Annotated in this window: 215 protein-coding genes and 2 pseudogenes (2 of these 217 cut by a window edge); 99 read left to right on the plus strand and 118 right to left on the minus strand. The window is 63.5% G+C overall.

Annotated elements, in window-relative coordinates:
- From LFL96_RS31015 to LFL96_RS31030, 4 genes are all read left to right on the plus strand, one after another.
- Positions 1-154: the 3' portion of a hypothetical protein gene (locus LFL96_RS31015; RefSeq protein WP_281001709.1), read on the plus strand. Its footprint begins 992 nt before the window's first position; 154 of the gene's 1,146 nt are visible here — the last part of the coding sequence; the start codon falls outside the window, past its left edge; it ends in the stop codon at positions 152-154.
- A complete protein-coding gene (locus LFL96_RS31020; protein WP_281001710.1) occupies positions 151-813 on the plus strand; it encodes a phosphatase PAP2 family protein in 663 nt (220 codons plus the stop codon). The genes LFL96_RS31015 and LFL96_RS31020 overlap by 4 nt, the downstream gene beginning before the upstream one ends.
- A complete protein-coding gene (locus LFL96_RS31025) occupies positions 806-1,768 on the plus strand; it encodes a fatty acid desaturase family protein (protein ID WP_281001711.1) in 963 nt (320 codons plus the stop codon). Before LFL96_RS31020 ends, LFL96_RS31025 begins: the two co-directional genes overlap by 8 nt.
- A gap of 149 nt (positions 1,769-1,917) precedes the next feature.
- Complete coding sequence (locus LFL96_RS31030) at positions 1,918-2,913, plus strand: alpha/beta fold hydrolase (RefSeq protein WP_281001712.1); 996 nt, start codon at positions 1,918-1,920, stop codon at positions 2,911-2,913.
- Between the two features lie 119 nt (positions 2,914-3,032).
- On the opposite strand, the gene LFL96_RS31035 is transcribed toward LFL96_RS31030, so the two are convergent.
- Positions 3,033-4,160 (minus strand): GAF domain-containing protein, encoded by a 1,128-nt coding sequence (locus tag LFL96_RS31035; RefSeq protein WP_281001713.1) that lies wholly within the window; start codon positions 4,158-4,160, stop codon positions 3,033-3,035.
- 423 nt (positions 4,161-4,583) lie between these two features.
- On the opposite strand from LFL96_RS31035, the gene LFL96_RS31040 reads away from it, so the two are divergent.
- Positions 4,584-6,206: a methyl-accepting chemotaxis protein gene (locus LFL96_RS31040; RefSeq protein ID WP_281001714.1), complete on the plus strand. Its 1,623-nt coding sequence runs from the start codon at positions 4,584-4,586 to the stop codon at positions 6,204-6,206.
- A gap of 113 nt (positions 6,207-6,319) precedes the next feature.
- Here the strand turns inward: LFL96_RS31040 and LFL96_RS31045 are convergent, their stop codons facing one another.
- Positions 6,320-6,748 carry a GFA family protein gene (locus tag LFL96_RS31045; RefSeq protein ID WP_281001715.1) on the minus strand — a complete coding sequence of 143 codons (429 nt, stop codon included), beginning with the start codon at positions 6,746-6,748 and terminating at the stop codon, positions 6,320-6,322.
- Positions 6,749-7,792: 1,044 nt separating this feature from the next.
- Here LFL96_RS31045 and LFL96_RS31050 point away from each other — a divergent pair.
- The 14 genes from LFL96_RS31050 (at position 7,793) to LFL96_RS31115 (ending at position 21,231) form a co-directional block, all read left to right on the plus strand.
- Positions 7,793-7,978: a Flp family type IVb pilin gene (locus LFL96_RS31050; RefSeq protein WP_281001716.1), complete on the plus strand. Its 186-nt coding sequence runs from the start codon at positions 7,793-7,795 to the stop codon at positions 7,976-7,978.
- 185 nt (positions 7,979-8,163) lie between these two features.
- Entirely contained in the window at positions 8,164-8,709 is a 546-nt protein-coding gene (locus tag LFL96_RS31055; protein ID WP_281001717.1) for a prepilin peptidase, read from the plus strand.
- 36 nt (positions 8,710-8,745) lie between these two features.
- Complete coding sequence (cpaB, locus tag LFL96_RS31060; RefSeq protein ID WP_281001718.1) at positions 8,746-9,585, plus strand: Flp pilus assembly protein CpaB; 840 nt, start codon at positions 8,746-8,748, stop codon at positions 9,583-9,585.
- Between the two features lie 168 nt (positions 9,586-9,753).
- Positions 9,754-11,607 carry a type II and III secretion system protein family protein gene (locus LFL96_RS31065; protein WP_281001719.1) on the plus strand — a complete coding sequence of 618 codons (1,854 nt, stop codon included), beginning with the start codon at positions 9,754-9,756 and terminating at the stop codon, positions 11,605-11,607.
- Between the two features lie 23 nt (positions 11,608-11,630).
- Entirely contained in the window at positions 11,631-11,924 is a 294-nt protein-coding gene (locus tag LFL96_RS31070) for a hypothetical protein (protein WP_281001720.1), read from the plus strand.
- Between the two features lie 79 nt (positions 11,925-12,003).
- Entirely contained in the window at positions 12,004-13,209 is a 1,206-nt protein-coding gene (locus LFL96_RS31075) for an AAA family ATPase (RefSeq protein ID WP_281001721.1), read from the plus strand.
- 74 nt (positions 13,210-13,283) lie between these two features.
- Positions 13,284-14,675 (plus strand): CpaF family protein, encoded by a 1,392-nt coding sequence (locus LFL96_RS31080; RefSeq protein ID WP_281001722.1) that lies wholly within the window; start codon positions 13,284-13,286, stop codon positions 14,673-14,675.
- A 42-nt stretch (positions 14,676-14,717) separates the two neighbouring features.
- The gene (locus LFL96_RS31085) at positions 14,718-15,695 is read left to right on the plus strand and encodes a type II secretion system F family protein (RefSeq protein WP_281001723.1); all 978 of its coding nucleotides are present in this window, start codon (positions 14,718-14,720) and stop codon (positions 15,693-15,695) included.
- Between the two features lie 53 nt (positions 15,696-15,748).
- Positions 15,749-16,747 carry a type II secretion system F family protein gene (locus LFL96_RS31090; RefSeq protein ID WP_281001724.1) on the plus strand — a complete coding sequence of 333 codons (999 nt, stop codon included), beginning with the start codon at positions 15,749-15,751 and terminating at the stop codon, positions 16,745-16,747.
- Positions 16,748-16,795: 48 nt separating this feature from the next.
- Entirely contained in the window at positions 16,796-17,749 is a 954-nt protein-coding gene (locus LFL96_RS31095; RefSeq protein ID WP_281001725.1) for a sterol desaturase family protein, read from the plus strand.
- Positions 17,746-18,261 carry a TadE/TadG family type IV pilus assembly protein gene (locus LFL96_RS31100; RefSeq protein ID WP_281001726.1) on the plus strand — a complete coding sequence of 172 codons (516 nt, stop codon included), beginning with the start codon at positions 17,746-17,748 and terminating at the stop codon, positions 18,259-18,261. The genes LFL96_RS31095 and LFL96_RS31100 overlap by 4 nt, the downstream gene beginning before the upstream one ends.
- Position 18,262: 1 nt before the next feature.
- Complete coding sequence (locus tag LFL96_RS31105) at positions 18,263-18,991, plus strand: TadE family protein (RefSeq protein WP_281001727.1); 729 nt, start codon at positions 18,263-18,265, stop codon at positions 18,989-18,991.
- Positions 18,992-19,076: 85 nt separating this feature from the next.
- Entirely contained in the window at positions 19,077-20,429 is a 1,353-nt protein-coding gene (locus tag LFL96_RS31110; protein WP_281001728.1) for a VWA domain-containing protein, read from the plus strand.
- Between the two features lie 7 nt (positions 20,430-20,436).
- Entirely contained in the window at positions 20,437-21,231 is a 795-nt protein-coding gene (locus LFL96_RS31115; RefSeq protein ID WP_348638434.1) for an isoprenylcysteine carboxylmethyltransferase family protein, read from the plus strand.
- A gap of 23 nt (positions 21,232-21,254) precedes the next feature.
- Here LFL96_RS31115 and LFL96_RS31120 read toward each other — a convergent pair whose 3' ends face one another.
- The 8 genes from LFL96_RS31120 to LFL96_RS31155 form a co-directional block, all read right to left on the minus strand.
- Positions 21,255-22,310 carry a HoxN/HupN/NixA family nickel/cobalt transporter gene (locus LFL96_RS31120; RefSeq protein WP_281001729.1) on the minus strand — a complete coding sequence of 352 codons (1,056 nt, stop codon included), beginning with the start codon at positions 22,308-22,310 and terminating at the stop codon, positions 21,255-21,257.
- 165 nt (positions 22,311-22,475) lie between these two features.
- The gene (locus tag LFL96_RS31125; protein WP_281001730.1) at positions 22,476-23,387 is read right to left on the minus strand and encodes a DNA-binding domain-containing protein; all 912 of its coding nucleotides are present in this window, start codon (positions 23,385-23,387) and stop codon (positions 22,476-22,478) included.
- The gene (locus LFL96_RS31130) at positions 23,371-24,267 is read right to left on the minus strand and encodes a DUF692 domain-containing protein (protein ID WP_281001731.1); all 897 of its coding nucleotides are present in this window, start codon (positions 24,265-24,267) and stop codon (positions 23,371-23,373) included. Before LFL96_RS31130 ends, LFL96_RS31125 begins: the two co-directional genes overlap by 17 nt.
- Before the next feature lie 46 nt (positions 24,268-24,313).
- On the minus strand, positions 24,314-24,577 hold the full coding sequence (locus LFL96_RS31135; protein ID WP_281001732.1) for a DUF2282 domain-containing protein: 264 nt from the start codon (positions 24,575-24,577) through the stop codon (positions 24,314-24,316).
- A gap of 164 nt (positions 24,578-24,741) precedes the next feature.
- The gene (locus LFL96_RS31140) at positions 24,742-25,212 is read right to left on the minus strand and encodes a copper chaperone PCu(A)C (protein WP_281001733.1); all 471 of its coding nucleotides are present in this window, start codon (positions 25,210-25,212) and stop codon (positions 24,742-24,744) included.
- Between the two features lie 147 nt (positions 25,213-25,359).
- Complete coding sequence (locus LFL96_RS31145; protein WP_281001734.1) at positions 25,360-26,973, minus strand: PepSY domain-containing protein; 1,614 nt, start codon at positions 26,971-26,973, stop codon at positions 25,360-25,362.
- Positions 26,974-27,038: 65 nt separating this feature from the next.
- A complete protein-coding gene (locus LFL96_RS31150) occupies positions 27,039-29,408 on the minus strand; it encodes a TonB-dependent receptor (RefSeq protein ID WP_281001735.1) in 2,370 nt (789 codons plus the stop codon).
- A gap of 81 nt (positions 29,409-29,489) precedes the next feature.
- Complete coding sequence (locus LFL96_RS31155; RefSeq protein WP_281001736.1) at positions 29,490-29,897, minus strand: DUF2946 domain-containing protein; 408 nt, start codon at positions 29,895-29,897, stop codon at positions 29,490-29,492.
- Between the two features lie 267 nt (positions 29,898-30,164).
- Here LFL96_RS31155 and LFL96_RS31160 point away from each other — a divergent pair, with 267 nt between their 5' ends.
- A complete protein-coding gene (locus LFL96_RS31160; protein ID WP_281001737.1) occupies positions 30,165-32,306 on the plus strand; it encodes a tetratricopeptide repeat protein in 2,142 nt (713 codons plus the stop codon).
- 22 nt (positions 32,307-32,328) lie between these two features.
- Here the strand turns inward: LFL96_RS31160 and LFL96_RS31165 are convergent, their stop codons facing one another.
- A complete protein-coding gene (locus LFL96_RS31165; protein ID WP_281001738.1) occupies positions 32,329-33,291 on the minus strand; it encodes a LysR family transcriptional regulator in 963 nt (320 codons plus the stop codon).
- 104 nt (positions 33,292-33,395) lie between these two features.
- Here LFL96_RS31165 and LFL96_RS31170 point away from each other — a divergent pair, with 104 nt between their 5' ends.
- The 3 genes from LFL96_RS31170 to LFL96_RS31180 all read left to right on the plus strand — a co-directional run bounded on the left by LFL96_RS31170 (position 33,396) and on the right by LFL96_RS31180 (position 37,089).
- Positions 33,396-34,511, plus strand: a complete 1,116-nt coding sequence (locus LFL96_RS31170) for an aryl-sulfate sulfotransferase (protein WP_281001739.1) — start codon at positions 33,396-33,398, stop codon at positions 34,509-34,511.
- 71 nt (positions 34,512-34,582) lie between these two features.
- Positions 34,583-35,911, plus strand: coding sequence for a uracil-xanthine permease family protein (locus tag LFL96_RS31175; RefSeq protein ID WP_281001740.1), 1,329 nt, complete (start codon positions 34,583-34,585; stop codon positions 35,909-35,911).
- A 71-nt stretch (positions 35,912-35,982) separates the two neighbouring features.
- Positions 35,983-37,089, plus strand: a complete 1,107-nt coding sequence (locus tag LFL96_RS31180) for a porin (RefSeq protein ID WP_281001741.1) — start codon at positions 35,983-35,985, stop codon at positions 37,087-37,089.
- 47 nt (positions 37,090-37,136) lie between these two features.
- Here LFL96_RS31180 and LFL96_RS31185 read toward each other — a convergent pair whose 3' ends face one another.
- The 7 genes from LFL96_RS31185 to LFL96_RS31215 all read right to left on the minus strand — a co-directional run bounded on the left by LFL96_RS31185 (position 37,137) and on the right by LFL96_RS31215 (position 41,263).
- Positions 37,137-37,757, minus strand: a complete 621-nt coding sequence (locus tag LFL96_RS31185; protein ID WP_281001742.1) for a molybdopterin-dependent oxidoreductase — start codon at positions 37,755-37,757, stop codon at positions 37,137-37,139.
- 152 nt (positions 37,758-37,909) lie between these two features.
- Positions 37,910-38,962: a hypothetical protein gene (locus tag LFL96_RS31190; protein WP_281001743.1), complete on the minus strand. Its 1,053-nt coding sequence runs from the start codon at positions 38,960-38,962 to the stop codon at positions 37,910-37,912.
- Positions 38,963-39,198: 236 nt separating this feature from the next.
- A complete protein-coding gene (locus LFL96_RS31195) occupies positions 39,199-39,588 on the minus strand; it encodes a DUF1353 domain-containing protein (protein WP_281001744.1) in 390 nt (129 codons plus the stop codon).
- Positions 39,585-40,025 (minus strand): hypothetical protein, encoded by a 441-nt coding sequence (locus tag LFL96_RS31200; RefSeq protein ID WP_281001745.1) that lies wholly within the window; start codon positions 40,023-40,025, stop codon positions 39,585-39,587. Before LFL96_RS31200 ends, LFL96_RS31195 begins: the two co-directional genes overlap by 4 nt.
- A 44-nt stretch (positions 40,026-40,069) precedes the next feature.
- A complete protein-coding gene (locus LFL96_RS31205) occupies positions 40,070-40,285 on the minus strand; it encodes a hypothetical protein (protein WP_281001746.1) in 216 nt (71 codons plus the stop codon).
- A 49-nt stretch (positions 40,286-40,334) separates the two neighbouring features.
- The gene (locus tag LFL96_RS31210) at positions 40,335-40,970 is read right to left on the minus strand and encodes a glycoside hydrolase family 19 protein (RefSeq protein ID WP_281001747.1); all 636 of its coding nucleotides are present in this window, start codon (positions 40,968-40,970) and stop codon (positions 40,335-40,337) included.
- On the minus strand, positions 40,967-41,263 hold the full coding sequence (locus LFL96_RS31215; RefSeq protein ID WP_281001748.1) for a hypothetical protein: 297 nt from the start codon (positions 41,261-41,263) through the stop codon (positions 40,967-40,969). The genes LFL96_RS31210 and LFL96_RS31215 overlap by 4 nt, the downstream gene beginning before the upstream one ends.
- 181 nt (positions 41,264-41,444) lie before the next feature.
- On the opposite strand from LFL96_RS31215, the gene LFL96_RS31220 reads away from it, so the two are divergent.
- Entirely contained in the window at positions 41,445-42,644 is a 1,200-nt protein-coding gene (locus tag LFL96_RS31220) for an acyltransferase (RefSeq protein ID WP_281001749.1), read from the plus strand.
- A 276-nt stretch (positions 42,645-42,920) separates the two neighbouring features.
- On the opposite strand, the gene LFL96_RS31225 is transcribed toward LFL96_RS31220, so the two are convergent.
- From LFL96_RS31225 to LFL96_RS31305, 17 genes are all read right to left on the minus strand, one after another.
- A complete protein-coding gene (locus tag LFL96_RS31225) occupies positions 42,921-44,666 on the minus strand; it encodes a hypothetical protein (protein ID WP_281001750.1) in 1,746 nt (581 codons plus the stop codon).
- A 58-nt stretch (positions 44,667-44,724) separates the two neighbouring features.
- Positions 44,725-45,384: a DUF2612 domain-containing protein gene (locus tag LFL96_RS31230; RefSeq protein ID WP_281001751.1), complete on the minus strand. Its 660-nt coding sequence runs from the start codon at positions 45,382-45,384 to the stop codon at positions 44,725-44,727.
- Between the two features lies 1 nt (position 45,385).
- Positions 45,386-46,576 (minus strand): hypothetical protein, encoded by a 1,191-nt coding sequence (locus tag LFL96_RS31235; protein ID WP_281001752.1) that lies wholly within the window; start codon positions 46,574-46,576, stop codon positions 45,386-45,388.
- Entirely contained in the window at positions 46,576-46,929 is a 354-nt protein-coding gene (locus LFL96_RS31240; RefSeq protein WP_281001753.1) for a hypothetical protein, read from the minus strand. The genes LFL96_RS31235 and LFL96_RS31240 overlap by 1 nt, the downstream gene beginning before the upstream one ends.
- A gap of 2 nt (positions 46,930-46,931) precedes the next feature.
- Entirely contained in the window at positions 46,932-47,690 is a 759-nt protein-coding gene (locus LFL96_RS31245) for a Gp138 family membrane-puncturing spike protein (RefSeq protein WP_281001754.1), read from the minus strand.
- A 93-nt stretch (positions 47,691-47,783) separates the two neighbouring features.
- Positions 47,784-48,662 carry a hypothetical protein gene (locus tag LFL96_RS31250; protein ID WP_281001755.1) on the minus strand — a complete coding sequence of 293 codons (879 nt, stop codon included), beginning with the start codon at positions 48,660-48,662 and terminating at the stop codon, positions 47,784-47,786.
- 125 nt (positions 48,663-48,787) lie between these two features.
- Positions 48,788-49,096, minus strand: a complete 309-nt coding sequence (locus LFL96_RS31255) for a hypothetical protein (protein ID WP_281001756.1) — start codon at positions 49,094-49,096, stop codon at positions 48,788-48,790.
- Positions 49,093-49,794: a phage baseplate protein gene (locus LFL96_RS31260; RefSeq protein WP_281001757.1), complete on the minus strand. Its 702-nt coding sequence runs from the start codon at positions 49,792-49,794 to the stop codon at positions 49,093-49,095. Before LFL96_RS31260 ends, LFL96_RS31255 begins: the two co-directional genes overlap by 4 nt.
- Positions 49,791-51,236, minus strand: coding sequence for a hypothetical protein (locus LFL96_RS31265; protein WP_281001758.1), 1,446 nt, complete (start codon positions 51,234-51,236; stop codon positions 49,791-49,793). Before LFL96_RS31265 ends, LFL96_RS31260 begins: the two co-directional genes overlap by 4 nt.
- On the minus strand, positions 51,233-51,373 hold the full coding sequence (locus LFL96_RS31270) for a hypothetical protein (RefSeq protein ID WP_281001759.1): 141 nt from the start codon (positions 51,371-51,373) through the stop codon (positions 51,233-51,235). Before LFL96_RS31270 ends, LFL96_RS31265 begins: the two co-directional genes overlap by 4 nt.
- Positions 51,374-51,429: 56 nt before the next feature.
- The gene (locus LFL96_RS31275) at positions 51,430-51,828 is read right to left on the minus strand and encodes a phage tail assembly chaperone (protein ID WP_281001760.1); all 399 of its coding nucleotides are present in this window, start codon (positions 51,826-51,828) and stop codon (positions 51,430-51,432) included.
- Between the two features lie 2 nt (positions 51,829-51,830).
- On the minus strand, positions 51,831-52,274 hold the full coding sequence (locus LFL96_RS31280; protein ID WP_281001761.1) for a phage protein: 444 nt from the start codon (positions 52,272-52,274) through the stop codon (positions 51,831-51,833).
- A 9-nt stretch (positions 52,275-52,283) separates the two neighbouring features.
- Entirely contained in the window at positions 52,284-53,768 is a 1,485-nt protein-coding gene (locus tag LFL96_RS31285; RefSeq protein WP_281001762.1) for a DUF3383 domain-containing protein, read from the minus strand.
- A 65-nt stretch (positions 53,769-53,833) separates the two neighbouring features.
- Entirely contained in the window at positions 53,834-54,424 is a 591-nt protein-coding gene (locus tag LFL96_RS31290; RefSeq protein WP_281001763.1) for a hypothetical protein, read from the minus strand.
- Between the two features lie 85 nt (positions 54,425-54,509).
- Positions 54,510-54,854, minus strand: coding sequence for a hypothetical protein (locus tag LFL96_RS31295; RefSeq protein WP_281001764.1), 345 nt, complete (start codon positions 54,852-54,854; stop codon positions 54,510-54,512).
- A 264-nt stretch (positions 54,855-55,118) separates the two neighbouring features.
- The gene (locus LFL96_RS31300) at positions 55,119-55,520 is read right to left on the minus strand and encodes a hypothetical protein (RefSeq protein WP_281001765.1); all 402 of its coding nucleotides are present in this window, start codon (positions 55,518-55,520) and stop codon (positions 55,119-55,121) included.
- 102 nt (positions 55,521-55,622) lie between these two features.
- Positions 55,623-56,348 (minus strand): metallophosphoesterase, encoded by a 726-nt coding sequence (locus LFL96_RS31305; protein ID WP_281001766.1) that lies wholly within the window; start codon positions 56,346-56,348, stop codon positions 55,623-55,625.
- Positions 56,349-56,549: 201 nt separating this feature from the next.
- On the opposite strand from LFL96_RS31305, the gene LFL96_RS31310 reads away from it, so the two are divergent.
- From LFL96_RS31310 to LFL96_RS31320, 3 genes are all read left to right on the plus strand, one after another.
- Positions 56,550-57,377 carry a S24 family peptidase gene (locus LFL96_RS31310; RefSeq protein ID WP_281001767.1) on the plus strand — a complete coding sequence of 276 codons (828 nt, stop codon included), beginning with the start codon at positions 56,550-56,552 and terminating at the stop codon, positions 57,375-57,377.
- A gap of 128 nt (positions 57,378-57,505) precedes the next feature.
- Positions 57,506-58,054, plus strand: coding sequence for a carboxymuconolactone decarboxylase family protein (locus tag LFL96_RS31315; RefSeq protein WP_281001768.1), 549 nt, complete (start codon positions 57,506-57,508; stop codon positions 58,052-58,054).
- A gap of 148 nt (positions 58,055-58,202) precedes the next feature.
- Positions 58,203-59,042 carry a helix-turn-helix transcriptional regulator gene (locus LFL96_RS31320; RefSeq protein WP_281001769.1) on the plus strand — a complete coding sequence of 280 codons (840 nt, stop codon included), beginning with the start codon at positions 58,203-58,205 and terminating at the stop codon, positions 59,040-59,042.
- A gap of 66 nt (positions 59,043-59,108) precedes the next feature.
- Here the strand turns inward: LFL96_RS31320 and LFL96_RS31325 are convergent, their stop codons facing one another.
- The 5 genes from LFL96_RS31325 to LFL96_RS31345 form a co-directional block, all read right to left on the minus strand.
- Positions 59,109-60,302, minus strand: a complete 1,194-nt coding sequence (locus LFL96_RS31325; RefSeq protein ID WP_281001770.1) for a porin — start codon at positions 60,300-60,302, stop codon at positions 59,109-59,111.
- A gap of 167 nt (positions 60,303-60,469) precedes the next feature.
- Positions 60,470-61,882, minus strand: coding sequence for a cytochrome c (locus tag LFL96_RS31330; protein ID WP_281001771.1), 1,413 nt, complete (start codon positions 61,880-61,882; stop codon positions 60,470-60,472).
- Positions 61,879-63,657: a GMC family oxidoreductase gene (locus LFL96_RS31335; RefSeq protein ID WP_281001772.1), complete on the minus strand. Its 1,779-nt coding sequence runs from the start codon at positions 63,655-63,657 to the stop codon at positions 61,879-61,881. The genes LFL96_RS31330 and LFL96_RS31335 overlap by 4 nt, the downstream gene beginning before the upstream one ends.
- Positions 63,657-64,397: a gluconate 2-dehydrogenase subunit 3 family protein gene (locus LFL96_RS31340; RefSeq protein ID WP_281001773.1), complete on the minus strand. Its 741-nt coding sequence runs from the start codon at positions 64,395-64,397 to the stop codon at positions 63,657-63,659. Before LFL96_RS31340 ends, LFL96_RS31335 begins: the two co-directional genes overlap by 1 nt.
- 190 nt (positions 64,398-64,587) lie before the next feature.
- The gene (locus tag LFL96_RS31345; protein WP_281001774.1) at positions 64,588-65,502 is read right to left on the minus strand and encodes a LysR family transcriptional regulator; all 915 of its coding nucleotides are present in this window, start codon (positions 65,500-65,502) and stop codon (positions 64,588-64,590) included.
- Between the two features lie 145 nt (positions 65,503-65,647).
- Between LFL96_RS31345 and LFL96_RS31350 the strand changes: the two genes are divergently transcribed.
- Positions 65,648-67,117, plus strand: a complete 1,470-nt coding sequence (locus LFL96_RS31350) for an amidase (RefSeq protein WP_281001775.1) — start codon at positions 65,648-65,650, stop codon at positions 67,115-67,117.
- Between the two features lie 55 nt (positions 67,118-67,172).
- Here LFL96_RS31350 and LFL96_RS31355 read toward each other — a convergent pair whose 3' ends face one another.
- The gene (locus LFL96_RS31355; protein WP_281001776.1) at positions 67,173-68,600 is read right to left on the minus strand and encodes a DUF1254 domain-containing protein; all 1,428 of its coding nucleotides are present in this window, start codon (positions 68,598-68,600) and stop codon (positions 67,173-67,175) included.
- A gap of 275 nt (positions 68,601-68,875) precedes the next feature.
- On the opposite strand from LFL96_RS31355, the gene LFL96_RS31360 reads away from it, so the two are divergent.
- The 11 genes from LFL96_RS31360 (at position 68,876) to LFL96_RS31410 (ending at position 79,391) form a co-directional block, all read left to right on the plus strand.
- Complete coding sequence (locus tag LFL96_RS31360) at positions 68,876-69,238, plus strand: translation initiation factor Sui1 (protein WP_281003910.1); 363 nt, start codon at positions 68,876-68,878, stop codon at positions 69,236-69,238.
- Between the two features lie 182 nt (positions 69,239-69,420).
- Positions 69,421-69,741 (plus strand): PadR family transcriptional regulator, encoded by a 321-nt coding sequence (locus LFL96_RS31365; RefSeq protein ID WP_281001777.1) that lies wholly within the window; start codon positions 69,421-69,423, stop codon positions 69,739-69,741.
- A gap of 17 nt (positions 69,742-69,758) precedes the next feature.
- Positions 69,759-70,928, plus strand: coding sequence for a DUF1700 domain-containing protein (locus tag LFL96_RS31370; protein WP_281001778.1), 1,170 nt, complete (start codon positions 69,759-69,761; stop codon positions 70,926-70,928).
- 57 nt (positions 70,929-70,985) lie between these two features.
- Positions 70,986-71,783, plus strand: a complete 798-nt coding sequence (locus LFL96_RS31375; protein ID WP_281001779.1) for a BPSS1780 family membrane protein — start codon at positions 70,986-70,988, stop codon at positions 71,781-71,783.
- A 34-nt stretch (positions 71,784-71,817) separates the two neighbouring features.
- Positions 71,818-72,510, plus strand: a complete 693-nt coding sequence (locus tag LFL96_RS31380; RefSeq protein WP_281001780.1) for a cytochrome b/b6 domain-containing protein — start codon at positions 71,818-71,820, stop codon at positions 72,508-72,510.
- A gap of 224 nt (positions 72,511-72,734) precedes the next feature.
- Positions 72,735-74,192 (plus strand): cytosine permease, encoded by a 1,458-nt coding sequence (locus tag LFL96_RS31385; RefSeq protein WP_281001781.1) that lies wholly within the window; start codon positions 72,735-72,737, stop codon positions 74,190-74,192.
- Between the two features lie 98 nt (positions 74,193-74,290).
- Positions 74,291-74,674, plus strand: a complete 384-nt coding sequence (locus LFL96_RS31390; RefSeq protein ID WP_281001782.1) for a hypothetical protein — start codon at positions 74,291-74,293, stop codon at positions 74,672-74,674.
- A 66-nt stretch (positions 74,675-74,740) separates the two neighbouring features.
- Positions 74,741-75,433 (plus strand): NnrU family protein, encoded by a 693-nt coding sequence (locus LFL96_RS31395; protein WP_281001783.1) that lies wholly within the window; start codon positions 74,741-74,743, stop codon positions 75,431-75,433.
- 149 nt (positions 75,434-75,582) lie between these two features.
- On the plus strand, positions 75,583-76,026 hold the full coding sequence (locus LFL96_RS31400; RefSeq protein ID WP_281001784.1) for an SRPBCC family protein: 444 nt from the start codon (positions 75,583-75,585) through the stop codon (positions 76,024-76,026).
- 550 nt (positions 76,027-76,576) lie between these two features.
- On the plus strand, positions 76,577-78,664 hold the full coding sequence (locus LFL96_RS31405) for a hypothetical protein (RefSeq protein WP_281001785.1): 2,088 nt from the start codon (positions 76,577-76,579) through the stop codon (positions 78,662-78,664).
- Between the two features lie 7 nt (positions 78,665-78,671).
- A complete protein-coding gene (locus tag LFL96_RS31410) occupies positions 78,672-79,391 on the plus strand; it encodes a DUF3142 domain-containing protein (protein WP_281001786.1) in 720 nt (239 codons plus the stop codon).
- 78 nt (positions 79,392-79,469) lie between these two features.
- On the opposite strand, the gene LFL96_RS31415 is transcribed toward LFL96_RS31410, so the two are convergent.
- Together LFL96_RS31415 and LFL96_RS31420 are read right to left on the minus strand one after the other, a co-directional pair.
- Positions 79,470-80,717 carry an EAL domain-containing protein gene (locus LFL96_RS31415; protein WP_281001787.1) on the minus strand — a complete coding sequence of 416 codons (1,248 nt, stop codon included), beginning with the start codon at positions 80,715-80,717 and terminating at the stop codon, positions 79,470-79,472.
- A 365-nt stretch (positions 80,718-81,082) separates the two neighbouring features.
- On the minus strand, positions 81,083-81,967 hold the full coding sequence (locus LFL96_RS31420) for a LysR family transcriptional regulator (protein WP_281001788.1): 885 nt from the start codon (positions 81,965-81,967) through the stop codon (positions 81,083-81,085).
- Positions 81,968-82,095: 128 nt separating this feature from the next.
- Here LFL96_RS31420 and argC point away from each other — a divergent pair, with 128 nt between their 5' ends.
- Both argC and yiaA read left to right on the plus strand, forming a co-directional pair.
- Positions 82,096-83,037 carry an N-acetyl-gamma-glutamyl-phosphate reductase gene (gene argC, locus LFL96_RS31425; RefSeq protein ID WP_281001789.1) on the plus strand — a complete coding sequence of 314 codons (942 nt, stop codon included), beginning with the start codon at positions 82,096-82,098 and terminating at the stop codon, positions 83,035-83,037.
- Between the two features lie 303 nt (positions 83,038-83,340).
- Entirely contained in the window at positions 83,341-83,781 is a 441-nt protein-coding gene (yiaA, locus tag LFL96_RS31430; protein WP_281001790.1) for an inner membrane protein YiaA, read from the plus strand.
- A 66-nt stretch (positions 83,782-83,847) separates the two neighbouring features.
- On the opposite strand, the gene LFL96_RS31435 is transcribed toward yiaA, so the two are convergent.
- Positions 83,848-84,675, minus strand: coding sequence for a formyltransferase family protein (locus LFL96_RS31435; protein ID WP_281001791.1), 828 nt, complete (start codon positions 84,673-84,675; stop codon positions 83,848-83,850).
- 153 nt (positions 84,676-84,828) lie between these two features.
- Positions 84,829-85,392: a DinB family protein gene (locus tag LFL96_RS31440; RefSeq protein ID WP_281001792.1), complete on the minus strand. Its 564-nt coding sequence runs from the start codon at positions 85,390-85,392 to the stop codon at positions 84,829-84,831.
- Positions 85,393-85,410: 18 nt separating this feature from the next.
- Here LFL96_RS31440 and LFL96_RS31445 point away from each other — a divergent pair, with 18 nt between their 5' ends.
- The gene (locus LFL96_RS31445) at positions 85,411-85,707 is read left to right on the plus strand and encodes a hypothetical protein (RefSeq protein WP_281001793.1); all 297 of its coding nucleotides are present in this window, start codon (positions 85,411-85,413) and stop codon (positions 85,705-85,707) included.
- On the plus strand, positions 85,704-86,243 hold the full coding sequence (locus LFL96_RS31450; protein ID WP_281001794.1) for an OsmC family protein: 540 nt from the start codon (positions 85,704-85,706) through the stop codon (positions 86,241-86,243). The genes LFL96_RS31445 and LFL96_RS31450 overlap by 4 nt, the downstream gene beginning before the upstream one ends.
- A 54-nt stretch (positions 86,244-86,297) precedes the next feature.
- On the opposite strand, the gene LFL96_RS31455 is transcribed toward LFL96_RS31450, so the two are convergent.
- The 5 genes from LFL96_RS31455 to LFL96_RS31475 form a co-directional block, all read right to left on the minus strand.
- Positions 86,298-87,491, minus strand: a complete 1,194-nt coding sequence (locus tag LFL96_RS31455; protein WP_281001795.1) for an ABC transporter substrate-binding protein — start codon at positions 87,489-87,491, stop codon at positions 86,298-86,300.
- A gap of 125 nt (positions 87,492-87,616) precedes the next feature.
- A complete protein-coding gene (locus LFL96_RS31460) occupies positions 87,617-88,207 on the minus strand; it encodes a peroxidase-related enzyme (protein ID WP_281001796.1) in 591 nt (196 codons plus the stop codon).
- On the minus strand, positions 88,204-88,851 hold the full coding sequence (locus LFL96_RS31465) for a CMD domain protein (protein WP_281001797.1): 648 nt from the start codon (positions 88,849-88,851) through the stop codon (positions 88,204-88,206). The genes LFL96_RS31460 and LFL96_RS31465 overlap by 4 nt, the downstream gene beginning before the upstream one ends.
- Positions 88,811-90,322, minus strand: a complete 1,512-nt coding sequence (locus LFL96_RS31470; protein ID WP_281001798.1) for an NAD(P)/FAD-dependent oxidoreductase — start codon at positions 90,320-90,322, stop codon at positions 88,811-88,813. The genes LFL96_RS31465 and LFL96_RS31470 overlap by 41 nt, the downstream gene beginning before the upstream one ends.
- The gene (locus LFL96_RS31475; protein ID WP_281003911.1) at positions 90,319-91,344 is read right to left on the minus strand and encodes a LysR substrate-binding domain-containing protein; all 1,026 of its coding nucleotides are present in this window, start codon (positions 91,342-91,344) and stop codon (positions 90,319-90,321) included. Before LFL96_RS31475 ends, LFL96_RS31470 begins: the two co-directional genes overlap by 4 nt.
- Before the next feature lie 347 nt (positions 91,345-91,691).
- Here LFL96_RS31475 and LFL96_RS31480 point away from each other — a divergent pair, with 347 nt between their 5' ends.
- The 4 genes from LFL96_RS31480 to LFL96_RS31495 are packed head-to-tail and all read left to right on the plus strand — an operon-like array spanning position 91,692 to position 96,507.
- Positions 91,692-92,945: an ABC transporter substrate-binding protein gene (locus LFL96_RS31480; protein WP_281001799.1), complete on the plus strand. Its 1,254-nt coding sequence runs from the start codon at positions 91,692-91,694 to the stop codon at positions 92,943-92,945.
- A gap of 46 nt (positions 92,946-92,991) precedes the next feature.
- Positions 92,992-94,815: an ABC transporter permease gene (locus LFL96_RS31485; protein ID WP_281001800.1), complete on the plus strand. Its 1,824-nt coding sequence runs from the start codon at positions 92,992-92,994 to the stop codon at positions 94,813-94,815.
- A 13-nt stretch (positions 94,816-94,828) separates the two neighbouring features.
- Positions 94,829-95,734: an ABC transporter ATP-binding protein gene (locus tag LFL96_RS31490; RefSeq protein WP_281001801.1), complete on the plus strand. Its 906-nt coding sequence runs from the start codon at positions 94,829-94,831 to the stop codon at positions 95,732-95,734.
- 32 nt (positions 95,735-95,766) lie between these two features.
- The gene (locus LFL96_RS31495; protein ID WP_281001802.1) at positions 95,767-96,507 is read left to right on the plus strand and encodes an ABC transporter ATP-binding protein; all 741 of its coding nucleotides are present in this window, start codon (positions 95,767-95,769) and stop codon (positions 96,505-96,507) included.
- 67 nt (positions 96,508-96,574) lie between these two features.
- On the opposite strand, the gene LFL96_RS31500 is transcribed toward LFL96_RS31495, so the two are convergent.
- Entirely contained in the window at positions 96,575-97,411 is an 837-nt protein-coding gene (locus tag LFL96_RS31500; RefSeq protein ID WP_281001803.1) for a VOC family protein, read from the minus strand.
- 384 nt (positions 97,412-97,795) lie between these two features.
- Here LFL96_RS31500 and LFL96_RS31505 point away from each other — a divergent pair, with 384 nt between their 5' ends.
- On the plus strand, positions 97,796-99,766 hold the full coding sequence (locus LFL96_RS31505) for a carboxypeptidase-like regulatory domain-containing protein (RefSeq protein ID WP_281001804.1): 1,971 nt from the start codon (positions 97,796-97,798) through the stop codon (positions 99,764-99,766).
- A 120-nt stretch (positions 99,767-99,886) separates the two neighbouring features.
- Here LFL96_RS31505 and LFL96_RS31510 read toward each other — a convergent pair whose 3' ends face one another.
- Complete coding sequence (locus LFL96_RS31510; RefSeq protein ID WP_281001805.1) at positions 99,887-100,543, minus strand: arylsulfatase; 657 nt, start codon at positions 100,541-100,543, stop codon at positions 99,887-99,889.
- A 338-nt stretch (positions 100,544-100,881) separates the two neighbouring features.
- Between LFL96_RS31510 and LFL96_RS31515 the strand changes: the two genes are divergently transcribed.
- Positions 100,882-102,303, plus strand: a complete 1,422-nt coding sequence (locus LFL96_RS31515; protein ID WP_281001806.1) for a cytosine permease — start codon at positions 100,882-100,884, stop codon at positions 102,301-102,303.
- A gap of 87 nt (positions 102,304-102,390) precedes the next feature.
- Here the strand turns inward: LFL96_RS31515 and LFL96_RS31520 are convergent, their stop codons facing one another.
- Positions 102,391-103,317 carry a LysR family transcriptional regulator gene (locus LFL96_RS31520; RefSeq protein ID WP_281001807.1) on the minus strand — a complete coding sequence of 309 codons (927 nt, stop codon included), beginning with the start codon at positions 103,315-103,317 and terminating at the stop codon, positions 102,391-102,393.
- Positions 103,318-103,514: 197 nt separating this feature from the next.
- On the opposite strand from LFL96_RS31520, the gene LFL96_RS31525 reads away from it, so the two are divergent.
- The 5 genes from LFL96_RS31525 to LFL96_RS31545 all read left to right on the plus strand — a co-directional run bounded on the left by LFL96_RS31525 (position 103,515) and on the right by LFL96_RS31545 (position 108,749).
- Entirely contained in the window at positions 103,515-104,909 is a 1,395-nt protein-coding gene (locus tag LFL96_RS31525) for an NAD(P)/FAD-dependent oxidoreductase (RefSeq protein WP_281001808.1), read from the plus strand.
- On the plus strand, positions 104,909-105,337 hold the full coding sequence (locus tag LFL96_RS31530) for a RidA family protein (protein ID WP_281001809.1): 429 nt from the start codon (positions 104,909-104,911) through the stop codon (positions 105,335-105,337). Before LFL96_RS31525 ends, LFL96_RS31530 begins: the two co-directional genes overlap by 1 nt.
- Positions 105,338-105,347: 10 nt before the next feature.
- Complete coding sequence (locus LFL96_RS31535) at positions 105,348-106,028, plus strand: DUF1028 domain-containing protein (RefSeq protein ID WP_281001810.1); 681 nt, start codon at positions 105,348-105,350, stop codon at positions 106,026-106,028.
- The gene (gene argE / locus LFL96_RS31540) at positions 106,021-107,208 is read left to right on the plus strand and encodes an acetylornithine deacetylase (RefSeq protein WP_281001811.1); all 1,188 of its coding nucleotides are present in this window, start codon (positions 106,021-106,023) and stop codon (positions 107,206-107,208) included. Before LFL96_RS31535 ends, argE begins: the two co-directional genes overlap by 8 nt.
- Positions 107,209-107,474: 266 nt before the next feature.
- Positions 107,475-108,749 (plus strand): oligosaccharide flippase family protein, encoded by a 1,275-nt coding sequence (locus tag LFL96_RS31545; protein WP_281001812.1) that lies wholly within the window; start codon positions 107,475-107,477, stop codon positions 108,747-108,749.
- Between the two features lie 30 nt (positions 108,750-108,779).
- Here the strand turns inward: LFL96_RS31545 and LFL96_RS31550 are convergent, their stop codons facing one another.
- The 5 genes from LFL96_RS31550 to LFL96_RS31570 form a co-directional block, all read right to left on the minus strand.
- The gene (locus LFL96_RS31550) at positions 108,780-109,526 is read right to left on the minus strand and encodes an SDR family oxidoreductase (protein WP_281001813.1); all 747 of its coding nucleotides are present in this window, start codon (positions 109,524-109,526) and stop codon (positions 108,780-108,782) included.
- A gap of 50 nt (positions 109,527-109,576) precedes the next feature.
- Positions 109,577-110,704, minus strand: coding sequence for an FAD-dependent oxidoreductase (locus tag LFL96_RS31555; RefSeq protein ID WP_281001814.1), 1,128 nt, complete (start codon positions 110,702-110,704; stop codon positions 109,577-109,579).
- Positions 110,701-111,411: a cupin domain-containing protein gene (locus LFL96_RS31560; RefSeq protein WP_281003912.1), complete on the minus strand. Its 711-nt coding sequence runs from the start codon at positions 111,409-111,411 to the stop codon at positions 110,701-110,703. The genes LFL96_RS31555 and LFL96_RS31560 overlap by 4 nt, the downstream gene beginning before the upstream one ends.
- 158 nt (positions 111,412-111,569) lie before the next feature.
- Positions 111,570-111,914 (minus strand): carboxymuconolactone decarboxylase family protein, encoded by a 345-nt coding sequence (locus LFL96_RS31565; protein ID WP_281001815.1) that lies wholly within the window; start codon positions 111,912-111,914, stop codon positions 111,570-111,572.
- 34 nt (positions 111,915-111,948) lie between these two features.
- Complete coding sequence (locus LFL96_RS31570) at positions 111,949-112,725, minus strand: SDR family oxidoreductase (RefSeq protein WP_281001816.1); 777 nt, start codon at positions 112,723-112,725, stop codon at positions 111,949-111,951.
- A gap of 159 nt (positions 112,726-112,884) precedes the next feature.
- Between LFL96_RS31570 and gcvA (LFL96_RS31575) the strand changes: the two genes are divergently transcribed.
- A complete protein-coding gene (gcvA, locus tag LFL96_RS31575) occupies positions 112,885-113,799 on the plus strand; it encodes a transcriptional regulator GcvA (protein ID WP_281003913.1) in 915 nt (304 codons plus the stop codon).
- Positions 113,800-113,862: 63 nt separating this feature from the next.
- Here gcvA (LFL96_RS31575) and LFL96_RS31580 read toward each other — a convergent pair whose 3' ends face one another.
- Positions 113,863-114,183 (minus strand): pyrimidine/purine nucleoside phosphorylase, encoded by a 321-nt coding sequence (locus tag LFL96_RS31580; RefSeq protein ID WP_281001817.1) that lies wholly within the window; start codon positions 114,181-114,183, stop codon positions 113,863-113,865.
- Positions 114,184-114,424: 241 nt separating this feature from the next.
- Positions 114,425-115,186: a hypothetical protein gene (locus LFL96_RS31585; protein ID WP_281001818.1), complete on the minus strand. Its 762-nt coding sequence runs from the start codon at positions 115,184-115,186 to the stop codon at positions 114,425-114,427.
- A 211-nt stretch (positions 115,187-115,397) separates the two neighbouring features.
- Between LFL96_RS31585 and LFL96_RS31590 the strand changes: the two genes are divergently transcribed.
- Positions 115,398-116,675: a serine hydrolase gene (locus LFL96_RS31590; protein ID WP_281001819.1), complete on the plus strand. Its 1,278-nt coding sequence runs from the start codon at positions 115,398-115,400 to the stop codon at positions 116,673-116,675.
- A 123-nt stretch (positions 116,676-116,798) separates the two neighbouring features.
- On the opposite strand, the gene LFL96_RS31595 is transcribed toward LFL96_RS31590, so the two are convergent.
- The 4 genes from LFL96_RS31595 to LFL96_RS31610 form a co-directional block, all read right to left on the minus strand.
- Positions 116,799-117,182: a DUF4406 domain-containing protein gene (locus LFL96_RS31595; RefSeq protein WP_281001820.1), complete on the minus strand. Its 384-nt coding sequence runs from the start codon at positions 117,180-117,182 to the stop codon at positions 116,799-116,801.
- Positions 117,183-117,370: 188 nt separating this feature from the next.
- Positions 117,371-118,072 (minus strand): pyridoxamine 5'-phosphate oxidase family protein, encoded by a 702-nt coding sequence (locus LFL96_RS31600; protein WP_281001821.1) that lies wholly within the window; start codon positions 118,070-118,072, stop codon positions 117,371-117,373.
- Positions 118,073-118,251: 179 nt separating this feature from the next.
- Positions 118,252-119,043 (minus strand): MHYT domain-containing protein, encoded by a 792-nt coding sequence (locus tag LFL96_RS31605; RefSeq protein WP_348638435.1) that lies wholly within the window; start codon positions 119,041-119,043, stop codon positions 118,252-118,254.
- 323 nt (positions 119,044-119,366) lie between these two features.
- The gene (locus LFL96_RS31610) at positions 119,367-120,290 is read right to left on the minus strand and encodes a LysR substrate-binding domain-containing protein (RefSeq protein WP_281001822.1); all 924 of its coding nucleotides are present in this window, start codon (positions 120,288-120,290) and stop codon (positions 119,367-119,369) included.
- 182 nt (positions 120,291-120,472) lie between these two features.
- Between LFL96_RS31610 and LFL96_RS31615 the strand changes: the two genes are divergently transcribed.
- From LFL96_RS31615 to LFL96_RS31635, 5 genes and pseudogenes are all read left to right on the plus strand, one after another.
- Positions 120,473-121,363 (plus strand): transketolase, encoded by an 891-nt coding sequence (locus tag LFL96_RS31615; protein ID WP_281001823.1) that lies wholly within the window; start codon positions 120,473-120,475, stop codon positions 121,361-121,363.
- Positions 121,360-122,358 carry a transketolase family protein gene (locus LFL96_RS31620; protein ID WP_281001824.1) on the plus strand — a complete coding sequence of 333 codons (999 nt, stop codon included), beginning with the start codon at positions 121,360-121,362 and terminating at the stop codon, positions 122,356-122,358. The genes LFL96_RS31615 and LFL96_RS31620 overlap by 4 nt, the downstream gene beginning before the upstream one ends.
- Before the next feature lie 4 nt (positions 122,359-122,362).
- Entirely contained in the window at positions 122,363-123,217 is an 855-nt protein-coding gene (locus tag LFL96_RS31625) for an NAD(P)-dependent oxidoreductase (protein WP_348638449.1), read from the plus strand.
- A gap of 34 nt (positions 123,218-123,251) precedes the next feature.
- On the plus strand, positions 123,252-124,580 hold the full coding sequence (locus tag LFL96_RS31630) for an MFS transporter (RefSeq protein WP_281001826.1): 1,329 nt from the start codon (positions 123,252-123,254) through the stop codon (positions 124,578-124,580).
- A gap of 152 nt (positions 124,581-124,732) precedes the next feature.
- A pseudogene (locus LFL96_RS31635) lies at positions 124,733-124,891 on the plus strand (GNAT family N-acetyltransferase); the annotation flags it as partial.
- A 66-nt stretch (positions 124,892-124,957) separates the two neighbouring features.
- Here LFL96_RS31635 and LFL96_RS31640 read toward each other — a convergent pair.
- Positions 124,958-125,443, minus strand: coding sequence for a GNAT family N-acetyltransferase (locus LFL96_RS31640; RefSeq protein ID WP_281001827.1), 486 nt, complete (start codon positions 125,441-125,443; stop codon positions 124,958-124,960).
- A 270-nt stretch (positions 125,444-125,713) separates the two neighbouring features.
- Here LFL96_RS31640 and LFL96_RS31645 point away from each other — a divergent pair, with 270 nt between their 5' ends.
- The 3 genes from LFL96_RS31645 (at position 125,714) to LFL96_RS31655 (ending at position 128,344) form a co-directional block, all read left to right on the plus strand.
- Positions 125,714-126,379 carry a GntR family transcriptional regulator gene (locus LFL96_RS31645; RefSeq protein WP_281001828.1) on the plus strand — a complete coding sequence of 222 codons (666 nt, stop codon included), beginning with the start codon at positions 125,714-125,716 and terminating at the stop codon, positions 126,377-126,379.
- Positions 126,363-127,619 carry a dicarboxylate/amino acid:cation symporter gene (locus LFL96_RS31650; protein WP_281001829.1) on the plus strand — a complete coding sequence of 419 codons (1,257 nt, stop codon included), beginning with the start codon at positions 126,363-126,365 and terminating at the stop codon, positions 127,617-127,619. The genes LFL96_RS31645 and LFL96_RS31650 overlap by 17 nt, the downstream gene beginning before the upstream one ends.
- Positions 127,620-127,699: 80 nt before the next feature.
- Positions 127,700-128,344: a hypothetical protein gene (locus tag LFL96_RS31655; RefSeq protein ID WP_281001830.1), complete on the plus strand. Its 645-nt coding sequence runs from the start codon at positions 127,700-127,702 to the stop codon at positions 128,342-128,344.
- 86 nt (positions 128,345-128,430) lie between these two features.
- On the opposite strand, the gene LFL96_RS31660 is transcribed toward LFL96_RS31655, so the two are convergent.
- Complete coding sequence (locus tag LFL96_RS31660; RefSeq protein ID WP_281001831.1) at positions 128,431-128,931, minus strand: GNAT family N-acetyltransferase; 501 nt, start codon at positions 128,929-128,931, stop codon at positions 128,431-128,433.
- A 671-nt stretch (positions 128,932-129,602) separates the two neighbouring features.
- On the opposite strand from LFL96_RS31660, the gene LFL96_RS31665 reads away from it, so the two are divergent.
- The 8 genes from LFL96_RS31665 to LFL96_RS31700 all read left to right on the plus strand — a co-directional run bounded on the left by LFL96_RS31665 (position 129,603) and on the right by LFL96_RS31700 (position 137,546).
- Complete coding sequence (locus LFL96_RS31665; RefSeq protein ID WP_281001832.1) at positions 129,603-130,145, plus strand: PaaI family thioesterase; 543 nt, start codon at positions 129,603-129,605, stop codon at positions 130,143-130,145.
- 149 nt (positions 130,146-130,294) lie between these two features.
- Positions 130,295-130,678: a BlaI/MecI/CopY family transcriptional regulator gene (locus LFL96_RS31670; protein ID WP_281001833.1), complete on the plus strand. Its 384-nt coding sequence runs from the start codon at positions 130,295-130,297 to the stop codon at positions 130,676-130,678.
- Complete coding sequence (locus tag LFL96_RS31675; RefSeq protein WP_281001834.1) at positions 130,675-132,546, plus strand: M56 family metallopeptidase; 1,872 nt, start codon at positions 130,675-130,677, stop codon at positions 132,544-132,546. Before LFL96_RS31670 ends, LFL96_RS31675 begins: the two co-directional genes overlap by 4 nt.
- Before the next feature lie 105 nt (positions 132,547-132,651).
- Positions 132,652-133,524, plus strand: coding sequence for a class A beta-lactamase (gene bla / locus LFL96_RS31680; RefSeq protein ID WP_281001835.1), 873 nt, complete (start codon positions 132,652-132,654; stop codon positions 133,522-133,524).
- Between the two features lie 8 nt (positions 133,525-133,532).
- Complete coding sequence (locus LFL96_RS31685) at positions 133,533-134,660, plus strand: acyltransferase (RefSeq protein ID WP_281001836.1); 1,128 nt, start codon at positions 133,533-133,535, stop codon at positions 134,658-134,660.
- Positions 134,661-134,755: 95 nt separating this feature from the next.
- Positions 134,756-135,385 (plus strand): PAS domain-containing protein, encoded by a 630-nt coding sequence (locus LFL96_RS31690; protein ID WP_281001837.1) that lies wholly within the window; start codon positions 134,756-134,758, stop codon positions 135,383-135,385.
- Complete coding sequence (locus LFL96_RS31695) at positions 135,385-136,365, plus strand: ornithine cyclodeaminase family protein (protein WP_281001838.1); 981 nt, start codon at positions 135,385-135,387, stop codon at positions 136,363-136,365. Before LFL96_RS31690 ends, LFL96_RS31695 begins: the two co-directional genes overlap by 1 nt.
- A gap of 53 nt (positions 136,366-136,418) precedes the next feature.
- The gene (locus LFL96_RS31700) at positions 136,419-137,546 is read left to right on the plus strand and encodes a pyridoxal-phosphate dependent enzyme (RefSeq protein WP_281001839.1); all 1,128 of its coding nucleotides are present in this window, start codon (positions 136,419-136,421) and stop codon (positions 137,544-137,546) included.
- 28 nt (positions 137,547-137,574) lie between these two features.
- Here LFL96_RS31700 and LFL96_RS31705 read toward each other — a convergent pair whose 3' ends face one another.
- Positions 137,575-138,603, minus strand: a complete 1,029-nt coding sequence (locus LFL96_RS31705; protein WP_281001840.1) for a linear amide C-N hydrolase — start codon at positions 138,601-138,603, stop codon at positions 137,575-137,577.
- Positions 138,604-138,885: 282 nt separating this feature from the next.
- Here LFL96_RS31705 and LFL96_RS31710 point away from each other — a divergent pair, with 282 nt between their 5' ends.
- The gene (locus LFL96_RS31710) at positions 138,886-140,280 is read left to right on the plus strand and encodes a hypothetical protein (RefSeq protein WP_281001841.1); all 1,395 of its coding nucleotides are present in this window, start codon (positions 138,886-138,888) and stop codon (positions 140,278-140,280) included.
- Positions 140,281-140,288: 8 nt separating this feature from the next.
- Here the strand turns inward: LFL96_RS31710 and LFL96_RS31715 are convergent, their stop codons facing one another.
- On the minus strand, positions 140,289-141,458 hold the full coding sequence (locus LFL96_RS31715) for a glycosyltransferase family 9 protein (protein ID WP_281001842.1): 1,170 nt from the start codon (positions 141,456-141,458) through the stop codon (positions 140,289-140,291).
- 364 nt (positions 141,459-141,822) lie between these two features.
- Here LFL96_RS31715 and LFL96_RS31720 point away from each other — a divergent pair, with 364 nt between their 5' ends.
- Complete coding sequence (locus tag LFL96_RS31720) at positions 141,823-142,623, plus strand: fatty acid desaturase (protein ID WP_281001843.1); 801 nt, start codon at positions 141,823-141,825, stop codon at positions 142,621-142,623.
- Between the two features lie 53 nt (positions 142,624-142,676).
- Here LFL96_RS31720 and LFL96_RS31725 read toward each other — a convergent pair whose 3' ends face one another.
- Positions 142,677-143,420 (minus strand): TetR/AcrR family transcriptional regulator, encoded by a 744-nt coding sequence (locus LFL96_RS31725; protein ID WP_281001844.1) that lies wholly within the window; start codon positions 143,418-143,420, stop codon positions 142,677-142,679.
- A gap of 83 nt (positions 143,421-143,503) precedes the next feature.
- Between LFL96_RS31725 and LFL96_RS31730 the strand changes: the two genes are divergently transcribed.
- On the plus strand, positions 143,504-144,640 hold the full coding sequence (locus LFL96_RS31730; protein ID WP_281001845.1) for an MBL fold metallo-hydrolase: 1,137 nt from the start codon (positions 143,504-143,506) through the stop codon (positions 144,638-144,640).
- Positions 144,641-144,860: 220 nt separating this feature from the next.
- Here the strand turns inward: LFL96_RS31730 and LFL96_RS31735 are convergent, their stop codons facing one another.
- Together LFL96_RS31735 and LFL96_RS31740 are read right to left on the minus strand one after the other, a co-directional pair.
- Positions 144,861-147,395: a hypothetical protein gene (locus LFL96_RS31735; protein ID WP_281001846.1), complete on the minus strand. Its 2,535-nt coding sequence runs from the start codon at positions 147,393-147,395 to the stop codon at positions 144,861-144,863.
- Between the two features lie 292 nt (positions 147,396-147,687).
- Positions 147,688-148,176, minus strand: a complete 489-nt coding sequence (locus LFL96_RS31740; RefSeq protein WP_281001847.1) for a helix-turn-helix domain-containing protein — start codon at positions 148,174-148,176, stop codon at positions 147,688-147,690.
- Between the two features lie 193 nt (positions 148,177-148,369).
- Between LFL96_RS31740 and LFL96_RS31745 the strand changes: the two genes are divergently transcribed.
- Positions 148,370-149,290 (plus strand): alpha/beta fold hydrolase, encoded by a 921-nt coding sequence (locus LFL96_RS31745; protein ID WP_281001848.1) that lies wholly within the window; start codon positions 148,370-148,372, stop codon positions 149,288-149,290.
- A gap of 36 nt (positions 149,291-149,326) precedes the next feature.
- Here the strand turns inward: LFL96_RS31745 and LFL96_RS31750 are convergent, their stop codons facing one another.
- Both LFL96_RS31750 and panB read right to left on the minus strand, forming a co-directional pair.
- Positions 149,327-149,959 (minus strand): hypothetical protein, encoded by a 633-nt coding sequence (locus LFL96_RS31750; RefSeq protein ID WP_281001849.1) that lies wholly within the window; start codon positions 149,957-149,959, stop codon positions 149,327-149,329.
- An 80-nt stretch (positions 149,960-150,039) separates the two neighbouring features.
- On the minus strand, positions 150,040-150,912 hold the full coding sequence (gene panB / locus LFL96_RS31755) for a 3-methyl-2-oxobutanoate hydroxymethyltransferase (protein ID WP_281001850.1): 873 nt from the start codon (positions 150,910-150,912) through the stop codon (positions 150,040-150,042).
- 78 nt (positions 150,913-150,990) lie between these two features.
- Between panB and LFL96_RS31760 the strand changes: the two genes are divergently transcribed.
- Positions 150,991-151,812, plus strand: coding sequence for a helix-turn-helix transcriptional regulator (locus LFL96_RS31760; RefSeq protein ID WP_281001851.1), 822 nt, complete (start codon positions 150,991-150,993; stop codon positions 151,810-151,812).
- Positions 151,813-151,850: 38 nt separating this feature from the next.
- Here the strand turns inward: LFL96_RS31760 and LFL96_RS31765 are convergent, their stop codons facing one another.
- Positions 151,851-152,951, minus strand: a complete 1,101-nt coding sequence (locus tag LFL96_RS31765; RefSeq protein ID WP_281001852.1) for a porin — start codon at positions 152,949-152,951, stop codon at positions 151,851-151,853.
- A gap of 568 nt (positions 152,952-153,519) precedes the next feature.
- Between LFL96_RS31765 and trpS the strand changes: the two genes are divergently transcribed.
- Both trpS and LFL96_RS31775 read left to right on the plus strand, forming a co-directional pair.
- Positions 153,520-154,557 carry a tryptophan--tRNA ligase gene (gene trpS, locus LFL96_RS31770; RefSeq protein ID WP_281001853.1) on the plus strand — a complete coding sequence of 346 codons (1,038 nt, stop codon included), beginning with the start codon at positions 153,520-153,522 and terminating at the stop codon, positions 154,555-154,557.
- A 186-nt stretch (positions 154,558-154,743) separates the two neighbouring features.
- Positions 154,744-155,289 (plus strand): DUF1003 domain-containing protein, encoded by a 546-nt coding sequence (locus LFL96_RS31775; protein WP_281001854.1) that lies wholly within the window; start codon positions 154,744-154,746, stop codon positions 155,287-155,289.
- Between the two features lie 64 nt (positions 155,290-155,353).
- Here the strand turns inward: LFL96_RS31775 and LFL96_RS31780 are convergent, their stop codons facing one another.
- Positions 155,354-155,554: a hypothetical protein gene (locus tag LFL96_RS31780; protein WP_281001855.1), complete on the minus strand. Its 201-nt coding sequence runs from the start codon at positions 155,552-155,554 to the stop codon at positions 155,354-155,356.
- Complete coding sequence (locus LFL96_RS31785) at positions 155,539-156,381, minus strand: EamA family transporter (protein ID WP_281001856.1); 843 nt, start codon at positions 156,379-156,381, stop codon at positions 155,539-155,541. Before LFL96_RS31785 ends, LFL96_RS31780 begins: the two co-directional genes overlap by 16 nt.
- Positions 156,382-156,504: 123 nt before the next feature.
- On the opposite strand from LFL96_RS31785, the gene gcvA (LFL96_RS31790) reads away from it, so the two are divergent.
- A complete protein-coding gene (gene gcvA, locus LFL96_RS31790) occupies positions 156,505-157,395 on the plus strand; it encodes a transcriptional regulator GcvA (protein ID WP_281001857.1) in 891 nt (296 codons plus the stop codon).
- Here the strand turns inward: gcvA (LFL96_RS31790) and LFL96_RS31795 are convergent.
- The 5 genes from LFL96_RS31795 to LFL96_RS31815 form a co-directional block, all read right to left on the minus strand.
- Entirely contained in the window at positions 157,390-158,202 is an 813-nt protein-coding gene (locus LFL96_RS31795) for a GNAT family N-acetyltransferase (RefSeq protein WP_281001858.1), read from the minus strand. The genes gcvA (LFL96_RS31790) and LFL96_RS31795 overlap by 6 nt on opposite strands.
- A 172-nt stretch (positions 158,203-158,374) precedes the next feature.
- A complete protein-coding gene (locus LFL96_RS31800; RefSeq protein ID WP_281001859.1) occupies positions 158,375-158,848 on the minus strand; it encodes a DUF2269 domain-containing protein in 474 nt (157 codons plus the stop codon).
- Entirely contained in the window at positions 158,845-160,128 is a 1,284-nt protein-coding gene (locus LFL96_RS31805) for an SDR family oxidoreductase (RefSeq protein WP_281001860.1), read from the minus strand. The genes LFL96_RS31800 and LFL96_RS31805 overlap by 4 nt, the downstream gene beginning before the upstream one ends.
- On the minus strand, positions 160,125-160,514 hold the full coding sequence (locus LFL96_RS31810; RefSeq protein WP_281001861.1) for a hypothetical protein: 390 nt from the start codon (positions 160,512-160,514) through the stop codon (positions 160,125-160,127). Before LFL96_RS31810 ends, LFL96_RS31805 begins: the two co-directional genes overlap by 4 nt.
- Before the next feature lie 93 nt (positions 160,515-160,607).
- Complete coding sequence (locus LFL96_RS31815) at positions 160,608-161,138, minus strand: MarR family transcriptional regulator (RefSeq protein ID WP_281001862.1); 531 nt, start codon at positions 161,136-161,138, stop codon at positions 160,608-160,610.
- Positions 161,139-161,262: 124 nt separating this feature from the next.
- Here LFL96_RS31815 and LFL96_RS31820 point away from each other — a divergent pair, with 124 nt between their 5' ends.
- Positions 161,263-161,682 carry a DCC1-like thiol-disulfide oxidoreductase family protein gene (locus tag LFL96_RS31820; RefSeq protein WP_281001863.1) on the plus strand — a complete coding sequence of 140 codons (420 nt, stop codon included), beginning with the start codon at positions 161,263-161,265 and terminating at the stop codon, positions 161,680-161,682.
- Between the two features lie 82 nt (positions 161,683-161,764).
- Here the strand turns inward: LFL96_RS31820 and LFL96_RS31825 are convergent, their stop codons facing one another.
- The 5 genes from LFL96_RS31825 to LFL96_RS31845 form a co-directional block, all read right to left on the minus strand.
- The gene (locus tag LFL96_RS31825; RefSeq protein ID WP_281001864.1) at positions 161,765-163,891 is read right to left on the minus strand and encodes a TonB-dependent siderophore receptor; all 2,127 of its coding nucleotides are present in this window, start codon (positions 163,889-163,891) and stop codon (positions 161,765-161,767) included.
- Between the two features lie 246 nt (positions 163,892-164,137).
- The gene (fhuB, locus tag LFL96_RS31830; RefSeq protein WP_281001865.1) at positions 164,138-166,186 is read right to left on the minus strand and encodes a Fe(3+)-hydroxamate ABC transporter permease FhuB; all 2,049 of its coding nucleotides are present in this window, start codon (positions 166,184-166,186) and stop codon (positions 164,138-164,140) included.
- A gap of 4 nt (positions 166,187-166,190) precedes the next feature.
- A complete protein-coding gene (locus LFL96_RS31835) occupies positions 166,191-167,045 on the minus strand; it encodes an ABC transporter substrate-binding protein (protein ID WP_281001866.1) in 855 nt (284 codons plus the stop codon).
- A 185-nt stretch (positions 167,046-167,230) separates the two neighbouring features.
- Entirely contained in the window at positions 167,231-168,040 is an 810-nt protein-coding gene (locus LFL96_RS31840) for an ATP-binding cassette domain-containing protein (protein WP_281003914.1), read from the minus strand.
- 92 nt (positions 168,041-168,132) lie between these two features.
- Positions 168,133-169,785: a cyclic peptide export ABC transporter gene (locus LFL96_RS31845; RefSeq protein ID WP_281001867.1), complete on the minus strand. Its 1,653-nt coding sequence runs from the start codon at positions 169,783-169,785 to the stop codon at positions 168,133-168,135.
- A 323-nt stretch (positions 169,786-170,108) separates the two neighbouring features.
- Between LFL96_RS31845 and LFL96_RS31850 the strand changes: the two genes are divergently transcribed.
- From LFL96_RS31850 to LFL96_RS31860, 3 genes are all read left to right on the plus strand, one after another.
- Positions 170,109-170,891, plus strand: a complete 783-nt coding sequence (locus LFL96_RS31850; protein ID WP_281001868.1) for a helix-turn-helix transcriptional regulator — start codon at positions 170,109-170,111, stop codon at positions 170,889-170,891.
- A gap of 232 nt (positions 170,892-171,123) precedes the next feature.
- Entirely contained in the window at positions 171,124-172,287 is a 1,164-nt protein-coding gene (locus tag LFL96_RS31855; RefSeq protein ID WP_281001869.1) for a helix-turn-helix domain-containing protein, read from the plus strand.
- Between the two features lie 126 nt (positions 172,288-172,413).
- Entirely contained in the window at positions 172,414-174,216 is a 1,803-nt protein-coding gene (locus LFL96_RS31860; protein ID WP_281001870.1) for an NAD(P)/FAD-dependent oxidoreductase, read from the plus strand.
- Between the two features lie 64 nt (positions 174,217-174,280).
- Here LFL96_RS31860 and LFL96_RS31865 read toward each other — a convergent pair whose 3' ends face one another.
- Together LFL96_RS31865 and LFL96_RS31870 are read right to left on the minus strand one after the other, a co-directional pair.
- Complete coding sequence (locus LFL96_RS31865; protein WP_281001871.1) at positions 174,281-175,648, minus strand: HAMP domain-containing sensor histidine kinase; 1,368 nt, start codon at positions 175,646-175,648, stop codon at positions 174,281-174,283.
- Positions 175,645-176,367 carry a response regulator transcription factor gene (locus LFL96_RS31870; protein ID WP_281001872.1) on the minus strand — a complete coding sequence of 241 codons (723 nt, stop codon included), beginning with the start codon at positions 176,365-176,367 and terminating at the stop codon, positions 175,645-175,647. Before LFL96_RS31870 ends, LFL96_RS31865 begins: the two co-directional genes overlap by 4 nt.
- A 223-nt stretch (positions 176,368-176,590) precedes the next feature.
- Here LFL96_RS31870 and LFL96_RS31875 point away from each other — a divergent pair, with 223 nt between their 5' ends.
- The 3 genes and pseudogenes from LFL96_RS31875 to LFL96_RS31885 all read left to right on the plus strand — a co-directional run.
- Positions 176,591-176,947: a hypothetical protein gene (locus tag LFL96_RS31875; protein ID WP_281001873.1), complete on the plus strand. Its 357-nt coding sequence runs from the start codon at positions 176,591-176,593 to the stop codon at positions 176,945-176,947.
- 120 nt (positions 176,948-177,067) lie between these two features.
- Positions 177,068-177,709, plus strand: a complete 642-nt coding sequence (locus LFL96_RS31880; protein ID WP_281001874.1) for a DsbA family protein — start codon at positions 177,068-177,070, stop codon at positions 177,707-177,709.
- Between the two features lie 281 nt (positions 177,710-177,990).
- Positions 177,991-178,701, plus strand: a pseudogene (locus LFL96_RS31885) (winged helix-turn-helix domain-containing protein); the annotation flags it as partial.
- A gap of 143 nt (positions 178,702-178,844) precedes the next feature.
- On the opposite strand, the gene LFL96_RS31890 reads toward LFL96_RS31885, so the two are convergent.
- The 5 genes from LFL96_RS31890 to LFL96_RS31910 all read right to left on the minus strand — a co-directional run bounded on the left by LFL96_RS31890 (position 178,845) and on the right by LFL96_RS31910 (position 185,144).
- Positions 178,845-179,696, minus strand: coding sequence for a heme ABC transporter ATP-binding protein (locus LFL96_RS31890; protein ID WP_281001875.1), 852 nt, complete (start codon positions 179,694-179,696; stop codon positions 178,845-178,847).
- Positions 179,697-179,727: 31 nt separating this feature from the next.
- Positions 179,728-180,810: an iron ABC transporter permease gene (locus LFL96_RS31895; RefSeq protein WP_281003915.1), complete on the minus strand. Its 1,083-nt coding sequence runs from the start codon at positions 180,808-180,810 to the stop codon at positions 179,728-179,730.
- 47 nt (positions 180,811-180,857) lie between these two features.
- Entirely contained in the window at positions 180,858-181,718 is an 861-nt protein-coding gene (locus LFL96_RS31900; protein WP_281003916.1) for an ABC transporter substrate-binding protein, read from the minus strand.
- 35 nt (positions 181,719-181,753) lie between these two features.
- The gene (locus tag LFL96_RS31905; RefSeq protein ID WP_281001876.1) at positions 181,754-182,830 is read right to left on the minus strand and encodes a ChuX/HutX family heme-like substrate-binding protein; all 1,077 of its coding nucleotides are present in this window, start codon (positions 182,828-182,830) and stop codon (positions 181,754-181,756) included.
- Positions 182,831-182,894: 64 nt separating this feature from the next.
- Complete coding sequence (locus tag LFL96_RS31910; RefSeq protein ID WP_281001877.1) at positions 182,895-185,144, minus strand: TonB-dependent hemoglobin/transferrin/lactoferrin family receptor; 2,250 nt, start codon at positions 185,142-185,144, stop codon at positions 182,895-182,897.
- Between the two features lie 434 nt (positions 185,145-185,578).
- Between LFL96_RS31910 and LFL96_RS31915 the strand changes: the two genes are divergently transcribed.
- Positions 185,579-187,051 carry an MFS transporter gene (locus LFL96_RS31915; RefSeq protein WP_281001878.1) on the plus strand — a complete coding sequence of 491 codons (1,473 nt, stop codon included), beginning with the start codon at positions 185,579-185,581 and terminating at the stop codon, positions 187,049-187,051.
- Between the two features lie 115 nt (positions 187,052-187,166).
- Here the strand turns inward: LFL96_RS31915 and LFL96_RS31920 are convergent, their stop codons facing one another.
- Both LFL96_RS31920 and LFL96_RS31925 read right to left on the minus strand, forming a co-directional pair.
- Complete coding sequence (locus tag LFL96_RS31920; RefSeq protein WP_281001879.1) at positions 187,167-187,745, minus strand: thiamine phosphate synthase; 579 nt, start codon at positions 187,743-187,745, stop codon at positions 187,167-187,169.
- A gap of 46 nt (positions 187,746-187,791) precedes the next feature.
- Positions 187,792-190,167, minus strand: a complete 2,376-nt coding sequence (locus LFL96_RS31925) for a DNA polymerase II (protein WP_281001880.1) — start codon at positions 190,165-190,167, stop codon at positions 187,792-187,794.
- A 170-nt stretch (positions 190,168-190,337) separates the two neighbouring features.
- On the opposite strand from LFL96_RS31925, the gene LFL96_RS31930 reads away from it, so the two are divergent.
- On the plus strand, positions 190,338-190,763 hold the full coding sequence (locus LFL96_RS31930; protein WP_281001881.1) for a PRC-barrel domain-containing protein: 426 nt from the start codon (positions 190,338-190,340) through the stop codon (positions 190,761-190,763).
- Between the two features lie 147 nt (positions 190,764-190,910).
- On the opposite strand, the gene LFL96_RS31935 is transcribed toward LFL96_RS31930, so the two are convergent.
- The 14 genes from LFL96_RS31935 to LFL96_RS32000 all read right to left on the minus strand — a co-directional run bounded on the left by LFL96_RS31935 (position 190,911) and on the right by LFL96_RS32000 (position 206,707).
- A complete protein-coding gene (locus LFL96_RS31935) occupies positions 190,911-191,921 on the minus strand; it encodes a DUF2891 domain-containing protein (RefSeq protein WP_281001882.1) in 1,011 nt (336 codons plus the stop codon).
- A gap of 348 nt (positions 191,922-192,269) precedes the next feature.
- On the minus strand, positions 192,270-192,605 hold the full coding sequence (locus tag LFL96_RS31940; protein WP_281001883.1) for a hypothetical protein: 336 nt from the start codon (positions 192,603-192,605) through the stop codon (positions 192,270-192,272).
- Positions 192,602-193,195: a type VI secretion system amidase effector protein Tae4 gene (locus LFL96_RS31945; protein ID WP_281001884.1), complete on the minus strand. Its 594-nt coding sequence runs from the start codon at positions 193,193-193,195 to the stop codon at positions 192,602-192,604. Before LFL96_RS31945 ends, LFL96_RS31940 begins: the two co-directional genes overlap by 4 nt.
- A 1-nt stretch (position 193,196) precedes the next feature.
- Entirely contained in the window at positions 193,197-193,745 is a 549-nt protein-coding gene (locus LFL96_RS31950; protein ID WP_281001885.1) for a PAAR domain-containing protein, read from the minus strand.
- A 534-nt stretch (positions 193,746-194,279) separates the two neighbouring features.
- Positions 194,280-195,602 carry an FAD-binding oxidoreductase gene (locus LFL96_RS31955; protein ID WP_281001886.1) on the minus strand — a complete coding sequence of 441 codons (1,323 nt, stop codon included), beginning with the start codon at positions 195,600-195,602 and terminating at the stop codon, positions 194,280-194,282.
- Positions 195,602-196,894 carry an FAD-binding oxidoreductase gene (locus LFL96_RS31960; protein ID WP_281001887.1) on the minus strand — a complete coding sequence of 431 codons (1,293 nt, stop codon included), beginning with the start codon at positions 196,892-196,894 and terminating at the stop codon, positions 195,602-195,604. Before LFL96_RS31960 ends, LFL96_RS31955 begins: the two co-directional genes overlap by 1 nt.
- Positions 196,895-196,972: 78 nt before the next feature.
- The gene (locus LFL96_RS31965; protein WP_281001888.1) at positions 196,973-198,538 is read right to left on the minus strand and encodes a DUF3138 family protein; all 1,566 of its coding nucleotides are present in this window, start codon (positions 198,536-198,538) and stop codon (positions 196,973-196,975) included.
- Positions 198,539-198,579: 41 nt separating this feature from the next.
- Positions 198,580-199,491 carry an ABC transporter permease subunit gene (locus LFL96_RS31970; RefSeq protein ID WP_281001889.1) on the minus strand — a complete coding sequence of 304 codons (912 nt, stop codon included), beginning with the start codon at positions 199,489-199,491 and terminating at the stop codon, positions 198,580-198,582.
- On the minus strand, positions 199,488-200,462 hold the full coding sequence (locus LFL96_RS31975) for an ABC transporter permease subunit (RefSeq protein ID WP_281001890.1): 975 nt from the start codon (positions 200,460-200,462) through the stop codon (positions 199,488-199,490). Before LFL96_RS31975 ends, LFL96_RS31970 begins: the two co-directional genes overlap by 4 nt.
- A complete protein-coding gene (gene potA / locus LFL96_RS31980; RefSeq protein ID WP_281001891.1) occupies positions 200,459-201,622 on the minus strand; it encodes a polyamine ABC transporter ATP-binding protein in 1,164 nt (387 codons plus the stop codon). The genes LFL96_RS31975 and potA overlap by 4 nt, the downstream gene beginning before the upstream one ends.
- Positions 201,623-201,836: 214 nt before the next feature.
- Complete coding sequence (locus tag LFL96_RS31985; protein WP_281001892.1) at positions 201,837-202,958, minus strand: polyamine ABC transporter substrate-binding protein; 1,122 nt, start codon at positions 202,956-202,958, stop codon at positions 201,837-201,839.
- A gap of 71 nt (positions 202,959-203,029) precedes the next feature.
- Entirely contained in the window at positions 203,030-204,475 is a 1,446-nt protein-coding gene (locus tag LFL96_RS31990; RefSeq protein WP_281001893.1) for an aspartate aminotransferase family protein, read from the minus strand.
- 70 nt (positions 204,476-204,545) lie between these two features.
- The gene (locus tag LFL96_RS31995; protein ID WP_281001894.1) at positions 204,546-205,880 is read right to left on the minus strand and encodes a glutamine synthetase family protein; all 1,335 of its coding nucleotides are present in this window, start codon (positions 205,878-205,880) and stop codon (positions 204,546-204,548) included.
- Between the two features lie 32 nt (positions 205,881-205,912).
- Entirely contained in the window at positions 205,913-206,707 is a 795-nt protein-coding gene (locus LFL96_RS32000) for a gamma-glutamyl-gamma-aminobutyrate hydrolase family protein (RefSeq protein WP_281001895.1), read from the minus strand.
- A gap of 250 nt (positions 206,708-206,957) precedes the next feature.
- Here LFL96_RS32000 and LFL96_RS32005 point away from each other — a divergent pair, with 250 nt between their 5' ends.
- The 4 genes from LFL96_RS32005 (at position 206,958) to speB (ending at position 210,951) form a co-directional block, all read left to right on the plus strand.
- Positions 206,958-207,401, plus strand: coding sequence for a hypothetical protein (locus LFL96_RS32005; protein WP_281003944.1), 444 nt, complete (start codon positions 206,958-206,960; stop codon positions 207,399-207,401).
- Between the two features lie 306 nt (positions 207,402-207,707).
- Positions 207,708-208,259 (plus strand): cupin domain-containing protein, encoded by a 552-nt coding sequence (locus LFL96_RS32010; protein ID WP_281001896.1) that lies wholly within the window; start codon positions 207,708-207,710, stop codon positions 208,257-208,259.
- 89 nt (positions 208,260-208,348) lie between these two features.
- Positions 208,349-209,842 (plus strand): aldehyde dehydrogenase, encoded by a 1,494-nt coding sequence (locus LFL96_RS32015; protein WP_281001897.1) that lies wholly within the window; start codon positions 208,349-208,351, stop codon positions 209,840-209,842.
- 137 nt (positions 209,843-209,979) lie between these two features.
- Entirely contained in the window at positions 209,980-210,951 is a 972-nt protein-coding gene (gene speB / locus LFL96_RS32020; RefSeq protein WP_281001898.1) for an agmatinase, read from the plus strand.
- A 134-nt stretch (positions 210,952-211,085) separates the two neighbouring features.
- Here the strand turns inward: speB and LFL96_RS32025 are convergent, their stop codons facing one another.
- The 3 genes from LFL96_RS32025 to LFL96_RS32035 form a co-directional block, all read right to left on the minus strand.
- A complete protein-coding gene (locus LFL96_RS32025) occupies positions 211,086-212,105 on the minus strand; it encodes a VTT domain-containing protein (RefSeq protein WP_281001899.1) in 1,020 nt (339 codons plus the stop codon).
- Positions 212,106-212,434: 329 nt separating this feature from the next.
- Complete coding sequence (locus LFL96_RS32030) at positions 212,435-213,718, minus strand: MFS transporter (protein ID WP_281001900.1); 1,284 nt, start codon at positions 213,716-213,718, stop codon at positions 212,435-212,437.
- 114 nt (positions 213,719-213,832) lie between these two features.
- Entirely contained in the window at positions 213,833-214,744 is a 912-nt protein-coding gene (locus LFL96_RS32035) for a LysR substrate-binding domain-containing protein (RefSeq protein WP_281001901.1), read from the minus strand.
- 330 nt (positions 214,745-215,074) lie between these two features.
- Here LFL96_RS32035 and LFL96_RS32040 point away from each other — a divergent pair, with 330 nt between their 5' ends.
- Complete coding sequence (locus LFL96_RS32040; RefSeq protein ID WP_281001902.1) at positions 215,075-215,824, plus strand: DUF899 family protein; 750 nt, start codon at positions 215,075-215,077, stop codon at positions 215,822-215,824.
- A 44-nt stretch (positions 215,825-215,868) separates the two neighbouring features.
- Here the strand turns inward: LFL96_RS32040 and LFL96_RS32045 are convergent, their stop codons facing one another.
- Both LFL96_RS32045 and LFL96_RS32050 read right to left on the minus strand, forming a co-directional pair.
- Complete coding sequence (locus tag LFL96_RS32045; protein WP_281001903.1) at positions 215,869-217,848, minus strand: EAL domain-containing protein; 1,980 nt, start codon at positions 217,846-217,848, stop codon at positions 215,869-215,871.
- A gap of 220 nt (positions 217,849-218,068) precedes the next feature.
- Positions 218,069-218,452 (minus strand): hypothetical protein, encoded by a 384-nt coding sequence (locus tag LFL96_RS32050; protein ID WP_281001904.1) that lies wholly within the window; start codon positions 218,450-218,452, stop codon positions 218,069-218,071.
- A 351-nt stretch (positions 218,453-218,803) separates the two neighbouring features.
- Between LFL96_RS32050 and LFL96_RS32055 the strand changes: the two genes are divergently transcribed.
- Entirely contained in the window at positions 218,804-219,082 is a 279-nt protein-coding gene (locus tag LFL96_RS32055; protein ID WP_281001905.1) for an HU family DNA-binding protein, read from the plus strand.
- 227 nt (positions 219,083-219,309) lie between these two features.
- Here LFL96_RS32055 and LFL96_RS32060 read toward each other — a convergent pair whose 3' ends face one another.
- The 3 genes from LFL96_RS32060 to LFL96_RS32070 form a co-directional block, all read right to left on the minus strand.
- Entirely contained in the window at positions 219,310-220,428 is a 1,119-nt protein-coding gene (locus tag LFL96_RS32060) for a 3-deoxy-7-phosphoheptulonate synthase (protein WP_281001906.1), read from the minus strand.
- Positions 220,429-220,636: 208 nt separating this feature from the next.
- Positions 220,637-221,416, minus strand: a complete 780-nt coding sequence (locus LFL96_RS32065) for a DUF72 domain-containing protein (protein WP_281003917.1) — start codon at positions 221,414-221,416, stop codon at positions 220,637-220,639.
- 234 nt (positions 221,417-221,650) lie between these two features.
- Positions 221,651-222,382, minus strand: a complete 732-nt coding sequence (locus tag LFL96_RS32070) for a TetR/AcrR family transcriptional regulator (protein ID WP_281001907.1) — start codon at positions 222,380-222,382, stop codon at positions 221,651-221,653.
- Positions 222,383-222,694: 312 nt separating this feature from the next.
- Between LFL96_RS32070 and LFL96_RS32075 the strand changes: the two genes are divergently transcribed.
- The 4 genes from LFL96_RS32075 (at position 222,695) to LFL96_RS32090 (ending at position 228,522) form a co-directional block, all read left to right on the plus strand.
- Positions 222,695-223,876 carry an isovaleryl-CoA dehydrogenase gene (locus LFL96_RS32075; protein ID WP_281001908.1) on the plus strand — a complete coding sequence of 394 codons (1,182 nt, stop codon included), beginning with the start codon at positions 222,695-222,697 and terminating at the stop codon, positions 223,874-223,876.
- A 28-nt stretch (positions 223,877-223,904) separates the two neighbouring features.
- A complete protein-coding gene (locus LFL96_RS32080) occupies positions 223,905-225,512 on the plus strand; it encodes a carboxyl transferase domain-containing protein (protein ID WP_281001909.1) in 1,608 nt (535 codons plus the stop codon).
- Positions 225,513-225,605: 93 nt separating this feature from the next.
- Positions 225,606-226,391: an enoyl-CoA hydratase/isomerase family protein gene (locus LFL96_RS32085; protein ID WP_281001910.1), complete on the plus strand. Its 786-nt coding sequence runs from the start codon at positions 225,606-225,608 to the stop codon at positions 226,389-226,391.
- Between the two features lie 106 nt (positions 226,392-226,497).
- Entirely contained in the window at positions 226,498-228,522 is a 2,025-nt protein-coding gene (locus LFL96_RS32090; protein WP_281003918.1) for an acetyl/propionyl/methylcrotonyl-CoA carboxylase subunit alpha, read from the plus strand.
- Between the two features lie 78 nt (positions 228,523-228,600).
- Here LFL96_RS32090 and LFL96_RS32095 read toward each other — a convergent pair whose 3' ends face one another.
- A protein-coding gene (locus LFL96_RS32095) for a PhnD/SsuA/transferrin family substrate-binding protein (protein ID WP_281001911.1) crosses the window boundary here: on the minus strand, positions 228,601-229,237 show its 3' portion. It continues 185 nt past the right edge of the window; only the last 637 of its 822 coding nucleotides appear in the window; its start codon lies beyond the right edge, outside the window; its stop codon occupies positions 228,601-228,603.

Raw genomic sequence — 229,237 nt, forward strand, 5'->3', positions numbered from 1 at the left:
TGAACTGGCGCATGCCGATGCCCACGCCGATGCCGCGCACGCGTGCGGCGCCGTGTGCCGGCAACGCGCGCAGGCGCGCGTCGACGCCTGGATCGAGCGGCTGCTCGCGCTCTGCGCGACGGGCGCGCGAACCAACCGCACAGGTCCGGCATGACAGGAACAAAACCAGACCGCGGGTTCGACGGACTCGACAGACTCGATCAGGCGCTCGGCCGGCCGGATTATCGGCAGGCGCTGCTGACCTTGCTCGGCATGGGGCTGGGTCTGGTCCTCTTCGTCGCGGCCGAACGGATCGTCACGCCGCGTTATCACTTCGCCACCTTCGCCGACGACGCGATTCCATTCCTCCCCTGGTCGTGGTGCGTGTACGTGCTGTTCTTTCCGTTCGTGGTGGTCGCGGCCGCGTATGCATCGGCGGAAGATTTCCGTTTGTTCAAGGCGGCGGCGTCGCTGGCGTTCGTCGCGGCGCTCGTGTGTTTCGCGCTGTTCACCGAGACCGTGCCGCGGCCCGATCCGGCGCTGATCCACAACCTGTTTCTGCGGCAACGCATTGGCCGGTTGTGGGGACTCGATCTGCCGACCAACGGCTTTCCGAGTCTGCATGTCGCGCTGACGTGTCTCGGCTGCTGGATGCTGTGGCGCTCGCGCTTCAAATGGATTGCCGCGTGTGTCGGCACGCTGATCTGTCTGTCGACGTTGACGATCAAGCAGCACACGCTCGTCGACGTGACCGGCGGCGCGCTGCTGTCGCTGATGTGCGGCGTCGTGGTGACGAAGTGGCGCGGCGCGCCGGCGGTGCGTGGCAATGCGTAGCGATAGCGACGCCTCCCGTGCCGGCGGCAACGCCGCATTGAACCGCTTCGCGCCCGACGCCGCGTTGTTCGTGCTCAAACCCTGGCGCGCGCTGCTGCCGCTCGCCGCCGACTGGGCGTTGATCGGCGCGTGCCTGGCGCTCGCCGCGACATGGCCGCATCCGCTGGTGTATTCGCTTGCCGCGATCGTGATCGCGCGCACTCAACTGGCGCTCGCGGTGATGATGCACGAAAGCGCGCACGGCACGCTGCTGCGCAACCGGCTCCTGAACGACGCGCTCGGCCAGGCGCTGGCGGCCGGCCCGCTGTTCCTGTCGCTCGCCACTTACCGCGCGGGTCACATCAAACATCATCGCGCGCCGATGGAGGACGATGACCCCGTCGCGGCCGTGTTCGGTATCGCCGACTATCCGGTGTCGCGTGCCTGCCTCGTGCGGCGCCTGCTCGCGGATGTCTGCGGCGTGTCGTACTTCGTCGGCGCATGGCGTGTCGCGCGCGGCGAGTTTCGCGGGATGTTGCCGAAGGCCGCAAAAACGCCCGCCTATATCGCGTGGGAAGCGATCTCGATGCTCGCGAGCAATGGACTGCTGTTCGCCGCGCTCGCGCTAGGTGGACATCCGCTGCTCTATGTGGGGCTGTGGCTGCTGCCGGCGATCACGCTGCTGCCGCTGATGGGACGCATCCGCGCGATTCTCGAACATGCCGGGCTGCCCGCGGGCGCCGATCAGAGCCTGAACGCGAGAACCATCGTGCGGCCGTCGTGGCAGACGTTTATGTTCGGGCCGCATGGCATTCACTATCACATCGAACATCATCTTTACGTGCGGATGCCGTTCTATAACCTCGGTGTCGTGCATGCGCGGTTGTCGGCGCAGAGGCTGTTGCCGACGGGTAATCTGTACACCAGCTATTTCAGCGTGTTGAAGGCGGTGAGCGGCGGACGCAGAGCGGAATGAGCGTGATTGACCTCGCGGGCGTGTCGGCCTGACACGCGGCCGACGTGACGACCAAAAGCGTCTCGACGCGCCGTCATGTAACGTGTCGAGATGCGCCGTCCGCGCGACACACCGACCCGGCGCGCGTCCAACTCAGGGAGTCGAGAAGCATGGCCTTGCTTGCTGCTGTCGCCTTGGCCGCCGTCATTCAAACGGCTGCATCCGCGCCGTTCGTTCAAAGGGAAATCGACGCGCCGGGGCCGCATGGCCCATTGCGTGGCACGCTGCTTGTACCCGCCGCGCAAGATGCGCAAAGTGTGCAAGGCGTACACGGCGAGCAAGGTGTCCAGGCGCCCGTGGTCCTGATCGTGCCCGGCTCGGGTCCGACCGACCGCAACGGCGACGGTCCACTCGTGCATACGTCGATGTATCGACTGCTTGCACAGGGGCTGGCGAGTCACGGCATCGCCAGCGTGCGGATCGACAAGCGCGGCATGTTCGGCAGCGCAGCGGCGATTCCGGATGCGAACGACGTCGGCATCGACGACTACGCGAACGACGTGCACACGTGGGTCGCCCGCATTCGCGAGACAACGGGTGCGTCGTGCGTGTGGGTGCTGGGGCATAGCGAGGGTGGGCTGGTCGCGCTCGCGGCGGCATCGCGCGATACGTCGGCGATCTGCGGGCTGATTCTGGTCGCGACGGCGGGCCGTCCGCTCGCGCAGGTGCTGCGCGATCAATTGAAGGCGAACCCTGCCAACGCGCCGATTCTGGACAACGCGATGTCGGTACTGGCCACGCTCGAATCCGGCCAGACCGTGCCGGCCGCGCGGATCGACCCGGCGTTGCTGCCGTTGTTCGGCCCGCCAGTGCAGCGGTTTCTGATCAGTGAGCTCTCGCTCGATCCGGCTGCGTTGCTGGCGAACTACGCGAAGCCCGTGTTGATCGTGCAGGGTTTGCGCGACCTTCAGGTCGGGCGCGCCGACGCCGAGCGTCTGAAGCAGGCCGATCCACGTGCGCAACTGGCGCTGCTGGAAAACGTCAATCACGTATTGAAGACCGTCGATACGGCCGATCGGAACGAGAACATCGCGACGTACGGCAATCCGGATTTACCGTTGGCGGAGCCGGTCGTCGATGTGATCGCGCGCTTCGTGCGGCGGTAGATTCGAGCAGCGGTCGAAACCTTGCGCACGCAGCCGGTTGGTTAGCGCGCAACGGACACACCAACCCGCCGCGAGACGCGCGAGCGCAGCGCGCAAGTCGACGCGCAGGCCAACCCGCCTCAATGCGCCTTGTTCTGCGCCCAGCGCAACTGCCGCTCCCGGATGCGCAGATTGATCCGGTCCGATACGAGGTCGCCGAGCGTGGCGAGCGCGCTTTTCTGCGCGGCGTCGAACTGTCGCGGCGTGCGGTCGATCACGCACAACGAGCCAAGCGGATAACCCTGCACGTCACGGACCGGAATGCCCGCATAGAAACGCATATGCGGCTCGCCGGTCACGAGTGGATTGCGCGCGAAGCGCGAGTCCGCGCTCGCGTCCTCGACCACGAACACTTCGTTATCCAGAATCGTGAAATTGCAGAACGCCCATGAACGCGGCGTCTCTTCGCGCGCCAGTCCGAAGTGCGATTTGAACCATTGCCGCTCCGGCGTCAGGAGCGTGAGCAAGGAGATCGGCGTGTGGAAGAGTTGCGCGGCGAGTTTCGTGATTTCGTCGAACGCGTCTTCTTCGAGCGTATCGACAAGACCTGTCGCCGCTACCGCCTGCAGGCGCAACGCTTCGTTCGCCGGAGCGGGAAACCCGGCTGTGCCGTCAGTCGAGCCCGGCTGCGCCGGTGTGATGTCCACCGCGCCGTCCACCTCGCCGAGCAGCGCCCGCACGCGTTCCTGCAACTGCGTGCCGGACTCGTCCGCCTCCAGCACATGCAGGCGCTCGCCGAGACCGGCTTCTTCCGCGAGACGGCCAGCGCCTGCCTGACCGAGCACGAGCAGGCGCGTATGACCGAGCGCCGGATGCTGACCGATGCGCCGGATCATCGTCAGACGGTCGCGGTCCATCCGGTTGAGTTCGACGATCACGATCGACGGCATCAGCACGCCGATCGACAACAGCGCGGCATAGGCGTCGCTGTCGGCCACCACCGCGCATTCCGGCGTGGCCGCGAGCACGTCGCAATAGTGGCCGAGCCGGTGTTCGGACGCATGGATCACGACGAAGGTGGACGGCTGCGCGGTGTGCCGCTTGAGGCGGCCCATCAGTTCGGTCACGGCGCTGCGCCGCACGCGCCGATGGCCGCCGGGTGTTTTCCACGACTCGATCGCGTTCTGTTCGATCCACACCTGCGCGGTTCGGATCGACACGCCGAGCATCCTGGCGGCCGCGCGGGTGGTGATGATGGGATCGTCCATATTGGTATGAATTTTAAGTGCTTGCCACGATAGGCGATTCTCTGGCTATCGACAAGAACGCACCAAACCTGAGCAATATGGCAAAAATGGAAATTGGTGATACACTCTAAACCGGTTCTTTTTGAACAAGCTCTTTCGTGGTACCCCGACTGCGAAAGAATTACATGCCGGCGCCAAGCCGGCATTTTTTTGCCCAAAGCACGCTAAAGCCCGGTAGACAGACCTTTCTACCAGTCAACGCGCATCTTCGCACGTTTCCTTCGATTCCCCTACGATCCCTTTTTAATCCCTTGCAAAGTGGAAAATATGGAAATCCTCCACTTAAGATGCGCCGTATAACGCCGTTAAGCAGGTCACCAGGCGGATGAATAGCGGGTGAATGAGCAGTTCGATGCGGCGGCTAAAGGGACAAAGGGGATTTACATGCAGGATTTTTTCCAGACTATCCGGTTCAAGATTTTGCTGGCGATGGGGGGCTGTCTGGTCCTCATGGCCGCGATCAGCATTTTTAGCGTTTCCGCGATTTCGCAACTGAAGTCGAACGTGAGCGATTCGTACAACGGCGTGACGGTGCCGATTCTCGACCTGACGAAGTTCCAGGCCGCCCAGTTGCGCATCCGGCTGAAGCTGCGGCGCATCCAGGTGTTCCGTGACGCCGCGACCACGCAGCAAGCGGTCGACGGCATTCGCGCCGACGTGGAAACGATGACCGCTGCGTGGTCCGATTACTATCCGGCCCGCATCAGCGCCGCCGACGAGCGCGCGGTGGCCGACAGGATCAACGGTGGCCTGCCGCAACTGAAGGATCTGACCGACCAGGCCGTCGGTCTGCTGTCCGCTGGTAATTACGATGGCGCGGTCAAACCGGTCAACGATCAGGCGGCGCTGTCGGACACCTTGCTCGCGTCGGTTGGCGAGGACATCAAGATCAACAACACCCAGGCGCAGCAGTTCAATACCGATAGCGAGTCGACCGCGAAGAGCGCGTTGATGATCGCGATCGCGCTGGTGGTGGCCGGCGTCGCGGTAGTGGCGGGCACCTCGCTTTATCTGCTGCGCGCGATCGGCGGCCCGCTGAATCGTGCGATCGGCGTGGCCAACGAAATCGCGGCCGGCAATCTGGACAACCGCATCGTGCTGGACGTGAAGGGCGAGTTCGGGCAACTGCTGCAAGCGCTCGGCACGATGGACCGGCAGATCACGCAGACGGTGCGCGGCATTCAGGCATCGACGGAATCGGTGACGGTGGCGTCGCGCGAGATCGCCGCGGGCAATCTGGATCTGTCGGCGCGTACCGAGGAGCAGGCCGCCTCGCTGGAGGAAACCGCCGCGAGCATGACGGAGCTGACCGAGACCGTGCGGCAGAACGCCGACAACGCGCGTCAGGCGAGCGGCCTCGCGACCAGCGCGACCGGTCTTGCCGATACCGGCGACGACGCGGTGCGCGCGATGGTCGGCACCATCGAACAGATCAGCGGCAGTTCGAGCAAGATTTCGGAGATCACCGGCGTGATCGAGGGGATCGCGTTCCAGACCAACATCCTCGCGCTGAACGCGGCGGTGGAAGCGGCGCGCGCGGGCGAGCAGGGACGCGGTTTCGCGGTGGTGGCGAGCGAAGTGCGCAGCCTCGCGCAGCGCTCGGCGTCGGCGGCGAAGGAGATCAAGGAGTTGATCACGTCGTCGGTGGCGATCATCGACGGCGGCTCGCGGCAGGCGGCCGGCGTCGGCGAGACGATGGGGCAGGTGAAGCAGGCGATCAAGCGCGTGTCGGATATCGTCAACGAGATCGCGGCGGCGTCCGAGGAACAGAGCCGCGGCATCGAACAGGTCAATCAGGCCGTCTCGCAGATGGACGAAGTCACGCAGCAGAACGCCGCGCTCGTCGAGCAGGCGGCGGCCGCCGCGCAGTCGCTGGAAGAACAGGCGGGCAATCTGAAGCAGGCGACCTCGGTGTTCAGGCTGCGCAACGGCGGGGCGCACGCGTCGTCGGCGGGATGGGCGGCGGACCACCGGCATGCGCCGGGCACGCTGGAAATGGCGGGTTGAAGCAGTGGACTAGAGCAGTAGGTTGACGAAGTGACTTGAGGCGGCGGGTCGAAGCAGTAGTCGGGCCGCCGCTTCGACTTGATGCGTGAAGCCTCGGGCGCGTTCAACGCGAGTCAGAGCGCCGCGGTGGGTCCGTCCCATCCATCGAGATACTTGGGCAACGCGTCCTGCACGTCGAGTAGCCGGTGCCGATAGAACAGATGCATGGTCGGCTTCAAGGCGTCGGGCAACTCACCGCCGCAAGCTCGCGCGACCAGACTGTTCGGAAGTACCCGCATGCCGAGCCGGTTCGTGCCGAACATCGTTTCGCCGCAGACGGTGCAGAAGTGGCGCGTCAACCGTTTGGCCGGATGCTTGAAAGCCGATACGCTGCCGCGCGAGATCGTCACCTGATCGGCTGCCCACGCGGTAGCGGACCACACCGACGTGCCATAGAAATCGCGGCACGAACGGCAGTGGCAGTTCGCTCTCGCGGCGGGCGCGCCGCGCATGCTCAATTCGACCGTGCCGCACAGGCATTGCAACGTGTTGGGTACGCTCATCGTGTCTCCGGGTTGTGCGTCGGCAGTATAGCGGCGCGTGCTTGCCGCGTTCACGCGTGCAGCATTGAATGAAACCGGACACGCCGCGGTCTTGCTCGGGTTTTCACTATCCCGCCTCACGTAGAAATCGCTGTTTTCTCCGGGCCATGTGCGCATCACGAATGCGTTCGCGATAGGCGCTCACTCTCCGAAGACGCGCGGCCTGCCTCGCGATTCGCGCGACGGCCCCGATCGCAATCGTCCCGCCTTCATCGCGAAAAATTTTTTTGCGCCACGCGCCACGCTCGCGAACCCACCCGGCACCCACGCCGATTCATTCAGCCCCCGTCAATCGCGCAGTGCGGGCCACCGCACACAACCGCGCAACGCGTAACCGTTTGCGTCACGGCCTTCAGGCAACCCCCGCATCCCGCGTCGTCTCAACTTTGCGACAAACCGGTCCGCACCGGGTAAAAGCTGCTCTGCCGGGTCCAGAGCACGCAGATTTGACCGGAACATTCGTCAAACCATTGCCAGTCAATGCGCACGCTAATTCTTGCTGGCTTCGGCCATGCACCGCGCATCATTCAAACGCACGTCCCGCCCCGCCAAACGATGTCTCATTTTCGAGGCATCGCTCGTTTCGCCGCTGCTCCCACCCTCGCCAAAAAATCCCCGGGCCTTACCCGGCAAGGCTTTGCGCCCACATGGCACAGCCGTTGCAATAAGTCGATCACACAGCAGAACAGCGCTGCGGCCGGCGGGATTCAAACAGGCACAGAGAGTCGACCCACCGGCAGCAGCAAAGTCTTCGTAAGTCGCGTTCGGGGAATTCAACGCGTTTTACGAGGTGCGGCGGGGCCAACGAACAACGGATGTCAATGAACAACGAAGCGAGCGTTCGATACGCGTTATCGGCCACTCGCGATCGTGACGACGTAAAGCGCTGACCCCGCCACTTTTTTCCGTTCGATGAACGGACCTGAACGCCGCTTCGGCGAGCCTGATTTCAGGCCGCCGCGGGGGCACCAACCGCAGTCAACTTTCACTCTTACGGGGGTTAGCATGAAGAGCACGATCCAGCAATTTCTGCGCGACGAAGACGGTGTGGCAGCGATCGAATACGGCCTGCTGGCCGGCTTGATTGCCGTGGCGATCATCGCCGCCACCAAACTGATCGGCACCAATCTGAAAACGGTGTTCGGTTACGTGTCGACCTCGCTCGCCGGCGTGGCCAACCCGGCCGCGTAAGTCAAGCCTCGGCGTCGAGCCACCGCGCGCGGCGCCCGGCCGATCGCCCACCCTGTCCCGATGGTCCTTCGTGACAGGGTAGCGACGGCCCCGCGCCGGGCCCGGCAGGACTCACGCGAAACACGCGAAACTCGGACACGACTCCACCAGAGAAGGGCAACTCGATCCTTGCGACGGAGCTGGCGATGAATGGCGTTCCTTTTCCAGTTGGACCCTGCGTGATCGCGCTGGCGCTGCTGGCGGCAGTGTGGGATCTGCAAACCCGCCGGATTCCTAACTGGCTGGTGGCAACAGGATTACTCGTGGCGATTCCGGTGCAGTGGTACACGCACGCCCCGCACGGCGGAATCGACGCGTTGACGATGTGGCTCGGCGGCCTGCTGACGGGCGGTGCGATCTTCCTGCCCGGCTACGTCATGCGCCTGATGGGCGCGGGCGACGTCAAGCTGATGGCGGCGATCGGCGCCTTCTGCGGCGCTTACGGCGCGTTCGAAATCGGTCTGGCGACCTGTGTGCTCGGCGCGCTCGCGTCGATCGTGATTTTGCTGAAACGGCGTCGGATGCGCGCCGGCCTGAACCAGATGGCGGCCCTGCTGGCCGACTGCGCGGCGTCCGGAGACGGCGCTACGCCGCGCACCGGCAACGCCGCGAGCAACAGCGCGGTCGGGACCATGCCGTACGGCGTGGCCATTGCAGTAGGCAGCGCGCTCGTGTTGTTCGCCAGCGTGTGACGCGTGCCGGGTGGGTCAATCAATCGGGGGTTGAAAATGAAAAACGCGCGCGCTGTAACGATGCTGCTGATCGCGACGCTGGCCGGCCTCGCCGCCGTGGTGTTCGCGTCGCGCTGGATGGTCACGCAGTCGTCGAACGCCACCATCAAGGTCGTGGTGGCCGCCACCGACATCAGTCTCGGCCAGCGGGTCGGCCCGGACTATCTGAAGCTCGCCGACTGGCCGTCGGACAGCGTGCCGCCCGGCGCGTACACCGACATCCAGAAGCTCGACGGCCGCGTGCTGAAGGAAAGTCTGCTGCACGGCGAGCCGGTGCTCGACACGAAGCTCACGCCGATCGGGACGCTCGGCGGCCTCTCGGCCGTGATCGGCGAAGGCAAGCGCGCGATCACGGTACGCGTGAACGACGTGATCGGCGTGGCGGGTTTCGCGTTGCCCGGCAACTACGTCGACATCATCGTGAATACGCAGAAGGATGGCAGCGCGCCGGGCACGCAGCACGACCAGAACATCTCGAAGATCGTGCTCGAAAAAATTCTCGTCCTCGCGGTCGCGCAGCAGGTGGGCCGCGATGAAACCACGCCGAAGGTGGTCGACGCCGTGACGCTCGAAGTGTCGCCGGAACAGGCCGAGAAGATCGACCTTGCGCGCAGCATCGGCACGCTCTCGCTGGTGTTGCGCAACCAGATCGATCCGCAGGCGATCGACACCGCCGGCGCGACCAAATCCTCGCTGCTGAAGACGCCGGTCGTGCCGGTCGCGCTGCCGGCGTCCGAGGCGAAGCCGGTGCGCATCGTGCGCAAGGTGGCGGTGCGCGCGCCGGGCAACTGCGTGCGGGTGCTCGACGGCGCCGACGCGAGACAGGAATGTTTTTGAGGGGTAGTCGTAGCTCGCGGCCGCGAGCGTGGAGACGACCCGACGCGCAACCAGGCGTATCCGGTCTCACGCGAAACACGCGGCTGAACGCGACCGGTTCTGACCAGCCGGCACGAAGAATAAGCAGCAGTAAGCGGCAATAAAGCGGCACCAATACGGGGGTAGGACATGAACGCCAGAACGACACCGCGCGCTTGCGCGCAGCAGGATCCGCTCGGCCCGCGCTCGCCGCGCGGCCGGACCCGGATCGCCGAAGCCTGCACCAGCGTGCTGCTCGGTCTCTCTCTCGCGATGCTGCCGGCGGTTCAGGCCGCCGCGCAAACCGCTTCCGCCGATGTGCCCGGTCTGCCCGCCACGCCGGTCACGGTGGCCTCGAACGGCACCGTGCATCTGACCATCGCCGCGAGCGGCATGGGCGGCATGTCCGGTGGCGGGGCGGGCGGCGCGCAGTCCGCGAGCCGCGGCCCGAACTGCAGCGGCCCGATCGCCGAACACACGTCGGTGACGGTGCCGGTCGGCAAATCGACGATGGTCGACGTGCGCGAACCGGTGCGCTCGCGCACCGTCGGCAATCCGTCGATCGTGCAGGCCATGCTGGTGTCGCCGCAAACGCTCTATCTGCTCGGCTCCGATGTCGGCACCACCAACATGATCGTGCAGGGCCGCAGCGGCTCGTGCACGATCATCGACGTGAGCGTCGGCGCGGACCCGGCCGGTCTGCAACACATGCTCGCCACGCTGATGCCCGACGAAACCGGCATTCAGGTGAAAGCCGCCGCCGACACGCTGGTGCTGACCGGCACCGTCACCGACGCGGTGAAGGCCGAACGCGTGCTCGAACTGGCGCGTGCGTTCGTGGCGCGTCCGGCCAGCGCCTTGCAGGGCGGCGCGCCGCTCGGCAGCAGCGGCCCGTTGCCGCTGGGCGCCGCGCCGCGCGCGCTCGCGGCGCCGGCCCCCGCGCCGTCGCTGGGCGGCGCGAGCGGCGAGCGCATCATCAACATGATGCAGGTGGCCGCGCCGCAGCAGGTCATGCTCGAAGTGAAGGTCGCCGAAGTATCGAAGACGCTGATCGATCAGCTCGGCGTGCAGGCCAATCTGAACGGCGGCATCGGCAGCTGGAGCTTCGGTCTGCTGGCGAATTTCCTGTCCGGCGGGCTCGGCGCGCTGACGGCGTCGAAGGCGAACAACTCGCCGCTCGGCCTGTCCGTCGATGCGCAGAAAACCGATCAGCTCGTGAAGATTCTCGCCGAACCGAACCTGATGGCGATCAGCGGCCAGGAAGCGAGTTTCCTCGCGGGCGGCAAGGTCTACATTCCGGTGCCGCAAAGCAACGGCGCGGGCGGCACGACAATCGTGCTGCAGGAAGAACAGTACGGCGTGGGCCTGACCTTCACGCCGACCGTGCTCGAAGGCGGCCGCATCAACCTGAAGGTCGCGCCGGAAGTGTCGGAGCTGTCGTCGACCGGCGTGGTCGTGAGCGCCGGCAATTCGAATACGACGTCGATCCTGCCGCTGATCACCACGCGGCGCGCGTCGACCACGTTGCAGGTGTACGACGGCCAGAGCTTCGCGATCGGCGGTCTGATGAAGAGCAACGTGACCGGCACGTTGAAGGGCTTGCCCGGCGTCGGCGAATTGCCGGTGCTCGGCGCGCTGTTCCGCAGCACCAACTACGAACAGGACAAGACGGAACTGGTGTTCGTGGTGACGCCGCGTCTCGCCAAGCCGCTGCCGCAGCACTATCCGCTGCCGACCGATCACTTCGGCGATGCGGGCGAGGCGAACGTGTACCTGACCGGCCATATGGAAGGCACGAAGCGCGGCGCATCGGCAGCGGACGGCGCGAGCCCGGCCGCACCGATGACGCCCGCCACGCCGGCGGACCCGGCAGCACCCGCAGCCCCGCTCACGGCGCCCGCGCAAACGCCCACCCCGTCGCCAACGCCTGCGCGCGCCGCGGCCGCCGACGTCGCGGTGCTGCCGCCCTCGCCGGACACCCACGACGCCCCTGCCGTCCATTGATGCGCGATCCACAGGAGACCGACATGACATCCCTACACACCCTGATCCGCATCGCGCTCGCCGCCGGCTTGTGCGGCGCGCTCGCCGGCTGCCTGAGCTCGACGCCGCACTGGGACGAAACCTTCGGCGACTCGGTCCGGCAACTCCGGGCGATGCAAACCCTCAACCCGCAAGGCTCGGCGAACACCGATCCGGTGGCGGGCATCGACGGCACGGCGGCTACGGCGGCGCAGAAGAGCTACGCCAAATCGTTCACGGCGCCGGTGCCGCCGGTCAACGGCTTCACGATCGGCATCGGCTCGTCGAGCAGCTACTGAGCAGCGACTTAGCGGCGACATAGCAGCAGCTGAAGCATCAGCGCGAGACGGCCCGGCTTTACTACGGCGGAGATACACCATGATCGACACCCTTCTGATTTCGTCCAGCGCCGAGCGCGCGCCGCGTATTGCCGCGCGTCTCGAAGCGCACGGCATGGCGTTCCGTTTGCGCACGCTGCATGGCACCGCGAAACAGTTGCGGGTGCACGCCGCCGCGATCCGCAGCGCCGATCTGCTGATCGTCGACGATGCGGACCTGAGCCCGCGCGATCTGAGCGGCGTCGAGGAAGCGCTATCGCATACGCCGAATCTGCACTGCATGCTGGTGACGCCCGCGCCGTCCACCACGCTGCTGATGGCGGCGATGCGGGTCGGCGTGCGCCATGTGCTGTCCTGGCCGCTCGACGACGCCGAGTTCGCCGATGCGCTCGCCCACGTGTCGGCGAAGAAGCACGCGAACCAGCGCCGCGAAGGCCGGGTGGTGTCGTTCACGTCCTGCAAGGGCGGCAGCGGCACCACGCTGATCGCCGTGAATCTCGCGTATGCGCTCGCCGCGCAGCGCGACAAACGCGTGCTGCTGATCGACCTGAACCAGCAGTTCGCCGATGCGAGCCTGCTGGTCGCCGACAAGACGCCGGCCGCGACGCTCGCGGATCTGTGCGCGAAGATCGAACGGCTCGACGCCGCGCTTTTCGAGGCCTGCGTGATGCATGTGCATGCGAATCTCGACGTGCTGGCCGGCGCCGGCGATCCGGTGAAATCGGGCGAACTGCGTGCCGCGCATCTGGAGCGGATTCTCACGCTGGTGCGCGAGCAGTACGACGCGGTGTTGATCGACGTCGGCCAGAACATCAATCCGCTCGCGATTCACGCGCTCGATCACAGCGACGCGATCGGCATGGTGGTGCGTCAGAACGTGCTGTATCTGCACGCCGGGCGCCGCATGCTCGATATTTTCCGCGAGCTGGGTTATCCGGCGAGCAAGCTGAAGCTGATCGTCAACCAGTACGACAAGCGTGCGCGCATCGATCTGCCGACGCTCGAGGAGAGCTTCGGCATGAAGGTCGCGCACCATCTGCCGCGCGACGATAAACAGGCCACCGAGGCGCTCAACCACGGCGTGCCGCTCGTCACCGCCGCGAAGGGCGGCGCGCTCGCGCAAGGCATCGCGCAACTGGCGGATCAGCTGTGGCCGCCGTTGCCGGCCGGGCCGCGCAGGAGCGTGCTGGGCCGTCTGTTGCAAGGGCGGCCGAACGCGGCACCGCGCCTGAAGACCGGACACTGAGCGGCACACGGAGTACGAAATACGACTGCGCCGGCGCGATCGCACCGGCCTCGTCAAGGCAAGCGGAGAGCACCATGTCACTACGCGAACAGTTGATGATGCAGCACGGCGGCATCCCGTTCGACGCCACCGGCAGCGCGGCGGCGGCCGGCGCCGCTGCTGGGCCCAGCAGCGAAAGTCTCGCGGCGCGGCGCGCGTATCAGGAACTGAAGATGAACATTCACCAGGCGATCATCGACCGGGTGGAGCTGGACAAGTTGCAACGCCTGTCGCCGGAACAGATCAAGCGCGAACTCGCGCAACTGGTCGAGAAGATCGTCGACGAAGACAAGATCGCGCTGAACGAACTCGAACGCCGCCGGCTCGCGCAGGATGTGCACGACGAAATGGTCGGCCTCGGTCCGCTCGAACCGCTGCTCAACGATCCGACCATCTCCGACATTCTGGTCAACACGTCGCAGCACGTGTACGTGGAACGGCGCGGGCGTCTCGAACACACCGACGTGACCTTCTACGACGACGCGCATCTGATGAAGATCATCGAGCGCATCGTGTCGCGCGTTGGCCGCCGCATCGACGAAGCGACGCCGATGGTCGACGCGCGTCTGCCCGACGGCTCGCGCGTCAACGCGATCATTCCGCCCTCGGCGATCGACGGCCCGCTGGTGTCGATCCGCCGCTTTGCGGTGAATCCGCTCACGGTCGCCGACATGGTGAACAACCAGAGCTTCACGCCCGCGATGGCGCAACTGCTGGAAGCGCTGATCAAGGCGAAGCTCAACGTGCTGATTTCGGGTGGCACGGGCAGCGGCAAGACCACCTTGCTCAATCTGCTGTCCGGCTTCATTCCCGGCGACGAACGCGTGGTGACGATCGAGGATGCCGCCGAACTGCAGATGCGTCAGCAACACGTGCTGCGGCTTGAAACGCGGCCGCCGAATATCGAAGGCAAGGGCGAGATTTCGCAGCGCTCGCTGGTGCGCAACGCGCTGCGGATGCGCCCCGACCGCATCGTGCTGGGCGAAGTGCGCGGCGCCGAAGCGCTCGACATGCTGCACGCGATGAACACCGGCCACGAAGGCTCGATGGCGACGCTGCACGCGAACACGCCGCGCGACGCGCTGACGCGACTGGAGAACATGGTCGGCATGGCCGGCCTGACGATGCCGATCAAGGCGATCCGCCAGCAGATCGCCTCGGCGATCACGGTGGTGGTGCAGGCCTCGCGCCTGACCGACGGACGCCGCAAGCTGATGAGCATCCAGGAAGTGACCGGCATGGAAGGCGACATCATCAACATGCAGGAGATCTTCACCTTCAAACGGACCGGCGTGGACGAAAACGGCATGATCAAGGGCTATTTCGGCGCGACCGGCGTGCGGCCGATCTTCAGCGAACGGCTGGCGAGCTTCGGCATCGCGTTGCCCGATCAGATTTTCGATCCGGCTCGGCGCTACGAAGTCTGAGCGACAGAAAACGGGCAAGGGGAACCTGATATGCACACCTCGATGAACACCTCGTTTATCGCCTTCGCGGTGCTGGCGTTTCTCGCCGTCGTGCTGTCGATCGAAGGCATCTATCTGTTCTGGAACAGCCGCCACGGTCCGGGCGTCAAGCGCATGGACGAACGTCTGCGCGCGCTCTCGGCGGCCGGCAATGCGAGCAACGAACCGCTGTCGATCCTGAAGAAGCGCCTGTTGAGCGAATCGCCGTTCGTCACGCAACTGCTGCTGCGCGTGCCGCGCATTCATGTGCTCGACCGGCAGTTGCAGCAATCCGGGCTGACGTGGTCGGTCGCGCGTTTCGTCGCTTACACGCTGCTGTGCGCGCTGGGCGGCGGCGTCGCGGCGATGCTGTTCGGCCTGCCCGCGCCGGCGCTCGTCGTGCTGGCCGTGCTGTGCGCTCTGCTGCCCACGTTCGTGCTGCGCCGCCGGCGCAACAAGCGCGTGCTGCAACTCGAACGCCAGTTGCCCGACGCCGCCGATCTGATCTCCCGCGCGCTGCGCGCCGGCCACTCGTTTCCCGCCGCGCTCGGCATGGTCGGCGAGGAGTTGCCGAAACCGCTCGGCGGCGAATTCGCGCTGGTGTTCGACGAGATCAACTACGGCGTGTCGTTGAACGACGCGTTGCTGAACATGGTGAACCGCGTGCCCGTCGAAGATCTGCGCTATTTCGTGATCGCCGTGCTGATCCAGCGCGAGGCAGGCGGCAATCTGGCGGAGATTCTCGGCTGCATCAGCGGCATCATCCGCGAACGGATGAAGCTGCTCGGCAAGATCCGCGTGCTGTCGGCGGAAGGGCGTCTGTCGGCCTGGGTGCTCGCCGCGTTGCCGTTCGTGATCATCGCCGTGCTGACGGTGCTCAGCCCGGACTACGTGCGGGTGTTCTGGACCGATCCGGCCGGCATGCAACTCGCGGGCGCGTCGCTGACGCTCATGCTGTTCGGCATTCTGTGGATGCGCAAGATCGTGCGGATTCACATCTAGCCCACCCTGAACCGCTGATTCGACACGAGGAGCGCGGGCCCGGCCCGCAGACCATGAAAACAGAACAGATCGTCATGCTCGCCGCGATGTTCCTGATCGTGTTCGGCGCCGCGCTGAAGGCGATGTCGCTGCTGCGGCCCGATCCGGTGCAGCGGCGCATCGAGGGGCTGACGCAGCCGGGCGCCATGGGTGGCGCGGGTGGCTTGGGTGGCATCGGTGAAGGGGGCGCTGACGACGCCGATGCCGGCACCCAGAAGACCTGGGTCGAAACCGTCACCAAGGTGTCCGAACGCGTCGCGCGGCTGTCCCTGCCGAAGGAAGACTGGGACAAGTCGGCCCTGCGCCTGCGCTTCGCCAACGCCGGGATTCGCGCGCCGTCCGCGCCGGCGCTGTATTTCGCGGCCAAGACGCTGAGCGCGCTGGTGTTGCCCGCCATCGCGCTGATCCTGCTGGGCGGCGCGTTCGACGCCGATCAACGCATCTATCTGCTGCTGACGGTGCTGGCCGTGTCGGCGCTTGGCTTCTATCTGCCGAACCTGGTGCTGACGCAACTGATCGAACGCCGTCAGCGCAAGCTGTTCGAAGACCTGCCCGATGCGCTCGATCTGATGACCGTCTGCGTGGAAGCCGGCCTCGGACTCGACGCGGCGATGATGCGCGTCACCCAGGAGATCGGCGTGAAAAGCCTCGCGCTGAAGGACGAATTCGACCTGGTGCTGCTCGAACTGCGCGCCGGTTCGGGCCGCGACAAGGCGCTGCGCAACCTGTCGCTGCGTACCGGCGTCGACGATATCGACACGCTTGCCGCGATGCTGATCCAGGCGGAACGCTTCGGCACCAGCGTGGGCGATTCGCTCCGTGTTTTCACCGACAACCTGCGCACCAAACGGCGCTTGCGCGCCGAGGAACAGGCTGCGAAGATCGCACTAAAGCTGTTGTTTCCTCTGATGTTTTTTATCTTTCCGACACTGATGGCCGTGCTGGTCGGGCCGTCGGCCATCCAGCTGGTCCGGCAGCTGTTCCCGGTCATGAGCGGGATGTCGGGCGGTTGAGCGTGCCATCGGGTGCCTTTGGGGCACGAGTCGTCACCGGGGATTCACATGTTTGCGTCGAGCGCGTTTCCTGATTTGCTGCACCACGCCGGCCTGTGGCTGAAAGCCTATCTGCTCGTGCTGACGATCATGATCGCCGGCGCGGCGCTGGAGCGGCGCTGGCCGGCCGACCTGCTGCAATCGCGCGCCGGGCAGCGCTTCAACATGATGTACGCGGGTCTGTATCTGATGCTCGCCGAAGCCGTGAAGCCGCTCACGGCGGTCGCCAGCGTGGCGATCGTCAACGCGCTCGGCGGCGGCATGGTCGTGCTGGTGTCGCGCGGCTGGGGCGCGCTGGCCTCGTTCGTGATCGTGCTGCTGACCATCGACTTCCTCGAATATGCGTTTCATCGGCTGCAACACGCCTGGCCGCCGCTGTGGAAGCTGCATTCGCTGCACCACAGCGCGAGCGAATTCAACGTGACCGTCACGCTGCGTCATCACTGGCTCGAAACGCTGATCAAGGGTTGCCTGCTGTATCCGCTGGTCGGCGTGATGTTCAAGGTCGACCCGGCGATCGTCGGCGCGACCGCGCTGGTGTTCATGGTCGGCAATTATTTCGCGCATCTGAATCTGCGCGTCGATCTCGGCCGCTACGGCACGTGGGTCAACAACCCGCAGTATCACCGCCTGCATCATTCGAACCGCGTCGAGCACTTCGATCACAACTTCACGCAACTGCTGCCGCTGTGGGATCACCTGTTCGGCACGCGCTGGGTGCCGGCCAAACACGAATGGCCCGCCACCGGTCTCGACGACGGCGCCGAACCGCATTCGCTGCTCGGCGCGTTGAGCTGGCCGCTGCGGTCGTCTGGCGCGCGTGATGGGCGTAAAGCGCGTGATGTGCTTGACGTGCCGAAGGTGGCGAAGGCGCCGGCCGCGGCGAAAGCGGCAAAAGCGCCCGACGTGCCCCGCGTGCGCTTGGCCGGCAAGCCGGTGGCGATCGATCAGGAGCCGAAATGAAAACCGCCCGCCGCCAGCCCCTCGGACAACGCCAGCAGCGCCAGCAGCGCCAGCAACGCGGCATCGCCACGATCGAGTTCGCGCTGATCGCGCCGCTGCTGTTGCTGCTGCTGTGCATCGCGATGGATCTCGGCATCGCGCTGTGGGTCAACCTGACCATGCAGTACGCGGTGCGGGAAGGCGCGCGCTACGCGGTGACCGGCCAGACCAATCTCGACCCGAACGCCACCAACCAGCAGCGCTATCTCGCGGTGCTGCAGGAGATCCGCAACAGCTCGATGGGCCTGTACAACTACGTATCGCCGAGCTACGTGATCACCATCAACGGAGCGAGTCAAACCTACAGCACGCAGGCAAGTTACAGCGCCGGCATGTTCGGCAATCCCGGCGACATCGTGGTGCTGCAGATCAACTGCATCTGGCCGATGCTGACGCCGCTGGTCAAGCCGTTCTTCGCCAACGGCAAGCTCAGCTTCAGCGTCGCGGCGACGATGCGTAACGAGGGGTTCTGAGATGCCCGCACGGACAGGGAATCGCTTCGGCCCGGATCAGCGCGAAGGTGGCGACACGGGCAATCGGGCAGGGAATCGGCCAGACAATCGGCCTGCCAATCGCATGCGCGCGCCGCGCCGCGGCCGTCGCGCGCAACGCGGCATCGTCAGCGTGGAAATGGCGCTGCTGCTGCCGATGCTGGTGGCGCTCGCGCTGCCGGTGTACGACATCGCCCGCAACATCCAGGCGCAGATGATCCTGATCAACGTGAGCCGCGAAGGCGCGAGCCTGTCGTCGCGCGCGTCGCTCACGTACCCGATGCAGACCATCATGTCGTCGCTGACGGCGACCACGCCGCCGCTGAACATGACCGCGCACGGAATGATCTACATCACCGAGATCATGGGCAACAACAATTGCGACAGCAACGGCAACGGCTGTACCGGCATCGTGGTCGCGCAGTACCGCTGGAACGGCGGCAACTATTACCCGTCGAGCCAGTTGTGGAATTGCGGCAGCAGCGGCACGAGCTGGGCCACCGACGGCTCCGGCAGTTGCAGCAACATTCCGGCGGCGGGCAATGCCTCACCGGTGGTGAACCTGCTGCAAGGCCAGCTTGCCGACGGACAGATCGCTTACGTGGTCGAAGCGTTCTATTTTCAGAAACCGGTGGTCGGTTCGCTGAACCTCGGCGGCGGCATCACGACGCCGGCGTTGTCGCCGAATCTGTATGCGATGACGGTGTTCTGAACGGGGCTGAACACGCTGGATACATCAAGACACGCACACATCAACACACAAGCACAGTCGAAAAAATAGCAGGTCGGGGGAAGCGATGAAGAACAGCACGGCGCACGGCGTCAAAGCGAAAAGACGGCAGCGAGGTTCGGTCAGCGTGATGATGGCCGTGTCGCTGATCGCGCTGATCGGCATTCTCGGACTCGCGGTGGATTCCGGCCTCGGCTACATGATCAAGGCGCGTCTGGACGCCGCCGTCGACGGCGCCGTGATCGCGGCCGGCGAAGCGGTCACGCGCGGCAACAACCAGGCCCAGCAGACCACCAACGCGCAGCAGGCGGCCTCGGCGTTCTTCTCGGCCAACTATCCGGCCGGCTTTCTCGGTTCGAGCGTGACGGCGGGCACGCCCTCGGTGGTATTCAACGCGGGCACCGTGACGATCGGCATGACGGCGCAGGCCAGCGTGCCGGTTACCTTCACGCATACGCTTGGCTTCAAGGTGCTGAACGTCGCCGCCTCCTCGCAGGCGATCCGCAAGACGCTCGACATGGCGTTCGTGATCGACACCACGGGTTCGCTGAACGTCAGCGGCGTGCCCGCCGCGGTGCGCGCGAACGCGATCGCCTTCCTGAACAATTTCGATGTGACCAACGACCGCGTCGCGCTGATGCACTTCGCGTTCGGCACGCTGGTCGACGTGCCGTTCAACGGCAACACGCGCGGCTTCAACCGCACGCTGATGACCACCGACATCAACAAGTACACGTTCAGCGGCAGCACGAATTCGGCGGAAGCGATCTGGAACGCGCGCAACCAGTTGAATACGGTGATCACGCAACCGTCGAGTCTGCGCGTGATCGTGTTCTTCTCGGACGGCGCGCCGAACAGTTTCGCGTCGTATTTCACGACCAATCAGAGCAGCTGCAACAACACGCCGGGCACGCTCGCGAGTCCCGACACGGCGGGCACGATGACGGGCCTGTACAACCTCGACGCGCTGAGCCAGACGATGAGCTCGCCGTGCTATCAAAGCAACGCGACGCGGCTCGTGACGGCCATGCCGAAGTGGTACAACGCGCACAACGTCAACGAACAGATTTTCCCGATCTGGCCGGTGACCGCGCCGCGCGCGGTGCCGAACGGCAACATCACGTACGTGAACGTCAACCGCGCGTCGCGCAATCTGCTCGAAGCGATGGCGGCGCAGGCGCGGATCGAAGGCACGTATGTGTTCACGCTCGGCTATGGGCCGGAACTGGTCCAGCCGGAAGGACCGGACAACGAACTCGGTTCGGACGTGCTCAAATGCATGGCCAACACGCCGGATTCGCTGGCCCGCTGCTATAACCCGAGTCAGCCCGTCGGCGTGTATTGCTACGCCGCCACACCCGCCGATCTGAAGCCGTGCTTCACGCAACTGGCTTCGCAAATCCTGCGTATTTCCAAGTGAGCGCGCCATGACGTCACCGACACCTTTGCGAGATCTCTCCGCTTCCGCCGATGCGAAACGTAAGGCCGGCGTCGCGGCGGCGGACTGCGCCGACTGCGGCGAACACGCCGATCATGGGGCGGCCGGTCGCGATACGGCATCGCCGCGGGGAGCGGGCGGAGCGGCGACCGGCCAACCCGATGCGGGCGGCTTGCATAACGTGTTGATCGAAGTCGCCGCGCGAGTCGGCGCGGCCGGGATGCTGAGCCTGTTCGCGTACGCGGCGATCACCCAATGGCGCGCGGCGCCTTCGCGGATCACGCTGCTGTTGCTGGTCGTGTCGGCCTTCGTGACGGTGGGCCTGTCGCTGTTCTCGCGCGTGCCGGTCAAACGCGACTGGCGGCCGCTCGCGTTCATCTGCTCGATGGGCGGCACCTACTATTTTCTGGCGGTGCGTCTCGCGCCCGGTTCGCACCTCGTGCCGGAAGATGTCGGTGCGGGCCTGCAACTGCTGGGGATTTTCTGGCAACTGTTCGCCAAGGCTTCGCTGCGGCGCTCGTTCGGCATTCTGCCGGCCAATCGCGGCGTCGTCTCGCGCGGCGCGTACCGCTTCGTGCGCCATCCGATGTACCTCGGCTACTTCATCACCGACATGGGTTTTCTGCTGGTGAATTTCGGCTTGCAGAATCTGCTGGTGTATAGCTGCCAGTTCGCGTTGCAGGTGGTGCGGATCGTGCGCGAGGAACAACTGCTGTCCGCCGACGCGGGCTACCGGCGTTACCGGACGCAAACGCGTTATCGCGTGATTCCGGGCGTGTTCTGAACGCGGCGGGCACGCGACGACGGTTAGCGGCTGATTTCCAGATCGTCGAATTTGCGCGCGCGGTAGATCAGCACGGAGACGAGCCAGCTCAGCACGAAGATACCGATGATCACGTAGCCGAGCGTGCCGAAATTATCGTTCAGCGCGCCGATCGCATCCCACACCGGGCCCTGCAGTTTCAGCTTGTCCGAGAGCAGGCCCAGCGCCTCGATGCTGCCGATCACGATCGCCACGACCACTGAAACCAGCGTGATCGTCATGTTGTAGTAGATCTTGCGGATCGGCTTCATGTACGCCCAGCCGTACGCGCCGAGCATCAGGTGGCCGTCGAGCGTATCGATCAGCGACATGCCCGCGCTGAACAGCACCGGAAACACCATGATCGCCCACGGCGACAGGCCTTGCGACGCCTGCGCGGCGGCAATGCCGAGCAGCGCGATCTCGGTGGCGGTGTCGAAGCCGAGGCCGAACAGAAAGCCGAGCGGGTACATGTGCCAGCTACGGCCGATCATCCGGAACAGCGGCTTGAACAGACGCGAGAAGAAGCCGCGGTTCGCGAGCAGCAGATCGAAATCGTCGTCGACGTAGCGGCCGCCTTGCTTCACGTTGCGCCACGCCTGGTAGATCGATTTGAGGATCAGCAGATTCATCAGCGCGATCGCGAACAGGAACAGCGAGGACACGAGGGTGCCGACCACGCCGCCGATTTCCTTGTAGTGATCGAAGCGGCCCTGCATCGCGGAGGTGGTGGCCGCGACCGCGAGCGACGCGAGCACCACCACCGTCGAATGGCCGAGCGAAAAGAAGAAGCCGACGGTGACCGGGCGCTTCTTCTCCTGCATCAGTTTGCGCGTGACGTTGTCGATCGCGGCGATATGGTCCGCGTCCACCGCATGGCGCAGGCCGAAGCCGTACGCGAGCAGCGCGGTGCCGAGCAGCACCGGGTGATGACGGAACGCGACGAATGCCCAGAGCCAGGCTATCACGTTGGTGGCGATCAGCACGCCATAGATACCGGACAGGCGCGCCCGGACGTGCGTGTTCGAATCGCCGAAGATCTGTTTGAGTTGCGAAATCATCGAAGTTTTCCTGGGCGCGGGCGTCCCGAACGAATTTTGACCGATGGTGAAGCGAGCCGGACATTGCCTCTAAGGCTTATACACGGGGCCGCCGGGGTTGTCGAACTGCTCAAAAGTCGGCTGGGCCACGCGGGAAAGGGCGTGGTGGTGGCCGCACCGTATGGGCTAACGGAGACGGGTTTGCTGGACCGCGTCCCGCGCGGGGCCGGTAATCGCGGCGCCGGCAATCCAGACGCGCCACTGCGAGGGGAAGTCGAAGCCGGCGTCGATCGCGAAGGCCGCGTCGAGCGCTACGTCGAGCGTCGCGCCGCGTTGCAGTGCGCCGAACGCCGCGTGGGCCGCCGCCGATTGCATGAGGATTTCCGGGCGCCATTGCGGACGCACGACTAATACATGGGCCGGTGAATCGATCGTGAGGTCTTGCGGGAATGCGCCGTCCGGTTGGTGGGCCGTCCAGATCGCGGCAATCGCGAAAGGCGAGGCGATCGGCGTGCAGGCCGGGTGCGTGGCGAACGGCGTGTGGAGCAGATCGCCGGGGTTCAGCGCGGCCCACCGTTCAGCGCTCAGCGTGGCGGCGTCGGCGGCGAAATAGGCCGTGTGCAGCGCCCATTCGAGACGCGCGAGGTCCGCGAAATAACGGTAACGCGGGTCCGTTTCATAAGCGTCGACGAAATCCGGCAGCATCGCGCCGAAACGGTTCAGGTCGCCGCTTTGCGACGGATGTTCGCGGGCGTAGCCGCGCGAGAGCGCATCGAAGTAGCCTTCGCCGACCAGCGCCAGCAGCACGGGGTAGGCATTGGCGAGTGCCGCGCGGCGGTTCGCGTCGATGTTGTGGCGGTAGAGGTCGAGGCGGTGGCGTTGCAGGGCGTCGCTGTCGTTGTTGCTGTCGTTATCGTTATCGTTGTCGTTTTGGCCGGCGCTGGGGCGTCGCATCGGTGCCGATGTTTGCGCGGACGCCGACGCTTGCGCGGGAATGGTCGCTCGCGTGGGCGCTCGCAGTTCCGCAAGCACGGGCTGCGACTCGCCTTCCAGCGATTGCACGAACAGCCGTTGCAGCGATTCAGGAGAGGCGGCCACGATCTGCCTCCCGATGTACGGCGCAACCCGGTGTTTCATCCATGCCCACCGCCGTCGCCTGACGTTCGCGCGCGCGACGCGCTTCGTCGAGCAGCACGTCCAGCGCGGGCAGCCGGGTATCCCATTCGATCAAGACCGGCAATGCGCCGAAGCGTTGCAGCGCGTAGTCGTACAGCGCCCACACCGGGTCGGCGACGCGCGAGCCGTGATCGTCGATCACCGCGACGTCCGTCACCCGGTGACCCGCCAGATGAATCTCGCCGATCGTGCCGGGCTTCAACGCATCCATGGCGGCGCGCGCGTCCTCGCCGTGGTTGCATTGATTCACATACAGATTGTTGAGGTCGAGCAGGATGCCGCAACCCGACCGTTTGGCGAGTTCGGCGAGGAACGCGGTTTCGCCGTACTGGTCGTCGTTGAATCGCACGTACGTGGAGACGTTTTCCAGCAGAACGGTGCGGCCGAGCGCATCCTGCAACTCGCCGACGCGGGCGCACAGCAGCGCGAGCGCGGCGTCGGTCAGCGGCATCGGCAGCAGGTCGTTCAGATGACCGTCGACGGTGGCGCCCCAGCATAGATGCTCAGAGACGAGCGCCGGCTCGATCCGTTCGACCAGACGGTCGAGTTTCGCGACATGCGTTCGGTCGAGCGGCGAGGCCGAGCCGAGGCCGAGACCGACGCCGTGCAGACTGACGGGCAACTCGCGGCGCACGCTTTCCAGCACGTGCAGATCGAAGCCGCCGTCGCCGAAATAGTTTTCGCTATGCACCTCGACCCAGTCCACCGGCGGCGTGGCCGCGAGGAAGTCGCGGTAGTGCGCGTGCCGCAGGCCGATGCCGGCGCCGCGCGGCGCGCCTGGGAGGAGGGCGGCGTGGTTCATCGCGGCATGGTTCGCAAGGCGTTGGCCCGTGCGGCGAACGAGGATATCAAGCCGGCTTGGCGTCGAACTTGCCGCCGAGCTTCTGGCAGGTGCCCTTCGGCACGGTCTTGAAGTCGCCCTTGTCGTTGTCGACTTTCGCTTCGCCCGCGCAGTCGTGCACGCCGGTCTTGCTCGCGCAGTCGTTCTGACCGGCCTTGGCGATGCCGTAGCACTGCACCTTGTCTTCCGCGTGCGCGGCGGTGAGGGGGGCGACGGCGAGGCCGGCGAGAGCGGCCGCGAGCAACGCGGGCCGGCCGAGTTTCGGGTTCATGGTGCTTCTCCTGGTGAGTGGCGCCTGGCGGCGGCGCGCGAGTGTAAGCCCGTGATCGGGTGGCAGCGGCACGAGGGCCGCCATTGCGCGGCCTGGTGGCCATGCGTGGCATGCCGCGCATCGATAGACGGATTTTAAGCGCGCGGCGCGGCCTGTCCAGTCCGTTACTGGCTCATCGTACCCGCGCTTTTCACCGCGCAGGCGGCCGTCACCTTCTGGCCGTTGCTGAACGAGAAGGTCAGCGGAATCGTCGCGCCGACCTTGAGCGGCTGCTTCGGCTGTTCGAGCATCGCGTGATAGTTGCCGGGCGCGAATGCCAGCGTGCCGTGCGCGGGCACCGCGACCTGCTCGACCATCTGCATCGACGAGGTGCTGCCCTGGCTCTGCGTTTGATGCAGCATCGCCATGCCGAACGCGGCCGAACTGATGCCGACGAGGTTCAGCGGCTCGCCGCCGGCGTTATGGGCCTTGAAGTAGCCGCCCGAAGGCAGGTCGCCGGGCAGCGCGCGGATCCAGCAATCGGAGACGCTGGCGGGTGCGGAAGCGGTCGGTGCCGTCGCGGATTGCGCGGCGAAGACCTGAAGCGATGCGCCGCACAGCAAGGTGGCGAGGAGAAGGTGACGCGATGAGTTCATGACGTGCTCCGTGGTCGGAAATGATTCGTTAAGGTTGGCTACGTTTCGCTGAGGTGTCGCCAGGGTTCGACGGGGTTCAGCCAGGGTTTCGATGAGGCCGACGCCGTCGTTGCCATCGACGCGATCGGCTCGCCCGACAAAAAAACATCAGGCCGTTTGCCGCGCGCCGCGCCCCACAACCACGCGGTCGATCAGCCATACAGCCAGCAGCGTGCCGCCCATCAGCGGAAACACGATGCCGAGCAGCACGAGGCCGGTTTTCCAGCCGCGCATCGGCGGCGCGGCGCGTTCACGCGACGGCGCCCCGAGCGCGCGTTGCGGACGGCGCTTCCACCACATCACGGCGCCGGTCACCGCCATCGTCGCGAGGCCGAGCGAGATCGCCGCGCACAGCAACTGGTTGGCGAGGCCGAAGTAACGCCCCATATGCAACGACGTGCCGTACGACACGGCCTTCGAGACCGCGCCGTAGTCGTCGTAACGGATGTCCTTCAGCACCTTGCCGCTGTACTGATCGATGTACATCGTGCGTTCGGTTTTCGGATCGTCGGGGAAGTAGGAGACGGTGTAGACGCCGATCGGCGAGGTGGGCAGCACGATGTTGTAGCCGTCCGTCACGCCGAGCGAGGCAAGCTGCGCGACGATGCGGCCGAGCGGCAATGGTTGCGCTTGCGCCTGTGCCTGCGTTGGCGAATCGACGCCATCGACTGAAGCAGGAGCAGAAGCCGAGGCCGGCGCCGAGTTAGGTACGCGAGAATTGCCGACCGCCCACGGCGTCTGCGGCAATGGCAGATCGTCCATCACCATGCCGGGCATCGAATCCATATCGCCGCCGTGGGCTGCGTGTTCATCGGCGGCCATGTGGGAGGCGCGCGCGGCGTGCCCGTGTCCGGAAGGCGCCGCGCCTTCCGCCGCGCCTTCCGCCAGCTGCGCGTGTTGAGCGCCTTGCGCGCCCAGTGCACCTTGCGCACCGCCGGGCAATACCGACCGAAACGACGATCCACCCCACGCGCCCGGCGGTGCGCCGAGATTCGCGGCGGTCGCGAGCGCCTTGAACTGCTTGCCCCACGAGCCAGTCCACGGCAAGCCGCTCAGCACGAATGCGAGCGCGCCGAGTGCGAGCCAGATGCCGAGCACCGCATGCAGGTTCTTCCAGAACGGCCGGCCCTTCAGTGCGAGACGCGGCACCAGCGCGTCGCGCGCGGTGGTTTTCCCACGCGGCCACCACAGCGCGACGCCGGTCCCGATCATCACGAGCGTCCAGCAAGCGGCGAGTTCCATCAACAGCTCGCCGGGTTTGCCGAGCAGCAGCTTGCGATGCAGCATGCGGTCCACCTGCATGAAACGATGCTCGACGCTGAGCGTGCCTAACACCTCGCCCGTGTACGGATTCAGATAGACGCTCTGCTTTTCGCCGTCGACGAGACGGAACACGAATTCCGTGCTGCGATCCGGCGCGGTCGATATCGCGGCGGTCACCGCGACGGCATCTTTCGGCATCGCCGCGCGCGCTTTGCCGAGCAGCCTGTCTTCGGTCAGTCTCGGGCTCGCCTGCGGTGCGACGATCAAGCGATGCGGATACAACAGAGGTTCGATCTGCGGCTGGAAGCAATACAGCGTGCCGGTGATCGCGAGCACGACCAGAAACGGCATCACGAAAAGGCCCGCATAGAAGTGCCAGCGCCACAGCGTCCGGTAGCCGGGATGGACCGTGCCGGTGCCCGTGGCCGAGGTGCTGCGTTGCGCGGTAGTGGTGGACATGAAATCCTCCTGAAGCTCAATGGTGGTCGATCGTTCTCGTGCGTTCTCGTGCGATCACTCCGCGCTTACATGCGCAGCTTCGCTTCCACGTAGAACGTACGGCCCGGATACGGGTGGTAGACGAAGTAGCGCTCGTCGAACAGGTTGTCGACGCCCACGCCGATCTCGCTCAGCTTCGTCGGCCTGAACGTGAATTTCGCATCCACCACGGTGTACGAACTGGTGCCGCCGAACACGTCCGGATTGGTATCGGTATTGGTGAGCGTGTTGTACTGGCGGCCCGAATAACGCGCGGCGAGCGTCATGGCCGCGCGTTCGTCGAAGCGATAGGTCGCCGCGAGATTCACGCGCCACAGCGGAATCCGATAAAAGTACTTGCCGACGCTGGCCGGGTTCTGCGCGTTGGCGAGAATCTTCGACTGCGTATAAGCGACGCTGCCGATCAGATCGAGTCCGCGCACGAAGACATCCTCGCCCGAATAGCTCGTCTCCACGCCGCGCGACCGTACCTTGCCGATGTTCTGGAAGTTCGTCACGTTCGGGATCACGGTCGTGTCGGTCTGGCTGAAGATCGTGTTCTTCACGTCGTCCTGAAATAGCGAGAAGCGGAACACGCCGTTCCAGTGCGCCCATTCGGCCGTGAGTTCTTTCGAGAGATCGTCCTCGGGCTTCAGGTTCGGATTGTTGTTGACGATCGACGAGCCGTTGATTTGCCCCTGGAACAATTCGCTGACGGTCGGAAAGCGGTACGCGCGGCCGATCGACGCGCGCAAGGTCAGATCGTCGGTGACATCGAACGACAGCGACGCCTTCGGCGAGAAGTGCTGCTGGCTCACGTCGGCATAGGGCAACGCCTGGCCGCCCAGCGCCTGCGATCCGCCATACGCCTGCCAGTCTTCGTAACGCACGCCGTAGACGAGTTTCCAGCGCGGCAGAAAACGCCATGCATCCTGCGCGTACAGCGCCTGGGTCTGCGTCTTGCCGCGGAACGCGTTGGCGAAGGTGGTGGCCGCGCCGTCGCGCCAGAACAGCGTGTTGTAGGTCTCGTTGTCGAGGAAGTAGTTGTCGAAGTGATAGCCGAAGCTCAGCGTGTGATTCAGCAGGCCGGCCTGCTTCGTCGCGGGCGTGTACGTGCTGCGCAGATCGAGCGTTTTCCAGCCGGTGCCGTCGCCGAACGTCACGCTGCCGGGACCGTTGCCCGGCGCGCCGGACGCGGCGGTGCGCGCGATGCTGTTGCTGACGTCGTAGTACGAGGCGATCGCCTCGGCATTCCAGCCGGTCGCATAGCGTGTTTTCAGCGACACGCCATACAGCCAGTTCTCGCTGTAGCCGAGACTCGGCGCCAATGCCGCCGCCGGAATGGTGTACTCGTAGCCGCCGATCGCGACCTTGCCGCTATACACCGGATTGCCGTTCGCATCGCGCAGGAAGGTGGACGACCGGCTGTTGTAGTTCTGATGCCAGTAGCCGAGCGTGAACGCGCCTTGCAGCGTCGGCGTGAAGTCGTACTGCATCTTCAGCTTGAACTGGTCCTGGATCGTGTGTTCGATGCCTTCACCGTTCACGCCGAGCACCACGGTGCGCGCATTGGTCTGGTTGTTGTACACGTACGCGCCAGTGACGGGGATGTCGCCGGCTTTCGCAGGTGTCGACGATTGCGCGAGCGTGGCGAACTGCAGCGGCTGGCTGGTGTTGTCCAGATGGTTCACATCCAGCCGGAACGAGAACTTGCCGACCCGGTTGCCGAGCGACGCGCTCGCCTCGCTGCCGTTGAAATTCTGGTTCACGCCGAACAGACTGAAATGCTGGGTGAACGCCTTGAGGTCGGCGCTCGCCTCGAACTGCTTCGGCATACGCGTGCTGATCAGCACCGTCGCGCCGAGCGAATTGCCCGGGTACAGCGCGGAAAACGGTCCGTAGATCACGTCCACGCGCTGGATCTCGTCGGGCGACACCATCGACCAGCGCGGCGGAAACGAATAGCTGTTGCCGAGCAGATTGCTGAGCAGCAGACCATCCGCGTAGACGAGGCCGCGCGCGCTTTGCGAGTTGCTGGTGCCGCGCACCGCGATGATCGAATTCAGATCGCCGATGAAGCGTTTGCGCACGGCGAGGTTCGGCATGTACTTCAGCACGTCCTCGGTATTGACGACGTTCCAGTTGTCGAACTGGTCGCGGGTCACGGTTTCGACCGAGGCGGGCAGGTTCGGATCGACCGCGCGCGACGCGCCGGCCGCGCTGGCGGTTGCGTTCGCGGTGACGTTGACGGTCGGCAGCGAGGCTTCGGCGGTGACGGTGTCGGCGCGGGCCGCCGTCGACACGAACGCGGGCAGCAGCGCGGGGACGAAGGCCGGAATCGCGGCGGGCAGGCAAAGAACGCCGCGCGCGGCACGGCGGGCGCGAGCGGACAGTCTTCGCGAGGCGAAGAGAGACATGAACATTTCCTTGATGCATTGAACAGACGACCGCGCGCGCCCGCACGAGGGCGGCGGCAACGCGGTCAGGACCGGCAGCGATCAGAAAACGACGGGTGGGGCGCGCGGGCGTCCGGACGGGAACGCGCCAAGCGGCGTGTAGCGGGTGGAGAGGGTGGGCGGTGCGGTGCCGGCGAGCGTCAGCGCGTGTTGCGGCGCGACGGCGGCGAGCGTCGGCATGGCGACGTGGTGTTCGAGCAGATGGCAGTAGCCGCAGGCGCCGAACGCGTCGTCATGGCTCAACTGCACCGGCGCGGGCTTGGGCGTGGCGATCAGGGATTGGTCCGCCACGCCGAGGCTGCGTGGCACCAGCGTCGAACAGAGCGCGGCAATGGGTTCGTGCGCGCGGTTCGACACCAGCAATTGACTCACGAGCGGCGCGAACACGACCAGCCACATGGCGACGAGGCCAAGCCAGGCGGTCAGGTGGTTGCGGGCGCGTTGGGTCATGAGTTTGAAAGTAAAAGCGGGGCGATTCTAGCATCGACGCGTGATCTTTTCTTTCGTGATGTTGGCTATAGCGCTGGATTAGAGGGGCGAACACCGCTCATTTCCACCCGTTGCCGGCGGGCGGATTAGCTTAATCTGCGTGCTACACGTTCCGCATTGCGCGCGCTGCGGCGGTTTGCCGCGGCGCCTTGTGGGCGGGGCTTTGTGCCGGCTTTCTGGCGGCGTGACGGCGCCCCACGCCAGGCCGATTTTCTCGCTCCACGACTCATGACCACCACGCAGACGACCGACGCTTCGATTACCGATCTCAACCAGCAGGCCGTCGCGCTCTGTTCGACCGGACAGTTCGCCGACGCGTTGGCACTCGTCGCGCCGGTGCTTGAAGACGCGACGATCCCCGCCGACGCGCGCGCCGATGCGTTGAATATCGCCGGCGCGTGCTCGTTTTCGCTGCGCAGGCTGGAGGACGCGGAAAACTACTGGCGCCAATGCGTGCAGATCAAACCCGGCTACGCCGAGGTGTTCGACAGTCTCGGCATGCTGCACAAGTCGGCCGGCAGATTGTCGGCAGCCAAGACGATGTACCGGCAACTGATCGCGCTGCGTCCGGACCGCGCGGATGCGCACCACAACCTCGGGCTCGTGCTCTACGGGCTCGGCTACAAGGATGAGGCTGTCGAGTCGTACCGTCAGGCGCTGGCACTGCGTCCGGATTTTGCCGAGGCCCACTATCACCACGCGATGGCGTTGCAGGAATTGCGCCGTCCGCAGGAAGCCGAGGCCGCGTACCGTCAGGCGCTGCTGGGTCTGCCCGGTCATGCCGAGGCGCACAACAACCTCGGCAATGTGCTCGTGGAACTCGGGCGACCGCTCGACGCCGACGCCGCTTACCGGCAGGCGCTGACCCTGCGCCCGCAGTATCCGGAAGCGCTCAACAACCTCGCCGGCGTGCTGAAGGCGACCGACCGCCTCGTCGAAGCGGAACTCGCGTGCCGGCTCGCGCTCACGCTGCGCGCCGATTTCGCGGAAGCGCATCTGAACCTCGGCGCGGTGCTTAACGAATTCACGCGACTGCCCGAAGCGGAAGCCGCGTATCGCGAGGCGATCGCGTGCCGTCCGGATTACGCGGAGGCGCATTACAACCTCGGCATCGTGCTCGCGAAACAGGAGCGTTTCGGCGACGCCGAGCGCGCGTATCGCGAGGCGATCCGTCTGCGGCCCGACATCGTGCATGCGCATAACAACCTGGGCTGCGTGCTGCGTTTGCTCGACCGCTTGCCCGAGGCGATCGAGTCGTTCTCGCGGGCGCTCGCGCTGCATCCCGATCTGGCCGAGGCGCACTACAACCTCGGCGCGGCGGCCGCGCAACTGGGCCGTCTCGCCGAAGCGGAAAGCGCTTACCGTCGCGCGCTCGCCTTGCATCCCGCTTACGGCGACGCAAGATTCGGGCTCGCGGTATTGCTGCTCAGCATGGGACGTTTCGAAGAGGGCTGGCGTCTGTACGAATTCCGCTATTTCCAGCCGGGCTTCGTGCATCACAAGACACGCGAGATGCTGGGTTGCCCGCAGTGGGCCGGCGACACGCTGGCCGGCAAAACGTTGCTGGTGTGGCAGGAAGACGGTCTCGGCGACATGATCCAGTTCAGCCGCTATTTCGCGTTGCTGAAGGCGCAGGGCGCGAAACGGATCGTGTTTGCGTGCATGCCGGCGTTGCATCGGCTGATGGCATCGGTCGACGGCATCGACATGCTGGTCGATCACGATACCGCGCTCGCGGACATGGACGGCTACGATTGCTGGACCAGCCTGATGAGCGCGCCGCACTTTCTGCGCACGGAGGTCGATACGATTCCGCGCCCCACGCGTTTGCGTGCCGAGCCGGGTGAGGTCGAACGCTGGCAGCCGGTGCTGGAGGCGCTGCCGGCGGGCCGCAGGATCGGGCTGGTGTGGAAGGGCAACGTGGCGCACCACAACGACGCGAACCGCTCGGTTCCGTCGCTCGCGTTGCTGGCGCCGTTGTGGAGCGTGCCCGGTTTGAGTTTCGTGAGTCTGCAGAAAGGACAGGGCGAAGACGAGGCACGCCATCCGCCTGCCGGTCAACCGCTGCTGCATCTCGGCTCGCAGGTGACGGATTTCGCCGATACCGCCGCGATTATCGAACAGCTCGATCTGGTGATCTGCGTGGATACGTCCACCGCGCATCTGGCCGCGTCGCTCGGCAAACCGGTTTGGGTGATGCTGCCGGAGAAGGACCTCGACTGGCGCTGGATGCACGAGCGCAGCGATTCGCCGTGGTACCCGCATACGGTGCGTCTATTCCGCCGCGCGCCGAACGAAGATTGGTCGATGCCGATCGAACGCGTGCGGCAGGCGTGCGTCGCGCGTTTTGGCGTAGACGTACCGCGTTAATCGAATCGCCGAACCTCCGCTTTCATTTCGCCGCTGTCGTCGTGGTTCGTCTGCGACGCTTCGGCACGCTCTCATGAAAGCGGCTCTCGTTGGTTTCGATCGCCTGCCCGAGAAATTGCAGGAACATGCTCATCGCGACCGTGGTGCTCGAATCCGCGCGTTGATACAGGCAACTGAACGAGGTGGCGCCGGCATCGGCGAGAGGCGACCACGCGAGCTTGCCCTGCGCGACATCTTCCGCGACGTTCTCGGCGATCAGGAAACCGACTCCCATGCCGTCCGCGACGAGGCGGCGCACCATCGATACCGAACTCGTTTCCACCAGCGGCCGCGCCTTGCGTTTCTCGCGATGGTCGATCTGGTCCACCATCGCGCGCAACTCCGTGTCGGGCGTCATCAGGATCAGCGGATAGTCGAGACAGTCGCGCAGCCGCGGCAGTCTCTTCAGTCGGGTCAGCGGATGCCCCGGCGGCGTGACGAGCCCGAGATGTTGCGTGAACGCGCGCACTTCGACGACACCCGGCGGCGGCCGGCGGCGCAAACCATAGCCGATGTCGGCCTCGCCGGTCTCCACCCACTTCAGGATGCTCTCGCCGTTGCCCGAGCGCACGCTATACGTCACGCCGGGATAGCTTTTCATCGCAGCTTGAATGGCATCTGGCACTAGTTGCTCCGCCGACGACGGCGACACCGCCAGATTGATATGGCCACGCCGCAGCGAGCGCAGATCTTCGACCTGGGTCATCGCGTTATCGAAATCGCGCTGGCCGCGCCGCACTGCCGCAATGATGATTTCGCCGGCCGTGGTCAACTGCATGCCGCGTGGCAGGCGATCGAACAAAGGTGAGCCGACCTGTTCCTCCAGATTGAGGATCTGCTGGTGCACCGCGGCAGCGGTCAGATGCAGGGATTCGGCTGCCTTGCGGATCGATCCGCGCCGGACTACCTCGTCGAAACAGCGGAATGTCTGCGATATTGGACGCATGGTTATACCGTATGGATTTGCTATACAGGCCGTATAGAACAATCAGATTTTCTTGACGGATCGAATGGCCTAAATTTTGTTCCATCATCATAACGGAGCGAATCGTGGCCACTACTGTCGATCAAATCACCCAGCGGCGCCGCGGCGTCGGACTCATCGCTCACGACCCGAATCGGTCGGCGGGCGGTTATACGTTGATCGCGCCGCAGACCGCCGGCGGACGCGTGTATCTCGTCGATATCACGGGCGAGGTCGTGCACGAATGGCAGATGCCGGTGCGCGCCGGACGTCACGCGGTGATCCTGCCGAACGGCAATCTCGGCTACAACGGCAATCACGCGAATTCGGAAGACCGCTACGCGCCGTGGTCGATGTGGCATGGCGGCGAATTCTACGAAGTCACGCCGGGCGGCGAGGTGGTGTGGCACTACGAAGATGCCGCGCATCATCACGACGCGCAATGGCTGCCGAACGGCAATCTGCTGTACGCCGCCTGCGAGAAAGTGCCGGCCGGTTTCGCGGACCGCGTGCCGGGCGGCACCGCGCATTCTCCCGACGAAACGATGTACGCGGACGTGATCCGCGAAGTGAACCGCAAGGGCGAGCTGGTGTGGGAATGGAAGGCGGTCGAGCATCTGAACCCGAAGGACTTTCCGATCGCGCCGGGTTTCGGCCGGTATCACTGGCCGCTCGTCAACGGGCTCGGCGTGAACGCGAAAGGCGAAGTGCTGATGAGCTTGCGGACCACCTCGGGGATCATCGCCGTGGATCGTGCAAGCGGCCGCGTGACGAATCACATACCGCCGAGCGTGGTGTCGCATCAGCACGCGCCGGTCGCGCTCGCCAACGGCAACATCCTCACCTTCGACAACGGCAATTTCCGCCACGGCGCGCACGTCGTGTTTTCGCGCGTACTCGAAATCGATCCGGCGACGCACGAGGTCGTGTGGTCGTACGCGGACGACATGGTGAACATGTTCTACAGCGCGTTCATGGGCAATGCGCAGCGTCTCGCGAACGGCAACACGCACATCACCGAGTCGGCGACGGGACGCTTGTTCGAAGTGACGCCGGCGGGCGAGGTGGTGTGGGAATACGTGATTCCCTGGTTCGGCGAATACCCGGACGAAGCCGCGCGCAAGACCGGACCCGGTCAACTGAACAGCGTGTTCCAGACGTTCCGCTATAGCCGCGAGCAGTTGCCGTGGCTGCGTGCGTGAACTCATCAGGAAAGCTCAGGCATGGCGGGCGCGAGCTCGCGCCTGCCTGTCATTCGCATCGCGGAGGCAACGTGAACTCGGATCCAGCCACACATAGCGTCGACGCGCGTTTGCCCGCCTGGCAACTCGCGCTGTTCGGCCTGCAACATGTTCTGTCGATGGCGGCCTCGCCAGTCACCGCGGTTTTTCTGGTGTCGAAGATGCTGTCGCTGCCGGGCGACATGACCGTGCATCTGATCGGCGCGACGTTTTTCGTCTGCGGAGCGGGCACGCTGCTGCAATCGCTCGGCGTGCGCTCGATCGGTGCGCGTCTGCCGTTCGTCATGGTGCCGGGCGGCGCGCCCGCGATGCTGTTCGCGGTGATCGCCACGCAGACCGATCTACGTACCGCCGCGGGCGCCGCGATTCTCACCAGCCTGTTCTACTGGCTCGTGTTGCCGGTGTTCGCGCGCTGCCTGCGGTTTTTTCCGCGCGTGGTGGTTGGCACGATGCTGGTGCTGGTATCGGTCAGTCTCATCAAGATTTACGCGGGGATCGTGGTCGGCCAGGCGGGGACGCCGGGCTTCGCGAGGCCGCAGTCGCTCGGGCTCGCGCTGGTGACGATCGTCGCGACGCTGGCGGTGGCGCGTCTGTTCAAAGGCACGGCCGGACGTCTCGCGGTGTTGCTGGGACTGGTCGCCGGCACGCTCGCCGGTTGGGCGGCCGGATCGATGCCCATGGACGGTCTGTGGGCCGGCCCGCTGTTTTCGCTGCCGACGTTGCTGCCGTTCGGCGTGCCGCGTTTCGACGTGCTGGCCGCGCTGCCGCTGCTGATCTTCAGCGTCATCTCGATGGCGGAGGCGACCGCGCAGACCGTGGCCGTCGGCGAGATCACCGGCCGGACCATCGACGTGCGCCGCGACGTGCCGCGCACGATTCGCGGCGATGCGCTCGCCTCATTGGCCGGTTCGCTGCTCGGCACGTCGCTGATCATCACCAGCGCGGAGAACATCGGCGTGGTGCAGACCACCGGTGTACGTTCGCGCTACGTCACCGCGACGGCGGGCGTGATGCTGATGGCCGTCGCGCTGTTCGCGCCGCTCGGCCGGCTCGCGTATGCGATTCCCGCGCCCGTGGTGGGCGGCACCGCGTTGATCGTGTTCGCGATGATCGGCGTGATGGGCATCAACCTGCTCGGCAAGGTGGATCTGCACGCACGCGGCAATCAGTACACGCTCGCGGCGGCGCTGGTCGCCGGGCTGATACCGATCCTGGTGCCGAACGTGTACGCGTCGTTTCCGGGGCCGGTGCAGATCGTGCTCGGCAACGGGATGGCGGCGGGCACGCTGACCGCGATCGTCGTCAATCTCGTGTTCGGTGCATGGCGCCTCTTGCCCGCCGAAAAAATTCAAACCACCTGACCCACCGTTTCACCTGATAGCGGGCGAAGACTCGCTTGCTGTTTTCCTCCAACGCTTCATCCCCACACTTCATGAAAACGAACTTCGCTTTTCACGCGACGGTGTTCGCGTGCTCGGCCGCGCTCGGCATGTCCACGACGGCGCACGCGCAAAGCAGCGTGACGCTTTACGGCAGTCTCGATGCGGGCCTCGGCTATGTGAGCAATCTGCACGGTTCGCCGGCCTATCTCGCCGAACAGGGCACGATGCAGGCCGACCGCTTTGGCTTCCAGGGCGTCGAGGATCTCGGCGCGGGGCGAACCGCGCTGTTCCGGCTGGAAAGCGGCTTCGTCACGACGACCGGCGCCGCCGCGAGCAGCACGTCGTTCTTCAATCGCCAGGCGTATGTCGGTCTGTCCGATCCGCTGCTGGGCACCGTGACGCTCGGCCGGCAGACGGACTGGAATTTCGAATGGCTCGGGTCGGTCTCGACGGGGCAGTTGCTCGGCAACTTCTATGCGTTTCACCCCGGCAATCTGGATGGTCTCGGCAGTACCTTGCCGGTTCAATTGTCGAATACCGTCAAATGGAAGAGTGCGGCTTATGGCGGTTTGACGCTCGGCGCGATGTACGGTTTTCCGGGTGCGAGCGCGAGCAATACCAATGGACGGACCATCAGCTTCGGCGCGAACTATACGAACGGGCCGGTGAAACTCGTGGCGGTTTACTCGGAGTATCACGACCGCTTGCTGCCTTTATCGACAGGACTCGGGCTCACCTCGTTCGAAGGTCAGACGATCGCGTCGGGCGCGACGTTCAACGCCAGACAGGTGCGCGACATGGGCATTGGCGGGTCGTACCGGTTCGAGCGTGTGACCCTGCATGCGCTCGCCACGGACTTGCGGATCGATTCGGCCGGCGGCAGCGAGCACTTTCGCAGCGTCGACGGCGGCGCGAATCTGCGGCTGACGGCGGCCGAGGAAATCGCCGCGGGCGCGTGGACCGCGACGCTCGCCGGACGTCGCTGGACGCAGTTCACGGTAGCCAATATCTACTCGCTGTCGAAGACGACGCAGCTCTACGCGGACTTGATGTTCGAGACCGCGGGCGGCGGTGCGGTGGCGAATACGCTTGGTATCGGTGCGTCGTCGAGTGGGCGGCAGACGGTTTTTCTGAGCGGGATTCACCACCTGTTTTAAGCGATATTGCTTGTTCTGGACTGAGTGTGTGGCCGCTGCTCGAAGTGCTATGCCTCGGTCACTTGCAGGTGATAAAAGCCCCACGGCGATAACTCGAAGCGATCTTTCAGCGGTTTGTTCGATAGCTCGGCGATGTTGTCCGCGTCGTAAGTGGCCCACAGCGGGCCGACGCCGCCTAACGACAAAGGCTTACCGTCCATGTGCGTTGCGATGATGAAGCGGTATGCGCGGACTTTGTCCAGCGTGGTCATTACCGCGTAGCCGTCTACCGCGTGCATCAGAATCTGCGTGTCGCCCGCGGTCGGGGCGCCGACGTGATCGAGCAGGTCGGTGAGCAACGGGCCCTTCAACGCGTGCTGGTGCGAGTCGTACTCGGTGGTCGGCTTGATCGTGACGGCCGGCATGCTCGCGAGTAGCGCGTAGTCGACGCTATAAGCTTCCGAAAACTTTACCTGATGTTTGGCGAGAAGCTGATCGAACGCGGGGTCGAGTGCACCGCGATTGTGACGCTTGATCGAGCCGGTGACGGTCAGTACGACCGGCGACGATGGTGGGTTGCATGCGTTGGGATGAGCGCGTGCGGCGGTGAACGCGGGCAGGGCGGTGACGGTGACCGTCGCCGTGGCGCTCAACGCTGCCGCACGGCTCAGGAATTGGCGTTTGTTCATGTCGCGTGGGCTCCGGATAGTGTCGTTAGGACATGTCGTGCATGGCTGGCTATCGTATTACATCGAAAGTATTACGTCGAAGGCGAATGTCGTGAATCAGGATGAGTTGACGATGAACAGCCCGGACCCGCTGGGTCCGGGCTGCCGCCGCTTTAACCGCGGATCACGCCGCGCGTGTAGCCTTGAAGGACCGTCCCGGAGCCGACGGAGACTTGGGCCAGAAGGGTCGTATAGTGCAGGGCGCCTTCGCTCACGTTCGCTGCATTCAGTGAGATCAACGGCGTACCGGCGTTGGCGCCGGTGAACCAGGTGCCCGTGTAATCACCGAGCACGGTGCCGTCGATTGCATTCTGATACGTGATCGACGTGCTGATCTGGCTCGCCTTAATCTCGCCGCTCGACGAGGTCTGGACCGCTTCGTCTGCCCACGAGATGAAGCCGCATCGCGCGTTGGGCGTCACCTCGGCCAGCGCCGCGGTGGTGAACGTCGCGTTGCTGACCGTGGCGAGCAGGTTCTTGTCCCGACGGTTGAAGTAGCTCAGGCAGAAACGCTGCGTTGCCGAATCGACGAAGTTTGCATTCGCGTCGGTGGCCACCGCGCCGACGAGCGTACGCGTCGCATCGCCCGACTTGACGGCGATGCCCTGTACAAACTGATAGTTCGTGGCCGACAACTCCAGCGTCAGTACACCGGCATTCATCCATGCGTAGACGTAATAGAAAGTCGATGCCGCGAGAGCGCTGTTCGACGCGGACACGCCGCCATTGGGAATCTGCTGCGGAACGCCTGCGATGATCAGGTTGTTGCCGTTCAACGGGTTGAGGACGAGCGAACTCGCACTGGCGACCGACAGGCGGCATTGGCCATGGCCAACCTGTTGCAGCTGGACCGCATGCTCGGATGCGCTGGCCGGCGCGACCTGGCGTGCGCCGCCTTCGCAGCCGGCGAGAATCCAGCAGAGCTGGCCCGAATTCAGAAGCGGCCCGATAAACGACTCGAGCTTCGCGATGCTGCCTTGAACGATTTCGTTGCCCTGCAGTTGCTGGCCGCCGGGTCCAAAGATCGGGGCAGGCGCGAGGTTGTCCGGCGCGAACGTCGCCTGACCGGCGTTGGTCTGACTAACGCTGAATGATTGCACGACGCCGTTCGTGGTCGGCAGGTTAGCCATCGGAACGGGATTGATTGCGGTGTAGGCAGTCGTCATTTTGTGTCCTTGATAATCCGTAAGCCGGATCGAGTTGAGGGATTGAAACAAGACAAACAGCCGGCATAGGTCGCCCTGCGGCGCGATATGCCGGATTCCACATGCAAGCTGCTCACGAAAATTCGGGAGAGCCGCACATAGGCGGAATTGGCGCGCGTCACGAAGTGGCGTCGCCAAAGGTGCGAGGAGGGTGTGGTTTTCTACGCGATGACTGGATGAGTTCTGTACAACGCCGCTCAGGCGATTGCCCGGCCGCTATCCCAATGCGACCATCCGAATGCACGTACGCCGGCCCACATCAGTAAGGCCCGCCAGGCCGGCACACCGGTTACGAGCGAAGCTTCCCGCAGTACTGCGTCGGCAATGTCGCGCGAAACCGGATGCTCGGTGTACAGCCAGTCGTGAAGCGCCGACGCTTCGTGCGCGCTATCGGCCGTTAGCAGAAACACCACCGGCGTTCGCGGCACGGAAGCGAAATCCGTTTCGAAGCCAGGTGGTACGGTGAAGGTTCGCTGCGCGACGTCCGATCGATAGACGAGCGGCGCCCTGAGTCGCCACGTGCCGCGCCCGCCATTCGTCGCATCGCTCACGAGCTCGACCTGAAGCCTGGTCAGGAACGCACTCACGATGAAGTTGCGCCGGATGCGGGCACTGGCGCGGCAGTCGACGTACCGAGCTGGGCGAGCGCTGCCGACAACGCCACCTGAAACGCCATCAAGCCGACCTGCGCACTCGCCTTCGCTGCATCGTCGAGCGGCAACAGGCCAATCACCTGCACGGCCGCCGGAATCGACGTATTGACGAGATTCGCGACCGTCGTCGTATCGATCGATGCATTCGCGGCGCACAGCACGGCGTTGTCTTTTACGACTTCGCCGAGAATGAATTGCTGCGACGGATCCGAAACCGTCATGGCCTGAATGGACAGAAGCGTCGGTTGAACGACCGAGCAGGCTGCCGAAACCTGCGCCTGAAAATGGGTTGCAGTCGTGACCGTGCTGGCGCAACCAGCGAATGCGACGGGCAGCACGATAGCTGCCGCGAGCAGCATGAGCTTCTTCATGGAGTTGTTCCTTGGCGTGATTGCCGCGATCGCGGCGAGGGAAGTTACGGCGCGGACGTAGCGGTGTTTGATGCGGAGCGTGCGGCGAACGCATTGATCGCGGCGTGAATGCCCGCGACGATCACGCCCGCGACGAGCGACGACACGCTCGGCGGAACCGGCACGTGAACGACGAGGCCGAGGATCCACTCGACCGTGGGCATGAGGGTAGCGGTCGAGATCGCTACGCCGCCGGTGACGACTGCTGAGGTTGAATTCATCGATTCTCCTGGCGTGAGGTTGTTGTTCTGGTCGATATTTGTCTGGCCGTTAAACGACGCCGAGTGCTTTTTTCGCGGCATCGTAGAGTGCGAGGCGTTCGGTGTAACCGTTCGGTGTCGCCTTCGAGGTCGCGCTGCCGAGATTCACCGCACGCGATACGCCGAGGAAGTTGCCGGCCGTGCCCAGTTCGCTCAGGTCGCGGTTGAACCAGTACCAGGCGGCGGCCATGACGGCGTTTGCCGGCTGCTCCAAAAGCTCGGGTTGTTCGACGAGGTCGAGATCGATGCCGACGCCACAGAGCAGATAGTTGCGGCGGCCAGTGATGCCCATCGAGCGGCCGCGAAACGTCCAGCCGTCGCCGCTTGTTTCGTCGCCGTTGCCATTTCGATTGGCGTAGGCGCGATTGGCGATCATCTCGGGTTTGTTGGCGTACGTCTGGGCTTGCGCCGCGTTGAAATATTTTGGAAATGTCGCGAGCAGGCCCGCCGCGCTGTAGTTCAGGTTTTCGCTCAGTGCGGTGAGTCGGGCCGACTCGACGCCGTAGGTGGCCAGAAATGCGGCGACGTCGAGCGGTTCGGCGATCTGGTATCTGGCGCACGCCGCCTGCATCGGCGCCGCCCATTGCGCCGCGCGCAGCGGCGTGGCGCCACAACCCGCGGCGATGATGTCCGGTGTGAGGTTCATTTGTCGGCCTTCTTGTCGAGTTTGTCTTCGATGCGATCGAGCTTGCCGAACACGGCATCGATCGCGCGGTTGAGGGCGTCGATGGCCTTGCTCAATTCGTTGCTCGTCACGTAGGTTTCGGCGACGTGCAGTTTGTAGGCGGCGAGTTCGGCGTCGAGTGATTTCAGCTGTGAGCCGTGGGTATCGATCGTGCTGTCGAGTTGCGCCTGGGAGCGTCGCCAGAGATAGGCAAAGATGCCGCCGATGCCGGTCGCGAAGAAGCATCCGATCTCGACAGCGGCTGTGTAGTCCATTCGAATTCCGGAAATGAAAAAGCCGCCCGAAGGCGGCTTGTGATCGGGAGCAGGCGACCGGTACGCTATTGGCGCCGGGCGCCTTCGTGCGCGAACTCAGGCCTGGAGCGTTGCAGCGGGGGCCATATCGCTTTGGACCCATGCCGCAAGCAATGGACTGACGCCCGTATAATGCGGGCTTTTGAAAATTTCACTTGCCATGCCCGTCTTCGACAATCAGTTCGCCATAGCCGTAGGGATGATCGGGCTTGTCCTGATGACTTTGGCGCTGTTCACGTTGCGACAGTCTGCGTTCTACCGCGGTTTGGTCGATCGGGAGGCAGCGTCGAATCGATTCCATGCGATAGACGGACTGCGGGGCTACCTGGCGCTCGGTGTGCTGTTCCATCATCTTGCAGTTAACTACCAGTTCTATCAAACCGGTGAGTGGGGCAATCCGCCTCCCGGACTCAGTACGATGTCCGGGCGCGGAGCGGTGGCTTTCTTCTTCATGATCACGGCGTTGTTATTCTGGGGTCGAGTGGTCGATTCGGGTGAGCGCTTCGACGCGATTAAATTCTATGTGTCCCGCTTTCGCCGGATGATCCCCATGTACGTCGTCAGTGTCGTGCTGGTCGTCCTGACGGTGATTGTGCTCACTGACTTTCACCAGAACGTCACGTCGAAAGTATTTTTCCAGCAGGTTGTGGAGTGGCTGCTGTTTACGATCCCTGGCGTTCCGGATATCAATGGACTCGACAAGACCTACCTGATCAACACGGTTTTCTGGTCACTGGTGTTCGAGTGGAAGTTCTATCTGCTATTGCCCTTGATGGCGGTGTTTTCCCGGGGCCGACTGCAGTGGCTCCTGCTCGTCCTGGCCGGAATATGCATCTGGACGCTCTCGACCTTGAAAGTCGAATGGTTTTTCTTTGCCGGATGTCTCGCTTCGAACTTGATTCGCGTTCCGCGCGTGAGAAACTTCGCCCTCAGTCCCGCCGGCACCGCACTGGCGGTCATCTCGCTGTGTGCGACCTACGCATTCAAGCCTTGGGTCTATGACGCGGCAGGCGCTGCGCTGTTACTTTTCCCGTTCATCGCTATCGCAAGCGGAAATTCGTTTTTTGGCGTACTTACATGCAGGCCAGCCCGGCTACTTGGCTTGCTGAGCTATAGCATCTACGTGATTCATAACTGGTTGATCTATGTTGTCTGCCGGCTTGTCGATCCTTACTTCCATGTCGACACGCTATCTCCCTCTGCCTACTGGCTACTCGGCGGTGCTATATCGGTTGCAGCGGTGCTCGTGTCGATATTGACCTATCGATTCGTGGAGTATCCGTTTATTCGGCCGTCGTCGAGTCAAAAATCGAATGTCGAGGCTGCGGGGGCTGTTGGTTAAAGTTAGTTACCAGCCTGGCGGGTGTTGTGTTGCCGCAGATGTCGTGTAACACTTGCCCGTCAGGCCGTCAGGAGAGCTTTAGCTACCCGGCGTCGGGATGCCTTTTACGCCGGTCGCCGCGTTGTAAAACGATATCCATCGTGAGTCTGTTGAAAGGACTGTTCCAAGGTTTTCGAGCGTCGATTTTGCCTGTTCTCCGGCAAAGTACGAGACAATCGTATTCTGGGTCGAGTCACTGAATTGTACGTAAATTGCTGATGCCATTTGTGTCTGTCCTCAGATGGAATAGCCAGTGATATAAACGGTGAACGTCGGCGTGCCGGCCGAGTTCGATGACGAGAAATAGATTGCTTGCGTCAAACCAATCTTGAGGTTGTAGTTGCACGCCCCGGCTACTCCGGTTTGCGTAATGTTCTGCTGTCCCGACCCGTATGCGTCAGTTGTGACCCCGGCTGCAAAATTCGACGAGGTCGTCGACGACGCCGAAATTTCTCCGACAATTGCTCGAGCGTTTGCTGGAATTATGGTCGCAACGCTTATGCCGCTAAGCGGGCTGACAACGGCTGATGTGATATAGGCGACCACGATCGGAAAAACGAGGTCGCGATCGAACTGAACGCCGGTTTTAAATTGTGCACTTCCGTTGAGCGGCCACACGCTAATGAGACCGGTTGAAACCCATCCAGCCGGAGGGGAGGCAGCAACGTAGGGGACAAACGCGTTGGCATTGACGACGAAAATTCCTTGTGCGCCAGTCCACACGTTGTATGCCGCGTATATGCCCGCATAACCGTTTGCCGTGAGCGCCGCGCCGACTACGCCGCCGATACCCGTCGTGGTCGTCGACACTGTCTGATTGAAGTTGGCTAGCATCTGTGCCGGGCCGCCAAGCGCTGACTTTACGCCGATTTCGTCGGCAGTAAATGTGATGGATGTATTCGCTCCGGCGAGGGATGCTTTCAGATTGCGTACTGACCCGACTACACCGATCATTTGCTGCATTTGCGCTGCGTGCGTGCCGCTGGTCGCGGCGTTGACAACGAGCGGATTGAACTGACGGACGCACGAGCCGTTGGCGAGCCATTGCGTCGTTAGAACCGAGCGCGTGATCGCGAGATCATCGCCAGGCTGGAGCGCGATGGTGGTCGTCGAGATACTGCCACCAGGCAGCGCCTGGTCGCCAGCGTAAAGCGCGATCGTCAGAATCGCCGTACCGACGTTGACAAAGTAGAAACTACCGCCTTGGGGAACTGTCGAGCCCTGCGGTATGTAGAGCGTTCCCGCGCTTGCGCCGTAAAAATCGACAACTGCCCCGATTTGTGCCGTGGTCAGCGTTTGTGAAGTGTTATATGCGTACGTGCCGTTATAAGTCCCCCGCATCGCCTGCGCCTGCTGCAACTGCACCGCATGCTGCCCGGCAATCGCAGGCGCCACCTGCTGCGCCCCACCAACACACTCATACAGAACCCAGCAAAGATTCCCCCCATTAAGCAGCGGCCCGACATACGAGACGAGAGTGGCAAGTCCATTCAATGGCAACTCGCCACCCTGCAGCACACTCCCCCCAAGCCCAAAAACCGGTTTCGCCGCCAGCCCATCAGGCGCATACGTCGACGCTCCCGTATTCGCATGCGCGATCTGCACCGTCTGCGTGACGCCCGTGACAGTCGGCAGGGCATTCATCGGCACCGGATTGGCCGCCGCATACGCATTAACCGCCCCCGTATCCGACAACACGATCTTGTTCTTCGACGCCGCATTCACCGCGCTCGTCAGATTCGCGAGCAACGTCGCGGTCGTACCGTCGTCGATCGCCGGCTGCCCCGTCTGCGCATTGATGAATTGCGCGACGACAGCCGCCATGATGGACGACTGGCGCCACGTCTTGTTCAGCGCCGCGGATTGCGCGACACCGGATTGATAACCCGTAGACACAGCGGGCAGTGCCGCGTAAGCGGACTGGGGCAGCACGTTCGCGCCGCCACCTGTGGCAAAAGGCAGAAAGTCGTTTTCGATGGTCATGGATAGTCCAGAATAAAAAAAGCCGCCCGAAGGCGGCCGTGCTTGAATGAAGTCTGGTTCAAAGGGTCGTGGCCAACGCGCCGACGTCTAAGCCGGAGATATTCGCGTTCTCGACATCGAAGCCGAAGATCGGCGCGTCCGGTACTGATGTCATCACGTACTGGACACTGACCGTCGACGGCCTGAGCGGTACATAGCCACCCTGAAGCAACGCAAGAAAAAGCGCATTGGGCGACGTACCGACAATACCGATGACGATCGACATGTCGCCGTTGTCCTGAAGGAACAACTGCGTCTGCGAGCCGAAGATCGACTGAAGGATCTCGATCGACGAATCGGACGTACCGTCCCACCGATTCGCGCCGATCCGCGCACGGATCAGCAGCCGGTACGTGTCGTCGTCGAGCGATGTAATGCCGACGCTGGGATCGAACGGCCCTTGCCATACGCCCTGATCGAATCCCAGTTTCACCGTGTCGAATGAAAAATAGACGCCCGATATCGGCGTGTTGATGCCACGCCCGACACCGACCCATAGCCCGACGGCATCGAGCTGCGCACCGGCCGCATTGTCGAGATCGAACGACGGCGGAATGGAAGACAGCGCGTTCTGCTGATCGGCAAAACACTGTGCAACCGCCGCGACCATCGCCACGAATTTCGGCTTGTCGGCATGCTCGCTCGCAATGAGCGCTGTGTAATTCGAAGCATCTGTCATATCACACCGGGGTCATGGTGACGCTGGTTGCGGTGCACGTCGCGGCCTGATTGAAGGCGAGCGGGACGTCGGGTGTACCCGGTCCCGCTGGCCCGCTGACAACCAGCGACTCGATCTTGAACGTCGAGGCGCCCGTCACCGACTTCGCGACGGCAATGCATGCGTCCCATTCGACAGACTGCGCGGCGCCACCGCCGATCGCGACGGCATTGATGTAAGCCGCAATCGCTGTCTGAACGGCCGCGCCGATCGACGACGTATAGCCCGTCAACGCACGGAAATTGATCGCGACGGACACGGCCTGGTCCACCGGCCGGAAGAGGTTGATCGTGACAGGAATGCCGTACCGGTTGAGTACCTGCAGCGACGCATTGCCATACGTGCCGCCGCCGGGCGTTTTCTTCGACGCGATCGCGTTGGCGATATCCGCCAGCGCGCCGCCTTCCACCACCATGCAGATGTTCTTCGGCGGGATACCGTTCGCATCGGTGGCATTGGTGTCGTTTTCGTACGCGGCGTAACGCGTCACGCCGGCGACGTTCGCGACGGCGCCGATGATGCCTTCGAAAACGGTCTGCGACGGAATCGCCGTCGATACCGTTTGCCGCTTGCGGAGTGCCGCGTCCTGTTCGACCGGCGCGCCGGGATCGGCGTCGCTGGACGTCGTCGCCGATTGCCACCCACGCGTCGGCGTCGAGATCTGCAATGCCGTGCCCGACGCGAGCGCAACGGCGCCCTGTGTCTGGCAAGTGGCCGTCACGGTGATTTCGCCGCCGGGCGGAATGGTGACCGAGGCCGGCAGGTTCCATTGATTCGAGTTGTCGTCTTCGACGATCCCGCTGTCGATAATCGTGCCCGCCTGGCCGACGAGATCGACATCCACCGTCGACTGCGACGACGACTCGCGTGCAATGCCATTGATCTTGACGACGCTCGACAGATTCGCACCCTGCGCGGTGGCCGGCGAAAACGCGTTATAGCAGGCCACCGCGCCGTTATTGCAATCGTTGATCGCGGCGGCGATCGTGCCGATCCATTGGCCGTCCTGGCTGTCGGGCGTGACCACCACGTCGGAGCCGTAGATGCTCTGGAATGTTGCGATAAGGCTCTGGTAGACGTCGTTGAACGAGGGGATGGTGATCCCCGCGCCGGTGATCGTCGGACCCAGCGTTGCAAGAGGATAGGTCGCCATTAGAGTACCGTTGAAAAAGTGGTTTCGCCGTAGATCGTGTCGATGGTCGCGGCCACGACGAACGCGCGGTTGACTGGACTGACGGCGCTCGCGTAGTCGGTAATGCCGGTAACGCCTTGCGTGTCGAGAATCCGTTGTTGGATGGCCAGATCGCGCGTCGAAGCGGTGCCCGCACCGAGAATCGCCGAGTCGTACGGCGTGCCCTCCGTGGTGTCGAGAAACCACTCTCCGGTTTTCAGGTTCAGTCGCGTGAGTACCAGTTGTGCCACGGCCTCGGGAGAATCCACGAGAAAGTTCGCCGGTCCCTGGCCCCAGGAATAGTCGCCGTTTGCGTCGAGTGCTCGATATCGCATGATCAGTTCGGAGGATTAGTGTTGTTGCCGGCGCCGTTTTCATGATGCGTGTGCTGACTCACGCTCTTGCCCGCGGCGGTGACGTCGTTGACGACGGTGATCGGCCCTTGCAGCGTGGCCGGGTATTTCATCGAGCCCGTGCCCTGCGCGAGCTGACCGTTCAGCGTGATGGTCGGTGCGTCCACTTCGAAGCCGCCCGGCGCCACGATCTTTATCGCCTTCGTCGACGGATTCAGATCGATGCAGGTGGCGCCGTCGTCGCTTCGCAACTGCACACTCGACATGCTGATGCCGCCGATCTTCGTTGCCTGGGAGAACGGCCCCGGAATGGCGAATCCGTCCGACAGGTCGTGCAGGCGAAGATCCGCCTGTACCTGCACGCCGCCGGATTGCCACCATGCGTCGATGCAGCGCGACGCAAACACGATCAGTACCTCGTCGCCGTTCGTCACGGGAAAGGTCAGCGTGCAGCCGCCGCCGCGTGGAAAAATCATCGGCACGTCGACCAGCAGCGGCAGCGTGACCCATGAAGTACTGCCGTCCCGCGCGCGGACCTGGGCCTGGATCGCCGGCTGCGCGGTGCAGGTGACCGCGTTCGCGTCGAAGCTTTCCACGATTGCCGGCAGGGCGGTCCAGATGCCGGTCTGATGACCGGTGAGCGCCGCGAGGAGCGCGTCCTCGAGGCTGGCTGAGCGTTCGGTTTGGAGCATGGGATGGAGAGAAAACAGAGGGTTGCTGTCGTCGGCGCCGAGGTAGGACATTCACCCGCCGTTGCCGGATTTCAATGGCGTAACCCGGCGTATCCCGGCGTAACCCGGCGGATCGCGGGTGCCTGGATTGCCCGTGTTCGAGCGTTAACCCGCCGCGAGAACGGAGCTATCGGGCGGGGCGGACGTATCCACCGCGACGCACGTCAGGTCGGAATACCAGTCGGTTCCGCGGTTATCGCCGGAGTGCTCGCAGACCAGCACGCGATAGAAACCGGCCGCGGTCGTTTTTGCCGTTGTCTTTGGCGTTGCCTTTGCGGTTGACTTCGCCGTTGCCTTTGTCGTTGCTTTTGCGGTTGCGGTTGCCGGTGACGCGCCTGCGGTATTCGACTGCGGCTTCGCCGGAGTAGTGTCGATATCGGCCTGACGGATCTGGACGAGACCCCCGATCCGCACGCGCGGGTTGAGCAGGATCCTGGCCTGCACGCCTTTATCGCTCACGGTCGGCGTACCGATCAGCCCGGCTTCCGGCCACAGTGCGACAGCCTCCCCGGGCAGATAGCCGGTGACCGGCACAAGCACTGCCTCGCCGTTCTGAATGCTCCAGCGAACGTTGTTCTTCGCGGCCCAATCGCGCGCATGATCGCGCACCATGCCGAACATCACCTTGCCGCGCGGGAGTTTCTGCGCCGCAATGGCGTCGATCACCTTCTTGACGTCCCTTGCATGCGGAAGCCCGTCGCTATAGGCGGACGGCAGCGTGATGGCATCGAACTGTTGCGACGGCGTGCTGCCTGCCGCCAGCGTTTTGTTGACCAATCCGAAGTTGTAGAGCTCGTCGCCATCCGCCGCCTCGATTTCGAGAACCGAATCGACGTTCTTCTGCCTGCTGCGATTGATCTGCTTGATCGTGCCTTGAAAGATGATGCCGACGTCGCCGTGCTCGTATCCGGCTTCGAGCACGATCTTCGTGAACTCCCCCTGGATCTTCTGTACCGTCGCCGGCGCGAGGTTGTAGATGGTCACGCTGAACGGATTCGGCGTCTGGGTGTCCGCGTGCCGTATCTTGAAGGTGAAGTGGAACTGCGACAGATCGAGACCCTTCGAGCCGTCGGAGACGATCAGTGTGGCCTTACGGCCAAATAGCATGCTCATGACGTCAGGAAGTAGAGGTGTCCGGTGGACCCGAGGTTGTCGAATGTCGGCACGGCATTGGGATCGTGGTCGGTCTGCGCCACGAGCTTGCCGTTGAATCCCAGATACGCGTACTGCTCCAGCAGATCGATGCCCGTCACCATGGGAATGCTGCCGACCAGCGGATTGCTGCTTGCGTCGGCGATATCGATCATCCATGCGGCGGCCGGGATGTTCCACCGCAAGGTCATCCTGTAGCTCACACCGCTCAGCGAAATGCTGAACGTCTGGGGTTTCGCCGATAGCGGGATTTCATATGCGGTCATGGGAGCGCCGTCGTGTTGATGCTGGTTGTGGGCACGAGAAAAACCGAGCCACCGTCTTCGGGAGACGCGGTGCCGGCAGGGTTCGCCGAGTTGGCCGGATCCGGCATGAAAACGGTTTCCGCCATCGCGATCAGAACCTCACGGCACACGATAGTGAGGATCAGCATGTTCTCGCTCGTCTGATCCGTTGTGACGGCAAGCGACTTGATCATCATGTTCCGGTACGCGCGCTTGCCGGTGTGGATGTCGAACAGCCGTCTTTGTTTCTGAAGATCGAGCACCTTCTGGTACGTGGACATAACGGCCGGCGCCCCCGAACTCAATAGAGTCATAACGCCTGCGCGTGCGCCTGTGCCGGCCTCGACCGCGCCGACCACGGCGCGCGCCGCGGCACTGTGCGCCGTTGCATAGCCGGCAACGGCGCCGACCAGGCTCGTATCGTGAGGACTGTTCGACCACGCTGCCGTGATGGTGACCTGCGCCGGTTGAGCGTATGCGTGATCGGAGATGCTCGCTCCCCACTCGACGGGATGATCGGTGATCTGCATGTCGTCGGAGTGGGATTCTTGCAGCGTCACCTGATCGACGATTTGCACCGTCGGCCGCGTATCGGACGTGAAGAAACCACGTTGGGTTTTGCTGGCGAGGAACCGGACGCCGAGCTGCGTGCCGACATCGAGAAAACCGAGAATGTTCACACGTATGCTCCCGTTAAATTGCGGAAGATGTCCGCGTTCACCCGGCCCTGTTCTCCCGCGACGGCGCGCGCGGTGCCGTGCGGATCCGGCGACCCGTACACGTGTACGTCCGTCTGCTGAGACAGGTTCACGGACCTCGCGACCGATGACGTGGTGTCCGCGCCGAGCCGGGTCGAGTCGAACCTGCCGAGGTAGTTGCCGGTTTCGTCCGGAAGGAAGTTGGCCCATCCTGGACCTTGTGCCGCGATGTCCTTGCCGGGATCGCCGCTGCCCAGGTGGTAGGCGACGAGCGTTCTCTGGAGGTGCCCGCGATATCTGTCCAGCCGGTTGAGCGGACCGGCTGGGCTCGCAGGCAGATCCTTCGATGTTCCGGGGGGCGAGGGTACGGGTTTTTCGGATTGGCGCGCAGGCGCGTCGTCCGATTCGGGCGGTTGAGTCAGATCGGTATTCATCCACTTCCAGGCTGAGCGGATACCTCGTTTGATTCGCCCTGTCACGGAGTTGTCGTTCTGGCTCGGATCGGGCGCATCGTCTTTGCCCTTCTTCGAGTCCGGCGCAAGCAACTTCGCCGCCCAGGAGAAAGCGCCGAAGATCGCGCCGATCACCTTCACCACCTCCCACGCTGATTTAAGGAACGCGTCGGCTTCTTTGGCAAGCGCGCCCCAATTGACCTTGTTGGCCCAATCGGCGACGGCTTCAAGCGCCGTGGCCATTTTCCCCGCGATCTGATCGGCGTGCCCCGACACCCACCGCTCGAAACCCGCTGCGACCTTCTGCAGCACCGGCGCCAGATGCTGCTCGCACACCACCCAGAACAGATTGATGTCGGTGCTGAGATCGCGGATCGTGTTATCGAGCGACGTGCCGGCTTGCGCCGCCTGATCCGGGTTGATGCCGAACGTGTCGAGCTTCGCGCGGTACTTGTCCTGCGAAGCCCGCAGTGTAGGCAGCCCTTTCTCGAGCGGCTCCAAGGTGTCGGGCTCGATTCCAAACTCTTTCGCGTACTTCGCCGCTTTCGCCGGCGGCATGGTCTCGAGCTTGCCGACGAAACCTTCGAACTGTTCGGTCGGACTGTCCCCCTTGACGCCGAGTCGGTCGAGCAGTCCTTTCTTCTTCGGGTCCGTTCGCAACGCGCTCGCGAACCCTTCGAGCGATTTCTGCGCCTGATCCGCCGTCAATCCGATCTGACCCGCCGCGTAGCGGAGCGCCATGATGTTGCCGACGCTTTCGCCCGTGTTCTGCGCGGCGTAGTGCAGACGCTCCATTTCCTCGGCCGTGCTTTTCACACCGGAAATGACCGCGGTCAGCGTGGAAGCGACCGCGGAACCCACGGCCGTGACCGTCGAGATCACACTCTCCATCGAGAGCGTGAACTTGCCCAGGCTGATGTCGTCCTTGACGCCGATGGCGGCCAGGAACTCCAGAAGTAATTCTTCGTTCATCGTCTCTTCTTCTCCAGATAGGCCTGCACGCGTGCCTCGTTTTCGTGTTTGACCGATATGGCGTCGTTCAGGAGCGCCACATCGGCCATGTCGAGCGTGCCGTCGAGCAGGGACTCGTACTTGATGAGCCCTTCCATGACTGGCTGCAGCAGCCAGTCTTCACCATCAGGAAGGGAGACGAAGTCGATTCCTGTCAGGCCGCCGCGCCTGGAGTCGACGGCCCGTCGGGAAAAAAACTGCCGAGGTTCTGTTGAATGACGGCGACCGCCAGCCGCAGCATCGCGGGCAGATCGATGTCCTGAAACAGCAAGCCGCCGTCGCGCACCATCACGCTCTGCCAGCCGTCACCCTGCTGGCGTTGCACGACCATCAGGCAGGTGTCGAGGATGTAGTCCGTGTCGACGTCCGACATCGTCGACAGCGCGCCCGCGATCGGGCTGACCAGATCGACGAGGGCCGTCGTCTTTTCCTGCAGCGCGCTGCCGAGCCCTGCGAGCAGCGGCGCGAGCCGTCGCGCGACGTGGAACTGCTTCTTCGCGTCCAGGCGCCCGATCCGGTAGGACGTGCCGTTGATTTCGACGATTCCGCTCATGTTCAGAGCCCTGCCGCGAGTGAGGGATCGATGATGCCGGCGTTGAAATCCCATTCGATCAGACCCGCTTCCTTCGCGTAGTCGTTCTTCGGGAATCGCGTGAACGCGACCAGCTGACAGGTGTACACGTCGCCGCGCACGGTGTCGGTCGCGGTGAAGACGTTTTGCCCCCAGTTGGCCGGCGACGTGCGCTGGAAGTTGTACATCGCGGAGAGCAACGCGTTGGTCGGCGAGGTCTTCATCAGGCGCAGCGTCAGCTTGCCTGCCTTGCTCGCGGAAAGGCTATGCACGGGTGTGCCGTCCGCACCGGTCTTCATGGTGTCGGCATCCTCGGAGAATTCGATGGTGAAGCCTTCTTCCGCCACACCCGCACCGGCGCCCAGCGAGATCACACCACCGGGGCCATCCAGCGTCGCGTTGAAATTCATGAACGAATAGGTAGTCATGGAAGCTCCTTATTGATTGACGGTGACGGCGATGTCGACCGAATGGATTGCGCCGGCCATCTTGGCGGCGACCTGGAAACTGACTGATTTGCGTGCTGCGCGATCGGCCGGGCTCTGGTTGGCGATCGACGGTGCGTAGACGTAAAAGCCCTTGGGCAGGTAGTCGCCTTCGCTCAGCGTGCCGAAGCCGCCCGATTCCCAGGTGCCCGGCGCGAGAAAACCGTTCGCCACGTACTGCGAGCAGATCTTCTCGATACGCGTGGCGATCATGTGATTGCCGGCATCGGTCTGCGGGATCTTGGTCGTGCTCGTGTAAAGCAGATTGAAGACGCTGTTCTGCACGTCGATCGCGAAGTTGTCCGCGCCGATGATCGAGTCGATGAAATCGCCCGAGCAGCACACGCCCTGTTCGATGATCGCGGTGTCGTTTTCGTATGCGACGAACACGTTGCAGTTGAATGCTTCCAGCGCATTGGCCTGCGTCGTGTTCAGATTCTCCGCGGTGATGCCCGGCTCCTGCTTGAACTTCAGCGTGATCACCGTGTTGTTGGCGGTGTAGTCGGTCGTCATGATCCGCGAGAGCAGCGACGCGACGGCGTAGGCGTTCGAGCTGGAGTACTGCACCGCCGTCTTTTTGTAGCCCAGCCCTTTCAACTGATAGGCGATGTTCGACGTGTCGCCGGCAACCAGCACGGCCGGCTCCTGCGTCGTGACGCCATAGAAGTGACGGGTCGACGCCGCTTCGATATAGGTGGCCACGCTGAGATGGTCCGCATCGACTGCGCTCGGGATTTGCAGCGCGTACCACTGCTGACCGAAGTTCTGGTCGAAGAGCGTCACGGCCGAGACCGCGGTTTCCGCGGCGACGCCGGCCGCAACGTACGCGCCGGACGACGTGGACGTGAGGCCCAGCAATGCGGAGATATCGGTGCCCGTACCCGGCGCCGATGCAAAGCCGACCGACGACGTTGCGCCGGTCGTCGCGCTCGACAATTCGAAGCGGCCGAAGCTCGCGTCCCACACACAGGTCGCCGCGCCGGCGAGCGCGGTCGTGACCGCCGATGCAACGCCGTTCAGATTCGTCACGGCGCTGAGATTGATCGCCGACAGCGTTTTCTGCGTACCGTCGATCGTCACGCTCATGCCGCCGGCCGTGACCGCGGTGAAGTTCGTCAGCGCCGCGTGAGCGGCCGACAGCGTCGCACCGATCAATTGACCCGATGCGGCCGTCTTCGCCCAGCGGCCGACCATGACGGACGTCGGCTGCGGAGATTGCTCGAACCACAGCACGGCGGCTTTGTATTCTTCCGAGTTCGTACCGAAGTCGGCAGCGAGATCGCCGATATCGGCGTACGAGCGCAAACGTGAGTTGAGGTCGATGACGGCAGACGTGCCGAGAATCAGCAACGTCGACGTGTTCTGAGCCTGCGCGGCTTTCTGGGTGAGTGTGATCGCCACATTCACCAGGCGGCTGATCGGCAAAAGATTCGGCATATAGGCACCATGAAAAAAGAAAAAGCCCGCACGCGGCGGGCTGGGGAAAAACAACGGGGATGAAACTACTGCTGAACGACGAAAGGCTGTGTGTCAGGATCGTTATCGATCGATCCGTGGGCGGACAGAATGTTGAGTACCTTGTACGTGCGATGAACCTGGCGGCGCAGACGGAAGGTCAAGTCGTAACGCACCGTCCACTGCTGGGTGGTGAGCGACTGCAGCGCATTCGTCACAATGCTGCCGATATCGACGAGGCCCATGCTGTTCTGCGTCAGCATGTCCTGGTTCTGCGCGACAAAAAGTCCGTCGCCCGTCTGGGACGCGTACTGCATTCCCGCGGGTCCGTAGAAGCTGGCCAGTACCGTCAGGATTTCGTCGCGATAGAACTCGTCGGTACCGTCGTCGTTTCCGGCATGCATGACGGTCGTCGCGAAGTCCTTGTCGATGGCGGTGACGCCGATCGCACACCAATTCTGCGATGGGTCCGGCGTCGGCGGAACGGTTGCGGGCCATTGCGACTGAAACGCGCTGGACGGAAGACCCGTGACGCCTGCAATCAAGCTCTGCAGCATCGCGTCCAACGCGGCATCCTGGAGCGGCAATGAGGCCGCGACCGGCAGGAGATAGGTCAGGGTGGTTGAGTCGTTCGTCATGGGTGGTTGCACCATGTTGTTGGGTCCGGATAACGTAAATGACCGACTGTCTCTACTGACCAGGTCGGATAGCAACTGGGCGTTTTCACAACGTCGAGAACAGGGCTTCGGCGGCGATCCGCGCCACGCTTTGAGCGGGCGTCTCGACCGCCTTGCCCGCGAACATCGCCTCTGCGCGTTCACGCGCCGCACTCCGTACGGGGCGCGATTCGCTGTCTTCCCAGCGTCGCGGCAACTCCGGGAGCGCGCTGTTTCGCACATCGTGCCGGCGTGGCGCCGGCAGGTGGCGATGTTCGCGGGCCTGCTTCGCCGCATAGACTTCCATCGGATCGCGACCGAATGAATGCGACTGGAACGTAATGGATGCCATGGGCGAGTACCAAAAAGAAAAGCCCCGCTTTTTCAGGAGCGGGGCTTTGAATGCAATCATTCACATTTCCAGAAATGATACGGTTTTCTAAGGAAACTGTGAACAGGGAAGATGTGAACGCTACCGGTTCACGCTGTACCGATTCAGAAAATCTTGTGGATGATTTGCATCGACATCGATCGCGTCGCGCGCATCGTTGTCAAATGAAAAAGCCCCGCCGGGTTAGGGGCAGGGCTTCAGATGCAATCGTTCACATTTGCAGAAATGATACGTTTTTCAGGGGTGTTTGTGAACAGGCAAGATGTGAACGACACTGGTTCACTACTATGATTCGATCAGCTCTACTGTATTGTTCGCTCTGACATCGACTGCTTTACGATACGCACGCCATGCCTGTGCGCGAAACTCCCGCATCTCGCGATACCAGAAGGACGTGCTGATGCCCATGCGTTCGGCAATCACCTTGATGTTCCGCACGCGGTGGATGTAGTAGAGATAGAAGATCGTTTTCGCACGCGTCTCTTCCTGCATCAGCACGGACATATTGAACATGCTCTTGTCGGAAGAGAGAATCGCGTCGGGTACCTCGCCGCTCTTGCGCGGCTGCAGGCACGCAAGAATGTTCAGTGGAACCGGCGGCGCGAAAATACGACGCGAGCGGTGCCATTCGGCCCATTCGGTGCAGAAGAGATGCAATGTCTGATTGTCGTCCGTATGTTCTGCCATTCGTTACTCCAAGCCCGTTAGATAAAATTTCAGGTTTGTCTGGTTAGTGGGTACGTTTGGATAAGCGGGTGAATGCGCTCTGACATTCGGTCGCCTGTCTCGTTAGCGGCACGGGAGTATCTGCTCCGTTGCCGGAATCATTTCCAGCGTCGCCAGGTTGATGAAGGTGAAACAGCCATCGCGTAGCCGGCTGGCCGTGTCGATGTGATAGACGTTTCCAAGAACAGTCGCGCAAGCAAGCGGTGTGTGACCGACGATCACGGCGCGGACCTTGCTCACTCCCGATCGGTCGTGCGACTGGACGCGCTTGCGTGACCAGATCGCGGCGTCCGCGATGGAGGCACGCGTTGGCCCCGGCATGTCGCTGTCCAGAAGCGCACTAACGAAGTCAGTCCAGTCTGGAAGCGGGCAATCGGCGTGCACGATTCCGATCGGGCCATCCAGTGTTGCAACCTCGATGGCGATCGGCAGGGTCTTGAATGCGTCGCTGATTCGGCGCTGCACGTCCGGCGTATTGGCGACGTTCCAGCCGCCGCCGTTGCCCACGTAGGTGCCTTTTCCCATCTCGCCGTCGGGCCAGCGGATCGCCATATCTTCGTGATTACCTCGCACGGCGTGAAACCACGTCTTGCCGATCCAGTCGAGTGCGCAATGCGACTCCGGGCCGCGATCCACAAGATCTCCCACGCTGAATAAGCGGTCGACATCTTCGTCGAAGCCGATCTCATCGAGGGCTGCCGCGAGGCGCGAAAACTTGCCGTGGATATCGCCGACGGCGAAGTCGCGGCCCACGATATTTCTCGCGAAACGGTTGACTAGGGTATTCAAGGCGACCTCCTTCTCTTCGTTGATCAGATTGACCTGGCGCTGCACCCGTGAAGAACGTCGTGCCCGTTGCGTTACGCGCGCGATGGAGCCCTCGGTTGGCCGGCGTTTGTGGGTAGTAGCGATACGTATGATGATAGTATCAAACGCTACGCCAAATCAAGAAATGATTGTTCCCGCGTAGCTTGTGCTACGCTATGCGCCATGAACGAGATCGAACTAGCCCGCTTGCGCGTTGACCGGCTGCACGCGGCAATCAGAAAGGTCACTGGCACCCCGGACAAGCCCGAGGGGAACCAGACGCTATTTGGGCGCCTCCTGGAATATAAGGACGGCGCTTTCGTGCGTCAGATGCTTTCCGGTGCGAAACCCGTCACCGAGAAAACCATCCGGAAGATCGAAGCGCTTCCCGGCATGGCGGACTGGTTCGCGGCGCGTGCCGACGTGACGGGCGCCGCGGCGCCTCGCCGGAAAGCGCGTGCCAGCACGGCGGGCGATGGAACGACCGGGAGCGCAAGAGCGGATGTACTTGAGAAATTGCTGCCGGAAGGTAGCGGTAACGTAGTCACCTGGGAAACGCCGGACGATCTCGAGCCTGACGAAGATCGAGTCTGGATCGACCGTTACGACTATCGTTACTCTGCGGGGAATGGCGTGATTCAGTGGGAAGTGAGACAAAAAAAAGCGCTGCCTTTCGACATCGGTTTTTTCAAGGCGCTTGGTGTACGTCCTCAGGATTGCAGGTTGGCGCAGGTCCATGGCCGGAGCATGGAGCCCTATCTGTTTCATCGGGACATGATGATGATCTGCATGGCAAAAAAGCGCGTGCGGGACGGCCTGATCTACGCGGTGACGTTTGAAGACGAACCGCTGGTGAAGCAGATTTTCAAGGAGCCGGAAGGCGCGTTGCGCTTGCACTCCTACAACCCGGAGTTCCCCGACAAGATCATTGCGGCGGATCAGCTGGAAGGCTTGCAGATCGCGGGTGAGGTGGTCTACCGCTCCGGTTCGGGGCTGGCGGGTGGTAATTGAAGCGCGTGCACGCGCGGGTTCCTGCTCCGTTATTACATCCGAGGTAATTGGCGTGTCTCGCGCACGTACCTAATCTTCGGTGGTCGCGCGGTTCATTCCGGACCGCGCTCACTCACCGAGGACACATCATGTCGAGCTTTCAGGTTCACACCATCGACTCCGCGCCGGAACTCTCGAAGCCGGTATTGCGCCAACTCGAAGCCACCTTCGGCTTCATTCCCAACATTGCCGGCAGCATGGCCGGCTCGCCGGTGTTGATCGGCGCGTTTATCGATCTGTTCCGGAAGGTCCATTCGGGGACCTTCACGGAAGCGCAGATCCAGACGCTGTTGCTGACCAATGCGGTGACGAACGCCTGTACGTGGGCGGTGGCATTTCACACCGCACTGGCGCTGCACGAAGGTCTCGCGCCCGCTGACGTCGACGCGATCCGCGCGGGCCGCGAGCCGGCGGATCGCCAGCACGCCGCGTTGTCCCTTCTGGCCAAGACCGCGATCGACAAGCGCGGGCATCTCGACGGGCACGATGTCGATGCATTTCTCGAAGCCGGCTTTCGACGCGATCAGGTTCTCGAATTGCTCGCGGTGACGGCGGCATCGACGATCACGAACTACGTGGGCAGCATCGTGCAGCCGCCGCTGGAAGAACAGTTCCAGGTACATGCGTGGCACGCGTGAGCGTGATGAAGACAGGGAAGGGGGCGTCCGGCGGCGCATAGTATGCTGCCCGGACAGGTTCGCTCGATCGGTGCGGCATGGTGTGATATCCAGCTGCGTCGCACCGATCGCAACGTCACTTCCGTTCCGACTCACGGACAAGAGAACGATGAATTCAGCCAACAAAGCCTCGTCGAACGAACTCGGCGCGCTATTGCGTCATTGGCGCGACATGCGCGGCGTCAGTCAGTTGGACCTGTCGTTCAACGCAGGCGTCTCGCAGCGGCACATCAGTTTTATCGAAAGCGGCCGCAGCGTGCCGAGCCGGCAGATGGTGCTGGACATCGCGCAGACGCTGGACGTTCCGCTGCGCGAACGCAACACGCTGCTGCTGGCCGCGGGCTATGCACCGGTCTATGCCGATACCGCCTGGAATGCCGCGGAAATGCAGAGCGTCACGAAAGCGCTCGACCGCATGCTGCGCCAGCATGAACCGTTTCCGGCCATCGTGATGGATCGCTACTGGAACGTGTTGATGACCAATGCGTCCGCGCCGCGCTTTTTCAACTGCTTTATCGACATGGCGGCGCGCAAAGGGCCGCGCAACATGCTGCATCTGATTTTCGATCCCGACGGAATGCGGCCGTTCGTGGCCGAATGGCAAACGGTGGCGGATAGTTTGATTCAGCGCGTGCACCGCGAGTCGGTGGGGCGGGTGATCGACGACACGACGCGCGAGTTGCTGGATGCGTTGCGGGCTTATCCGGATGTTGCGGTCGATCTGTCATCCGGCAGGGCGTCGAACACCGATCCGGCGTCGACGTCCATGCCGGTGATACCCATCGGCTTCATCAAAAACGGTCGCGTGCTGAAGTACTTCTCGATGGTCGCGAGCGTCGGCACGCCGCAAACCATCGCCGCGCAGGAACTGCGAATCGAATGCATGTTCCCGGCGGACGACGAAACGGAAGCACTGCATCTTGAGATGCTAGGCGAGCGCGCGAGTTAGCAGCGTGTCGGCGTGTCGGCGTGGCGCGAGTTCGAGCACGCTCGCCATCGTCCCGCCCGCCAGCGATCAGAACTTGTGCCGCAACCCGATGCTGACGATCGTCTGCGACTGCGCCGCCGACGAATGGCCATTACCCTTGTCGCTGACCGACGCGCTGGCCGCGACCGGATTGCCGAGCGCATCCAGCGTGCCGCCGGACGCGTGCTGATAGCCGCCCATCAAATACACCGTCGATCGTTTCGACAGGTTGTACTGCGCGCCAAGTGTGACGTTGTGATATTGCGCGCGCTCATCCACGCCATTCACCTCGCCGCCACGCGTGTAGCTGTAACCCGCGAACAATTGCACGGCCGGCTGGATCGTCCATTGACCGAACACGCCCGCGACGTTGAACGTCGCATGACCCTTGAACAGCGAGTCGGCGCCTGAACGGTATTGCACATTGCTGTAGTTCACACCGACGAGCGCCGGTCCGAAATCGTAAGTCGCGCCGGTCGCGATGATCTGTTGCGATTGCGCGCTCGCGTAGCCTTCGTTGATCGACGAATTGAACAGACCGTCGTCGGTGCCGTTCCATTTGCCGGAGGTGCTGTCGTTCGGACCGGTCTTGCTGTTGTCCGAGCGTTCGTAGCCGACGCCTACGTGCAGCGGGCCATTGCCGTACGCGGCGCCCACGCTCCACGTGTTCTGCTGCTTCAGGCTGCCGGGTTGACCGCCGAAGCCGTACAGCGCGCCGAACGTGAAGCCCGCATGGTTCGCGCTCGTGTACTTGATCGAATTGTTGACGCGCGCGGTCTGATCGAGATCGTCGATATCGCCCGGATGCGCGCCGAAGCCGCCGACCAGTGCGACCGGCGCGACCGGCGCCACGAAATCGTTCAGCGACGTGTACTGACGGCCCAGGGTGATCGTGCCGTACTGCTGGCTGCCGATGCCGACGAACGCCTGACGTCCGAACAGTCCGCCGTTCTGACCGGGCTTGCCGTTCGTGATGTCGAAGCCGTCTTCCAGCTGGAACAGCGCGCGCCAGCCGCCGCCAAGGTCGTCTTGCCCCTTGATGCCCCAACGGCTACCGGACAGATTGCCGCTCGTGGCTGCGAGGTTCGAATGGCTGCCGTAGTGGCCGGTCGTGCCGGTGCGTTCGCTGCTGCGGTATGAGATGCCCGCATCGACGATGCCGTACAGCGTGACGGAACTCTGCGCGGACGCGATGCCGGCGAAGGACAACAACAGGGGAGCGGCAAACCAGTGCTTTTTCATCGTAGTCATAGTTCGGGTGGAACGTTTTTATCGAGCCGTCTAAATGGCGGACTCTCTTTTGTCCGTGCACGCGGGTTCCGCTCCGTCCGGCGTTTGCACGACGTCGGGAGCGGATCGCGTGAAGCGGGGAAAGGGGGAAGGGGAAACGTGGAAGCGGATATCGAGGCTTAGCGACCCAGCGAAGCGCCGGGCGGCAAGTCCGGGGCGCGTACCGTGACCGTCTTGCGGACCCTGGCCACATCGGACGCGCTGACGGTCGAGCCGGTATTGCCCCAGCTCGTGCGCACGAAGTTCGTCACGTCGGCGACTTCCTGATCGTTCAGGCGCCAGCCGAACGGCGGCATCGTGAACGAAGACGGCGCGGTCTTCGTGCCTTCGAGCGTGCCGCCTGTCAGCAGCACGTGAATCAATGAGGTCGCGTCCTTGCCCTGCACGACGGGGTTTCCGCCGAGCGCCGGGAACACGCGGTTGTAGCCGCGCCCGTCGCTGCGGTGACAGGCCATGCAGTTGTCGCGATAGACGGCCGCGCCGGTTGCGCTTGCGTCTCCGCCGCGCAACGCGTGGGCGGCGGTGTCGTCGTACGCGTACGGCGTTTCCCTGGCGTCGTTCGACGGCAGCGTCTTCAGGTAGCGTGCCATCGCGGTCAGATCCGCGTCGCTCATGTGCTGCATGCTGTGCTGCACGACGTCCGTCATGCCGCCGAATGCCGCGCTGTGCTGCGTGCGGCCGGTCTTCAGAAACTGCACGATGTCGGCTTCGCTCCATGCGCCGATGCCGGTGCGCGGATTGCCGCGCAAGCTCGACGGTACCCAGCCGTCGATCGGCGCACCGCCCGAGAGGAACCCGGTGCCGTCGAGGTCGGTCAGCGAACGCTCCTGCATTGTTACGGCGCGCGGCGTATGACATGCGCCGCAATGGCCGAGGCCTTGCACGAGATACGCACCGCGCGCGATCACGGGGTCGGCGTAATGCCGCGCCTCGAACGCGACGGGTTCAGGCGCGAACAGATGACGCCAGATGCCGAGTGGCCAGCGCATCGACAGCGGCCAGACGATATCGACGGGACGGTTCGACTGCGTGACTGGCGCGACGCCCTGCGCGAAGTACGCGTACAGCGCGTGCATGTCGTCTTCGCTCAGGCGCGCATACGACGGGAACGGCATCGCCGGATAGAGCGTGTCGCCGTTCGGCTTCACGCCCGCACGCACCGCGCGGTCGAACTGCGCGAAGGTCCACGACCCGATGCCGGTGTCGCGGTCCGGCGTGATGTTGGTGGAGTAGATCGCACCGATCGGCGTGTCGAATTTGAGGCCGCCCGCGAAGGGCTTGCCGGCGGGCGTCGAGTGACAGGCGATGCAATCGCCGGCACGCGCGAGGTATTCGCCGTGGGCGATTTGTGTCTGCGCTTGAGTTTGCGTTTGCGCCTGCGTTTGAGTTTGCGTCTGCGTCCGCACTGCGTTGTCTTGCGTTGCCGCTTGCGCGGCGAACGATGCGCTCATCGCAGCCGCCGCGCAAAGCGACGCCATGCCCGCCCGTTTGACCGCCCGCGCGGCGCGCTGGAAATCGATTTTCTTGTTCATGCGCTCACCAGCGGCCCGGGGTTCTTCAGATATTGCGTGCGGATCGCCTTCGCGGACCAGTAGGCCAGCGCGGCGACGAGGCCGGTCGGGTTGTAGCCGATGCCTTGCGGAAAGGCCGACGCGCCCATCACGAACACGTTGTGCACGTCCCAGCTCTGCAGATAGCGGTTCAACACGCTGGTCTTCGGATCGGTGCCCATCACCGCGCCGCCGACAAGATGCGTGGTTTGATAACGGCGCGAATCGAAGTGCGCGCCGAATTCGCGCGTGTAGACGTTGATCGATTTCGGTCCCATCTGCTGCGCGATCTTCTGCATTTGACCGGTGACGTAGCGGGCCATCTTGATGTCGTTGTCTTTCCAGTCGAATGTCATGCGCAGCAGCGGCTGCCCGTACGAATCGCGATAGGTCGGATCGAGGTCGAGGAACACGTCGCGATACGACATGTTGGAACCGTGCGCGTCCATCGACAGGGTGTGCGCGTAATGGTCCTTGACGGACTTCTTCCAGTCGGCGCCCCAGTTTGGCGTACCCGCGGGCGTTGCGATGCCGCTGATCGGCTTGGTGCCCGCCTGATTCACCCACAATGGCGAACCGCCGACGAAACCCAGCGGACCGTGATCGAAATTGTCGGCGTTGAAGTCGTCGACCGCGACGCCGTTTCCGCCCGCGCCGATGAACGGATTGGTGAACGTGTCCTTGTCGAAGAACGCGGTGATGGTCGACAGGTTCTGATACGCGAAATTGCGGCCCACCACGCCTTCGCCGGAAACGGGATCGTACGGCTTGCCGATGCCCGACAGCAGGAGCAGGTGCACGTTGTGATACTGGAACGCCGCGACGATCACGAGATCGGCGGGCTGGAACACTTCGTTGCCTGCCGGGTCGACATAGGTCACGCCTTTCGCGCGCTTTTTCGTATCGTCGAGATCGACGCGCAGCACGTGGCAACGCGAGCGCAGTTCGAAGTTCGGCAGCGGTTTGAGCGCGGGCAGGATGTTCAGGTTTGGCGAGGCCTTCGAGTACATGTAGCACGCGTAGCCGCTGCAGAAGCCGCAGAAATTGCACGGGCCCATCTGCACGCCATACGGATTCGTGTACGGGCCCGAGGTGTTCGCGGACGGCAAACGGTACGGATGCAGCCCGAGTTCACGCGCGGCCTTGCCGAAGCGTTCGGCGGAATAGGTGTTCAGCTGCGCGGCGAGCGGGAAGTTGTCGCTGCGCGGCGCTTCGAATACGTTACCGTCGCCGACCACTTTGCCGTTGACCTTGTAAGCCTGCCCCGAGGTACCGAATACCTTTTCGGCGAAGTCGAAATGCGGTTCCAGTTCATCGTAGCTGACGCCGTAATCCTGGATCGTCATGCCTTCCGGAATGAAGCGCTTGCCGTAGCGTTCTTCGTAATGGCTGCGCAGGCGGAGTTCTTCCGGCGTGATGCGAAAGTGCACGCCCGACCAGTGCAGACCCGCGCCACCGACGCCTTCGCCCGGCAGAAACGCCGCGAGTTGCCGGTACGGCAGCGCGGTTTCGGCGATGTTGTGACGGATCGACACGGTGGTCTTCGACAGGTCGAGGAACAGTTTCTTGCGGACGTTGTAGGTCAGTTCGTCGATCGTGTTCGGGTACGCGCCATCCGGATAGGTGTCGCGATACTCGCCGCGTTCGAGCGCGACCACGTTCAGGCCGGCCTCGGTGAGTTCCTTCGCGAGGATCGCACCGGTCCAGCCGAAGCCGACGATGACCGCGTCGACGTGCGGTTTGGTTTGCGTGGACATCAGGTACGTTTTCCTTCGATCGACACGGGGCCGTACGGATACGCCGCGCCGTTCTGATTGACGAAGTCCATGAAATCGGCGCGCGCGCCGGGAAAGCCGATCATCTTCCAGGCGGCCATGTCGCGATTGCCGCCGTGAATGGGGTCGCAGAAATAGCCTTCGCGCGTGTTCTGCAGGAGCTGGGCGAAGAAGGTGGCGGCGGGCACATCGGCCAGGTCGACCTTGCCTTTTTCGAGCGCGGCGAGGACGGTGTCGCGGATCGGCGCGTCGAGCGCATCGAAGCTGCGTGCGTAGGTCTTCGTGCAGAAAGCGTTCACGGCTGCGATGCCGAGACGATAGAGATCGCGCGGCACGAGCTTGAGTTGATAGCCGAGTTCGGGTGCGCCCTGGGCGAACGGACCTTGCATGTACCACAGCGCGCCGTGTGCGTACGGCGTGTCCATCTGACGATCAATGAATTCGGGCACGCCGGCTTCCAGCGCGCCGGGGCCTTCGGCGTCCGACGGGATCAGCCGATCCACGGCGGCCTGCAGGAAGGCCCATTCCCTGGCGTCGAAAAATTTCGGCTTGTAGTCCGCGGCGGTCGATGAGGACGTTTGCGTGGCAGCGGATGGCGTGGCACCGGCCGCCGACGTTGCGGTGGGATGCCGGTCGTCGCAGGCGGCGAGCGTGCCGGCCGGAACCAGTGCGATCGCCGTGCGCAGAAAACCGCGCCGCGAGCTGAGAGGGGATTGAGACATGTTGTTCTAGTCACCAGAGGGCAGCGCGTGATTGCGCTGCCAAGCAGTCTTTGGGAATCGCCGGCATGTTATATGGAACCGGTTCCAAAGTCTTTCTGGAATTTTACAACAAGCTGTTTCCGGAAGTGGGGGAATGAGGGTGAGGAGGGGTAAAAGTTTTTTAAATCAGTTACTTATAGTCGATGGCTCGTTATTTTTCGACCGTCCCCCCAAACCGCAATTGCGCCTTGAGGTACTGCAAAAACGCCTGCAACTTCGGCGAGGGAACGCGCTCCTGCGGAAACAACGCATTCAGATCCTGCTGCGGCCCAATCCAGCCAGGCAATACCCCGACCAGACGGCCGGCTTCCACTTCCGGCGCCATGCTGGCATCCATCGCCAGCAGCAAGCCTTGACCGGCGCGCGCGGCATCGAGTACGAGCACGGGGTCGCTGGCGACGATCACCGGCTCCACCGCATAGTGCACCGGCTTCCGTCCGGTCCTGCGCAACGGCCACGTGTAGCCGCTGTCTCGACGTGCCTGATGAAGCGCGAGCGTCGGCAATTGATGGAGTTCATCGGGACTGGCCGGCGCGCCGTGCCGTTCGACATAAGCGGGACTCGCATAGATCGACGTCGAAAAACTGCCGAGCCGCCGCGCGACCAGACTCGAATCGGGTAGGGTGCCGAGGCGTAACGCGACGTCGACATCGTCGTCGAAAAGATCGAGCGGCACGTGCGTGGCAAGAATATCGAGGCGCACGTCCGGATAGCGCGTGCAGAACCCCGCGATCAATGGCGCTATCCACGTCGCGCCGAACGAATAAGGCAGCGTGATTCTCAGCCAGCCGCCGGGTGTGCCGCGAATCCGCTGAACCGCGCTTTCCGCGTCGTCGAGTTGCTTCGCGATACCGCGGCACTGTTCGAAATAGGCGGTACCCGCTTCGGTGAGCCGCAGCTTGCGCGTGGTTCGATGCAGCAGACGCGAGCCGAGATGCGCTTCCAGTTCCCGCACGCGACGGCTGACCGTCGTCTTCGGCATCTGCAACGCGAGTGCCGCGGCGGTAAAGCTGCCCGCCTGCACGACGCGAAGAAACACGAGCGTGTCGTTGAGGTCTCTGGCCATTGACGCGTGCATCCGACTGAACGTTGTTGAGGAAACGAGCCTAGCACAGCCATTGTTCCGTGGATGGCTCAATCCTTGCCACCTTGATGGACTAATCGGCGCGGCATCGGTGCACTACCTTTTGGCCTCCAACACGGAGGTGAAAATGAATCTCAGCGAATACGCCCGTCACGATGCAATCGGACTCGCCGCGCGAGTGGCCGCGCGCGAAATCACATCAGCCGAACTCGCCGAGCTCGCGCGCGCCGCGATCGAAGCAGTGAATCCCGAGATCAACGCAGTCATCGAGCACTGGCCTGCCAGCGAAAGCGGCGGCCATGCGGACGCCGGTACCCGTCCGCTCGCCGGAGTGCCGTTTCTGATCAAGGATCTCGCGGTGACGATGAAAGGCAAACGCGTGGAGTTCGGCAGCCGTCTGGCTCGCGGCGTCACGGCCGACGAAGATTCATGGCTCATGGCGCGATTTCGCGCGGCGGGCCTCGTCACGATTGGCCGGACCACGACGCCGGAAATGGCCTTCAGCACGACCACGGAGTCTGTCCTCGAAGGCGCGACGCGCAACCCCTGGCAACCAGGCTTGAGCGCCGGCGGCTCGAGCGGCGGCGCGGCCGCGGCCGTGGCCGCGGGCATCGTTCCGATCGCGCATGCCACGGATGCGGCCGGTTCGATTCGTGTGCCTGCTGCATCGAATGGTTTGTTCGGACTCAAACCGACGCGCGGACGCAGCTCGAACGGGCCGGCGCTCGATGAAGTCTTCGCGGGCTTCGGCGTGCAACTGGGCGTGAGCCGGAGCGTGCGGGACAGCGCCGCGTTGCTCGACGCGATCCACGGGCGCGCGATCGGCGAACCGTACTTCACGCCCGCGCCGGAACGTAGCTTTCTGTCCGAGGTCGGCCGCGAACCCGGCAAGCTGAAGATCGGCATGATGATCGATCCGTGGAGTGTGGATCGAACCGCCCCCGCGGTTGCAGCGGAGGTTGTGTCCACGGCAAGGCTCCTCGAAGATCTCGGCCACACGATTCACGAAGTCAAACCGCCGCTCGGTGTGTCGTGGGATGCCTTCGTTCAGATGAACGCGACAATCTGGACGGCGACACTCGTCGGCTGGATCGATGGCTTGGCGGCCGCAACAGGGCGGCCCGTTGACGCGACGACACTGGAGCCCACCACGCTGGCGTGCTATCGCCACGGTCAGGAGGAAAAGGCGTCCGCGTTCGCGGCCGCGCTGGCGATGCGCAACACGGTGACGCGCGCAATCGGCCACTGGTTCGAGTCGCTCGACGTGCTGCTCACGCCGACGCTGCCGCACATGCCGCCTGCTATTGGCGCCTATGGCAGCGGCGCGGAATCGATGAACGGTCTCGAATGGACGCAACACGTCTTTCGACATGCGCCTTTTACGCCGCCGTTCAATGTGGCAGGCGTCCCCGCGATGTCGGTGCCGCTGGCGTGCCACCGCGAAACCGGTCTGCCGATCGGGATGCAGTTCGCGGCCGGATTCGCGAGAGAGGACACGTTGTTGCGGCTTGCCGGACAGCTCGAACGATCGCGGCCCTGGCGGGATCGGCGGCCGGTGGTTTGGGCGGGCAGTGCGCGTGATGGCGCGCGATCGTAAACGGTCCTTGCCGTGCGGCGAACAAGGACCGTTCGCAGGCGATCAGCTTTATCGCTTATCGCTGCACGGTAACGGGCGGCATCCTGAACGTCCCGCTCAGCACGCTGCCCGCCGGTTCGTACGCACGGGCGAACAGGGTGAATGCGCGGCCGTCGGCCGGCGTCGGTAACCAATTGGCCGCCTGTGCATTCGCGGGTCGTTGCGGCTGCAACCAGATGTCGATGCTGCCGTCGTCATTCACCCTCAACCCGGGCGTGCGGCTGCTGATCTGATAGCGATCGATGGGATTGGCGGCGAGGAACTGTCCGTCCTTATCGACCGCGTACAGCGACACCGACCAGAACGCGCGCGCGGGAATGCCCCCCGGCGGCAGATGGAGCCGATATCGCCGGCTGCCGAGCAAAGGTGTGGCGTCGGCGTCCCGGAAGGTGATCCAGTAGTTCGCCTCTTCGCGGCTCACGCCCAGCATGCCCATGCCCATCGCCAGCGCGAGTGCCCGCAAGTCGTAGTCGCGTTGTTCGTCGGTGCCGAGTTTCGAGCCGGGCGGGTTGTAGTCGATCCAGCCATGCGCGCGGGCGGCGGCAAGGTAGGTGGTCAGGAATGCCTGTTCGAGCTGCGGATAACGCGCTGTCCACGCGGCCTGAATGTCGGCGGGCAAGCGGTCCCACGAGCATTGAGCGCCGCAGATGCCGACGCGGCGATATTGCTCGACGAGCGCGCGGTCTCTCGCCGGCGGCGGATCGAGCGTCAGCATCTGATTGACGACCGCCAGGAAGTCCTGCGGTGTATCGGCCGATGGTCGGATACGCGGCGGTGCGTCGATCGTCTGTCCCGACGCGACGGATTGGTTGGGCGTGAGGGGCGTGATCCGGAAACCGTCCTGAATGGCGTTGGCCGCCGGGACATCGGCGGGGCCGTCGACCTGGACGCGCAGATTGACGTAGAGGTCGTTGGTCGGCGCGCGCACTAGTTGCACGCCGGCAGGCGGCGTACCTTTCCACTCCGGACCGACGACGTAATACCGTTGCGGCGCGGTACCGGTCGTGCGATGCCCGGCGTAGAAGAACGTGTTCGAATAGAAGTCGATCAGCGTCAGCACGTAGTATCGCGAGCCCGTGTCCGGCGTATCGAGTGTCACGGGACCATGGGAGAGATCGATCCACGCGGTCGAATACAAGGCGTCGACGATGGGAGAATTGGCCCAGCGGTCGTCGGGCGTGGCAATTTGCCGGGCATGCGCAAAGCGGTTGAGCGTGGTGCTGGTTCGCGCGTCGGGGGTATCGAGCGCGGTCCAGCGGTACTGCGATAGTTTGAAAAGGGGAAACGCGTAGTTGTAGGCCGCGCCGATCAGCTTGTCGGTTGGATGGGGTGTGGCTTGCTGCGCGGATACCGGTGCCGGCGAAGCAACCGCGGCCGCCAGGGTCAGCGCGGTGACCGCTTGTGAGATCCACGTGAAAGTGCGTCTGCTTCCATCTTGGCGCACGCCCGTTCTGGTGTGAGCGCTTGTGAATCGATGCAACGTCATCCAACCCTCCCGTGATGCGGTTGCCGAACTGAGGTGAGGCACCGTGCTTGATCGGACGGAGCCGTGGTGGCCACGAAGATAGGCGTGTCGTCGTGACGGGGAATCGTCCAAATGGACGTCGCGCGCAAGAATGGGCCAGGCCGGAGGTCAACGCGATGGTAACGACGGCCGTGAGTCGCGCGCCTGCTAGACTTGCCCGCTTCGCGCGCTTTGTGGCGCCAGGTTATCCAATCATGAAAAGCAACGCCAAAGGCGGTCTCGTCTACTCGACCGAGGGCGGCCGCATGTGCCCCGAATGCCGGCAACCGCTTGGCAATTGCGTCTGTAAAAAAGCAGCCGCTGTGTTGCCCTCGGGCGACGGCATCGCGCGCGTCTCCCGCGAAACCAAGGGCCGCGGGGGCAAAAGCGTGACCGTCGTCAAGGGACTCGCGCTCGATCCGCTTGCGCTTGCATCGCTGGGCAAACAATTACGAAAAGCTTGCGGCTCCGGCGGAACGGTCAAGGATGGCGTGATCGAAATACAGGGTGATCACGGCGAGCGCGTCGTCGAAACGCTCAAGAAACTCGGGCATGGCGCCAAACGGGCCGGCGGCTGATTAGCCGGTCCTGCGCGAATCGTTCCGCTGAAACGGCCGTCATCTCTACATAAAAAGATACCTTGCATTAAACGATACCGGCTGCTAGATTACCCATCAACGCAGCGGTAAGAGGGCCAAAATCTCTCCAGCACCAGTGCATAACAAGGTACCGTGCAAAACCCGTCACACAACGGCTCAGAATGAAAACTCAGCTCAAGAAAGGCACGCTCGACATGTGCGTGCTCGCGGTCCTCGCCGGCGGAGATAGCTATGCGTACGAGATCGTTTCAACGCTATCGGAAACCATGGAGATCAGCGAAGGCACCATTTATCCGCTGATGCGCCGGCTCCAGGCGGAGTCGTGGGTCAGCACGTATTTCGTCGAATCCAGTTCCGGTCCGCCGCGCAAGTACTACAAGCTGACGGCCGCGGGCCGCGCGAGTCTCGCGGAAATGCAGGACGAGTGGCGTAGTTTTGTCGATGAGGTCAACGGTGTGCTGGATTTATCCGGCACGCGCTAAGGAACAGGGGAGCAGGCATGACGCAGGAAGAATTCATCCAGACACTCCGTTATGAACTGCGGAGTCTGCCGAAGCACACGGTCGACGAAATCGTCGCCGACTACCACGAGTACTTCGGCGACGCGCTCGCCGCCGGCCGCAGCGAAGCGGAGGTCGTCGCCGCGCTCGGCGACCCGGTCAAGCTGGCGCGCGAGCTCAAGGCGCAGGCCACGCTGCGTCAATGGGAGGCACGGCGTTCGTTCGGCAATCTGGCGCGAGTCATCGTGTCGATCGCGGGGCTCGGCCTGTTGCAGTTGATCCTGCTGATCCCGTTCATGTTCTATCTGTTGATGCTGACGATAGGTTACGTGGTATCCAGCGTATTGACGCTCGTCGGACTCGTGACGGTGATTGCGCTGGGTAGTCATCATCTGTTCGGGTGGCCACCGTCGCATTCGGTGCCGTTCAGCTTCGCGTCCCATGAGGCAGATGCCGATCGTAACGTTGCGGCTAATCCTGGTGGAGATGCATCGGCCGCAGCCGTTAGCTCGGGCGCGTCGTCCGTATCCGACGACGACGCGCGTCTGGCGAAAATCGACATGAAGATCTTCAAGGTAACCGGCGATCGCTTCTATCTGTTGCCCGATGCCGGTTCGCGTATCTCGGTGGTGACGCTCGCGGGCCCCGTGGTGATCAAGAACCACGACGGCAAGTTGAAGATCGATGCGGTAGGCGGTGGCCGCGAATTGTTCAGAACCGAAACGGATGGCACATGGTCGATCGCGCGCGCCGACGTCGTCGCGCTCGATCTGAAGGATGCGGAAGGCGACCGCGTTTCGGTCGCTCGCGTGGGTACCGATCCGAAGGCCATGGCGTGGGACGTGTCGAACCATGGCGATCATTTTTCATTCGTGCAAGGCGCAAGCGGGCGGCCGCAAAGTCTGTCGATACATAGCGGCTCGGATTCGGTCGACATCGACGGCGATCGTGTTGCGATCAGAAACGGCGGCCAGCACGTGATGATTTTCGGACCGCATAAGTCGCGCCTCGGCGTGATGATCTACGGCTTCGTGATCCTGCTGACCGGCGTGATCGGGTTGTGTCTGTGCGTGTGGCTGACGCGCATGACGTGGCGCGCACTGGCCCGTTACGTTCAGCGGCAACTCGAACATATCGCCGCGCGTCTGGAAAACGGGCACGTGGCCTGATTCGGGCGATAGCGGCGATCGATGGCGGCGAACTCTTCCTGCACAAAGGAAATGGTCATGAAAATGCACTATTCGAGCGATCCGGTAGTAGCGGACGGCGCACGTATCGAACGGGAATGGCGTCTGCCGGGCGCGCGACTCGTCGACGTTTCGAGTGTCGTGAACTGGTTCGCGGAAGGGCTGCAGATCGCGAGTGCAAAGCCGCTGTTGTGGCTCGCCGTGATCCTGATACGCGCTGACGTCGCGACCTTGCTCGCGTACGCACGGTCGTTGTCGTTACTGGCCGTGCTCGTCACGCCGTTCGCCATGGCCGTGGCCTTGCTGATGCAGGAACGAGCGAGCCGGGGCGGGCGCTGGTCTGTCCGTGACGTGATCGGTGCGGTGCATGCGCAGCGCAACGCGCTGCTGACGATCGGACTGTGCTGCGTGGCGGTCACCTACGTGGGCCACGTGATATCGCTTGCGGCATTTCATGTGAGCATGACGACATACGTCGCGCCGAACGGCGTTCATGCGCTGACGTTCGCTTATGCGACGCACGCCGATGCCAATAATCCTCTGGAACCGCTGGTCGATCTGTTGCTGCGCGTGTTGCCGGTTTCGTTGATGTGGTTTGCGCCGGCGCTGGTCGTGTTGAACAAGGCGTCCGCGTTCGACGCGATGACGGCGAGCGTGCGAGCCGTCGCCCGCAACTGGCAGGTGGCCTGCCTGTATGTCGTGGTCGTGGTGAGCGTCATGCTGCTCGCTTCGTTCACGCCCTTGATCGTGCGGGCGCTCGTGCTGACGCCCCTCGCCAGCGCGCTGATCGTGATGTCGCTGTACGGTAGCTATCGGGATGTGTTTGGCGGGCGGTAAAGTAGTGGCGTCATTGCCGAGCGAGAGCACATGCATGGACCCCAGACCGTCATCTGATGCGCCGCCGCAATCCGTTGAGCGACCGGTGCTCGTCTGGGATTGGCCCACACGTCTCTTCCACTGGTCGGTCGTACTGCTGGTGCTCGGCGCGTATATCACCATCAAGCTGAACTGGATGGACTGGCACGTCCGCATCGGCGAAACGCTGCTGGCGTTAGTACTTTTTCGCCTGTTCTGGGGATGTGCCGGCAGCGAGACGGCGCGCTTCCGGCACTTTCTGAAATCGCCCGCTGCGGCGTTGCACCATCTGCGTGATCTGTTCCGGCGCGAACCCGACGTGCAGGTCGGCCATAATCCCGCCGGCGGCTGGATGGTGGTTCTCCTGCTCGCTTTGCTCCTGACCGAAACGCTCAGCGGTCTTTACGTCTATAACGACGTCGCCGACGTCGGTCCACTTTCCGCGTGGATGCCGGCGGTCATCGCCAATGCGATCGAGACGTTACATGGCGTCGGATGGGACGCGTTGGTGGTAGCGGTGATCCTGCATCTGTCGGCCATTGTGCTTTACGCGCTCGCCAAGGGGCACAACCTGCTGCGGCCCATGCTGACCGGCCGCAAACCGCTGCCTATGCAGCTACAGCCGCCGCGCGTGGGATCGTCGATACGCGCGCTTTGTCTCCTGGTGATCGCGTCAGCGATCGTCGTTGCGTTGGCAACTTACCTCTGATTCCCGGCGCGGCGATTGCACGCGAGCGCTGTCCGCGCATCGCGAGGCGGGCACACGCCCGGAAAGCTTCCAGTAAGCCTTGCCAAACTCCCCGCAGCGCATTTTGTCGAGGCTACGATATTGCTTGAATTCCGGCAGTAAGCTTGCCTCACAAAAGCGAGCCCGCATTTCCTCGACCCTATAAGCCCGCAGCGAGCCCCAAACGAGCCCCAAGGAGATGACAGATGGACATCCGCAATCCTTCCCCCGGCCTGTACAACGACGATCTCGCGCCGGCCAGGGACCGTCGCTGGGGCGCCTTCAGCATCTTCAACGTGTGGACTTCCGACGTCCATAGCCTGTGGGGCTACTACCTCGCCGCGAGCCTGTTCCTGCTGTGCGGCAGCTTCGTCAATTTCATCCTGGCAATTGGGCTCAGTTCGCTGGTGATCTTTGCGCTGATGAACCTGATCGGCTACGCGGGCGAGAGGACCGGTGTGCCTTATCCGGTTCTTGCCCGCGCGTCGTTCGGGGTGTGGGGCGCCAATCTCGCGGCGCTCGTGCGGGCGATCGTCGCGTGCTTCTGGTACGGCGCGCAGACGGCCGCCGCGTCGGGGGCGCTGGTCGCGCTGCTGATCCGCAACGACAGCCTGCTGCAATTCGACAAAAGCACGCACTGGCTGGGCCATTCGGCGCTTCAGGTGATCTGCTACGTGATCATCTGGGCGCTGCAACTGCTGATCATCCAGAAGGGGATGGAGACGGTGCGCCGCTTTCAGGACTGGGCCGGCCCGGCCGTGTGGATCGCGATGCTGCTGCTCGCGATAGGACTGTGCGTGAAGGCCGGTGGTTTTTCTTTCAGCAGCGGCATTCCGGTCAACCTGCTGCTCGATAAAACCAGGGATGTGGGCGTGAGCGGCGATCCGGGTTCGTTCTGGGCGCTGATGGCCGTCGGCGCAACCTGGATCACCTATTTCGCGGCGCTCTATCTCAACTTCTGCGACTTCTCCCGCTACGCAAAGAATCGCGATGCGGTGAAAAAGGGCAACCTGTGGGGATTGCCGGTCAACCTGATCGCGTTCTCGCTGGTCGCCGGCATCACGACCATCGCCGCCTTCAAGGTGTATGGCGAAGTGCTGCTGCATCCCGAACAGATTTCGGCGAAGTTCGACAGTTGGGTGCTGGCGCTGATCGCGGCGCTCACGTTCGCGGTCGCCACGCTCGGCATCAACGTGGTGGCGAATTTCGTCTCGGCTGCGTTCGATATCTCCAACGTCTTCCCGAAACGGATCAGCTTCAAGAAGGGCGGCTACATCGCTGCGACGATCGCGCTCGTGCTTTATCCGTTCGCGCCGTGGGAAGGCAATGCCGCGCATTTCGTCAATGCGATCGGCGCGACCATGGGGCCGTTGCTCGGGATCATTCTCGTCGACTACTACCTCGTCGCGAAAGGCCAGATCAATGTCGCCGCGCTTTACGACGAGCATGGCGAATATCGTTATGAAGGCGGCTGGAACCTCAATGCAGTGTTATCGGCGGCGGTCGGCAGCGTGTTCTCGACGTTCCTGCCCAACTTCACCGAACTGCTGCCGCCCTGGTGGAATACGTACGGATGGTTCTTCGGTGTGGCGATCGGCGGCGGCATGTATCTGATCATGGCGATGCTGCGACCGCGTGCCGCGATTACGCCGACGCGCGTTTGACCGGAGCCCCTTGCGCAACGAAAAAATCAGGCAACAATGCCAATGGATGACGCTCCGCGGTCATGCTAGGATTTCCGCAAACAACTCCGGAGACAGCTATGCCGTTCATCTGTGAAAACATTGAATGTCGCGCCGTACTCGCGCGCGGGCAGGTTCGGTCGGTTCGCGAGGAGGACGGGTGGTGCTTCTACTGCCCAGACTGCAAGGCAAGGAATGCGCTGACCGACGTCGGCGCGCCGGGCGGTCAAGTCGAGTTGATGCAGCCGGAGCGTTCCGGTCTTCCGCATAAGATCATCGCCAGCGCACGGCCCTTGCAGGAGGGCGGCTATGCCGCGCAGTTGCGCGTGCAGCGGGCGTTAGGCATCAAAGGCACGTACGCCGTCGAGGAGCATTGGGACGAGTTGGGCGTCTTCGTCAACGCGCAGGAGGCGGTGGCGCATGCAAAGACCGTTGCGGCGGATTTGCTGCAGCGCAAAGCCTGATTTCCATTCCGCCGCATCGCACGCTGCAGCCCTGTCTGTGCATCACATTCGCGAGGAGCACGTCCGATGGACAGCACCAGCATGGTTGCAGCGGCCGCGGTCGCGTTCGTGGGCAGTCACTTCCTGTTGTCTCATCCGGGGCGCGGGGTATTGATTCGCGCAATCGGTGAACGCGCATTCCAGGGCATCTACTCGCTCGTCGCGTTCGTGACGCTCGGCTGGCTGATCTGGGCGTACGGCAAGGCACCGCTGACCTCGCCGTTATGGCCGGTCGGCGGCGCGCTCTGGGCGATCGCGACGCTCGTCATGTTGCTCGCGTCGATTCTGCTGATGGGGTCGCTGATCCGCAATCCGGCATTGCCCACGGGTGGCCGCGCGAATGTGTTTCCCGAAGCCGCGCACGGTGTATTTGCGATTACCCGTCATCCAATGATGTGGTCGTTCGCATTGTGGGGGCTGTGTCACATCGCCGTGTTTCCGATTGCCAAGAACATGATCGTCAACGTGGCGATCGTCGTGCTCGCGCTGGTCGGGTCCGTGATGCAGGACCGCAAGAAAGAGCAGTTGCAGCCGGAACAATGGCCCGCGTGGGAAGCGAAAACCAGTTATTTACCTTTTGCCGCGATCGTCTCCGGACGCGCCCGGCTCGGCGGCTTCGGCATGCACGCACTGGCCGGCGGATTCGTGGTGTGGCTCGCGGCCACGTGGGCGCACCGTCCGCTGACCGGATTTGCCGCCGGCATCTGGCGCTGGTTGTAATTCGCGGTTTCACGGTGTTTGCCTGACATCCCCGATGGATTAGACTCCGGACTCTCAGGGGTTTTCCCTGGCATCGGCTCGTGTCGATACTGGGCGCGCCGACTCGTCGTACGGGTATGTCCAACTTTTTTCTGAAAGGCGAATACACCATGAGTACCGGAACCGTTCAGCTTCATCGAGTTTTGCGTGCGACGCCCGAGCGCATTTATCGCGCATTTCTCGAAGCGGATGCGATAGCGAGATGGCTGCCGCCGTACGGCTTCACCTGCCGCGTCCATCATATGGAAGTGCAAGTGGGCGGCACGTATCAGATGTCTTTCCATAATTTCGGCAACGGCCACAGCCATTCGTTCGGCGGCGAGTATCTCGAACTGGTTGCGAATGAGAAGATCCGTTACACCGGCCGCTTCGACGATCCGAACCTGCCCGGCCAGATGATCACGACGATTTCCATCAAACCCGTATCGTGCGGATGCGAACTCTCGGCCGTGCAGGAAGGCATACCGGCGGTGATTCCCACGGAGATGTGCTATCTCGGCTGGCAGGAGTCTTTGGAGCAATTGACGAAGCTGGTTGAGCCGGTGATTCCTTGACGGTTTGCCGGGCGTGATCGTCCTTAGGACGGTCACGCGCCAGGCAATCCGTGCACGCATTTCTGGGTCGCCGGGCCGGCGATAAGCAACTCCTCGTTCATCTCCACAAGTACTTCGATGGCGAGTTCGAGCCCACCTGCAAGGGCGGGGAAGCGGAGCGAGCGAAACAGAGGCGGGAAGTTCTCTATTTCGGCGGTCCGTATTTGTGCGCGCCAGCCTGAATCAGACAGTGCCCGCGTCAATCAGAAAAATTATCTCGCCAGTTTCAACCTTGGCGTAAACAACCCAGGGTAATATCGCTCCGAATTTCGGCGGGCAGATAAACACAAAACGCATTAAAAATTGTGAATCGGTTGAAAACCGCATACGCGCTATCGAAAGCGGGCTGGAGAGCTTAAGTACTATTCCGTTTCATGCGCCGTATCTCGTTCTATTCAATGCACCGGTCCAAACAAAAACAACGAGGAGTAGCACGTTGCAGTATCGACACCTGAGCGCCGCATTAATCGCGAGCCTGCTTCCCCTTTCAGCGGCTTACGCGAGTTCCGACATGTCCTGCGAAGCGACGGCCACGCTTCGCCAGCCGGGTTATTCCTGCGGCGGCATGCCGATCCTGAGTCCCGGCAACGACACGCGCATCAACGCGATGCTGTTGATGACCGACCCCGCCAGGCTGGCGAAAGTTCTCGCCAATCCGAAAGTCGTCGTGCCGCCCACCGACAAGACGGGTCAACTGGTCGTCCCATTCACATACGACTTTTCCGGCTGGGTCGAAATCGCGCAGCGGCAGCAGGACGCCGCGAACGGCAATGCGTCCGAAAGCAGCGCGCCATCCGATAGCTATGCGGACGGCGAAGGCAACATCTGCCGTAGCGTCGCGTCCGGCACCCAGGCATTCAACGACGCGCTCGCCGCCGCGCACAGCGTGCCCGGCGACGAAGCCACGCGTCTGCGCAGCGCACGCGCCGACATGGCCAACGCCTGCGCGGCGAACGGCGGCAGCGTCGCGTGGACGAAACCCTCGGCACTGAAATCGCCGGTCGCCCTGCAATACGCAACCTACCTCGACGGCGCGTACGCGTTCTATCGGCACGACTTCGCCAACGCGACGAAGGCTTTCGCGAGCGTTTCCCGCAGCACCGACCCGTGGCTGAAGGAAACCGGCCTCTATATGGCGGGCCGGGCGCAACTCAACGCCGCGCAAGCGAACGTATTCGACGCCGACACTTCCGCACTGGATGCCGGCAAGGTCGCCAAGGTCTCGCTCAATGCCGCCGACACCGTGTTCCGCGCGTACCTGAAGGTCTATCCGCAAGGCCGCTATGCGGCATCCGCGGTGGGGCTTCAGCGGCGTGTCGCGTGGCTCGGCAGCAATGCCGCGCAGCAGGCCGATCTCTACGACAAGGCATTTGCGCAGTGGTCGCCGAACGCCTCGAACGTACCGCTCGGGCAACTTGCCAATGAACTCGACAGCAAGCTGTTGTTGACGACGAACGCGGACCCGAACCAGATCCGTTCGCCGTCGGTGCTCGCCATCGTCGATCTGATGAAAATGCGCGCGGTCGCCGCTGGCGATACGAGCGCACCGAAGCCGTTGACGCTGGCCCAGCTTCAGGCGCAGAAGCCGCGCTTCGCCGCGCAACCGGCGCTGCACGACTACCTGCTCGCGTCGTATCACGTGTACGTCGACCATCAGCCGCAACAGGCGTTGGCCTTGCTGCCGCAAGCGCCCGGCGCGTCGCTCGATTATTTCGCGCTGAGCCAGCAGACGCTGCGCGCGTTCGCGCTGGAAGACAGCGGTCAGGCGGAACAGGCGCGGCAGTTGTGGGCACAACTGATCCCGCTCGCGCGTTATGCGATGCAGCGCGAGGCGCTTGAATTGTCGCTGGCGATCAATCTCGAACAGGCCGGCCTCGTCGATCGCGTCTTTGCCGACGATTCGCCGATCCAGAACGCGGCGATCCGCGCGACGCTACTGGAGCGTGCGGCCAACGCGGACCTGCTGCGCGCGCAGGCGAAGAACCCGGCGACGGGCGGCGCGCTGCGCGACATCGCAACGTACACGCTGCTCTACAAGGAACTGACGCGCGCGCGTTATCAGGATTTCATCGCGGACGTTTCGCTGGTGTCCGATCGTCCGTCGGATAACCTGAAGCCATTCGTGCAGACGGGCGGTGCGGGCGATGCCGGTTACGCGTGCCCGGCGTTGCGCGATGTCGCGGCGTCCTTGCAGCAGGACGGCAGCGATCCGAAAGGGCTGAACTGTCTCGCGGAATTCGTGCGGCGCTATCCGCCCGCCTACGGTTTGAGCGAAGAGGGGCTGGTGTACGGCGCCGCGTCGCAACCGGCATCGGGCGCCGCTGCCCAGCCGCCGACGCTCGGCAGTGCGCCGTCGCAATTCGCGGGCAAGGGCTATCAGCGGATCGGCAGCTACCAGACCGTGATCGGCAATGCGCAAGCATCGGCCGACGAACGGGCCTACGCGTTGTACCGCGCGATCCAGTGCTTCGCGCCGGCCGGTTACAGCGAATGCGGCGGCAATGACATTTCCAAAGCGACACGCAAGCAATGGTTCAATACGCTGAAGGCGTCCTATCCCGGCACGAAGTGGGCACGGTCGCTGAAGTACTACTGGTGAACGGCGGATGACGCGGCTCTGCTGTCTGGGCCTGCTGCTGTGCGCGCGGCTCGCGCTGGCCGGACCGGTCGATGCCGCGCGTTACGACGCATTCTGGTTGTGGGCCGGCGTGAAGCCGCAAGCGGTGTTGAACGATGCGCGCACGATCTACGTGCTGCAAGGGCAGATCGAGGCATCGCCGGCGGATGAAACGCAAGTCCGCTTCATCGCGCAGGACGCGTCGCTGCCACCGTTGCCGCGGCTGCCGAACGCGCACGTGTGGCTCGCGTATCGGGCGCACACGTTGCACTGGACGCCGCGTGTCGAGCACATCATGCTGGCCCAGCTCGCGCGTTGGCGCGCGTCGGGCCGCGTGGTCGAAGGCGTTCAGATCGACTTCGACGCGCATACGCTGCATCTGCAGGACTATCTCGACGTTCTGCGCGAATTGCGCGAACGTCTGCCCGCCGATTGCCGGTTGAGCATTACCGGTCTGCTCGACTGGAGCAGCCGCATCGATACCGATCAGGTGAATCAACTCAAGCGGATTGTCGACGAGGTGGTGGTGCAGACGTATCAGGGCCGTCGCACGATCGCGGATTACGACGCGTATCTGCCGCGTGTCGGGCGGTTGCAATTGCCGTTTCGGATCGGACTGATTCAGGGCGGCGAATGGGAAGCGCCGCGATATCTCGCACAAAGCCCGTGGTTTCGCGGCTATGTGGTATTTCTGCGCAATGGCGTGTGAGCGCGTGGCGATGATAGCGGTGGCGTGCTGATTGTCGCCGCGCCAACCACCGCCACCGCCACGACTATCACCGCCTGTTCAATAACACTCGATCATCTTGCGGATCTGATCGGCCGCGACTGGCAGCCGTTTCAGCCCTTCGATCGCCGCATCGCCATCGCTGCGTTCAAGATGGCCGGCGATGCTCAGCAGTTCGCCGAGCACGCCGCCGCCGTCGAGAATCGCCTCGCGGATCGCATCGGACACCGGCAGTTCATCGACGAAATGGCGCAGCTCCATGTGATACGCGATATGCAGCAGCGACAGCATGCCCGTCAGGTAGGCGGTGGCGAGCAGCGGACGCGATCCGTCCGGCAACAGGTCGAGCGCCTTCTCCATGAAATGCGCGCGACGTTGCGCGAGCAGCACGAGCGGATCGTCGCCGATCGGCAAACCGTCGCGATTCGCGTAAAGCAGCAACCCGCACCAATGCAGTAGACGACGGCTGCCGGCAATCGACAGTGCCTGCTTGAGCGAGGAAATACGCTCCGCCTTGCCGTTCGGCTGTTCGCTACTGTTGGCGAGACGCAGAAGTTGCGCGACCAGCATCGGCGTTTCTTTCAACTCACGCGCCACGCTGCTCAACGGCGCGTCGCTGCCGACCAGATCGAACACGCGAAGAATCGCCTTCACGGGCGGCATCGCGCGTTTGCCGGAAACGATCTGCGGCTTCGAGAAGTAATAGCCTTGCAGCAGATCGCAACCGAGTTGCCTGGCCAGTTCCGCGTCTTCCACCGTTTCGACTTTTTCGGCGAGCACGACTTTACCGGCGCGTTTGAACTGGGCAACCAGTTCCGGTAATTCATCCCGTGCAATAAAGGGCCAGTCGATCTTCACGATATCGACGGAGGGCAGAAACCAGCGGATTTCCTCCGTCATGCCGCGCACTTCGTCGAGTGCAATCTGAAAACCGGTGCCGCGCAATTCGCTGCAACGGCGCGCGAGACTGGACGTCAGTTCGACCGACTCCAGAATCTCCAGTACGAAACGCGACGCGGGCAAGACATTCGGATAGTCCGAGAACAGAAAGTCGTGCGGGCAGTTGAGAAACGCCGCTTTGCTGCCCACCAGGCGTTCGAGCCCGATCGAGCCGACCGCGCGTTGCACGACCGCCGTGGTGCAGCGCAGATCGTCGTCGATACGGCCCACGCCGGTGGGACCGTCCCTGAAAAGCAGTTCGTAGGCGACCACGCGGCCGCCGCGATCCATGATCGGCTGACGCGCGACGAACACTGCCGTATCGAGCGGTGCAGCGGCTTCGGCGGCTATGTTGCTGACGTCGTTCATGCCGGGTTCCGTTTCCGGTCGTGTCCGGGGTACATCGTGATAGCCACTCCAGAAAGAGAGAGTTTCAGACTGCGGAAATAAAACCCCGCATCTTATTCTGAAACCGGATTTTGTCCCGCCGATGATTACAGGCTGACATGTTGCTGACGCAACGAACGGGATTCGGTAATAAAGACCTCGATTGTCTCCGATCCGGCTGACGCCGTCGATTGGCGGCGCTGGATTGCGTTTAATTGGGTTGAGTCGCGGCGGTTTCGCGCCGGGTTTCTATTCTTGAGACCCAAATAGCATATTCGAGTTCGGCGCGGGCGCGAAAGAGAATCGCGCGCGTCTATTCATGCAAATGAAAGGTGTCTTTCTAATCCTTACTTGAGCCGTAAATCCCACAGCACGTCGAGCACGTGTTGCGTGGAGCGCTCCACCTGTCCCGCGCGATGCGCGATGCCGAGCCGCCGCCACAACGCGGGCCGCAGCGGCCGCATCGCGATGCGCGTGTCGAGCAGGGGCGTGGCGCCTTCCTGCGGCAACAGCGCCGCGCCGTAGCCGGCGGCGACGAGGCTCTTGATCGCGTCGTTGTAATTGAGTTCGATACGCGGCACCGGGTGATGTCCGTCGCTCGCGAACCATTCGGTGGTCAGGCGCGAAAGCCGCGTCGAGGCGTCGTTGAGAATCAGCGGCTGGGCGGCGAGCCACGCGGGCGTGATGCGCGCCGGACACGGCCACCGCGACGGCACGAAGGCCATCACCGGGTCGCGCCGCCACGGTTTGATGACAAGGCCGGCCACCGCCGACTGCGGTAACGCGACCAGTCCGATATCCAGCGAACCGTCCGCCAGCCGCGTCAAGGTTTCATGCGAGGTGAGCACGGCGACCTGAACGTCGACGCCCGGATGCTGCTCGCCCAGTACTTCGAGCGCTTGCGGCAGCAGATGCGCGATCGCGCCCGTCGACGCGCCGAGCCTCACGCGTCCGGCCAGACCTTGCACCTGGCGCTGCGCTTCTTCGAGCGCGTGTTCCGCGTCGTCCAGCAGGCGGCGCGCTTTTTCCACCAGCGCCTCGCCGATCGCCGACGGCCGCACCTGGCCGCGCCTGCGCGATAGCAGTGGCGCGCCGACGCGACCTTCCAGTTCCACGACATGCAGGCTCACGGTGGGCGGCGCGAGGTTCAACGCGCGTGCCGCTTCGGCGAACGAGCCCCGGTCGGCAATCGCGACCAGGGTGCGCAGACGGTCCAGACTGATCTCTCGCATGCCGCTTTTCCTCGTTCAGAAAATCTGAAGATCAACGTTGTGAAATTCAACTTTTCCTATTCTAACGACGCGGCGAAGATAGCGCATTCCGATCGGACTCTTTTCCCTCTTACTGGAGAATCTTCGCTATGAGCGCACCTGTTGTCTTCATCGACGGCGATCAAGGCACGACTGGCTTGCAGATCCACGAGCGTCTGCGTGGCCGCACGGATCTGCAACTATCTACGCTGGCCGCCGCCGATCGCAAGGACCCGCGGCAGCGCGAGCAGGCGCTCAACGCCTGCGATATCGCGATTCTGTGCCTGCCGGACGCCGCCGCGCGCGAGGCGGTATCGATGATCGCCAATCCCAAGGTTCGGGTGATCGACGCGAGTTCCGCGCATCGCACGCGACCTGATTGGACCTACGGTTTTCCGGAGATGGCGACGGGGCAGGCGCAACGTATCGCCGACGCGCACCGCGTCACCAACCCGGGCTGCTATCCGACCGGCGCGATCGGCTTGCTGCGTCCGCTGGTACAGGCCGGGCTGGTGCCGCGCGACTATCCGTTGAGTATTCACGCGGTGTCCGGTTATTCGGGCGGCGGGCGCGCGGCGGTCGACGTGTATGAAGGCCCGAACGCTTCACAGGCGCTGCCTTACCAGACCTATGGGCTCGCGCTTGCGCACAAGCATCCGCCGGAGATTCAATTGCACACGGGGCTCGCGCATCGTCCGTTTTTCGTGCCGGCCTATGGCGCGTTCAGGCAGGGCATCGTGCTGACCGTGCCGCTGGAACTGCGTCTGCTCGCGCGCGGCGTGGATGGCGCAACGCTGCACGATTGCCTCGCGACTCACTATGCGGCGTCCGATGCGGAGACGACGCACGTGCAGGTCGTGCCGCTGGAGGCATCGCGCAGCATGACCCATCTCGATCCGCAGGCGTTGAGCGGCACCGACGACATGCGTCTGGCGGTGTTCGTCAACGAGGAGCACGGGCACGTGCTCCTCGCGGCGGTGTTCGACAATCTCGGCAAGGGTGCGTCGGGCGCGGCCGTGCAGAACCTGAACCTGATGATCGAACGTATGTAGGTTCGGGACGTCGAGTATCTGGCGACGCAAGGTATTGAAAATCGATACGCTCAGTATCGATTCAAGCGCATCCTGCGAAACAGGGTGCGCTATTCGCGACCTCCCCGCATACTGCGCCTCAGCTACGGGGCGAGGAGGCCAACATGTCGAGCGGGGAAATCAGCAGTCACGCAACGTACCCAGGCGCCGTGCCAGACACCGAGACGCGATAGTTAAAAAATGACGCCGCTAAAACAATAATTTTGCGGATACATGTAAATCGCGTTACCCTTCGAGCAAATTAATCAATAAGAAGAGGATTGTATGGACCGTTCCAGTCAACAACCGTCATTTGCTTTCATCGCCGCGTCGTGGGCCGCATTGCTCGCCGGATTCTGCGCATTTCTTTTCGGCCTCTGGAATGCCGGCATGCAATTGAACGAAAAGGGTTATTACTTCACCGTGCTCGTATTCGGTCTGTTCGCAGCTATTTCCTTGCAAAAGACCGTGCGCGACCGGGTGGAAGGCGTGGCGGTGACGGGCATCTATTACGGCCTGTGCTGGGTTTCGCTGTTGCTTTCCATTCTGCTGCTGGGTGTCGGCCTGTTCAATGCGACACTGGCGCTGAGCGAAAAAGGCTTCTATGCGATGGCCTTTATTCTCGCGTTGTTCGGTTCGGTCGCGGTGCAGAAGAACACGCGTGACGTTAAATCGACTCGCCCGCAATACGGCGATATCGAGCCGGCGCAAGGTACTCAGGAATAAGCGGTTCGAGTTCCCTGTCGCCGCATAAGCGATCGAGCAACCCGGCGACCTGGACGATCGCACAAGTTATGGCGCCGGCTTGACCGCTGGCGCCGCGTTCCATTCGACGAGCGCTGCATAACCATCGGCGACCGCGACCACCAGTCCGCGCGGGTTGCCGTTGACGAACACCGTGCCCGGCCGATGGTCGTGCGCTTCCACCCATCCCGTCAATTGACGCACGACGAGCGGCACGCCGCCGTAGTCCGCGCGCACGCCCAGCTTGCCGAATGCACGGGCGCGGCGCAGCAGTTGTTCGACTGTCCAGTGCCAGTCGAGCTTGCTCTCCTCGGCCGAGAGCATGGGCCAGTACTCGGCGGCCGGTTGGGCTTGCGCGTTTTCCCACAATGTGTCAAATCGGGTTGCGACCTCAACGGCCAGCGAGCGAAACGCCATGTCGGTTTTCGCGTTGATCGAATCGAAAGTTTCCTGCGGCGATAACTCGAAGCGCCGCTGCGCCAGCACGTCGCCTTCGTCGAAATGAGGCGAGATCTTGTGGCAACTGACTCCCCATTCGCGATGCCCTTCCGCGACCGCGCGAATCGTCGGCAGCGAGCCGCGTCCTTTGGGTAGCGGTGACGGGTGGAAGTTGATCGCGTGGCGCAAATAACGTGACCAGTCGCCGATACGCCACGGGCAATAGCAGACCACCAGTGTGTCGCAACCGTCCTCCGCGAGACGTTTCAGATCGGTGTCGGTGGGACGCGACATCTGGACGGGCAATTTCAACGCCGACGCCCGATTCAGGATCTCCCCGTTGAAGTCGAACACATTGTCGACCGGCGGCGTGATGATTTTCACGGGCGTCCAGCCGGCGGCGACGAACGCGTCGTAAACCGCGATCGATCGATCCATTCCGATCATCGCAAAGCGCATGGCAGGTTCCTCGTCAAGACGTACGAATCGGTTGCGTGGGCAAGCGATCCAGCATCGTCGATCGGGAATGTCGTGCGGGGTGCCAATCCGAAGCGGGGAGCGGACAGGCGAAGCGCGGCGCAACCTTAACGCCTATTTAAAGGCTCGTACGGTTTCCGTCGTCTGATTCTGGCTGTGCAGGCGCCGTGAAGGCTCGGTTCTGTGCAGGTGGACCGCGTAGGTATCCCACGGCAATTTCAGGCCGGGCGATGAGCTCGCGGCCACCTGCTGCAATACGCGTCCCACTTCGCCACGGTGATAGCCGCTGTGAATGACGACATGCGTGAGCATTTCCTCGCGCGTCATCGTGCCGTCGTCGCCATCGGTAAAAGAAAACTCGATGGTTTGCGATAGTTGCGCGGGCGTGACGGTACTTACATAGTCGAGATACCAGTTGTCGATTGCCGATAGCTCGCCGCGCAACGCATTCAGAGTTGGTGTCTCGGCCGTATTGTCCGCTGCGAAACCATGAACGGCGCCCGATAGATGAGCGGCGAAAATTTTCCCGACGACCAGGCAGTGGTTCATGAGCCGCACGGCGATATGACGCTCGGTGGCGTGCCGTTCGGCGTCGAGCCCTTCGATCGAATCGAGAAAGTCGGTATTGGCCCACGTTTGATAGCGGAACATCTGATGTAGCAGATTGCCCGTGCTCATTGATGAATCTCCTCGGTCGTGCAGCGGCTGAACGTCGACTACATATTATTTTCGCGGCGGAGGCAGCCGTCCACTCGCATTCCGTGCGCCGTCAAAGTTCTTCTGAAAGCCGCGATAAAAGCGCCTTTTTCACGTGAGGAAGCCGTGTACCTGCGCAATCGCTCAGGTTTTGAATACGCGGCGGCCGAACGTGGTTGCGCGTCAATAGCAAAGCAGAAATGCTTGGTTTTGGTGAGACTGCTGCTGGGCTATCGTCAGTGGGCTATACAAAAAATTTTCGACGTCCGCCCGGCCATTCCATCCATTTCATCATGACCACTCTCAACGAATACCTTGTCCAGAAGCGCGCGGCATGGCTCGCCAAACGCGAAACGGCTCGCAACGATCCGAACCTGAAGCCCAATCTATTGAAGGCGAACGTGCGCGCGTTGGGGCGCAGCGGCGTGCGGGAAATCCGTATCCGCGACTTTCAGGTGATCAGCGATAGTCCGGCCGATTTCGCCGGTTATAACCTCGGGCCGGCGTCTCCGGAGTTGCAGCTCGGCGTGCTGGGCAGTTGTCTGACGCATATCACGCTGATTCAGGCGGCCGAGCGTGAATTGCGTCTCGACTCGATCGATGTCGAAGTCACCGGCGAACAGCATCCTCTCGCGCAGCAGCCGGGTTTCGAGCATGTACCGATCTTTCCGCACAACATTCGCTATACGTTGCGTATCGCGTCGCCGGAATCGCCTGAGGCGATTCGCGCGTTGCACGATGCAGTCGAGGCGGTGTGCCCGATCTTCAATCTGCTGAAGCAGCCGCAGACGATCGTCGGCGAGTTGCAACATACGAAGCTGGGCGCGGACTGAACCGCGAGCCTTCACGAAGTGCGTGCGGCGTAGTGGCCGCGCGCACCGGAATCATCACTTCGCCGCGAGCGACGGTTTGTTCGCGAGCAGCACCCAGCGGCCGTTTTCCACCACCAGGTTCACGCTGCGCACGCCGATCACCCGGCGCGTGACCGGATCGAAGTTCGCCTTGCCGAATACGACGCTCGGAATATCGTGCAGTTTCGGCAACGCATCGCGCACGCCGCGCCGATCGAGACCGCCCGCGCGTAGCGCTTGGGCCGCGATGATCGCGGCGTCGTACGCGTACGCATTGAACGCGTCCGGCTGCTGATGGTATTTCGCCTCGAAGCCGCGCACGAAATGCTGGACTTCGGGACGCGGGTCGTCGGGGAAGAAACTGGTGTTGGTCGTCACGCCGTTGACCGCGTCGCCGCCAAGCTCCATGAACTTCGGCGAATACACGGAACTGGCCGCGACGATCGGCGTGTGCAGGCCGCTGCCGCGAGCCTGTCGGACGATCTGCGCGCCGTCCGAGTAGTACGAAATCAGCACCAGTGCGTCCGGATTCGCATCGCGTAGCCGCAGCAGCGTGGCGCGAAAGTCTTTGTCGGTGGGTTGATAGCCTTCGCTCGCGACGACCTGCGTGCCGCGCGAAGCGGCGGCCTTCACGAATACATCGTTGCTGGCGCGGCCCCAGTCGGTGTTCTGGTAGAGCACGGCGACGCGTTTGAAGCCCTGTTTCGCGGCCAATTCGGCGAGCAGCGGCTGTGCGTCCGCCTGACTCACCGAGGGGCTCCAGATGAAATCGCCGCCCTTGGTGAAATCCGGGTGCGAGTTGGTGAAGCCGAGCTGGACGAGACCGGCGCGCTGATAGATCGGTGACGCCGCCATCGACGCGGGACTGGAGAAGTCGCCGAGTTCGATCAGGATGCGCGGATCGGACACGAACTTCTGCGCGATGCTGACGGACTGGCGCGGATCGCTCTGGCTGTCCTCGAATACATACTGCAGCGGCCGGCCGTCGATGCCGCCGTCGCGATTGATCTCGTCGAGCGCGAGATCGAAGCCCGCTTTCCACTGCGCGCCATATTGCGCGTTCGGCCCCGTGAGCGGACCGCTTACGCCGAAATACACGGGCTCGCCATGAGCGGGCGTGGCGGCTTCAACGGCGCCGGCACCGGCGATACTGCTCAAGGCAAGCGCGGCGGCGAGGCCGAGCAGACGGCGTCGCGCGGCACGACGGCGGGAATGCGGGGTGGCGGACATGGCGATGGCCCTTCAGGATGGTTGAATCGGAAGTCTCCAACGCCGTCGTATGGCGGGCAACGAATGGATTCGCATATGGATATCTGTGCCGCCGTTCCTCGCGTGTGTCAGCAATCCCGTGCCGTTTATTCAGGAAACACTGGTTCGCCGAGCGTCAACATCAAACGGTTTGCCCACGCGAAAATTGCGATGGCCTGGCTTAGATCGAGTATTTCGGCCGGTGAGAGACCGACGGCCTGCAATGCGCTGACCGACTCGCGGCCGATCGCTTCAGGCTGCAAGGTCAGATCGATCGCGAAGCGTACGATCGCGCGTTCCCGCTCGGTGGTGCCTGCCGTTTCGGGGTCCGCGAAAACCTGTTCGATCACGTCGTCGCGGCGCGCGAGTTGCGCGAAACGTTGCGCGTGCACCGAAGCGCAATACACGCAGCCGTTCACACGCGACACGACCGTGCTCGCCAGTTCCCGCTCGGCTCTCGACAGGCCGCCGGGCGCATACATGATGCTGTTGAACGCGCCGGAACGCTGCCGCAGTATGTCCGGCTCGTGCACCAGCAGCAGGTAGTAATCCGAGGTCTTCGCTTTCGGATGGCTCGCTTCGAGTACGGCGGTCTGTTCTGCCGACGCGTCGTTCAGCGTGACCGTATCGAGCCATGCGGTCCAGTCGAGCGTGTCGGCGGTGAAGCCGTGCGGTTTGCCCGTCGTCGTGTCGCTCATGCCGTGTGCTCCAGGTTGTCCAACGCTTTCAGCGCGACGACGACTCGGACCTGGTACGACACGAAGGCCACGAGTTGCGCGAGCGCGACGATCGCGCGGGTGGTCAGGCCTGCTGAGAGCAAGGCGGCCAGTTCGCTTTTGCCGGTTGCGGCGGGTTGAGTGATCAGTGCGCGGGTGTGATGGAGAATGGCGGCGAGCCGTGCACTCCCGGCGGCGGAGGAGGAGGAGGCAAGTGACGCGATGCCAGCGGGCCCGTGCAACGTTATCGCGCTCAGGCGCTCGGTGATGTTCTCCGCAGAATCGGCATCCGTCGCGAGTAGACGTTCACGATAGGCGTTTGCGGCCGCCACGGATTGCGTCAGCGATGCCGCGTACCACGCTGCGTAGAGCCGCTCGTTCAAGCTTAGATCGACGATGTCGGCGGAGAACAGCGCGTCGTGACTGCCCTGCGTATAGCGGGTCGCGTCGGCGCGCGCGGCGCGCAGCGCGGCCACATTGCCGCCTGGCGAGAGACCGGCGAGCCGGGACACCAGATCCGTATCGGGCGATAGAGGCAAAGGCTGAGTCGTGGTTTCAGTGGACATGATCGATCGAATGGAAAGTTCAGGGCGTGACACTGGCAGCGAGATCGGTTGCGTCCGCATCGGTCCATTCGTCGCCAGCGAGTTCCGCCGTGTCGAATGCGAGCAGTGCCGCGTAGTGCCGTTCGCGGTCGGCGTCGAACAGCATGGCCGCGATGGCGCGAGCCAGACGCTGGGCGCCGTCGCTAATGGCGGGAATGTCGCCGGCGACCTTGCCGTGCGTCAGGCTCGCCGCGTGGTTGAAGCAGTGAATGCGCGAGAGCGCGTCGCTGTAGCGCGGTTCGCGCGACTGAAAGGCGAAATTGCGGTCGAGATCCGGCGATGAAGCGAGTTCTTCGTTTGGCAATCCCTCGGGATGCGCAAAACGATCGCGCCAGCGACGCACGTGCGGCGCAATCGCCGCGAATTCGGCGCGGGTGTCGAGTTCCGAATGAAAGCCCGTGGCGAAAATCAGATAGTCGAGATCGTAGGTGCCCTTTGGCGTGTCGACCCGCATCTCGTTGTCCTGCACGGTGATGTTTTTCAGCGGGCTGCCGAGATGAAAACGCGCATGCTCGTAGCGCGACACACGTAGCACGCTGTCGCGTGGCGGCGGCGTTTGCGATTGCGCGGCGTAGTGCAGAAAACGCCACTTCCACTCGTCGGACAGATGCAGGAAGCCATGCACCAGTCCCGGACTGCCGATGCCGGTCAGCTTGTTGATGCGCGGCAGTTCCGCGCGTCGAATGAACAGGTCGACACTCGCGGCACCGGCTTCGAGCGCGCTGGCCGCATTGTCGAATGCGGACGCGCTCGCGCCGACCACGCCGACGCGTCTCCCTCGCAGCGCGGCGAAATCGATGGCATCGGACGAATGCGCGTACAGGCTTGCCGGTAACGCGTGCGCAAGTTCTGGAACGTACGGACCGCCGAGACCTTCGCGGCCGGTCGCGAGCACGACATGGCGTGCGAGCACGCGTTCGGAAGAGGTCTTGTTGCTGGACACCACATCGAGTTCGATCAGTCCGTCATCACGCGTTTCGATCCGGGCGATGCGCGCGTCGTTGCGAATGGGGAGAGCGAGCACACGCCGATACCAGCGCAGGTAATCCATCCATTGGCTACGCGGAATCTTGTAGAGCGCGTCCCAGCGCTCGCGTCCGAACTGCGCCTCGAACCAGGCACGAAACGTCAGCGCCGGTAAACGCAATGCAGGTCCGGTCAGTTGTTTGGGCGAACGCAGCGTTTGCATGCGGGCGTAGGTGACCCACGGACCTTCCTGTCCTTCAGCCGCCTGGTCGAACACACGGTGGTTGTCGATGCCGAGCAAACGCAATTCGGCGCTTGCGGTGAGGCCCGCCATCCCGCCGCCGATGATCGCCACGTCCAGCACGCGTTGCGTATCGACGTGCCGCGCGGGCACCCACGCGGGCGCGGGTAGTTCGAGCCACGCAAGATCGTCGCGCAAACGGGCTTCGAGTTTTTCCAGACCTTCGAGCGCCTTGCTTGCGTCAGGTTCGGTGTGTCCCGCAAGCGTTGCAGCGGGCGTGCTCATGCCGGCACTCCTTTGCGTTGAGTTTGAAGAGGGCGCGCGCCGCGCGTCATCAACAGATCGTGTTTGGCCGCCGCATGTTGTAAGGCATTCGGCAGCAATTCCAGCGACACGCGCGCCACCGTGTCGATCAACGCTCGTGCGCCGTCGCTGAGCGCTTGACCGGGCAGCGTGACGACGCCGTAGAGAAAGGGGATGTCCGCGTCGATCGCGCGCACGACCGTGCCGGCGATGCGTGTGCCAAACGCGGTTGCGGGATCGACGAGCGCGATACCGAGTTGCGCCTGCGCCGCCATCACCGCATTCAGCGATGCATTGGTTTCGAGCGCGATGCGCGGACGCAGACCTGCATCGGTGAACGCCGCGTCGATCCGGTTTCTCAGGCGGTAGCGGTTGGCGACCGTCACCAGCGGATGCGCGGCGAGCTCGCGCAACGTCAGCCGATCGAGACCGGCGAGCGGATGTGCATCGTGCAGCACCGCCACGCAGGGCGCTTCGATCAGATAGTGGATGTCGAGCGTCGCGTGATCGAGCGGCAACGTCGCGATGCCGAGTTCGACAGTGCGCGCAAGCAGAGCCTGCACGACGTGTTCCGCGGACGCGCTGCGCAGTTGCACGTCGAATGGCGCATCGTTTATGTCGTGGGTGTCGTGCCGCACGTGCGTATCTAGTGACGGGAGCGACCTGAGCGCGGCGATGGCACGCGGCACCAGCGCAGCGGCAAGCGCGGGCGTCGCCGCGACACGCAAGGGCGTGGGCGTATCGATACCGATGGCCTGAGCGCTGGCGCGAATCGCCGCAAGGCCGACCAGCGAGCGCTCGACTTCGTCGTAAAGCAGGAACGCGCGCCGCGTCGGCGTGACACGCGGTCCCTTGCGATCGAACAACGCGTAGCCGATCTCCTGTTCGAGTTCCTGAATCATGCGCGTAATGCCGGGCTGCGAGCGGCCGACGAGCCGCCCGGCGGCCGTCATGCTGCCCGCCGACATGACGGCTGAAAAGGCTTCGAGGTGATGTAACTCCATCCGCTGATCCATGGTTTCGTTCATGTTCGCGGTGCATTGTAGGGGCCGGTGAATGCGAAATTCTTATAATAAATTCGGCTATGCAAATCAGCGCGGGCGGGCATGACGATCGAGCAACACCCATGCGATGCCGCAACGGCTCGCTCGTGAATATCGATAAAACGCCTTGAAAACAGGGGATTTGTGAACAATCGGCTAACACGCTCAGGCGTCGCCCGGCACGCTTTCTTCTTTTCGTCATAAGCATTAATCGAAAGCGGGAATAAGTTTCCACGCTTATCTTCGTTGGCCCGTTTCCTGGCGACATGGTTTCATCGTTGGACTCTATTTCAAGGTGTGAGACCAGCATGTCGAGAGCGGGGAAGCAGTCCGGGCAGCAGACGAACCAACAAGTCGGTCGCATTACGCGTCACTGGCGCGGCGTCGCACGCGCCGCGTTGGCGATCGCCGCCGTCGGCGCGATCGCCCAATGGAGCGTGACGAACGCAACGGGCGCCACGAATACCACGAGCACGGCGGCCCCGGCGGGCGAGCCGTATTGGGTCGGCGTGACCGGCCCGCTGAGTGGGCAGGATGCGCAATACGGCGAGCAATGGAAACGTGGCTTCGATCTCGCGCTGGAGCAGGTCAACGGTAGCGGCGGCATCAACGGTCATCCGCTGCAATACGATTTCGAAGACAGTCGCAGCGATCCGCGCCAGGCCGTGCAGATCGCGCAGAAATTCGTCGACGACAAACGCATTCTGCTGGAACTCGGCGATCTGTCGAGCGGCGCGTCGATGGCCGCATCGCCGGTCTATCAGCGCGGCGGTCTCGTGCAATTCGGCTTCACCAACTCGCATCCCGACTTCACGAAGGGCGGCGACTACATGTGGAGCACGGCGATCAGCCAGGCGGAAGAACAGCCGATGCTCGCGCACTACGTGACGACCGGCCTCGGCTTCAAGAAAATCGCCGTGCTGTATCTGAACACCGATTGGGGCCGCACCAGCAAGGACATCTTCGCGAAGGCCGCGGCCGCCGACGGCGCGCAGGTCGTCGCGGCGGAAGGCTATCAACCGAACGAAAAGGATTTCCGCGCGACGCTCACGCGTATTCGTAGCGCGAATCCGGATTCGATCGTGCTGATCTCGTACTACTCGGACGGCGCGCAGATCGTACGTCAGGCACGCACCGCGGGCGTGCGCGAACCGATCGCCGCGGTGGGCTCGGTGTATTCGCCGAAATTTCTCGATCTCGGCGGCGCTTCGGTGAACGGCGTGTACACGGAGTCGAACTTCTTCCCTGGCGATCCGCGCCCCGAAGTGCAGAGCTTCGTCGCGCGTTACCGTGCGAAATATGGCGCGGAGCCGGACACATTCGCCGCGCGCGCCTACGACGCGATGATCCTCGCGAGCGAAGTGATCCGTCGTTACGGCGCGAACCGCACGGCTGTGCACGACGGTTTCGCGAAGATCGACAACGTGCCGAGCGTGATCTTCGGCAAGTTCCGTTTCGATCCGCAAACGCGGCGCGTGGCGGGTGCGAAGAATCTCGAACTGGTCGTGAAGGACGGCAAGTTCGCGTTGTGGGACGGCGCGCACGCGACGCGCGCGCAATGACGATCCCGCAATCCATGTCAGTGTTCGCGCTAAGGACGGAACGACGATGAGCGCATGGTTCGATTACACGATCAACGGATTGATCGTCGGCAATATCTATGCGTTGCTGGCGGTCGGACTCGCGCTGATTTTCGGCGTGTCGCATCTGATCAATTTCGCGCACGGCTCCGTGTACATGGTCGGCGGCTTCATCGGCTGGCTGTGTCTGACGCGGCTCGGTTTGCCGCTGCCGGTCGCATTGCTCGCGACGGTGGCCGGTTGCGCGCTGCTCGGCGTGCTGATCGAACGGATCGGGTTGCGGCCGCTGCAAGGCGCGGCGCGTATCGCGCCATTGCTCGCGACGATCGGCATCAGCTTCGTGCTCGATCAACTCGCGCAGATCGTGTTCGGTCCGGACCCGCGTCCGGTGCCGAGTAACTTGCCGGACTGGTCGTTCTCGATCGGCGGCGCGACGCTCGGCTCGCTCGATCTGTTGATCGCTGCGACGGGCATCGGCGCGGCCGCCGTGCTGTACGTGTTTCTGCGCTTCACGCGGCTCGGCTGGGCGGTGCGTGCTACCGCGCAGGACCGCGACGCCGCGCAGCAGATGGGCGTCAACGTGCACGCGGTGAATCGCGCGGTGTTCGCGATTGCGTGCGGACTCGGTGGACTCAGCGGCCTGCTGGTCGGCATGTACTACAACAGCATCGACCCTGCGATGGGTTTTCAGGCGACGCTCAAGGGGGTGGTCGCGTTGCTGATCGGCGGCCTCGGCAACGTGCCCGGCGCGATCGCGGGCAGCCTGCTGCTGGGGCTCGTCGAAAGTTATGGCGTGGCGCTATTCGGCACCAGCTATCGCGATCTCTTTGCGTTCGTCCTGCTGTTGCTGTTCCTCGTGTGGCGGCCGAACGGACTGTTCAGTTCCAACCGGCGCCTGCCGCCCGAACCGCTGACCGGCACATTTCTGTCGTTCGGCCGCGCGTTGCGTGTACCGCGCGGCGTGCTGGTCGCGGTGACGGTGCTGGCCTTCGCGCTGCCTTTGCTGGCGCCTTCACCTTATCTGCTGCAAACGCTGACCAATGGCTGGATCTACGGGCTGCTCGCGTTGAGTCTCACGCTGGTGGCGGGCACCGTTGGGCAGATATCGTTGGGACATGCCGCGTTGCTGCTGATCGGTGCGTACGCTTCGGCGCTGCTGTCCGTGAACCTGGGCTGGTCGCCCGCGGTGACGATTCCGTTGGCCGGCGTGATCGCCGCGTTGCTCGGCACGTTGCTGATCTACCCGTCGTTCCGTTTGCGTGGACACTACGTTTCGATCGCGACGCTCGGCATTGGCGAAATCGTCGGACTGGTCATACTGAATTGGGACAGCCTGACGCGCGGTCCGATCGGCGTCACCGGCATTGCGCCGCTCGCGTTGTTCGGCTGGCAATTGACCAGCGTGCGCGCGGTGTACTGGTTCGCGCTGCTCGTGCTGGTGGCGCTGGCCTTGCTCCAGGTTCGTCTGCTGCGCTCGCATCTGGGCCGCACGTGGCGCGCGATCCGCGAGGACGACGTGGCGGCGCGCGCTTATGGCGTGCGGCCGAATCGCTACAAGGCCATCGCATTCGCGTGCGGCGGTTTCGCGGCGGGCACGGGCGGGGCGATTGCCGCGCATCTGTACAGCTACATCAATTACCAGACCTTCGATTCGCAGGTCTCGATTCTCGCGCTGACGATGGTGATTCTCGGCGGACTCGGCAGCGTGGCGGGCGCGGTGGTCGGCGCGGTCGCGCTGATCAGTTTGCCGGAGCTGTTCCGCTTCGCCGCCGACTACCGCATGTTGATCTACGGCGTCGTGTTGCTGTTGCTGGTGCGTTTCCGGCCGCAGGGTCTGTTCGGCACGGCATGAGGAAGAAGCCATCATGAATGCAAGCTCGACGAAGCATCGCGAGATCCTGTTCGATGTGCGCCGCGTTACGCGCCGTTTCGACGGACTGACCGCGGTCGATGGTGTGAGTCTGTCCATTGCGCGCGGCGAATGCGTGAGCGTGATCGGACCGAATGGCGCAGGCAAATCGACGCTCTTCAATCTGCTGACCGGCATGGACGTGCCGGATGAAGGCGAGGTGCGCCTCGACGGCGAGGACGTGACCGGTACATCGCCAGAACGTCTCGCGGCGCGCGGTGTGGCGCGCACGTTTCAGCACGGGCGCGTGTTCGGCAATCTGAGCGTGCTGGATAACGTGCTGATCGGCGCGCATTCGCGTCTGCAACTCTCGCGTGCCGGCTGGCCGGTGATCGGCGCATTCGCCGAGGTGGCGCGAGCGCTCGTGCGGCCGGCAGCGCTGCGGCGGGAGGAAGAAGCATTGCGTTCCGACGCCGAGGCGATCATCGCGCGCTTCGGCACTCGCTTGACGCCGCGCATCGATCAGCCGGCGCACAGCCTGTCTTACGCGAACCGGCGGCGCGTCGAAATCGCGCGGGCGTTGGCGTTGCATCCGCGCATGTTGCTGCTCGACGAACCGACGGCCGGCATGAACGAATCGGAGACGGCGGAAATGCTCGAACTGATTCTGGAACTCAAGCGCGACGGTCTGACGATTCTGCTGATCGAACACAAACTCGATCTGGTGATGCGTCTGTCCGACCATGTGATCGTGCTCGACGATGGCAGGAAGATTGCCGCCGGTCTGCCTGATGAGGTGCGTAACGATCCGGCCGTGGTCGAGGCGTATCTCGGGCATCGGCAGGTGGGCACGCAGAATGTGAGCGGCGGTGCGGATGTCACTTCAGCTTCGTCGCTGGAAATCGCGGCGAGTGGTGCGTAACCCGCTTTAATGCCTCAACGAAACTTGTCACCATGACAGAACCGCTACTCAAACTCGACCAGATCGATACGTTCTACGGTCAGATCCAGGTCCATTTCGGCGTGAGCCTCGAAGTGCCGCGCGGCGAGATCGTTAGCCTGCTGGGCGGTAACGCGAGCGGCAAGTCGACTGCGATGAAGATCATTCTCGGTCTGCACCGGCCGCGCGCTGGCACGATGACGTTCGACGGTGCATCGATCGACGGTCTGTTGACGCCGCAGATCGTCAGGCGCGGCATTGCGTCGGTACCCGAAGCACGACGTTTGTTCGGCGATATGACGGTGCGCGAGAACTTGCTGATGGGTGCATTCACGCGACGCGACCGCGATGGCATCGCGCAAGACTACGAGAAGATGCTGGAGTTGTTTCCGCGTGTGAAGGAACGTCTGACGCAACGCGCCGGTACGCTATCGGGCGGCGAACAGCAGATGCTGGCGATGGCGCGCGCGTTGATGAGCCGGCCGAAACTCGTGTGCATGGACGAGCCGACGATGGGTCTGTCGCCGCTTTACGTCGACAAGGTGCTTGATCTGATCCGAACGCTCAACGAGCAGGGCGTGACCTTCTTCATGGTCGAACAGAATGCGAGTCTCGCGTTGCAGATCGCGCATCGCGGCTATGTATTGCAGACCGGGCGCGTGGTGCTGTCGGGCGAAGCGCATGCGTTGCTCGGCGATCAGCGGATTCGTGACGCGTATCTGGGCGGCGCGCTGGCTGCCGAAACGGCGTCGTGAAGCGGTAGATCGGCTTATGCCTTGTCTCGCCACGTGGAGAGACAGGGCATAAGCCGGAAAGCAACAATTATTTGCGGCTTACGATCTCGATACGCGCGCGGTGCGTCAACGCCAGTGGCAAAGCGCGCGCGAACGACTCGCTGCGCGTACTCAACGTGACACCGAACACGCCTTCGCCGCGTTGTGCGAGGTGCTCACGGAGATCGTGAGCGAGATTGCCCGGCGAGCTGCTCGCGTGATTGTCCGCCGACGCTTCGCCGCGAGCCGGCGCGAGCAGGGTGATGGTCGTATTGCCCAACGGCAGCGTCGCGAACGTCACGTCATAACCTGCCAGATGCCCTTCCTGAACGGCTAGCGTTTCACCCAGCAACGCACGGTACCGTGCCACGCTCGCCCGTACGTCCCGCACCGCGACGCTCAAGCTCGACACACCCGATACGCCGTTACGATGAATGCGCACGTCGCCCGGTGCAACGCGCAGGTCGCGCGGCGTGAGATCGCCGCACAGGAAGGGCAGATCGGGCGAGAGCGGTTTGCCGATCTGCCACGCGAGCCGTGCGCCGTCGGGACGGAGGCGTCCGCCGTCGATCGGACCTTCGTAGCGTACGCCACGTTCCTGTGCGGCCTCGATCGTGGCCGCCACCGAATGCGGCAACAGCGCGAAGTCGACAAAGCCATCGCCGGTCCGGTCGTTCGCATCCCACCAACGATGTTGCGGCGCGTCTTTCAGGAAGGCGATCAATTCGAAGTAACTGCCGTCGGCGAGTCCGATCAGCGCGTTGTGGGTCGCGCCGTCCGCGTGCGTGCCGCCGCGCTGCACAATAAAGCCCAGCGTTTCGAAATCGGCGATGGTCTGTTCGAGATACTTGACGCGAATCACGATATGGTCGAGCGAAAGAGACATGCGAAAGTACTCCGCAAACGTTTGAAACTATCGATTATGCGAATCCGGCAGCGGGTAAGCCAATAAGCTTTTATCGATTCGATAGTCGTGTGGGTGATTTGGGGAAGATTTCATATGGCTGAAAATGCCACGGTTCTGCGTCTTTATATCGGGCTCCGTATATTTAATAAATTCTTCAAGATGGCGATCTACTCTAAACTTGCGCTCGCATTAGCCGATATCCGGGTTGGTGCAAAAGGGGAAAGTGCAAAAAAGATCTAATTGGTTGGTGTTTTGAAAAATATTAGAAAGCATTTTGTACGGCACCCTGCGAATACCGCGGTAGATGAAAGAGACACGAGAAGTACAGAAGTTGCGGTCAAAACATCCAACAACGAGAGCGATATGAACTACAAGAAATCTGCGGGGCAAAGGGGCAAGAAAATCTGGGCATTATCGGCGGCAGGCGCATTGTCGCTGTCGATACTCGCCGCATGCGGTGGCGGGGGGGCGAGTTCGTCGAACGGCACGACGTCGAATGCCACGGCGACATCCATGTCAGGCACCGTGGCGGTAGGTAGCGCGGTGGCCAACGCGAACGTCACGGTGATCGGCGCGAACGGCGTCAGCGTCAACGTGACGAGCGACGCTTCGGGCAATTACACGGCATCGCTTGCGGGTTTGACGGCGCCGTTCCTGATCGTCGCATCCGATCCGTCGGCATTCGCTCCCACGCTGTATTCGGTGCTGCCCAGTCTGCCGACCGGCACGACCGCCACGGCCAACGTCACCACGCTGACCACGGCCGTCGCGGCGTTGCTGACGAGCAGCGGCAATCCGCTCGATCTGTCGACGGGCGCCAACCTGTCCGCGCTCGTGACGCCGGCGTCGGTCGGCGCGGCAGTCACGAAACTCGATGTCGCGCTGGCGCCGATTCTCACCGCGAATGGTTTGACCGCCTCGTCGTTCGATCCGATTGGAACCGCCTTCAGTGCGAACCAGACCGGCGCCGACGCCGTCATCGATTCGGTTCGTCTGGTTCCCGCGGCCGCCGGCGGCAACCAGTTGATCTCGACCGCGAGTCCGTCCACCGGTATTACGCTGAATCAAGGCACGACGATCTCGGCACCGCTTACGGCGCCGCCGGTTGCCGCAAACTATCTGGCTGCGGTGACGACGGCATTGGGGCAGTGCGTGAGCGGCACGACCGCGGCATGCGCGCAGGCTGTGGACGCAAGCTATCGCGAGAACGGTTTCACGACGCTGACCAACGCGCATCCGGTGCTGTCGTCGCCGGGTTTGACGCTTGGCACGCCGCGTACGCTGGAGTTCTTTACCGGCACCGGCGGCGTCCAGAAGGCGTTGATCCTGTGGCCGTATTCGATCGCGAACGGTACGTCCGGTTCGTTCGTGACGGTGGCACAGAAGACGGCGGCCGGTGCGTGGGACATTGTCGGCAATCAGCAGCAATTCAACGTCACCATCACGTCCTTCCTCGATCGCCGGATTTTCCTCGATACGGCCGATGCACCGTATAACCGCTATGAATCCGGCCTCGGGATCACGGTCGCGGCGGGCGCCGCCGGTACGCCGAATCCTGCCAACCTGGCTTCGGTCGCGGTGAGCGGTCCGGGCATCAACGGCACGGCTTACCTGGTGCCGCGCAACAGCACAGGCAGCAGCGTGCTGGGTCTGACCAACAACGCGCTGACATCGGTGCCGACCAGCCCGGTCACCACGACGTCGAATACGTCGCTTTACCGCTGGTCGTGGCAGGCGTTGCCCAACGCAACGCAAAACTACGTTCCTAACAGCGGCGCGCTGGGTTATTTCACCCCCACGCCGATCAATCCGGCGACGGTGCCGCAGTTCGCGACCTACACCGTGAAGTTCTACGACTCGACGGGCGCGCAGATCGGCCAGACGGATAGCGTGATCAATCCGACTGCAGTGATTGGTGCATCGGCGGGAGCGGGCGTGCCGTGGCAAACCTTGTCGTCCGCGACGCAAAGCGCGTTTCTGAGTGTGGGCGGTTCGCAGTCCGGCGCGCAGGGCGCGGTAAATCTGGCGTGGTCGAATCTGGTCAACAACCAGAACATCGCGCCGCTAGCGTCCAAAGCACAGCTTCAGATCTCTTCGGGAACGGGCGTGACGCCTTCGACGGAAGTCGACGGATGGTGGAACGGGCCGGCCGCTTTCAATGCGAGCGGTCAGTACAGCGCCACCGTGACGGCCGGCGTGGCGCAGAACGGCGTCCAGCAGTGCACGACGGCTTGCCCGTTCCCCGCATTGCAGGCGGGCAGTCAACGTCTCGTTCTGTTGAGCTGGGGCGTCGATCAGACCTCTTACTACAACATCTATAAGTACGATGACTGAGGCTGGATGATGGGTCGCGGTTGAAGCGGTGTGCGTTTTCTCGCATCGTTCAGATGGCGGAAAATCATATGCAGTGATGCAGTCATCGAACGCCACTCGCGGCAACGCGGGTGGCGTTTTTCATTTGCTCGCCGGTGTCTCCGCAAGCAACTTCATCACCGCACCAATCACCGCATGCGCGCTATCGAGTGGCCGCTTCGATGCATCGAAGCGTTGCACCGCGGGCGCCATCCACGGATGCGCGAACGCGACGGCATCGGCGCCGTCGCGATAGGCATCGTGCGCGGCGGTCGCGATTGCGGCATGACAGGCATCGAAATCCCCCGCCTTGAAAAGATCCCACACCTGCGGAAGATGCACGACCGCGACCGACGCATGACGATGGCTCGCGTATTCGCCAAACAGCTTGCGGTTCGATTCCAGCGCCGATTCGGCCGCGCACAGCACGACGATGCGCGTGCCGTTCTCGACGGCCGCGGCAGCCAACGCCAGATCCGCTCGCAGAACCGGCGCGGGCGAAGCGCCGAGCTTCGCGACCGCCGGTCCCAGCATCGCGCAGGTCAGCACGACCGCGTCGGCGTCCGATGCGAGTGAGTGCAGACAGTCCGCTATCTGCGTCTGCAACCCGGCAGTGATCGTTCCGGCCCGTTCGACCGCTTCACGCAGATCGGCGCGCAGTTCATGGCGACAGTTGGCGGGCGGCAGACCGAAGTCCTGTACCGCCGTTTCGAAGATCCGCTGGTTGCTCGGGACGGTGTGCAGAAAGGAAATACGCATCGACAGTTCCTCGGGTTATGGGTGCATGGTTTCGCGATGGGCACGTATTCATATGTGGCGTTGGCATTCTTTCGTCCTGCCTGCTTTCTGACAAGGCAAGCAGCGATACCGGTATCGTCAGCACCCCCTTACGTATTTTTCGCCGCCGCTCGCGAATCCACGGCCTGCATCGAAAAAATCTATGCAAGGCATCGGTAAACAGTGTTGGTCAAAGAAATATGGTCTCAGTACTCTGGTTTGACACATGGGGCGCAGGCCGGTCTTCCGCGCGACGTCAACGCCCCGGTCGCTAACTTATCGAGCGCCACGGCGCAAAATCGAAGCAAAGGGAGGATGACATGGCCGATAGCCGCGGTGCGGTTCCATTGATCGAGAAACACACGATCGGTTACGTTCCGCACGAGGAACGTCACGGCAAGGTGCGCGATCTGTTTACGCTCTGGTTCGGAGGCAATATCGCCCCGTTGCCGATCGTGACGGGCGCGCTCGGCGTGCAGATCTATCACCTGAATCTGTTCTGGGGCGTGATCGCGATTCTGGTCGGACAGGCGATCGGCGGCATTCTGATGGCGCTGCATTCCGCGCAGGGTCCGCAGATGGGTATTCCGCAGATGATTCAGAGCCGCGCGCAGTTCGGCTCGTGGGGCGCGTTGCTGGTTACCGTGATCGCGGGGGTGATGTACGTCGGGTTCTTTGCGTCGAACATCGTGCTCGCGGGTAAATCGTTGCACGGTATCGAGTCGTCGATTCCGATTCCGGTGGGCATCGTGATCGGTGCATTGGGCTCGGGGCTGATCGGCATCATCGGCTACCGGTTCATTCACATCCTTAACCGGATCGGCACGTGGGTGCTCGGTATCGGCATCGTGCTCGGCTTCGGCTACATCGCGACGCACGTGACGACTGCCGACTTCCTGACGCGCGGCGGCTTCAACGTCGCGGGCTGGCTCGCCACGGTGTCGCTGTCCGCGCTGTGGCAGATTGCGTTTGCGCCGTACGTGTCCGACTATTCGCGCTATCTGCCGGCCAATGTCGGCGTGGGCTCGACGTTCTGGGCCACGTATCTGGGCTGCACGCTGGGTTCGTCGCTGGCCTTCATCTTCGGTGCGGTGGCCGCGCTTGCCGTGCCGCCGGGCATGGACACGATGGATGCGGTGAAGCTGTCGACCGGCGCGATCGGACCGTTCATGCTGGTGCTGTTCCTGCTCAGCGTGATCAGCCACAACGCGCTGAATCTCTACGGCGCGGTGCTATCGGTGATCACGTCGCTGCAGACCTTCGCTTACAAGTGGATTCCGACCGTCAAGGCGCGCGCCGTGCTGTCGCTCATCATCATGGCGGCGTGCTGTTTCGCGGCGGTGGGCGCCTCGAAGGATTTCATCGGGCACTTCGTCGATCTGGTGCTGGCGCTGCTGGTGGTGCTGGTGCCGTGGACATCGATCAACCTGATCGATTTCTATGTGATCCACAAGGGGCAGTACGACGTGGACTCCATCTTCCGCGTCGATGGTGGCATCTACGGACGTTTCAACATGCAGGCGCTGATTGCGTACGCGGTCGGTATCGTCGTGCAGATTCCGTTCATGAATACGCCGATCTACGTCGGGTCGTTTTCGTCGCACCTGGATGGCGCGGATCTGTCGTGGCTGGTCGGCATCGTCGTGACGACGCCGTTGTACTACTGGCTTGCCACACGGGATACCGCATATCGCCGGCGTCAGAACGAGCATCAGAGTCAGGCGGGCGTGTCGGCTCACTGAGCACCGATTGCTGTCGACGCAGGAACAGCGGCCGCTAACGGCCGCTGTTTTTTTGTTCCGGCTGCTTCATGGAACCGCACCGCGCATTTACCGCTCGATATGCAAGCGCCGGATATACGACTCGCAGAACGCCGAGAACCGTGTAACGACTTGACGTGGCTTCATCGCATTGGATTGCGCGATGCCGAGCGTGGTGGCGTTCACGTCGTCCTTGAAACGCTTGATCACGAAGTCCTCGCCGTCCACCGTGCGATTCGATTTGAGCGGGAAATTGAGGATGCTGTAGCCGAGCCCATTCGCGACCATGCCGCGTACCACCTCCGGCTGCGACGAACGGAACGCCGCGACCGGGCGACTGCCGACCGCATCGAACAGCGCCGAGAAATACTCGCGGCTGTGCGGCAGATCCAGCATCACATAAGGCTCGGGCAGCAACTCCTCCAGCGATACCTTGCGGGCGCGCGCGAGCCTGTGCGTCCTGGGCAGGATCACATACGGCGGCAGCGAGAGCAGCGGCGTGAACGTGATGTTCTCGGCGATGTCGAGGCTATAGGTCAGCGCGATATCGAGCGAGCCGTCGTGCAGTCCGTTGAGCAGCGTGTCCTGATGCGCCTCCACCGTGCGGAACGCAATGCCCGCGTGCTCCTGCACGAAGCGGCTGATGATGCCCGGCATCAACGGCGGCGCGAGCGACACGAGGCAGCCGAGGGCGATCGTGCCCGTCATGCCGCCATCCATTTCCTTCGCGGCCGATTGCAGATCTTCCGCATTCTTCAGCAGATTGCGCGCATGACCCAGCAAATCACGGCCCGCCTGCGTGAGCGACAGACCGCTCGCGTGATGGCGGATGAACAACTGCACGCCGAACGATTCCTCGAGATCCGCCAGCGCGGTCGAGATGGACGGCTGCGAGATATGCAGCCGTTTGGCCGCGGCGGTGAACGACAGCGCCTCGGCCGTCACGACGAAGTAGCGCAACTGGCGCAGTGAATAACGCAGCGGATTGCTTTCCATCCGTCTGTCTCCTCAAGGTGTTCGTGCTGGCTGCATTGTGAGCCACTCAAGCACTTATTGCATAGAAAAAAACGATGCTATGGATTTTTTAAATATGTTTTTCTAAATCATTGCGCCGACGTACATTTTCCTCATGGTCAAGCGCCGACGGTGAAGCCGACGGTCGCCATCAATCCGCTTTTCAAAAGGACACAGCGATGACAGCTGAAAACATCTCGATCGATACGCTGATCGTCGGCGCCGGTCAGGCCGGTGTGGCGATGAGTGAACATCTGAGCCGGCTCGGTGTGCCGCATCTGGTGCTGGAGCGCGACCGGATCGCCGAGCGCTGGCGCACCGGTCGCTGGGACTCGCTGGTCGCGAACGGTCCCGCGTGGCACGACCGTTTTCCCGGCCTCGAATTCGACGATCTCGATCAGGATGCGTTCGCGTCGAAAGACCGCGTGGCGGATTACTTCGAAGCGTACGCGAAGAAGTTCAATGCGCCGATCCGCACCGGCGTGGAAGTAACGAGCGTGTCGCGCCATGTGGGCCGCCCGGGTTTTGCGATCGAGACGTCGATCGGCGCGATCGAGGCGAATCGCGTGGTGGTCGCGACCGGTCCGTTCCAGCGGCCGGTGATTCCGCCGATCGCGCCGCAAGGCGGTCCGCTGGTGCAGATCCATTCCGCCGACTATCGCAATCCGGCTCAATTGCCCGAGGGCGGCGTGCTGGTGGTCGGTGCGGGTTCCTCCGGCGTGCAGATCGCGGATGAACTGCAGCGCGCGGGCAAGACGGTCTATCTGTCGGTCGGCCCACACGATCGTCCGCCGCGCGCATACCGCAAGCGCGACTTCTGCTGGTGGCTGGGCGTGCTCGGCGAATGGGACAAGGAAGCGGCACGACCGGGCAAGGAGCACGTGACGATCGCCGTCAGCGGCGCGCGCGGCGGCCATACCGTCGACTTCCGCGCGCTCGCGCATCAAGGCGTGACGCTCGTCGGTCTGACGAAAACCTTCGAGAACGGCGTGGCGACTTTCGAAGCGGATCTCGCGCAGAACCTCGCACGCGGCGATGAAAACTATCTGTCGCTGCTCGACGCGGCGGACGCCTACATCGCCCGCAATGGCCTCGATCTGCCGGAAGAACCCGAAGCGCGCCGCAAGTACGCCGATCCCGCGTGCGTGAGCGAGCCGATCCTCGCACTCGATCTCGCGGCAGCGGGCGTGACGTCGATCGTCTGGGCCACCGGGTATGCGGTCGATTACGACTGGCTGCACGTCGATGCGTTCGACGCAAAAGGCAAGCCGCGGCATCAACGCGGCGTATCGAGCGAGCCCGGTGTCTATTTTCTCGGTTTGCCGTGGCTGTCGCGACGTGGTTCGACATTCATCTGGGGTGTGTGGCACGACGCGAAACATATCGCCGATCACATCGCCACGCAGCACAAGTACCTGTCCTATCGCGATGCGTCGCAACGCAAGGCGCACGGTGAGGTGAGGCAGGAACCGCGCAGTGCCGCGCAGACCCCTGGCGGGAACGACGCTTCGACCAGAACGCAAACCGTCACCGCATCGCAAGTTCAACACGTCAACGAATTGGGAGTGAATTAATGCCGACTCATACGCGCATCCGCATGTTCAACACGAAAGACACGTATCCGAACCAGTCGCTCGACAACGATCTCTGTCAGGCCGTGCGTGCCGGCAATACCGTGTATGTACGCGGTCAGGTGGGGACGGATTTCGAGGGCCGTCTGATCGGTCTCGGCGATCCGCAGGCCCAGGCCGAACAGGCGATGAAGAACGTCAAGCAGTTGCTGGAGGAGGCGGGCAGCGATCTGTCGCATATCGTGAAGACGACCACGTACCTGATCGATCCGCGCTACCGCGAGCCGGTGTACCAGGAAGTCGGCAAGTGGTTGAAAGGGATATTTCCCATTTCCACCGGGCTCGTCGTCAGCGCATTGGGTCAGCCGCAATGGCTGATGGAAATCGACGTGATCGCGGTGATCCCGGACGGCTGGCAAGCCAACGCATAAGGAGAGGCGCATGACATTCTCGATCGTCGGACGTTGCCCGCAAACCGGCCAGCTCGGGATCGCGATCAGCTCGTCGAGTATCGCGGTCGGCGCACGGTGTCCGTGGGTTCGCGCCGGCGTCGGCGTGGTGGCGACGCAAAATATCACGTTGCCCGCGCTTGGTCCGCGCATTCTCGATCTGCTCGAAGACGACGCGCGCGGCGACCCGCAGGCCGCCCTCGAACTCGGACTCGGCAGCGACGCGTGGCGCGCGTATCGGCAGGTGACGGTGATCGATAACGATGGACGTAGTGCGTTTTTCAGCGGCGCGGAATCGCTCGGCGTGCATCACGCGGTGAGCGGGCGGCAATGTGTCGCGGCAGGCAACATGCTCGCGGGCCGCGAGGTGATCGAGGCGATGGTGCAGGCATTCGAGCGCGCGGACGGCATGCTGGCCGACCGTCTGCTGGCCGCGATGCATGCGGCGATCGCGGCAGGCGGTGAGGCGGGGCCGGTGCATTCGGCGGCGCTCAAGATCGCGGGCGACGTGAGCTGGCCGATCGTGGACCTGCGCATCGACTGGGCGGACGACGGCCCCATCGGCAAGTTGGATGAGCTGTGGCAGGCATATCGTCCGCAGATGCAGGACTATCTGACGCGTGCGTTGAATCCGACGGTCGCGCCAGGCTACGGAGTACCGGGCGATGAATAAGCTGTCGAGCCGCGCGCTGCTCGAACGGCTGATCGGCTTCGCGACGGTCAGCCGCGATTCGAATCTCGAACTGATCGTTTATATCCGCGACTACCTGGCGGCGCTCGGCGTGGAGAGCGAGCTGTTCTACAACGCGGAGCGCACCAAGGCGAGCCTGTTCGCCACGATGGGCCCGACCGATCGCGGCGGCATCGTGCTGTCGGGACATACGGATGTCGTCCCCGTCGAGGGTCAAGCGTGGAGCGTCGACCCGTTTCGTCTGACCGAACGCGACGGCCGTCTGTATGGTCGCGGCACCGCCGACATGAAGGGATTCATCGCGTCGGCCCTCGCGGCCGTGCCGGATTTTCTCGCGCAACCGCTGACGCAACCGGTCCATCTCGCCTTTTCGTATGACGAAGAAGTAGGCTGTCTCGGCGTGCGACCGATGCTCGCGCAACTATCGCAACGTCCGCACAAGCCGCGTCTGTGTCTGATCGGCGAGCCGACCGGACTGAAGCCGGTGCTCGGCCACAAAGGCAAACTCGCGATGCGTTGTCATGTGAAGGGCGCGGCCTGTCACTCGGCGTACGCGCCTTACGGCGTGAACGCGATCGAGTACGCGGCGCGGCTGATCGGCAAGCTCGGCGAGATCGGCAAGCAACTGGCGCATGCCGATCGCCACGACACGCGTTTCGATCCGCCGTTTTCGACGGTGCAGACCGGTGTGATCAAGGGTGGCCGCGCGTTGAACATCGTGCCGGCGGAATGCGAGTTCGATTTCGAGGTGCGCGCGTTGCCGGACTTCGACGCGCAAACGGTCGCCGATGAATTGCACGGATATGCGCAGGCCGAACTGCTGCCGGCCATGCGCGCGGTACAGACCGACACCGACGTTCGCCTGCAACCGCTGAGCGCTTACCCGGGCCTCGCAACCGCGCCCGAAAGCGAAGCCGCGCGCCTGCTGGCGTGGTTGAGCGGTTCGAGCGCGTTCGGCACGGTCGCGTTCGGTACGGAGGGTGGCCTGTTCGAACAGGCTGGCATGCCGACCGTGGTGTGCGGGCCGGGCAGCATGGACCAGGGGCACAAGCCTGACGAATACGTGACGCTCGACCAACTCGCCGGTTGCGACGCGATGCTGTTGCGACTCGCCAGCTATCTGCGCTCGCCGCAGACGCACGATCGATCGCGAACGGCGTAGCGAGAAAGCAGTTCGTTTCGTATCACCAGGGAATCTCACTAAGGGTAAAACCCCGGCCCAATGCCAGCACGGCGGCGGGCTGTTCTCACCCTCCTTGACGCTTGCACCCGGCGTTTCGGCGCGTCATGGTTAACACAATTCTGTCATTCCACGTTAACTGCCGCACAGAGCAACCCTTAAAGATGACGCAAATTCGGTCGACGCCGCATCCGCCCTGATCGCTAGCCGTACGCCATCCGGGGACCAGCGACCAGGGAGGGGAGATAGTGAGAACGATCAGGGTTGCGGCTTTCTCGATGCGAGGAGGCCTCGGGCCGAGTGCGCCCACCTGGGTTTTGTTGCAGCAGGTCATCGTGCGCGGTCTGGTGGCGGTGAAGTTTCTCGCGCTGGGCCGCATTCTTGGACCGTCGGCGATCGGCAGCGTCAGCATCGCGCTGCTCGCGGTCGCGATCGCGGAATCGCTGTCCGACACGGGGCTGGCGCAGGCAGTCATCCAGGGACGCGAGACGCCCACGCATCCGGAGCTCGGCGCGGTGTGGACCACGCTGACCACGCGCGGCGTGATTGTCGCGCTATTGCTGATCGCGTTGGCGCCGGTGATGAACCGGCAATTCCATCTCGGCAACGCGCTGATGCTGTTGCAGCTGGCGGCGGCGTTGCCGTTGATTCGCGGGCTCGCATCGCCGGCCTACTTCGTCGTGCAGCGCAATCGCGGCTTCCAGCAGATCGCGGGGATCGAGACGGCAGCCGCCTTTGTCGATTGCTGCACGGGCTTGATGCTCGCGCTCGGCGGTGCGGGCGCGTATTCGCTGCTGATCGGGATGATCGTCGGCGATACACTCAAGACCATCCTCACGTGGCTGACCATGAAGCCGCGTCCGCCGATCCGGCTCGCGTGGGCGGGCATTGGCCATTACATCGATTTCAGCCGCTGGATCTGGGCCGGCAGCGTGGTCAATCTTCTGCTGAATCAGTTCGACAAGGTAATCGTCGGCAAGCTGCTCGGGCCGGCGCAACTGGGCGCGTACCAGATGTCGTCGAAGCTCGCGCAGATGCTGTTGACCGACGCCGCGTTCGCGATGGGGCAATACCTGTTTCCGACTTTCTCCGCGCAACATCGTCACGATGCGCGCGCGGCGGCGCGCCGTGTGCGGCTTTATCTGATGATCGTGGCGGGCGGCCTCACGCTGTTCGTGATCGTGCTGCGCCTGATCGCCGAGCCGCTGTTCTCGCTGATCCTGGGACCGGCGTGGATGTCGGCGGTGCCGCTGTTCAAGATCTTTGTGATCAACATGGCGATCGGCGCGTTGATCGCGGTGTTCGTCGCGTATCTGCGCGCGGTCGGCGATGCGAAGGCGGTCACGCACGCGTCGTTGATCCAGATGGTGCTGCTGATCGCGATCGTGCCGCCCATGACGCACTACTGGGGCGTGACGGGCGTCGCGTGGTCGATGACGATCGGCATGGGTTCCGCCGCCACGTGGATGCTGTATCGCACGTTGCGGCGGCATGATGCACCGGTTGTACCGTTGGCGTCGTGAGCGGGCGCCGGCCGGCTCGCCTCGCACACGTCAGATTTGCCCGAACCCGCCGTCGACCACCAGTTCCGCGCCGAGCATGTAGCGCGATGCATCGCTCGCGAGGAACAGGGCGGCCTGCGCGATGTCGTCGGCGTTACCCAGATGACCCACGGGAATGCGCGACGCGATGCGCTGTTTGGCCGCGTCCACCTGATCCGCCGCCGCGCCGCCGCGTGCGTGGATCGGCGTATCGATTGCGCCGGGGCTGACCGCGTTCACGCGAATCCGGCGTTCGAGCAGTTCGCTCGACCACGTGCGGGCGAGCGAACGCACCGCGGCTTTCGATGCGGACAGTAACGATAAACCGGCCGTGCCCACCTCGTTAAGCCACGACGTGTTCAGGATCACCGACGCGCCGTCGCGCAGAATCGGCGCGACGGCCTGCATCGAGAAGAACACGCCCTTCACGTTGATGTCCATCAGTTCGGCGTAGCGAGCCTCGTCGGTCGTCGCGAGCGGCGTGGAGAAGGCGACGCCCGCGTTGGCGAAGAAAATATCGAGGCCGCCGAATTCATCGACGATGCGTTGCCGGACGTGCTGCATGTCGGCGCTCGATCTCACGTCCGCGCGTAACGCCAGCGCAGCGTAGTCCAGCTGCACGCGCGCGGCGTCGAGAGCCGCCGTGTCGCGCCCGGTGATGATCACGCGCGCGCCTTCGCGTGCGAACAACGCGGCGGTCGCCAGACCGATGCCGCTGGTGCCGCCGGTAATCAGCGCGGTTTTGCCGGACAGTTTCATGGTGTCGCTCCTTGTCGAATCGATGGGACGGTAGTCGTGGTTTTGCTGGTTTATCTGGCTTTGTCTAGCCGTTGCAGCAACGTGGTCACGCCGAGACTCGCGGCGTCCAGCGCGCCCGCTGCATAGCCCGCGTAGCGCGGCGACCATTCGCTGGCGATTGCGATGAGCCGGCCGGCCCACGCGCCGTCGGCGGGCATGGGGTGAGGGGCAATGGGGTGATCGGCCCCCGTTCGGTCCGCGGCGGTCGCGGTGAGAGGGTCCTTAGCCCAATCCTTCAGAAGCTCCGTCACCGGTTCGGCGGCGGATGCGCCGAACAGGCGGACAAGTTGCGCGCGGCAATGCGCGCGCAGACTGTTGTCGGGAATCCTGTCGCGAACGTGAGCCGGAATGCCGAGGAAACCGAACAACGCGGCATGGCCGCGCGGCGCCGACGCGTCGTGGATCTCGGCAAGCGGGCCGGCCGCGCTGCGTGCCTCGCCGGATAATCCGTCGCCGCGCCAGAACGGCTCGCTGTAGATCGCGACGTATTTGGCGTGTGGGGCCATCCATGTGCCGGTGCTGGTCCATTCGCGTGTCATCGCTTCCGGTAGCGGTGGTGAAAACGTGAGCGTCGATGCGGCGACGCGCGGCGGCATGGCGAGCAGAACGTGAGACGCGCGATACGAGGCTGGGGCGCCAGTTTCGTCGAGGGTGTGTACGTCGACGTGCGGACCGCTGTTCGTGAGTTGCGTGAGTTGCGTGACGCGGCGGCCGGCAAGCACGCGGGCTGGGTCGAGTTGCCGTTGTACCGCATCGACGAGTGCGCCCATGCCGCCGGCTATCCGCATCGCGGCCGGCGACGACGGATAGCCGCGCACCCGGGTCGGCGTTTCGTGCGCGGACCGTTCGATCAGCATGTCACCGGTTTCCGGTTGCTCGAACGTGTCGAGACCGAGTTCGTCGATGAGGCGACTCAATTGCGGTTGAAGCGTGAGCCAGAACCAGGTGGCGCCCAGATCGAAGCGATCTAAGTCGCTGCCCGTGCATGTCCCGGCGTAGGGCGGCGTAGAGACGATCCGTCCGCCGAACGTGTCGCGTGCTTCGAGTAGCACGTAGTCGATGCGTTGCCGTTCAAGCAGCATCGCAGCGTAAAGACCGCTCAGGCCACCGCCGATAATTACGATTTGCGCTGTCTTCATCGACGTGTCTCCTGCGCGGCCACGGCGCCTAAATGGCCCGTTTTGATGTAGACCGTGGCGCCTTCGTCGCCTGCGATAAAAGTGGGCCGGTGACTCGGCGGCGTGCGTATCCAACTGCCCTCAAGATAGACATCGTCACAGTGGCGTTGGCTGTCGCGGTCGTGCAGCGTACCTTCCAGCAGCAGTACCTCCGCACCGCCTTCCAAAAACGTGTCATCAAGCGATCTGTCAATTCGTCCGTTCGGCGCAACGCGTTCAAGCCACACCGTTTCGGTTTCGTCGCGAAAGAGCGCACAGACATCGCGCCCCTCGCGTGCGAGCCAGCGCGATGGATCGCGCGTATCGATGCGAACGACCTCACGTTCTTCGTGAGACATCTGGCGCAGTTTGACGAACAGCGTCGCGCCGTTTTCGCTCGACGGGCAATGCGACGAACCTGGTGGATTGCGCAGATACCACCCCGCCGGATAGTCGTGACCGCATTCGGAGAAGGTGCCGTCCAGCACCAGAATTTCCTCGCCCTGCGCGTGTACGTGTTCGGGAAAGCTGGAGCCCTTGGCATAGCGCACGAGGCTCGTCGCGCGCGCCTGTTCGCCGCCGAGCCGGTCGAGCAGCACGCGTTCGACGCCGGATTGCGGCGACGCGACCCAGCGATGTTGATCCGGCGTGACGACCGCACGCAGCGAGAAATCCGGATTGACGAGCATGACGGTATGGGCGGTATCGCCAGAAGGAGGGTGGAACGAAAAGACGCTGGCGGGTTGTTGCAGGCGCAACGACTCGACGACGTGCCGGCACCACACAGACGGGCGTCTTTGTCAGCCGGGGCCGCGCGACATGCTGGCCCCGGCTGACGGGTCGAGCGTTACTGGCCCGGCAACGCCGCGTGCGCATCGAGCACGCGCGCCGAATACGTCAGCGCCGCGCCGGCGTTCAGCGAAATCGCGACGCCCAGCGCTTCCGCGATTTCCTCGCGCGTCGCGCCGTGCTGAACCGCAGCCTTCGTGTGCACGGCGATGCAGCCATCGCAGCGCGTCGTCACGGCCACCGCGAGGGCGATCAACTCGTGGATCTTCGGTTCGAGCTGGCCGGTCTTCACCGCGCCGCCGTCCATCGTTTGCAGCCCGCGCATCACGTCGGGGCTCAGCTTCGCGTATTCGGCGACGCGGCCCAGCAGGGCGTCGCGGTAAGCATTCCAGTCTTGCATCATGGCAAACCTCTTCGAGTAGGAACGGTATGGGTAATCAGGCGTGGCGGCCGGCCATCACGCCGCCGTCCACCGGCAGCACCGTGCCGGTGATCCACGAGGCCTGCGGCGACGCGAGAAACAGGATTGCCTCGGCGACATCCGCGGGCTGACCGTTGCGGCCGAGCGGATGAAACGCGTTGAACGACGGCAGCGTGTCCTTCACCTGCTCGTCGCTCATGAAGGTGTTGTAGACCGGTGTTTCGACGACGGCGGGCGCCACGGTGTTGATGCGGATATTGGCCGGCGCGAGTTCGATGGCGAGGTTGCGGGTCAACGCATGAACGCCCGCGTTGGCGACGGAATAGGCAGCAGACGGCGTCGCGCCGATCGCCTGCAGGGCCCACAACGAACCGGTCTGCACGATCGCGCCGCCGCCCCGCAGTTTCATCGCACGCGCGGCTGCCTGCGCCATGAAGAATTTGCCCTTCAGGATGGTGTCGAGGAACCAGTCGTACTCCGCTTCGTCGACCTCGACGAACGGCTTCGGGCGGAACACGCCCGCGTTGTTGATCAGAATGTCGACGCCGCCGAACGCCTGCGTCGCGAGATCGACCAGCGCGTCAGCGGTGGCGGGAAGGGCGATGTCGCCCGCCAGCGTGCGCACGCGCGCGCCGCTGGGATCGATGTCGTGGGCCGCCTGGGCGAGCTTGTTCGCGTCGCGCCCGCCGATCACGACCGATGCGCCCGCTTCGACGAGACGGCGCGCCACTTCCTTGCCGATGCCGGAACCGCCGCCGGTGATGATCGCTACCTTGGAAGAAAAACTATTCATGATGATTCTCCGTGACAGGAAACCGGATGGCGTTTCGAGCATGGCTCGTCGGCGCCATATCCGGGAAATTTCGTTCAGATCGCAGAGCTATTATTGGTAGACCCGGCGTGACCGGCAAATGAGATATTCTTCGCTATCGATAAACAAAATCTTTCAATGATGAAGACACCCGTCTACCTGAATGCGCTACGTGCGTTCGAGGCAAGTGCGCGGCATCAGAGTTTTTCCGCGGCGGCGGAGGAACTCAATGTGACGCCCGCGGCCATCGGCCAACTGGTACGCAGTCTCGAGGAATGGCTTGGCACGCCGTTGTTTCATCGCGGCAATAGTGGGCGTGCACGGCTCGCGCCCACCGAAGCGGCGCAACGCGCGTTGCCCGATATTCGCGCGGGTTTTGACCGGCTGAATCTGGGGCTGGCGCGGTTGAAGGAGGGCGCGGCGAACGGCGTGCTGACCGTCACCGTGAGTCCGGCATTTGCGGCGAAATGGCTATTGCCGCGTATCGACCGTTTTCAGGCGGCGTGGCCGGACACGGATGTGCGGCTCGACACGAGTCTGAAGCTACTCGACTTCGTCGCGCAGGGCATCGATATCGGCGTGCGCTATGGCACGGGTGCGTGGCCGGGGCTGATGGCCGAGCGGCTGATGGAGGAAGAACTGTATCCCGTCTGCTCGCCGTTGCTGCTGCAAAACAAACGCCGCCTGCGCAAGCCAGCCGATCTTGCCGGGCAGACGCTGATTCACGATCAGTCGGTGGAAACGCACGCGGAGTTCGCGACGTGGGATGCGTGGCTCGACGCGGCTGGCGTAAGCGGCGTGGCGACGAAACGGGGGTTGCGGATCAATAACTCGGCCGCGGTGTTGCAGGCCGCGATCGATGGGCACGGCGTCGCGTTGGCGCGTAGTGTGATGGCGCGCGACGATCTGACGGCGGGGCGGTTGGTGCGTTTGTTTCCCGAGGTGACGTTCGACTCGGCGCTGGCGTACTACGTCGTGTATCGGCCGGAGTGCGAGACGTTGCCGAAGCTGGTTGCGTTTCGCGACTGGCTGATGGTGGAAGCGGCGGCGGGCTAGCCGCCGCGCGCTTACTGGATGCGGGTGTCTGGATGGGCGCGCCGCGCCCATCTGGCGGAACGCTTACAGATAGCTGCACACGTAGTCGAGCGTTTCGACCACATCGATATCGAAACGGCTCTTGCCTGGCACCGAGAACGACTCGCCGGCGCTGTAGGTCTGCCATGCGTCGCTGCCTTCCAGACGGATACGGCACTGGCCGGCTTGCACTTCCATGAGTTCCGGCGCGTCCGTGCCGAAGTTCAGCGCGCCCGGCAGAATGACGCCGAGCGTCTTGCGCGAACCGTCGGCGAACAGCACGGTGTGCGAGACGCATTTGCCGTCGAAGTACACATTGGCACGTTTGATAACGGAAACTTGGTCGAATTGCGTGGCGGCCGTCATGGCGGTCTTCCTCCGGTTTGAATGAATGATGTCGTGGCGCGCGGCTATCGCCGCGGAACCCGCAATCATACAGGGTGTGGGGAGGATGGCCGGCTGGCGGCTGCTCGAATGAACGAGCGGTGCAGGAGAAGTACAGAAGTTCTGGCGATCCGCGATGACGAGTCCCGGCCGGCGCCATGTCGAATGCAGAGATATCCGTTAAGTCAACCACCCCGCAACTGCCTCGACCGTCGCCGCGCCTTTAAGATTGCTTCGCGATAAGCGCCACGCCAACCTTCGACGGTGTCTGCAGCATCGCATGGACCACAGTGGACGACCAGAGCATGACGATGCCCGTGGCGGTCTGACCAGGGTACGCGCAAGCGGTCGTTCCGAACTGCACCGACATGTCGAAGACGTTGCCTTGTGCATGCGGAGCAACCGTGCCGGTAAACGTGCAACCGCTTGTCGCGGAACCTGTCACCTTGCCCGCGGAATCGATGGTGAAAGTGGAGGCGTCCCCGCCTTGAGAGAGCAGCATGGTTCCGCGATACGTACCTGCAATCGACGGCAACGACGGTGTCTGATCGAAGTTCGTCTGGTAGGTCTGATGGGTCGTGATCTTCGTACCGTTGCCGTAGGTGACAGCGGCATCTAACGACTGCTTTGCCGAATAGGTGCCTGTCACCGTGACAGCGTTCGTGCCCTGTCCCAGCAGGTTGTAGTCGATCCCGGAACCGCCGCTCAGTGCCCCGGCGCTCGACTGGGTTGTCCCGACGACAAAGCCTCCATAGACATTGGGCTGCCCAACCGCACCATACTGAACATAGACCGCGCCGGTATCGAGGACGATCGTGTCCACTACCCGATTGTCGGAAGTAACTCCGTTGTACTCTCCAGCAGCGGTCGGTGTTGTCACCGGTGTGCTGGCGCTCGCTTTTCCATCCCCGTCACCACCACCGCCGCCACCACACCCCGCCAGAAGAACTGCCGCTGCTGCTGCAGCTGTAATTAGCCCTTTCATTTCTTCTCCGTTATTGGTCTGCCATTTGGCCGACGGCGAGTGTAATACTTCGTAATAGATATGGGAATGACTCGTTTAGGAGGCGGGGCCTAATGCGCTGGCGAGTAGAAAGAGTTATCGCGCACTGAAGTTGTAAAGCTCAATTTCATCTCGCGCGAAATGCGCGCGAGCTTCTCTACAATGCGCAAATCTGAACGGCCGATTGCCACTCATGGACATCACCAGACTTCTCCTGCTCGGTTCGGTTATTTCAGTCTTATGTACTACGACGAGCCCATCGTTCGCCGCCCCCGACGAAGACCAACTCGGCAAGGCGTCAGGTTATCCAATAGGCAATGCCGAGAACTGGTTCTACGACGAATCGGTACGCGTCGGCTCGTTCAGTCATCAAGGCGAGATTCCGCATGTCTTTGGCGGCGATTCACATCGCCTTGCGCCGAGCAGCGAGCCGATGCCATTACCCAGAGCCGAAAAGGAACGACCTGTGTGCTGGAATAGCGTCGATGCACATAACCTGACAGTCGACGACTACCTCGCGCGTCACCGCATCATGGGTCTGATGATCGTGAAGGACGGCGTGATCCAGGTCGAGCGCTATCAATACGACCGCAAACCCACCGACCGCTTTCTATCCAATTCGATGGTCAAGTCGATCACGTCGCTGGGGATCGGCATTGCGCTGCGTGAAGGCAAGATTCATTCACTGGACGATCGGGCCGATGTCTACGCGCCTGAACTCACCGGCACGCTATACGGCGAAACCACGATCCGCAATCTGCTGCATATGTCGTCCGGCGCAAAATTCACCGAGATCTACAACGGTGCCGACGACGCTGCGCATTTCGGCAAAGTCGCCACACGCGAAGGCTTGCAGGCCGCCGCGCGCACCGTCACCGAACGCGCCGTGCCGCAAGGCGCGCAGTTCAACTACGCAAGCGCGCAGACCGACATGCTCGGACTCGTGCTGCGCGGCGCGACCGGCATGAACCTGAGCGATTACCTGGCATCGCGGTTATGGCAACCCATCGGCGCCGCCGATGCGGCGCTATGGCGCGCCGACCGCTTCGGCCAGGAACGCGCGAGCGGTGGCTTCAATGCGACGCTCGCGGACTATGCGCGGCTCGCCGTGGTACTGGCCAACGACGGCGTGCGCCCGGATGACCCGCAACACACGCAGATCGTGCCGCGCGATTATCTGCTCGATGCAACCGACTGGCATCGGCAGCCTGAAGCGTTTCAGCCGCATCACGCGTCGCCGTATTATGGTTACGGCTATCAGTTCTGGCTCTTTCCCGGCGAGAAGCGCCGCTTCGCAATGCTCGGCGTTTATGGACAAATGATCTTCATCGACCCCGAGCGAAAACTGGTGATGGTACAGACCGCCGCGAACGCGACGGCAAAGGTCGGTGGCGGCGGGACGTCGCTCAGTAAGGAAGCGGATGAGTTCTGGCGCGGCGTGGAGCGCGGATGTGGTGATACGGCTTTATGACCGCCTGGATAGCTCACGTGAGCACACGCATCTTTCTGCGGTTGATCACGCGATACTTGCTGAATGCGGGTTGATATGGAAGCGACGTCAAGACGTGCTCAAATTCCACTCTTCCCGCCGCATTCAGATCGGTTGCGCGGACAACTGGATTGCGGGCAACTCGTCGAGACTCCGGTACACCGGTTTCTGTTGCTGACGCGCGAGGCGCTCGTCTTCATCCGCTCCCTTCGATTCACCCTCGATACGAAAGACCGCATCGCATTGATCGATCAGGCGACTCGCCACCGGGTACAGAAACGATTCGCTGATCGCATCGCCGAGCGCTGTCGAGCCGGCCACCGCGGCCAGCGGCAAGGCGACCCACTCGCCGATCAGCGGCATGTGGCCGCGCTGATAAACCTGTAGCGCTGCTTGTTCCAGTCGTTCGAGATTGCGCGCGATGCGCGCGGGATCGCCTTGCGTGCCGCTTCGATAAGGCCCGGCGATGAGAATCAGTTGCGGGTTCATGGCGTAGGTCGCTCCTTGGGTGATGAATCGATCGTACAAGCGTTGCAATGCTGGCTTGCATGATATCGTGCATATTCGTGCAATAACAAGAAAAATCGTGCAAATGGCGGCGACAAAAAACGGCACGGGCGGAAGTCCGCGTGCCGTGCCGTTAGCCGCTATGGGGGCGCTGCCGCTTACGTTGCCGCTTACGTTGCCGCTGTCACAGCGTGAACCGCTTCCACCGCCGTGCCGCCGTTCACGGCGTCCTGCCAACGCTGCACATAGGCCGGTGTTCCGCGCGGCGCGGCCGCGACAATGGGCGTGCGTGGTTGCAGCGCCATCGGCAGCACGCCGGCCCATACCGGGAGAGGCAGATCGGCTTCATCGTCCTCGGGACCGCCATCGCTGACTTTCGACGCGGCCTCGTCCAGCGCAATACGCAGGATCGTCGTGGCCGCGAGTTCGTTCGCGTCGCCAGGGCGCGCCTCGCTCGAACGGCCCGGCGCAATGTGTTCCATCAGCGCGTCGAGCGCCGCTGATTTGAACTCCGCGGCGACCACTTCAAACACGCCGTAAATCACAGCGGAGCGGTAGTTCATCGAATGATTGAATGCCGAGCGCGCGAGCACCAGGCCGTCGAGATGCGTGATCGTCACGCAGACCTGCGCGCCGCTTGCCGCCAGCTTCAGCATGCGACTGCCGTTGGAGCCGTGAATGTACAGATGCTCGCCCTCGCGCCAGCAAGCGGTGGGAATGCAGTGGACGCCGTGCTCGTCGGCGAAGGCCACGTGGCACACATAGGCTGCGTCGAGAATGGCATGCAGCGTGGCGCGGTCGTAGTGGCCGCGTTGCGCGAGACGGCGGATGCGGCTGCGCTCGGTGGGCGGCGCGGCTTCGGGAACGGACATGACGGCACTTCCTGTTGCGTGATCGAAAGGGCTCACACGATAGAAAAAACGGGACGTGATTTGTAGACCCACCGGGAATGGTATTTTTGGAGCCATGACGGCGGCCCGCCGATCGATCGTGAGCGAATGAAGCGATGTACTTTAAAGTTCTCTCCTCATGCAGCGAGAGAACATCGCGTTCACCGCGCGGGCCCTTGAATCCGGTCGATCTGCTCGTTGAGTCGAGTAATCGAATTCGATAGAAACGCCGCTCTCGCGTCGAGCCGGCTCAGCAGCAGCGTCACGACCAGAATCGCGATGGAAAACGGAATGACTGCCATGGCGAGCCATTGCGGTTTGATTCCGCCCGCCGCGCCGCAAATCGAACCGACCGGGAAATCCGCCGCGGCCATGCCGGTGTAGTGCATGCCGGCAATCGCCACGCCCATGACGCAGGCCGCGCCGACCCGCTTGCGCATCAGGTGATTGGGGCCGGCAAGACGAAGCGTGTTGGCGAGCCACAGCGCCGCCGTGGAAGCGGCAATCGCAATCACGATCGACGCCGCGAAGATCGTGGTGTCGTACTGAATGGCGGGCTTCATCAACATTGCGGCCATGCCGACGTAATGCATGCCGGAAATGCCGAGTCCCATCAGCGTGCCGCCGGCCAGCAAGCCGGAAATTTTCAGCCGGTCGAGCGTCACGACGTGCAGCGCGAACCAGGAAACGAGTACGGCAATGACGAGCGAATAACCCGTAATTGCAAAGTCGTAGCCAATGGGAATGTTCAACGAGAACGACAGCATGCCGATGAAATGCATCGACCAGATGCCGATGCCCATCGCCAATGCGCCGCCTGCCAGCCACATCTGCCGCGTTCGCGCGTAAGCGAGTAGGGAGATGCGGTCGGCAAGGTCGAGTGCCGTGTAGGACGCGAGTGTCGCGACGACCAGAGAGAAGGCGACCAGCCCCAGGTTGTAGCTGCTTTGCATGGGTCGATGACTTTCAAAAGAGCTGGATTAAAAGCTCGATTAATGAAAAACGACTAGCGTTCGCGAGGATTTTTAAGGATGCAAAAGGCGACCTCGTACCTCGCACTGTTCCGTGCGTTGATGAATGTATTCAGTGTTTCACGTTGCCGTGGTGCAAGCGGATTGCCGGGTATTTTGCTTCTTGTTCGCGCAATGCGGCTCACGATAAAGCAGTCCGCAATCTAAAGCAAGTAGATTGCATGCTTCATAAAAGTACGATCCTTGTCAGAAGGCGCCGGTCAATTTATCTAATGCTTAATGCATGTGCGTTGTGCATCGGGTACTCACTTTTCATCGCCTTCGTCGTTCTTTTCCGCGCTCGATTGCTCGATGCCGAGTTCCGTCAATAGCCAGCTCTTGAACGTATCGAAGGCCTGATGATGGTGAAGCCGCTTCGGATACACCAGATAGTGGCCCACGTACGGCACTTCCCGCGTACTGCCGATTAGTGGACACATCAAGGTGCCGCGTTGCAGCTCACGTTCGGCGAGCAAGGTCGATTCGAGCACGACGCCGAGTCCATCCACGGCGGCTGCGATCGCCATCGAACTGCGGTCGAAACGCAGGCCGTATTGATTCGGCGGCGTCAGATTGTTGGCTTCGAACCAGCCCTTCCACTGAAACAGCTGAACGTCGCACTGAATCAGCGTGTGTTCGTAAAGATCCTCCGGGCGCCGGATGTGTCGCGCGAGCTCGGGTGTGCAAAGCGGCGTCAGCTTCTCGAGCGCGAGTGGAATCTTTTCGTACGGCGACGGCTTCGGCTCGCCGTACACGATGTCGAGATCGAAGTCGTCGTCCTCGAAATGGGCGTAATCCGTGCTCGCCGAGAAACGCAGATCGATCCTGGGATTTTCCCTGACGAAACTCGCGAGTCGCGGCAATAGCCATTGCGTCGCGAAACTCGGCGCGGTGTGCAGGCGCAACGGACTGGGCGTGTCGGTCGTCACGAGCGCGAGGCCACGGCGCATTTCCTCCATGCCGCGCTGCACGTGTTCGAGCAGGATCGCGCCTTCGCGCGTCAGTTTGACTTCACGCGTGCTGCGCTGGAACAGACGCAGCGCGACGGTTTCCTCGAGCTTGCGGATGGAATGACTGACGGCGCTCGGCGACAGATCGAGTTCCTGCGCCGCGTTCGCGAACGACGCAGTGCGGCCGGCGGCTTCGAAAACGCGCAGGAATGGTAGCGGAAGTTTGCGGGTGGGCTTCATGCGTGAAATCCATTCATGAATAGGTGCAATCTTTTCTTTTGTCGGCAGGATTTGGCCAATGATACGCTGGCTCTGCGTCGAACTGGCTTGAAACTGATGAATGGAAAACATCTGTTCGGGCCGGCTCGCCGACAGACTGATGCAGCCTCAACGCATTTCGGAAAGACATTCAGGACGGAGACATGACCACCATCACCGACACGCGCCGGCAGGACGTTGCCGCGGCCCCCGGCATTCACGCCGATCTCGCGCACCACGCTTACCGTATCCGTCGCTTCGCGCTGCGCATGGGCGAAGTACAGGGTCAGGGCTATATCGGCCAGGCGCTTGGCCTCGCCGACGTGCTCGCCGTCGCGTTCTGCCACGCGATGAACCTGCGCCCCGACGAACCCGAATGGGAAGGTCGCGACCGGTTTCTGCTGTCGCACGGCCATTACGCGATTGCTTTGTACGCGGCACTGATCGAGGCGGGCGTGATTCCCGAGGCGGAACTGGAAACCTACGGCTCCGACGACAGCCGCCTGCCGATGTCCGGCATGGCGAGCTACACCCCCGGCATGGAAATGTCGGGCGGCTCGCTCGGCCAGGGGCTCAGCATCGCGGTCGGCATGGCACTCGGTCTGCGGCAGAAGCGCAACCCGGCATGGGTGATCAACTCGATGTCGGACGGCGAACTCGACGAAGGCGCGACATGGGAAGCGGCGATGTCGGCGGCGCATCATGGGCTCGGCAATCTGATCGTGCTGGTGGACGTGAACCAGCAGCAGGCCGACGGTCCGTCGCAACGCATTCTCGGTTTCGAACCGCTCGCCGATAAATGGCGCGCGTTCGGCTGGCACGTGCAGCGTGTCGACGGCAACGATCTCGCGGCCGTGGTCGCGGCGTTCGATCAGGCGCGCGTCGTCGGTGAACCCGTGCCGCGCGTGATCCTGTTCGATACGCTGATGGGCAAGGGCGTACCGTTCCTCGAACAACGCGAGAAAAACCACTTCATTCGCGTCGATCCGGAAGAATGGCAGCAGGCCATCGCCGTACTCGACGCCGCACAACCGGCCGCAGGAGACCACGCATGAGCGCCGTCATCAACAAACCGCGCCTGACGACCTCGGCGATGATCGCGTCGATTGCCGCGGAAGGCCAACGCACCACCGCCGCGCCGTTCGGTCATGCTCTCGTCGCGGAAGCGGCGAAGCGGCCGAACATCGTCGGCATGACGGCGGATCTGTCGAAGTACACCGACCTGCATATCTTCGCGAACGAGTATCCCGAGCGCCATTTCCAGATGGGCATGGCCGAACAGTTGCTGATGGGCGCGGCCGGCGGCATGGCGAAGGAAGGCTTCATTCCGTTCGCCACCACCTATGCCGTGTTCGCCACGCGCCGCGCGTACGATTTCATTCACCAGGTGATCGCCGAGGAAAACCTCAACGTGAAGATCTGCGCCGCGTTGCCGGGTTTGACGACGGGCTACGGGCCGAGTCACCAGGCAACCGAGGACATCGCGCTGATGCGCGGCATCCCCGGCCTGACGATCGTCGATCCATGCGATGCGCTCGATACCGAACAGGCGGTTGCCGCGATCGCCGCGCACGATGGTCCCGTGTATATGCGTCTGCTGCGCGGCAAGGTGCCGCTGGTGCTCGACGAGTACGACTATCGGTTCGAACTCGGCAAGGCAAAGTTGCTGCGCGACGGCCGGGATGTACTGATCATCTCGTCCGGGATCATGACGATGCGCGCGCTCGAAGCCGCGCAGGCGCTCGGCGACGGCGCCGCCGACGTCGCGGTGCTGCACGTGCCGACCATCAAGCCGCTCGACGAAGCGACCATCGTCGAAGCATGCCGTCGCACGGGGCGGCTGGTGATCGTCGCGGAGAATCACAGTTGTGTCGGCGGATTGGGCGAAGCCGTTGCCACGGCGTTGATGCGCGCGCGCGTGCAGCCGGTGTTCCGCCAGATCGCGCTACCCGACGCGTATCTCGCGGCGGGCGCCTTGCCGACGCTGCACGACCGTTACGGCATTTCGACGTCGTCGCTGGTGGGCAGCATCAAACAATGGCTGGCGTAAGGAGATCGCGATGAAGGTGACTTTCGTAGGCGTGGGCGCGATCGGTTTGCCGATGGCGTTGCGCATCCAGCAGGCGGGGCATGCGGTGACCGGCGTGGATGTCTTCGGCCGCGCGCGAGAAAACGCGCAGATGAGCGGCATCGATGCGGTCGACGCGATCGGCGCGGCGCCCGCCGCCGAAATCGTCGTGGTGATGGTGGCGACGCCGGAGCATCTGGCGACACTCGTCGACGAAGCTGTCGGCGGCATCGTCGAGGGACAGACATGGATCGTCATGTCGACGGTCGGCCCCGCAAGCGTGCGCGAGCAGGGCGAGCGTCTGCGCGCGGCCGGCGCGCACGTGGTCGATGCGCCGGTAACGGGTGGCGTCGCGCGGGCGAAGACCGGGCAACTGGTGATTTTCGCCGCCGGGGAACAGGCGGACGTGGACCGCGTATCACCGGTGCTGAATGCGATGGGCAACGTACGCGTGACGGGCCGTCAACTCGGCGACGGTCAGAGCATCAAGGTCGTGAACCAGCATCTGTGCTCGGTGCACATCGTGGCCGCCGCCGAAGCGTTGAACCTTGCCGCGTCGCTCGGGCTCGATCCGGCTGCGGTGCTCAAGCTGATCGAAACCGGCGCGGCCGGCTCGTGGATGCTGTCGGATCGCGGGCCGCGCATGGTGGCCGGCAACGACGTCGAGGTCACGAGCGCGATCAACATCTTCGTGAAGGACAGCGGGCTCGTGAATGCGGCGGCTTCCCAATGCGGCGCGGACGTGCCGCTACTGAGGATCGCGCACGAGCGATACCAGCAGGCCGCCGATGCCGGACTCGGACTGCGCGACGACAGCCGGGTCATCGAAACCTGGCGTTGATATTCATCGATTAGAACGATTCGGAGACAACAGCATGAGTACTTCATCCGCGACACTTCCCGCGAAAGACAATCCAGTCAAGGTGTCTTTTGCCTCGATGATCGGCTCGGCGGTGGAGAGCTACGATTTCTTCATTTACGGCACCGCCGCCGCCGGCTGGTTCGGCAAGATATTCTTTCACACGAACGAGCCGATCGTCGGCATTCTCGCGGCCTTCGCGACGCTGGCCGTGGGCTTTCTGATGCGGCCATTCGGCGGCTATCTGGCGGGGCATTACGGTGACCGCCTGGGCCGCAAGACGGTGTTGTTCTGGTCGTTGCTCGCGATGGGTGCCGCGACGGTTTTGATCGGCGCATTGCCTACGTATGATCAGGTCGGCGTGCTCGCGCCGGTGCTGCTGATCCTGCTGCGCATGGTGCAGGGCATCGGCTTCGGTGCGGAGTGGGGCGGCGCGGTGCTGATGGCATGCGAGCATGCGCCGGCTAAACGGCGCGGTTTTTTCGGCGCGGTGCCGCAGGTGGGCATTCCGTTGGGGCTGCTGCTGGCGAATGGCGCGTTCCTGTTGTCGTCGAATCTGTTCGAAGGCAACTGGGTGTGGCGCGCGCCGTTTCTGGTGTCGTTCGTGATGGTAGCCATCGGCATCTTCATTCGGTTGAGCGTGAAGGAGTCGCCGGCATTCGAGGCGATCAAGGCAAGCGATACGATCGTGCGGCAGCCGGCATTGCAGGTCATCCGCAACGACTGGCGGATGATCCTGAAGATCATCGGCTTGCGGATGGCGGAGACGGGTGGCTATTACATCACCACGAGTTTCATGCTGTCGTACGTGATGCTTGCGCATGTGTCCGCGAAAGAGAATGTGTTGTGGGGCACGATGATCGGCTCCGCACTCGGGCTCGGTAGTCATCTTTTATATGGCGCATTGAGCGATCGCCTCGGACGACGTCCGCTGTTTCTGTTCGGCGCGCTATTCACGATCGCATTCGGTCTGCCGATGTTCATGTTGATCAATACCGGCGCAGTACTCATGGTGATTACCGCCGTGACGCTATCGCTATTGTTCAGTCACGATCCGATCTTCGCGGTCGAGTCGAGCTGGTTCTCCGAGCAGTTCCCGGCGAATGTCCGCTCGTCGGGGATTTCGCTGGGGTATAACGGCGCGTCGGTGGTGGCGGGGTTGTTGCCGTTTATCGCCACGGGTCTCTATGGCGTTGTCGGCTGGATGGGGCCGGCCATCATGTTCTCGTTGCTTGGCGTCGTTTCCAGTCTGTGTGCGCTGTCGATGCGCGAGACTGCGCCGGCGGTGGTCGAGCGGCGCGCGGATGTGTCGTCGATGAGCCGGAATAAGGTGGGGATGCGGTGAGTCGGAGGAGGCCGAGATGGCTTTCGTTTGCGACGTCGGTATTCCGACGCTGGAGAACAGTGGCTATTATCAGCCGGTCATTGTCGCGATCAAGCATTGAGACTTGAAGCGTCGACGAAGCCGCCATAGAGTCCATGACATCGCGTTGCCGGGCAACCAGGACGCTCGGTATAGAAAGCTTCATCTATCCGGTTGCCGAACAGAACCTGCCCAGCCGGCGTATTGCCGAGTCGCTGGGCGGCGTTGTCGTGGAGCACTGCGAGAGGCCGAAGTACAAAGCGGTCGTCTACCGAATTCCCGCATGCCGATAAGCAGCAAAAGTACTGGCGACTACCGCGAGTTTTATTCGCCGACCACGCAAGCAAGCCCGAGTGCGATTACTCCACATCCGCCACCGGCTTCCCCGGCAACACATAGTGCATTTCATAAAACAACACGCCGGGCCGTGTCGGCAACGTGAACGGCGGTGACGCGCTGGCAAACCCCAGCGTTTCGTAAAACCCCCGCGCACTCTCCCGCGCGGTACACCACACGATCCGCCCGCCTTGCTTCTGCGCGTGATCGAAGCACAGCTTGATCAGCATCCGCCCAAATCCATAACGCTGCATCGACGGTTCCACGGCTATGCCGCGCAGCCTCCATGCATTGTCGCCGGGCGAACCCGGAAAGGCTTCCTGACACACCGTCGCCGCGGCGACGATCGTGTCGTCATCGTAGACCGCGAGATGAAGTGTGGTGTCTTCGTCGTCGCCGCGAAAACGGCATTGTTGCGTGTCGCCATCCAGCAGAACGGCGCTGCGAAGTGGATGAAGCTGCTCGGCCGGAACGGAGCGTACGGAAAAAAGCGAGCGGTCGCGCGGCATAAATTGAGTCGGTACCTGCAAAGTGAATGGTGCTCGAAAGGGGCCAAATATTACGGCGCAAAGCGCCCCGAAACTTTGATCCAGGTTTTACCAATACGCATATAAAAATCAGCTCGCTATTCGATAACTATGCGATTCGGGTGAATCTTCAATCTGGAATGAATAGAGTGTGCCCCTATCAAAAATATTAGTTGCGTGGTGCCGGCATTAGAGCAATCATCGCCAACGATGTAAATACCGTTTATTCGAGAGAGCCAACTGAGATCTCAGATGTTAGAGCAGACTCAATCCGATACGCAAATTGCTTATGTCCAGTTACGCACGAGAATTCTCGACGGGCGGCTGGCGCCAGGGCATCCGCTTTCGCCGCGCAATGTCGCGGAGGATCTGATGCTCGGGCATACGCCTGTGCGTTCGGCGATTCAGCGGCTGGTCGTCGAAGGGCTGGTCGAGGTCATTCCAAAGAAAGGCACCTACGTTTCCGCGCCGACCAACGATGATCTTCGCGAGATCTTCGAGGTTCGTCTCGCGCTGGAAAGTACCGCGGCGTATCTGGCCGCGGTCAATGGAACGACGGACGGCCTGACGCAGGCGGCCACGCAACTGGAACAGTTGCTCGAACAACAATCGACCGATCTGTCGATCGAGCAACGCACCGGCTGGGTCTTTCATCAGGAGATGTTCGCGGCTTCCCGGAACGAACGGTTATTCACCACATACAAGGTACTCCGTGCACAGACGGGGCTGGCGCTGAACGAACTGCGTCGCGACGACGTGGCAACCGTTCGGCGCGGCACATTGGAGCACCTGAACATCTACGCCGCGATCCGGGATAAAGATCCCGAGGCGGCGCGACGTCATATGTGGAATCACATCATCGATGGCACTGATGCAAGAATCAATCTAATAAGGGCTCGGAATGAAATCGACAAGTAAGCGTATCTCCATGCCGGTGCAGATGCTGGCCGGTTTGGCGTTAGGCATTCTCGCGGGAATCTATTTACCGGACTTGAGCGGCAAGCTATCGTTCATTTCCGCGATCTTCGCGCACGCGATCAAGATGGTCGTGATGCCGCTGATTCTGTTGTCGGTCACGCTCGGCGCGTATCGCGCCGGCGTGCAACGCGGACACCTGGGCCGCACGGCGTTGCTGAGCATCGCGTTTTTCATCGTGATGACGCTGCTCGCCAGCTCGCTCGGTCTGGGTCTGAACATGCTGTTCCGTCCGGGCCTTGGCGCGAGTCTCGCGCAAACCGCGACCATGCCGAAGAACCTCGCGCCGGGCATCGACTGGACCAAGTTCGTCGTCGATCTCGTGCCGGCCAATATCGTGTCGGCGCTGGCTGAAGGCAACGCGCTGCCGGTGCTGGTGTTCGGCGTGCTGCTGGGGTCGGCGCTGTCGGTCGTCGAGGAACGCGCCGCGCCGCTCGTCGCCGTGTTCGAGTCGCTGCTCGCGGCGCTCTTCAAGATGATCGAATGGGTGATCGCGTTGTCGCCGTTCGCGGTGTTCGCGGGTCTGGCGGCACTGGTGTCGTCGAAGGGAATTGCGTCGATCGCACCGCTGCTCAAGCTGCTGGGCGTCGCCTATCTGGGCATGGCGATCCTCGCGATCGTGCTCACCGTGATCGTCAAGCTGGCCGGTCTGTCGCCGCGCGCCGTGGTCAAACACGTCAGCGAGCCGCTGATTCTCGCGTTCAGCACGCGGTCGTCGGAAATCACTTTTCCTGTGCACCTGAAGCGTCTTACGGAAATGGGTGTGCCGTCGTCGGTTGCATCGACCATTCTGCCGCTCTCGTACATCTTCAATCGCGACGGCGCGGTGTTGTACACGGCGCTTGCTGTCGGCTATCTCGCGGATGCCTATCACCTGGTATGGAGCTGGCCGCTGGTCTTCACGATCGTCGTGCTGACCATCATCACGATCGACGGTGCAGCCAATGTGCCGTCGGGCGCGATCGTCGCGATCACGGCGATTCTCTCGGCGGTCGGTCTGCCGCCGGAAGCCGTGCTGCTGATTCTCGGCTTGGACGCTTTCTTCGACATGGGCCGCACGGCGTTGAACGTGTATGCGAGCACGGTCGCCACGACGGTTGCGATGCGCATTTCGGGCGAGCGGCCCGTGGAGCCGGCGGGCGCCCGGAGCGCGACGTTGCGGTCCTTGCGCGAGAACGCCTGACGGGATATGTGGCACGGGGCATGCTGGTTTGGTGACGGTAATCCGATAGCCGGCATGCCGGTTTAGCAAGGGGGGCAGTCATGGCTGGAAAATTGGGCTGTGCGGTAAAGGGTAAGGCCGGCGAAACGCGCGGCCTGACCGGCAGGTCTGGACAATCAGGCGGCTCGCGGGTTTCTCAGCGGCGCGTGTGCAGTGACGGCGCGCTGGAAAAACGTGTTGCCGATGCGATGAATACGCGCGGCGTGGCGCGGGCGCAGACGGATGCGCCCGCGCGGCGCGATAGCTGGGAGCAAGGTGTGCATCCTGCGCTGATACGTGAATTGACCGCGATCTGGAAACAGGCGGATAGCGCGTATTCGTTCGGCGGCGAATGGCAGCGGCTGCTCGTGTTGGGCGAGATTGCTGACCGCCTCGCGGTGGTGATCAGCGACGCGCCTGCACTTGTTGCCGAGTCGGCCAAGGTCGGCGCGGCGGAGCGCTCGGCGGGAGAGCTGGGCGGGCCGGAGTCGGCGGATGGATTCGCTGCATTGCGTGAACTGCTCGAACTACAGGATCTGCGCGACACGATCAATGGTCGGCGGGCAAGCGGCGACGGTGAACTGGCGATGCTGGAAACCGACTACGAGACGCGTATGTCACTCGCGTTGGCGCGGGCGCGCCGGGTCGTCGCGCATGGGCTGGCGTCGGGGCAGCGGTTGGAGTCGCCGGTCGGCGCCGCGCAGTAGACTCAATCGATCGCCGTTGCGTGCGGATTGCAGCGGGAACCGGAAAGTCTACCTGGCGGCGCGCTTCCGTTTACCCAACGCTGGGTTCAGCGCACTGCTTTCTCATACAACGACGCGACGTAATTGCCGAGTTCCGGAATCGGCCGCGTCGCGACTCGCACGAATCCCAGCGATTCGTAGTGCGCGCAGAGCTTTGCATTTTTCACGTCGCAATCTAGCCGAAGAGCGCGCCGGTTTCTCGCGATGACCTGATTCAGACACCAGTCGATCGCGAAACGGCCAATGCCGGAACCATGATAGCCGTCGCGCACGGCGAGCCGGTGTACGTAGCCGGCGACCGGCTCCTGAATGCCCCAGTACTTTTCGTCCTGCCACGAGAGCGACATCGTCGCGGCGCATAGACCGTCCTGTTCGATCACATACATCTCGCCGCGATTGATGCTCTGCTGCACGCCGGCCTCGGTCCAGCCGCTTCGGCCCCACGCGGAATCGCCTTGCTGGAGTTTGTAGTCGATCGCGTGATTCAGGATGTGCGTGAGGGCAGTGACATGCTCCGTTGCCGCCCGGTGTACGGTTCTTGTAGTCATTGAGAATGCCTCGAAGTGACCTGTACTTTTTGTAGTTGAGTGCCACGTCTCCAGAAGGAGGTCATGCGAATCCGCTCTGCCGACGTCAGTGAGGATCCTTCGAAAATTGTCGCATATGCGAGCGACGGTAGGGGCATTTTCGGAATGTAAGCGACCTCGGTGCCTGGTAGAGTTGGAATAGGAAAAGTCCGGCTGTTATTCGGCCGTTACGCAGGGACTTGCATGTCCAGTTGTTTGTAGCATGCGGGCGTTGACTACACGATAAGGTGTGTTGCTGTGTTGAAATGTACGGGCTATCTGGCCTCGTTTACGCTGTCCGTGCTCGGTGGCTGGTGCGTAGCGTGCGGTTTAATGCTTGTACCGAATGACATGTCTTCAACAGAGAGCGCTTTCTTGAGATACGGTCTATCGGTTGTACGCGCAACCGATCTTGCCAACCCCGACGACATGCCAATGGTCGCCCTACTCGTATATTGGGTCGTGGCAACGCTGGCGATCGGTGCACTTCTGCTTGCTGCGCACATTGCATTACGTCGCTTTCGGGAACGGCGTCGGCCAGTTCGCTGAAAAGTGCGCGTGTACGCCTCGAATGCCCCCTCCACTGCAAACCCGTCCCGTTGATGATCTAATTAGCACACTCGTTCGTTTAACGATCATCCTGGAGACGCATCTTGACCCACGAACAAACCCTCGAACACTGGCTCGCGCAGGAGCAGGACATTCTGGCCCGCATCGAGGCCGGCCCCGGACCCGGTGTCGCGACGCCCGCACAGGTCGCCGGCAAAACTGGTCTCGAAGTACTCCTGGCAATGATCGCCGGCGAATTGCCGTACGCCGCGATTGCAAAGACGCTCGACTTCACGCTCATCGAAGTGCGCCCGGGTCACGCGGTATTTCAGGGCAAGCCGCTGGCCCAGCACCTGAACCCGCTCGGCACAGTCCACGGCGGCTGGATGGCGACGCTGCTCGACTCGGCGCTCGGCTGTTCGGTGCATACGCTGATGCCGGCAGGGCGCAGCTACACGACCGCCGAACTTAGCGTCAATTACGTCAAGGCGGTGACGCCGCGCGTGTCGCGTGTGCGCGCCGAAGGCAAGGTGATTCATTGCGGCCGCCAACTGGCCACCGCCGAAGCGCGTCTTGTCGGCGCGGACGGCACGCTTTACGCGCACGCCACGACCACATGTCTGGTGTTCGATTTGCCTAAACAGTAAGACAGCGGCCAGAAGACGCCGCGCACCCGCGGCGTCGATATCGAACGAGCCGTGGCTGGCTGACCGCAGCCTTTTCGACGATCTGATGTAGACATTTTTTTCTAGAAAATATATTCTACGTCTATCAGATTTTCCGTTCAGGTACTGCCATGGGCAAAGCTCGTTCACCGGTCAAACCGACTGCCGCCGAACTCAATCTTCTGCGTGTTCTCTGGCAGCTCGGCGCCGCGACCGTCAAGCAGGCCCATGAGGCGATGCAGGCCGAGCGGCCAGACGTGACCTACGCAAACGTATTGCGGCAGATGCAGCTCATGCATGCCAAGGGGCTTCTCACGCGGGACGAAAGCGAGCGTTCGCATGTCTACGCGCCCGCGCACAGTCAGAACGCGCATCAGACCAATCTTCTGAAAGACCTTATTCAGAAAGCCTTTGCCGGGTCCGGTAAGGCGCTGGTGCTGGCGGCGCTGCGTGGACACGTCACTAAAGAAGAACGTAGCGAGATCGAAAAATTCCTCCACGGAGAGGAGAAATGAGCCACGGGTTGCAGGTTCTGATTCAGGCCGTCGGCTGGGCACTCCTGCATTTCGTCTGGGAAGGGGCATTGATCGGTGCCGCGACTTTGTTGCTCTCGCAACTGCTGCGCAATGCACGCGCACAGCATCGCTACGCGTTGTATTGCGTGGCGATGTCGCTGTGTTTCCTGTTGCCCGTACTCCACGTATGGCGCGAGATGTCGATACCGCTCGCGCCACCTGCGAGTCTCGCGAGCGATTTCGATAGCCAACTCGCGTTCGGCGTGGCGTCGGCGCGCGCCACGCCCAATCCCCTATCGCTGCCGTTGCCGCATCTGATGCCGTGGCTGGTCGGTGGCTGGTTCCTCGGTGTCGCCACCATGCTGTCTAGAATTGCGGCCGGCCTAGTCTGGATTCATCGGCGAGGTGCGCGCGAGCAGAGTTGGGCGGACTCGCACTGGCAGACTCGTGTAGCCGGGCTGGCGGCAAGTTGGGGGATCCGTCGCGCGATTTCGCTGCGCATTGCCGCGGGCTTCCACGGTCCAATGACAGTCGGCTGGTGGCGCCCGATGATCGTCATTCCCGCCGCGTTATTGACGCAAATGCCGCCGGCCCTGATCGAGGCGCTGCTGGCGCACGAAATCGCCCACATCAAACGCTTCGACTATCTGGTCAATCTGCTGCAAAGCGTGATCGAGGCGTTGCTGTTTTTTCACCCTGTCGTGTGGTGGTTGTCGCGCCAGGTTCGCATCGAACGCGAGCGGATTGCCGACGATCTCGCGGCCGCGCAACTCGGCGAGCCGCGACGTTTAGCGCTCGCGCTGGAGCAGTTGAGTCGTCTTCAACCCTGCGAAACGAGCGAGACGAGCGAGTCGCCGATTGGCCAGTGGGCTGTCGGCGCGGGCTTGCTGGACCGGATCAGACGTCTGGTCCGTCCGGTCCGCCGGCCGTTGGACTGGCGAGGCGTGGTCGCCGCGTCGGCGTTTGGCGCAGCATTGATCGGCATGGTGATCCGCGCGCCAGGCTTGGCGCAGATGGACGCGCGTGCCGATCGGCAACCGCTGGCGACCGCGCTGACTGCGTTAAACCAGACTTTCGCCGATACCGTGAAGGCCCCGAACAAAGCAATGCTTGCGGACGCAATGAGATCGCATCACGTCGCCGTGCTCGACGACGATTCCGGCCAGGTGCTGCTGCAGAAGAATGCGGACGCGGTGGTGCCCATCGCGTCGCTGACGAAACTGATGACCGCGATGGTGGTACTCGACGGCAAGCCGGATATGAATGGCGCCGTGCGCATCGGCAACGCAAACGACGATACGCTTCGACCCATTCGCTCCGGCTTGCCCGCGGGCGCGAGTTTGCCGCTTCGGGTAGTCATGCAGCTCGCGCTGATGTCGTCCGATAACGGCGCGGCCTATGCGTTGGCGAAAAACTATCCCGGCGGACTGCCGGCATTCAATGCCGCCGTACGCGCGAAGATCGCGGCGCTTGGATTAAGCCACACGACACTTGGCGAGCCGACGGGTCTATCGCCGGAAAACAGGTCGACGGCGCGTGAGCTCGCCGTCCTGGCGAACGCCGCCGCGCAGTACCCGGACATTGCGCGCTATACGACGAATGCGGCCGATGACGTTCGTATCGATGGGCGGACGGTACGGTATCGCAACACGAATCCGTTCGTCGGAACGCAAGGTTGGGAAGACATTGCGTTGTCGAAAACCGGCTTCACGGCGGAAGCGGGGCGTTGCCTGATCATGCGCGTTCGCACAGCCGGCAAGAACGTCACGATGGTGCTGCTCGATGCCAATGACGCGGCTTCGTCGACGCATGACGCCGTGAATATCCGGCGTGTTCTGCTGACGGGTTTGCCGCTGCACCAAAGCTGAAAGTGCCACGGCGCTGTAGCTCCCATTTATTCCCGAAGTAAACCGATGCTTTCAATTTGGTTAAGCATCCTGATCAAGATGTGAAATAACAAAAGGACTATGGTCTTGACGATTTCCTGCACCCGCCGGCGGCTTGCGCTCGGCCTTCCTTTTCTGTTCGGCATGGGTTTCGCCGCGCCGCTTCTCGCAGCCGAATCGCCGATAGCCGACATCGAGCGTCGTCGCGGCGGACGTCTCGGTCTGTTCGCTGTCGATACCGGTTCCGGCCGCACGTTATCCCATCGCGCGGATGAGCGATTCCTGATGTGCAGCACATTCAAGGGCCTGCTCGTCGCGCAGGTTCTTGCGCGGGTGGATGCCGGCGAGGAGACGCTCGATCGCCGTGTGCGCTACACCGAGAGCGACCTGATCTTCACATCGCCAGTCACGAAGGCGAACGTCGCGCAGGGCGTGATGACGGTCGGCGCGCTCTGTCAGGCAGCCGTCGAAGTCAGCGACAACACCGCGGCGATCCTGCTGATGAGAAGCGCGGGCGGTCCAGCGGGCCTGACGCGATTCATGCGTGGTCTCGGCGATAGCGTCACGCGTTCCGATCGCTACGAGCCCGACTCGAATCGCTACGACGGCCTGCTCGACACGACCACGCCGCGAGCCGTGGCCACATCGGCGGCACGGATTTTATTGGGCGACGTATTGAGCCAACGGTCGCGGCGGACGCTGGAGGACTGGATGATCGCCTGCAAACCGGGGTTGAACCGGCTGCGCGCGGCATTGCCCACGGATTGGATCGCGGGAGATCGTCCCGGCACGAGCGTCGAACGGGAAACCAACGACTACGCGATCGTCCGGCCGCCCGGCCGTGCGCCGCTGTTCGTCGCCGCGTATTACGACGCGCCGGGCGCGAGCATGGATCAGCGCGAGTCGGTATTGCGCGAAGCCGGCAAGGTATTCGTCGATTGGGCCAGGGCGAGTACATGAGAAATAACGTGAAGAACGCCGCTCCGCGCGACGCGCGAATCGACCTGATTCGCGGCGTGTCGATCGTGCTTGTGCTGTTTCATCATTTCAACATCGCTTACCGGTTGAACGATACGTCGCTGGCTAGCGCGTTCGGCTGGCAAGCCGTGCGCGCCGTAGCGCGTAACGGCAACTATGGAGTGACGATGTTTTTCGTCATCTCCGGATTTCTGATCACGTCGAATGCGATGCGGCGTTGGCCGGGATTCGAGCGCGTCGATTTGCGCGTGTTCTATACCTTGCGCCTCGCGCGTATCGTCCCTTGCCTGCTGTTGCTGCTTGCGATCGTCAATGCCGGCGCGTCAATGGGAATCGCGATCTTCGGGAATCACGCGCCGATGGGAACGGCAGTCTCTTTCTGGCAAGTGAATCTGGCGTCGTTGACATTCTGGATGAATGTTCTGATCGGCAAGTATGGTTGGGTGAATTACCCATTGGGCGTGCTGTGGTCGTTATCGGTGGAAGAGGTGTTCTATCTGTCGTTCCCGCTTTTGTGCGTGACGCTGCGGCGCGAATCGCGATTGCTCGCTTTCTGGCTGGTCATTGCCGCAATCGGACCGTTGTACCGCTTCACCCATCAGGGCGATGAGGGCGGATTTCTGTACGCGTATTTCGCGTGTTTCGACGGCATCGCGATCGGCTGTTGCGCGGCGGTGCTGGCGAAGCGCGTCGCGTTGCAGGGGCGTACCGCGTGCTGGTTGCAAGGTGTCGTCGCGGCGGCCATGGCGTTCATTTACCTCTGCGCGCCGATCGCGGAAACCAACGTTCTCGGCGTGACTGCAATGGCGTTGGGGACCGCCATGTTGTTGATGGGGGCCGCGACTTCCGGCCAACAAGAACATGCTCACGGAGACCGCAAGCGACGCGGCAGCGTCCTCGCCTGGTTCGGCCGGCACAGCTACGAACTCTACCTGTTCCACCTCGTCGTACTCGGCGGATTGCGCACGATCTGGCCGCCCCTTATGACGGCCGGCAATGAAAAACTCCTGTTGCTGGCCGCCTTCTTCGTGTTGTCCGCGCTGTTGAGTGCGTGCATTGCGCGGTTTTTCTCCGAGCCGCTGAACGGCACGATCCGGGACAGATTGCGTGTGACCTGACCGTCGACTGCCGCAAGGCCGACCTGCGGCCGCGCGTCATTCAGACCGTTTTTCTGCTATTTGACAAAAAATCTAATTGTGGATAATGTGTCCACATGAAGAAATATACCGCCGAGCAGCGCGCGCTGCTGGATCAAGTCAGCCAGATCGCCGAGGGTCTGGCGCAAACTTTTGCGCCGTTCTGCGAGGTGGTCGTGCACGATCTGCGCGACCCGAAACACGCGGTCCTCGCGATCCACAACAATCTGTCGGGCCGCGAAGCCGGTCACCCCGCCACCGAACTCGGTCTTGCGCGCATCGCCGACCCGGATTATCCGCAGGTGATCGCCAATTACGCGAACCAGTTCGCGGACGGCCGGCCCGCGAAAAGCACGTCGATCGGTATCAAGGATTCGTCGGGACAATACGTCGCCGCGCTATGCATGAACATCGATCTGACCTTGTTCCGGGGCCTGCAAAGCGCGGTGGGGCAGTTCGTGCGCGTCGATACGGGTGCACCGGCGCAGGAATCGCTGGACCCGGCCGGCGCGGATCTGATCCGTGCCCGCATCGACCAGTTCGCCGCCCGGCTGGCCACCACGCCGCGCGCACTCAAGACCGAAGACCGTCGCGCGTTGCTGCGCGAGTTGAAGGAATCGGGAATCATGGAAATCCGCCGTGCCATGGAAGTGACCGCCCAATACCTGGGCGTGTCGCGCGCCACCGTCTATAGCGATACGAAGTGATGCCGGACCAATCGCGATTCCTGCTGCTCGACCGGGACGATGTCGAGCGTCTGCTGCAACCGGCCGACGTGATGGCGGCGGTGAAGGAAGCGTTCGTGCTGCACAGCGAACGCGAAGGGCGTGTATTTCCCGTGGTGCGCGAACGGCTCGCGACAGGTGGCGTCTTCGGGATCAAATCCGGCGACGTGCCGTCGCAGGGATTGCTCGGCTTCAAGGCGGCGGGCTTCTGGCCGGAGAACCGCAAGCAGGGCGGCGAGCCGCATCAGGCCACCGTGCTGTTGATGGATCCCGCAACCGGCCGGCCGTTGTGCATGATCGACGGTAATGCCATCACCACCATGCGCACCGGAGCAGCAGGCGCGTGGGGCCTGAAGATGCTGGCGCGTGCCGACAGCACGAGTGTGTGCGTGTTCGGCGCTGGCGTGCAGGCCGCCGTTCAACTACGTTTTGCGTTGGTACAGTTTCCTTCTCTTTCGCAGGCGCGCTATGTCACGCACGATGGCGCGCGCAACCCGCAATTCGAGGCCGCTTTCTCGACGTTCTCCTCGCGCTGCGACCTGCAACTCGCATCCGACAGAAACGATGCGGTCGCAACCAGTGACATCGTGATCACCGCTACACCGGGGGCAGGTGCGTTATTCGACGCACACGCATTGCAGCCGGGCACGCATCTGAATTGCGTGGGCGCCGACACGCGAGGCAAACGGGAATTGCCCGATGGCGTACTGCCGCGCGTGCGACTCGTCGTCGACGATCACGAGCAGGCGAAACAGATAGGCGAGACGCAATGGGCGCCGTCGACACCCTGCATCGAACTCGGCGACCTGCTGACGGGCAAGCACGCGTTCCAGCGTCAGCCTTCCGATATCACGGTCTTCGATATGACAGGTCTCGCGCTGCAGGATCTGACCGTTGCGCGCGGGTTATACCGGCGAGCCGTTGCAGAGCACGTGGGATCGAGTATTGCGTGGCCGTGGTAATCATTCCCCGCTGAAAACCCCGCTGAATTCTTCTTCTTTCGTCGAGACACACCATGCCGCAAGCTCAATACATCGATCCTCTCACCGGCACGCTTTATCCGTTCGACGTCCCACGCTGGTGTTCCGATCGGCAAACGCCGCTACTGATCACGCCGCAGCCTGGCATCGGTCGCGACGATATCGATCGCACGCAGCGTTCGTTGTGGCGTTACCGCGCGGCGCTGCCAGTGGATATCGCCGCGCCGGTGTCGATGGGTGAAGGGTGCACGCCGCTCGTGCAGAAGGAATGGAACGACCTGCGGCCGTTCTTCAAGCTGGAGTGGTTCAATCCGACCTGTAGTTTCAAGGACCGCGGCACTTCCGTGATGCTGTCGTTTCTGCGCGGCATCGGCGTCGATGCGGTGCTCGAGGACAGTTCGGGCAACGGCGGCGCGTCGGTGGCGGCATACGGCGCGGCAGCCGGCATGGGCGTGAAGATTCTCGCGCCGGCTCATACGTCGCCGGCGAAAGTGGCACAGGTTCGTGCATATGGTGCGCAGATCCAGCTCGTCGAGGGGCCGCGCGAGGAGTCGCAGGCGGAGGCGATCCGGCAGTCGGCGGAGATCTTTTATTCGAGCCACAACTGGCAGCCGTTCTTTCTGCAGGGCACGAAGTCGATCGCGTACGAGTTGTGGGAAGACTTCGGTTTTCAGGCGCCGGACAACATCGTCATTCCGGTGGGCGCGGGCAGCAATCTGCTGGGATGCGATATCGGTTTCAAGGAACTGCTCGCGGCGGGACAGATCGACAAGCTGCCGCGCCTGTTTGCATCGCAGCCGCTGAACTGTTCGCCGCTCGATGCGTCGTTTCAGGCCGGACAGGACGTGCCGGTCGCGCGCCCTGTCAGCAAAACCGTCGCCGAGGGCACGGCGATCGCGCATCCGCTGCGTTTACGTGAAATGGTCGCGGCACTGCGCGACAGTGGCGGGTCGACCGTTGCGGTTGCCGAGGACGACATTGTGGCCGCGTTGAAAAAGCTCGCGCTGCAAGGGGTTTTCGTCGAGCCGACGTGCGCGCATGCCGCGGCGGCGCTCGACGAATTGACCCGCCGCGGCACGATCAAGGCGAACGAGAAGACGGTTGTGCTGCTGACCGGCACAGGGATCAAGGCGGCCGGTTATATCGCCGAGTTGTTCGCTTGACGTGTGGGGGCGGATATAGCTCGCCGTTTCACCGAGGCCGCAACGTCGGACTGATATCGATGGCGACAGGCTCTGCGGGCAACGGATACGTTCTCTCTCCCGGCGTGCCGAGATCGATCTGCTTGAGATCGATTTCCATCAGCGTCGGGTTCTCGTAGGTCCGGAAACCAAACGACGGCGCGTTCAGCGTTTTGACGACCGCCCATTGCGTGTAATCGTCCTCGGTCTTGCCGTGCGTCGGCAACGAGCGGCTGGTGCCGAGCGGAATGTCCACCGTATTCAGAAGATGCAAGGCGAGGTTGCGCGCACCGGCCGCATTCTCCGGCTGCGTGGCGAAACGCTTCAGATAGAACGCGCGAATGAAACGCGACGGCGGCGTCGAGTCGCCCGGAAGCCCTCGCATGCCGCTACCGTGACCGGCGGGACTGAACGTGGCGTGGTCCGCTTCGAGCGGCGCGGCGTCGCGCGCATCCAGACCCACGAAGTTGTCGATATTCGACAGATGCCACGGAAACGCGGGCGCATTCGTCAGTACCGCCACGGTGTTGTCGTAGACGGTGGGCTTGCCTGACTTCTCGGTGAATTCGATCACGATGCTCCGGCCGTGTTTATCGTGCACGGAGAAGTGCACCGGAAGCTGCTGCTCGACCGCCTGGCCGCCGCCCCAGATGTCGACGCTGGACAGCATCTCCTTCACCTCGTCAACGCTGGCGAAGCTGGCGAGCAGCCAGTTCGCGAGTTGCCCGACAAAGAGCGCGCGCGACGGATCGCTTGCGGTGCTGGCGTATTGCGTGATGCCCGGAAGCCAGAGCACGCCGACCGACAGGCCCGCTTCGTTGAGGCCGTCCGTGACGATGGGCAGGCCGAACGCGTTGATCCCGACAATGCCGTGCTTGCTGGTCCAATGCAATCCCGGCGACAGCGTCGGGGTGGTGCTGTGCATCGGCGTGCCTCGGCCCACGACGAGAATGCGGGAATGCAACGCCGCGCCGAACTCCATGCTGCGACCGTTCACGACGCTGCCGTCGGCGGCTTTTAGAAGAAAGTCTGTACACATTGCTGGTCTCCCCCGGAAAGTGGTTTTCCCATCATAGGATGAATTTACGGATTCCTATGATTATTTAAAGCGGCTTTGAACGCGATTATTTGTATTGAATAGAAGAGGGCCAGCCGGACGTATTCATATCGACGCTTCAAATTGGCGCTTCAAAAAGAACCGCCATGGCGACACGTGATGACCGGACGTTCCGCGTCATGACGGCGTGCCACACACGTACCACCTTCCCGCGAATCAGCATGCTTCAATCGTCGCTCATCCAGCACGTTGGGGAGCGATGACATGAAGATGTATGCACAGGAAAACGCACTGATCCGGGCGGCTTATCGCAACGATTTCTTCGGCCCGTATCGTGGACGGGAAGGCGACGACGGCATGTCGTCGCCCCCGATCTACCGGTTCGACGAAACTGCCCACTTGGCCTCTGGCGAATTGCCGGATCGAGGCGATGCCGTGCCGCCGCGCGCGGAGCGCGAGCCGCACCTGATGCAGCCGCATGCGCGAACGACTCGAAGCGCGCCGGAGTCGTTCGGGATGGTTGAACATGCAACGACATCGGGGCGGCCGCAAAATCGCGTATTGAACAGCGTCAAAACCAACGGACGCTGGTTGCCGTTGGATGTGGCGGGACTCGCATCCAGCGTGATAAGCGAAAAGCAGAACCCGAGTCCGATGGGTAAGGCCGCGATCGCGAGCAATGCGCTGTTTCTCGGCGGCAGCTTGACGCACATCGCCAATCTGCACGATCTCCGCCCGCTTGCCCAGGCATCGAGAGCCATGACGTTCGCCGGCATGGGCGTGGGAACCGGCCTCGACATTGCGCAACTGGTCTCCGACGCAAAAGATCTGAAAGCCAATCCGAACGATGAACAGGCGAAGTGGAACGTCGGCAATAGCGCGGCGCGTCTCGGTCTGGGTATTGGGGCTGCTGCGGCGGCGGTGTTCTGCCCGCCGGCCGCGCTGGTGCCGTTGCTGGTGCCCGATTTCGCGCAGATTCACCAGGCGATCTCGTTGCGCCGGCAGGAAACCGATTTACGCGCGCAAGGTCGCGACGTGGAAGCCGATGCGATTCACGCCGAGTACCAGCTTGCCGCGCTCAATTCGACACCGCTCGTCAATCTGTTCGCACCGGTTTACACGCATCGTATGCAGCCCGAGGTGATGGCCTTCGAGGCGTCGCAGGGCAACAAACCGGGCGGCGCGCCGATGGGCGACATTTCGCCCGATGCGATAGGCAGCAAGGCCGTGCTGCAGTACTACGGCCAGGCGTTGGATCAACGTGCGCGTGCATTCGGCGAGGGGGCGTTGCCGTCGCTGAAAAAAGCCGCGCAGGAGGCGGGCGCGGATTCGGTCACGGCCATCATCCACGCGCCGCAGCAGTTCGACTGGCCTGGGAGCAACGGTGCGCCGATGCGGATTTTCGATCGCGCGATCATTGCCACGTATTCGGCGAAGACGGATTCGATGCACGCGGAGTTCTTCGGCAAGGACAAAGGCGGCGTATTCCGCCTGCCTTACCTGAATCAAGGTACCGACCTCGGTGGCCGGTCGAAGAATATTGTCGTGGTCAACCGGTCCGCGTCCGATCAGGCGCCGGTCAAGTTCGATCTCGACGCGTACACGAACGACAGGACAGGTAGCGTGATTCTGGTCGATCCCGATCGCAGCGTCGTTTGACGGCGCCGTCAATGCGCCTGCAAAGGCTGCCGCTGATCGACCGATTCGAGCACTGCCTGCACCACGCGCTCGACACTCGGCCAGTTGCGCGAGGGGTCGTCCTGCACGATCTGTTCCGGGGCCACGCTGCGATACGGTGGCGGATAGCCCCAGATCGCATCGTGCCGTTCGGGCCTCGTGATGCTGCCGCCGAGCACCGCGACGGTGGGCCGGCGAAATGCCGCCGCGACGTGCATCAGCATCGTCGAGTTGGTCAACACGACGTCGGCCTGTTCGGCGAGCGCGAAGGTCGTGCGCATCGGCATGTCGCCCGCGACCGAGTGCACGGCGACGCTCGGACCGGCCGCGGCGATCGCCTCGCCCGCGCGGGTTCGGTCGGCCGCGCTGCCGACGATCACGACCTCGCACAACTCGCCGTTCTTCGCGAGTGCATGCGCGATCCGCGCAAGCGCCTCGCCGGCCAGACGCGCATCCCATGCCTTGGTCGGCACGCCCGCGCCGACCCCGGCGACGATCCGCACCACGCGGCGCCCCAGCGGTTCGCCGGCGACGCGCCAGATGCGCGCGGCGGCCGCGCGTTCGTCGCCGGTCAGGAACAGTTGCGGGCGTGCTTCGGGTAGGTCGGTGGCCCCGAGCAACTCGGCTTGCGCGAGCGCGGCGCGGCCGCATTGGCGCGCCGCGAATTCGATATGCGCTTGACAGCCGCTCCAGCCGCCGCGATAGCCGCGCACGCCGATGCGATAGCGCACGCCGGCACGCATCATCAGCAAGGCGCCCATGTAGCTGCCGAGCACGTCGATGCCGACGTCGACGCCGCCTCGCGCGCGCAGCGCCGCGATCTGCGGCGAACGCCACAGGAAGCGCAGCACGTTGCCGTGTGAGCGGTCCGCGACCAGCTTGTTATTCCAGGGCGCGTCGATTTCGACGATCTCGTCGACGAACGGATTGTTCTCCAGGATCGGCCGGCCCCAGCTGCCGATGCCGGCGATCAGCCGCGTCGTGGGAAAACGCCGGCGCAGCGCCTCGAAAAGCGGCGTGGTGGTGAGCAGTTCGCCGAAATCGTTGGGACGCAGCACGAGAATCTCGCGCGGCGTGGCACGTCGCGGATCGAAGCGGGCAGGGTGGAACCGGCTCATCAGCCAGACCGGCGTTTCGATGACGAAGCTTTTCCAACCCATGATGTCTCCGTGGCGCAAGGGAACCGCCCCGATTGTGCCCGCAGGCCCCGCCGTGCTGTGTGGCCGGGCGCACGGTAAGGCGGAGGTCGGCCGCTTTCTTCAGACTGTCACAACCCATTGCTAAGTTCTGCGGCGACTGACTTGTCGTGTCGACGGAGAAACGATGGACCCACAGGCCTTTCCCGCAGCCGGACCGAATGCGGATGCACCGGAAACGGCGCGCGAGCGTCGCCCGCGGCGGCATGCCGTAATCGACCGCCGTGCCAATCTGACCTTGTTGACGCTGGTCGGCGCGGCGATGCTGCTGCAACTCGTCGCGTGGCCTTTCCTGTTGCGTGGCTGCGGCGCCGCCGCGGTATGTCTGATGGTGCCGCTCGTCGTGCTGGCGCCGACGCATTGGGGTTTGATTCACGAAGCCATTCACGGACAGTTGTTGCCGCAACGAAAGCTCAACGAGGCGTTGGGGCGGCTGCTGGCCATCCTGTTCCTGCTGCCGTTCGACGCCGTGCGTTTTGGTCACCTGATGCATCACCGCTTCACGCGCGAGCCTTACGATAAGCCGGACGTGCATGACGGCGCGACGCCCCGTGTTTACGCGCGCGTCGGGTACCTGCTGCGTTTGTTGGGTGGCTTGTATGTCGCGGAAGTGGCGTTGCCGCTGCTCTCGTTTTTGCCCGTGCGGTGGACCTGCCGCCTGGTCGCCGCGCAGATCGGCAGTGAAGGACCGGCGGGAGAGGATGTTCAACGTCTGTTCGTGGGTTTTGCCGGCAATCCGGAGCGGCGCGCGCGGATTCGGCGCGACTGGTTGCTGTCGGTCGCGCTGCACGGCGGCGCATTTTATTTCTACGGCGCGTGGTGGCCGGTGCTGGCCGTGACGATGACCCTGCGCGGCGTTTGGCTTTCGCTCGCGGATAACCTGCCGCATTACGACGTCTCGCTCGATACGCCTCAGCGGGCGCGCAATTTTCGCGTGGCGGCGTTCTGGCAGAGAGTGGTGATGAATCACCACCTGCATCAATTGCATCACCGGTATCCGACCTTGCCGTGGACCGCGCTGCCCGCGTTAGCGAATGATAGGGAGGCCGCCGGATCGTCAGCGTTGAAAGAGGAGGCGTATTTTCGTGCGGCGTTCAGGCAGTTTCTCCGCTTCGGCCGGGTGCATTGAAGGTGACCGAGGCGGCGTGACACGCGCGTTGTCATTGCGCGCGGTGTGATGCTTCAACGCCGCCTGGTGGGCGTGGATGCCTTGGCGCCTGCCTTTGCTTTGGCCTTTGCGTCCGCCTTGGTCTTTGCCGTTGCCACTGCGTATCGCGCCAGAAACATCTCCGCCGTCGACTCCGCCAATTGCTTCTGCTCTTTCGGCGTGAGCGTGGGCTGCCCCATCGTCACCTGCGGCCAGAACGCGAACGCCTTCACCAGACCCTGCAACTGATGCGCGGCAAAAAGCGGATCTTTTACGTCGAGCCGTCCGTCGGCGGCGGCGGCGCGGATCCAGATAGTCAGGTCTTCCTCGCGCTCGCCCAGACGCGCGACCATATCCCGCGCCCGCTCGGGCGAATGAATTCCCGCCCCGATGGCGACGCGCGCCAGCGACAGAAACGCGTCGTCGTTCAGCAGCTTCAGCTTGCGCGACAGCAGATCGAGTAGTTGCTCGCGCAACGGCCGGTCCGCGCGATACGCGGGCGATTCGCCTTCGTGGCTGGCGTCCCATAACTGCCGCAGGATCGCGCCGAACAGCGCTTCCTTGCTGGGGAAATGGTTATAGACCGTGCGCTTCGATACGCTCGCGCGCGCGGCGATGCGGTCCATGCTGGTCGCGTCGTAACCGGCGGCGAGAAACTCCTCGATCGCCGCGCCGATGATCGCTTCGCGCTTGCGATCGGTCAGCCGCAGCGTGCCGCCGGCTGGGGCATCGCCGCTATTGTCCGCGTATTGGTCTGGGTGGTTGTCGGTGGGGTCCATCGTGAAATTTTACACCGGGTAGTTTACTTTCCACAAAAATAAACTACACTGGGCAGTCTACTTTTCGCATCGAGGCGTTTCACATGACTTCGCTCATCGGTTCCATTCGCAACGTTCTGGGTTTGACCGCGGCCCAACGCGGACGCGATCTGTCGCAAGGCTCGGCGCAGCACGACGGCGAGCGCTTTCGCAACGTCAAGCCGCGGCCCGTGGAAGGGTTCGGCAAGACCTTGAGCATCGCGTGGAACATGCTGACCAACAAGCCGTCGGGTACGGTGCCGGCGGGCGCGTTGCCGGTCGATACGCTGACGCGCGCGCAACTCGATGCGGCGCCCGATCGCAGCCTGTACCGGCTTGGCCATTCGACCTTGCTGCTGAAAATGCGCGGCCAGTTCTGGCTGACCGATCCGGTGTTTGCCGAACGCGCATCGCCGTTCCGGCGTGTCGGGCCGAAGCGTTTTCACGCGCCGCCCATCGCGCTTGCCGATCTGCCGCCGCTCGCGGGCGTGATTCTTTCGCACGATCACTACGACCATCTGGACCGCGAGACGGTGCTTGCGCTCGCGGCAAGTACGCAGGTGTTTCTCACGCCGCTCGGCGTTGGCGACCGCTTGATCGAATGGGGCGTCGAGGCGCGCAAGGTGCGCCAGTTCGACTGGTGGCAGGGCGTCGAGATTGACGGCCTCGCGTTTACCGCGACGCCCGCGCAGCATTTTTCGGGGCGCAGTCTGTTCGATGGCAATAGCACGCTGTGGGCGTCGTGGGTGATCGTCGACGGCGATCTGCGCGTGTTCTTCAGCGGCGATACCGGCTATTTCGACGGCTTCAGGGAGATCGGCGAACGCTTCGGTCCGTTCGACGTGACCTTCGTCGAAACCGGCGCGTACGACAAGATGTGGCCGTACGTGCACATGCAACCCGACGACACCGTGCAGGCCCACGTCGATCTGCGCGGCCGCTGGCTGATGCCGATTCACAACGGCACCTTCGATCTGGCGATGCATCGCTGGTACGAGCCGTTCGAGCGCGTGATCGGGCTCGCGGCCGTGCGCGGCATTGCGCTCGCCACGCCGCGGATGGGCGAGCGGCTCGATCTGGCTGCGCCGCATCGCGGAGAGCGGTGGTGGCGCCATGCGATGGAGGTAGCGGAGGCGTCGCCGCAGCCGAAGGCGGCACGCCGGTGGTTCGCTTGCCGGAATGCGGGGCAGGCGAATTCGTGAGGGTATGAGGGCGACGCGGGCGTTACGTCCGTCGCCTGAAACATTCGCTGCTTGAAGGATGGATTGGCGAAGCGGGGAGTTAGCTAGCGCTTGCCGATGATGGTCGGGTCGCTATCGCCAGGCAGTTCGATTGTGCGTTGTTGCCGGCTTCGTTCTCCTGGTGAAAGAGAGAACGAAGCCGGTTTTACGTTGAGGTTGCGGTTTGCTTACTGCGGGTTGCTTACTTCAGCGCGCCTGTCACGGCGGTCACCAGGTTCGTCACCGGCGCCAATGCGCCCGTGCCGCTACCCGCATGCGACGCCGTCGACGTCAGCCCGGCGACCAGACCCGTTGCCGGCGCCAGAAGACCCGATGCCGCCGAGCCCGCTGAACCGCTCGCGCCTGCCGCGGCGTTCGCGCCGGCATTCACGACGCCGCTGGATACGCCGACGCCCGCATTGACGAGACCCGTCACCGGAGCCGTGAGCGCACCGGCCGACGCGAGCGTGTTGCCGAGCGTGCTCGTCACCGTGGTCGCGATCGGCACGACCGGGTTGTTCTTCGCCAGACCCGACAAGGTGCTGGTCAACGAACCGGCGGTGCCTGTCACCGTGTTGAGCGTGCTGGTGATCGGCACGATCGGATTCGCGCTGGCAAGCGTGCTCGTGACGCTGCTTACCGCGCCGCTGATCGGCGCAACGGCGGAGGTCAGGGCGTTGGTGACCGGCGCGATCGGGTTGTTACCCGCGGCGCCGCTCAGCGCGCTCGTCACGGAGCTGACGGCGCCAGTGACAGGAGCAAGTGGGTTTGTGCCCGCTGCGCCCGCAAGCGTGCTGGTGACGGAATTGACGACGCCGGTAACCGGAGCCAACGGATTGCTACCGGCTGCGCCTGCGAGCGTGCTGGTGACGGAGTTGACGGCGCCGGTAACCGGAGCCAGCGGATTGCTACCGGCCGCACCAGCAAGCGTGCTGGTGACGGAGTTGACGACGCCGGTGACCGGAGCCAATGGATCGTTACCGGCAGCGCCTGCGAGCGTGCTGGTGACAGAGCTGACCACGCCGGTAACCGGAGCCAACGGATTGCTGCCCGCCGCTCCCGCGAGCGTGCTCGTCACGGAGTTGACGACACCTGAGACAGGCGCTAGCGGATTGTTCCCTGCCGCTCCCGTCACGATGCCGGTCAGCGAATTGACCGCGGTCGACACCGTGCTCGCCCCCGAGTTGACCGCATTGGAGATAACAGCCGTCGTTCCATTCACGGTGTTCGCCAGATTGGCTGTCGTCGAATCGACGGCTGTCGTCAGCGCGCCAGTAGTGGCGTTGATGGTGTTGGAAGCGGTGGCCGTCGTCGAACCGACAGCGCCTGTGAGCGCACCCGTCGCCGCACTGACTGCACCCGATACCGGTGCAAGCGGATTGCCGCTCGTGGCATTCGCAAGCGATGACGTGACCGTGTTGACCACGCCCGTGACTGGCGCGAGCGGATCGCTACCTGCCACGCCGGCGAGTGCGCCTGTCACGGAGTTGACTGCGCCAGTGACAGGCGCGAGGGGATTGCTACCAGCGGCGCCAGACAACGCGCCTGTCACCGTTCCAATTGCACCGGTCACGGGCGCAAGAGGATCGCTTCCTGCAGCACCGGAAAGCGCGCCAGTGACCGAGCTAATTGCGCCAGTCACGGGTGCAAGCGGATTGCTGCCAGTGGCGCCGGACAACGCACCTGTCACCGTTCCAATTGCGCCGGTTACGGGCGCGAGAGGATCGCTTCCTGCAGCACCGGAAAGCGCGCCAGTGACCGAGTTAATCGCGCCAGTCACAGGTGCAAGAGGATTGCTGCCAGCGGCGCCGGACAACGCACCTGTCACCGTTCCAATTGCACCGGTCACGGGCGCAAGAGGATCGCTTCCTACAGCACCGGAAAGCGCGCCAGTGACCGAGCTAATTGCGCCAGTCACGGGTGCAAGCGGATTGCTGCCAGCGGCGCCGGACAACGCACTTGTCACCGTACCGATTGCGCCCGTTACAGGCGCGAGAGGATCGCTTCCTGTGACACCCGAAAGCGCGCCAGTGACCGAGCTAATCGCACCAGTCACAGGTGCAAGAGGATTGCTGCCAGCGGCGCCGGACAACGCACCGGTCACGGTTCCAATCGCGCCAGTGACAGGCGCAAGAGGATCGCTGCCAGCGACACCCGAAAGCGCGCCAGTGACCGAGCTAATCGCACCAGTCACAGGTGCAAGAGGATTGCTGCCAGCGGCACCCGACAACGCCCCCGTCACCGCGCCAATCGCGCCAGTCACAGGTGCAAGCGGATTGCCACCAGCGGCACCCGACAACGCCCCTGTCACCGCGCCAATCGCGCCAGTCACAGGCGCAAGCGGATTGCTACCACCGGCACCCGACAACGCCCCCGTCACCGTGCCCACCACCCCCGTCAGCGGCGCCAGCGGATCCGTTCCACCCAACCCCGGCAAGCTGCCCGTCACCGTTCCCAGCAAACCCGTCAACGGCATCAGCGATTGATTGCCGTAATTGATCGTGAGCGTCCCCGAGCCGCCGACCGTCACCGTGACCCCGTTGCCGGTCGCCGTGCCGCTGCCGGCGATGCCCAATGAGATCGCGCTGGGCGTGATGCCCGCGCCGACACCCAACGCCAGACCCGCACCCGGCAGCGTCGTGTCCGCCCTCGCGGCCCCGCTCGCAGCCAGGCCGAATGCAGCGGCCGCGCACAATGCGATTGCGGTGACCGCAGTCCCTGCGAAGTTCTTTTCCATCGCCCTGCCTCTCTTTGTTGGTTAGTGCCACTGAGGTGAATGCGAGGCGTACGTCTGCAGAGAACGTGCCAATTTGCGCGTCGTCCGTGCAATGAAGGGAACGTCATTGCGCGGCGTGGCCTGGCGGGACGCCGGAGAGGATGGGATTGCGTTCGATACGGTGAATGTCACGCGCGCACGGCGCGCTGTTCCGGCCTGTGTAACGTGACATGCCGGTTGCCGACGCAGTGCGATGCCAGATGGATCAAACCGATGTTCGATCGCGCGCGCACCGAGGCGCGATGCGTCGAGCCTAGGCGGGCTTCGCTCTTCGCGGGCTCGATGGCTTCCGCGGTTCGGGCGGCATGCGCACGACCGTGTCTTCCGGATTCAACACGCGCCCATCCTGCGCCCGCAACTCCAGCTTGCGTACCGGCTTGCCGTGTTTCGCATCGACGAGCTGCACGTGCGCTTCGTTCACGTCGAAGAAGAAATCCTCTCCCCATTGTCTGAGCGCGACGAGCAAGGGAAACAGACCGCGTCCTTTCTCCGTGAGCACGTATTCCTGATAGGCGCTGCCATCCGATGCCGGGACCATGTCCATGATGCCGTGCGCGACCAGGTTGCGTAGACGCACGGTCAGGATGTTTTTCGCCAGGCCGAGGTTCTTCTGGAATTCGCCGAACCGGCGGGAACCGTCGAACGCATCGCGGACGATCAGCAGCGACCACCAGTCGCCGATTGCGTCGAGCGGCCTCGCGACACCGCATAGCGAATCCGCGTGAGTCGTTCGTTTAACCATCGTTTTGTCCTGTTTGCTTGCGGGTGTGATGAGTGAAACCAACCTCGCCAGCGAGCGTGGCTGGCATTCCAGCTGGTTGCAATATAAAACCAGTCGTGCTACAACGCAATCGGTTGCAATTTGCAACTACATTAAACCTCTTGCGATCCTGCATGAGCCGTTACACCTATCCGTTTCCCTGGAGAGAGCAGTCATGGCCAGTTTCGACGACACGTTTGACGATACCTTCCCCTTCACCCCTCATTTCAGCGACGCGTCCGGTTTCCAGATGCACTACGTCGATGAAGGGCCGCGAGATGGACAGGTCGTGTTGTGTCTGCACGGCGAGCCGACCTGGAGTTATATGTTCCGGCATCTGATTACGCGATTGAGCGGCACGTACCGGGTCATCGCCCCCGATCATATGGGTTTCGGCCGCAGCGACACGCCGCGGGATCGCGACTACTGGCTGCAGGATCACATCGACAACCTCGAACGTTTCGTGTTGGAGCTCGATCTGCGCGACATCACGCTGGTCATGCACGACTTCGGTGGACCGGTCGGCATGGGGCTCGCGGCACGGCATCCGGAGCGGATAGGACGGATCGTTTCCACCGCCGGCCCGACACCGTTTGGACAGGCGACGCAACTCGACCGGCTCACCGCGAATGCGCGTGTGTCGCCATGGTTTCAATGGATATTGAAAGCGCACGCGGATGGGCGTCTCACCAAGGTACTCGGCGAATTAGGCTTCAACATACTGAGTACCTTGAAGCTCAACGGCTTCGAGAACAATGCGCTGATCACGGATAGCTGGCTGCGTGCCTATGGATCGCGCTTTGCCGAACCGGCCGATTGCGCGGGCGCGATTGGTTGGGCCGAAGGCTTCGCGACCGGCGCGCATCGCTTCGAGCAACCCGATGCGCAAGCGCGACGCACGATCGAAACGAAACCCGCGCTGGCGATCTGGGGGATGGCCGATCGCACGCTGCACGCAGAACACTTTCTGCCGTTGTTCAGCGAGTTGTTTCCGTGCGCGAAAATTTGCCGGCTGGAGGGGGCCGGTCACTATTGTCTGGAGGACGCGCCGGAAGCGATTGCTGGGGAGATCGAGGCGTTTCTTCGGCAAAGCTGATCGCGGCGGCTCACTGATTCAACTCTTTAAGCCACATTACTGATAGATCTCGGTCACGAGGAAAAAGTGCTGCCCATAAGGCCGCACCAACGCTTGCGCGCCGTCGTAATGCTGCTCGGCAGGCGTGTCGAGCGGCTTGTCGGTTTCGTCGTAGACAAGGCGGTAGAAGATGTTGGCGACGCCGACGCCGCCTGTCTCGCCCCAATACCATTCGTGATACTTCGGCGATGGGCCGGGCAAATGGCGAGCCTGATAGGTGTAGTAAGCGCGTGTGAATTGAAAGCGGAACCAGTCGGGGTCGATCCCATTGTGGACCGCTGCTACAAATAGCCCGATCGTTATCGTGGGTGCAGCGACGACGGAGATCAGTTTTTTCCAACGACGGGTCCATATGTTTTCGACAAGCCCCGCCAGCGTTGTACCGCCGGCGACCAGCGCAGGAATCGCCAGAACTGGAATGAGAAAAAACGAGAGCCCGAGGAGTCGATCCAGCTGATTGCTCAGATAGACAAACAAGACGCACACGAACCAGATGCTGAAATGATTGACACCAAACCAGCCTCGTTGACCCGACGGCTTTTTTTTCGCTGCGCTCGTTTCGTTTTCGTTATTGGTCATGGGTCGAACGAATGTATCTGGATCGGTGTCTCCGGCAACATGGAAGATCATTGCACCGGCGCCATCATATAGTCCAAACCGGTTGCATCGATCAACAAGTTCTCGTTTCGTTACACCGCGCCACCCGGCGTTCAACTCTCCAGACTGCCTGTTGCCTGAACGACCCGCTCCGCCTGCGCGATCGCCTTCCCATACGCAAAGCAATGCTTTGGTTCGGGAAACGCGCCGCCACGCACCTCGCTCGCATACTGTCCGATCGCCTGTTCGACGATCGTATTGACGTTCGCGTATTGCTTGACGAAGCGCGGCGTATAAGCGCTGAACGCGCCGAGCATGTCTTCCGTCACCAGCACCTGGCCGTCGCACGCGGGCGATGCGCCGATGCCGATGGTCGGCACCCGCAACACGTCGGTGATGCGCTTGGCCAGCGCCTCGGCCGTGCCTTCCACCACCACGCAGAAGGCGCCGGCCTGCTCGACGGCCAACGCATCTTCGAGAATTCGCGCGGCCGAATGCTCGTCGAGTCCTTGCGCCTTGAAGCCGCCCATCGTATTCGCCTGCTGCGGCATCAGGCCGATGTGCGCCATGACCGGCACGCCGCGCTCGCTCAGAAAGCGGATCGTCTCCGCCATTTCGGCGCCGCCCTCGAGCTTGACCGCCTGTGCGTCCGTTTCGGCGAGCAGACGGGCGGCGCTGCGAAACGCCTGAGCCGGCGATTCCTGGTAGGTGGCGAACGGCAGATCGACCACCACGCACGCGCGACTCGATCCGCGCATGACGGCCTTGCCGTGCGCGATCATCATGTCCAGCGTCACGCCCAAGGTGCTCGACATCCCATACAGCACCATCCCCACCGAATCGCCGACGATGATCACGTCCGCGTGTTCGTCGACCAGCTTCGCCAACGGCGCGGAATAAGCGGTGAGGGAAACCAGGCTGCCCGCACCCTTGCGTGAACGAATTTCCGTGACGGTTTTGCGGGTAGCGGTCTTGTGCGTGCTCAATCGACTTCTCCGGTGTTGATGAAGGAGCGTCAAGTTATCATCCGCATCCTGTTCGGAGTTGCGCTGTGAGGACACGATATGCTGCTCGCGGGAAAAGCGAAAAACCAGTATCAGGTACCGCCGATGACGGCGCTGCCCAGACCGCTCTTCGTCCGTGCGTTCGCGATGCCAGGCAATGGTACGGTCGACGGGCACAGCCATGCGTGGGCGCAGTTCATGTACGCGACGGCCGGCGTGCTGGAAGTCAGTACGCCGCAAGGGCGTCATCTGTTGCCGCCGCATTACGCGATGCTGATTCCGCCGCACGTCCCGCACACGGTGAGCACGCGCGAATGCGTGGCGTTTCATAGCCTGTATCTCGACGATAGCCTGATCGGTGCGAACGCCACGCGGACCTGTACGCTGCTCTCCATGACGCCGCTGCTGCGCGAACTGGTGATCGCGACCGGCGAGTTGCCGGTGCATTACGATCCGCAGGGGCCCGACGGCGCGTTGGTGTGCGTTCTCGCCGACCGGATCCGCCGTTTGCGGCCCGCGCCGCTGGTCGTGCCCATGCCGGCGGACCCACGGCTGCTGAAACTCGCACGGGCTCTGCACGCCCATCCGGGCGACCCGCGCAGTCTGGACGAGTGGGGGCTTTACGTCGGTGCGACGCGTCGTACGTTATCGAGGCTGTTCCGCGCGGACACGGGTCTGTCTTTCACCGAGTGGCGGCAGGCGGTACGTTTGCTCGCGGCATTGCCGCTGCTGGAGGCGGGTGAGGCGGTGGCGTCGGTGGCGGCGTCGCTGGGATACGAATCCACCTCGTCGTTCATCACGCTGTTTCACCGCCGGTTCGGCGCGACACCGGGGACCTACGCGATGAAGACACCTGGCGGATCAGCACGCGAAGCATGCTGATCCGCGTTCAGGTGCGGACTGATTGCGGATGAAGCGAATTAGAACGACGTGCGGATGCCGACGCGAGCAATGGTCTGATTGCTATCCGACGAATCGCCGGTATTGCCGATCGCCGCTTTGATGCCGTTGCCCGACGCCTTCTGATAGACACCCTGCACGTACAGATCGGTCCGCTTCGACAGGCGATAGTCCGCCATCAGGCCGAACTGATCGTTGTGCGGGTCGTTGCGTCCGCCCGGATACGTGACCGCGACGCGCGTGTGATCGTACATGGCCGCCACGTACCACGCCGGCGTGATATTGACCTTGGCGTTGAATTCGAAGTTGTCGAACTTGACCGTGTTGTCGACGAATTGCAGGCGGTCGACGATATCGGTGTGGGTGTAGACGACGCCGAGCAGCGCCGGTCCGATCGTGTAGTTCGCGCCCGCTGCCGCCACGCGTTGTTTCGCGGCGAGATACGGCGCGCCGATGACTGCGCCGCCCGCGGTGCCGTTGCCGCCGTCGATATTCATGTACGCCGCGGCGACTGCCAGCGGGCCGTTCTGATAATGCGCACCGAGGCTCCACGCACGGTTATCGGCAAACGCGCCGGCCTGATTGCTGAAGCCGTACAGGCCGCCGAACTGCAGACCCGCGTAATCGGCGCTGGTGTACTTGACGGAGTTGTTGATGCGGAAGGTGTCGTCGAGATTGTCGGCATCGTACGGATGCGCGAACAGCGTGCCGCCCCAGTTGCCGACAGCCGCCAGCGGCGCGACATAGTCGACCACCGAGTCGTATTGCCGGCCGAGCGTCACGGTGCCGAGATTATCCGAACCGACGCCCACGTACGCCTGACGGCCGAACATCTCGCCGCTGTTCGGCAAGTTGCTGCCGTTGTTCAGGCTAAAACCGTTTTCGAGCTGGAAGACCGCGCTGACGCCGCCACCCAGATCTTCCTTGCCTTTGATGCCCCAGCGGCTACCCAGTTGCTGCGTATTGCTCACCAGCGCGTAATCGGAATGACCGCCGAGATTGCTGATGTATTCGAAGCCTTCGTCGATCGTGCCGTAAAGCGTCACGCTGCTTTGCGCATGCGCGGCGCTGGCCAGCATGCCCAGCGTCGGCAGAAGAAGGTGTTTGGCGATCTTTTTCATTTATTCCCCGTGCTACCGGATTGATTTAATTAAAACTGGTTAGTTGGATAATCGACCGGGCGAGAGTCTAGGGTGACGAGCTTTCACGACGATTGCGGCGTGGTGTAATTGCAACGTCTTGACCGCATTGCCGGAACCGTTGTCCGGCGGTATGCGGATTAAATAAGAAAGAAAATCCATAGTCGTTATAGATGCACGGATAACCCACGAGTTTTTTTCATGGGATACCGATGTCGCGAAAAAATTGCGCGGCGAAACCGTGCGAGAAAGCCGCGCGGAAAAACCGGTTTGCTTTCGATCCATCTACAAACCATTGAAGGACCATTGCAAAACCCACGCCGGTGGCGCGCTACCGCATCCAACGGTATACTCGCGCGATGGAAACGACCTCGATCCCGCTGCAATCGAAGCGCTGGTGGCGCGCCTGACCTGAACAAGGCGACCCCGAGGCGGCGCCAAGGTAGCCCGTTTCCCAACGTACATCGAAAACGTGATGCCGCCAGCTGGCGGCATTCTCGTTTTTACGCGCCCAAGACTGTTTGTGTCGCTCAACACGGAACACCGGATCATGTCCCAAGACATTCAAGCTCAAGCAACGCCCCGACAACGCGTCATCCTGACCGGCGACCGCACCACCGGCCCGCTGCATCTGGGTCACTACATCGGCTCGCTGCGCGCGCGCGTGCAATTGCAGCACGAAGCGCAGCAGTTCCTGCTGCTGGCCGACACGCAGGCCATGACGGACAACGTCGGCCGTCATCAGAAGGTCACGGAGAACGTCATTGAAGTCGCGCTCGACTATCTCGCGGTCGGCATCGACCCGGCGAAGTCGACCATCTTCATCCAGTCGCAAGTGCCTGAACTCGCCGAACTCACGCAATACCTGTTGAACCTCGTGACGGTCGCGCGTCTTGAACGCAATCCGACCATCAAGCAGGAAATCGTGCTGCGCGGCTTCGAGCGCGATATTCCCGCCGGCTTCCTCACGTACCCCGTCAGCCAGGCCGCGGACATCACCGCGTTCAAGGCGACCCAGGTGCCGGTCGGCGACGATCAACTGCCGATGATCGAGCAGACCAACGAACTCGTGCGGCGCTTCAACAACACGGTCGAGCGCGAGGTGCTGGTGGAGTGCGAAGCGGTGCTGTCGAACGTCACGCGTCTGCCGGGTATCGACGGCAAGGCGAAGATGAGCAAGTCGCTCGGCAACTCGATCCAGCTCGGCGCGACGCCGGACGAGATCACCAAGGCCGTGAACAACATGTACACGGACCCGAACCATCTGCGCGTCAGCGATCCGGGGCAGGTGGAAGGCAACGTCGTGTTCTCGTTCCTCGACGCGTTCGAACCCGACGTCGCGAAGGTTGACGAAATGAAGGCGCACTATCGCCGCGGCGGCCTTGGCGACAGCGTCGTCAAACGCGCGCTCAACGAACGCCTGCAAGCCATGCTGGCGCCGATCGCGGCGCGCCGCCGCGAGCTGGAAGCGGACCGTGGCGAAGTGATGGCCATGCTGCGCCGTGGCACGATGCGCGCCCGCGAAGTCGCCGGCGCGACGCTGGCCGAAGTGAAGGGCGCATTGGGCCTGAACTACTTCGGCGATTGATCCGTTGACGGGTCCAGTAACGGAGCGCGGGAAGAGGGTGCATTAATGGTGCGTTGAAGGATGGGGCGGCCGTAAGAAGAACGATAGCTCGGCCCGGTATAGTCGGTCGCGATGAAAACCGGCGCGGAGCGCCGACCACGCCCGCAATGGGCGTGACCCCATCCCTTCATTCAACGGAACACCACCATGAGCGACTCGCAGCAAGAGAAGCACGAGAACGCCCCGCTGTCGGAAGCGAAAGCGAAGGCTAATCATCACTACCGTTTCCATCTGCCGCATGTCCACCTTACGTCGGTATTCGGCGACGACTGGTTCGCGCTGAAGGCCGAGGCCTTCGCGCGCTTCTTCGGCACGCCGACTTTCCTGATCGCGCAGACGTTGATCGTGTCGGTGTGGATCGCCGTGAACATGCTGGGCCTGACGAAGTTCGACGTCTACCCGTTCATTCTGCTGAACCTCGCATTCAGTCTGCAGGCCGCGTATGCCGCGCCGCTGATTCTGCTGGCGCAAACGCGCCAGGCGGACCGCGACAAAGTACATGCCGATGCGGACGCGCGTCACCGCGAGGACATCGCGGCGGCGAGCGAACAACGCCAGGCGCTCGCCGCGCGTCAGACCGAGCAACTGGTGGCGTTGCTCGAACAGAACACGCAACTCACCGCGCTGACCAAGCAGATGAGCGAGCGCATCGAGGCGTTGACGCTGGAGCTGCATAACAAGCTGGCGCAATGAGCAGCAGGCGCCGTGTCATGCAATGACATGACACGGCGCGGCGTATGGCAACGCGGTGCGTCGATCACTCGCGCTGTTCGCCGCTGGCGGATAACTCCCAGCCTTCTTCGTCGATGCGGCGAATCGCGAGTTGCTTGCCGCTGAACGACAGCACGTATCGAATCTCCGTGCCGTAGCCGATATCCTGCGTATCGATCACGAAGGTCGAGCCGTCTTCGCGGTAAATCGGGAGCGACGCCGAAATCCGCGTCAAAGTCCCAGACAAACCGCGCCGGCTGCAACCACCACGCATGCGAGCCAGCGTGCCCCACTCACCGCTTCGCCAAGAACCATCCGTCCGATCAGCACCGCGAACACCACGCTGGTTTCGCGCAAGGCCGATACCGCGCCCATCGCGCCCGACTGCAGCGCCCAGATCACGATGCCGTAAGCGGCAAGCGACACCAGCCCGCCGATCAGCGACGAGCCGACCGACAGCGGCTCCGTGACGACCGGCTTGCACAGTGGCGCCACGCCGCGCAGCGCGACGAACAGCACGGGCATCAACCAGTAGAACATGAACATCCACGCGGTGTAGGTCAGTGCGTGGCCGTCGGACAGGCGCACGCCGATGCCGTCGATCACGGTATACAACGCGATCGTCGCGCCGGTAGTCAGCGCGGCGAGTGCGCCCGCACGCGACACGTGCCGTCCTCGCAGCGCGATCGCGATGATGCCGCCCGAGATCATCACGATGCCGAGACCGTGCAGCGGGCCGATCGCCTCGTGCGCGAACAACGCCGCGCCGAGCGTGACGAGCAGGGGCGACGAGCCTCGCGCGATCGGATAGGCGAGGGCGAGATCGTTGCTGCGATACGAGCGCACAAGGCTCATGTTGTAGAAGATATGCACGAGACCCGACGCGACGAGATACGGCAACGAGGCGCCGGGCGGCGCGGGCGTGAACAGCACGACGACGGTGGAGACGGCGGCGATGGCGATACTCATCCACGTCATCGACAGGAAGCGGTCGCGGTTGCCGTGCAGCATCGCGTTCCAGCTCGCGTGGAGGAGGGCGGCGACAAGTACGATGCCGCCGGTGTAGCTGAGCATGGGAAGAGCGGTCCGGAAAGTGAGGGCAGGATCAAATCGGCGATTCAGTCAGCAGGATATCTATCTTGTGACCGGCCAACAAACCAGATAAATTGCGGAATCGCGTTAGAAAAACTCTTTCGGATGAAACGGCCATTGCCCCCGCTGAATGCCTTGCGTGCCTTCGAGGCCGCGGGCAGGCTCGGCAGCTTCAAGGAAGCCGCCGCCGAATTGCATGTGACGCAGGGTGCGGTGAGTCAACAGGTGCGCCTGCTGGAGGCGTGGCTCGGTGCGTCGCTGTTCGACCGTCACAACCGTCGCGTGGCATTGACGCCGGCAGCGCGGGCGTATCTTGCGGAAATCGGCCCGCTGTTCGAGCAGCTTGCGCGAGCCACCGCGCAATACGGTGTGCTGAAGGCGGCCCGGCGAACCTTGTCCGTGAATGCGCTCGCTACGTTCACGCTGCGCTGGCTGGTGCCGAGACTCGCAACGTTCCGCGCCGAGCATCCCGACATGGACGTCAACGTGGAGACGTCGAACGAGCCGCTGGAAAGTTTGAAGGACAGCTTCGACGTCGTGATTCGCGGCGGCCCGGATACGTTCTACGGCTATACGATGCGGCCATTTCTTCCGGACGACAGGCTGCCGGTTTGCAGTCCGGCCCTCATGCAACGCGTACCGCTGCGAACACCGGAAGACCTCCGGCATCACACGCTGCTGCATACGTCGAGCCTGCCGAGGCTCTGGCCGGACTGGCTGGCGAGCGCGCGTGTTGCCTCGCTGAAGCCGGGCGCCGCGTTGACCTTCGATCATTTTTATTTGACCTTGCAGGCGGCCATCGACGGGATAGGCATCGCGATGGGGCCGTCCGCGCTGGTCGCGGGCGATCTCGCCGCCGGCCGGCTCGTCGCGCCGTTCAAGGGCCCGCGCCTGCCGTCGCGCAGCTATTGCACGTATGTTCCGGATGCGAAAGCGGGCGATGAACGGGTCGAACTGTTCCGCGCGTGGCTCGAACGCGAGGGGATGGGCTTATGAGCGGGGAAGGCTGCCGGGTTCGAGACATAAACTGCCGAGCCGTCCACACGGCGTAAAGCCGAGGCCTTCGTAGATCCGGCCCGCGTGATAGTTTTCGTCGGCGACCATCACCAGGCGATCGGCCGAACCGGCGGTTTGCCGGATGACTTCGCTGACCAGCGTCCTGCAGATACCCTGACTGCGATGGCGCTCGCCGGTGACGACCGATTGAAATCGTCCGATCCGGTCGAAGAAGAACAGGCCGAGACTGCCCACCTGTTCGCCATCGACGAATGCGCCCCACCATTCACCGAAGCCGCGTCCGATCAGACTCCTGTGCGCGCGCTGCTGATACGCGATGTAGCGTTGCGACACCGGATCGGCGGGGGCCGGCATGTTGGCGAGTTGCATCGCGGCCCAATCGTCCCAATCGCGCTGCGAGCGAAACGGCCGGATGTCGATGTGAGTTCGCGAGACAGCCGGTTGGACCTGCTCCGGCGTGGCGGCGAGCACCCGGCAGATCGTCGCGTCGTAGCCGCGTGCGACGAATGCGTCGAGATTCACCGCGTCCACCGCGGTTTCCGGCCACGTGAATGTGCGATGCGCGATCGCCGGCGGCGTACCGACGAGCCGCGCGAAATCGTCTTCGATGCGAGCGAGCTGGTTAATGTGCGGCCTGTCGTGCAGCACGAGCAGGTTGCCGAAAAAATAGTCCGGCGCTTGCGGCGTGCGGACCACGATGTAGCGTTCGTGCGATGTCACGCTGCCGGTTTCGGCGTGCAGCAGGAGATCGGTTGCGAGGCCGAGGTTGTCGGGAAGAGCGGGCATGAAGTGATGGGATCATTGTGATGCGATGGCCGGTTCGCGATTGTCGTCGATTATTGTCGTCGATTATTGCCGGCGATTCGAGCGTTGCGGCCGCTTCATTGCGGCCGCTCAACCAGGTGTGTGCTTCTAACGCCTGAAACCAACGCTCGAAACTAACGCTCAACAAGAGCGCTCACAACGCGGGCTTGAACACCATCAGCCAGTACACGGCCACCATCGCCACGAACGCGGGATATCCGAGCCATTCCCAGTAACGCGCATAGCGCCAGTACAGCAGCGGCAACGCCGAAGCGCCTTGCGCGTTCGCCGTCCATGCGAGCCGCGCCATCATCCATTGCAACCAGACCACGGGCAGCCAGCACGCGCCGGCGAGCAGATAGAGGCCGAGTGCCGCGACGATCCACGGCGTGTTCACTGGCCAGCCGGCGCTATGGGCGAGCCACATGCCCGATATCGGCTGAACGACGATGGCCGGCGTGGTGAACCACAGATCGGCCCGCACCACCAGCCGCGCGACAGTCGCGATGGCGGGCACGCAGCGCGTGCGGTTGGCGAAGTACAGATAGAACGCGGTGCCGAATCCTGTGCCCACCAGCAGCACCGAGGACAGGATGTGCAGCATCTTGATCGCGAGATAGAGGTTCATGGTCGTGTTTCTTCGCTGAATAGAATGAGCAGTAGGGCGAGGATCGGCAGGTTCTTCAGCAGCGGGCCGAACGGATGCCACAGGAAGTCGGGCATCGTAATCGCAATCACGAGCGAGTACGCCGTGACCAGTCCGGCTTGCATCGCCCAAAGCCGTCGCCCCGGACGAATCAGCGTCGCGAGGCCGAACGCGAAATCCAGCGCCGACGCGAGATAAAGCGCGGCGAGTGCGGTGCCGCCATGCAGATGCGCGCGCGCCAGCAGTGCGAGACTGGCCGCTTGCGGATAGATGAACGCGCTGCATAGCGCCGTCCAGATCCACGTGATCGCCAGCGCGCCGCGCAACGCGAACGCGCGCCATGCGGCGAAGGCTTCGTGACGCAACGAAGGCGCATCGGCACGGGAGATAAACGTTTCGATACCGGCGGGCAGGCGGCCCAGCACGCGCTCGGTGGTTTCGACGGACGCCGTGCTGCCGGCTTGCAGCATGCGCCATGTGTCGCGCGTGAATAGCGAGTGCGACACGCGGTCGAGCAAGGTCGCGCCGAACCCGATCAACGCCGCGGGAATCGGGACGCGCAGCGCGCGCGTCAAACCGAGCGACGCGCGATAGCTCGCCAGCATCTCCCGATAGGTCAGTTCCGTGCCGCCGACCAGGTCGAGTACCGGGCGTACGGTTTGCTCCGTGGTGCCGCCGTCGACGAGCCGCACGACCACCTCGGCGAGATCGTCGAGATGAATCGGCCGCAACGTTTGATGTCCACCGGCGGGCAGCGCGTGCACCGGCAGGCTCGCGATGCTGCGGAAAAATCGCGCCGATGCACCTCGTGGCCCATAGACGAGCGCCGGCCGCAAAACGTGATGCGTGATAGGCAACGCGAGCAGATGCGCATCGGCGGCGCGCTTGCTGACGAAGTACGCGGTGTCGCCGTCTTCCGCGCCGAGCGCGGAAAGCTGCACGATGTGCCGCACGCCAGATTGCACGGCCGCATCGAACAATGCGATCGGCGCGCGCCGGTGGATCCGGTCGAATGTCTGCGAGCCGCGTTCGACCAGAATGCCGACCGCGTTGATCACCACGTCGATATCGCGCAGACGGGGCAACCACACGGACGGTTCGACATCGGCGCTGTAATCGATCGCGATCTCGCCGGCATGGGTGACATGCGTGGCGTGCGTGATATGCCGCACTCCCCTGAACACCCGATGCCCGGCCGTCGCGAGCGCATCGCACATTGCGCTGCCGACGAAGCCATCCGCGCCGCAGACGAGGATGTTCATGCCGTGTGCTCCACGCCGAGTTCGCGAGCGGCCGGAACGACGACCGCCTCACGCGGAATCGAACGGCGGATGGTCGCCGCGACGAAACCCACCGCGGCCAGCAGTCCGATCAGCATGAACACGCACGTGCGCCGCAGCACGTCGATCGCGCAATCGAGGTCGCGGGTCGAGCAGTCGAGTGGGCTTGTGTTGCTCAACAGTACGAGCGCGAGCGGCGCGGCCGTCATCAGCACGGCGCTGACGCGGACCCAGAAATCGGCCCGCTCGCTGGTGCCGCACAAATCCTGCAACAGACGCCACATCGAATCGCGCAGATAACGCGTGACGAGCAGCCCCACCAGCACGGGAGCGATCAACTGAAAAGCGAACGTCAGGGTTTGGCTCATTTTTCATTCTCCTATTTACTGTTATTTCTGTATAGACAGAAATAACAGGTCAAAAAAACGGACGACCGTATCGTCCGTGCCTGCCTACCTGCGCTAGCGCTTCGTGCGCCGTACCGTTCTGCTGATCTTCGCGCCCACGCCGAGCGTCTTCATCAAGGTTTCGGGCTTCATGCGCAGCATCTCGTCGGACCACGTGGTCAGCGTTTCGATGAACTGCAGCGTGTCGCGAATGCGTTGCTCGGTGTCGCGGCTTTCCTGCGCCATTTCCGGACTGTCGAGGCTTTCCTTCAGCACCGTCAGCGTTGGATCGATCTCGCGTTGGCGGCGCCCCTCGACGATCAGCTTGAACAGCTCCCAGATGTCCGTGGACGTCTCGAAGTGATCGCGGCGGTCGCCCATCACGTGGACGACTTTCGCGAGACGCCACGACTGCAGTTCCTTCAGGCTCGTACTCACGTTCGAGCGCGCGACGCCCAGCGTATCCGCGATTTCATCCGCCGCGATCGGGCGGCCCAACAGATACAGCAGCGCGTGAATCTGCGCGACCGTGCGGTTGACGCCCCAGCGCGAGCCCATTTCGCCCCAGTGGAGGATGAATCGTTCGGCGATCGGTGTGAGTTTCATGTCTCGAACTTTATGGACTTCAGTCATTTCTGTCAAGACAGAAATAAGTTTTGACAAACGCCTCGGATGGAATTAATTTCTGTGATGACAGAAACGACAGAATTCACTGGACAAGGAGCCAGTCATGAAGACGCCCGAACTCACGCTGTACATCGACGGCAACTGCCCGCTGTGCGTCGCCGAATGGAACCGGCTGCGCGAATGGGACCGGCACGGCCGGCTGGCCTTTGTCGACATCGCGCAACCCGGCTTCGATCCGGCGCCGCTCGGGGTCGAACTGACGGAACTGAACCGGCAACTGCACGGCTGGACCGCGAGCGGGGAATGCGTGGTGGGCATCGACAGCATGATTGCGGCCTACACGCTGGCCGGGCGCGGCTGGGTGGTCGCGCCGCTGCGGATTGCGGTGCTGCGGCCGGCGTACCGCGCCGCGTATCGAGCGTTCGCGCGTAACCGGATGCGGATATCGGCGTGGTTCGGCCTGCGGCGCGCGCCGGTCTGCACGGACGGCGTCTGCGCGGCCAGGAGCGATCCGTTCCGCTAGAGAACACACGGCCCCGTGCGAGTGCAGCGGGGCCTCAAGAAAAGTGCAGCGTCGAAAAAGCGAACCAGAAAAAGTGAGCCGCCTAGAAGTCCGAGCGCACCGTCAGCATCACGTTGCGCCGGTCGCCGAACACGCTGTAGAAGCTGCCGGGCGGACGGATGTAGTAGTCGCGATTGAAGAGATTGTTCAACTGCAACGACGCCTCCACGTGCTTGTTGAAACGATAGCCGACTTCCGCGTTGAAGATCGCATACGCGCCCTGCTCGACGCCGCGCGTGATCCGCGTCTGCGCCAGCATCCCACCGCCCACCGTTACGCCGTTCAGCATGCCTTGCCGGAACGCGTAGTTGGTCCACAGCTTGAACAGATGTTTCGGGTCCGTGCCGTCGGTCAGGTTAGGCGTGTCGTTTTCGTAGTTGACGTTCAGATACGTATAGCCTGCGTACACGTTCCAGTTCGGCATCGGCTGGCCGGACACCTCGAGTTCGACGCCCTGATCGCGCGACTTGCCGCCCGCGATCGAACCCGTCGGATGGTTGGGGTCGCTGACCGCGCGGTTGTTGTCGTTGATGTTGAACACTGCCGCGGTGGCGTTCAGGCGGTTATGCAGGAAGCTGCCCTTGAGACCGACCTCATACTGTTCGCCGGTGCGCGGCGGCAGGTTGACGCCCGTGTAGGTCGTCGCGGTTTGCGCGGTGAGGATTTTCGAATAGCTCGCGTAGCCGGTCAGCCAGGGCGCGATGTCGTACACGAGTCCGGCGGACGGTAGGAAGCGGTGATTCAACTGCGCCTGCGTCGACCAGTCGGACACGGTCGGCAGAATGGTTTGCGCGGTCTGATGGTAGAACGCCTCGCGCGCACCCAGCACCAGCGAAAGCGGCTCGGTGATATGAATGCGTGCCTGCCCGTACACGCCCAACTGCTCGATGCGGTTGTTCGCGCCGTAGGTGAACGGCACGTCGACCTTCGAGATCGCGTTCGGGTCGTACAGGCTGAACGTGCCGCCGGCAAACGGACCGTCCAGCGAGACGAAGCCGGATTGCTGGGTGGTCGATTGCACCGTGTAGTTCACGCCGAGCGTGAACGTGTGGGTCTGGCCGAACAGCTTCACCGGACCCGACACGTTGGTGTCCGTGCCGAACCAGTCGTACGTATTGCGTTGCCGCTGCTCGCCGTAGAACGACAGTCCGGTCGCGCTCGCGCCGGGGCCGGAATACGCGTAATCGCCCTTCGACAGTTCATGACGATAGAAGAACGTGCTCTGCGCCTGCCAGCCGTTCTCGAAGCGATGCACGAGATTCGCGTTCGTCTCCTGCAACGACGTGTAGCCATAGTTCCAGCTCGGGCTGAAGTTCTCCGAGTACGAACCCGGCACGCGGCCCACCAATGCCGTGCGCGCGCTGTTGGCAACACCACTCGCGCCATAGTCGAGGCCGGAGATCGGGTTGTTCTGATAGCCCGCCGACAACGACAGCGTGGTGCGCGGCGTAATGTCGTAATCGATCGCGCCATACGCCATCACTTCCTTCTCGCGCGTGCCGTCCACCGATTGCAAACCGTCGCTGCCCACCAGCACCGCGCGGCCGCGCAAGGTGCCGTCCTTGTTCAGCGGGCCGGTCACGTCGATCATCTGGCGCGCCGAGCCGAACGAGCCGACCTGCGTTTCGGTGGACACGTGGAAGGCATCTAGCGGACGCTTGCGAACCAGATTGACCGTGCCGCCCGGATCGCCCGCGCCGTCCATCACGCCCGAAGGGCCGCGCATGATTTCGACGCGGTCGTACATGGCCAGATCGAACTGCTGCAGGTACTGCAGGCCGCTGACGATCGGCACGCCGTCGAACTCGATGCCGAGCATGTTGCCGCGCGCCTTGAAGTACGCGGTGCCGTCGCCGTAATCGACCGATTGCACGCCGGTCACGTAGCGCAGCGCATCCTGGATCGTCGTCATGTTCTGGTCGTCCATGCGCTGACGCGTGAGCACGGAGATCGAGGCCGGCGTTTCCTTCAACGCGAGCGGGACCTTGCTGCCGACGGTCGCGGATCGCGCCGCGTAGGAGCCGCTGCCTTCGGTGCCGGCATCGTCATCCGTGCTGGACGTCACGGACACCGTAGGCAGGTTGCTGCCCGATGCGGCCGCGGCGGCGGAGGACTGCGCATGCGACGGCAGCGACCACGCGGCGAACAGCGCGAGCGCGAGGCAGGTCATGGGCGGCGCGCCGAGGCGTCGAGGCGCGGCGTCACGTCGAGCTTGGTCTATGGTTGTTTTCATGTGGCAATGAACCGTGTGTACGTTGAAAATAAACGGATGAGCAATGCCCCTCCGGCCTGAAGCGGATCTGTCGAAACCCTGAAGGGGAGCGTGGTTGTTATCGCTGCGGCGCACGGCGGCGCCGGAGGTAGTGCATGACGGCGGAGCAATACCGGGCGTGGCGTTGCGTTAGTGCCGCCTCGTCTACGAAGGACCGGCCCGCGAGCGGCGCATCGCCAATGCGATCACGCATGGGCCGCCCAGTAGCGTCGCGACGAGACCGGCGGGCATCTCCTGGGGAAACGCGAGTTGCCGGCCGAGCCATTCGGCGAACACCATCAGCGCGCCGCCGGTCAGGGCCGACAGATACAACTGCGCGAGCGGCCGCCTGCCGCCGGACAACCGGGCGATATGCGGCGCGATCAAGCCGACGAACGACAACGGTCCCACGAGCAGCGTCGCGGTGGCCACCAGCGTCGACGCGAATAGCAGCACCAGAAAACGCGCGCGCGGCACGGGCACGCCGAGACTCGCCGCGGCCGGCGCGCCGAGCCCGAGCGTGAGCACCCAGCGCGCGGTGAACGGCGCGACACACAACGCGAGCACAGCGACCGCGCTGGCGGACCACGCGGCGGCCGGCGCCACGTAGTAGGTCGAGCCGACCACGAAATTCATCATCAGACCCGCGCGCGGATCGCCGCTCGCCATCACCGCGCCGACCACCGCCTGGAACAGCGCGCTCACGGCAATGCCGGTCAGCAGCAGACGCTCCGGCGCGAACGACGCGCGCTGCGCCAGCGTCATCAACGCGAGCAGGGTGAGCAGTGCACCGGCGACGCAGCCCGCGAACAGCGCGCCCGGTCCCGGCTGCGCGACCACGAATAGCGTGACGACGATGCCGAGCGCACCGCCGGAGCCGACGCCGAGCAGGTCGGGACTGGCCATCGGGTTCGCGGTCGTGCGCTGCATCAGCGTGCCGGCGACCGCGAGCAGCACGCCCGCCGCAAGCGCCGAGGCGAGATGCGGCAAACGCCAGAACAGCAGCAGATCCCATTGCGGCAGCGACGCGAAACGCCAGCCGTCGGCATCGCGCGAGACGGTCAGCGACAGCACGCAGGCCAAGGCCAGCAAGGTGAACGGCGGCATGAAGCGCGCGAACCGCCACGACGCGCGCGTGCCCGGCCGCGCGGATATGGCCGTTGCATGCAGCGCGGCATCCGGCGCGGGACGCGAGCGCAGACGCGGCAACAACGCGAGCAACAGCGGCACGCCGAGCAGCGAGGTGACCGTGCCGGTTGGAATCAGATGCGCGGAAAACACCGCGACGCTGGAGACGGTGCGCACGAGTTCATCGGTCGCCCACAGCAACGCCGCGCCGAGCAGCGGCGCCCATACGAGACGCTGACGCAGACGGCGCGCGCCCGCGAGTTTCACGAGCGTCGGCGCGGCCAGACCGACGAAGCCGATCACGCCGACCGCCGACACCACGCACGCCGTCAGCGCGACCGCGATCAGCAGCGCGCAGAACCGGGTGACGCCGACCGGAATGCCGAGATTGCGCGCGGTCGAGTCGCCGGCATCGAACACGTCGAGCGGACGGCGCAGCAGCCACGTCGCGAACGAACACAGCGTGCCGCCGGCGAGCAGATGACGGCTGGCCTGCCAGCCGCTTTGATCGAGCGAACCGCCACCCCAGATCATCAGACCTTGCAGCAGATCGAAGTGCGCCATCGCAATCGCGAGGCTGATCGCGCCGCAATACAGGCTCACGATCATGCCCGCCAGAATCACGCCGAGCGGCGACATGCGTTGCGGCCACGCGAGCCCGAACACGAGCAGCATGGCCAACGCGCCGCCGGCCAGCGCGACCGGCTCGCGGCCGGCGGACAGCCACTGCGGCGCCCACAATGCGGCGACCATCAAGGCCAGATACGCGCCGGGAAATACGCCGAGCGTCATCGGTTCGGCGAGCGGATTGCGCAGCGCCTGTTGCGTCAGCGTGCCCGCGAGGCCGAGCGCGGCGCCGCACAGCAGCGTCATCGCGATGCGCGGCAGCAGGCTGTCGCGCGTGAGGATCTCGCGCAGATCCAGCGGATGCGCGGCGGTCAGGGCGGACCACAGCGACGCGCCGTCGAGCGCGTCGTGAACGTGACGGACCGCGAGCAGCAACGCGAGCGCGAACAGTCCGCCGACCAGCGTCGCGCGATGATCGCGCGTGACAGCGGACGGGTGCTGCGTGGACGCGTGGGACATCGGGCTAGGCACGGCGCGCGCTCCCCATGGCGATTTGCGTGAGCGCGACGGTGACGGCGCGTGCGAAGCGCTGCATCGACACGAGTCCGCCGTACGGTGCGATCACCGGCAACTCGACGACGCGGCGGTTGCGCACGGCAGGTAGCGCCCGCCAAAGTGGATTGCGTGCAAGGCCCGCGCGCACCTCGGGCTGTACCGGGCCGACCAGCAGGATGCCGGCCTGGGCGACTTCGATCAGTCGTTGCACCGGCACGAGGGCAAAGCCGGCACTGTTGGTGTTCCAGCTCGCGCTGGCGGTGGATGCAGACGGCGCGACGTGAGCGCCTGCGTCCGGATGCGCCGCATTGCTCACGCGCATCGCCTGCAGCAGATGATCGAACAGGCTGCCCGCGCCGTAGACGCGCAGATAGCGATCGTCGACCGCTTCCGCGACGATTACCGGCGCCGCACGCAAACCAGGCTGCGCGTCGAGCTTCGCCGTTTCGGCGGCGATGGTTTGCGCAGTGGTGTCGATCAACGTGGCGGCGCGTGCATCGCGTGACAGTGCTCGCGCCAGTTCGCGCGTTTCGGTGCACAGGCAACGATACGGTTGCGGATCGCTCATGTAGGCGCCGAGCGTCAGCGTCGGCGCAAGGTGCTGGAGCGCGCCGCGCAGACTCGCGTGGCCCGGCGTGACGATCATCAGATCGGGCGCGAGCTGTTGCAGCACTTCGAAGTTCGGCTGGTAGAGCAGACCGATATCGGTGACGCCGGCCGGCAGCGGCGGTTCGGCGATCGTGCGGGTGTACCAGCCGGGCAAGGACAGACCGACCGGCGCGACGCCTAGCGCGAGCAGCGTTTCGGTCAGCTCCCAGCTCATCGATACGATGCGCTGAGGCGGCCGCGCACCCGGTCGCGACGATATGGGTGCGCGCGCATCGATTGCGGTAGATGCGGATGCCATTGCCCGTGTACTCGCCGGCGCCAAGCCCACGGCACTCACGGCACTCACGGCCGCGATCCCGCCCAGCAGGCGGCGGCGCTTGCGCGACACGCACGCGGCCGTCATCGTGGCACTCCGACCACGCGTCCGCTCGCCGGATCGCTCAGCACATCCATCGGCACGCCATAGATCGTTTCCAGCGTACCGGCGCGCATCAACTCGGCGGGCGTCGCACGCATCAGCATGCGGCCCTCGCGCAGCGCAAACACGTCGTCGCAGAAACGCGCGGCCATGTTGACGTCGTGCAGCACCACGACGGCGGTCATCCGCCGTCGCGCGCACAGGTCGCGGACCAGTTGCAGCACGCCGAGCTGATGGCCGATATCGAGCGCCGAGGTCGGCTCGTCGAGCAGCATGCAGCGGCAGTCCTGCGCGACCAGCATCGCGATCCACGCGCGCTGACGCTCGCCGCCCGACAGGCTGTCCACCGGACGGTCGGCGTGACGCGCGACGTCGGTCAGCGTCATCGCCTCGTCGACGCGCGCGGCGTCCTCGCGGGTGAAGCGGCCGAGCGCGCCGTGCCACGGGTAGCGGCCGAGCGCGACGAGTTCGCGGACCAGCATTCCGTCGGCGGCGGGCGGTTGTTGCGGCAGATAGGCGACCTCGCGAGCGAACTCCCGGTGCGGCCACGCGGCGAGCGGCTTGCCGGCAAACCGCACGACGCCTGCGGTGGGTTGCAGTTGCCGCGCGAGCAGCTTGAGCAAGGTCGATTTGCCGGAGCCGTTGTGGCCGATCAAGCCGTGCACGCGTTCGGGTTCCAGCGTCAGGTTGAGTGGATGCAGCAGCGTGCGCGCGCCGGGAGCGAAGGCGGTGCGCTCCAACGCGTAGAGCGGCGCAGTGTCGTCGTGTGGTGCGTGACGTCCGGAAGCCATGTGCGCGTTCGCGCCGTTCGATCGGCGCGGCGATACCGGCGTCGTCTTCATGGGTGGCTGCGCCGCGCGCAGCGTGTCGTTATCGAACCCGTTCATGGCGCCACCGCCGTCGTGCCGGATAACGCAGGCGATGCGCCGTGGTTCGCGACATCGCCGGCCAGGCGCCCATGCTCCAGCTTCACGCAGCGGTCGGCGAGATGGAAGTAGCGATCGTCGTGCGTGATCGCGACGACGGTCTTGCCTTGCGCTTTCAGCGCGGGCAACAGCCGGTGATAGAACACGTCCTTGAAGACGGGGTCTTGATCCGCCGCCCATTCGTCGAACAGATAGAACGGCCGGTCTTCGAGAAACGCGACCAGCAGCGCGAGACGTTTGCGCTGTCCCTGCGAGAGATCGAGCGTCGTGAACGTGCCGTTTTCGATACGCACCTTGTGATCGAGTTGCAGATCGACGAGCAAGGCCCGCGCCGTCGCCTCGCTGTTCACGGGCAAACCGAAGAGCGTGTCGAACAGAAAGAAGTCGCTGAACACCACGGAAAAGAGCTGCCTGTAACTCTCGCGATTCATTTCGTCGACGGGATGCTCGTCGAGCAGCACGCGGCCGTTTTCCGGTTCGTAGAGGCCCACGAGCAGCTTGGCGAGCGTCGTCTTGCCGCTGCCGTTGCCGCCGATCACGAACACCAGCTCGCCCGGCACGAAACGCAAATCGACCGGCCCGAGCGTGAAGAAGCCGTTTTCCTTTTCGCGGAAGTAACGATGCGTGACCTGCTCGAAGCGAATGCTTTGAAACGCGGGGCTGGGCGGCGCGGTGCTCGACAGTTCGAGCGGCAATTCCGTGTTGAGCTTCTCGATGCGTTCCAGCGCGACGCGCGCCGAGCCGAGACTCGGCAACGCCGCCAGCAGATTCTCGATCGGCATGATCATGTACAGGAACACGAGCGCGTAGCCCGACATCACGTGAGTCTCGACGGTGTACACGCGCGTCAGCACGAACAGCGTGAGACCCACGAATGCGAACAGGATCAGGCTGCCCCAACTGGCCGCCGCGGCGTACAGCACGTAGCCGCGCGTACGCTGCACGCGGACCGCCTCGACGTGCGGCGCGAGCGCGTCGCTGACGAAAGCATGGCGACGCGCGCGATGCAGCTTCAGTTCCTTGGCGCCGTCGAACAGCGCGCGAAAGCGTTCGACCAGCGCATCCTCGCGCTGACGCGACGCGCGCAGATGAAACAGCGCGCGATCGTTCGCGTAGTAGAAACCGAGCGTGCCGATCCCCACCGTCGCCAGCGCGACCAGCAGGATCTGCCACGACAGCATGCCGAGATAGACGAGGCAACCGGCGATCACCGCGCCTTGCATCGCGATGGCCGGCAGCGAGATGAAGAACACGACGATCGCGTCGAGGTCCTGGGTCAGCACCGCCAGCGAACGGGCGGCGCCATGCTTTTCCAGATGCGCATACGACGCCTGGGCGATCCGCGCGATGGTGCGCATTCTCAAGGTCGCCTTCGCGCGTTGGCCGAGATACATGAAGAGCGTTTGCGACAGCAGCCGCGCGATCAGCACGACCGCGCCGACGCCCGCGAATTGCAGCCCGAGCGTCGCGAGTTGCGATGGCGCGGCCCCGAGCGCCTTGTTGATCAGCGCGACCAGCGCGGCGTTGGCGAGGCCGCTGACGAGACTCGCGCTCAGCGCGACCAGCACCAGCCAGCGCGCGCTGCGCAGCAGGAACAGGATCAGCGGCATGGACGCCTCGCGATGGCGGCGGCGGCCGCGAGGTCGACGGAAAGCGCCGTCGTGGCGGCAATCCCCGCGATTTCGGCGCTGTCGGCGCAATTCATTCCGGTTAAGATGGCGTCCGGCTGGCAAATGAGACTCATTCCTGATTGATCGCGGGCTGCGGCCTAAGCGTTGATATGCAAGGAGAATATCGGTTGCGCGCCACGAAAGGCCGACAATCGATGTCGAATTCTGGACAAAATGTGTCTGTTCGACGATATGGGCCGGCGTGCACGATCTGCGGAGCCGGTGCGCGGCGGCCGTGCTCGGGGCAGGGCAAAGAGGAACCGATGAAAGAGTTTTTACTGAAGCGCTATCCGATGACCCGGCTGCCGTTGCCGCGCAGCGTGATGGCGTCCGTGTCGCAGCATCGGCATGGCGAGCGCACCTCGTGGCATCAGCATCATCATGGGCAACTGGTGTTCGCGGTGCGCGGCGTGGTGCGCGTATTGACGCCGCAACGCACGTGGACGCTGCCGCAGTCGCGCGCCTTGTGGCTGCCGTCGGACGTCGATCACGAATTGCACGCGGTCGGCGCGGGCGAACTCTGCAACGTGTATATCGAGCCCGAGGTGGTCGAGTGGCAGTGGGACGAACCGCTCGCGTTGTCGGCGTCGCCGTTGTTGCGCGAACTGGCGCTGACCCTGAGCGCGGGTGGCTCCGATTACGCGCCGGCCAGCCAGGCCGCGTTGTCCGCGCCCTTGCTGCTGAAGGTGATCGCCGCCGCCGCGACGATGCCCGAAAGCGGCGTGCCCTTGCCGCGCGACGAACGTCTGCTGAAAATCTGCGAGCACCTGATGAACGATCCGGGCAGCGACACGTCGCTCGATTTCTGGGCCGCGCGCATGGGCGCGAGCGGCCGTACGCTCGCGCGTCGCTTCAAGGACGAGACCGGCATGACCTTCGGTCAATGGCGTCAGCATATGCGCGTGGACGAGGCGATCACGCGTCTCACGCTCGGCCAGCCGGTCGCGCGCGTGGCCGGCGATCTCGGTTACAGCAGCGCGAGCGCGTTCATCGTGATGTTTCGTCAGATCACCGGCAGTCCGCCGCAGCAATACCTGTCCGCGTGACTTTGCGTGTTTTCGCGCGCGCGGACGCGGCGCGATGCGTGAGAAAACGTGAGAAAGCACGCGTGAGAAAAAATTCTCACCGCGGACCATGGTGCACTGCGGTGTGCATCTCTCGATGCGCGCGTGCTAAAAATCGTCCCACAGCTTGCGGTTCTGGAGACGACGCCACGCGGCCAGCGGCGCACAATGCCTCCAGTACCCGACCAGCCCCGCATTCGTCCGGAGGTCCGTGATGCCGTATGTTCCGTCAACCCGACATATCGACCGCGTCCGCAACGTCATCGACGGGCGGACGGTGCGGCCGGGCATCGACGGCACGCGGCTCGCGTCGTCGTACCGGCGCTCGCTCGAGCAATATCATCTCGACCCCGGCGCGACCGTCGGGCCGCGCGTGCTCACCGTGCCCGAATTGCGCGACGTCCAGCATCGCGAGGAATCGTTCCTGCGCGCCTCGGGCCAGTGTCTGTCGCGGCTGCACGAAATGGTGCGCGAAGCCGACTACTGCGTGATGCTCACCGACGCGCACGGCGTGACGATCGACTACCGCGTCGATCGCGAACGCCACCACGATTTCAAACGCGCGGGCCTGTATCTCGGTTCGTGCTGGTCGGAAAGCGAGGAGGGCACCTGCGGCGTCGCCAGCGTCTTGCTCGATGCCGAGCCGATCACCGTGCACCGCACCGATCATTTCCGCGCGGCGTTCACCACGCTGACCTGCAGCGCGTCGCCGATCTTCGGTCTGTACGGCGAACTGCTCGGCGTGCTGGACGCGTCCGCCGTGCAATCGCCCGACGAGCGCGAGAGTCAGCGGCTCGTCAATCACATCGTGCGGCAAAGCGCATTGCTGATCGAGGACGCGTATTTCCTCAACGCGGCGAGCGATTGCTGGGTGCTGCTCGCGCATCGCAATCGTCATTACGTGGAGGCACAGCCGGAGATCCTGATCGCCGTCGATGCGCGCGGCAACGCGATCGCCGCGAACCGTCGCGCGCGCGAATGCGTACCGGCGCTTGCGCAACTGCCATGTCACGTGACGCAACTGTTCGACATGCCCGCAGAACGCCTGTTCGATGCGAAAGCGGCGCGCGGTTTCGTGTCGCTGAGATTGCACGACAGCGGTGCACCGCTGTTCGCGCGCGTGCGGCCGCCGTTGCTGACGCACGTGGCGAAGCCGCCTCGATCTGCGTCGCGCGGCGACACCGCCACGTCGCCAACCACCCAATCCGCCACGCCGCCGCTCACCGACGACGACGCGCTCGAACGCGACCGCATTCTCGCCGCGATGAACGCCGCGAAGTGGCGCGCCGACGCGGCCGCGCAGGCGCTCGGTATTTCACGCGCGACCTTGTACCGGCGAATCGCGAGGCTCGGCATCAAACCGCCGCATAAGTGTTAGCGGCGCGGTAACGGTTCCCGGCCCTTTGCGTTCAGCGCGCCGGTGCCGTCGATTCCCCTAGCGGGCGCAGAACCCGCGTTTCCAATCGAAGTCGTTCGATCATCCGTTTCGTATGGAGGAGCAACCATGCCTGACCACAACGTAAAGCCCATTCTCTCCGGCGTGCTGGAGTCGCTGGAAAGCGCGCTGCGACGCGGCGATGTCGATGCCGCCGTCGCGCTGTTCCAGCCCGACTGCTACTGGCGCGATCTGGTCGCGTTCACCTGGAACATCAAGACGCTCGAAGGCCGCGAGCCGATCGCCGGGATGTTGCGCGCGCAACTGGACGCGATCAAACCGTCGGCCTTCCGCCTCGCGCAGGAGGAACCCGAAACCGACGCCAACGGCGTCACCCAAGGCTGGATCTCGTTCGAGACCGAAGTGGCGCGCGGCAGCGGCTTTATTCGTCTGAAGGACGGCCGCATCTGGACCCTGCTGACGACGATGGCCGAACTCAAGGGTCACGAAGAGCCGAAGGGGCCGAAGCGGCCGATGGGCGCCGAGCACGGTGCGCGCACCGACCGCACGAGCTGGAAGGAAAACCGCGAGGCGGAACTCGACGCGCTCGGCCATTCCACGCAGCCGTATTGCCTGATCGTGGGCGGCGGCCAGGGTGGTATCGGACTCGGCGCGCGGTTGCGGCAGCTCGGCGTGCCCACCCTCATCGTCGACAAGAACGAGCGGCCTGGCGACGCCTGGCGCAAGCGTTACAAAACGCTGTGCCTGCACGATCCGGTCTGGTACGACCACATGCCGTATCTGCCGTTTCCGGACAACTGGCCGGTGTTCACGCCCAAAGACAAGATCGGCGACTGGCTGGAGATGTACACCAGGGTGATGGAGTTGAACTACTGGGGCGGCACGACTTGCAAGTCCGCGCGTTACGACGAAGCGAAAGGCGAGTGGACGGTCGACGTGGAACGCGGCGGCCAGACCATCACGTTGCGCCCCAAACAGCTGGTGCTGGCGACCGGCATGTCGGGCAAACCGAACCTGCCGGCATTCAAGGGCATGGACGTGTTCAAGGGCGAGCAGCATCACTCGTCGAAGCATCCGGGGCCGGACGGTTATCGCGGCAAGAAGGTCGTGGTGATCGGCGCGAACAATTCGTCGCACGATATCTGTGCCGCGCTGTGGGAAGCGGGCGTCGACGTGACGATGGTGCAGCGTTCGTCGACCCATATCGTCAAATCGGATTCGCTGATGGAGCTGGCGCTCGGCGACCTCTATTCGGAGCGCGCGGTGGCCTCGGGCATGACGACCGCGAAAGCCGACCTGACCTTCGCGTCGATCCCGTACGCGATTCTTCACGAGTTCCAGATTCCCGTGTTCAACGCGATTCGCGAGCGCGATGCGGCGTTCTACGCGCGGCTGGAGAAAAGCGGCTTCATGCTCGATTTTGGCGACGACGATTCCGGCCTCTTCATGAAGTATCTGCGGCGCGGCTCGGGCTATTACATCGATGTCGGCGCATCGGATCTCGTGGCCGACGGCAAGATCAAGCTGAAGAGCGGCGTGGATGTGGTCGAGCTAAAAGAGCATTCGGTGCTGCTGAGCGACGGCAGCGAACTCGAAGCGGATGTGGTGGTGTACGCAACCGGTTACGGCTCGATGAACGGCTGGGCCGCCGATCTGATCTCGCGCGAGGTCGCGGACAAGGTGGGCAAGGTCTGGGGATTGGGCTCGAACACGACGAAAGACCCAGGGCCGTGGGAAGGCGAGCAGCGCAACATGTGGAAGCCCACGCAGCAGCAGGCGTTGTGGTTCCACGGCGGTAATCTGCACCAGTCGCGGCATTACTCGCAGTATCTGTCGCTGCAACTGAAGGCGCGGATGGAAGGCATCGCGACGCCGGTGTTTGGTTTGCAGCAGGTGCATCACCTGTCGTAGCGCGCAACGAGTGACAGGGTGACGCGAAGACATGCGCCGCGGCGCATGTCTTCGCAGCGTTCGGTCACGCCACGGCGGGCAGCGTCACGTTCACTTCCAGTCCACCGCCTTGCCGGTTGCTCAGCGAAATATCGCCGCCGTGCGCCTGAATCACCGCGCGCGCCGACGTGAGGCCGAGGCCCATGCCGCCCGTCGAACGGTTGCGCGATTGCTCGAGCCGGTAGAACGGCGCGAACACTTTTTCCAGCGCGTACGACGGTATGCCGGGGCCGTGATCGATCACCTTCAGGTGAATCCGCGTGGCCGTGCATTGCAGTTCCAGTTCGGCGCGGGTGCCGTACTTCAATGCGTTGTCGACCAGATTCGTGCACGCGCGCCGGAACGAAAACGGCCGGCCGCTGAACGGAAAACGCTCGGGCCCCGCGTAGGAAACCGGCTTGCCCTGATCGCTGTAGTCGTCGGCGATCGTGCGCAGCAGGCCGGCGAAATCGAACACGGTCGCTTCCTCGTCCTTGTAGTCGTCGCGGAAGAACGACAGCGCGGAATCCGCCATCGCCTGCAGATCGTCGACATCGCGAAACAGACGCTCGCGCTGATCGTCGTCGTCGATGAATTCGCCGCGCAGGCGGATTTTCGTGAGCGGCGTGCGCAGGTCGTGCGACATCGCCGCCAGCATCGCGGTGCGGTCTTCGACGAACTTGCGCAACTGCGCCTGCAACGCGTTGAACGCGGCGATCGCCGCGCGCAATTCGCGCGGTCCCGCTTCGCGCACCGGGCCCGAGCGTGGATCGCCGCCGAAGCGGCGCAGGTCGTCGGCGAAACGGCGCAGCGGCTTGGACAGAAAATACGTCGCCACCACGGAGGCCGCGAGAATCGACAGCGCGACGAAGCCCAATGCGATCGCGATCTGCGCCGGGCGCGGCAGCCCCCACGCGCGGCGCGTGGCGGTGAACACGAGCCAACTGCCGTCGTTCAGGCCGGCCGCGAGAAAATACGCGTGCGGATCGCGCGCGCGATCGTAGTGCGGCAAGCTGCCCGACAAACCGTCGTCGGATTTGAACAGCAGCACGGTACGCGGGTGACCGTTGGCGGCGAACCACTGCGTGACCTCGGCGTCGGAGCGTGGTGCGACAGGCGCCGCCGCGAGCGTCCTGGCGGTCGGCGAGGCGGCCGGATACCAGTCCACCGTGGTCGCCGGAATGTGCGACGCGCTCGCCAACGGCTGACGGTAGCCGTCCGGCACCGTTTCGACCATCAGGATGATGTCGTTCGCGCGGCCGAGCAGCGCGGCTTCCTCGGCCGACGGGCGCGCCCACACGCCCGCGAAATGATTGAACACCACGCTCAGCAACAGCACGCCGACGATCGCGGAGCCGACCGTCAGCGCGATACGCCAGCCGATGGTGTCGGGCGGTCGAAAGCTGGTTCTCATCCGCGCCGTACCGCCGGCGTGAACATGTAGCCGCCGCCGCGCACGGTGCGGATCATCGGCGGTTCTTTTTCGTCGATGTCGAGCTTGCGGCGCAGGCGCGCGACCTGCACGTCGACGCTGCGGTCGTACACCTCGTGCGAGGCGCCGTGAGCGAGATCGAGCAACTGTTCGCGCGACAGCACGCGTTGCGGATGTTCCGCGAACGCGAGCAGCAGATCGAATTCGGTGCTGGAGAGAATCATCAGCGTGTTGTCCGCCGAGCGCAGTTCACGCCGTGCGATATCGAGCCGCCAGCCGGCGAACGACAGCATGGGCCGCGTGCCCGTGCTCGCGACCGCGACGTCGGTTTGCGTGGTCCGGCGCAGCACGGCCTTCACGCGCGCGAGCAGTTCGCGGGCATCGAAGGGCTTGGTCAGATAATCGTCGGCGCCGATTTCGAGGCCCACCACGCGATCGACGTGATCGGCCACCGCCGTCAGCATGATCACGGGTACCTTCGAGGAGGCGCGCAAGCGCCGGCACAGGCTGAAGCCGTCTTCGCCGGGCAGCATCACGTCGAGGATCACGAGGTCGATGGGCCGGCTGTTCAACATCTCGAAGAGCGTGTCGCCGTCGGTCGCGATACTGACCTCGTGGCCGTGCCGGCGAAAGAAACCTGTCAGCAAGGAGCGGATGTCCTCTTCGTCGTCGACCACCAGTACGTGCGGCATAGCTTTCATTCCCAAATGCTAATACGGGGCGGCGTTCAAACGATGTCGGCCAGACCCCGCCAATATTTCAAGGCTGCAACATTGTATCGGGGGCGAAATATCGCGCACATCATGGCGTCGGATCGGGCCGGTAATCTCGCCGCTTCCGACGGAGCTTCGCGGGCGTCATGCGCTTGCACCTGCATCGCGCGCCGCGTCGGCCGCCGAGTCTCGACGTGAATGGAGAAGAACCATGCTGTTTGCCACGCATCCCAACCGATCGGCCCGCTGCCGTGACGCCCGCGCCGCCCATGCCGCGGCGGATGGCGAGCGCCGCCAGGGTCAGGACGCCGCGCGTGGCCGCGTGCGCCGCTCGTCCGCCGGTACGGCGCTGTCGGGTTCGAGCAATCTCGACGGCTGGAAGGCGTACGCGGCGCCGTCGTTCGAAAGCGGCAATGCGCGGCGTCATGACGCGGTCGAGGTGTCGAATCTGCGCGACGCGGCGCAACAGATCGCCGAGCTTCGCGCGCAGTTGCGCGACAAGCAGGCGGAAATCGACGTGCTGGCCGAAGCGGTGGAATACGCGCGGGGGTTTTGCACGGAGTGTTGAGGTGGCGGGGCGTTAAAGCGTCGATGCGTTAAGCTTCGGGCCCATTCCGCATGCGACACGGCGGCTCTTCGCCGAAGCTCGCCCCGTCAACGACTCGACCACGCCGCAAGGAGGCGCACGATGGCTACTCTTCATTACATTTACGATCCGCTGTGCGGCTGGTGCTACGGCGCCGCGCCGCTGGTCGCGGCGGCGCGCGGCGTGCCGGGCCTGACGGTTGTCGCGCACGGCGGCGGCATGCTGGCCGGCCCGCAGCGCCGCGGCATCACGCCGCAATGGCGCAGCTACGTGATGCCGCACGACCGGCGCATCGCCGAATTGACCGGTCAGCCGTTCGGCGACGCGTATTTCGACGGCCTGCTGCGCGACGAACAGGCGGTGATGGATTCGGAACCGCCGATTACGGCCGCGCTCGCCGCACAGGCGCTCGATGGGCGCGGACTCGACATGATTCATCGCGTGCAGCGCGCGCATTACGAAGAAGGCCGTCGCATCAGCGAGGTGCCGGTGCTGGAGGCACTCGCGACGGAGATCGGTCTGCCCGCCGATGCGTTCCGCGCCGAATACGCGCGGCAGGCCGGCGCGGCGACGCAGCAGCATATCGACGCGAGCCGCCGTTTGCTCGACGCGGTGGGCGGCCGGGGCTTCCCGACCTTCGCGCTGGAAGATGCCGACGGTCGCGTCGGCGTAATCGATGCGGGGGCCTTTCTCGGCCAGCCGGTCGAATGGGCGCGCGAGCTGGCGCGCGTGGCCGCGGTCTGAATCAGCCGAGGTGCAACGGCATTTCACTCTCCGAAGGAATCCGCGGCGATAGCGGATCGTAAGCGTGCGTGCCGCCGTCGGCGGACACCCGATAAAAAAGTCAGACATTCAGCGACGGATTTGCGCGACTCGCCGCGTTCAAGAGATCTGGGCACAGCGTTCGCAATTCGATTGCACGCGTCTGACGATTCTGAAAGCCGGCATCGAGACCGGGTCAGACGAAGGCAACCGCGAACGTGACTGCAAATCCGCTTGTCATCTTGCGCGTCGGGTTGCTTGATATGAATGCACAAATACTGGTCGTCGACGACGATGCCGAACTCATCGAGGTACTGACCAGCCTCCTCGAACGGGCCGGCATGGCGGTGTCCGTTCTGCGCGACGTGAGCTTGCTGGCCGAAAGGATCCTGCAGGTTTCGCCCGATCTGATCGTGCTCGACCAGATCAAATACGGCGCCGAAGGGCTCGACGCGCTGAGCCGTCTGCGCGCCGCGGGCAACGAGGTGCCGGTGATCCTGACCGCGCGGCCCACCGACGTCGATCGCATCATCGGCCTCGAAATGGGCGCGGACGATTGCATCGGCAAGCCGTTCAATCCGCGTGAACTGCTGGCGCGCGTGCGGGCGGTGCTGCGCCGTTGCAATACGACGGCGCCGGCCGCCACGCGGGAAGAAGACCGGGCAGTCGTGTTCGGTCCGTTCACGCTGGATCTGCGCTCGCGCACTCTGGAAATGGATAACAGCGCGTTCTTTCTGTCGGCGGCCGAATTCGCGCTGCTGAAGGTGTTCGTCGACAATCCGATGCGCACGCTGACGCGGGTACGGCTGCTCGAATTGCTGCATGGCGCGGAAGAGGAGCGCACCGATCGCGGCGTCGACGTGCAGGTCTGGCGGCTGCGGCGCATTCTCGAAGCCGATCCTTCCGCGCCGCGTTTCATTCAGACCGTGCGCAGTCACGGCTATGTGTTCGTGCCGGACGGCGCGCGTCATGCACCGGCCCGCAAAGCGATGAACGGCACCCGGCCGAGCCGCCGCGCAGTGCCGCCGATGCAGCGGGAAAGCGCGTAAATAGCGGGCTTGTCGCTTGATAGCGCGCCTCTCGCGTGAGCGCATTGCGCGAGGCGCGACGCCAGAATTTACGCGGGCACCGCGACCGGCGCCGATCCATCTCCCGCATCCAGCATCCGCACCGCGAAGCCGAAGCAGCGTTCGATCAACGCCGGTTGCATGATCTCGCGCGGCGCACCCTGCGCGATGATCGTGCCGTCGGCGAGCAACGCGATGGCATCCGCGTAACGTGCAGCAAGATTCGGATCGTGCACGATCGCCAGCGCGCCGATCCGCCATCGACGCGTCAAGGTCTTCACGGTCTCCAGCAGACGATGCTGATGCGCGAGATCGAGCGCGGCCGTCGGCTCGTCGAGCAACAGGTAGCGCGCGGCTCGATCCCCTCGATCCGCTCGCTTCGTTGCATTCGCAACCGGAGGCTCTTCCTGCGGCCAGATCTGCGCGAGCACGCGGGCAAACTGCACGCGCGCCAATTCTCCGCCCGACAACGTCGTGATGTCGCGACCAGCCAGCGTATCGGCGCCCGCGAGCGTCAGCGCCTCGTCAACGATACGGCGATCGTCGCGCGACACCGCGCCGCCGGTCGAGTGCGGATAGCGGCCGAGCAGCACGATTTCATCGACGGTAAAGGGAAACACCGGATTCGACGCTTGCGGCAGCACCGCGCGCAAACGCGCCAGACGCTTCGCCGGAATCTCGGCGAGGGCTTCGCCGTTGAGCGTCGTCGTGCCGTCCAGGTGCGCGGAACGCGTCGAGCCCGCGCCGTGAAATTCGCCGGCCAGTGCCTTGAGCAGCGTACTTTTGCCGGCGCCGTTGCAGCCGAGCAGCGTGGTCAGGCGGCCCGGTTCGATCGTGAGCGACAGGTCGCGCAGAATGGGCCGGTTGCCGCGCGTGATCGAGAGATGTCGGGTGATGAGCATCGGTTGCGTTCCGTCGGGAAGTCTGGATCGCTCACAGACCGAGTTGACCGCGGCTGCGCCACAGCAGCGCGAGAAAGAAGGGTGCACCGATCAGCGCCGTCAGAATGCCGAGCGGCACTTCGGCGGGCGCGGCGACGGTGCGCGCGGCGAGATCGGCGAGTACGGTCAGCGTGGCGCCGAGCAGCATCGCGCCGGGCATCACCACGCGTTGATCGGGACCGCACGCGAGCCGCACGCAATGCGGCGCGACGAGTCCGATAAAGCCGATCACGCCCGTGCACGACACCAGCGCGCCGACGCTCAATGCCGACGCGACCAGCACCGTGCGCTTGACCGCCTGGGCAGGCACGCCGAGATGCTGCGCTTCGGTTTCGCCGAGTTGCAGCGCGTTCAACGCATGGCCGTGGCGCGCGATCAACAACGTGCCGGCGAGCACGAAGGGCGCGACCGCGCCGAGTACCGGCCATTGCGCGCCGCCGAGGCTGCCCAGGCTCCAGAAGGTGAGCGAGCGCAATTGCGCGTCGTCGGCAAGATAGGTGAGCAGGCCGATCGCGGCGCCTACCAGCGCATTGATCGCGATGCCCGCGAGCAGCAACAGCGGCAACGCGAGCCGGCCGCGCGCGGCGGCGAGCCGGTAGACGAGCGCGGCCACGCTCAACGCGCCGGCGAACGCCGCGGCCGGCAGCCAGACCAGACTCAACGCGCCGACCAGCGGCCCGAGCACGATCAGGGCCGACGCGCCCAACGCGGCGCCACTCGAAATGCCGATCAGACCCGGATCGGCCAGCGGATTGCGGAACAGCGCCTGCAGCGCGCTGCCCGCCGAGCCGAAACCGGCGCCGACCAGCAGCGCGAGGACCACGCGCGGCAGACGGATCTGCATCAGCACCGCGCGCGCCTGTTGCAACGCTGGATCGTTGGCGAGTTCGGCGGGCGTCGCGAGCAGCGCGGACCAGACCAGCGATGGGCCGATGCGATACGCGCCGACGCAGATCGCGGCGAGCGTCGCGAGGCCGAGTGCGACGGCGAGCGCGGCGAGCAGCAGACGCGCGGTGCGCCGCCGCCGGTCGGCCAGCGTCGCGAGCGTGTCACGTGTGGCTGGTGTGTGCCGCATCGGCCGGTGGAGTCCGGTCGACGTGGATCCCGCGACATCCGAATCCATTACGCCTCCTGCAACTTCTGGTTCAGCGTGGTCACCGCGGCCGGCAGGCGCGGCCCGAAGCCGAGCAGGAACAGCGCGTCGAGCGCGACCACGCGCTTGTTCCGTCCGGCGGGCGTCGCCGCGAAGCCGGGGCTCGCGAGCATCGCCGCCGTGCCGCCGACCGCGCTCAGGCCTTCGTCGGTGGTGAGGATCAGGTCGGGCGCGGCGCTGATCAGCGCTTCCGCCGACAACGGCCGGTAGCCGCTGAAGCCCTGCATCGCGTTGCGCGCGCCGGCATAGGCGAGCATCGCGTCGGCGGCGGTGCGCTGGCCGGCGACCATCGCGCCGTTGCCCGTGTGGTTCAGCACGAACAGCACGCGCGGCGCCTGTGCGCGGCGGGCAAGCGGCGAGGCGGCGACCGTGTCGCGGGCGCGCTGCCAGTCGCCGTTGAAACTCGCGAGCAGGGTATCGCCTTGTGGATTCGCGTCGAGCGCTTTGGCGATGCCGGTGATCTTGTCGCGCACGCTATCGACGTCGTGCTGTTCGGCGAACGACACGACCGGCACGCCGGCCTGCTTGACCTGCGCCAGCACGTTGGGCGGTCCCGCTTCCGCCGACGCCAGAATCAGATCGGGCCGCAGCGACAGCAAGCCTTCCGCCGACAGCGCGCGCTGATACCCGACCTTCGGCAACGCACGCGCGGCGGCCGGGTAACTGCAGGTCGTATCCGCACCGACCAGCACGCTGCTCGCGTTGCCTTGCGCGCCGAGCGCATAGATGATCTCGGCGAGCGCGCCGCCGACCACGATCACCCGGCGCGGCGGCTGCGCAAATGCGCCCGGCGCGAATGCACCGAGCAGCAGCGCGCCGCCGCCGAGCATCAGACGCCGCCGCTGCCGGTTCAGGCCCACGCCGTTCACGCTGCCGCCCCGTCTTGCAGACGCGCGATGCCGTCGACCAATTCGCGCCAGCCGTCGAGTTCCGGCGTGCCCGGTTTGCGCGCGCCGAACAGCATCGCGATGTTCTCGCCTTTCGCGTCGAACAGTTCGAGCGAGGTGACGATGCCGTCGCTGGTCGGCTTGCGCACCACCCACGCGCTCGCGACCAGGTCGCCGCGCAGATGCAGATTGAAGCCCGGATCGAGCACGTTGACCCACGGTCCCATCGCGCGGATATTGCTGACCGGTCCGGTATGAATCTGGATCATCCCGCGATTGCCGACGAACACCATGATCGGCAGCGCGGTTTGCGCGGCGTGTTCGAGCAGGCCTTGCAGCGCGTCGTTGGCGACCGGATACGCGTAGCGGCGTTCGGCGAGCCGCAGCGCCTGCGTGCGCGCCAGGCCGAATTTGCGCAGCACGCCGAAAAACTGGTGCGTGTCGGTCATCGCGTTCCACGCGTCATGGAACGCAGGGACGTCGATGTCGCTGTCCAGATTCAGCGCGGGCGGCGCGCTCGCTTCCTCGACCGTGAGACCGGGCGCCTGGTCGCGCATTTGCCAGCGCTCGACGAAGGCGTCGAACGCGTCGTGATTGCTGTGCTCGCGCAGGAAAATCTTGTGGACCGCGTGACCTTGTCTGTCGAAGAACTGCAGGCTCTTCTGCACGCCTTGCGCGGTGGTGTCGCGCACCGCGAAACCCGACGCCCACGCGTGGTAGAACACGCGCAGATCGATCGCGCTGCCGAGCACGAGGCCGACCGTGCCGTCGTGGCTCATGTCCTCGAATACGCCGTCTTTCTCGTGCACGGCGGCCTCGTTGCGCGTGAGCGCCATCACGGCGCCGAGCTGCGGCATCTGTTCGTACAGCTCGACGAAATTCGCTTCGAGCCGCACCACGTGTTCGCCGACGAAGGCGGCGAGCGCTTCGCCTTCGCTAATGCCGAGCGCGTGCGCGGCTTCGCGGTTGCGCAGTTTCTGCGCGGCCTTGACGGTCTGGAAGTCGTGACGCAACTGGCTCAGTCGAGCGGCGTCGTGATGGGCGGAATTCAGCATGATGGATGCCTCGCAATGCGGGGTAGCAGGTTGGAAGAGAAAGAGGGGTTGCGTACGGCCGGCATCAGAAGTCCATCTTCATGCTGACCGACACGTTGCGGCCGGGCGCGGTGTACGCGTCCTTGATAGGCGACGAATCGGCGATGCCGCGCACGTCCGACCAGTTCCAGTACTTGCGGTCGAACAGGTTGTACACGCCGACGTACGCAACGACGTGCTTGTTGAAGCGATAGCCGCCGCGCAGATCGACCACGAAACTCGAACGGGGCGCGAAGCAGGTTTGCGACGAACAGCTTTTCGGCGTGATGTCGCTCGATTTCTTCGCGGCCTGGAACAGCAGGTCGGTCTGCACGAACCAGCGCTCGCCCGGTTCGTAGCGAACCCCGAACACCGCCGAGAACGGATTGATCGTGTCGAGCGGCTGATTCGCGCCGTTGCCGCCTTCGACGCTGCCCTTCGTGAAGGCCATCGCGGTCTTCACGGAGAAGCCATATGGCAGCGCCCATTCGGCGCGTCCCTCGAGACCGTGAATGGCGGCGCGCGAATAGTTGACGTACTGGAACACCAGCGGATCGTTCGGGCGTCCGCTGCCGCTCACGGTCTGTTGCGCGATGAAGTCGCGATAGCGGCCGGCGAAAATCGCCGCGCTGTAGCGCAGCGGCCCGAGGCCGGTGCCGAGCTTGCCGCGCAGACCGGCTTCGATGGTGTCGCTGGTTTCCGGCTTCAGGTTCGGATTGCCGATCGACGTATAGCCATACAGCGGATTGGCGAAGCTGTTGTTCACCTGATCCGGCGACGGCGCGCGGAAACCGTGCGCGTACTGAGCGTATGGAATCAGCGCGGGCGACACTTCGTACAGCACCGCGAGACGCGGCGACAACGCGTTATCGCTCGACGAAACCGGTTTGCCCAGATACTGCGGATCGCCTGTTTTGGCGTTCAACGCGTAGGAATCGAAACGCAGACCCGGCGTGACGGTCAACGCGCCGTAGCTGATCTGATCCTGAATGAACGCGCCGAGCAGACGGTAGTCGGTATCCGGGAACGGCTTGTTCGGGAACGCGGCTTCGCCCGCGCCGGGCACGGTGCCGTCGCGCAGTGCGGTCACGCGATCGAGGCTGCCGTCGCCGCCGTACAGCAGCTTATGCGCGACGATGCCAGTGCGGAAGTTGCTCTCCGCGAAGGCCGAACCACCGAACACGCGCTCGCCGTAATGGCTCAGACGCGTGCGCGAAGCGGAGGAGCCGCGCGTTTCGAACGAATCCTGATCCTGCCATGCGTCCTGGTAGTACACCTGGACGTGCGCGGTCTGGAAGAAGCGCGCGGTGTCGTCGTTGAAATCGTAGTCGAGGCTGTAGCGATTGCGTTCGAGCTTGTCGTTGCCGGTCAGCGCGAGCGTGGTGGGCGGATTCACCGCGGACAGCACGTTCGTGTCGATCCGTTCGCGCACGGTTTCGGCGGTGAACTTGAAGGTATCGTGCGCGGTCGGTTTCACGACCAGTTTGCCGAGCAGCGTTTCGGAGTACGTGTCCTGCGGATTCGCGGTGGTGCGCAGCGTGCTGGCCGAGTTGTTCGAGCCTTTGTTGTCCAGTTCGTGACCGCGCCGGCCGTCGGCGATCAGCATGCCCTGGATCATGTCGTTGCCGCCCGCCGCCTGAACTGTCGCGCCTACGCTGCGATCGGCCGATTCATAGCTGGGACGCACCGAGAAATAGGTCGGCTTGTTGTAGATGGCGAGCAGGTCCTGCGGGTCCTTGGTGAGGAAATTCACCGCGCCGGTCAGGCCGTCGCTGCCGTACAGCGCCGATGCCGGACCGCGCAGAATCTCGATGCGCTTGAGCGTGCCGAGATCGGCGTAATCGCCGCGGCCGGCTTCGAGCGGACCGAAGGTGAACGAGTAGGGCAGACGGATGCCGTCTTCCATCATCAGGATGCGGTTGCCTTCCAGACCGCGGATGTTGATGCTCGAATCGTTGTCGCGACCGCCGCCCAAGGCGGCGGAACCTGGCCGGTACGGCGCGCGGCGCACGGTGACGCCGGGTTCGTAGCGCAACGCATCCTTGATGTTTTCGGCCTGCTGCTCTTCGAGATCCTGATCCGTGATGACCGAAACGGAAGCGGCCGTGCGGCTTTGCGGCGTGGCAGTGCGCGTGGCGGTGACGGTCAGCGGATCGAGCAGATTCGCGGACGCCAATTGCGAAGCCTGGCGCGATGCCTGGTTTTGCGCGGGCGGTGCCTTGGCCGCCGTGTTGTCGGCTGCGTGAGCCGTTTGGGCGGCCCAGAAACCGGCGACGCCAAAAACGCCGGACAGCATGATAGCCAGCGGACGTCGCGCTGTATTGAGGTGATGCACGTGTGGTTCTCCCGATCAAACAAGCCCGTACGCTGGCTGGGTGTCGAGAAGCACCTGGCTGGCAGTTCGCATTCGATTCAATGCGAGCTGTGTATGTGAATTGGATAAATGAAGGTAACTAAAGCCTTACAAATTTATGGTAAATGAGAATCGTTGTCAACTTGATGTGCGGGAATTTTTCCCGTAGCCGCGGGTTATGTCGTTGGCATCATTGACGCGTTGTCGCGCCGACTCCCCGGTAGAATGCTCGGCGGATCACGGCCGGCATGAGTGGGGCGGCGCGGGTAAAAGATTGCCCGCAAGACCGCTCCCAGGACCGGCGCGAGACTGGCCGCGGCAAGCCTCATCGAGGGTAAGCCGGGCTGACCGACCGCACTGAATGGAGACACGACAACATGGCATTTCCCGATCGCGCCGGATCCGTCGCGCAACGCGACGCAGGCGCGTCATCTCTCGACGCGGGCGGTTCGGCCGCGCGACTCGACGCCGGCAGCATCTCCGCGCGTCTCGACCGTCTGCCCGCCACGCGTTCCGTCTGGAAGCTCGTCGTCCTGCTCAGCCTCGGCTTCTTCTTCGAACTCTACGATCTGCTGTACTCCGGCTATGTCGCGCCGGGTCTCGTCAGGAGCGGTCTGCTCACCGCGACCACGCACGGCCTGTTCGGCTCGACCGGCGTCGCGAGTTTCATCGCGGCGCTGTTCAGCGGGCTCTTTATCGGCACCATCGCATGCGGGTCTCTGGCCGACCGTTTTGGGCGACGCGCCGTCTTCACCTATTCGCTGCTGTGGTACACGGCCGCCAACGTCATCATGGCGTTTCAGGACACGGCCACGGGACTGAACTTCTGGCGCTTCGTCGCGGGTATCGGCATTGGCGTGGAGCTGGTGACGATCGGGACGTATATCTCCGAACTGGTGCCCAAGGAGATTCGCGGGCGAGCGTTCGCGTGCGAGCAGGCGGTGGGTTTCACCGCGGTGCCGGTGGTCGCGTTCCTGTCGTATCTGCTCGTGCCGCACATGTTCTTCGGTCTCGACGGCTGGCGCTGGGTGGTGCTGATCGGCGCGCATGGCGCGCTGTTCGTGTGGTGGATTCGCCGCGCGTTGCCCGAGAGTCCGCGCTGGCTCGCGCAACGTGGACGCCTCGACGAAGCCGACCGCGTGATGAGCGCACTGGAAGCGAAAGTGCGCCGCGAGTATGGCCGCGACCTGCCGCCGCCCGCGCCGCCCGTGGCGGTGACGCCGGTTGGCGAGGCGCCACGGCGTAGCAGCTTCGCCGATATGTGGGTTCCGCCCTACCGTAGCCGCACGGTGATGATGACGCTGTTCAACATCTTCCAGACCGTCGGTTTCTATGGCTTCGCGAACTGGGTGCCGACGCTGCTCATCAAACAGGGCATTACGGTCACCACCAGCTTGATGTATTCGAGCGTGATCGCGCTTGCGGCGCCGCTCGGTCCGGTCATCGGTCTGTTCATCGGCGATCGCTTCGAGCGTAAGACCGTGATCGTGGTGATGGCCGGCGCGAACATCGTCTGCGGGTTGTGGTTCAGTCAGGCGGCGGGCGCAGTGTTGCTGGTGAGCCTCGGCGTGTGTCTGACGCTGGCGAACAACATCATGTCGTACAGCTTCCACGCGTATCAGGCCGAACTCTTTCCGACCAGCATTCGCGCGCGCGCCGTGGGCTTCGTTTATTCGTGGAGCCGTTTTTCCGCGATTTTCACCGCGTTTCTGATCGCCGCCGTGCTGAAGCAGTTCGGTACGCTTGGCGTGTTCGTGTTTATCGCCGGCGCGATGCTGATCGTGATGCTGTCGATCGGATTGATGGGGCCGCGTACCAAGGGAATCGAACTGGAAAAGATCTCGCGGTAGGCGGTGCGCTTGCGCGGGAGAGATGGGCGCTGCGCACTGCGTGCTGCGCATTGCGCGAGCCTTAGGGGGCGTCCGCTTCGGCATCGGCTTCGCGGCTCGACGCGCCCCCCGCGACTCACCAAAGACTGCTGATCGCCGCGATGCCGCGAGCGCCATGCGAGCGCGCCACGACGACGTGGTTCGTCTTCATGCCGCCAAGCGCGTACACCGGGATTCGAACCTGCGATGTCAATTCGGCGAAGCGCTCCCAGCCCATTGGCGTGGCATCCGGGTGAGTGGTCGTGGCGAGCACGGGCGACAGTGTGACAAGATCGACGCCGATCTTCTGCGCGTGCAGGAGTTGTTCGAGCGAGTGACACGCGGCGGCCAGAAGTTTGTCCGTGGGCAATGGCCGTACCGTGCATTGCATCAGCTTCGCGCTGCTCAAATGCAGCCCATCGGTTTCGATGGATTGCGCGAAGTGATCCGGCGCATTCGCGATCATGCGCGCGCCGTGGCGATGGCACAGTTCCAGCGCCACGCCGGCCAGATCCGCATAGGCTCGCGGCGCCATCGTTTTCGAACGAAGCTGGACCAGTTCGATGCCGCGCAGCAACGCGCCGGACAATCGCTCGATGAAGTCCGTACGATCCATGCCGGCTGGCTCCGGCGTTATCAGAAGCCGGTCGGGTAGTGCTGCGATTGCATCAGGCATTCGAATAAGGTCCGATATTCAGTGGCGGCATGAGTGCCGGTTACGCTCAGAACAACTGCCGCTGGCCCGACATCAAGGTCGTGAAATCGTCGCGCAGCAGCGGCAGGATCGCGTCCGCGACGGGCTGCAATTGCCGCGTCAGATAGTGTTCGTAATCGATCGCCGAGCGCAGCGTTTCCAGCGGCTCGGGTCCGGCGACCGTCATCACGTAGCTGATCCAGCCGCCGTTCTGGTATTGCAGCGGCCGCCCCTGGCTGCGGTTGAAATCGTCGGCGACGCGCGCCGCGCGTACGTGCGGCGGCACGTTGCGCTCATACTCGCCGAGCGGACGACGCAGCCGCTTGCGATACACCAGCTGGTCGTCGAGCTTGCCCGCGAGCGTATCGCGAACGTAGCTGCGCACATAGTCCTGATACGGTTGCTGCTTGAAGATCCGCCGGTAGAGTTCCTGCTGAAACTGTTGCGCGAGCGGCGTCCAGTCGGTGCGCACCGTTTCCAGTCCTTTGTAGACGATGTCTTCGCTACCGTCTGCCTGCACGGTCAAGCCCGCGTAGCGTTTCTTGCTGCCTTCCTCGGCGCCGCGAATGGTCGGCATGAAAAAGCGCTGATAGTGCCGCTCGAATTGCAGTTCGAGCGCGCTGTCCAGACCGAAGCGGCTCTGCAAATTCTGTCGCCACCATGCGTTGATATGCTCGACCAGCGCCCGGCCGATACGGCTCGCGTCTTCTTCGTCATGCGCGTGTTTGAGCCAGACGAAGGTGGAATCCGTGTCGCCGTAAATCACCTCGTAGCCTTGCTGCTGGATCAGCTCGCGGGTGGCGTGCATGATTTCGTGGCCGCGCATCGTGATCGACGACGCGAGACGCGGATCGAAGAAACGGCAGCCGGTCGAGCCGAGCACGCCGTAAAACGCGTTCATGATGATCTTCAGCGCCTGCGAAAGCGGCGCGTTGCGTTCGCGCTTCGCGCTCTCGCGCCCTTGCCAGACCTGCGCGACGATCGACGGCAGACAATGGCGCGTGCGCGAAAAGCGCGCGCCGAGAAAACCCGGTACGGAGAGATCGTCGCCGGGGTTCAGCATGCCTTCCACGAGACCGACCGGGTCGATCAGGAACGTGCGGATGATCGACGGGTACAGGCTCTTGTAGTCGAGTACCAGCACCGAATCGTAGAGCCCCGGCCGCGAATCCATCACGAAGCCGCCGGGGCTCGCCGCGTCGGCCACGTCGCCGAGATTCGGCGCGACGTAACCCTGCCGATGCATGCGCGGCATGTACAGATGCGTGAAGGCCGCGACCGAGCCGCCGCTGCGATCCGCCGGCAAGCCCGTGACAGTGGCACGTTCGAGCAGAAAGCGCAGCAGGTCGGTCTTCGCGAAGATACGCGTGACCAACTCGCAATCCTTCAGGTTGTAGCGCGCGAGCGCGGGTTTGTCTTCGTCGAAACGGCGCTGGATTTCGTCCATGCGCTGATACGGATTGTCGATCGCCTTGCCCTCGCCGAGCACCGAGCGCGCCACGTGTTCAAGGCTGAAGGAGGGGAAGCTCCACGTCGCGGAGCGCAGCGCCTCGATGCCGTCGATGATCAATCGTCCCGCCGCGCCCGCGAAAAAATGGTTCTGCTTGAGACCATGCTCGCGCCACTCCATTACCGCACCGCCACGGCCGAGCCGCAACGGCACGCGGTATTGCTCCGCGTGTTGCTGCAACACGCGCAGATCGAATTGCACGAGATTCCAGCCGATGATCGCATCGGGATCGTGCCGCTCCATCCACGTGTTCAGTTTTTCCAGCATCTGCGCGCGGGTCTCGCAGTACTCGAGATCGAAGTCGAGATCGGCCGTGTCCGCAGGCGTGCCGTTCGGCGCGCCGAGCATGTAGACCTGACGCTGACCGCAGCCTTCTAGCGCGATCGAATAGAGCTCCGTGTGCGCGCTGGTTTCGATATCGAGCGATACCAGCTTCAGGGTCGGCCGGTAACCGGTCGATGGTTTGAGTTCGGCGTTCAGCAGCGGGCCATCGCCTTGCGGATCGCCCGTGAACTGCACCGGCGCGGTGATGAAGCGCTCCATCATGTAGCGCTCCGGCGGAAAGACGTCGGCCTCGTAGACGTCGACGCCGCCTTGCTTGAGGCGCTTCTCGAAACCCGTCAGTTGCCGGTACTGCGGACAGTAAAGGCCCATCACCGGCCGATGCTGGAAGTCGCGTAAGTCGAGCGGGCGCAGATCGAGCGGCGCTTCGCGACGCAGCACCGTTTCGGCGCGCTCGCGCTGGTCGACCGGGATGAACGCCACGGAAGGTTGCGGACGCAAACGGATGTGACGAGGCCCGCCGTCCGTGGCCAGCCAGAAATCGACCTCCGTGCCGGCGGGCGTATCCCGCCAATGCCGGGTCAAGATAAAACCCTGTTCAAGCTCAGTCAAACTGCCACCTCTAATGCAGGCGTGATCGCCTTGCGCGATTTTACCGCCATGCATCGAGCGGGCTGGCATGCCGCATGCAACCGCGTCACGCAGTCTGTATGATCCTGATGCAGCGAATCGTCCGGCGCGCTCCGCGCGTCGGCCAGGTCCATTTAAAACGGAGTGAGAATATGACGTTGAGCAAGCTTGTCATTGCGGTCGCGGTAGCTGCAACCAGCCTGGGTGCCCAGGCGCAAGTCGCGGGCGCGCAACCGCTGAGCGTCACGGTCGAACAGTCCACCGCGCTGTTGAACGGCTGGAGCGTGAAGAAGAGCATTCTCGGCAAGACCGTGTACAACGACCAGAACGAAAAGATCGGCACGGTGCGCGATCTGGTGGTCGCGCCGGACGGCTCGCTGTCGGCCGCTATCGTTTCGGCGGGCGGTTTTCTCGGCGTGGCCTCGCATGACGTCGCGGTGCCGATCGCGGCGCTGGATATCCGCGGCGGCAATTTCTATCTGGCGGGCGCAACCAAGGACGCGTTGAAGGCGACGCCGGAGTTCCAGTACAACAAGGTTCAGGCGCCGCCGAAGCCGAAAAAACTGACGGGTCAGTGATTCGGTCATTCAGTTATTCAGTTGTTAAGCGATATACGTAGCCGGCGTGACGGCCGGCCACGCAAAAGCGTGGCCCGTGCGTCGTTATCGGCGTAGTAACGGAAGCAAGCGGCTCATGGCATGAGTCGACGCTTCCGTTTTTGTTTTCTACGCTTCCAGTGCCAGCGTCGCGAACGTCCCCAGCCAATGCTCGCCCATGTAGTCGCCTGCCACATGCGGCAACGCGCTATGCAGATGGCGCTCGGCCGCTTCGAACAGCACGGTGCGGCGCACATCGCCGGCAGGCAGCGCGCGGGCGAGGGCGCGCTGACACCACGCGCGGCTCAGATTCAGGCCATCGAGGTGCGCGATCTTGCCGTCGGTACGATCGGTGACGGTGACCGGATCGAACAGCGTGGCCGGTTTTTTCGCGCCGATGTCCGGCAGGAAGCGCCCGAACCAGTCGACGAATTGCGCGGGCGGCAACACGCGCCGCATCAACTCCGCTTCCATCAGCGACGGCGACAGGAACTCGTCGCCGGCAGGCTCCCACGCCTGACACGCGACGTCGTTCAGATACCAGCGCTCGGCGGTGTTGACGAGCAGCGCTTCCAGCGCGCCGCGTGAGGTTTGCCGCGCGAAATCCAGCGTGAGCGCCAGCGCGAACGCCATGTTGAAATGCGTGCCGACGCGCAGCGGATAGGTCGCCTTCGGCAGAAATTCCTCGAAACGCGCGACGAAACATTCCGTGAGCGGCGCGAGCGTTTTCGCCCAGCGCGCGCCGTCCGAGAGTTTCATCGACGCGAGCTGCGCGCTGAGCGCGAGCAGCCACGCCCACCCATACGGACGCTCGAAACCACGGTTGTGCGGCAGGTCGAGATAGGCCAGTTCGCCGGCGACGTTGGCCGCGGTGAAATGTTCGTCGACGACCGCCACGATACGCGCCGCCTCGGGCAAATCGGGGAAGCGTTCGAGCAGATGCAGGACCAGCCAGTAGCCATGCACGCACGAATGCCAGTCGTAGCTGCCGTAGAAGATCGGATGCAGCGCCCGGGGGCCTTGCACGTCCTGCGGACCGGCCAGCGAATGCGTGAGCTTGTTCGGATACTCGCGCGTGAGATGGGCGAGCGCGAGGTTGGCGAATCTGGACGCCAGTTCGGGCGTCAGTAGCAGGGTCATCGGCGCCTCCTCAGGAGCAGTGGTGCGAGCGGACACGTCAGTATGGCGGTGGCGAAAAACAACCGCGAAGCCTGTGGCCGTGATGGCCTTTCGGTGCCCGTCACGCAGATTAATACCGCGAAAGCGACGAACGTCAAACCTGTCAGCACGTAGAGGTGACGTGGCGAGCAGCGGTGATGGAATTTAACACGATAAATTATCGATAAATAGTTAACAAAATGTAGACCAAGGGTAAACGCAGGGGCGAGGAGGCCTCGATGAGACAGACGGATCGCGCGAGGCAAATGTTCGAATGACCCGCGCGTCGGTGGGTGAGAGCAAAGCCCATGCGCTCACGGTCCGTCAAACTTAAGGCCAGACCAACGCGTGGAACGCGAAGTAGAAAAGCGCGGTTCCGACAGCAAGGAGCGCTGCGGACACCAGCATCCGGGATACCGTTATCCGCGACGCCAGTGAAGACCCGGCGATCGTCCAGACGAGGGCAGGGCCTGTGAGGTAGAGCGCAATCATCAGGTCGCCGGACCACGGGACCACGCAATGCTCGATGTCCCAGCATGAATGCCAGCGTGTCGACACGATTGGCCACGACCATTGTTGAGCGATCCGGCCGGCGAGTAGCGCGAGTTGCCAGGATGCAAACAAGCCCATGAGGAGATAGAGAGCGGAAATCGTCGCGCGTCTCATTGCATGTCCCAGAAAAGAATCTGACGGGATTTTCCTAAATCCGAATACCAGGCGGCGGCTATCCCGATGCGAAATCTCAAGAACGACAGGATGCGTCCTCTCAAACCGGGGGAGGTCAACGAGTCCTCGTTCCAAAGGTCGATGTGGTCGCCGGTGGGATGCTCTCGCCGGTCCGTTGACCGCGCCCAGTATCCAGAGAAGAAGATGATGCCGGTTCGACCGCGTATGGCGTTTTGCCAATTTGATCCGGTGACATCTTCGGGGGTACGCAGTCCGGCAAACGGACGCAATTTTAGCCATTCGGCCAGTTCACGGGCGCGTAGTGCCGTTCGTTTGCCGTCGATACGAATCTGACCTGCTCCGCGAAACGATTTCATTTCGATGTCGACGCGGTGTAACGCGATGCTCATTCGAATAGCGCACTGATTGTCGGCGTACGGTGGGACTTCTCCCGTTGCCGGATCGACGAATGGGTTTTCCTTGTCTGGATAGGCCGACCACAACTCGTCGAACCTCAGAACTTTCAAGTGCACCTGCTTGACCGAATTGGGTGTCGAATTGGTTCTTACCAGCATTTTTCCGTTCGGCATTTCAGGCTTCCAATTGTCTTGCCAAGGCTTCGTCGCCCCAATGCACTGTGTAGTCTTCGACGGCCTCGGTGAATACTCGCGGCAGGCGACTGTCGCTTTCCAGCCGGCCTGTGATCGTTCTGTTGTCCGCGGTTTCGATGAAGTAGGGATAGCCGTCGATCGTCGTACTCGATGACGCGCAGCAGACCTGTTCGTCGTAGCGGATTCGGAGAAAAGGCGAATTGTCGGTTCTGGATGCACTGGCAGTACTTTTGATGGTTTGCGATTCGCCAATGCATTCGACGAAAACTCCGGGATTCGCTCCAACTATGACCCGGTTTTCCTTGCATGGACAGCGTACGACGTCGCCGTCCAGGACGGCACATCTTCCCGGCTCACTCATTCCTTCGCCGGTTGCGACTATGTCGTGAGAACCTTCGCAGTTTCCGCAGGTGGCCTGATCCCCACTCAATGCAATCTGTTTGTCGTCGTCGTAAAGCGTCGATGAAATGGCGATGACGGTCCCGCCAGTCGTGGTCGAGTCACCATGGCGCACGGCTGCCTTACGCATGCTGTCCTCCGGCGTATCTCGTGGGTTTTACACTGCGGTTCAGCATGCTCGAATCTCCTCTCTGGATAAGAACTCACGCTGACAAACGCTACATGTCTGAGTGACGTGCTTGCGGTCAGTGAGGCATTACCCGATAAAAGACGCATCGCACTACATCGGAGCATTCTGAAACCGTGCCGGTATGCAAAGTTTTTTTACTATTTGCAGCGTTTTATTTATTTTGTTGTATCGAGTTTCTGACAGACGAATTCAATCGGCATTCTTGGCGTCATTGGAGAATGCACGCCGTGGTTCGTGCTTCCGAGAGGAACATGGGCTGACTATATTTCTGTAGAATTTTAGGTTGTCGTTCGATATACTTATCAAACTTTGGTGATGGAGAACCGGACAGTAACGGCCATCGCGACGGTGTCAAAACCTACTGTAGTTGGACTTGAAAAAGACAAATCCGCCGTTAGGCGGATTTTGTTTTTGTGGCCCAGCAATCGCGTAGCGAATGCAGCGCCAAACAGGCGCCGCCGCCAACACCACTCCCTAAAACATCTCCATCACCCTGTGATAGAGCATCCCCAACTCCAACGCCGGGCCGCGCAGTGCCGGGCCGCCTGGAAACCGCGCATGCCGTAGCCGCGCAAACAGATCGAACGCTTTCGCCTCACCCGCCATGGCCTGCGCGACGACGCGTCCCGCGATGCCGGTCAGCGCTACGCCGTGCCCCGAAAATCCCTGCACGTAAAAATAGTTGGGATCGATCGAACCGAAATCCGGCGCGCGATTGCGCGTGACATCGACGAAACCGCCCCACGCGTGATCGATCCGCACATCGCCGAGTTGCGGGAACACGCCGGTCATCCGCTGGCGAATTTCCTCACCGAGCTGCACCGGCGACGCGCCGGTCGAACTCGCGCGGCCGCCGAACAGCACGCGGTGATCCGCCGACAACCTGAAATAGTCGAGAAAGAAATTGTTGTCGCAGATCGCCTCGCGCTGAGGGATCAGCGCATTCGCACGCGCTTCGCCGAGCGGTTCCGTGGCGACGATATACGACGCGATCGGCGCGATTCGAGCGGCCACCGGCGCGGGCAGCACGTCACCGAGCGTCGCATTGCCACATGCGGCGACGAAGCGGCAGCGCACTTCACCACGCGCGGTCCGCACCACCGGCAGCGCGCCGCGAACCACCTCGGTCACCGGCGAATGCGCGAACAGTTGCGCACCTTCGCGCCGCGCGGCGGCGGCCAGCCCCAGGCAATACTTCAGCGGATGCAGATGTCCGGAAAACGGATCGTAGAGGCCGGCCAGATAACGGCGCGACGCGACCCGCGAACGCACCTCGTCGGTATCGAGCCACGACAGTTTCGTATAGCCCCAGCGCTGGGACGCGGCATCCATCCACGTACGCAGATCGGGCACGCGCTTCGGTTTGGTTGCGACGGTCAGATAGCCGGCCGTGAAATCGCAATCGATGCCATAACGTTCGATGCGCTCGCGCACCAGCGCCACGCCCTCCACCGACATCGCCCAGGCGGCGCGTACGCCGTCCAGGCCGAGTTGCCGCTCGATGATCTCGTCCTTGGCGAAGCCCACCAGCGTTTGCCCGCCATTGCGTCCCGACGCGCCCCAGCCCGGCCGGTGCGCGTCGAGCACGATCACCGAGAGTCCACGCGCGCGACATTCCAACGCTACCGACAAGCCCGCGTAGCCCGCGCCGATGACGCAGACGTCGGCTTCGAGCGTGCCGTCGAGTGCCGGGTCGTCAGCGGCCGGGCGCGGCGCGCTTGCCTCGTAATAGGAGTTGGCGATCAGCGCGTCGGCGCGCTGGTCGAGCGCGGTGAAACCGGGAGTCGGAGCATTCATCAAAGCAGATCCTTCATTCGATACCAGGCCATCGCGAGCACGAGGGCAGGGGTGCGCAGTGTAGCGCCGCCGGGAAAATCGCGGTGGCGAATCTTGCCGAACAGGTCGAAGCGCGACGCCTGACCGTCGATCGCCTCGGCGATCAGCTTGCCCGCGAGGCCCGTGGTATTCACGCCGTGACCCGAGAAGCCTTGCGCGAAATAAACCGTCGGTGACAGCCGCCCGAAATGCGGCGCGCGATTCATCGTGATGTCGACGAAACCGCCCCACGCATAGTCGATTTTGACGTCGTCGAGTTGCGGGAAGGTCTTCAGCATGTCGCGACGCATCGCCTCGCCGAGATTGCGTGGCGCGAAGGTCGAATAGCTGACCTTGCCGCCCCACAGCAGACGGTTATCCGGCGCCGGACGGAAGTAGTCGAGCACGAAGCGGCTGTCGCATACCGCGGCTCTGGCGGGCATCAACGCCTCGGCACGGTCCGCGTCGAGCGGTTCGGTGGCGATCACGTAAGTGCCGACCGGCATGATCTTGCTCGCCACCTCCGGCGCGAGTTTGCCGAGGTAGGTATTGCAGGCCAGCACGACGAACTGCGCGTTGACCTGGCCGCCTGCGGTTTCGGCCACATGCCGGCCATTTTCTTCACGCAGCGCGGTGACGCAACTGTCCTCGAAAATCTTCACGCCGGCTTCGCGGGCTGCGCGCGCGAGACCGAGCGTGTAATTCAGCGGATGCAGATGGCCGCTGTCCGCGTCGTACAAACCGCCCAGATAGCGTTGCGATTGCACATACTGGCCGAGGCCGTCGGCGTCGACATAACTGAAGCGGTCATAGCCGAAACGGCGTTGCGCTTCGTCGCGCCATTTTTGCAGCGCGTCCGTATCGCGAGGTTTGTTGGCCGCGGTGAGATAGCCGATCGTCAGATCGCAATCGATGCGGTGCTTCGCGATACGTTCCTTCACGATATCGAGCGTTTCGATACCCATGTCCCAGACCCGCTTCACATCTTCGGCCGGCATGAACTTCGCGAACGTATCGATATCGCACGCGAAGCCGCCGATCAACTGGCCGCCGTTGCGCCCGCTCGCCGCCCAGCCGACTTTCGACGCTTCGAGCACCGCGACCGTATGGCCGCGTTCGGCGAGGTTCAGCGCGGTGGAGATGCCGGTGAGACCGGCGCCGATCACGCAGACATCGACGGTAAGGGTGTCGTCGAGCGGCGGGTGGCGCGTGTGGTCGTTGGCGGTGGCGGCGTAGTACGACGCGACGTGAGGCTGGTTCGAGAAACGGAGCATAGGCAGGGCATGCGAAAGAGGCCTGCACGCGTGGTCCGGCATGACGCAAGGCCGAACCACGCGCGAGGACAGAGCGGTTTAGAACGAGTAGATGAACTGCGTCGCGAGCAGATCGTTGGACTTGCCGTACGAGCCGTCGTTCTTCAGGAACACCTGTTTATTGGCCCAGTCGTGGCGGTATTCCACCTTGACCGTGATCTGCTGGGTCGGATAGAACAGCAGATCGAGCGACACGTCCTGACGGGTCGCGCCCTTGCACTCGAAGCCGAGACCGCCGTTGGCCTGCGACGCCGCGAGACAGTCCGCGCCGATACCGAAGCCGTTCGACGTATCCATCCCGTTCGAGTTCAGCGCGATGCCGCCACCGCCGCCGCCATTCTTGCTGTCCACCAGCAGGTCGTAGCGCAGGGTCGCGCCCATGCGGCCCACCACCGGCATCGTGAACTTGCGGTGCGCGAGCAGCGACAGACCGTACCACTGCGCCTGACCGCCGTTGAAGGCCGCGTTCTGCTGCTGGCCGTAGTCGACTTCGGCGTTGTACTGGATATCGTTGGTGGTGTAGGTCAGGTCGGCTTCGCCGAAGAAGAACGTGCCGCCCGCGCTCGGCGATTGTCCGCCCACGCCGTAGCGGACCGTGCCCGTGGCCGGGTCGATCGCGCTCGACAGCGTCTGGCGGCCGATGTTGAACGAGCCGCCCACATCCAGCGCGCTCGACCACGTGTAGTCGGTCCGCGCGGTGAAGGTCGGAATCTTGTTGCTGGTGGTGATCGGATCGCCGAACGAGTTGGTGCCGATCTGCGTCGTCGCGCCGTACGTGCGGTACTGCTCGTTGCCGAGGAAGAACTTCCACGCCCAGTTGCCGGTCGTGTAGTTCGCGCCGATCCCGACGTAGCTGCCCGGGTCCGAGAAGTCGTACAGCAGGTTGTGCGTGAGCGTCAGCATCTGATTCGACTGCTGGACTTCATAGCCGCCGAAACTCGGAATCAAACCGGTCACGAGGGTCGTGGTCGCCGTCAACGGGACGTTGATCACCGCCGTGTTCAGAATGTTGTTGCCGATATCGCCGTGCGAATTCTGCAGCAGCGTGATGCCGTTGCCGCGGTTCGGCATCAGCGTGATTTCCGCCGACGGCGCCATCGGCCCGACACCGAAGGTCTTCTTGATGTCGAGGTACAGATCGCCGAACGTGCTGTTGAAGTAGTTGTAGCTGCTCTCGTGGTTCGCGAACAGGAACGACGAGCTGCTCTGCGCGCGGTTATACAGGTAAGTCGGATCGATATAACCTGTCACCGAGAGACCCGCGATCGGCCCGGTCTGCGCCGCGTCCTCGAGCGAATCCACCTTCAACTGCTGATTGGCGATCTGCTGCTTCATCGCGGTGACGTCGTCGTTGCTCAGCGCGGCGGGCGCCTTGCCGTAGTCCGGCGAGGACACATCCACGGGCGCCGCGACCACCACCGGCGCGGGGGCCGCGACCGCCGCCGTCTTCGGCCTGGTCGCGACTTCCGCGCGCAACTGCTTCACTTCCTTCTGCAGCGCGTTGAGCTGCGCCTGGAGCGCCTTGATCTGGTCGCTGGTGGCGTCGGCCATGGCCATGCCGGGCAGACTGCCCGCCACCAAAAGACAGATGAGCTTCTTTCTCATGCAAATTCTCCTTATTGGTCGTATTGCAAAAGGACTTCTTTTCAGGCGCGAGCCGTATCGAGCGACTTACGTACGGCGGCTTGTTGTGGTGCGGACGGTAAGGGGTCGGCGGCGTCAGCGAGGGCGAACGCCTGCTGCATGTCGCGGTTGCGCTTGCGTTCGCGCAACTGCATCCAGCGGTTCACCGCAATCACGCCGATCGTCACCGTGCTGATGAAGATCGTTGCAAGTGCATTCATTTCCGGATTCAGGCCAAGGCGCACCCGCGAGAACACCACCAGCGGCAGCGTCGTCGAACCGGGACCGGAGAGGAAGGCGGACAACACCAGATCGTCGAAGGAGAGCGTGAACGACAGCAGCCAGCCGGACATCAGCGCCTGCGAGATCAGCGGCAGCGTGATCAGGAAGAACACCTTGAACGGCGTCGCGCCGAGATCGAGCGCGGCTTCCTCGAGGGACTTGTTGAGTTCCTTGACACGCGACTGCACGATGATCGCCACGTAGGACACGCACAGCATCACGTGGCCGATCCAGATCGTGAAGAGCCCGCGGCCCTTCGGCCAACCCAGCATCTGCTCCAGCGCGACGAACAGCAGCAGCAGCGAGATGCCCTGAATCACCTCGGGGATCACCAGCGGCGCGTTGATCATGCCGGCGAACAGCGTGAAGCCGCGAAAGCGTCCGAAGCGCGCCAGCACGAAGCCGGCCCACGTGCCGATCACCACCGACGCGCACGCGGTCAGCAGACCGATCTTCAGCGACAGCCACGCGGCGTTCAGCAATTCGTCGTCGTGCAGCAGCGCGCCGTACCACTTGAGCGAAAAGCCGGACCAGACGGTGACGAGCTTCGACTCGTTGAACGAGTACACGATGAGGCTGATGATCGGGATATACAGAAACAGAAACCCGAACGTCAGCACGCCGTTGGAAAGCGTTCTATTAGGCTTGATCATTTCGCGCCCTCCAGTTCCTTGACCTGGTAGTACTGGAACACGGCCATCGGCACGAGCAGCAGCAACACCATCGCGACCGTGACGGCGGACGCCATCGGCCAGTCCATGTCGTTGAAGAATTCATCCCACATCACACGGCCGATCATCAGCGTGTCGGCGCCGCCGAGCAGTTCCGGAATCACGTATTCGCCGACCGCCGGAATGAACACCAGCAGACTGCCGGCGATGATGCCGTTCTTCGACAGCGGCAGCGTGATGCGCGTGAATGCGGTCCATGGTTTGCAGCCGAGGTCGTAGGCCGCTTCGAGCAGCGTCAGATCCATCTTCACCAGATGCGCGTACAGCGGCATCACCATGAACGGCAGGTACGAATAGACCATGCCGATGTACACGCCGATATCCGTGTGATAAAGGCGCAGCGGCGAATGGATCATGCCGATCGCCATCAGCGTGTGATTGAGCAGACCGTCGTCCTTCAGAATGCCGATCCATGCGTACACGCGAATCAGGAACGAAGTCCAGAACGGCAGCATCACGCCCATCATCAGCAGGTTGCGTTTGGCCGGCTCCGAACGCGCGATGTAGTACGCGATCGGATAGCCGATCAGCAGGCAGAAGAAGGTCGACACGGCGGCCATCTTCAGCGAGCTGATGTAGGTAGCGACGTACAGATCGTCCTGCAGCAGGAACGCGTAGTGCCCGAGCTGGATCGCGAAATGCACCATGCCGTCCTTGATCGTCATCAGATCGGTGTACGGCGGAATACCCAGGCGCAAGTCGGCGAAACTGATCTTCAGCACCAGCACGAACGGCAATGCGAAGAACACCGTGAGCCACAGGAACGGCACGCCGATCACGGTGCTGCGCCCGGACGGCACCAGCATCGCGAGACGTCGTTTCAGCGCGCCGGACGCGCGGCTGCCGGACGGCGCATCGAGCGCCACGGGAGAGGAGGTAGTGGGATTGCTCATTGCGTCAGCACCACGCCGCTAGCCGGCGACCAGTAGACGAACACGTCGTCGTTATAGGACGGCGCACCTTCGCTCATCAGATGCGAGCTGGAGAGATTCGACACCACGGTCTTGCCGCTCGGCAGACGCACGTGGTACAGCGAATAGCTGCCCATGTAGGCGACGTCGGAGACCACGCCGCGCGCCCAGTTGTGCGGCGTCGATGGCTTGTCGAGCGATACCTTCACGCGTTCCGGGCGCACCGAGATACCCACTGGCATGCCGAGTGGCCCGGTAATGCCGTGGCTCACGTAAATGCGCGATTCGAGGTCTTCGCTCTCGACGAAGATGTGGTCCGGTTCGTCCGCCACCACCGTGCCTTCGAACAGATTCGTCGAACCGATGAACTCCGCCGAGAAGCGGCTGTTCGGAAACTCGTACACCTGGCTCGGCGAGCCGATCTGCACGATGCGGCCTTCGCTCATCACCGCGAGGCGGCCGGCCATCGTCATCGCTTCTTCCTGATCGTGCGTGACCATCACGCAGGTCACATCGACCTTCTCGATGATGTTCACCAGTTCGAGCTGGGTCTTCTGGCGGATCTTCTTATCCAGCGCCGACATCGGTTCGTCGAGCAGCAGCAGCTTGGGGCGCTTGACCAGCGAACGGGCGAGCGCCACACGCTGCTGCTGACCGCCTGACAGTTGATGCGGCTTGCGCTGCGCGTACTTGCTCATCTGCACGAGATTCAGCGCATCGGCGACGCGTTCCTTGATCTCGTTCTTCGGCGTGCCTTCCTGCTTCAGACCGAAGGCGATGTTCGCCTCCACGCTCATGTGCGGGAACAGCGCGTACGACTGGAACATCATGTTGACCGGCCGCTTGTACGGCGGCATCGCGGCGAGATCTTCGCCGTCGACGAAAATCCGCCCGGACGTGATGGTCTCCAGCCCCGCGAGCATGCGCAGAAGCGTGGACTTGCCGCAGCCGGAACTGCCGAGCAGCGCGAACAGTTCGTTCTTCGCGATGCTGAGATTGACGTTATCGACAGCGGTGCTGTCGCCGAATTTTTTCACGACATTTTCGATGCGGACGAATTCATCCGGTTTCGATTTAGTCGCTACCGCGGGGCGGGCCATCTGGGTGGCGCCGGCTGCGCTTGTTGAAGTCGTCGAGTTCATGATGTAACCAATTCCTTGCAAATCGCGAGCGCAAGTGTCTCCCTGCGAGACGTGGGAAGCGTCTCGCAACGTACGCTGCGATCGGAAAACATGGGACTGCGCGCGGGTAGGGCGTTAGAGAACGCGCAGGCTGACTGCCGTTACTGCCATTCGTGCGCTCAGGGTTCGAGCGATCCCTGAGCGCGGGATCGCGGTTTTATATCGAAGGTTGCAATTAATGACCGGTTTTAAGCTGCGCCCAAAGACGGTTTTCGAGGCGCAGAATATCGGTCGGCATGGGTTTCATCAGCGTCATTTTGCTGAGTACTTCGTCGCCCGGATAAACGGTCTTGTCCTGAGCGACCGCCGGCGTCACGAACTGGCGCGCGGCCTTGTTCGCGGTCGGATAGAACACTTCGTTGGTGATCGCCGCGTTGACCTTCGGATCGGAGATGTAGTTGATCCACTTCATCGCCGCTTCCGGATGCGGCGCGTCCTTCGGCACCACCATCACGTCGAACCACAGCAGACCGCCTTCCTTCACGTTCGAGAACTTGATCTGATACGAACGCTTCGCTTCCTCGGTGCGGCGGCTTGCAATGCCCACGTCGCCCGACCAGCCCACCGCGACGCACACGTCGTTGTTGGCGAGGTCGTTGATGTAGCCCGACGAATTGAATTGCGTGATGTACGGGCGGACTTTCTTCAGCACTTCGAATGCGGCCTGATAATCCGCGGGGTTCGTGCTGTTCGGGTCCTTGTGCATGTATTGCAGCGTGGCGGCGAACACGTCGACGGCCTGATCGAGGAACGACACGCCGCAGCCCTTCAGCTTCGACAGATTGGCGGGATCGAACACCAGCGCCCAGCTATCCACCGGCGCGTTGTCGCCGAGCGCCTTCTTGACGGCCTGCACGTTGTAGCCGATACCGTCCGTGCCGTACGCCCAGGGCACGCCGTACTGATTGCCCGGATCGGCGTCGGCGATCATCTTCATCAACACGGGATCGAGATTCGCGAGGTTAGGCAGCTTCGACTTGTCGAGTTTCTGGTACACGCCGGCCTGAATCTGCTTGGCCATGTAGTTCGACGTCGGCACCACGATGTCGTAGCCGGAGCTGCCCGCGAGCAGTTTCGCCTGCAACGTATCGTCGCTGTCGTAGTTGTCGTACTTGACCTTGATGCCGTCCTGCTTCTCGAAGTTTGGAATCGTGTCCTTCGCGATGTAGTCCGACCAGTTATACACATTCAGTTCGGTGTCGGCCGCAAGGGCCGGCGTGACGGACAGCGCCGCAAAGCCGGTGAAGGCGAGAAGCGCGGCCCCCGCGACCGCATGACGAAGATGACTAACGCTCATGGTTTTTTCCCTTGATGTGAAGGACCGGCATGAGCGTGAGTTGTGGGTGCCCATGCCGGAACGGACTGCCGTTACGAAATGCCGAGTTGTTGTGCGGTCGCATCGATGGCTTTTTTGGCCTTCGAGACGATCTCGTCTATTTCCAGCTTATTGATGACCAGCGGCGGCGACAGCAGCATCCGGTCGCCGGTGGCACGCATGATCAGGTTGCCGTTGAAGCAGAAGTCGCGGCAGATCGTGCCGACGTCACCGCCATTGGCGAAGCGCTTGCGCGCTTTCGGGTCCTGCGCGAGTTGCAGGCCGGCCACCAGTCCGGCACCGGAGATTTCACCGACGATCGGGTGATCGGCGAAGGTGTCGCGCAGCTTCTTCTGGAAGTACGGACCGGTGTCGGTTTTGACGCGCTCGACGATCTTCTCGTCGCGCAGCAGTTTCAGATTGGCGATGGCCACGGCCGCCGCGACCGGATGGCCGGAGTACGTGAGGCCGTGATTGAAGTCGCCGTTTTCGATGATCGCTTTCGCCACGCGGTCGTGCAGACCGACCGCGCCCATCGGCACGTAGCCGCTCGTCAGACCCTTCGCGAGCGTGATCAGATCCGGCTCGAAGCCGAAGTGCTGATGCGCGAACCATTCGCCGGTGCGGCCGAAACCGCCGATCACTTCGTCGGCGACCAGCAGAATGTCGTACTTGCGGCAGATGCGCTGAATTTCCGGCCAGTACGTGGAAGCCGGGAAGATCACGCCGCCCGCTCCCTGGAAAGGCTCACCGATAAACGCCGCGACGTTGTCCGCGCCGATTTCGAGAATCTTCGCTTCGAGTTGCTGCGCGCGGGCCAGCGCGAATTCTTCCGGCGTCAGGTTGCCTTGCGCTTCGCCGAAGAAATACGGCTGGTCGATATGCACGATGTTCTCGACCTTCGAGGGCATCTGCTCATGCATATAACCCATGCCGCCGAGCGTGCCGCCCGCGATCGTCGAACCGTGATAACCGTTCTTGCGCGAGATGACGAACTTCTTCGAATGCTTGCCCTGCGTCGCCCAGTATTGATGGACGATGCGCAGCACGGTGTCGTTGCCTTCCGAACCGCTATTGCAGTAGAAGAAGTGATTGAACGGCGCCGGCGCGAGTTCGGCGAGCAGCGCCGACAGTTCGATCACCGGCGGGTGAGTGGTCTTGAAGAACGTGTTGTAGTACGGCAGTTCCTGCATCTGCCGGTACGCGGCGTCGGCGAGTTCCTTGCGGCCATAACCGACGTTCACGCACCACAGACCGGCCATGCCGTCGATCACCTTGTTGCCTTCCGAGTCCCACAGGTACACGCCTTCCGCCTTCACGATCACGCGGCTGCCGCTGCGGTTGAGCGAGCCCATGTCCGAAAACGGATGGATGTGATGCGCGGCGTCGAGCGCGCGGTATTCGGCGGTGCTGCGCTGCGTGGCTTGCGCCGATTGCGCGCCGGCGGCCGGCAGAACGGCCGGTTGCACGTAAGCGACTTCTTCTGTTCTAAAGCTCATACTGCCTCCTGTTTGTTTGCATTTGCAGGCTATGTCTGCGTTGCCGGGATCTTGAAAACGTTAAAAGACCTTAGACGTGCAGCAGCAAATGCCGGCGTTCCCACGAACTGATCACGCGGAAAAACGCTTCGTATTCGGTTTCCTTCAGCGCGAGGTAAGCCTTCACGAATTTCTCGCCGAGCACTTCGGCGATCGGTTCGCAGGCGCCCATCAAGGTCAGGCCTTCCTCGAGATTGCGCGGCAACTGATACGGCAATTCGTAACCGTCGCTGAGCAGCGGCTCGGTGGCTTCGAGTTTCTGCGTCATGCCGAGATAGCCGGCCGCGAGCGTGGCGGCGATCGCCAGATACGGATTGCAGTCCACGCCCGGAATGCGGTTCTCGATGCGGCGCGCGGCCGGTCCGGAATGCGGAATACGGAAACCCACCGTGCGGTTGTCGTAACCCCACGCGACGTTGATCGGCGCGGCCATGAAACGCGACAGCCGGCGATACGAGTTGATGTACGGCGCGAAGATCGGCATCAGCGCGGGCGTGTATTTCTGCAAGCCCGCGATATAGCCGGTGAACAGCGAGGTCGGCTTGCCGTCCGCGCCGGTGAACAGGTTGTGGCCGGTTTCCTCGTCGATGAGGCTTTGATGCATGTGCATGGCCGAGCCGGGTTCGCCTTCCATCGGCTTGGCCATGAAGGTCGCGTACATCTTGTGGCGCAGCGCGGCTTCACGCACGGTGCGCTTGAACAGGAACACGCTGTCGGCGAGTTTCAGCGGATCGCCGTGCATGAAGTTGATTTCCATCTGCGCGGCGCCGACTTCGTGGATCAGCGTGTCGACTTCCAGCTCCTGCACCTCGCAGTACTCGTAGATGTCTTCGAACAACGGATCGAATTCGTTGACCGCTTCGATCGAATACGCCTGACGTCCGGTTTCCGGGCGGCCCGTGCGGCCGATCGGCGGTTGCAGCGGCAGATCCGGGTCCTTGTTCATATCGACCAGATAGAACTCCAGTTCCGGCGCGATGACGGGCGTCCAGCCCTTGGCCTTGTAGAGTTCGAGCACGTGGCGCAACACGCGGCGCGGCGAGATCGCGACCGGCGTGCCGTCGAAGTGAACGCAATCGTGAATCACCTGGGCGGTCGGATCGACGGCCCACGGAATCATGCGGATGGTGCTGGCGTCGGGAACGCAGACCATGTCCGGATCGGTGACGCCGGTGAGCGTGCCGTCTTCCGGATAGTCTCCCGTGACGGTCTGGATCATCACCGCCTGCGGCAGGCGCATGGACTCGCCGGATTCGAACTTGCTGCGGGGAATGATCTTGCCGCGTGCGATCCCGGCCATATCCGGAATGATCGCCTCGATCTCGGTGACGCGGTTCTGCTTCAGAAATTCGTCGATGTCATGCATGTTTATTCTCTCTGTTTTGGTGCGCGACCGGCTCAGGCATGTGTGGCGGCGGTGGATGCCGCGCCCTGGCCGGTCCTGGTGCGCATTCGATCGCGGCAGGCGTCGCCGAACGCGCGAAAGATCGCGGTGGATAGCGCGTCGTTCGCATGCTTCCATTCCGGGTGCCATTGCACACCCAGCGCGAAAGCGCGCGCATCCGTCACGCTCACTGCTTCGATCAGGCCGTCCGGCGCCATGGCTTCGGCCGTGAGGCCGGCGCCCAGCCGCTCGACGCCCTGGCCGTGCAACGAATTCACGCGTGCCTCGTTCGCGCCGCCGGCGAGGCGCTGCAGCATGCCGCCCTGGGTCAACGCGATCGAATGCGACGGTGCGTATTGCACGTCGAGGTCGTCTTCCTTGTTCTCGCGATGGTCGTTCAGCCCGGCCACCGCGTGAACGCTTTGATGCAACGTTCCGCCAAACACCACGTTCATTTCCTGGAAGCCCCGGCACACCGCCAGTACCGGCACGCCGGCGGCGATCGCCGCGCGCAGCAGCGGCAATGTCGTCGCGTCGCGTGCGGCGTCGTGCAGGGTGCCGGGCGCGCTCGCATGGCCGCCGTAACGGTGCGGCTCGACGTTCGAATAGCTGCCGGTGAAGAGCAGGCCGTCGACCGTCGCCAGGATATCGGCGGCGGACTGACGTTCGCCGAGCGCCGGCAGCAGCATGGCGAGCGCCTGCGAGCCGTCGACGATCGCGGCGATGTACTTCTCGCCGACCACATGCGATGGGTGGACTCCCATCATCGTTCTGTCGGCGCTGATACCGACGAGAGGTTTGTTTCGCATAACAGATAGACGTGTGTGTTCCCCGCGAAACGCGGCATGAACAACGTTAAACACAGCGCGGCACGATTCCGCGGCCGGACGCGAAGCGTCAAGCCACTAGCGTGATGCAGGCGTTCGCCAAGCGGGGAGCGCGCCGCGCGTGATCATCGGATGGGTCGTTCGATTCGTTTCGCTGCGCTGCGCAATCGCGTGAATGCACGCAACGTACAGGCCGTACAGGCGGCAGACGGCACCGCTCAAGCGCGAGCGAATGGCCTGGACGAGCACATTCGCGCGAGCGCACGCAAACGGAACAAATCGAACGACGAAAAAGGGGGAGGCGCTACGGCAGCAGCGAGGCGACTTCGTCCGTGCGAACGGCAATGAAGGCGCGCGCGGAGATGGAGTTGTGACGTCGAACGGAACGGCGGGACAGGATCGTGAAGACGGACAGGAAGCGGCGGAACGCAAGGCTGCCGTTGCTGCCGTCGGCGATGGCGCCGTCAGCGCGAGGACAACTCGCCTGACTACGATTCCATCTCACCAAAGGGCCTCGGACTCTCACGATTACACTCGACTGGCGACGTTGAAAGTATTGAACGGCCTGCTCGAAATCCGCACGAGGCGTTTAAAGAAACAGGACGCTGGGATGATCGTCTCGTACCGCTGCGAAGTGATTTCGCTGCGCCGCAAAACCCCGGTTCGGAGTGCGTGACGCTGGTATGACGATCGCCTGTGAACCAGCATATACGAGCCAATAATGCCGTCAAATCATTTTTAGAAAAGATTTATCAGGGCTTTCCCCAAGGTCCGGCTAGAATCCCGCCCAATGGGAACGTTCGTTGCGCTGATCATATTTCGGATGCCTTTCAGGGGTTTTCCCCAGCGGCGCGAAGATTAAAGTGATTAGAATATTCAACACTCGCGGGCGGCGTTGGTCGAGATCACGCGCGCCGGCCGGTCCGTTTTCGTGCCCTTATGTTCGTCCCTCATGTTCGTCCCTATGTCAGAGAACCAGGCGATGTCGATAGAAGTAGCAACCCGTCTGCAATACATCCGCAAGAAGCATGGCCTGTCTCAGCGTGAACTGGCGAAACGGGCGGGGGTGACCAACGGAACGATCTCGCTGATCGAACAGAACCGCGTGAGCCCGTCGGTCGGTTCGCTGAAGAAGCTGCTCGAATGCATACCGATGAGTCTCGCCGAGTTCTTCACCTTCGAGGTCGAAGTGGAACGCTCGGTCGTGTCGCGGCGCGCGGACATGCCGAATCTCGGCAACGAATCGATCGAGTTCTATCTGGCGGGGGCGAGCGTCAAGGATCGCAACATGGGCATCCTGCGCGAGGTCTACCAGCCGCTGTCGGATACCGGACCGGAAATGCTGGAGCACGCGGGGCACGAGGGCGGCGTGGTGGTACGCGGTCAGATCGAACTGACGGTGGACGGCGTCACGTGGCTGCTCGATCCCGGCGACAGCTACTACTTCGAAAGCCGTCTACCGCACCGTTTTCGCAATCCCAGCGCGGAGCATCTCTGCGAGATCGTGTCGGCCAATTCGCCGCCCACGTTCTGAAGACTCCGCGCCAACGCGCCGCGCCGCAGTTCAATGACGCATGAAGTCGATGCCGGTCTGCGTCGAGCGCATAACATTGAGGCATCCTGATGGACAAGAAATCTCTCGCTTTCTGGCAAGACAAGGCCGCGTCGCTTTCTATCGAAGGACGCGCGTTCATCGGCGGCGAATACCGTGACGCCGCCGGCGGTCGCACGTTCGACTGCCTGAGCCCGATCGACGGCAAGCTGCTCGCGAAAGTCGCCGACAGTAGCGCGGCGGACGTCGATGCGGCGGTCGCGTCCGCGCGCGCGGCGTTCGATTCGGGCGTGTGGTCCGGATTGAATCCGCGTCAACGAAAGGCGGTGCTGTTGCGTTGGGCCGCATCGATCCGCGAACACATGGACGAGCTCGCGCTGCTCGAAACGCTGGACGCCGGCAAGCCGATCGCCGACACCACCTCGGTGGACGTGCCCGGCGCCGCGTATTGCGTCGAATGGTTCGCCGAAGCGATCGATAAGGTCGGCGGCGAAGTCGCGCCGGCCGATCATCATCTGGTCGGCCTCGTCACGCGTGAGCCGATCGGCGTGGTGGCAGCGGTCGTGCCGTGGAATTTCCCCATTCTGATGGCGTCGTGGAAGTTCGGTCCCGCGCTCGCGGCCGGCAATAGCGTGGTGCTCAAGCCGTCGGAGAAGTCGCCGCTGACCGCGATCCGTCTCGCGCAACTCGCGCTGGACGCCGGCATTCCCGCCGGCGTGTTCAACGTCGTGCCGGGCGCGGGCGAACCGGGCAAGCTGCTGGCGTTGCATGAAGACGTCGACTGCCTCGCGTTTACCGGGTCGACCAACGTCGGCAAGTTGATCATGCAGTACGCGGGACAGTCGAATCTGAAACGCGTGTGGCTCGAACTTGGCGGCAAGTCGCCGAACATCGTGATGCCCGATTGTCCGGACCTGGACCGCGCGGCGAACGCGGCGGCCGGCGCGATCTTCTACAACATGGGCGAGATGTGCACGGCCGGTTCGCGGCTGCTCGTGCATCGCGACATCAAGGATGCGTTCCTCGACAAGCTGATCGCCGCCGCGCGCAGCTATACGCCGGGCAATCCGCTCGACCCGAAAACGTCGATGGGCGCGATCGTCGACAAGGTGCAGCTCGAACGCGTGCTCGGCTATATCGAAGCGGGCCGTGCGGAAGCGAAGCTGCTGCTCGGCGGCGCGCGCGTGCAGGAGGAGACGGGCGGCTTCTATATCGAGCCGACCATCTTCGAGATTCCCCCGAGCGGCGCGAAGATCGCGCGCGAGGAAATCTTCGGACCGGTGTTGTCGGTGATCACGTTCGATACCGTGGACGAAGCGATCCGTATCGCCAACGACAGCGAGTACGGTCTCGCCGCCGCGGTCTGGACGTCGAACCTCACGACCGCGCACGAGGTGTCGCGCAAACTGCGCGCCGGCACCGTGTGGGTGAATTGCTACGACGAAGGCGGCGACATGAACTTCCCCTTCGGCGGTTACAAGCAATCGGGCAACGGCCGCGACAAGTCTTTGCACGCGCTGGAGAAGTACACCGAGCTGAAGTCCACGCTGGTGCGGCTGCGCTAAAGGATTCGCAAGCCAGCGCGGCGGCGTGCGAATGAGGCACGCCGCCGCGTTCCCAATGAATCCGGAACCGGCTGTTGCGCGCACAACCAGCAGGCGCCGCGCGCGGCGCCGGTGTTTTATCAGGTGTCAGGTCATCCATGACTGAACTCGTCTATGGCGACGGCGCGATCCGCCGTTCGTCGCTTTATGGCTCGTCGATCGAAAATACCTATGCGGGCGTGCTGTCGTTCATGCGCCGCAAGTACACGCGTGAACTCGACGGCGTCGACGTCGTCGTGTCCGGCGTGCCGCTCGATCTCGCCACCACGTTCCGCTCGGGCGCGCGGCTCGGTCCGGCCGCCGTGCGCGCGGCAAGCGTGCAGTTATCCGAATTGCACCCGTACCCGTGGGGCTTCAATCCGTTCGACGATCTCGCCGTGACCGACTACGGCGACTGCTGGTTCGACGCGCACAATCCGTTGACCATCAAGCCGGCGATCGTCGAGCACGCGCGCACGATCCTGCGTTCGGACGCGAAGATGCTCACGCTCGGCGGCGATCACTACATCACGTATCCGCTGCTGATCGCGCATGCGGAAAAGTACGGCAAGCCGCTGTCCTTGATCCATTTCGACGCGCACTGCGATACGTGGGCCGACGATAACCCCGACAGCCTGAATCATGGGTCGATGTTCTACAAGGCGGTCAAGGAAGGCTTGATCGATCCGAAGACCTCGGTGCAGGTCGGCATCCGCACGTGGAACGACGACTTCATGGGCCTCAATATTCTCGACGCCGCGTGGGTCCACGAGCACGGCACGCGGGCGGCGGTGGAGCGGATCGTGTCGATCGTGGGGGAACGTCCCGCGTATCTGACGTTCGATATCGATTGTCTCGATCCGGCGTTCGCGCCGGGGACGGGCACGCCGGTGGCCGGTGGCTTGTCGTCGGCGCAGGGGCTCGCGATCGTGCGCGGGCTCGGCGCATTGAACCTGGTGGGCGCCGATGTGGTGGAAGTCGCACCCGCTTACGATCAGAGCGAGATCACGGCGATTGCCGCCGCGCATATCGCGTGCGATCTGTTGTGCTTGTGGCGGCAACGCAAGGTGGGAGCGATACGAGCCGCGTAACCTCGCGCGCGATTCCGTATCGCGCTACCGCCGTACCGCTAAGGCCGGCGCCTGGCCCATCGATGAAAATCGTCCGGGCTGACGCCGCCCTGGCAATGCGATGCGCGCTTGAACGGAAGACGGGAACGCCACGCTTATTCAGCGAGGCGGGCCCGAACCGTGTATTCCCCTTCCTCGCCTTCGTCTTCGAGCAGGTGCGCCTTCGCGGTATTGAAATCGGGCGGCAGCGGCTCGACCGGGTAACCGCGTTTTTCCCACGCGTCGAGCCCGCCCTTGAGCGCGCGGATATGGTGAATATTCTTGCGATGCAACTGATCGACGATGCGCTTGGCGGTCGCCTCGTTCGGACACACGCAATACACGACGATCGGCCGCTTCAGCAGTTCGGGATCGATCGGGTCCGGCGAGTCGAGATCGAGCGGCAGCGCGCCGGCGATCCGGTGCGACTCCCTCACGCGCACGCTGCGCGGCCGGGCGTCGAAAATCAGCGGCGGTTCGTTCGACTTCATCAGCTCGTCGAGTTGATCCGGCGAGATACGCGTATGCGCGAGCCAACGGCGAAACTGCATGCGGCGCAGCCAGCGATACAGCAGCGCGATCACGAAGATCGCCACGAAAGTATCGACGATCGTGCCGCCGTTGTGCCGCACGAAAAGCATGAACTGCACGATCTGCTCGTGCAGCGCCGCGCCGCCGATCGTCCATACGCTCGCCCACAGCGTCGCGCCGATCACGTCCCACAGCAGAAACACGCTGACGTTGATCGCGGTCGTGCCGAGCAGCGGCGCGGAAATCAGGCCGAGTCCCGGCAGGAATTTGGCGACCGCGAGAATCGGCGCGCCATGGCGTTCGTACGTGTTACGCGCGATGCGCACCGTGGTGTCGAGCGACAACGAGAAACGCACCAGATAGTTCAGCAGACGCCGCCCATAGGCGCGGCCGGTGAAGAACCACAGCGAGTCGGCGATCAGCGTGGCGGCCACCGCGGCGAACACGACGCTCGCGTACGAGGTCTGTCCCATCGCCGCCATCGTGCCGCCGAGAATCAGCATCGGCGCGGCGGGGATGGGCAGGCCGAGCTGCGTGACCAGCACGCTCGTGAAGACAGCCCAGACGCCGAGCGAGGCGGGAATCGCCACCGGAAAATGCCACACGACCGCGCTCCTCGAATTGCAGTGAAGGAAGGTGAACGGCCGCGCCCGCGTGGCGGGCCGTGAGTGCGCCGCGCACATGGGAGGCCGCGCGGCGGCGTGCAGTGTACCCGGCAGCGCGTGACGCGCGCGTGGCACCCTGAGAGGGGAATTTAAGCACAGGTGGGAAAAGGGTGCTGCGAGGGGTGCTGCGAGGGGAGCAGTGACAGTGGCAGCGGCTTCGCGCCGCCGGCACGTTGCGCCGGCCGCGCGGAGCAAGGGGCGCGGCTTGCCCGTGCTGCTCGGGCTGGGCTATGCAGCCAGGCGCGCGGACGTCGATATGGCTCGTCCGTTCACGCAGCCACCGGTTCGACGCGCGGCGCGGCCACGCCGAGCGCGCGGTCGTCGATCGGAAAATGCAGCAACGCGGCCAGCAGACCGGCCACCACGGTCGCTTCCCACAGCAGCGAATACGAGCCGGTCAGATCGAACACGAGGCCGCCGAGCCACGCGCCGAGAAACGAGCCGATCTGATGACTGAAAAAACAGACGCCGAACAGGGTGCCCAGATGCCGCGTGCCGAACACTTTCGCGACGAGGCCGCTGGTGAGCGGCACGGTGCCGAGCCAGGTGAGCCCCATCACCGCGGCGAACACGACCACGGAGAAAGACGTCTTCGGCAGGATGAAGAACGCGCCGATCGTCACGCTGCGGATCACATACAGCCAGCCGAGCACGTGATGCTGCCGGTACCGTCCGCCGAGCCAGCCGCATGCCCAACTGCCTGCCATGTTGAACAGGCCGATCAATGCAAGCGCGGTCGCGCCGAGCCCGATAGGCATGTGACACAGCGTCAGATATTCGGGCAGATGCGTGGCGATGAACGCGAGCTGAAAGCCGCAGGTGAAGAAGCCGAGCGTCAGGAGCCGGTAGCCGCGATGGCGTAGTGCGATACGTAGCACGTCACGCAGCGGCTCGACATGCCGCGTATCCGCTTGCGGTGCAGGGGCGGCGAGGTCGGTATTCGCGCGGCCGCCGGCGTCGCCGCGCCGGTCGAGCACCTTGCCGAGCGGCGCGGTCAGCAGCATCAGCACGGCCATGGCGAACAGCGACGCGGCAATGCCCGCGCTCAGGCGCACGCTTTGCGCAAACGGCACCATCAATACCTGTCCGACCGAGCCGCCGGCGCTGACCAGACCCATCGCCATGCTGCGCTGTTGCGGCGTGGCGATACGGCCGACCGCGGGCAGCACCACGCCGAACGTCGTGCAACTCACGCCGATGCCGACCAGCAGCCCCATGCCGACGATCAGCACGGCGCCGCTCGGCGCGATCGCGGCGAGCCCGAGTCCAGCGGCAAACGTGATCGCGCCGAACGCGACCACCGGCGTCGAGCCGTGCCGATCGGCGGCGGCGCCCGCGAACGGCTGCGCGAAACCCCATACCAGGTTATGCAGCGCGATGGCCAGCGCGATCTGCGTGACCGGCCAACCACGGTCGAAGGAAAACGGGCCGATGAACAAACCGAAGGTCTGACGGATGCCCATCGCGGCGCTGAGCACCAGCGCACCGGCGAGGATGACGAGCGTCGTCGGCGTGAAGGCTGTCGCGAAGCGCCGGCGGTGAATGGTGGACATGATGCGGATCTCCTTTGGCATCATGGTCGCAGCGCGCAGCGCCGGCGGCAAAAGAAAAGATTTCGACGACAGATGAGTGCCGCTCACCTGACTGGTTGCGCGGACATCGATCTTTCACGCCGTCGTCGTCTGCGCGTCGAACTGCTGGGCCTCCTCGACGAGCCAGCGCCGGAAGTCGAACAGCTCCGGTCGGCGCTCGGTATTGTCCGCGCTGACGAGCCAGTAAGCGGTGGTCGAGGCCACCGTCTGGTCACGCGCCTCGACCAGCGCGCCGCTCGCGAGATCGGAATCCACCAGCGGCCGGCGGCCGAGCGCGACGCCGAGCCCCATGCCGGCCGCTTCGAAGGCAAGCTGGATCGTGTCGACGCGCAGACCGTCGTCGGTCCCGATTCCCTCGACGCCGGTCGCATCGAGCCACGCCTGCCAGTCCTCGCTCGCGGCATTCACGTGTATCAGCGTCGCGCGCGCGAGATCGCACCGGTCGTTCGCGTCGCGCAGACTGTCGCGATAGGCGGGACTGCATACCGGCACCAGGCGTTCGCCGAACAGGCGCGTCCAGGCCGCGCCGGCCACCGGCGAGCGGCTCATCCGGATGGCGAAATCGAACCCGTCGACCGGAAAGCCCACCTGGCGATGCGAGGTATCCACGCTCACGTTCACGTTCGGCCACTGCGCGCGGAACCCGGCGAGGCGCGGCAGCAGCCAGCGCGACGCGAAGGTCGGCGCGCAGCTCAGCGCGATCGGCCGGTTGGCGCGATGGTTCGGCAGACGCTGCGTGCCGATCGCGATCAGCGAAAACGCCTCGGATACATAGGAGAGGTAGTCCGCGCCCGTCGCGGTCAGCGAAATGCCGCGCGGCTCGCGCACGAACAGTTGCACGCCGAGCGCTTCTTCCAGGCCGACGATGCTATGGCTGACCGCGCTCGGCGTGACGTGCAATTCGGCGGCGGCGAGTTTGAAGCTCTGGTGCCGGCCGGCAGCTTCGAACAGGCGAAGCGCCGGTAGCGGCGGTAGACGAAGCGGCATGGTGCATCCTCGGGAACGGCGCGGTGCGCGGGCGGTTTCAGGGCTGAAGGATACCTTGCGCGCGGTTGGCTCGATACGTGCGTGGCATTCACGCGAAAGCGGCTTGCCGACAGTGATGACAAAAAATAATCCGGCCGTGCTGTCGATTCGCGCGCGCGATATTCGTCGTCCTCGTATAGGGCGTGCATTCGCGCATGCGGCTGCTTTTCGGCCTGGTTTCGGGCCTCGTTTCGGGCCTCGTTTCGGGCCGCATTTCCGGCCGCATTCCCGGCCGCATTCCCGGCCCTATCGCAACGCTGCCCCGACCCTTTACCCGCAAGGAGATGGCTGATGACCGACCCGAACAACACCAACGGCGCCAACGCATCCACACCAACGCTGAAACCGGCCCGCGAACTCGCCGTGTCGCCGCCGCGCTTTCCGAACGAAAGCGCCGCGTATCGTAGCGCGCGCAACGATCTGCTGGCGGAGGAAATCGAACTGCGCCGTCATATCGAACGGGTTGCCGCGCAGCGCCGCGCGTTGCCGCCGGGCGGCGTCGTACCCGAGGACTATCGTTTCGTCGGCGAGGCCGGACCGGTCACGCTGTCCGGCATGTTCGGCGCGTACGATACGCTCGTCACCTACAACTGGATGTTCGGTCCGCGCCGCGAACGGCCGTGTCCGATGTGCACGTCGCTGCTGAGCGCCTACGACGGCGAAATGCCCGACATCCTGCAACGCGTGGCGTTCGCGGTGATCGGCCGCGCGCCGATCGAGAGGCTGGTCGCGTTCAAGGAGGAGCGGGGCTGGCGGTATCTGCGGCTGTATTCGTCGGGTTGCAACACCTTCAACCGCGATTACGCGGCCGAAGATCCCGACGGGTACGACAATCCCGCGCTGAACGTTTTCACGCGCGCCGCCGATGGCACCGTGCGGCATTTCTGGGGCGCGGAGATGGGACCGTCGACCGCCGATCCGGGTCAGGACCCGCGCGGCGCGCCCGACCTGATGCCGCTCTGGACGATTCTCGATACGACGCCTGGCGGGCGGGGCACGGACTGGTATCCGCAGTTGGAGTATGCGGCCGCGGTGGGTTAGACCCTGGGCGTCAAACCCACCACGCCGTCAAACCCACCACGCCGTCAAACCGCCTGCCCCGTGACCACGTAATTCTGCCCGAGCGCCGTCTGTAGATACCCAGCGACGGCGCTCGCCCGCATCGGCCGGCTGAACAGGTAGCCCTGCACCGCGCGCGCGCCGAGCGCGGTCACCGCCGCCGCCTGCGACGACGTCTCCAGCCCTTCGACCACGCATTCCAAGCCCAGATTGCGGCACAGGTCGAGCACCGACTTGACGATCTTCTTCGACGCGCTGTTGGTGTCCACATCCGTCATGAAACTGCGGTCGATCTTGATCGTATCGAACGGCAGCCGGTGCACGTAGCTCAGACTCGAATAGCCGGTGCCGAAGTCGTCGAGCGATACGCGGCAGCCGGCTTTCTTGATCATCGTCAGCGAACAGCGCGCCTGTTCGAAGTCGCGCGTCACAGCGGTCTCCGTGATCTCGAACGACACGCGATGCGGCGGCACGCCGCTCGCCTGCACGATATCGATCAAGCGACGCGCGCGCGCCGACGTACAGATGTCGATCGCGGACAGGTTGAACGACAGGAACAGTTCCTCGGGCCAGCGCGCGACCTCGTCGAGCGCCTTGTGCAGCAGCACCTCGGTCACGCGCAGAATCAGCTCGGTGCGCTCGGCGATGCGGATGAATTCCTCCGGCTTGACCGCGCCGAGCCGCGCGTTGTGCCAGCGCCCGAGCGCTTCGAGGCCGATCGCGCGTTGCGTGATCACGTCGTAGATCGGTTGAAACTCCAGGAACAGTTCGGCTTCGAGATCGGCGTGACGCAACTCCTGCGTGACGAGACTCGAACGGCGAATCCGCGTCTCGTGTTCGGTCGAGAAAATCACCGGCGTGCCGCGCCGGCTTTCCTTGCCGACGTACAGCGCGGCATCGGCGCGCTCGAAGACCTGCGCGACCGTGGTGCCGGCTTCGGGAAACGCGGCCCAGCCGATCGTGCCCGACAGTTCGGCGACATTGCCCGCCACCCGATACGGCTCGCTCAGCGCCGCGCAGATGCGCTCGCCGAGTTCGACCAGGGTTTGATTCGACAGCTTGTGTTGCGCGAGCACGCCGAATTCGTCGCCGCCGAGCCGCGCGAAGAAGATGCCGGGTTCGGCGAGCTTCAGCAGACGCAGTCCCACTTCCTGCAAGACGAGGTCGCCGCTCGCGTGACCGTAGATATCGTTGACCTGCTTGAAGCCGTCCAGATCGATCAGCCCCACGTTGAAGCCGCCGGCGCCGCTGCTGAGCGCCTGTTCGGACAGCGCGCGCAGCGACGCGAAAAAGCTGCGCCGGTTGGGCAGATCGGTCAGGCTGTCGATGCTCGCGAGCCGGAAGTTGTCGTCGCTCAAACGCTGCGTATTCTGCTGGCTGGCCAGCAATTCGCTTTGCGCGTGCACCACGCTGGTAAAACTGCGGTAATAACGTTCGATGATGAAGGCGAGCGCGACGCCGACCAGCGTCATATCGATCGCCATCGCGATGAACACGGGCGAGCCCGTGGCCACCAGAAAAGTCGCAAAGCTTAGGATCACGATGGACAGCACCAGCAGCGCGGCCGCGCGCAGATGCATCAGGCAGAACACGCAGCCGACCACCGAGGTCGCCATGTAGAACGCGACCTGCGCCTGCTCGTAAGCGCCGCCGTACGGAAACAGCAGCAGCGACCAGGCGCTGAACGCAATGCTGAAGAATGCGGCGAGCCAGATCAGCTTGCGCAGTTCGGGTACGGCCTTCTCGTGCGTCAGCACGTGGTTACGCGCTCGCCACCAGCGGATGCACCGGACCACGCACAGCGCGCTCAGCGCGGACGGCGCATAGACGGCGAGCCAGGCCGGCGCGCTGTTCACGTGCGTGACCGCGACGGCCAGCGTGTTGACCAGCACCATGAAGTACAGCAACGGGATCTGTCGGCCGAACGCCTGAAGCTGCGAGCGCACGAGCTCCGGGTCGCTTTCCGCGACCGATAGCGCTTCCCTGAATCTGGCTAGCCGAACCATTCCCGTCCTTTTAACGTTTGCGCCGCGCACGCAGCTTTGTATATCGGCAGGGGTCCGGCGACCTTGAGGGCGATTAATCGGGAAATAAATCGCGCAATAGTGCGGTCGCTGAAAATGCGGTAACTCCGACCTGCCGAATGCGCATCGGAAGTCATTTCTGCCGTCGCCCGATTAATGCATATCGATTCAATTTGGCGGGTTTTAACGGCATTAGAAGACTTTACAGGGCCGGACACGACAACACGCGTTGCGGCGCCAGCGTCGTGCCGGGTTCGTCGTTTTGTGCCGGCGTGCCTTGCGGCGGTGTGGAGACGAGGCGGATCGTATCGACGCCGGCATTGGCGAGCACATATTTCTCGGGGCTGTTTTCCGGTTGCCAATAGGCGCGAAACAGGCCGTTATCGCCGAATACGAGTAGCGTGCCGTGCACGGTTTTGCCATTGCCGACCAGATCGACCGGTTCGCCGTTACGTACCCGAAAGCCTTGCGGCGGGGTTGCGCCGGAGCCGCCGACCAGCGTCGCGCAGGCGCTGTCGGCGGCGGCCGAGGCGGTGCACGTGGCCGCGGCGAGCAGCGCGGCTGTTGCAATATGGCGAAATTTCATATTTTTATTCTCCCCAATTCTTTTGCGTCAGGCCGCGCCGGGAGCGCTTGCCGTTCTTTCAGGCAATCCACCATAACATAGTAAAAAAGCCGGCCGGCTTCTCCGTGCGCCGCGCTAAAGCACTGAAATTGCAACGGATTGTGATTCGGATTTAACGCTTGCCGGGCGCGGGAATCGCGTAAGCGCGCGATTCTTATGGCACTTTGCTGAAAAAAATCGTCAAATTGCGGCTGGGCGGGTGATACAAGGCTTACACCCAAGGTTTGCGCGAATGCGGGGCTATGCGTTAGTGTGTCGGTCCCGGCGCGACAGATGTGGCGCCGGTTCCATGATTACCATACGGGAAGTGCTATGAACAAACAGGAACTGATTGATGCAGTCGCCGCAGCGACGGGCGAAAGCAAAGCGGCCACCGGCCAAACCATCGACGCGATCGTCGAAGCGGTGACCAAGGCCGTGGTGGGTGGCGACACGGTGCAACTGGTCGGTTTCGGTTCGTTCTCGACCGGCTCGCGCGCAGCTCGCGTGGGCCGCAATCCGTCGACGGGCGCTGAGATCCAGATCGCTGCGGCCAAGACGGTGAAGTTCACCGCTGGCAAGGCGTTCAAGGAAGCCGTCAACGCGTCGTAAAGCAACGCGCTTCACGCCGGAGTTTTGCGCGCGCGCCAGGGTTCAGCAAGAGCAGGGCGCGTGGCGGGCGAGACATCGGGCGTGAGGAATCACGCGCTGCCCAACCCCGATAGTGAATCGGTGGCTGGTGCGGCGCGTGTGTTTTTTGTAGAGGATGTTTTTCGCGGCTGCCGTTTTTGTCGTTCGTGTTTTTGCAGCAGCCGCTGTGGCGGATGTGATTTTGGTCGTCAGCCCGTGCGGCGTTTGCGGGTGGCGGCGGCCAGCGTTTCCAGCACCGGTTCGGTCTGCGCCCAGCTCACGCACGCGTCCGTGATCGATACGCCGTAACGCAACGGCGTGCCGGCTTTCAGATCCTGACGGCCTTCTTCCAGATGACTTTCCAGCATCACGCCGATAATGCGGCGCTCGCGCTGCGACAGTTGCCGCGCCAGATCCTCCACTACCTCCAGTTGACGCAGATGCGATTTGCCCGAGTTCGCGTGCGAGCAATCGATCATCACCTGTTCGCGCAGACCCGCTGAGCCGAGCGCGGCGCAGGTGGCGTCCACCGACGCGCTGTCGTAATTCGGTCCCTTCTTGCCGCCGCGCAGAATCACGTGGGCGTCGTCGTTGCCGCGCGTTTCGAAGATCGCGGCCATGCCCATCTTGGTCATGCCCATGAACGCGTGGCTTGCGCGCGCGGCGACGATCGCGTCCGCGGCGATCTGCACGCCGCCGTCGGTGCCGTTCTTGAAGCCGATCGGGCAGCTCAGGCCCGAAGCCAGTTGCCGATGACTCTGACTCTCCGTCGTGCGCGCGCCGATCGCACCCCACGCGATCAGATCGGCGATGTACTGCGGGCTCAACAGATCGAGAAACTCGGTGGCGGTCGGCAGACCCAGGCCGTTGATGTCGAGCAGCAGTTGCCGCGCGAGACGCAGGCCTTCGTTGATGCGGAAGCTGCCGTCCAGACGCGGATCGTTGATATAGCCTTTCCAGCCCACCGTGGTGCGCGGCTTTTCGAAGTAGACGCGCATCACGATCAGCAGATCGTCCTTGTACGACTCGGCGGCGGTTTTCAGTTTGCGCGCGTAGTCGATCGCTTGATCGTGGTCGTGAATCGAGCACGGGCCGACGATCAGGACGAGCCGGTCATCGCGGCCATGCAGGATGTCGGCGATTTCCGCGCGGGTCTTTTCGACCAGCGTCTGCACCGCCGCCGGCACCGGCAGTTCGTCCTGCAGCAGCGCGGGCGAAATCAGCGGACGCACCGCGCCGATGCGCGTGTCGTCGATGCGCGTGGTGTCCTGGGTGGCGTCGGCCGAGCCGACTTCCTGGTCGCGCGAGGGATTGTCGATGGGGCTCAAAATATTCTCCGGGGCCGGCGAGGGCAAAGCATCGCGGGCTAGGTGGGCAAGTGGGGGCGCGGTTATTTGCTGGCCGGATTATGACACTGAGGCGTGACGGCCGCGACGACGCGGCGCGCTCACATCCGGCCATACGTGCTCATCATCGCTCTCACCGGCGCTCGCCGGCTCACCCCGCGGCTCACATCCGTGACTCACACCCCGCGGCTCACACCCGCTCGATCAACGCCATCGCCGCCGCCGGATTGCGTTCCTTGAAGCCGCTGATCACGTACAGATAGACGTCGCGCACGGCGGCTTTCGCGGGTGCCTGCGCGGACGTATCGAGATCGTCCGGCGTGCTGCCCGCGGCTAACTGGCGCGCGCGACCGGCCCATGCATCGAGTGCTTTCGCCGGGTAGCCCTTCGCGTGTTTGTCCGTGGTGCCCATGATGCGCGCGTACACGAACGGCGCGGTGAGATCGGCGAGCTGCGGATACTCGCTGTCGCCGGCCAGCACGACCGCGACTTTGTACTTGCGCGCCAACGCGATGAAGTCCGGCGACCTGAACGTCTCGTTGCGCACTTCGATCGCGTGCCGCAATTTCTGTCCTTCGATGCTCGCGGGCAGCAGCTTGAGAAAGGCCTCGAAGTCTTCCGGATCGAACTTTTTGGTCGTCGCGAATTGCCAGTTGACCGGGCCGAGTTTCTGTTTGAGCAGCAACACGCCGCTGGCGAAGAAGCGCTCGATCGTTTCACCGGCGTCCGCGAGGATCTTGCGATTGGTCGCGTAGCGCGGCGCCTTCAACGAAAAGACGAAATCGTCCGGCGTTTCCTGATACCACTTCTCGTAGCTCGACGGTTTCTGCAAACCATAGAACGTGCCGTTGATTTCGATCGAGGTGAGGTGACGGCTCGCGTATTCGAGTTCGCGGCTTTGCGTGAGGTCGTCGGGATAGAACGGCCCGCGCCACGGCGCGTAAGTCCAGCCGCCGATGCCGACGCGGATGCGACCGGTTGCCTGGGAGCGGGCCTGAGTGTCGGCCTTGGTGCGGGTGGTGCCGGCGGTGCGGGTGGTATGGGCAGCCTTGGCAGTCTTGGTGGTCTTGGCAGTCTTGGCGGGGGTGGCTTCGGGCACGTGAACGCTCCTTCGGGCTAGACCTCGGAAGCGCTAGATTAGCGGGTTTTCGCCTGCGTGCAGAACCACGAAGAAGCGGAGCGGCGGGCGACCGGCAGCCGCGCGTTAATCGGCTTGCGCTTTTCCCGTTGCCGCCTCGAAGCGCCGGTTCGCCTCGGCGACTTCCACCCGGAACCGCTGCAACGCGCTCACCGCCAGATCGGGCGGCGTCAGCGCGGCCCACAGCACGTCGATCAGCTGGTCGGCGGTTGCGTCGATATCGATATGGCGGTTCGCCAGCGTCGCGTCCCACAACACATGTTCCATGGGTCCGAACACCATCGAGCGCAGCAGACGCAGCGGCATGTCCGCGCGAATCTGGCCGCTCTCCTGGCCTTGCGCGAGCACGCGCATCAGCGGCGCGGTGTAGCGGCGCTGCAATTCGGTGAGCGCCTCGCTCAACTCGTGATGCCGCGCGCGCCCCTCGGACAGCACCAGCGCGCACAGATCGGTGCCGTTCACCAGCATCAGCCGCAAATGCGTACGCACGATGAACGCGAACTGCTGACGCACGTTGCCGTCGCGCGGCAGGCCGGTTTCGATCGCCTCGATGATCTCGTCGTACCAGTCGCCGATCACGCGCGCGCACAACTCGCGCTTGCCGCGAAAATAGCTGAACACGGTCGCTTCGGAAATGCCGAGGCGCTGCGCGATCTCCGCGGTGGTCGCGCGTTCGTAGCCTTTTTCGGAGAACACGTCGCGACCCGCCTGAAGAATCTCCTTCACGCGCTGCTGCGACTTGCGCCCGGCCGGCTGGCGGCGCGAGGCGGGCAACCCGGCACTGGTGGCAACCGTCATATGAGTCAAGTTCAGATTGATGAGAAAAACCGGACCTGAGGAGCGCCCGGATCGAAACCTGAACGGCCCGATGTCGCTGATCCTAGCACGGCAGAGCAGGGTTAGATGCATCCCGGTTCATTTCTGAGCCACACTCAAAAATACCTATTGACGCTTACGTCAATCTAGCGTGAAATGCGGCTTGAACGTTTCGCGCCTCGCGCGTGACGACAGCGGCGGTCCACGAGGCTGCCGCCGTCCGCCGAGCCGCACTCGGATTCGCCGCCGCCTGACCCAGGCCGGCCGGCGCCAACGAACTCTGGAGACACAGCAATGCGCAACCTGCCCGGTCTGCAATTCCCGCTCGGCGAAGAAATCGAAATGCTGCGCGACAGCGTCGCGGGATTCGCTGCCAAAGAAATCGCCCCGCGCGCCGCGGAAATCGATCGCACCGATCAATTCCCGATGGACCTGTGGCGCAAGTTCGGCGAACTGGGCGTGCTCGGCATGACGGTCGGCGAGGAGTACGGCGGCGCGAACATGGGCTACACCGCCCACATGGTCGCGATGGAAGAGATCTCGCGGGCGTCGGCGTCGGTGGGTCTGTCGTACGGCGCGCATTCGAATCTGTGCGTGAACCAGATTCACCGCAACGGTACCGAAGCGCAGAAGCGCAAATACCTGCCCAAACTGGTGTCCGGCGAACACGTCGGCGCGCTCGCCATGAGCGAGCCGAACGCCGGCTCGGACGTGGTCAGCATGAAGCTGCGCGCGGAAAAGAAGGGCGACCGCTACGTGCTGAACGGCACGAAGATGTGGATCACCAACGGCCCGGATTGCGACACGCTGGTGGTCTACGCGAAAACCGATCCCGAGGCGAACGCGCGCGGCATGACCGCGTTCATCGTCGAGAAGGGCATGAAGGGCTTTTCGGTCGCGCAGAAACTGGACAAGCTCGGCATGCGCGGCTCGCACACCGGCGAGCTGGTGTTCGAGAACGTCGAGGTGCCGGAAGAAAACATTCTCGGCCAGCTCAATGGCGGCGTGAAGGTGCTGATGAGCGGCCTCGACTACGAGCGCGCGGTGCTCGCGGGCGGCCCGACCGGCATCATGGTCGCGGTGATGGACGAAGTCGTGCCGTACATCCACGACCGCAAGCAGTTCGGTCAATCCATCGGCGAATTCCAGCTGATCCAGGGCAAGGTCGCCGATCTGTACACCACGCTGCAGGCGTGCCGCGCGTATCTGTACGCGGTCGGCCGTCAGCTCGACACGCTTGGCTCGGAGCACGTGCGCCAGGTGCGCAAGGACTGCGCCGGCGTGATTCTCTACACCGCCGAAAAAGCCACGTGGATGGCCGGCGAGGCAATCCAGATTCTCGGCGGCAACGGCTATATCAACGAGTATCCGGTCGGCCGTCTGTGGCGCGATGCGAAGCTCTACGAGATCGGCGCGGGCACCAGCGAAATCCGCCGCATGCTGATCGGCCGCGAACTGTTCGCCGAAACGGCTTGACCCCCCAGCGCTCAGGAGAAGTCACCCCATGCCGATCATCGAATCCAGGCTGAATCCGCGCTCGGACGACTTCCGCGCGAACGCGGCGGCGCTCGAGGCGCTGGTCGCCGACCTTCGCGCGAAGGTGGACCAGCTCGCGCTGGGCGGCGGCCAGGCCGCGCGCGACAAGCACACGGGCCGCGGCAAGCTGCTGCCGCGCGAGCGCATCGCGCAACTGCTCGATCCGGGCACGCCGTTCCTCGAGTTCTCGCAACTCGCCGCGTACGACATGTACAACAACGACGCGCCAGGCGCGGGCGTGATCACCGGCATCGGCCGCATCGCCGGGCAGGAGTGCGTGATCGTCTGCAACGACGCCACGGTCAAGGGCGGCACCTACTATCCGGTCACGGTGAAGAAGCACGTGCGGGCGCAGGAAATCGCCGCGGAAAACCGCCTGCCGTGCGTGTACCTCGTCGACTCCGGCGGCGCGAATCTGCCGAATCAGGACGACGTGTTTCCCGACCGCGATCACTTCGGCCGCATCTTCTTCAATCAGGCGAATCTGTCGGCCGCGGGCATTCCGCAGATCGCCGTGGTGATGGGCTCGTGCACGGCCGGCGGCGCATATGTGCCGGCCATGAGCGACGAGTCGATCATCGTCAAGAATCAGGGGACGATTTTTCTCGGCGGTCCGCCGCTCGTGAAGGCCGCCACCGGTGAGGTGGTGAGCGCCGAAGACCTCGGCGGCGGCGACGTGCATACGCGTCTGTCGGGCGTGGTCGATCATCTCGCGCAGAACGACGCGCACGCGCTCGGCATTGCGCGCAGCATCGTCGGCAATCTGAATCGCGCGAAGCAGGTGCCGCTTGCCTTGCAGGAACCGAAGCCGCCGCGTTACGACGTGAAGAGCCTATACGGTGTGATTCCGGTGGATACGCGCAAGCCCTTCGATATCCGCGAGGTGATCGCACGCATCGTCGACGATTCCGCGTTCGACGAATTCAAGGCGCGCTACGGCACCACGCTGGTGTGCGGCTTCGCGCACATCTGGGGACATCCGGTCGGGATCGTCGCGAACAACGGCATTCTGTTTTCCGAATCGGCGCTCAAGGGCGCGCATTTCATCGAGCTGTGCTGCCAGCGCAAGATCCCGCTGGTGTTCCTGCAGAACATCACCGGCTTCATGGTGGGCCGCAAGTACGAGAACGAAGGCATCGCGCGTAACGGCGCGAAGATGGTGACGGCGGTGGCCACGGCGAAGGTGCCGAAGTTCACGGTGATCATCGGCGGTTCGTTCGGTGCGGGCAATTACGGCATGTGTGGCCGCGCGTATTCGCCGCGTTTCCTGTGGATGTGGCCGAACGCGCGCATTTCGGTGATGGGCGGCGAGCAGGCGGCGTCGGTGCTGGCCACGGTCAAGCGTGACGGCATCGAGGGCAAGGGCGGTGCGTGGAGCGCCGAAGAGGAAGAGGCGTTCAAGCAGCCGATCCGCGAGCAGTACGAGCATCAAGGGCATCCGTACTACGCGAGCGCGCGGCTGTGGGACGACGGCGTGATCGATCCGGCGCAAACGCGCGATGTGCTCGGCCTCGGATTGTCGGCGAGCATGAATGCGCCGATCGAGGAGACGCGCTTCGGCGTGTTCAGAATGTGATGCGCAGAATGTGATGCGCTTTGTCGCGCGCATTGCGCCTTCATGCGCGTCGACGAGTGCACAGTCATGCAACCACGCGCGGGAGCCGTCAGCATGCAATACGAAACACTGATTGTTGAAATCGCCGGCCGGATCGCCACGGTCACGCTGAATCGTCCAGACGTGCGCAACGCGTTCAACGAAACGATGATCGCCGAGTTGACCGCGGCGTTCGCGTCGCTGAACACGCGCGACGACGTGCGCGCCGTCGTGCTCGCCGCGAACGGCAAGGCGTTCTGCGCGGGCGCGGATCTGAACTGGATGAAGAAGATGGCCGCGTACTCGGACGACGAGAATCGCGCCGACGCCATGCGGCTGGCCGGCATGCTGTCAGCCATATACCGCTGCACGAAACCGGTGATCGCCCGTGTGAACGGCGACGCATACGCCGGCGGCATGGGGCTGATTGCCGCGTGCGACATCGTGGTGGCCGTGGAGAGCGCGCGCTTCTGTCTGTCGGAAGCGCGCCTCGGCCTGATTCCCGCCACCATCGCGCCGTATGTGATCCGCGCGCTGGGCGAGCAGGCGTCGCGCCGCTACTTCACCACGGCCGAGCAGTTCGATTGCGCGACCGCGTTGCGTCTCGGCCTCGTCAGCGAAGCGGTCGGCGCCGAACAACTGGACGGCGCCGTGCGGCAGATCGCGGACGCGTTATGCGCGAACGGACCGCAGGCGGTGCGCGCATGCAAACAACTCGTGCAGGACGTCGCGGGCCGCGAGCTGGACGATGCGCTGATCGAGGACACGGCGGCGCGCATTGCGCGTACGCGGGCCGGCGCGGAGGGCCGCGAAGGCGTCGCATCGTTCCTTGAAAAACGCACACCGTCATGGCGCGAATGACGCGATCCGGTCAACCGACGCGACGGACGCGACCGACGCGATCCACGCGATCCACGCGCGCGAAAACCAGCCGCAACCGCAGCAGCACATTTCATCGAGACACTTCATGTTCAACAAGATCCTGATTGCCAATCGCGGCGAGATTGCCTGCCGGGTCGCTGCAACCTGCAAGCGCCTGGGCATCGCGAGCGTGGCCGTCTATTCCGATGCGGACGCCGACGCGAAACACGTCGCCGCCTGCGACGAAGCGGTGCACATCGGCGGCGCGAGCGCGGCGCAGAGCTATCTGCGCGTCGAGCGCATCATCGAAGCCGCGCGTGCCACCGGCGCGCAGGCGGTGCATCCCGGCTACGGCTTCCTGTCGGAAAACGAAGACTTCGCGCAGCAATGCGAGGCGGCCGGCATCGTCTTCATCGGACCGCCGGTCGAAGCCATCGCCGCGATGGGTTCGAAGGCCGCCGCGAAGGCGCTGATGCACGCAGCCGCCGTGCCGCTCGTGCCGGGTTATCACGGCGACGACCAGGACCCGCAGCTCCTGCATCGCGAAGCGGATGCGATCGGCTATCCGGTGCTGCTCAAGGCGAGCGCGGGCGGCGGCGGCAAGGGCATGCGCGTGGTCGAGCGCAGCGAGGATTTCGCGGCGGCGCTGGCCTCATGCAAGCGCGAGGCGGCAAGCAGCTTCGGCAACGACCGCGTGCTGATCGAAAAATATCTGACGCGGCCGCGCCACGTGGAAGTGCAGGTCTTCGCGGACCGTCACGGCGGCGCGGTGTATCTGTTCGATCGCGACTGCTCGGTGCAGCGGCGCCATCAGAAAGTGCTGGAGGAAGCGCCGGCGCCCGGCTTGTCCGCGGAAATCAAGCGCGAAATGGGCGAGGCCGCGGTGGCCGCGGCGCGCGCGGTGAATTACGTCGGCGCGGGCACGGTCGAGTTCATCATGACGCCGACCGGCGAGTTCTACTTCATGGAGATGAACACGCGCCTGCAGGTCGAGCATCCCGTGACCGAGATGGTGACGGGGCAGGACCTGGTGGAATGGCAACTGCGCGTCGCCGCGAACGAGCCGTTGCCGCTGAACCAGCAGCAACTGAAGCTGGACGGCCACGCGATCGAAGCGCGGATCTACGCTGAACATCCGGCGCGCGGTTTTCTGCCGTCCACCGGCACGCTCAAGCATCTGCGCATGCCGGCGGGGGTGGAGTTCACGCTCGGCACGGACGAGGCGGGCCGCAAGGCGCCGGTGCGGATCGACAGCGGCGTGCGCGAGGGCGACACCATCACGCCGTTCTACGATCCGATGATCGCGAAGCTGATCGTGCATGGCGCGACGCGCGAGGAAGCGCTGGCGCGGTTGAATCGCGCGCTGCATGCCTGCGAGGTGGTCGGGCCGCATACCAACGTCGAGTTTCTGCAACGTATCGTCACCAGCGAGCCGTTCGCTACCGGCGATCTGGATACCGGCTTGATCGAACGTCATCACGACGCGTTGTTCGCACCGGTGAAAAAGCCCTTCAAGGAAGCGCTCGCGCTGGCCTGCGCCGCGCTGCTGACGCGTGAAGGCGGCACCGCGCACGGCGCGTCGCCGTGGGATGCGCTGTCGCACTGGCGGCTGAACGGCGGCTATACGCAGACCCTCGGCTGGCGCAATCTCGACGACGAAAGCGCGTTCACCGTGACCTTCGCACGCGACGGCGACACGCAAACGCTCGAACACGACGGCGTGCGCGACACGTTCGACTGGTCCCACGGGACCGAGGCGCACGAGTACCGTGCGACCATCGGCGATGCGCGCGCGACGGGCCGCGTGTTTATCGACGGCGACACGTTCCATGTGTTCTGTCTCGGCGAAGCGCTGGCGTTCGAGTGGCAGAACCTGCTCGCCCATGCCGCCGATGCGGAAGGCGGCGAAGGGCGTCTGACCGCGCCGATGCCGGGCAAGGTGATCGCGGTGCTGGTGGAGCCCGGCGCGGTGGTGGAGAAAGGCACGCCGCTGATCGTGATGGAAGCGATGAAGATGGAGCACACGATCGGCGCGCCGGCGGCGGGCACGGTATCGGAAGTGCTGTATGCGGTCGGCGATCAGGTCGCGGACGGTGCGCAGCTTCTGGTGCTGGACGTGCGGTCGGCGTGATGCGGGCGCGTGTCGCTCAGGTGTGACGGAGGTTTTGAACGTCGGGAGCCTCACCGGCGTCACGCCGCGACGCGGCACTCAGGCGAGGCGTGGATAGCCTGCGGCGCGCGCCTCGTTTTCCAGTTGTTCGATGCGGGCGTAGTCCGCCAGCGTCAACGCGGAAAAGCCCCGCAAACGCAGGCGCTTTGCGCGCTCGGGATGGCCGGCGAGCGTATCGCCCAGCGTCTGGTTCAGCGCGTCCCGCAGCGCCTGCACGGTGGTTTCGGGCACCTGCTTCGACGCGACGATCGGCAAGCCCGGGGACGCGGCTGTCGTCCCGATCGGCCGTACCTGCCGCGCCAGCTCCGGCATTTCATCGCAGACGAAAGCGAACGTCACGCAGTCGATCGCGGCAATGTCCGCGCGGTCTTCCGCCACCGCGCGCAGCGACCCAAGATGCGATCCCGTGCGCAGAACCTCGCTGAAGAACCTGCCGTCGCGTGCCAGCGGCGCGACCGCGTGGCGCAGCACGTTCATACCGCTGTTGGAATCGTCCTGGTTGTAGGCGGCGCGTGCGCCACGGCAAGCGGCCAGCGTGTCGAATGGAGCGCCGGCGCGCGTGATCAGCACGCTCGAATAATCCGCGCCCTCACAACCCGGCGCGTCGAAATGCGGCGTGGCGATCAGTTGAACATGCTCGCGCAGCCCGTGCATCAGCGGGTAGCCGCAGGTCTGC

The organism is Paraburkholderia sp. D15 (assembly GCF_029910215.1).
GTDB lineage: Bacteria > Pseudomonadota > Gammaproteobacteria > Burkholderiales > Burkholderiaceae > Paraburkholderia.

Coding starts and splice junctions, on each gene's coding strand:
- LFL96_RS31070 (WP_281001720.1), top strand. CDS start 11,631: ATGACATCCCTACACACCCTGATCCGCATCGCGCTCGCCGCCGGCTTG.
- LFL96_RS31230 (WP_281001751.1), bottom strand. CDS start 45,384: ATGACAGATGCTTCGAATTACACAGCGCTCATTGCGAGCGAGCATGCC.
- LFL96_RS31395 (WP_281001783.1), top strand. CDS start 74,741: ATGGACAGCACCAGCATGGTTGCAGCGGCCGCGGTCGCGTTCGTGGGC.
- LFL96_RS31880 (WP_281001874.1), top strand. CDS start 177,068: ATGGCTACTCTTCATTACATTTACGATCCGCTGTGCGGCTGGTGCTAC.
- LFL96_RS31845 (WP_281001867.1), bottom strand. CDS start 169,785: ATGCCGCTGATCCTGTTCCTGCTGCGCAGCGCGCGCTGGCTGGTGCTG.
- LFL96_RS31655 (WP_281001830.1), top strand. CDS start 127,700: ATGGCTGGAAAATTGGGCTGTGCGGTAAAGGGTAAGGCCGGCGAAACG.
- LFL96_RS31795 (WP_281001858.1), bottom strand. CDS start 158,202: ATGCCCGCTCTTCCCGACAACCTCGGCCTCGCAACCGATCTCCTGCTG.
- LFL96_RS32040 (WP_281001902.1), top strand. CDS start 215,075: ATGACCGACCCGAACAACACCAACGGCGCCAACGCATCCACACCAACG.
- LFL96_RS31400 (WP_281001784.1), top strand. CDS start 75,583: ATGAGTACCGGAACCGTTCAGCTTCATCGAGTTTTGCGTGCGACGCCC.
- LFL96_RS31245 (WP_281001754.1), bottom strand. CDS start 47,690: ATGTCCTACCTCGGCGCCGACGACAGCAACCCTCTGTTTTCTCTCCAT.
- LFL96_RS32000 (WP_281001895.1), bottom strand. CDS start 206,707: ATGCGAAACAAACCTCTCGTCGGTATCAGCGCCGACAGAACGATGATG.
- LFL96_RS31995 (WP_281001894.1), bottom strand. CDS start 205,880: ATGCATGACATCGACGAATTTCTGAAGCAGAACCGCGTCACCGAGATC.
- LFL96_RS31055 (WP_281001717.1), top strand. CDS start 8,164: ATGAATGGCGTTCCTTTTCCAGTTGGACCCTGCGTGATCGCGCTGGCG.
- LFL96_RS31855 (WP_281001869.1), top strand. CDS start 171,124: ATGCCGTATGTTCCGTCAACCCGACATATCGACCGCGTCCGCAACGTC.
- LFL96_RS31290 (WP_281001763.1), bottom strand. CDS start 54,424: ATGACGAACGACTCAACCACCCTGACCTATCTCCTGCCGGTCGCGGCC.
- LFL96_RS31750 (WP_281001849.1), bottom strand. CDS start 149,959: ATGATCTTCCATGTTGCCGGAGACACCGATCCAGATACATTCGTTCGA.
- LFL96_RS31320 (WP_281001769.1), top strand. CDS start 58,203: ATGAATTCAGCCAACAAAGCCTCGTCGAACGAACTCGGCGCGCTATTG.
- LFL96_RS31765 (WP_281001852.1), bottom strand. CDS start 152,951: ATGAAAAAGATCGCCAAACACCTTCTTCTGCCGACGCTGGGCATGCTG.
- LFL96_RS31555 (WP_281001814.1), bottom strand. CDS start 110,704: ATGAAGACAGCGCAAATCGTAATTATCGGCGGTGGCCTGAGCGGTCTT.
- LFL96_RS31380 (WP_281001780.1), top strand. CDS start 71,818: ATGGACCCCAGACCGTCATCTGATGCGCCGCCGCAATCCGTTGAGCGA.
- LFL96_RS31040 (WP_281001714.1), top strand. CDS start 4,584: ATGCAGGATTTTTTCCAGACTATCCGGTTCAAGATTTTGCTGGCGATG.
- LFL96_RS31300 (WP_281001765.1), bottom strand. CDS start 55,520: ATGGCAGAACATACGGACGACAATCAGACATTGCATCTCTTCTGCACC.
- LFL96_RS31095 (WP_281001725.1), top strand. CDS start 16,796: ATGTTTGCGTCGAGCGCGTTTCCTGATTTGCTGCACCACGCCGGCCTG.
- LFL96_RS31065 (WP_281001719.1), top strand. CDS start 9,754: ATGAACGCCAGAACGACACCGCGCGCTTGCGCGCAGCAGGATCCGCTC.
- LFL96_RS31785 (WP_281001856.1), bottom strand. CDS start 156,381: ATGCTCAGCTACACCGGCGGCATCGTACTTGTCGCCGCCCTCCTCCAC.
- LFL96_RS31150 (WP_281001735.1), bottom strand. CDS start 29,408: ATGTCTCTCTTCGCCTCGCGAAGACTGTCCGCTCGCGCCCGCCGTGCC.
- LFL96_RS31295 (WP_281001764.1), bottom strand. CDS start 54,854: ATGATTGCATTCAAAGCCCCGCTCCTGAAAAAGCGGGGCTTTTCTTTT.
- LFL96_RS31900 (WP_281003916.1), bottom strand. CDS start 181,718: ATGCTCGGCGGCGGCGCGCTGCTGCTCGGTGCATTCGCGCCGGGCGCA.
- LFL96_RS31605 (WP_348638435.1), bottom strand. CDS start 119,043: ATGCAAAGCAGCTACAACCTGGGGCTGGTCGCCTTCTCTCTGGTCGTC.
- LFL96_RS31985 (WP_281001892.1), bottom strand. CDS start 202,958: ATGAGCGTTAGTCATCTTCGTCATGCGGTCGCGGGGGCCGCGCTTCTC.
- LFL96_RS31370 (WP_281001778.1), top strand. CDS start 69,759: ATGACGCAGGAAGAATTCATCCAGACACTCCGTTATGAACTGCGGAGT.
- LFL96_RS31630 (WP_281001826.1), top strand. CDS start 123,252: ATGAGTACTTCATCCGCGACACTTCCCGCGAAAGACAATCCAGTCAAG.
- LFL96_RS31415 (WP_281001787.1), bottom strand. CDS start 80,717: ATGAACGACGTCAGCAACATAGCCGCCGAAGCCGCTGCACCGCTCGAT.
- LFL96_RS31375 (WP_281001779.1), top strand. CDS start 70,986: ATGAAAATGCACTATTCGAGCGATCCGGTAGTAGCGGACGGCGCACGT.
- LFL96_RS31760 (WP_281001851.1), top strand. CDS start 150,991: ATGCTGCTCGCGGGAAAAGCGAAAAACCAGTATCAGGTACCGCCGATG.
- LFL96_RS31075 (WP_281001721.1), top strand. CDS start 12,004: ATGATCGACACCCTTCTGATTTCGTCCAGCGCCGAGCGCGCGCCGCGT.
- LFL96_RS32075 (WP_281001908.1), top strand. CDS start 222,695: ATGCGCAACCTGCCCGGTCTGCAATTCCCGCTCGGCGAAGAAATCGAA.
- LFL96_RS31265 (WP_281001758.1), bottom strand. CDS start 51,236: ATGAACGAAGAATTACTTCTGGAGTTCCTGGCCGCCATCGGCGTCAAG.
- LFL96_RS31970 (WP_281001889.1), bottom strand. CDS start 199,491: ATGATCAAGCCTAATAGAACGCTTTCCAACGGCGTGCTGACGTTCGGG.
- LFL96_RS31715 (WP_281001842.1), bottom strand. CDS start 141,458: ATGGGTTGGAAAAGCTTCGTCATCGAAACGCCGGTCTGGCTGATGAGC.
- LFL96_RS31815 (WP_281001862.1), bottom strand. CDS start 161,138: ATGAAACTCACACCGATCGCCGAACGATTCATCCTCCACTGGGGCGAA.
- LFL96_RS31120 (WP_281001729.1), bottom strand. CDS start 22,310: ATGATTTCGCAACTCAAACAGATCTTCGGCGATTCGAACACGCACGTC.
- LFL96_RS31485 (WP_281001800.1), top strand. CDS start 92,992: ATGAGCGCATGGTTCGATTACACGATCAACGGATTGATCGTCGGCAAT.
- LFL96_RS31480 (WP_281001799.1), top strand. CDS start 91,692: ATGTCGAGAGCGGGGAAGCAGTCCGGGCAGCAGACGAACCAACAAGTC.
- LFL96_RS32055 (WP_281001905.1), top strand. CDS start 218,804: ATGAACAAACAGGAACTGATTGATGCAGTCGCCGCAGCGACGGGCGAA.
- LFL96_RS31105 (WP_281001727.1), top strand. CDS start 18,263: ATGCCCGCACGGACAGGGAATCGCTTCGGCCCGGATCAGCGCGAAGGT.
- LFL96_RS31725 (WP_281001844.1), bottom strand. CDS start 143,420: ATGGACCCCACCGACAACCACCCAGACCAATACGCGGACAATAGCGGC.
- LFL96_RS31530 (WP_281001809.1), top strand. CDS start 104,909: ATGCCGACTCATACGCGCATCCGCATGTTCAACACGAAAGACACGTAT.
- LFL96_RS31115 (WP_348638434.1), top strand. CDS start 20,437: ATGACGTCACCGACACCTTTGCGAGATCTCTCCGCTTCCGCCGATGCG.
- LFL96_RS31525 (WP_281001808.1), top strand. CDS start 103,515: ATGACAGCTGAAAACATCTCGATCGATACGCTGATCGTCGGCGCCGGT.
- LFL96_RS31720 (WP_281001843.1), top strand. CDS start 141,823: ATGGTGCCGCTCGTCGTGCTGGCGCCGACGCATTGGGGTTTGATTCAC.
- LFL96_RS31490 (WP_281001801.1), top strand. CDS start 94,829: ATGAATGCAAGCTCGACGAAGCATCGCGAGATCCTGTTCGATGTGCGC.
- LFL96_RS31210 (WP_281001747.1), bottom strand. CDS start 40,970: ATGAACCTCACACCGGACATCATCGCCGCGGGTTGTGGCGCCACGCCG.
- LFL96_RS31920 (WP_281001879.1), bottom strand. CDS start 187,745: ATGCCTGATGCAATCGCAGCACTACCCGACCGGCTTCTGATAACGCCG.
- LFL96_RS31035 (WP_281001713.1), bottom strand. CDS start 4,160: ATGGACGATCCCATCATCACCACCCGCGCGGCCGCCAGGATGCTCGGC.
- LFL96_RS31325 (WP_281001770.1), bottom strand. CDS start 60,302: ATGAAAAAGCACTGGTTTGCCGCTCCCCTGTTGTTGTCCTTCGCCGGC.
- LFL96_RS31870 (WP_281001872.1), bottom strand. CDS start 176,367: ATGAAAGCTATGCCGCACGTACTGGTGGTCGACGACGAAGAGGACATC.
- LFL96_RS31190 (WP_281001743.1), bottom strand. CDS start 38,962: ATGACGACTGCCTACACCGCAATCAATCCCGTTCCGATGGCTAACCTG.
- LFL96_RS31730 (WP_281001845.1), top strand. CDS start 143,504: ATGACTTCGCTCATCGGTTCCATTCGCAACGTTCTGGGTTTGACCGCG.
- LFL96_RS31410 (WP_281001786.1), top strand. CDS start 78,672: ATGACGCGGCTCTGCTGTCTGGGCCTGCTGCTGTGCGCGCGGCTCGCG.
- LFL96_RS31840 (WP_281003914.1), bottom strand. CDS start 168,040: ATGGCTTCCGGACGTCACGCACCACACGACGACACTGCGCCGCTCTAC.
- LFL96_RS32045 (WP_281001903.1), bottom strand. CDS start 217,848: ATGGTTCGGCTAGCCAGATTCAGGGAAGCGCTATCGGTCGCGGAAAGC.
- LFL96_RS31705 (WP_281001840.1), bottom strand. CDS start 138,603: ATGTGTACAGACTTTCTTCTAAAAGCCGCCGACGGCAGCGTCGTGAAC.
- LFL96_RS31915 (WP_281001878.1), top strand. CDS start 185,579: ATGGCATTTCCCGATCGCGCCGGATCCGTCGCGCAACGCGACGCAGGC.
- LFL96_RS31080 (WP_281001722.1), top strand. CDS start 13,284: ATGTCACTACGCGAACAGTTGATGATGCAGCACGGCGGCATCCCGTTC.
- LFL96_RS31535 (WP_281001810.1), top strand. CDS start 105,348: ATGACATTCTCGATCGTCGGACGTTGCCCGCAAACCGGCCAGCTCGGG.
- argE (WP_281001811.1), top strand. CDS start 106,021: ATGAATAAGCTGTCGAGCCGCGCGCTGCTCGAACGGCTGATCGGCTTC.
- LFL96_RS31420 (WP_281001788.1), bottom strand. CDS start 81,967: ATGCGAGAGATCAGTCTGGACCGTCTGCGCACCCTGGTCGCGATTGCC.
- LFL96_RS31735 (WP_281001846.1), bottom strand. CDS start 147,395: ATGGAAAAGAACTTCGCAGGGACTGCGGTCACCGCAATCGCATTGTGC.
- LFL96_RS31235 (WP_281001752.1), bottom strand. CDS start 46,576: ATGGCGACCTATCCTCTTGCAACGCTGGGTCCGACGATCACCGGCGCG.
- LFL96_RS31135 (WP_281001732.1), bottom strand. CDS start 24,577: ATGAACCCGAAACTCGGCCGGCCCGCGTTGCTCGCGGCCGCTCTCGCC.
- LFL96_RS31875 (WP_281001873.1), top strand. CDS start 176,591: ATGCTGTTTGCCACGCATCCCAACCGATCGGCCCGCTGCCGTGACGCC.
- LFL96_RS32005 (WP_281003944.1), top strand. CDS start 206,958: ATGGCCTGGACGAGCACATTCGCGCGAGCGCACGCAAACGGAACAAAT.
- LFL96_RS32090 (WP_281003918.1), top strand. CDS start 226,498: ATGTTCAACAAGATCCTGATTGCCAATCGCGGCGAGATTGCCTGCCGG.
- LFL96_RS31825 (WP_281001864.1), bottom strand. CDS start 163,891: ATGACCTGCCTCGCGCTCGCGCTGTTCGCCGCGTGGTCGCTGCCGTCG.
- LFL96_RS31460 (WP_281001796.1), bottom strand. CDS start 88,207: ATGAGCGACACGACGACGGGCAAACCGCACGGCTTCACCGCCGACACG.
- LFL96_RS31645 (WP_281001828.1), top strand. CDS start 125,714: ATGTTAGAGCAGACTCAATCCGATACGCAAATTGCTTATGTCCAGTTA.
- LFL96_RS31710 (WP_281001841.1), top strand. CDS start 138,886: ATGAAGATGTATGCACAGGAAAACGCACTGATCCGGGCGGCTTATCGC.
- LFL96_RS31020 (WP_281001710.1), top strand. CDS start 151: ATGACAGGAACAAAACCAGACCGCGGGTTCGACGGACTCGACAGACTC.
- LFL96_RS31285 (WP_281001762.1), bottom strand. CDS start 53,768: ATGCCGAATCTTTTGCCGATCAGCCGCCTGGTGAATGTGGCGATCACA.
- LFL96_RS31640 (WP_281001827.1), bottom strand. CDS start 125,443: ATGCCGCGCGACCGCTCGCTTTTTTCCGTACGCTCCGTTCCGGCCGAG.
- LFL96_RS31745 (WP_281001848.1), top strand. CDS start 148,370: ATGGCCAGTTTCGACGACACGTTTGACGATACCTTCCCCTTCACCCCT.
- LFL96_RS31865 (WP_281001871.1), bottom strand. CDS start 175,648: ATGAGAACCAGCTTTCGACCGCCCGACACCATCGGCTGGCGTATCGCG.
- speB (WP_281001898.1), top strand. CDS start 209,980: ATGACTGAACTCGTCTATGGCGACGGCGCGATCCGCCGTTCGTCGCTT.
- LFL96_RS31800 (WP_281001859.1), bottom strand. CDS start 158,848: ATGAACCTCTATCTCGCGATCAAGATGCTGCACATCCTGTCCTCGGTG.
- LFL96_RS31390 (WP_281001782.1), top strand. CDS start 74,291: ATGCCGTTCATCTGTGAAAACATTGAATGTCGCGCCGTACTCGCGCGC.
- LFL96_RS31455 (WP_281001795.1), bottom strand. CDS start 87,491: ATGTCCGCCACCCCGCATTCCCGCCGTCGTGCCGCGCGACGCCGTCTG.
- yiaA (WP_281001790.1), top strand. CDS start 83,341: ATGGACCGTTCCAGTCAACAACCGTCATTTGCTTTCATCGCCGCGTCG.
- LFL96_RS31165 (WP_281001738.1), bottom strand. CDS start 33,291: ATGCGTCCAATATCGCAGACATTCCGCTGTTTCGACGAGGTAGTCCGG.
- LFL96_RS31465 (WP_281001797.1), bottom strand. CDS start 88,851: ATGCGGACGCAACCGATCTCGCTGCCAGTGTCACGCCCTGAACTTTCC.
- LFL96_RS31850 (WP_281001868.1), top strand. CDS start 170,109: ATGAAAGAGTTTTTACTGAAGCGCTATCCGATGACCCGGCTGCCGTTG.
- LFL96_RS31660 (WP_281001831.1), bottom strand. CDS start 128,931: ATGACTACAAGAACCGTACACCGGGCGGCAACGGAGCATGTCACTGCC.
- LFL96_RS31590 (WP_281001819.1), top strand. CDS start 115,398: ATGGACATCACCAGACTTCTCCTGCTCGGTTCGGTTATTTCAGTCTTA.
- LFL96_RS31990 (WP_281001893.1), bottom strand. CDS start 204,475: ATGAGCTTTAGAACAGAAGAAGTCGCTTACGTGCAACCGGCCGTTCTG.
- LFL96_RS31775 (WP_281001854.1), top strand. CDS start 154,744: ATGAGCGACTCGCAGCAAGAGAAGCACGAGAACGCCCCGCTGTCGGAA.
- LFL96_RS31310 (WP_281001767.1), top strand. CDS start 56,550: ATGAACGAGATCGAACTAGCCCGCTTGCGCGTTGACCGGCTGCACGCG.
- LFL96_RS31615 (WP_281001823.1), top strand. CDS start 120,473: ATGACCACCATCACCGACACGCGCCGGCAGGACGTTGCCGCGGCCCCC.
- LFL96_RS31110 (WP_281001728.1), top strand. CDS start 19,077: ATGAAGAACAGCACGGCGCACGGCGTCAAAGCGAAAAGACGGCAGCGA.
- LFL96_RS31205 (WP_281001746.1), bottom strand. CDS start 40,285: ATGAATTCAACCTCAGCAGTCGTCACCGGCGGCGTAGCGATCTCGACC.
- LFL96_RS31405 (WP_281001785.1), top strand. CDS start 76,577: ATGTCCTGCGAAGCGACGGCCACGCTTCGCCAGCCGGGTTATTCCTGC.
- LFL96_RS31200 (WP_281001745.1), bottom strand. CDS start 40,025: ATGAAGAAGCTCATGCTGCTCGCGGCAGCTATCGTGCTGCCCGTCGCA.
- LFL96_RS31240 (WP_281001753.1), bottom strand. CDS start 46,929: ATGCGATATCGAGCACTCGACGCAAACGGCGACTATTCCTGGGGCCAG.
- LFL96_RS31350 (WP_281001775.1), top strand. CDS start 65,648: ATGAATCTCAGCGAATACGCCCGTCACGATGCAATCGGACTCGCCGCG.
- LFL96_RS31280 (WP_281001761.1), bottom strand. CDS start 52,274: ATGACTACCTATTCGTTCATGAATTTCAACGCGACGCTGGATGGCCCC.
- LFL96_RS31365 (WP_281001777.1), top strand. CDS start 69,421: ATGAAAACTCAGCTCAAGAAAGGCACGCTCGACATGTGCGTGCTCGCG.
- LFL96_RS31090 (WP_281001724.1), top strand. CDS start 15,749: ATGAAAACAGAACAGATCGTCATGCTCGCCGCGATGTTCCTGATCGTG.
- LFL96_RS31810 (WP_281001861.1), bottom strand. CDS start 160,514: ATGAGCCAAACCCTGACGTTCGCTTTTCAGTTGATCGCTCCCGTGCTG.
- LFL96_RS31440 (WP_281001792.1), bottom strand. CDS start 85,392: ATGAGCACGGGCAATCTGCTACATCAGATGTTCCGCTATCAAACGTGG.
- LFL96_RS31670 (WP_281001833.1), top strand. CDS start 130,295: ATGGGCAAAGCTCGTTCACCGGTCAAACCGACTGCCGCCGAACTCAAT.
- LFL96_RS31180 (WP_281001741.1), top strand. CDS start 35,983: ATGAAAACGAACTTCGCTTTTCACGCGACGGTGTTCGCGTGCTCGGCC.
- LFL96_RS31950 (WP_281001885.1), bottom strand. CDS start 193,745: ATGCGTAAGGCAGCCGTGCGCCATGGTGACTCGACCACGACTGGCGGG.
- LFL96_RS31315 (WP_281001768.1), top strand. CDS start 57,506: ATGTCGAGCTTTCAGGTTCACACCATCGACTCCGCGCCGGAACTCTCG.
- LFL96_RS31385 (WP_281001781.1), top strand. CDS start 72,735: ATGGACATCCGCAATCCTTCCCCCGGCCTGTACAACGACGATCTCGCG.
- LFL96_RS31910 (WP_281001877.1), bottom strand. CDS start 185,144: ATGCTGTCCGGCGTTTTTGGCGTCGCCGGTTTCTGGGCCGCCCAAACG.
- LFL96_RS31130 (WP_281001731.1), bottom strand. CDS start 24,267: ATGAACCACGCCGCCCTCCTCCCAGGCGCGCCGCGCGGCGCCGGCATC.
- LFL96_RS32015 (WP_281001897.1), top strand. CDS start 208,349: ATGGACAAGAAATCTCTCGCTTTCTGGCAAGACAAGGCCGCGTCGCTT.
- LFL96_RS31510 (WP_281001805.1), bottom strand. CDS start 100,543: ATGCGTATTTCCTTTCTGCACACCGTCCCGAGCAACCAGCGGATCTTC.
- LFL96_RS31955 (WP_281001886.1), bottom strand. CDS start 195,602: ATGAATGCTCCGACTCCCGGTTTCACCGCGCTCGACCAGCGCGCCGAC.
- LFL96_RS31435 (WP_281001791.1), bottom strand. CDS start 84,675: ATGGATCGATCGATCGCGGTTTACGACGCGTTCGTCGCCGCCGGCTGG.
- fhuB (WP_281001865.1), bottom strand. CDS start 166,186: ATGTCCCACGCGTCCACGCAGCACCCGTCCGCTGTCACGCGCGATCAT.
- LFL96_RS31550 (WP_281001813.1), bottom strand. CDS start 109,526: ATGAAACTGTCCGGCAAAACCGCGCTGATTACCGGCGGCACCAGCGGC.
- LFL96_RS31520 (WP_281001807.1), bottom strand. CDS start 103,317: ATGGAAAGCAATCCGCTGCGTTATTCACTGCGCCAGTTGCGCTACTTC.
- LFL96_RS31940 (WP_281001883.1), bottom strand. CDS start 192,605: ATGAGACGCGCGACGATTTCCGCTCTCTATCTCCTCATGGGCTTGTTT.
- potA (WP_281001891.1), bottom strand. CDS start 201,622: ATGAACTCGACGACTTCAACAAGCGCAGCCGGCGCCACCCAGATGGCC.
- LFL96_RS31675 (WP_281001834.1), top strand. CDS start 130,675: ATGAGCCACGGGTTGCAGGTTCTGATTCAGGCCGTCGGCTGGGCACTC.
- LFL96_RS31945 (WP_281001884.1), bottom strand. CDS start 193,195: ATGCCGAACGGAAAAATGCTGGTAAGAACCAATTCGACACCCAATTCG.
- LFL96_RS31935 (WP_281001882.1), bottom strand. CDS start 191,921: ATGACCCTGCTACTGACGCCCGAACTGGCGTCCAGATTCGCCAACCTC.
- LFL96_RS31890 (WP_281001875.1), bottom strand. CDS start 179,696: ATGCTCATCACCCGACATCTCTCGATCACGCGCGGCAACCGGCCCATT.
- LFL96_RS31160 (WP_281001737.1), top strand. CDS start 30,165: ATGACCACCACGCAGACGACCGACGCTTCGATTACCGATCTCAACCAG.
- LFL96_RS31975 (WP_281001890.1), bottom strand. CDS start 200,462: ATGAGCAATCCCACTACCTCCTCTCCCGTGGCGCTCGATGCGCCGTCC.
- LFL96_RS32010 (WP_281001896.1), top strand. CDS start 207,708: ATGTCGATAGAAGTAGCAACCCGTCTGCAATACATCCGCAAGAAGCAT.
- LFL96_RS31700 (WP_281001839.1), top strand. CDS start 136,419: ATGCCGCAAGCTCAATACATCGATCCTCTCACCGGCACGCTTTATCCG.
- LFL96_RS31030 (WP_281001712.1), top strand. CDS start 1,918: ATGGCCTTGCTTGCTGCTGTCGCCTTGGCCGCCGTCATTCAAACGGCT.
- LFL96_RS31505 (WP_281001804.1), top strand. CDS start 97,796: ATGAACTACAAGAAATCTGCGGGGCAAAGGGGCAAGAAAATCTGGGCA.
- LFL96_RS31930 (WP_281001881.1), top strand. CDS start 190,338: ATGACGTTGAGCAAGCTTGTCATTGCGGTCGCGGTAGCTGCAACCAGC.
- LFL96_RS31145 (WP_281001734.1), bottom strand. CDS start 26,973: ATGTCCACCACTACCGCGCAACGCAGCACCTCGGCCACGGGCACCGGC.
- LFL96_RS32080 (WP_281001909.1), top strand. CDS start 223,905: ATGCCGATCATCGAATCCAGGCTGAATCCGCGCTCGGACGACTTCCGC.
- LFL96_RS31085 (WP_281001723.1), top strand. CDS start 14,718: ATGAACACCTCGTTTATCGCCTTCGCGGTGCTGGCGTTTCTCGCCGTC.
- LFL96_RS31695 (WP_281001838.1), top strand. CDS start 135,385: ATGCCGGACCAATCGCGATTCCTGCTGCTCGACCGGGACGATGTCGAG.
- LFL96_RS31860 (WP_281001870.1), top strand. CDS start 172,414: ATGCCTGACCACAACGTAAAGCCCATTCTCTCCGGCGTGCTGGAGTCG.
- gcvA (WP_281003913.1), top strand. CDS start 112,885: ATGAAGACACCCGTCTACCTGAATGCGCTACGTGCGTTCGAGGCAAGT.
- LFL96_RS31740 (WP_281001847.1), bottom strand. CDS start 148,176: ATGGTTAAACGAACGACTCACGCGGATTCGCTATGCGGTGTCGCGAGG.
- LFL96_RS31835 (WP_281001866.1), bottom strand. CDS start 167,045: ATGAGCTGGGAGCTGACCGAAACGCTGCTCGCGCTAGGCGTCGCGCCG.
- LFL96_RS32070 (WP_281001907.1), bottom strand. CDS start 222,382: ATGACGGTTGCCACCAGTGCCGGGTTGCCCGCCTCGCGCCGCCAGCCG.
- LFL96_RS31650 (WP_281001829.1), top strand. CDS start 126,363: ATGAAATCGACAAGTAAGCGTATCTCCATGCCGGTGCAGATGCTGGCC.
- LFL96_RS31515 (WP_281001806.1), top strand. CDS start 100,882: ATGGCCGATAGCCGCGGTGCGGTTCCATTGATCGAGAAACACACGATC.
- LFL96_RS31335 (WP_281001772.1), bottom strand. CDS start 63,657: ATGTCCACGCAAACCAAACCGCACGTCGACGCGGTCATCGTCGGCTTC.
- LFL96_RS31155 (WP_281001736.1), bottom strand. CDS start 29,897: ATGACCCAACGCGCCCGCAACCACCTGACCGCCTGGCTTGGCCTCGTC.
- LFL96_RS31270 (WP_281001759.1), bottom strand. CDS start 51,373: ATGGAAGGGCTCATCAAGTACGAGTCCCTGCTCGACGGCACGCTCGAC.
- LFL96_RS31500 (WP_281001803.1), bottom strand. CDS start 97,411: ATGTCTCTTTCGCTCGACCATATCGTGATTCGCGTCAAGTATCTCGAA.
- LFL96_RS31050 (WP_281001716.1), top strand. CDS start 7,793: ATGAAGAGCACGATCCAGCAATTTCTGCGCGACGAAGACGGTGTGGCA.
- LFL96_RS31565 (WP_281001815.1), bottom strand. CDS start 111,914: ATGATGCAAGACTGGAATGCTTACCGCGACGCCCTGCTGGGCCGCGTC.
- LFL96_RS31275 (WP_281001760.1), bottom strand. CDS start 51,828: ATGAGCGGAATCGTCGAAATCAACGGCACGTCCTACCGGATCGGGCGC.
- LFL96_RS31100 (WP_281001726.1), top strand. CDS start 17,746: ATGAAAACCGCCCGCCGCCAGCCCCTCGGACAACGCCAGCAGCGCCAG.
- LFL96_RS31595 (WP_281001820.1), bottom strand. CDS start 117,182: ATGAACCCGCAACTGATTCTCATCGCCGGGCCTTATCGAAGCGGCACG.
- LFL96_RS32085 (WP_281001910.1), top strand. CDS start 225,606: ATGCAATACGAAACACTGATTGTTGAAATCGCCGGCCGGATCGCCACG.
- LFL96_RS31600 (WP_281001821.1), bottom strand. CDS start 118,072: ATGTCCGTTCCCGAAGCCGCGCCGCCCACCGAGCGCAGCCGCATCCGC.
- LFL96_RS31585 (WP_281001818.1), bottom strand. CDS start 115,186: ATGAAAGGGCTAATTACAGCTGCAGCAGCAGCGGCAGTTCTTCTGGCG.
- LFL96_RS31045 (WP_281001715.1), bottom strand. CDS start 6,748: ATGAGCGTACCCAACACGTTGCAATGCCTGTGCGGCACGGTCGAATTG.
- LFL96_RS31960 (WP_281001887.1), bottom strand. CDS start 196,894: ATGCTCCGTTTCTCGAACCAGCCTCACGTCGCGTCGTACTACGCCGCC.
- LFL96_RS31345 (WP_281001774.1), bottom strand. CDS start 65,502: ATGGCCAGAGACCTCAACGACACGCTCGTGTTTCTTCGCGTCGTGCAG.
- LFL96_RS31140 (WP_281001733.1), bottom strand. CDS start 25,212: ATGAACTCATCGCGTCACCTTCTCCTCGCCACCTTGCTGTGCGGCGCA.
- LFL96_RS31895 (WP_281003915.1), bottom strand. CDS start 180,810: ATGCGGCACACACCAGCCACACGTGACACGCTCGCGACGCTGGCCGAC.
- LFL96_RS31225 (WP_281001750.1), bottom strand. CDS start 44,666: ATGACCATCGAAAACGACTTTCTGCCTTTTGCCACAGGTGGCGGCGCG.
- LFL96_RS31450 (WP_281001794.1), top strand. CDS start 85,704: ATGACCACTCTCAACGAATACCTTGTCCAGAAGCGCGCGGCATGGCTC.
- LFL96_RS32030 (WP_281001900.1), bottom strand. CDS start 213,718: ATGTCCACCATTCACCGCCGGCGCTTCGCGACAGCCTTCACGCCGACG.
- LFL96_RS31470 (WP_281001798.1), bottom strand. CDS start 90,322: ATGAGCACGCCCGCTGCAACGCTTGCGGGACACACCGAACCTGACGCA.
- cpaB (WP_281001718.1), top strand. CDS start 8,746: ATGAAAAACGCGCGCGCTGTAACGATGCTGCTGATCGCGACGCTGGCC.
- LFL96_RS31255 (WP_281001756.1), bottom strand. CDS start 49,096: ATGACCGCATATGAAATCCCGCTATCGGCGAAACCCCAGACGTTCAGC.
- LFL96_RS31215 (WP_281001748.1), bottom strand. CDS start 41,263: ATGGACTACACAGCCGCTGTCGAGATCGGATGCTTCTTCGCGACCGGC.
- LFL96_RS31340 (WP_281001773.1), bottom strand. CDS start 64,397: ATGTCTCAATCCCCTCTCAGCTCGCGGCGCGGTTTTCTGCGCACGGCG.
- LFL96_RS31610 (WP_281001822.1), bottom strand. CDS start 120,290: ATGAAGCCCACCCGCAAACTTCCGCTACCATTCCTGCGCGTTTTCGAA.
- LFL96_RS31820 (WP_281001863.1), top strand. CDS start 161,263: ATGAAGACGCCCGAACTCACGCTGTACATCGACGGCAACTGCCCGCTG.
- LFL96_RS31570 (WP_281001816.1), bottom strand. CDS start 112,725: ATGAATAGTTTTTCTTCCAAGGTAGCGATCATCACCGGCGGCGGTTCC.
- LFL96_RS31620 (WP_281001824.1), top strand. CDS start 121,360: ATGAGCGCCGTCATCAACAAACCGCGCCTGACGACCTCGGCGATGATC.
- gcvA (WP_281001857.1), top strand. CDS start 156,505: ATGAAACGGCCATTGCCCCCGCTGAATGCCTTGCGTGCCTTCGAGGCC.
- LFL96_RS31580 (WP_281001817.1), bottom strand. CDS start 114,183: ATGACGGCCGCCACGCAATTCGACCAAGTTTCCGTTATCAAACGTGCC.
- LFL96_RS31330 (WP_281001771.1), bottom strand. CDS start 61,882: ATGAACAAGAAAATCGATTTCCAGCGCGCCGCGCGGGCGGTCAAACGG.
- LFL96_RS31495 (WP_281001802.1), top strand. CDS start 95,767: ATGACAGAACCGCTACTCAAACTCGACCAGATCGATACGTTCTACGGT.
- LFL96_RS31475 (WP_281003911.1), bottom strand. CDS start 91,344: ATGGAGTTACATCACCTCGAAGCCTTTTCAGCCGTCATGTCGGCGGGC.
- argC (WP_281001789.1), top strand. CDS start 82,096: ATGAGCGCACCTGTTGTCTTCATCGACGGCGATCAAGGCACGACTGGC.
- LFL96_RS31905 (WP_281001876.1), bottom strand. CDS start 182,830: ATGCTGAATTCCGCCCATCACGACGCCGCTCGACTGAGCCAGTTGCGT.
- LFL96_RS31690 (WP_281001837.1), top strand. CDS start 134,756: ATGAAGAAATATACCGCCGAGCAGCGCGCGCTGCTGGATCAAGTCAGC.
- LFL96_RS31360 (WP_281003910.1), top strand. CDS start 68,876: ATGAAAAGCAACGCCAAAGGCGGTCTCGTCTACTCGACCGAGGGCGGC.
- LFL96_RS32035 (WP_281001901.1), bottom strand. CDS start 214,744: ATGCCGCTTCGTCTACCGCCGCTACCGGCGCTTCGCCTGTTCGAAGCT.
- LFL96_RS31965 (WP_281001888.1), bottom strand. CDS start 198,538: ATGAGAAAGAAGCTCATCTGTCTTTTGGTGGCGGGCAGTCTGCCCGGC.
- LFL96_RS31805 (WP_281001860.1), bottom strand. CDS start 160,128: ATGAACATCCTCGTCTGCGGCGCGGATGGCTTCGTCGGCAGCGCAATG.
- LFL96_RS32050 (WP_281001904.1), bottom strand. CDS start 218,452: ATGAAATTTCGCCATATTGCAACAGCCGCGCTGCTCGCCGCGGCCACG.
- LFL96_RS31025 (WP_281001711.1), top strand. CDS start 806: ATGCGTAGCGATAGCGACGCCTCCCGTGCCGGCGGCAACGCCGCATTG.
- LFL96_RS31185 (WP_281001742.1), bottom strand. CDS start 37,757: ATGAACAAACGCCAATTCCTGAGCCGTGCGGCAGCGTTGAGCGCCACG.
- trpS (WP_281001853.1), top strand. CDS start 153,520: ATGTCCCAAGACATTCAAGCTCAAGCAACGCCCCGACAACGCGTCATC.
- LFL96_RS31560 (WP_281003912.1), bottom strand. CDS start 111,411: ATGCTCGTCAATCCGGATTTCTCGCTGCGTGCGGTCGTCACGCCGGAT.